149 protein-coding genes, 1 tRNA gene and 1 pseudogene are annotated in these 166547 nt (G+C 30.0%); 79 read left to right on the top strand and 72 right to left on the bottom strand.

The annotated features are described in order from the left end of the window. Nucleotides 1-93: 93 nt before the first annotated feature. The 5 genes from Q0662_RS08810 to Q0662_RS08790 form a co-directional block, all read right to left on the bottom strand. Nucleotides 94-828, bottom strand: a complete 735-nt coding sequence (locus tag Q0662_RS08810; protein ID WP_298948885.1) for a DUF4294 domain-containing protein — start codon at nucleotides 826-828, stop codon at nucleotides 94-96. Between the two features lie 87 nt (nucleotides 829-915). Then, nucleotides 916-2913 (bottom strand): NAD-dependent DNA ligase LigA, encoded by a 1998-nt coding sequence (gene ligA / locus Q0662_RS08805; protein ID WP_298948884.1) that lies wholly within the window; start codon nucleotides 2911-2913, stop codon nucleotides 916-918. Between the two features lie 7 nt (nucleotides 2914-2920). Further along, entirely contained in the window at nucleotides 2921-3490 is a 570-nt protein-coding gene (locus Q0662_RS08800; RefSeq protein ID WP_298948883.1) for a hypothetical protein, read from the bottom strand. A gap of 369 nt (nucleotides 3491-3859) precedes the next feature. Then, on the bottom strand, nucleotides 3860-5302 hold the full coding sequence (locus Q0662_RS08795) for a glyceraldehyde-3-phosphate dehydrogenase (RefSeq protein WP_298948882.1): 1443 nt from the start codon (nucleotides 5300-5302) through the stop codon (nucleotides 3860-3862). Between the two features lie 139 nt (nucleotides 5303-5441). Further along, the gene (locus tag Q0662_RS08790) at nucleotides 5442-6830 is read right to left on the bottom strand and encodes a trypsin-like peptidase domain-containing protein (protein WP_298948881.1); all 1389 of its coding nucleotides are present in this window, start codon (nucleotides 6828-6830) and stop codon (nucleotides 5442-5444) included. Between the two features lie 130 nt (nucleotides 6831-6960). Between Q0662_RS08790 and dapF the strand changes: the two genes are divergently transcribed. Further along, nucleotides 6961-7731: a diaminopimelate epimerase gene (gene dapF, locus Q0662_RS08785; RefSeq protein WP_298948880.1), complete on the top strand. Its 771-nt coding sequence runs from the start codon at nucleotides 6961-6963 to the stop codon at nucleotides 7729-7731. Here dapF and Q0662_RS08780 read toward each other — a convergent pair. Further along, entirely contained in the window at nucleotides 7728-8201 is a 474-nt protein-coding gene (locus Q0662_RS08780) for a DUF6702 family protein (RefSeq protein WP_298948879.1), read from the bottom strand. The genes dapF and Q0662_RS08780 overlap by 4 nt on opposite strands. Further along, a complete protein-coding gene (locus tag Q0662_RS08775) occupies nucleotides 8198-10780 on the bottom strand; it encodes a sulfatase-like hydrolase/transferase (protein WP_298948878.1) in 2583 nt (860 codons plus the stop codon). Before Q0662_RS08775 ends, Q0662_RS08780 begins: the two co-directional genes overlap by 4 nt. Before the next feature lie 157 nt (nucleotides 10781-10937). Between Q0662_RS08775 and Q0662_RS08770 the strand changes: the two genes are divergently transcribed. The 3 genes from Q0662_RS08770 to Q0662_RS08760 all read left to right on the top strand — a co-directional run bounded on the left by Q0662_RS08770 (nucleotide 10938) and on the right by Q0662_RS08760 (nucleotide 13636). Further along, complete coding sequence (locus tag Q0662_RS08770) at nucleotides 10938-11465, top strand: GNAT family protein (protein ID WP_298948877.1); 528 nt, start codon at nucleotides 10938-10940, stop codon at nucleotides 11463-11465. Between the two features lie 31 nt (nucleotides 11466-11496). Next, nucleotides 11497-12522: an endolytic transglycosylase MltG gene (mltG, locus tag Q0662_RS08765; RefSeq protein WP_298948876.1), complete on the top strand. Its 1026-nt coding sequence runs from the start codon at nucleotides 11497-11499 to the stop codon at nucleotides 12520-12522. A 559-nt stretch (nucleotides 12523-13081) separates the two neighbouring features. Beyond that, nucleotides 13082-13636, top strand: a complete 555-nt coding sequence (locus tag Q0662_RS08760) for a peptidoglycan-binding protein LysM (protein ID WP_298948875.1) — start codon at nucleotides 13082-13084, stop codon at nucleotides 13634-13636. 203 nt (nucleotides 13637-13839) lie between these two features. Here Q0662_RS08760 and Q0662_RS08755 read toward each other — a convergent pair whose 3' ends face one another. The 3 genes from Q0662_RS08755 to dnaA form a co-directional block, all read right to left on the bottom strand. Beyond that, on the bottom strand, nucleotides 13840-14544 hold the full coding sequence (locus tag Q0662_RS08755) for an SAM-dependent methyltransferase (RefSeq protein ID WP_298948874.1): 705 nt from the start codon (nucleotides 14542-14544) through the stop codon (nucleotides 13840-13842). Between the two features lie 86 nt (nucleotides 14545-14630). After that, nucleotides 14631-15077: a low molecular weight protein-tyrosine-phosphatase gene (locus Q0662_RS08750; RefSeq protein ID WP_298948873.1), complete on the bottom strand. Its 447-nt coding sequence runs from the start codon at nucleotides 15075-15077 to the stop codon at nucleotides 14631-14633. 90 nt (nucleotides 15078-15167) lie between these two features. Then, nucleotides 15168-16595 carry a chromosomal replication initiator protein DnaA gene (gene dnaA, locus Q0662_RS08745; RefSeq protein ID WP_298948872.1) on the bottom strand — a complete coding sequence of 476 codons (1428 nt, stop codon included), beginning with the start codon at nucleotides 16593-16595 and terminating at the stop codon, nucleotides 15168-15170. A gap of 175 nt (nucleotides 16596-16770) precedes the next feature. Here dnaA and Q0662_RS08740 point away from each other — a divergent pair, with 175 nt between their 5' ends. After that, nucleotides 16771-17169, top strand: coding sequence for a thioesterase family protein (locus Q0662_RS08740; protein WP_298948871.1), 399 nt, complete (start codon nucleotides 16771-16773; stop codon nucleotides 17167-17169). A gap of 124 nt (nucleotides 17170-17293) precedes the next feature. On the opposite strand, the gene Q0662_RS08735 is transcribed toward Q0662_RS08740, so the two are convergent. Genes Q0662_RS08735 through Q0662_RS08715 form a run of 5 tightly spaced genes read right to left on the bottom strand, consistent with a single transcriptional unit; the run spans nucleotide 17294 to nucleotide 20869 of the window. Continuing rightward, entirely contained in the window at nucleotides 17294-17899 is a 606-nt protein-coding gene (locus tag Q0662_RS08735; RefSeq protein ID WP_298948870.1) for a YigZ family protein, read from the bottom strand. Further along, nucleotides 17899-18759 carry a GRP family sugar transporter gene (locus Q0662_RS08730; RefSeq protein ID WP_298948869.1) on the bottom strand — a complete coding sequence of 287 codons (861 nt, stop codon included), beginning with the start codon at nucleotides 18757-18759 and terminating at the stop codon, nucleotides 17899-17901. The genes Q0662_RS08735 and Q0662_RS08730 overlap by 1 nt, the downstream gene beginning before the upstream one ends. Then, nucleotides 18756-19367 carry an HAD-IA family hydrolase gene (locus Q0662_RS08725; RefSeq protein ID WP_298948868.1) on the bottom strand — a complete coding sequence of 204 codons (612 nt, stop codon included), beginning with the start codon at nucleotides 19365-19367 and terminating at the stop codon, nucleotides 18756-18758. The genes Q0662_RS08730 and Q0662_RS08725 overlap by 4 nt, the downstream gene beginning before the upstream one ends. Continuing rightward, nucleotides 19360-20400 carry a bifunctional diaminohydroxyphosphoribosylaminopyrimidine deaminase/5-amino-6-(5-phosphoribosylamino)uracil reductase RibD gene (ribD, locus tag Q0662_RS08720; protein ID WP_298948887.1) on the bottom strand — a complete coding sequence of 347 codons (1041 nt, stop codon included), beginning with the start codon at nucleotides 20398-20400 and terminating at the stop codon, nucleotides 19360-19362. Before ribD ends, Q0662_RS08725 begins: the two co-directional genes overlap by 8 nt. Before the next feature lie 10 nt (nucleotides 20401-20410). Continuing rightward, nucleotides 20411-20869 (bottom strand): LEA type 2 family protein, encoded by a 459-nt coding sequence (locus Q0662_RS08715; protein ID WP_298948866.1) that lies wholly within the window; start codon nucleotides 20867-20869, stop codon nucleotides 20411-20413. A gap of 51 nt (nucleotides 20870-20920) precedes the next feature. On the opposite strand from Q0662_RS08715, the gene Q0662_RS08710 reads away from it, so the two are divergent. From Q0662_RS08710 to Q0662_RS08630, 17 genes are all read left to right on the top strand, one after another. After that, nucleotides 20921-21412 (top strand): GNAT family N-acetyltransferase, encoded by a 492-nt coding sequence (locus tag Q0662_RS08710; protein WP_298948864.1) that lies wholly within the window; start codon nucleotides 20921-20923, stop codon nucleotides 21410-21412. Continuing rightward, nucleotides 21409-22314, top strand: a complete 906-nt coding sequence (gene prmC, locus Q0662_RS08705) for a peptide chain release factor N(5)-glutamine methyltransferase (protein ID WP_298948862.1) — start codon at nucleotides 21409-21411, stop codon at nucleotides 22312-22314. Before Q0662_RS08710 ends, prmC begins: the two co-directional genes overlap by 4 nt. A 151-nt stretch (nucleotides 22315-22465) precedes the next feature. Next, a complete protein-coding gene (locus Q0662_RS08700; RefSeq protein ID WP_298948860.1) occupies nucleotides 22466-24022 on the top strand; it encodes an NAD(P)/FAD-dependent oxidoreductase in 1557 nt (518 codons plus the stop codon). Nucleotides 24023-24081: 59 nt separating this feature from the next. After that, complete coding sequence (locus Q0662_RS08695) at nucleotides 24082-24522, top strand: RimK/LysX family protein (RefSeq protein ID WP_298948858.1); 441 nt, start codon at nucleotides 24082-24084, stop codon at nucleotides 24520-24522. After that, nucleotides 24519-25394, top strand: coding sequence for a 30S ribosomal protein S6--L-glutamate ligase (gene rimK / locus Q0662_RS08690; protein ID WP_298948856.1), 876 nt, complete (start codon nucleotides 24519-24521; stop codon nucleotides 25392-25394). Before Q0662_RS08695 ends, rimK begins: the two co-directional genes overlap by 4 nt. Beyond that, entirely contained in the window at nucleotides 25384-26334 is a 951-nt protein-coding gene (locus Q0662_RS08685) for a succinylglutamate desuccinylase/aspartoacylase family protein (RefSeq protein ID WP_298948854.1), read from the top strand. The genes rimK and Q0662_RS08685 overlap by 11 nt, the downstream gene beginning before the upstream one ends. A gap of 68 nt (nucleotides 26335-26402) precedes the next feature. Then, nucleotides 26403-27080, top strand: coding sequence for a tRNA (guanosine(37)-N1)-methyltransferase TrmD (gene trmD, locus Q0662_RS08680; RefSeq protein WP_298948852.1), 678 nt, complete (start codon nucleotides 26403-26405; stop codon nucleotides 27078-27080). Further along, nucleotides 27073-28551 (top strand): glycosyltransferase family 39 protein, encoded by a 1479-nt coding sequence (locus Q0662_RS08675; protein WP_298948850.1) that lies wholly within the window; start codon nucleotides 27073-27075, stop codon nucleotides 28549-28551. The genes trmD and Q0662_RS08675 overlap by 8 nt, the downstream gene beginning before the upstream one ends. 112 nt (nucleotides 28552-28663) lie before the next feature. After that, complete coding sequence (gene rplS / locus Q0662_RS08670) at nucleotides 28664-29014, top strand: 50S ribosomal protein L19 (protein ID WP_298948848.1); 351 nt, start codon at nucleotides 28664-28666, stop codon at nucleotides 29012-29014. Nucleotides 29015-29650: 636 nt separating this feature from the next. Then, complete coding sequence (locus Q0662_RS08665) at nucleotides 29651-31876, top strand: NADP-dependent isocitrate dehydrogenase (RefSeq protein ID WP_298948846.1); 2226 nt, start codon at nucleotides 29651-29653, stop codon at nucleotides 31874-31876. Between the two features lie 88 nt (nucleotides 31877-31964). After that, the gene (locus Q0662_RS08660; RefSeq protein WP_298948845.1) at nucleotides 31965-33212 is read left to right on the top strand and encodes an efflux RND transporter periplasmic adaptor subunit; all 1248 of its coding nucleotides are present in this window, start codon (nucleotides 31965-31967) and stop codon (nucleotides 33210-33212) included. A gap of 7 nt (nucleotides 33213-33219) precedes the next feature. Continuing rightward, complete coding sequence (locus tag Q0662_RS08655; RefSeq protein ID WP_298948843.1) at nucleotides 33220-34593, top strand: ABC transporter permease; 1374 nt, start codon at nucleotides 33220-33222, stop codon at nucleotides 34591-34593. 3 nt (nucleotides 34594-34596) lie between these two features. Next, nucleotides 34597-36054, top strand: a complete 1458-nt coding sequence (locus tag Q0662_RS08650) for a TolC family protein (RefSeq protein ID WP_298948841.1) — start codon at nucleotides 34597-34599, stop codon at nucleotides 36052-36054. A gap of 90 nt (nucleotides 36055-36144) precedes the next feature. After that, nucleotides 36145-38523, top strand: coding sequence for a TonB-dependent receptor (locus Q0662_RS08645; protein WP_298948839.1), 2379 nt, complete (start codon nucleotides 36145-36147; stop codon nucleotides 38521-38523). A 4-nt stretch (nucleotides 38524-38527) separates the two neighbouring features. Beyond that, nucleotides 38528-39361: a DUF4249 family protein gene (locus tag Q0662_RS08640; protein WP_298948837.1), complete on the top strand. Its 834-nt coding sequence runs from the start codon at nucleotides 38528-38530 to the stop codon at nucleotides 39359-39361. Nucleotides 39362-39427: 66 nt separating this feature from the next. After that, on the top strand, nucleotides 39428-40246 hold the full coding sequence (gene murQ, locus Q0662_RS08635; protein ID WP_298948835.1) for an N-acetylmuramic acid 6-phosphate etherase: 819 nt from the start codon (nucleotides 39428-39430) through the stop codon (nucleotides 40244-40246). Next, entirely contained in the window at nucleotides 40236-40478 is a 243-nt protein-coding gene (locus Q0662_RS08630) for a DUF6095 family protein (protein WP_298948833.1), read from the top strand. Before murQ ends, Q0662_RS08630 begins: the two co-directional genes overlap by 11 nt. Before the next feature lie 304 nt (nucleotides 40479-40782). On the opposite strand, the gene ettA is transcribed toward Q0662_RS08630, so the two are convergent. The 10 genes from ettA to Q0662_RS08580 form a co-directional block, all read right to left on the bottom strand. Beyond that, nucleotides 40783-42474 carry an energy-dependent translational throttle protein EttA gene (ettA, locus tag Q0662_RS08625; RefSeq protein WP_298948831.1) on the bottom strand — a complete coding sequence of 564 codons (1692 nt, stop codon included), beginning with the start codon at nucleotides 42472-42474 and terminating at the stop codon, nucleotides 40783-40785. Nucleotides 42475-42548: 74 nt separating this feature from the next. Then, nucleotides 42549-42731, bottom strand: coding sequence for a CAL67264 family membrane protein (locus tag Q0662_RS08620; RefSeq protein ID WP_298948829.1), 183 nt, complete (start codon nucleotides 42729-42731; stop codon nucleotides 42549-42551). 95 nt (nucleotides 42732-42826) lie between these two features. After that, a complete protein-coding gene (locus Q0662_RS08615; protein WP_298948827.1) occupies nucleotides 42827-43372 on the bottom strand; it encodes a hypothetical protein in 546 nt (181 codons plus the stop codon). Between the two features lie 32 nt (nucleotides 43373-43404). After that, the gene (locus Q0662_RS08610; protein WP_298948825.1) at nucleotides 43405-45432 is read right to left on the bottom strand and encodes an NADPH-dependent 2,4-dienoyl-CoA reductase; all 2028 of its coding nucleotides are present in this window, start codon (nucleotides 45430-45432) and stop codon (nucleotides 43405-43407) included. Nucleotides 45433-45695: 263 nt separating this feature from the next. Further along, nucleotides 45696-46403 (bottom strand): pirin family protein, encoded by a 708-nt coding sequence (locus tag Q0662_RS08605; RefSeq protein ID WP_298948823.1) that lies wholly within the window; start codon nucleotides 46401-46403, stop codon nucleotides 45696-45698. A 118-nt stretch (nucleotides 46404-46521) separates the two neighbouring features. Then, complete coding sequence (locus Q0662_RS08600; RefSeq protein ID WP_298948821.1) at nucleotides 46522-47391, bottom strand: pirin family protein; 870 nt, start codon at nucleotides 47389-47391, stop codon at nucleotides 46522-46524. Between the two features lie 50 nt (nucleotides 47392-47441). Beyond that, nucleotides 47442-47879, bottom strand: coding sequence for a MarR family transcriptional regulator (locus tag Q0662_RS08595; protein ID WP_298948819.1), 438 nt, complete (start codon nucleotides 47877-47879; stop codon nucleotides 47442-47444). A 77-nt stretch (nucleotides 47880-47956) separates the two neighbouring features. Then, nucleotides 47957-48205, bottom strand: a complete 249-nt coding sequence (locus Q0662_RS08590) for a glutaredoxin domain-containing protein (protein ID WP_298948817.1) — start codon at nucleotides 48203-48205, stop codon at nucleotides 47957-47959. Between the two features lie 3 nt (nucleotides 48206-48208). After that, nucleotides 48209-48745, bottom strand: coding sequence for an NADPH-dependent FMN reductase (locus Q0662_RS08585; RefSeq protein ID WP_298948815.1), 537 nt, complete (start codon nucleotides 48743-48745; stop codon nucleotides 48209-48211). Nucleotides 48746-49037: 292 nt separating this feature from the next. Then, on the bottom strand, nucleotides 49038-49622 hold the full coding sequence (locus tag Q0662_RS08580) for an NUDIX domain-containing protein (RefSeq protein WP_298948813.1): 585 nt from the start codon (nucleotides 49620-49622) through the stop codon (nucleotides 49038-49040). Nucleotides 49623-49851: 229 nt separating this feature from the next. Between Q0662_RS08580 and Q0662_RS08575 the strand changes: the two genes are divergently transcribed. The 5 genes from Q0662_RS08575 to Q0662_RS08555 all read left to right on the top strand — a co-directional run bounded on the left by Q0662_RS08575 (nucleotide 49852) and on the right by Q0662_RS08555 (nucleotide 61269). After that, the gene (locus Q0662_RS08575) at nucleotides 49852-55335 is read left to right on the top strand and encodes a T9SS type B sorting domain-containing protein (RefSeq protein WP_298948811.1); all 5484 of its coding nucleotides are present in this window, start codon (nucleotides 49852-49854) and stop codon (nucleotides 55333-55335) included. Nucleotides 55336-55446: 111 nt separating this feature from the next. Then, nucleotides 55447-57090 (top strand): acyl-CoA carboxylase subunit beta, encoded by a 1644-nt coding sequence (locus Q0662_RS08570; RefSeq protein WP_298948809.1) that lies wholly within the window; start codon nucleotides 55447-55449, stop codon nucleotides 57088-57090. Between the two features lie 94 nt (nucleotides 57091-57184). Next, nucleotides 57185-59278, top strand: a complete 2094-nt coding sequence (pta, locus tag Q0662_RS08565) for a phosphate acetyltransferase (RefSeq protein WP_298948807.1) — start codon at nucleotides 57185-57187, stop codon at nucleotides 59276-59278. A gap of 2 nt (nucleotides 59279-59280) precedes the next feature. After that, nucleotides 59281-60468 (top strand): acetate/propionate family kinase, encoded by a 1188-nt coding sequence (locus Q0662_RS08560; protein ID WP_298948805.1) that lies wholly within the window; start codon nucleotides 59281-59283, stop codon nucleotides 60466-60468. Between the two features lie 75 nt (nucleotides 60469-60543). After that, the gene (locus Q0662_RS08555) at nucleotides 60544-61269 is read left to right on the top strand and encodes a YebC/PmpR family DNA-binding transcriptional regulator (RefSeq protein WP_298948803.1); all 726 of its coding nucleotides are present in this window, start codon (nucleotides 60544-60546) and stop codon (nucleotides 61267-61269) included. A gap of 50 nt (nucleotides 61270-61319) precedes the next feature. On the opposite strand, the gene Q0662_RS08550 is transcribed toward Q0662_RS08555, so the two are convergent. The 12 genes from Q0662_RS08550 to Q0662_RS08495 form a co-directional block, all read right to left on the bottom strand. Then, on the bottom strand, nucleotides 61320-62426 hold the full coding sequence (locus Q0662_RS08550) for an AMP-binding protein (RefSeq protein ID WP_298948801.1): 1107 nt from the start codon (nucleotides 62424-62426) through the stop codon (nucleotides 61320-61322). Between the two features lie 26 nt (nucleotides 62427-62452). Beyond that, nucleotides 62453-63388: a CPBP family intramembrane glutamic endopeptidase gene (locus Q0662_RS08545; RefSeq protein WP_298948799.1), complete on the bottom strand. Its 936-nt coding sequence runs from the start codon at nucleotides 63386-63388 to the stop codon at nucleotides 62453-62455. Nucleotides 63389-63392: 4 nt separating this feature from the next. After that, entirely contained in the window at nucleotides 63393-64436 is a 1044-nt protein-coding gene (locus Q0662_RS08540; RefSeq protein WP_298948797.1) for an o-succinylbenzoate synthase, read from the bottom strand. 6 nt (nucleotides 64437-64442) lie between these two features. Next, on the bottom strand, nucleotides 64443-64958 hold the full coding sequence (locus tag Q0662_RS08535; RefSeq protein ID WP_298948794.1) for an SRPBCC family protein: 516 nt from the start codon (nucleotides 64956-64958) through the stop codon (nucleotides 64443-64445). 15 nt (nucleotides 64959-64973) lie between these two features. After that, nucleotides 64974-65897, bottom strand: coding sequence for a 1,4-dihydroxy-2-naphthoate octaprenyltransferase (menA, locus tag Q0662_RS08530; RefSeq protein ID WP_298948793.1), 924 nt, complete (start codon nucleotides 65895-65897; stop codon nucleotides 64974-64976). Next, nucleotides 65888-67387 (bottom strand): PH domain-containing protein, encoded by a 1500-nt coding sequence (locus tag Q0662_RS08525; protein WP_298948791.1) that lies wholly within the window; start codon nucleotides 67385-67387, stop codon nucleotides 65888-65890. The genes menA and Q0662_RS08525 overlap by 10 nt, the downstream gene beginning before the upstream one ends. Beyond that, entirely contained in the window at nucleotides 67380-67889 is a 510-nt protein-coding gene (locus Q0662_RS08520; protein WP_298948789.1) for a PH domain-containing protein, read from the bottom strand. Before Q0662_RS08520 ends, Q0662_RS08525 begins: the two co-directional genes overlap by 8 nt. Before the next feature lie 5 nt (nucleotides 67890-67894). Continuing rightward, nucleotides 67895-68281 carry an SPOR domain-containing protein gene (locus Q0662_RS08515; RefSeq protein WP_298948787.1) on the bottom strand — a complete coding sequence of 129 codons (387 nt, stop codon included), beginning with the start codon at nucleotides 68279-68281 and terminating at the stop codon, nucleotides 67895-67897. 2 nt (nucleotides 68282-68283) lie between these two features. Beyond that, a complete protein-coding gene (locus Q0662_RS08510; protein WP_298948784.1) occupies nucleotides 68284-69063 on the bottom strand; it encodes a (Fe-S)-binding protein in 780 nt (259 codons plus the stop codon). Nucleotides 69064-69175: 112 nt separating this feature from the next. Next, entirely contained in the window at nucleotides 69176-70492 is a 1317-nt protein-coding gene (locus Q0662_RS08505) for a (Fe-S)-binding protein (protein WP_298948782.1), read from the bottom strand. 22 nt (nucleotides 70493-70514) lie between these two features. After that, the gene (locus Q0662_RS08500) at nucleotides 70515-71468 is read right to left on the bottom strand and encodes an MlaD family protein (protein WP_298948781.1); all 954 of its coding nucleotides are present in this window, start codon (nucleotides 71466-71468) and stop codon (nucleotides 70515-70517) included. A 53-nt stretch (nucleotides 71469-71521) separates the two neighbouring features. Further along, nucleotides 71522-72625 (bottom strand): N-acetylmuramoyl-L-alanine amidase, encoded by a 1104-nt coding sequence (locus Q0662_RS08495; protein ID WP_298948779.1) that lies wholly within the window; start codon nucleotides 72623-72625, stop codon nucleotides 71522-71524. 147 nt (nucleotides 72626-72772) lie between these two features. On the opposite strand from Q0662_RS08495, the gene Q0662_RS08490 reads away from it, so the two are divergent. From Q0662_RS08490 to Q0662_RS08480, 3 genes are all read left to right on the top strand, one after another. Beyond that, entirely contained in the window at nucleotides 72773-75424 is a 2652-nt protein-coding gene (locus Q0662_RS08490) for a putative LPS assembly protein LptD (protein ID WP_298948777.1), read from the top strand. A gap of 103 nt (nucleotides 75425-75527) precedes the next feature. Continuing rightward, nucleotides 75528-75908 carry a Rid family detoxifying hydrolase gene (locus tag Q0662_RS08485; protein ID WP_298948775.1) on the top strand — a complete coding sequence of 127 codons (381 nt, stop codon included), beginning with the start codon at nucleotides 75528-75530 and terminating at the stop codon, nucleotides 75906-75908. Between the two features lie 34 nt (nucleotides 75909-75942). Beyond that, complete coding sequence (locus Q0662_RS08480) at nucleotides 75943-76659, top strand: VIT family protein (RefSeq protein ID WP_298948773.1); 717 nt, start codon at nucleotides 75943-75945, stop codon at nucleotides 76657-76659. Between the two features lie 82 nt (nucleotides 76660-76741). On the opposite strand, the gene gap is transcribed toward Q0662_RS08480, so the two are convergent. From gap to Q0662_RS08465, 3 genes are all read right to left on the bottom strand, one after another. Then, the gene (gene gap, locus Q0662_RS08475) at nucleotides 76742-77743 is read right to left on the bottom strand and encodes a type I glyceraldehyde-3-phosphate dehydrogenase (RefSeq protein WP_298948771.1); all 1002 of its coding nucleotides are present in this window, start codon (nucleotides 77741-77743) and stop codon (nucleotides 76742-76744) included. A 26-nt stretch (nucleotides 77744-77769) separates the two neighbouring features. Next, nucleotides 77770-78753 carry a 6-phosphofructokinase gene (gene pfkA / locus Q0662_RS08470; protein WP_298948769.1) on the bottom strand — a complete coding sequence of 328 codons (984 nt, stop codon included), beginning with the start codon at nucleotides 78751-78753 and terminating at the stop codon, nucleotides 77770-77772. 230 nt (nucleotides 78754-78983) lie between these two features. Continuing rightward, nucleotides 78984-83351 (bottom strand): translocation/assembly module TamB domain-containing protein, encoded by a 4368-nt coding sequence (locus tag Q0662_RS08465; RefSeq protein WP_298948767.1) that lies wholly within the window; start codon nucleotides 83349-83351, stop codon nucleotides 78984-78986. 247 nt (nucleotides 83352-83598) lie between these two features. On the opposite strand from Q0662_RS08465, the gene tsaD reads away from it, so the two are divergent. Together tsaD and Q0662_RS08455 are read left to right on the top strand one after the other, a co-directional pair. Then, nucleotides 83599-84624, top strand: coding sequence for a tRNA (adenosine(37)-N6)-threonylcarbamoyltransferase complex transferase subunit TsaD (tsaD, locus tag Q0662_RS08460; protein ID WP_298948765.1), 1026 nt, complete (start codon nucleotides 83599-83601; stop codon nucleotides 84622-84624). A gap of 6 nt (nucleotides 84625-84630) precedes the next feature. Next, a complete protein-coding gene (locus tag Q0662_RS08455) occupies nucleotides 84631-86487 on the top strand; it encodes an LTA synthase family protein (RefSeq protein ID WP_298948763.1) in 1857 nt (618 codons plus the stop codon). Between the two features lie 3 nt (nucleotides 86488-86490). On the opposite strand, the gene Q0662_RS08450 is transcribed toward Q0662_RS08455, so the two are convergent. After that, nucleotides 86491-86898 (bottom strand): DUF2721 domain-containing protein, encoded by a 408-nt coding sequence (locus tag Q0662_RS08450; RefSeq protein WP_298948761.1) that lies wholly within the window; start codon nucleotides 86896-86898, stop codon nucleotides 86491-86493. Nucleotides 86899-87034: 136 nt separating this feature from the next. On the opposite strand from Q0662_RS08450, the gene Q0662_RS08445 reads away from it, so the two are divergent. The 5 genes from Q0662_RS08445 (at nucleotide 87035) to Q0662_RS08425 (ending at nucleotide 91420) form a co-directional block, all read left to right on the top strand. Further along, nucleotides 87035-87226, top strand: a complete 192-nt coding sequence (locus Q0662_RS08445) for a DUF2892 domain-containing protein (RefSeq protein ID WP_298948759.1) — start codon at nucleotides 87035-87037, stop codon at nucleotides 87224-87226. A gap of 3 nt (nucleotides 87227-87229) precedes the next feature. After that, nucleotides 87230-87895 carry a M15 family metallopeptidase gene (locus Q0662_RS08440; RefSeq protein WP_298948757.1) on the top strand — a complete coding sequence of 222 codons (666 nt, stop codon included), beginning with the start codon at nucleotides 87230-87232 and terminating at the stop codon, nucleotides 87893-87895. Nucleotides 87896-87970: 75 nt separating this feature from the next. Next, nucleotides 87971-88642: a hypothetical protein gene (locus Q0662_RS08435; RefSeq protein WP_298948755.1), complete on the top strand. Its 672-nt coding sequence runs from the start codon at nucleotides 87971-87973 to the stop codon at nucleotides 88640-88642. A 126-nt stretch (nucleotides 88643-88768) separates the two neighbouring features. Next, nucleotides 88769-89758, top strand: a complete 990-nt coding sequence (gene pdhA / locus Q0662_RS08430; RefSeq protein ID WP_298948753.1) for a pyruvate dehydrogenase (acetyl-transferring) E1 component subunit alpha — start codon at nucleotides 88769-88771, stop codon at nucleotides 89756-89758. 3 nt (nucleotides 89759-89761) lie between these two features. Next, complete coding sequence (locus Q0662_RS08425) at nucleotides 89762-91420, top strand: pyruvate dehydrogenase complex dihydrolipoamide acetyltransferase (RefSeq protein WP_298948751.1); 1659 nt, start codon at nucleotides 89762-89764, stop codon at nucleotides 91418-91420. An 81-nt stretch (nucleotides 91421-91501) separates the two neighbouring features. Here Q0662_RS08425 and Q0662_RS08420 read toward each other — a convergent pair whose 3' ends face one another. The 9 genes from Q0662_RS08420 to hemA form a co-directional block, all read right to left on the bottom strand. Continuing rightward, on the bottom strand, nucleotides 91502-92236 hold the full coding sequence (locus Q0662_RS08420) for a DUF6263 family protein (protein WP_298948749.1): 735 nt from the start codon (nucleotides 92234-92236) through the stop codon (nucleotides 91502-91504). Nucleotides 92237-92489: 253 nt separating this feature from the next. Continuing rightward, on the bottom strand, nucleotides 92490-93812 hold the full coding sequence (locus Q0662_RS08415) for a dihydrolipoamide acetyltransferase family protein (RefSeq protein WP_298948747.1): 1323 nt from the start codon (nucleotides 93810-93812) through the stop codon (nucleotides 92490-92492). A 403-nt stretch (nucleotides 93813-94215) separates the two neighbouring features. Continuing rightward, nucleotides 94216-95118 carry an oxygen-dependent coproporphyrinogen oxidase gene (gene hemF, locus Q0662_RS08410; RefSeq protein ID WP_298948745.1) on the bottom strand — a complete coding sequence of 301 codons (903 nt, stop codon included), beginning with the start codon at nucleotides 95116-95118 and terminating at the stop codon, nucleotides 94216-94218. A gap of 135 nt (nucleotides 95119-95253) precedes the next feature. After that, nucleotides 95254-96282: a uroporphyrinogen decarboxylase gene (hemE, locus tag Q0662_RS08405; protein WP_298948743.1), complete on the bottom strand. Its 1029-nt coding sequence runs from the start codon at nucleotides 96280-96282 to the stop codon at nucleotides 95254-95256. A 76-nt stretch (nucleotides 96283-96358) separates the two neighbouring features. Then, on the bottom strand, nucleotides 96359-97648 hold the full coding sequence (gene hemL / locus Q0662_RS08400; RefSeq protein ID WP_298948741.1) for a glutamate-1-semialdehyde 2,1-aminomutase: 1290 nt from the start codon (nucleotides 97646-97648) through the stop codon (nucleotides 96359-96361). Nucleotides 97649-97714: 66 nt separating this feature from the next. Continuing rightward, nucleotides 97715-98017 (bottom strand): GIY-YIG nuclease family protein, encoded by a 303-nt coding sequence (locus tag Q0662_RS08395; protein WP_298948739.1) that lies wholly within the window; start codon nucleotides 98015-98017, stop codon nucleotides 97715-97717. Between the two features lie 53 nt (nucleotides 98018-98070). Further along, nucleotides 98071-99042 carry a porphobilinogen synthase gene (hemB, locus tag Q0662_RS08390; protein WP_298948737.1) on the bottom strand — a complete coding sequence of 324 codons (972 nt, stop codon included), beginning with the start codon at nucleotides 99040-99042 and terminating at the stop codon, nucleotides 98071-98073. An 82-nt stretch (nucleotides 99043-99124) separates the two neighbouring features. Continuing rightward, nucleotides 99125-100717, bottom strand: a complete 1593-nt coding sequence (gene hemC / locus Q0662_RS08385) for a hydroxymethylbilane synthase (RefSeq protein ID WP_298948736.1) — start codon at nucleotides 100715-100717, stop codon at nucleotides 99125-99127. A 10-nt stretch (nucleotides 100718-100727) separates the two neighbouring features. After that, nucleotides 100728-101963 (bottom strand): glutamyl-tRNA reductase, encoded by a 1236-nt coding sequence (gene hemA / locus Q0662_RS08380; protein ID WP_298948734.1) that lies wholly within the window; start codon nucleotides 101961-101963, stop codon nucleotides 100728-100730. Nucleotides 101964-102168: 205 nt separating this feature from the next. On the opposite strand from hemA, the gene Q0662_RS08375 reads away from it, so the two are divergent. From Q0662_RS08375 to Q0662_RS08360, 4 genes are read left to right on the top strand one after another with little or no spacing between them, the layout of a single operon-like run. Further along, the gene (locus Q0662_RS08375; protein WP_298948733.1) at nucleotides 102169-103053 is read left to right on the top strand and encodes a helix-turn-helix transcriptional regulator; all 885 of its coding nucleotides are present in this window, start codon (nucleotides 102169-102171) and stop codon (nucleotides 103051-103053) included. A gap of 34 nt (nucleotides 103054-103087) precedes the next feature. Next, nucleotides 103088-103597 carry a TrmH family RNA methyltransferase gene (locus Q0662_RS08370; protein WP_298948731.1) on the top strand — a complete coding sequence of 170 codons (510 nt, stop codon included), beginning with the start codon at nucleotides 103088-103090 and terminating at the stop codon, nucleotides 103595-103597. 49 nt (nucleotides 103598-103646) lie between these two features. After that, nucleotides 103647-104663, top strand: coding sequence for a ferrochelatase (hemH, locus tag Q0662_RS08365; RefSeq protein WP_298948729.1), 1017 nt, complete (start codon nucleotides 103647-103649; stop codon nucleotides 104661-104663). 55 nt (nucleotides 104664-104718) lie between these two features. Next, nucleotides 104719-105297: a CopD family protein gene (locus tag Q0662_RS08360; protein ID WP_298948727.1), complete on the top strand. Its 579-nt coding sequence runs from the start codon at nucleotides 104719-104721 to the stop codon at nucleotides 105295-105297. A gap of 38 nt (nucleotides 105298-105335) precedes the next feature. On the opposite strand, the gene recR is transcribed toward Q0662_RS08360, so the two are convergent. Then, nucleotides 105336-105953: a recombination mediator RecR gene (recR, locus tag Q0662_RS08355; protein WP_298948725.1), complete on the bottom strand. Its 618-nt coding sequence runs from the start codon at nucleotides 105951-105953 to the stop codon at nucleotides 105336-105338. A 101-nt stretch (nucleotides 105954-106054) separates the two neighbouring features. On the opposite strand from recR, the gene Q0662_RS08350 reads away from it, so the two are divergent. From Q0662_RS08350 to Q0662_RS08335, 4 genes are read left to right on the top strand one after another with little or no spacing between them, the layout of a single operon-like run. Then, nucleotides 106055-107500 (top strand): sodium:solute symporter, encoded by a 1446-nt coding sequence (locus Q0662_RS08350; RefSeq protein WP_298948723.1) that lies wholly within the window; start codon nucleotides 106055-106057, stop codon nucleotides 107498-107500. Beyond that, nucleotides 107493-108140 (top strand): pyridoxamine 5'-phosphate oxidase, encoded by a 648-nt coding sequence (gene pdxH / locus Q0662_RS08345; protein WP_298948721.1) that lies wholly within the window; start codon nucleotides 107493-107495, stop codon nucleotides 108138-108140. The genes Q0662_RS08350 and pdxH overlap by 8 nt, the downstream gene beginning before the upstream one ends. Before the next feature lie 36 nt (nucleotides 108141-108176). Then, the gene (locus Q0662_RS08340) at nucleotides 108177-108665 is read left to right on the top strand and encodes a histidine phosphatase family protein (protein WP_298948719.1); all 489 of its coding nucleotides are present in this window, start codon (nucleotides 108177-108179) and stop codon (nucleotides 108663-108665) included. A 6-nt stretch (nucleotides 108666-108671) separates the two neighbouring features. After that, the gene (locus Q0662_RS08335) at nucleotides 108672-109571 is read left to right on the top strand and encodes an exopolyphosphatase (RefSeq protein ID WP_298948717.1); all 900 of its coding nucleotides are present in this window, start codon (nucleotides 108672-108674) and stop codon (nucleotides 109569-109571) included. Nucleotides 109572-109582: 11 nt separating this feature from the next. Here the strand turns inward: Q0662_RS08335 and lpxK are convergent, their stop codons facing one another. Then, entirely contained in the window at nucleotides 109583-110608 is a 1026-nt protein-coding gene (gene lpxK, locus Q0662_RS08330; RefSeq protein ID WP_298948715.1) for a tetraacyldisaccharide 4'-kinase, read from the bottom strand. Between the two features lie 52 nt (nucleotides 110609-110660). Here lpxK and Q0662_RS08325 point away from each other — a divergent pair, with 52 nt between their 5' ends. Both Q0662_RS08325 and Q0662_RS08320 read left to right on the top strand, forming a co-directional pair. Beyond that, the gene (locus tag Q0662_RS08325) at nucleotides 110661-111755 is read left to right on the top strand and encodes a Nif3-like dinuclear metal center hexameric protein (protein ID WP_298948713.1); all 1095 of its coding nucleotides are present in this window, start codon (nucleotides 110661-110663) and stop codon (nucleotides 111753-111755) included. Between the two features lie 2 nt (nucleotides 111756-111757). Then, entirely contained in the window at nucleotides 111758-112531 is a 774-nt protein-coding gene (locus tag Q0662_RS08320; RefSeq protein ID WP_298948710.1) for a hypothetical protein, read from the top strand. 74 nt (nucleotides 112532-112605) lie between these two features. On the opposite strand, the gene Q0662_RS08315 is transcribed toward Q0662_RS08320, so the two are convergent. From Q0662_RS08315 to Q0662_RS08300, 4 genes are all read right to left on the bottom strand, one after another. Further along, nucleotides 112606-114555: a DUF349 domain-containing protein gene (locus tag Q0662_RS08315; protein WP_298948708.1), complete on the bottom strand. Its 1950-nt coding sequence runs from the start codon at nucleotides 114553-114555 to the stop codon at nucleotides 112606-112608. A gap of 98 nt (nucleotides 114556-114653) precedes the next feature. Then, nucleotides 114654-115412, bottom strand: coding sequence for a shikimate dehydrogenase (locus tag Q0662_RS08310; RefSeq protein WP_298948706.1), 759 nt, complete (start codon nucleotides 115410-115412; stop codon nucleotides 114654-114656). Then, on the bottom strand, nucleotides 115393-116400 hold the full coding sequence (locus tag Q0662_RS08305) for a DUF368 domain-containing protein (protein ID WP_298948705.1): 1008 nt from the start codon (nucleotides 116398-116400) through the stop codon (nucleotides 115393-115395). The genes Q0662_RS08310 and Q0662_RS08305 overlap by 20 nt, the downstream gene beginning before the upstream one ends. After that, nucleotides 116401-117324, bottom strand: a complete 924-nt coding sequence (locus Q0662_RS08300) for a DUF368 domain-containing protein (RefSeq protein ID WP_298948703.1) — start codon at nucleotides 117322-117324, stop codon at nucleotides 116401-116403. 116 nt (nucleotides 117325-117440) lie between these two features. Between Q0662_RS08300 and Q0662_RS08295 the strand changes: the two genes are divergently transcribed. Continuing rightward, nucleotides 117441-117608, top strand: coding sequence for a hypothetical protein (locus Q0662_RS08295; protein WP_298948701.1), 168 nt, complete (start codon nucleotides 117441-117443; stop codon nucleotides 117606-117608). Between the two features lie 27 nt (nucleotides 117609-117635). Here Q0662_RS08295 and Q0662_RS08290 read toward each other — a convergent pair whose 3' ends face one another. The 5 genes from Q0662_RS08290 to Q0662_RS08270 all read right to left on the bottom strand — a co-directional run bounded on the left by Q0662_RS08290 (nucleotide 117636) and on the right by Q0662_RS08270 (nucleotide 121145). Then, the gene (locus tag Q0662_RS08290; RefSeq protein ID WP_298948699.1) at nucleotides 117636-117893 is read right to left on the bottom strand and encodes a hypothetical protein; all 258 of its coding nucleotides are present in this window, start codon (nucleotides 117891-117893) and stop codon (nucleotides 117636-117638) included. 28 nt (nucleotides 117894-117921) lie between these two features. After that, nucleotides 117922-118230, bottom strand: coding sequence for a co-chaperone YbbN (locus Q0662_RS08285; RefSeq protein ID WP_298948698.1), 309 nt, complete (start codon nucleotides 118228-118230; stop codon nucleotides 117922-117924). A gap of 76 nt (nucleotides 118231-118306) precedes the next feature. Further along, complete coding sequence (locus tag Q0662_RS08280; RefSeq protein WP_298948696.1) at nucleotides 118307-118948, bottom strand: peroxiredoxin; 642 nt, start codon at nucleotides 118946-118948, stop codon at nucleotides 118307-118309. Nucleotides 118949-119087: 139 nt separating this feature from the next. Continuing rightward, nucleotides 119088-120251, bottom strand: coding sequence for a sigma-54 dependent transcriptional regulator (locus Q0662_RS08275; protein WP_298948694.1), 1164 nt, complete (start codon nucleotides 120249-120251; stop codon nucleotides 119088-119090). 21 nt (nucleotides 120252-120272) lie between these two features. After that, nucleotides 120273-121145, bottom strand: coding sequence for a mechanosensitive ion channel domain-containing protein (locus Q0662_RS08270; RefSeq protein WP_298948693.1), 873 nt, complete (start codon nucleotides 121143-121145; stop codon nucleotides 120273-120275). Between the two features lie 414 nt (nucleotides 121146-121559). Between Q0662_RS08270 and Q0662_RS08265 the strand changes: the two genes are divergently transcribed. From Q0662_RS08265 to Q0662_RS08235, 7 genes and pseudogenes are all read left to right on the top strand, one after another. Further along, the gene (locus Q0662_RS08265; RefSeq protein WP_298948691.1) at nucleotides 121560-122018 is read left to right on the top strand and encodes a MarR family winged helix-turn-helix transcriptional regulator; all 459 of its coding nucleotides are present in this window, start codon (nucleotides 121560-121562) and stop codon (nucleotides 122016-122018) included. An 11-nt stretch (nucleotides 122019-122029) separates the two neighbouring features. Next, nucleotides 122030-124435, top strand: coding sequence for a 3-hydroxyacyl-CoA dehydrogenase/enoyl-CoA hydratase family protein (locus Q0662_RS08260; protein ID WP_298948689.1), 2406 nt, complete (start codon nucleotides 122030-122032; stop codon nucleotides 124433-124435). A gap of 121 nt (nucleotides 124436-124556) precedes the next feature. Beyond that, nucleotides 124557-125747: an acetyl-CoA C-acyltransferase gene (locus Q0662_RS08255; protein WP_298948687.1), complete on the top strand. Its 1191-nt coding sequence runs from the start codon at nucleotides 124557-124559 to the stop codon at nucleotides 125745-125747. A 38-nt stretch (nucleotides 125748-125785) separates the two neighbouring features. Beyond that, nucleotides 125786-126147 (top strand): annotated as a pseudogene (locus Q0662_RS08250) (four helix bundle protein). A 49-nt stretch (nucleotides 126148-126196) separates the two neighbouring features. Further along, entirely contained in the window at nucleotides 126197-127993 is a 1797-nt protein-coding gene (locus Q0662_RS08245; protein ID WP_298948683.1) for an acyl-CoA dehydrogenase family protein, read from the top strand. Nucleotides 127994-128118: 125 nt separating this feature from the next. Further along, on the top strand, nucleotides 128119-129027 hold the full coding sequence (locus Q0662_RS08240) for a septum formation inhibitor Maf (RefSeq protein WP_298948681.1): 909 nt from the start codon (nucleotides 128119-128121) through the stop codon (nucleotides 129025-129027). 245 nt (nucleotides 129028-129272) lie between these two features. After that, nucleotides 129273-129719 (top strand): KTSC domain-containing protein, encoded by a 447-nt coding sequence (locus tag Q0662_RS08235; RefSeq protein ID WP_298948679.1) that lies wholly within the window; start codon nucleotides 129273-129275, stop codon nucleotides 129717-129719. Between the two features lie 116 nt (nucleotides 129720-129835). Here Q0662_RS08235 and trxB read toward each other — a convergent pair whose 3' ends face one another. Together trxB and Q0662_RS08225 are read right to left on the bottom strand one after the other, a co-directional pair. Further along, nucleotides 129836-130783 (bottom strand): thioredoxin-disulfide reductase, encoded by a 948-nt coding sequence (gene trxB / locus Q0662_RS08230; protein WP_298948677.1) that lies wholly within the window; start codon nucleotides 130781-130783, stop codon nucleotides 129836-129838. Between the two features lie 125 nt (nucleotides 130784-130908). Further along, nucleotides 130909-131121 (bottom strand): hypothetical protein, encoded by a 213-nt coding sequence (locus Q0662_RS08225; protein ID WP_298948675.1) that lies wholly within the window; start codon nucleotides 131119-131121, stop codon nucleotides 130909-130911. Nucleotides 131122-131360: 239 nt separating this feature from the next. On the opposite strand from Q0662_RS08225, the gene Q0662_RS08220 reads away from it, so the two are divergent. Continuing rightward, nucleotides 131361-131435 (top strand) — tRNA-Pro (locus tag Q0662_RS08220). A 653-nt stretch (nucleotides 131436-132088) separates the two neighbouring features. On the opposite strand, the gene Q0662_RS08215 is transcribed toward Q0662_RS08220, so the two are convergent. Both Q0662_RS08215 and Q0662_RS08210 read right to left on the bottom strand, forming a co-directional pair. Beyond that, on the bottom strand, nucleotides 132089-133750 hold the full coding sequence (locus Q0662_RS08215; RefSeq protein ID WP_298948673.1) for a SulP family inorganic anion transporter: 1662 nt from the start codon (nucleotides 133748-133750) through the stop codon (nucleotides 132089-132091). A 48-nt stretch (nucleotides 133751-133798) separates the two neighbouring features. Beyond that, nucleotides 133799-134395, bottom strand: coding sequence for an NUDIX domain-containing protein (locus Q0662_RS08210; protein ID WP_298948671.1), 597 nt, complete (start codon nucleotides 134393-134395; stop codon nucleotides 133799-133801). Nucleotides 134396-134402: 7 nt separating this feature from the next. On the opposite strand from Q0662_RS08210, the gene pyrE reads away from it, so the two are divergent. Both pyrE and Q0662_RS08200 read left to right on the top strand, forming a co-directional pair. Then, complete coding sequence (gene pyrE / locus Q0662_RS08205) at nucleotides 134403-135044, top strand: orotate phosphoribosyltransferase (protein ID WP_298948670.1); 642 nt, start codon at nucleotides 134403-134405, stop codon at nucleotides 135042-135044. An 11-nt stretch (nucleotides 135045-135055) separates the two neighbouring features. After that, a complete protein-coding gene (locus Q0662_RS08200; protein ID WP_298948668.1) occupies nucleotides 135056-135445 on the top strand; it encodes an SRPBCC family protein in 390 nt (129 codons plus the stop codon). On the opposite strand, the gene Q0662_RS08195 is transcribed toward Q0662_RS08200, so the two are convergent. After that, on the bottom strand, nucleotides 135442-136173 hold the full coding sequence (locus tag Q0662_RS08195; RefSeq protein WP_298948666.1) for a biotin--[acetyl-CoA-carboxylase] ligase: 732 nt from the start codon (nucleotides 136171-136173) through the stop codon (nucleotides 135442-135444). The genes Q0662_RS08200 and Q0662_RS08195 overlap by 4 nt on opposite strands. An 87-nt stretch (nucleotides 136174-136260) precedes the next feature. Between Q0662_RS08195 and rsfS the strand changes: the two genes are divergently transcribed. The 7 genes from rsfS to Q0662_RS08160 are packed head-to-tail and all read left to right on the top strand — an operon-like array spanning nucleotide 136261 to nucleotide 141578. After that, a complete protein-coding gene (gene rsfS / locus Q0662_RS08190) occupies nucleotides 136261-136629 on the top strand; it encodes a ribosome silencing factor (RefSeq protein WP_298948664.1) in 369 nt (122 codons plus the stop codon). Nucleotides 136630-136644: 15 nt separating this feature from the next. After that, entirely contained in the window at nucleotides 136645-138630 is a 1986-nt protein-coding gene (gene ftsH, locus Q0662_RS08185; protein WP_298948662.1) for an ATP-dependent zinc metalloprotease FtsH, read from the top strand. Between the two features lie 22 nt (nucleotides 138631-138652). Continuing rightward, nucleotides 138653-139237 (top strand): LUD domain-containing protein, encoded by a 585-nt coding sequence (locus Q0662_RS08180; protein ID WP_298948660.1) that lies wholly within the window; start codon nucleotides 138653-138655, stop codon nucleotides 139235-139237. Between the two features lies 1 nt (nucleotide 139238). Continuing rightward, on the top strand, nucleotides 139239-140033 hold the full coding sequence (locus tag Q0662_RS08175; protein WP_298948658.1) for a phosphatidate cytidylyltransferase: 795 nt from the start codon (nucleotides 139239-139241) through the stop codon (nucleotides 140031-140033). A 2-nt stretch (nucleotides 140034-140035) separates the two neighbouring features. Beyond that, complete coding sequence (locus tag Q0662_RS08170) at nucleotides 140036-140692, top strand: phosphatidylserine decarboxylase family protein (protein WP_298948655.1); 657 nt, start codon at nucleotides 140036-140038, stop codon at nucleotides 140690-140692. Nucleotides 140693-140694: 2 nt separating this feature from the next. Beyond that, nucleotides 140695-140958 carry an acyl-CoA-binding protein gene (locus Q0662_RS08165; RefSeq protein WP_298948651.1) on the top strand — a complete coding sequence of 88 codons (264 nt, stop codon included), beginning with the start codon at nucleotides 140695-140697 and terminating at the stop codon, nucleotides 140956-140958. Nucleotides 140959-140966: 8 nt separating this feature from the next. Beyond that, nucleotides 140967-141578 (top strand): YceI family protein, encoded by a 612-nt coding sequence (locus Q0662_RS08160; RefSeq protein WP_298948649.1) that lies wholly within the window; start codon nucleotides 140967-140969, stop codon nucleotides 141576-141578. Nucleotides 141579-141741: 163 nt separating this feature from the next. On the opposite strand, the gene Q0662_RS08155 is transcribed toward Q0662_RS08160, so the two are convergent. Next, nucleotides 141742-142617, bottom strand: a complete 876-nt coding sequence (locus Q0662_RS08155) for a TIGR01777 family oxidoreductase (protein ID WP_298948647.1) — start codon at nucleotides 142615-142617, stop codon at nucleotides 141742-141744. 240 nt (nucleotides 142618-142857) lie between these two features. On the opposite strand from Q0662_RS08155, the gene Q0662_RS08150 reads away from it, so the two are divergent. Beyond that, nucleotides 142858-143982: a VWA domain-containing protein gene (locus tag Q0662_RS08150; RefSeq protein ID WP_298948645.1), complete on the top strand. Its 1125-nt coding sequence runs from the start codon at nucleotides 142858-142860 to the stop codon at nucleotides 143980-143982. Between the two features lie 10 nt (nucleotides 143983-143992). Continuing rightward, entirely contained in the window at nucleotides 143993-145459 is a 1467-nt protein-coding gene (locus Q0662_RS08145) for a magnesium chelatase (protein WP_298948886.1), read from the top strand. A 217-nt stretch (nucleotides 145460-145676) separates the two neighbouring features. Here Q0662_RS08145 and Q0662_RS08140 read toward each other — a convergent pair whose 3' ends face one another. After that, the gene (locus Q0662_RS08140) at nucleotides 145677-147002 is read right to left on the bottom strand and encodes a M28 family metallopeptidase (RefSeq protein ID WP_298948642.1); all 1326 of its coding nucleotides are present in this window, start codon (nucleotides 147000-147002) and stop codon (nucleotides 145677-145679) included. Nucleotides 147003-147390: 388 nt separating this feature from the next. Here Q0662_RS08140 and yaaA point away from each other — a divergent pair, with 388 nt between their 5' ends. Beyond that, the gene (gene yaaA, locus Q0662_RS08135; RefSeq protein WP_298948640.1) at nucleotides 147391-148149 is read left to right on the top strand and encodes a peroxide stress protein YaaA; all 759 of its coding nucleotides are present in this window, start codon (nucleotides 147391-147393) and stop codon (nucleotides 148147-148149) included. On the opposite strand, the gene Q0662_RS08130 is transcribed toward yaaA, so the two are convergent. Next, nucleotides 148139-149032: a Brp/Blh family beta-carotene 15,15'-dioxygenase gene (locus Q0662_RS08130; RefSeq protein WP_298948637.1), complete on the bottom strand. Its 894-nt coding sequence runs from the start codon at nucleotides 149030-149032 to the stop codon at nucleotides 148139-148141. The two genes, yaaA and Q0662_RS08130, sit on opposite strands and share 11 nt — an antisense overlap. Nucleotides 149033-149123: 91 nt before the next feature. Here Q0662_RS08130 and Q0662_RS08125 point away from each other — a divergent pair, with 91 nt between their 5' ends. Beyond that, nucleotides 149124-149840 carry a bacteriorhodopsin-like gene (locus Q0662_RS08125; RefSeq protein WP_298948636.1) on the top strand — a complete coding sequence of 239 codons (717 nt, stop codon included), beginning with the start codon at nucleotides 149124-149126 and terminating at the stop codon, nucleotides 149838-149840. 57 nt (nucleotides 149841-149897) lie between these two features. On the opposite strand, the gene Q0662_RS08120 is transcribed toward Q0662_RS08125, so the two are convergent. Further along, nucleotides 149898-151322 carry an L-serine ammonia-lyase gene (locus tag Q0662_RS08120; RefSeq protein ID WP_298948634.1) on the bottom strand — a complete coding sequence of 475 codons (1425 nt, stop codon included), beginning with the start codon at nucleotides 151320-151322 and terminating at the stop codon, nucleotides 149898-149900. Between the two features lie 608 nt (nucleotides 151323-151930). On the opposite strand from Q0662_RS08120, the gene dnaK reads away from it, so the two are divergent. The 4 genes from dnaK to Q0662_RS08100 all read left to right on the top strand — a co-directional run bounded on the left by dnaK (nucleotide 151931) and on the right by Q0662_RS08100 (nucleotide 156569). Further along, nucleotides 151931-153829: a molecular chaperone DnaK gene (dnaK, locus tag Q0662_RS08115; RefSeq protein ID WP_298948633.1), complete on the top strand. Its 1899-nt coding sequence runs from the start codon at nucleotides 151931-151933 to the stop codon at nucleotides 153827-153829. A 99-nt stretch (nucleotides 153830-153928) separates the two neighbouring features. Further along, nucleotides 153929-154459: a hypothetical protein gene (locus Q0662_RS08110; RefSeq protein WP_298948631.1), complete on the top strand. Its 531-nt coding sequence runs from the start codon at nucleotides 153929-153931 to the stop codon at nucleotides 154457-154459. A gap of 175 nt (nucleotides 154460-154634) precedes the next feature. Beyond that, nucleotides 154635-155054, top strand: a complete 420-nt coding sequence (locus tag Q0662_RS08105) for a DUF2141 domain-containing protein (protein WP_298948629.1) — start codon at nucleotides 154635-154637, stop codon at nucleotides 155052-155054. 327 nt (nucleotides 155055-155381) lie between these two features. Next, on the top strand, nucleotides 155382-156569 hold the full coding sequence (locus Q0662_RS08100; RefSeq protein ID WP_298948627.1) for a C40 family peptidase: 1188 nt from the start codon (nucleotides 155382-155384) through the stop codon (nucleotides 156567-156569). A gap of 99 nt (nucleotides 156570-156668) precedes the next feature. On the opposite strand, the gene serA is transcribed toward Q0662_RS08100, so the two are convergent. Continuing rightward, nucleotides 156669-158561 (bottom strand): phosphoglycerate dehydrogenase, encoded by a 1893-nt coding sequence (gene serA, locus Q0662_RS08095; RefSeq protein WP_298948625.1) that lies wholly within the window; start codon nucleotides 158559-158561, stop codon nucleotides 156669-156671. 139 nt (nucleotides 158562-158700) lie between these two features. Continuing rightward, nucleotides 158701-159525 carry a hypothetical protein gene (locus tag Q0662_RS08090; protein ID WP_298948623.1) on the bottom strand — a complete coding sequence of 275 codons (825 nt, stop codon included), beginning with the start codon at nucleotides 159523-159525 and terminating at the stop codon, nucleotides 158701-158703. A 188-nt stretch (nucleotides 159526-159713) separates the two neighbouring features. Between Q0662_RS08090 and gcvP the strand changes: the two genes are divergently transcribed. From gcvP to Q0662_RS08065, 6 genes are all read left to right on the top strand, one after another. After that, nucleotides 159714-162599 (top strand): aminomethyl-transferring glycine dehydrogenase, encoded by a 2886-nt coding sequence (gene gcvP, locus Q0662_RS08085; RefSeq protein ID WP_298948622.1) that lies wholly within the window; start codon nucleotides 159714-159716, stop codon nucleotides 162597-162599. 720 nt (nucleotides 162600-163319) lie between these two features. Next, complete coding sequence (locus Q0662_RS08080; RefSeq protein WP_298948620.1) at nucleotides 163320-163682, top strand: hypothetical protein; 363 nt, start codon at nucleotides 163320-163322, stop codon at nucleotides 163680-163682. Nucleotides 163683-163735: 53 nt separating this feature from the next. Beyond that, nucleotides 163736-164398 carry a hypothetical protein gene (locus tag Q0662_RS08075; RefSeq protein WP_298948618.1) on the top strand — a complete coding sequence of 221 codons (663 nt, stop codon included), beginning with the start codon at nucleotides 163736-163738 and terminating at the stop codon, nucleotides 164396-164398. Beyond that, entirely contained in the window at nucleotides 164379-165377 is a 999-nt protein-coding gene (locus Q0662_RS08070; protein WP_298948615.1) for an HTTM domain-containing protein, read from the top strand. The genes Q0662_RS08075 and Q0662_RS08070 overlap by 20 nt, the downstream gene beginning before the upstream one ends. Then, nucleotides 165374-165757 carry a thiol-disulfide oxidoreductase DCC family protein gene (locus Q0662_RS12045; protein ID WP_367181297.1) on the top strand — a complete coding sequence of 128 codons (384 nt, stop codon included), beginning with the start codon at nucleotides 165374-165376 and terminating at the stop codon, nucleotides 165755-165757. The genes Q0662_RS08070 and Q0662_RS12045 overlap by 4 nt, the downstream gene beginning before the upstream one ends. A gap of 8 nt (nucleotides 165758-165765) precedes the next feature. Further along, nucleotides 165766-166287: a hypothetical protein gene (locus Q0662_RS08065; RefSeq protein ID WP_298948613.1), complete on the top strand. Its 522-nt coding sequence runs from the start codon at nucleotides 165766-165768 to the stop codon at nucleotides 166285-166287. Nucleotides 166288-166547 lie beyond the last annotated feature (260 nt).

Here is a 166547-nt window from a genome sequence, read left to right as displayed (position 1 = left end):
GTTTGAGCTCTTTTTGGTACCCTTTATGGTACCTAAAAAGCGAGTGCAGAAAGCCCGACCACAACCTTTTGGCGTGGAAACCCCCAAAAAAAATTAATCTTTTTTCTTGTTCTTTTTTCTGGAATTCATTTTCGCAAACATTTCTTTATACGTTTCTACGTTTATTTTTGCTTTGTTTTCTTCTAATGTTTTAATGAAATCGAAATTTAATTTAGATTCTTCTGGTTTTAACCGGCTGTCTCTAAATGAACTTTGTAGTATGTATTCTATTAAAAAATCTTCGTTTTCTATTTCTGGATTGTATTCTGTTTTTAAGGAGAGTTTGAAAACGTTGGCTGTTGTGTTGTACCAAAATGCTTTCCAGCCACTTCTGATACCTTTTATATTGTTAAATGCTGTTTTACCTGTTTGACGATGGATTAATTTAATGAGTATACGACCTTCTGTAGTGGTCATTTTTTTTATTTGGTCTGTAAACTCGCCTTCTATATAGTTTTGTACGAGTTTGGTGTATCTTCTTTTTTGGTATTTAGAATCGATTCTATTTAGTCTTGCATGTAAACTGTCTAACCTTTCTGAAGCTAGTTTTGCATAGGGATATGCTTTGAATACCTTTTTTTTGAACCAAAGGTAATAACGAATATCTTCTCTAGAATTAAATTTTGGTTTGGGCAATAACGAGATTTCTTTTAATTGAATAACAACAGAATCTCCAGGTTTTACAAATATATAATCGTCTATATGATTAGGTAACGAGTCTGTTTCTTTTATCTGAGAAAATGCGATAAAAGAAAAAGACATAACATATATGTAGAAAATGTTTTTCATTTTTATTTTAATTGCTAACTAGATATAAGGTTTTAATAATTCTTGTTTTTTGGTTTTTAGACTACAAAATGAATACCAAACTACTTGCTAACTAATTTTATCTATAAAGTCTTGTTCTGTAATTATTGAAATACCTAAGTCTTGTGCTTTTGCCAATTTACTTGGGCCCATATTATCGCCAGCTACAATAAAGTTTGTTTTTTTTGAGATGGATGAACTTACCTTACCTCCATTATCTTCTATGGCTTTTTTTAATTCGTTTCTACTCATTTGATGGAAAACGCCTGAAACTACAAATATTTGTCCTTCTAATTTATTGGTTTGATTTTGTAAACTTTCTTCAGAAACTTTTAATTGAACTCCTACCGACTTTAGTCTGTTAATTAATTGGATGTTTCCTAAATCGGTAGAAAAATCTACAATACTTTGTGCGATTCTTTCTCCAATTTCGTCTACATTTATGAGTTCTTCGAAAGTTGCTGCCATTAAATTATCTATAGACTTAAAATGTTTTGCTAGTTTTTTAGCCACAGTTTCTCCTACAAAACGAATACCGAGTGCAAATAGCACTTTTTCAAATGGAATTTCTTTTGATTTTTTGATACCCGAAATCATATTTTTTGCAGATTTTTCTGCCATACGTTCTAAAGGAATTACCTGCTCTACTTTTAAATCGTACAAATCTGCATAATTTTCTATGAGGCCTTCTTTTCTTAATAAATCTACAGTTTCGCCACCTAAGCCATCAATATCCATGGCTTTTCTACTAATAAAATGTTGAATTTTCCCTGTAATTTGAGGTGCACAGCCGAATTCGTTTGGGCAATAATGTTTTGCATCACCTTCTGTTCTTACCAGTGGTGTATTACATTCTGGACAATTTGTAGCATATACAGTATGTAAAGAATCTATGGGTCTTTTAGAAAAATCTACTGCTATTATTTTAGGAATAATTTCGCCCCCTTTTTCTACAAAAACGGTATCTTTTTCTCTAATATCTAACTTTTCTATTTGGTCTGCATTGTGTAGAGATGCTCGTTTAACTGTTGTACCTGCTAATTGTACAGGTTCTAAATTTGCTACTGGGGTTATTGCACCAGTTCTACCTACTTGATACGTTATTTCATTTAAAACTGTAGAAACTTGTTCTGCTTTAAACTTATAGGCAATTGCCCATCTTGGAGCTTTAGAGGTGTACCCTAATTCTTCTTGTTGTTGTAAATTATTTACTTTAATAACAACACCATCTGTTTCGTAAGGCAATTGATGCCTTTCTATATCCCAATGATTTACAAACTCAAAAACCTCGTCTATAGATTTTGCTAAAGTGATGGTTTTTGGAACTTTAAACCCCACATTTCTTGCGTTTTCTAAAATTTGAAAATGCGTTTTGTATTTGCGTTCTTCTGTAACTACTTGATACAATAAACAATCTAAAGGTCTTTTGGCAACTTCTGAGCTATCTTGTAACTTTAAACTTCCGCTTGCAGTATTTCTTGGATTTCTATATGCTTCTTCTCCATTAGCTAATCGCTCTTGATTCATTTTATTAAAACCGTCTAAAGGCAAAATAATTTCTCCTCTCATTTCAAAATTAGAAACAAATTCTTTTTGTATTACTAGTGGTATAGAGCGAATGGTTTTTATATTTTCTGTTACGTTATCACCTTGAAAACCATCTCCGCGAGTTACCGCTTTTACAAATTTTCCGTTTTCATAGGTTAAATTTATAGAAGCACCATCATATTTTAATTCGCAGGTATATTCTATATCTGTACTTCCTAAGTTTTTTTGAATCCGTTTTTCCCAGTCTAACAAATCATCTTTAGAATAAGAATTATCTAAAGAATACATTCTGTTTTTATGTGTAACTGTTTCAAAATTTTTAGTAATTGCCCCCCCTACTCTTTGTGTTGGTGAGTTTGCATCAAAAAACTCTGGATGTTCTTTTTCTAGTGTTTCGAGTTCTTTTAATTTGATATCGAATTCGAAATCAGTAATACTTGCATTATCTAATACATAATAGTTGTAGTTATGCAAGTTTAACTCGTCTCTTAGTTTTTGTATTTTTTGTGCTGCTGTCATTTATTTATTATTCTCTTACTGTGCCAGAAAAATGATTTACTTTTGGATTGATAGGATTTCCAGAGGAACGTCTAAAACTTGCAACTTGTCCCGTATGCCAGATAGCATCTGCAATTGGCCCGTTTATAACATTAAAAAAAGGTATACTTACTTTACCATCGTTTTTTACCGAAAACTGTGCTAAATTTTCACTTACTTTTACTTTTTTACTTACAGCTTCAATGTTTAATAAAGTTTGCTTTCTCATTGCTATAAACGTCATTTTAGACTTTTCTACCTCTTGATTAACTGCTGTTTTGGTTAAACGCAACATCATGTTAGACAAATCGTACAGATGATTTATGGTGGCTTGACAATTTCTACCTTCGCCTTTAGGCTGGTATGCCAAATCTTCTGGTCTTAAACCATTGGTTGCCCAATAGTATCTAAAGCCTAAACCATCAATCATTCTTACTACTATGTTTTGTGCTGTATATTTTTCATCCATCTTGGGTATTTCGTAATATGGAAGTTTTTCTTGTGCGTTTATTAACAAAGTTAAAAATAATAGACTTGTTAGGAATACTCTAAATTTCATTGCTATTTGTTTTAATGGCTAAATTAAGGAGAATATTCTTTTTTACACACAGTAACACATAAAACATAAATCTATTAGGAGAAAATTTCTTTTTCAAAGATTTGGCAAGCAAGTTTAGCCACGATTGAAATGGCATCCTTTTTATGCTAAACTAGATTCACTAACTTTGAAGTTAAAGAAATGAAGTGTTTTAAAAAACGTGGTTTTGATATATACAGCATAAAAAGATATAATGTAAAGCGTGAAATAGCTTCTTAAAAAGAAACCCGAAACAGAAATTTGAAACGGGTTTCTACATTCATTTTTACATGAACGAATTTGCACTAAGAGTATTTTTATAAAATCCTGATACAAAATAAGGATGATACATTAATAGTAGGTATATCTTCTAACTTTTGCAATGTGTTTTGCTAAACGAATTACTTGATGCGAGTAACCATATTCATTATCATACCAAACATAAAGCACTATCGTTTCTTGGTTTGTTATTGTTGCTTTGCTATCAAAAATTGATGGAGCTGTTGTACCCATAATATCTGATGACACCAACTCATTATCTAACGAATATTTTATTTGCTCAACCAAATCGCCTTCTAAAGCATATTGTTTTATTATAGCATTTACACTTTCTTTACTTACTTTACCTCTTAATTGTAAATTCAATATTGCTAAAGAACCATTGGGTACTGGCACTCTAATTGCATTAGATGTTAATCTACCTTTTAAAGCAGGTATTGCTTTAGAGACAGCTTCACCTGCGCCTGTTTCTGTAATCACCATATTTAAAGCCGCTGCTCTACCACGTCTGTATTTATCATGCATATTATCTACCAAGTTTTGGTCATTTGTATAGGCATGTATGGTTTCTAAATGACCTTTTTGTATTCCGTAGTTTTCTTCTAAAACTTTTAAAATAGGTGATATTGCATTGGTTGTACAAGAGGCTGCCGAAAAAATATCTACCTTATCTGAATTGTATTGTTTATGATTTACACCATGTACAATATTTGGCACTCCTTTTCCAGGCGCTGTTAATAATACTTTACTTGCTCCTTTAGATTTTAAGTGTCTTTCTAAAGCTTCTTTATCTCTAAAAGCACCTGTATTATCGATAATTAAAGCATTGTTGATATCATATTTTGTATAATCTATATCTTCTGGTTGATTTGCAGAAATTAAATGAACTGTTGTTCCGTTAATTTTTAATGCATTATTTTCTACATCCGTGGAAACAGTGCCTAAAAAATCTCCATGAACAGAATCAATTTTTAATAAAGATGCTCTTTTTTCTAAAATAGTTTCATTTATTTCTCCACGAGTTACAATGGCTCTTAAACGCAACTGAGAACCTTTGCCCATTTTGGTCATTAGTTCTCTTGCCAACAAACGCCCAATTCTACCAAAACCATATAAAACAACATCTTTGGGTTCTATACTCTTAGCTTCTTTAATGTTTTTTAATTGCTTTTTTACAAAATCAACTTTATCTGCACATTGTTTTGAGTTTAAATAACACTCGTAAGCTAGTTTACCAATATCTAATTTTGATGATGGTAAATCTATTTGCTGTATAGCTTTGGCAATTTCTAAGGCATCTATAATAGTAATAGGTTTGCTTACAAACTCTCTTGTATAATCTATTAAGTTTAAAACTTCGCTAGCTCTTTTATCTACCAAAGGATTTCTAAACATTACTAATTCTATGGCTTTATCATACCATAAATCGTTTACAATATTCATAAATTGTACAGTAGCTCTTCTTGTTTGCGCTTGCGATAAAACCTCTTTGTTATAATCTATAATTATTGACATCTTTGTAACTATTATTTAATAATTTTGGGCAAAAGTATTTAATTTTTCTAAAATACGAAATCGATTTCGTAAAAAGTTTTAAAATAAAAAAAAATCCAGATTATAAAATCTGGATTTTAGTAATTGTTTTTGTAATTGTTTATCTTATTGCGTAGCGTTCTCTTTCTCCTTTTAAATTGATAACTTCTAAATAAACAGGTTCGTTTCTATTAGAAGCATCATCTAATAATTTGGTAGCTTCTGAGGCATTAGATACCTCTTTTTTATTAATTTTGGTGATAATAAAACCTTCTTTAACTCCATAATAATCAAGGTACTTATTGGCATTTTTGTAAATTTTAACCCCTTTAGAAATATCATATTTCTTTAAATCTTTTTTAGGTAAATCTTTTAAGATGATTCCAAATGCTCTAGAAACAAAGGTGTCTTTTTTACTTAATTTTACATTTTTTGTAATAAAGTCGCCATCTCTATTTACGGTTATATTTACAGACTCTCCTGGTCTTTTTGCGGTTAATTGACCTCTTAATTCAGAATATTTAGAAATTTTTACATTGTTTACTTGGGTAATAATATCACCAGATTGTAAACCTGCTTTTTCTGCTCCACCCTCCTCTGCAACAGATTCAATTTTAACGCCGTCAATATCTTCTCCTTGATTATTAATATTAATTCCTAATATAGCTTCTTGCACAGCACCATATTCTAATATATCGTCTATAATTTTTTTAGCAATATTAGAGGGCACCGCAAAAGAATACCCAATAAAAGAACCTGTTCTAGAAGAAATTGCTGTATTTATTCCAATCAATTCTCCACGTGCATTTACCAAAGCACCTCCACTGTTTCCAGGGTTTACAGCTGCATCTGTTTGTATAAAAGATTCTATGTTTCTATTTCCCTCTAGATCTCTACCTTTTGCAGAAACAATACCTGCAGTTACTGTAGAAGTTAGGTTGTATGGATTACCAACGGCTAAAACCCACTCGCCTATTTTAATATTATCTGAATTTGCAAAAGCAATGTAAGGCAAATCATCATCTGCTTCAATCTTTAATAAAGCAAGGTCGTTTGCAGCATCTTTACCAATTAATTCTGCTTTGTATTTCTTTTTATTATTTAGTGTGATTTCTAAATCATTTGCCCCATCAATTACATGATTATTGGTAACAATATAACCATCTGCAGAAATTATAACTCCACTTCCTGTTCCTACTTGTTCGTATTTTCTTTGCCCATTTCCATTCCCAAAAAATAATTCTAACGGATTGGTTTGTGTTCTAACTGCAGTATTTTTTACATGAACCACAGCATGTACTGTTTTTTCTGCTGCTACAGTAAAATCTGTATTCACTTCTGTTGCATTTGTATTCCTAAGAGTAGGATTATAACTAGCTTGTAGTGTTTGCAGAGGCTTTTCGATAGTTCTTTCTATTACTACTTGATCATTAAAAAGCAATTTGTACCCTCCTAAAGTTAGAGCGCCTCCTAAAATTGCTATACCAAGAAAACTGAATGCTTTTTTCATTTTAATTTAGTTTTTATTATTCAAATATAGTATTTTAACATTTTCAGAAAATCTGTTTAACTTGTTTTTAACGCACTTTAACCACATTTTAACAAGCGACATTTATCCTTTTAATATGTATCTTTGTTTTATGAAATTTAGATTTTACAAATATCAAGGAACTGGGAACGATTTTGTGATGATTGACAACAGAACAAAAACCTTTCCAAAACAAAAAACTGACATAATTTCACATATTTGTGACAGACATTTTGGTATTGGTGCAGATGGTCTTATTTTAATTGAGAATGACGATGATGTTGATTTTAGAATGATTTATTTTAATGCTGATGGTAGCGAAACCTTTTGTGGTAATGGTGGTAGATGTGCTGTTGCTTTTGCAAAACAATTACACATAATAGAAAATAGCACTAACTTTATAGCTGTTGATGGACCTCATTTTGCAGAAATAAACAACGATACTGTATCTTTAAAAATGATTGATGTTGATGAAGTTGAAGTAAATGAAAACCATGTTTTTGCATATACAGGTACACAACATCATGTACAAATTGTAGAAAATTTAGAGAATTATCCCGTTTTTGAAAACGGAAAAAAGATACGAAATTCTTATAAAAACCCAGGAAGCAACGTAAATTTTGTAGAACAAGTAGATGAAACTACATTTAAAGTAAGAACTTACGAAAAAGGTGTAGAAAATGAAACTTTAGCTTGTGGTACAGGCGTAACTGCAGTTGCTATTGCCATGCATAAAACAGGTAAAACAAAAAGTAATCGCATTTCTTTACCTGTAGAAGGTGGTAATTTAGAGGTTTGTTTTACTGAAAAAAATGGTATTTATGCTAATGTGTTTTTAAAAGGGCCAGCAGTTTTTGTTTTTGAAGGAGTCATTAAAATTTAATTTGTTTTTAAATTATAATCTACCTTAATTTCTTGTCTGTTTTTATGCAATCTAAAATCTTTAAAAATATTATTAACATCTAACTTTACAATATTAGAGTGATCTTTAACATTATTTAAAAAGTTGTTTTTAACTGTAATTGTTTTAATGTTTTTTTTCGAATTAGATAAAAAACAGATTACTTTTGCGTGTTCTCTTTCTAATTTTATAGCCAAAACCTTTGGTATTAATTTTTCGCCATCAATTTGCCAACTTGTAGTTTTATTTAGGTATTTACTAAATTCTGGCTTCGTTATTTTATGATTATCAATTTCATCTAATTTTAAATAATCGAACCTATCAAACTCAATTTCTAACATTAATACGTGTCCTTTTTCAATAAGATTAAACGATGCAGAAATTGCATCGTGTGTTTTAAAAATTGTACTAATATTAAAAAAAGTAACTAAAATTATTATTAAAACTCTCATTTTACAATTACTTTAATAGTTCCTAACACTTTCCCTTCTTTTGCTATTCTTAAAAGATAAATACCGGAAGCATTTATATCTTTAAATTCTATAACACCAACGCCTGATTTTTTATCAATCAATTTTCCAGTTACAGTAAATAAACCAACCTTATATTTTTCGATATTTGTAGAAATTATAGAAAAAACACCATTATTAGGGTTTGCGTTTACATAGTAACCTAATTCTTCTAAATCAATTTCACGAGCCCCTAAAGTAGCTCCACAACTTTCATCTATTTCTGTTGCTGGATTATCTTTTGCAAAAGGATTTATATTTGCGTTACTATCATCACAATCAAAAACACTTACAAATCCATCAGAATCGTTATCAACATCATTTAAAGATCCTGCATTACTTATAAAACTATCATTAAAATTCCCTTTCATACATCTTGATATTTGAGGAAAATCTTTTGTTACCACGTAATAATATTCAAAAGTTTCTTCACCTTGGGCAGTTTTTAAAGTTATAGATGCTGCTATACCATTACATTCATCTAGATCTCCTTTTCCTGCTATAAATTCAAAATCATTTGTATATTTTCCAGAATAGGAGCCACAAGGTGCACTAATACCATCCCCAGGCCTTATGCCACTTTTTAATTGAAAACTTGGAAACATTTCCTTTACATTTCCATCTTTATCGGGCCCAAATCTATACACAATAGGAAAGCCATCAGCTGCCCAACCTACTTGTAAAAAATTCTCTGGTATAAAATTTGTTGTAGAAATTCCAGGTTTCAATTTCTCTACATATTCAAACATATTTCCATGATAGTGATACCCTGAATTTGGGTTTACATGAGCTGAAGCGCAGTCTAAAGACACAAAACCACTACCTTCTCCTATATTTGTTGTAGGCTCAAAAACCCAATCCCAATTATATTGTCCTGTATTTTTATCTTCAAAAATAAAAGGAGTTGCTGGTGCTGGCATCATATATACACCATTTAAACTAATCCCGAAAAAGTTTACAGGTCTTCCATTTGCTCTTGTTAAGTTTGTTGTTATTCCAGATAATTTTGGTTTTAAATCAAATTTATAGATTCTATAATATGGTTCTGGTATTCTAGGAGAAACATAAGAAAAGTTATGATTTGGATAATTGTTAGAATATACAATTCTTTCGTTTGCTTCTATGTATTCGTAGTAAATACTTGGGCTTATAGGTTCATCTGTACAAGCAATATTATCAAAACTTAATACATCTATTACTCCACAAGTATTATTACAATCATCTATTGTAGTTTCATTTCCATTTTTTATACCATCATTACAAGACCAACCTGTTCTAATGATTTGAGCCTCTTTTTTTAGCATTGTTTTTATGGTTTCTTGCTCTGTTGTTAAGTTATCTATTAGGTTGTTTTGTTCTTTAATATCAATTAGAATATTGTAAAATTCTTCATTTCCATTTTTATCTTCGATTAATTTATAATTAGCATTTCTTGTTGCCCAAGATTCTACTCCACCACTTTCATAATCAGAATACAAAATTTGCCTTTTAATTTGATTTTCTGATGTTAAAGCTGGTTTTAAACTTAAACTATTTTCTGTACCTCCCAATAATTGTACACCCGCTAATTCTAAAATTGTGGCATGTAAATCTGTTGCTTGTACTAAACTAGATTCGATTTCATTTACTCTTTCTACAGATTTTCCTGTAATAATCATGGGTACTCTAATACCCCCTTCATATAGTGAAGATTTAGCATGCCCATTTGGCCAATAATTGTTTGTTCTTCCTGGAGTTCCATTATCACCAATAAAAATAATAACTGTATTTTCTAGTGTTTTATCATCCATACTTTCTAGTAGTCTATTGGTTTCAAAATCTAAATTTTCTATCATTGATAAATACGTTGTTCTATCATTAGTTGGTGTAGTTGTATAAGTGCCTGAAGGTGGTGTTTGAAAAGGCGTATGTGGTGCTATATGAGATAACCATAAAAACCAAGGTTTTGTTTGATTGTTTACCCAAGAAATGGCCCTATTTGTTAAGTGTGTTGTAATATATTCATTTACTTCTTCTTCTTTTTGTGTTGTGTTTAATTTTGTCCAGTTGTAATAATCTGAAACTTGCGCTGTAAAAACCCCTTCGTAATAAGGAACTCCAGAATTTGCTGGATGGTTATAATTAGCACTATTATTGCCTCCAATATGCCATTTTCCAATTACAGCCATACTATAATCTGTTGTACTTTGTTCTTTTATTTTTGTAAACAATGATGTTTGGCTTGGATCTAAAATTAATGGTGGTCTCATTACACCTGTTTTAATTCCGTATTTACCACTTATAATTGCTGCTCGAGTTGGAGAACATTGTGGTGTTGCCCAAGTGTTTGTAAAGGTGACTCCTTTTTCTCTAAAAGAATCTAGTGTTGGAGTTACAGGTAAATCGTTTTCAATGCCAAAACCTGGAGTAGAATCTATGCCTAAATCATCTGCTATAATTAGTAATATGTTTGGTGTCTGTTGTTGACTTAAAATGGTTGATGTAAAGAAAAAGAAAAATAATACTATTTTTAATTGCTTCATAAAGTGTAAGTTAAAATTGGTAGTTTGTTAATTTCTCTAAAAATCACAAAAAGTATATATTAGAAAGTAATTAGACATATATTTTTATAAAAAGTTTAATTATAAAGTAAAAATAATAGGATATTTACCATCTAAATATAAATATTTACTTTTAATTATGACAACTAATTTATTAATTGGTAATAAAATAAATTTAAGAGCCTTAGAGCCCGAAGATTTAGATTTCTTATATCAAATAGAAAACAACTCTTCCTTTTGGGAAGTAAGCCATACACAAACTCCATTTTCTAAATTTATATTAAAACAGTACATAGAAAACGCACATTTAGATATATATGAAGCCAAACAAGTGCGTTTTATTATTGAAGAAAACACCTCTAAAAAAGCCATTGGTACTATAGATATTTTTGATTTTAATCCACAACATAAAAGAGCAGGAATTGGTGTTTTAATTCACCCAAATTTTCAAGAAAAAGGATATGCAACTGAAGCGCTATCAGTATTAATTCAATATTGTTTTTCTAGCTTAAACCTGCATCAACTATATACAAATATTACTAGCGATAACAGCAAAAGTATTCAGCTTTTTACCAAATACAACTTTACAAAAGTAGGTGTAAAAAAAGATTGGATTTTCTCTAAAGGAAAATTTAAAGATGAAGTATTATATCAACTGATAAAATAGTAACTTTGCCGCTTTGCAAAAACAGGTACCATTGAAGAAAAAAACAATTTATTTATTAGCATTTTTTTTCCTTTTAGGAGGAATATTAGCATACAACTATTACCAAAAAATATTTGGTGAAGCCATTACTAAAAAATATGTTTTATATGTAAATAGTGATGATACTTTACAAGATATAAAAGCTCATATTAAGGATATATCTAAAAATCCAAACACATTTCTTTGGGTGGCAGCTCGTAAAAACTTTTCTAAACCAAAAGTGGGTAGATATGTTTTAACAAAAGGCATGTCTAACAATGATTTGGTAAATATGCTAAGAGGCGGAATGCAAACACCTTTAAAAATATCTTTTAATAACCAAGATACTTTAGAGAAATTTGCGGGTAGAATTTCTAAACAAATTCAAGCAGATTCTATTAGTTTATTAAAATCTTTTACAAATAAAGAGTTTCTTTTAAAAAATGAACTCTCAGAAAAAAGTGTATTGCAAATTTTTATCCCAAACACTTATGAAGTGTATTGGACAATTAGTCCAGATAAATTTAGAAGCAAAATGCTAAGGGCCTATAATAGATTTTGGAATAAAAACAGAATCAGCAAAGCAGAAAAATTAGGATTAACCAAAAGTGAAGTAAGCACATTGGCTTCGATTGTTCAAAAAGAAACTGCTAAAAAATCTGAAAGACCTATTGTTGCTGGATTGTATTTAAACAGACTAAAAAAAGGAATGCCTTTGCAAGCAGACCCAACCATAATTTATTGCATTAAAGAAATAAAAGGACAAGCTTATGTTGTAAAAAGAGTACTAACTGTAGATTTACAAATTAAATCACCTTATAACACTTATAAATATAGCGGTTTACCAACAACATTAATTGCAATGCCAGATGTTTCTGCTATAGATGGTGTTCTAAATGCTAATAATCACGACTATTTATACATGTGTGTAAATGTAGATAAATTAGGGTATCATTCTTTTTCTAAATCGTTAGCAGAACATAATAGAAATGCAGCTAAATATCACAGATGGCTTAACAAGCAAAAAATTAATAGATAATAGTTGGTGGTTTAATCTAAAAACTTTTTTTAAAATATATACAATCAAGTTTTTGTTTTTAATTTAAGACACTCCACAAGTAAAATTAGCATTCTTTAAAAAACCTGACACAATAAATAAACCTATAAGAAATATTGTAATAATTACAGAAAATATTTTAAGCACAGAATATTTGTTGGCTTTAAACGAGTATTAGCACAAAGAATATAAACTTTGATACAGAATACATTTTTAGGGCGAAACAAAACTTATAAACCTAATATTACAAAACTCTTACAGTCAATTTTATATAAATTTAGTGAGAGAATTAACAAAAACAATACAAAATCGAAATTCTTAAAATTTGTGTTTTCTATTGTTAATTTCATAAAGACACCAGCTATTACCCAATAAATTAATATCAATAGGTAAATAAAATTTCATTATATTTATTTTTATTAAATTTTAACATATTGATAATCAATTGTTTTAAAATTGCAATGTAAATTTGCACTCGCAAAACAGAAAGTTATTTTTTATCAAAAATAAATTTATATTATTAGCTATTGTTTTTATTTTCATGAATGCAATTGCAAAGAATGAAAGTAATGTTTATAAAGTAGAAAATGTAAAAACATTACATTCGGTTTTTCCTAAAAAGATAAACCACAACATTTTATACTTAAAAAAAGACTTTGTTGCTTTTAAAGAAGCTGTTGCTTTTAAAGAATCTCAAGGAAAATATAGTGTCGTAAATACTTTGGGCTATCTTGGTAAATATCAGTTTGGTAAAACTACTTTACAGAGATTTAAAATATACAATGCACAAGCTTTTTTAAACAACCCAGAAATACAAGAAAATGCCTTTATAGCTTTGTGTAAAGTAAACAAATGGATTTTAAGAAAAGACATTAAACGTTCTGTTGGTAAAATCATTAATGGTATTAAAATTACAGAATCTGGTATTTTAGCTGCAGCTCATTTAAGTGGTGCTGGAAATGTAAAAAAATTTCTAAGAAGTAATGGTGTTGTTCGTTTTACAGATGCTTATGGTTCAACAATTCAGCATTATATGAAAAGGTTTGGAGGTTACAATGTTTCTAACCTTGTAGCCGATAAAAAAGCAAAAGTTTAAAGACTTTAATTAATTATTTTTCATCACTTTTATTTATAAGTTTTTCAATTCTAGAGGCTGTGAAAAAAATACTGTTATCACCAAAAAACAAATACTGGATTTTTTAAAACCACAATTGATCTAAAAATATCTTTATTCCTAAGTTAATGATATTTAGATTGTATTTTATAATTGATAGAGTTACAAGTTTTATGCTTTCTAAGTTATTTATGAATTATAAAAATAGCTGGTTTTTTATGTAAATCTGGAGTTTGTTTTTTCCAGTTTTGTATAGAATCTGTTTTAATAAACTCAGTAGGTAAAGTAATATCTACAGCAATACATAAATTGGTATTGGGTGTCAATGTTACTTTTAAGTCGGCAAACATTTTTTCGTTTCTATAAGGTGTTTCTATAAAAATTTGAGATTGATCCTTTTCTTTAGACAACTTTTCTAGCTCTTTAATTGCTCTTTTTCTATCTGCTTTATCTATGGGTAAATAACCATTAAAAGCAAAATTTTGTCCATTCATACCAGAACTCATCATTGCCATCAAAATAGAACTTGGACCTACCAAAGGCACAACTTTTATATTTTTTTCGTGTGCTAATTTTACAATACTAGCACCTGGATCTGCAACTGCAGGCACACCAGCTTCTGATAGTAAACCTACATTGATACCTTCTTTACAAACGTCTAAATACTTTCTAGTTTCAATTTCTTCTGTATATTTATCTAACAGCATTAATTGTAACGAAGGTTGCGATTTTTTTGGTGAAATTTTTTTGATAAATCTTCTTGCAGATTTTTCATTTTCTACAATGTAATAATCTATTTGCTCTACTACTTTTTTTACAGAAAGTGGCATCACTTCTAAAGGTTCTGTATCTCCTAAAGTTGTAGGAATTAAATAAAGTTTACCAAACATATTTTTTAATTTATAGTAGTAGTTTAATTGATTTAGTTCTTACCAGCATACGAATTCGCCTTCTAAAATAAACAATATTTAATTTTTTAAAGTTTATTGGCAATAACTGTACAAGCTTTATCTAACATATTATATACATTTTCAAAACCTTGATCTCCTCCATAATATGGATCTGGCACAGAGTGATTATCTTCAGAAATTTCATTTAAAATTAGCTTTACTTTTTGTTTATCATCTGCATTATTTGCCAATAAAAGGATGTTGTTGTAGTTGCTTTTATCCATAGCATAAATAAAATCAAACTCATCAAAATCTGCTGCTACAAATTTTCGTGCTCGTTGATTGTTAATATTTAAACCATATTTTGCTGCTACTTCTATTGAGCGCTTATCTGGTAAATTACCAATATGATAGGCTGCTGTACCAGCAGAATCTACCAAAACTTCTTTTGAATCAACTTTAGATTGTAAAATAGCCTCTGCTAGTGGAGATCTACAAATATTACCCAAACAAACCATTAAAACTTTTTTCATAAAATATTTTTGGTAAAAAATAATAAAGATTTTATCTCTTATAAAAAGTTAAGTGATTATAATAACAGACTAAAAATGCAATGAAAACTTTTAAAAAGTAAGCTTTTTGGTTAAATCGTCTACGTATTTTCTAAACTGCTTGTCTGTTTCTGTTAGATTATCTACAGTTTTGCAGGCATGTAATACAGTTGCATGGTCTCTTTGCCCAATTTGATTTCCAATACTTGCCAAAGAAGTTTTAGTTAATCTTTTCGCAAAATACATTGCTAATTGTCTCGCTTGTACAATATGACGTTTTCTAGTTTTAGATTGTAAAGTGGCTACATCCATATCAAAATATTTAGACACCTCTTTTTGTATGTAATCTATAGAAACTTCTTTCTTAGTATTTTTTACAAATTTATCTACAATCTGTTTTGCTAATTCTATAGAAAATTCTCTTCTGTTAAAAGAAGCTTGTGCAATCATCGAAATAATAACACCTTCTAATTCTCTAACGTTAGATTTTATATTTTTTGCAATATATTCTATAATTTCTTCTGGCATCTCTACACCATCTCTGTACAATTTATTTTGTAATATAGAAATTCTTGTTTCATAATCTGGTGCTTGTAGTTCTGCAGACAATCCCCATTTAAATCTAGATAATAAACGTTGTTCAATATCTTGCATATCAACAGGCGCCTTATCTGAAGTTAAAATTACCTGTTTTCCGTTTTGGTGTAAATGATTAAAAATATGGAAAAAAACATCTTGTGTACCTGCTTTACCCGATAAAAATTGAACATCGTCAATAATTAACACATCTATCATTTGATAAAAGTGAATAAAATCGTTTCTGGTATTTGACTTTACGGAATCTATAAATTGTTGTGTAAACTTTTCTGAAGAAATATACAAAACTGTTTTGTCTGGATATTTATCTTTTATATCTACACCTATTGCGTGAGCCAAATGTGTTTTACCTAAACCAACACCTCCATAAATTAATAATGGATTGAATGAAGTACCACCAGGTTTATTTGCAACTGCCATACCTGCAGAACGTGCTAACCTGTTAGAGTCTCCTTCTATAAAATTATTAAAATTATAATTTGGATTTAATTGAGATTCTATTTTTACTTTTTGTAAACCCGGTATAATAAATGGGTTTCTTAACTCTCTTTTATTAGACTCTAATGGTACTGTTACCTTTTGTGGTTTTAAAGGATCTCTGTTAGAACTCGGAATTTTTACAATTTGCGGTCTATTGCTACTGTAATTGTTTTCCATTTTAACATCGTAAATCAATTTGGCATCATTCCCTAATTGTCTTACCAACGCAACTCTTAATAATTTAATATAATGCTCTTCTAACCATTCGTAAAAAAATTTACTAGGCACTTGTATTGTTAATGCTTCTCCTGAAAGTTTTACAGGCTTGATTGGTTCAAACCAAGTTTTGTATGCTTGTGGTTTTATGTTGTCTTTTATAAAAGACAAACATTCATTCCAAACTGAATCAGCAGTAGTTGTCATTTGTTATTTAGGGCGGGGTTATACGTTAATAAAATTAGATAAAAAAAAGCTTTTGAAAACTTTGATTTTTACGTTCTACAAAAGTGTGAATAAATTTCATCATAAAAAAATGAAATTGCTATTGATTATTAATTATTTTTTGCGTAAAATGGAAAACTTAAATAGTTCACTAATTTTGAAAAAATCATCAACAAAAACTAGAATTCGATATTCTGAAACTGACCAAATGGGCGTTGTTTACCATGGTAATTACGCGCAGTTTTTTGAAATGGGTAGAACAGAATGGTTGCGTTCTTTAGGGGTTACTTACAAAGATATGGAAATCAGCGGAATAATGCTTCCTGTAATTTCATTAAAATGTAATTTTATAAAATCTGCTTTGTATGATGATATGCTAACCATACATACTTTTCTAAAAAAGAAACCGATGGTTAAAATTGAATTTGATTATGAGATTAAAAATCAGAATAATGAATTAATTTGTACAGGAAACTCTGTATTAGCTTTTATGAATTCTGAAAACATGAAACCAACCCGCTGTCCTGATTATTTATTAAAAGCATTAGAATATTAAATAATACTGTTGAATTATTTACACAAATTGAAATATATTTTTTAATACTTCTGGCAATTGTAATTTAAATAAAAGTGATATACACTCTTAAAAAATTATTTTTTTAGATTAAAATTAAACGCAATTAACATTTTTTTATTGTTAGTTTATATAAACTATCAAAAATGGTAAAAATGGCTTTTGCATCATTTTTACGAACAGAAATTACATATTCACAATCCATTTCTAATTTCTGAGAAACAATTTCTAGATTTTTTTCTTTGATAATTCGCTGTACCGCATTCATTAAATCGTAATTAAATTTTAACTGGTAGTTAACATCTATCGTTTTTACTAAAATTTCTGAAGCTTCTAAAGCCAATTGAGCCGATGTTTTATAAGCAGAAATCAACCCACCAACACCCAATTTGGTTCCTCCAAAATAGCGAACAGAAACTACTAAAATATTGGTAACCCCAAAAGACTGTATTTGCCCGTAAATTGGCAAACCCGCAGAATTATTAGGTTCACCATCATCATTGGCCCTGTATTGTGTTTTTTCGAATCCTATTTGATATGCGTAACAAAAATGTCGTGCTGAATGATGTTTTTTCTTTAAAAGTTCTAACTTCTCTTTCACATCATCTTCTGCTAAAACAGGAAAAGCGTATCCAAAAAACTTACTCCCTTTTTCTTTAAAAAGTGTTTCTTCAGATGGTTTTTTAATTGTTTTATATGTGTCTTCTTTCATTATGCAATAGTTACTAAAATAATACCTAGAACAGCCAAAACAACTCCAATTTTATTTTTATTACTAAACTTTTCTTTAAAAAACAACAATCCCACTAAAGTGGAAACAATTACAATAGCAACATTATTTATGGTAAATAATGTAGAGCTTTCAAAATTTTTAATTTGTAATGCTTTTATTAAAAAAATGATAGAAAAATAATTAGGAACACCCAAAGCAACACCTGCTAAAATATTTTTATAACCGAATTTCTCAGGTTTCTTTAAAGTTTTAATACCCAAAATAATCAACCCAAAAATGGCTGCAATACCAAACAAACTACCAGAAAAAATAGAAACATCTCTATCATCAACATAATTAGTCTGCACAAATTTTAAAACAGTATCTATAATACCAGAACCTAAAAAAAGTAAAATGGGAAATAATAAGGTTCCATTTTTTGTGTTTTTTTCTTCATTTACAGAGGATAAATACACAGCCACTAAAGCAAATAAAATTCCTGATATTTTTAAAAAACTAACAGATTCTTTGTAAAGAATAATACCAAAAAAAACAGGAATAACCACAGACATTTTTCCTGCGATAGAAGTTACAGAAACACCATTTTTTTGAGCGGTCATTGCCATTACAAAAAAAACAGACACAAACATTGCTCCTAAAAACAAAGCGCCAAAAAACCAAGGTTCTAAATATATTTTGTGAATAGGTATTTGTCTTTCTGCCAATAAAAAACCCATTGTAAAAGCCACTATATAATTGACAACAATGGCTTTTAAAACATCTATTTTATAAATACCGAAAAACTTAAAAATAACAAATAATCCTGTCGAAAAAAGGATGCTTAATAAAAGGAAAATCAAAATAAATGTTTTTTTGTGGTAAATAATTGGGTTACATCTTCTTTACCTGGCGTTAAATTCCAAACCTTCAAACCTATAGATTTAGCAGCCTCTGTATTTTCTTTGGTATCATCTATAAAAAGTGTTTCTGTAGCTTTTAAATTGTGCTTTTTCAAAACAAATTGATAAATATCTAAATTCGGTTTTCTAAAATTAATTTCATGTGTTAAATAAAATGCTTCAAAACAATTTTTAAATTGATTGTACAAATCCATTCCCCAACGTTCTTGAATCCAAGAAATGTGTAAATCATTTGTATTGCTTAATAAAAACAACCTATATTTTTTTTCTGAAGCTAATTTCTGAATGAATTGTAATCTATGTTCAGGAAAATCTCTCAAGATAGAATTCCAAGCTTTTTTTAAAATTGCAGATGGGATTTCTAATTTTTCTTCAAAGTAATACAAGAACTCTTTTGTTGAAATTAGCCCCATTTCATAATCATTCAAAACACGTATTATAGTTGCATCATCCTGGTTTATTCCTAAGTTTTGTAATTCTTTGGCAAAATGTTTTTTATCTAAGTTGATAAAAATATCTCCAAAATCGAAAATGATGTTTTTAATCATTAAAATACGTTTTTAAAATATCATTTTGTATTTTTTCTTCTATAAATTCTCCTTTTAAAACAGGTGCTTTTACTCCTTTTTCAAAAACAGAACATCCCACAAAAACAAACGCTTCGTCCCAAAGGTTTTCATCAATAAAAGTTTGTAAAGTTCGGGTTCCACCTTCTATAATTAAAGACTGTATTTTGTGTTTGTGTAGAACTTCGCAAATTTGTTGTGCTATATTTTCATCAAAGTTTATACTTTCAAAAAAAACATTTTCTCTAGTTTCTTTATGAATATTTTTTGAATCTAAAATTACAATGGTACTTACTTTTCCATCAAAAACATGTAAATTTTTAGTTAATTTTAATGAACTATCTATCACAATTCTAATGGGGTTTTGTCCAGACCAACTTCTAACATTCAGTTTAGGATTATCTGCCAAAACGGTATTTGTACCTACCAAAATTGCATGTTCTTTTGCTCGTAATTTATGCACCAATTGTTGAGAATACGTGTTGGAAATCCAAAAAGGATGTTGTTTATCTTTTTTAATGGGAGCAACAAATCCGTTTTTAGTTTCTGCCCATTTTAAAATAATGTAAGGACGTTTTTTTTCTTGAACTGTAAAAAATCGTCTGTGATGCGCTCTACATTCATCTTCTAAAACACCTACAACCAATTCAATGCCTGCGTTTTGCAATCGTTCAATTCCTTTTCCAGCCACCAAACTATTGCTGTCTACACAACCAATTACTACTTTTTTAAATTGATGTTTTACCAATAAATCTGCACAAGGTGGTGTTTTACCAAAATGAGAACAAGGTTCTAAGGTTACATAAATAGTAGCATTTTTTAAAACTGATTTGTCTTTTACTGCATTTACAGCATTTACCTCTGCATGATTACCACCATAATTAGAGGTAAAACCTTCGCCAATAATTGTGTTATTTAGCACAATTACAGCACCCACAGCTGGGTTTGGTCGTGTAAAACCAATACCGTTTTTTGCAATTTGCAAACAGCGTTTTATGTAAAATTCGTGTGTAATATCTGTTGGCTTAAAATTTAATTTCTTGCTCTTGATCTATGTGGTAAACTTTAGAGAAACCAAAAAACGTATACTTTAAATCTCCTTTAAAATGGACTTTTATAGATTTATTTAGTACAGAGTTTAACAATCCGCCTAAAATGCCATTTTTATTATTTTCGAACACTTTTTTTGCAGGCACAACCACTTTTAAAGGTATTGCAAATGCTTTTCTTGCCGGTACTTTAAACTCATCTGAAGATACTTGCGCCAGTTCTGCTCCATTGATAATCACCTTAATTTCGTCTGTAGAAATTTTACCACCAACATCATTTGGGTTTTCAAAATAAGCAGCAGCTTTTAACCGAATTGTATCACTTTTAAAAGAAATTAATTTTAAATCGTCTACCTTTAAAAATACTGGTTTTTTCTTTACAGAACATCCTAAAATAAACAAACATAAAAAAATAAAATATACTGGATTTTTCATATTAAAAATTAAAAAAATAGGTAAATTGCTCCTGCAAAAATACGGTATTAAATGATATATGAAGATTTTATCATAAGAGAAATAAAAACCAAAGATAATAAAGCACTAGCAAAAGTTATTAGAAATGTAATTTTAGAAATGGGCGCACCAAAAGTGGGCACTGCTTATGAAGATGAAGCCACAGATAAAATGTTTGAAACCTATGAAAAAGAAAAAGCAGTTTATTATGTTTTAGAACATAAAGGAAATGTGGTTGGTGGTGCAGGAATTGCTCAGTTAGATAATTTTGATGGCAATGTTTGTGAATTACAAAAAATGTATTTTTTACCCATTGCAAGAGGCAAAGGTTTGGGTACAAAATTGATTTCTAAATGCCTAGAAAAAGCAAAAGAATTTGGTTTTGAAAGTTGTTATTTAGAAACCTTACCGTATATGCAAGACGCTGTAAAATTATACCATAAAAATGGCTTTACTAATTTAGAAAAACCTTTGGGAAACACCTGCCATTATTCTTGTAATGTGTGGATGCTAAAAGAAATATGACATTAAAAAAATTTAAACTTTATTTTTCTGATAAACTCTCAGAAATTTATCCACAAACAGAGATAGATTCATTTTTTTTTATCCTGATTGAGGAACTTTTAGGCCTCCAAAGAATTGATACGGTTTTAAAACCTGATTTTATAATAGAAAATGAAATTTTAAATAATTTAAAAAACATCATTTCTAGATTAAAAAAAGAAGAACCGATACAATATATTTTAGGAAAAACAGCATTTTACGGTTTACCATTTTTGGTAGATAAAAATACGTTAATACCAAGACCAGAAACAGAAGAATTGGTTGAGTGGATTTTAAAAGAGATTCAAGAATTAAGAATCAAGATACAAAAGGAATCACTTTCTATCTTAGATATTGGTACAGGAACTGGTTGTATCCCAATTTCACTAGCAAAAAACCTAAAAAACATAACTATTTCTGCTATTGATGTTTCTTCAAATGCTTTAAAAATAGCAAAACAAAATGCTAGTCTAAACAACGTTACTATTGATTTTTTTGAGTTAGATATTTTACAAGCAGAAAATCTTAATAAATTATCTGTTTTAGCACAATCGAAAACTCATTCTAATAACAAATATGACATTATTGTTTCTAACCCACCTTATGTTAGAGAATTAGAAAAAGTAGAAATAAAAAATAATGTTTTAAACAACGAACCTCATTTGGCTTTGTTTGTAGATAATGAAAATCCACTTATTTTTTATAAAAAAATAGCTGATTTAGCAAAAAGTCATCTTACTAAAAACGGGCTGTTATTTTTTGAAATCAATCAATATTTAAGCAACGAAACTGTTACAATGCTCAAAGAAAAAGAGTTTACAAATATCGAGCTAAAAAAAGATTTGTTTGGTAATTATAGAATGATACAAGCAAGGTTGATTTAGTTTGTATCTAAATTTAAAAACCTATAACTAAGTTAATACCAAATTTAAGTCTTTAAAACGATATCACATTCCTCTTATTTTAAAAAAATCTCCCCAAAAAATGACAAAAATTCTCTCAAATAATCTTCTTTAAATTACCTACTTTTGTGGCATGGTTAAAGAAATTCAACTTCGTGTAAATTTAATAGAAGAGCGTAAAGAAAACATTCTTTTATACAAAGCCTCTAAGCAATTAAAAGTTGATAAAACAGAAATTACGGCTATAAAAATTTTACGTAAATCTATAGATGCTCGTAAAAAAGACATCATTTTTAATTATAAAGTAGCCGTGTATATAAACGAAGCTGTTCCTGAAAAATCTGATTATATTTTTGAGTATAAAGATGTTTCTAACGCTAAAGAAATTCATATTATTGGTTTTGGTCCTGCAGGTATGTATGCTGCTTTACGCTGTATAGAATTAGGTTACAAACCCATTGTTTTAGAACGTGGTAAAAATGTACGAGACAGACGTAGAGATTTAAAAGCAATCAATCAAGATCATGTTGTAAACGAAAATTCTAACTATTGTTTTGGCGAAGGTGGTGCAGGAACGTATTCTGATGGAAAATTATACACCCGAAGTTTAAAACGCGGTGATGTAAGAAGGATTTTTGAAAACTTAGTTTTTCATGGAGCAACTGAACAAATTTTAGTAGACGCACATCCTCATATTGGCACCAATAAATTGCCTAAAATTATTGAGAACATTAGAGAAACCATTTTACAATTTGGTGGCGAAATTCATTTTGAAACCAAAGTCGTAGATTTTATAATAAAAAATAATGCGTTAAAAGCCATTCAGCTAGAAAATGGCTCAGAAATGACTGTAAATTCGGTAATTTTAGCCACAGGTCATTCTGCAAGAGATATTTACGAATTATTGTATAAAAAAGAAATAAAAATTAAAGCAAAGTCTTTTGCAATGGGCGTTCGCGTAGAACATCCACAAGAAATTATAGACCAAATTCAATACCATTGTTCTGGAGAAAGAGACGAATTGTTACCAGCAGCAGCCTATAGTTTGGTGCAACAAGTAAATAATAGAGGTGTGTACTCTTTTTGTATGTGTCCTGGTGGTTTTATTGTACCTGCAGCAACTGCAGAAGGCGAAGTTGTGGTAAATGGAATGTCTCCATCTAGAAGAAATAATAAATTTGCAAACTCTGGTATTGTTGTAGAGTTAGATATTGATAGAGATTTTAAAAAGTATGAGAAATTTGGCGCTTTAAAAGGTTTAGAGTTTCAAAAAGATTTAGAAAAAATTGCTTTTTTTGCAGGTGGTAGAACACAAACTGCACCAGCACAAAGATTAGTAGATTTTGTAGATGGTAAATTATCTACAAATTTAAACGATTGCTCTTATCAACCAGGATTAAAATCGGCTCCACTACACTCTCTTTTACCAAGAATTATTGGTAGTAGATTACGTAAAGGCTTTTCTGAATTTGGAAAAAAAATGCATGGTTATTTTACCAACGAAGCTAATATTGTGGGTGTAGAATCCAGAACTTCATCTCCGGTAAACATCCCTAGAAAAGAAAATTTAGAGCATGTAGAAATTAAAGGATTATATCCTTGTGGAGAAGGTGGTGGCTATGCAGGTGGTATTGTTTCTGCTGCCATGGATGGAGAACGTTGTGCAGAAGCAGCTATTGAAAATTTATAAATAATTAACAAGGTGGTTTAAACAAGTCTTTATAAATTTACAAACATTAAATTGCAAGAATGAAATTAACTATTGGTAGAGAAGACAAAGCAGATTTTCCAGAATTTTATTTAGAAGACATAGATATTAAAGTAGATTCTGGCGCTTACACCTCTTCTATTCATTGTGCTAATATCAAAGAAATTATAAAAAACAATAAAACTATCATAAAGTTTACGTTGTTAGATAAAGAGCATCCTTTATACAATAACAAAGAGTTTACATCTGATGATTATACGTCTAAAATTGTAAAAAGTTCTAATGGTATAAAAGAAACAAGATTTAGAATTCACACAAAAATCACAATTTTTAATCAAACTTTTCCCATCTATTTAACACTTAGTGAGCGTAAAGACATGAAATTCCCTATATTACTAGGACGTAAATTTTTGAATAAAAAATTTGTGATTGACACTGCAAAGAAAAATTTATCGCACAAATTAAAATATAAAAATAAATGAGAATTGTAATTTTATCTAGAAATCCTAAACTTTATTCCACAAAAAGATTAGTTGAGGCTGCAGAAAAACGTGGACATGAAGTAATGGTGGTAGATCATTTAAAATGCAATATCGAAATAGAAAAAAAATCTCCAAAAATATATTATAAAGGAGAATATTTAACTGGCATAGACGCCATTATTCCAAGAATTGGCGCCTCTGTTACTTTCTATGGTACAGCTGTTATACGTCAGTTTGAAATGATGAAAGTGTTTACCTCTGTTTCTTCTATGGCGCTAACTAGATCTAGAGACAAATTAAGTAGTTTACAAATTTTAGCAAGAGCAGGAGTAGGTCTGCCAAAAACCGTTTTTACCAATTATACAAAAGATGTAGAGCATGTTGTAAAATCTGTTGGTGGTGCACCTTTAGTTTTAAAATTATTAGAGGGTACACAAGGGTTGGGCGTTGTCTTAGCAGAAACTAAAAATGCAGCTACTTCTGTTTTAGAAGCTTTTAATGGTTTAGGCGCCAGAGTAATTGCACAAGAATTTATAAAAGAGGCTGGTGGTGCAGATATTAGAGCTTTTGTCATTGATGGTAAAGTTGTGGGTGCTATCAAGCGACAAGGTAAAGAAGGCGAATTTAGATCTAACTTGCACAGAGGAGGAAATGCAACTGTTATAGAGTTAACAGACGAAGAAGAAAAAACAGCATTAAAAGCAACCAAAGCATTAGGTTTGGGTATTGCTGGTGTAGATATGTTACAATCTTCTAAAGGCCCTTTGGTTTTAGAAGTAAATTCATCACCAGGTTTAGAAGGAATAGAAATTGCTACAAAGAAAAACATAGCTAAAGAAATTATAAGATACTTAGAAATTCATGTCGAATAAACCATTCTTTTTATTAGGAAAAGAAATTCCTGAAGGAGAACGTACAGTTTTAGACTTAAAAGTTGCCAAATTACATACAAGAACCACAGTAAATGTTCCTGTAATTATAGAGCGTTCATCTAATCCTGGGCCTGTAGTACTTTTGCTTGCAGGTATTCATGGAGATGAAACCAATGGTGTGGGTATTATTAGAGAAATAATTAGTCAAGATATTAACAAACCTAAAAACGGAACCATTATTTGCATTCCTGTTTTTAATATTTTCGGTTATTTAATTCAAACAAGAGAATTTCCTGATGGTAGAGATTTAAACAGAATGTTTCCTGGCTCTGCAACTGGTTCTTTGGCCAGCCAATTTGCCTATCAATTTACCCAAAAAATTGCTCCCTTTGTAGATTATATTATCGATTTTCATACAGGTGGTGGAGAAAGAGATAACATCTCGCAAATACGTTGTGTAGAAACAGATAAAAAAGCTTTAGAATTAGCCAAAATATTTAACCCACCCACTATTGTGTATTCTAATAATATTGCAAAATCTTTACGATATACTTGCAATAAAATGGGTAAAACTATTTTACTTTTTGAAGGTGGAAAATCAAAAGAACTAAACCCAACTGTTATTAACGAAGGTGTAAATGGTACTAAAAATGTACTGATACATTTAGGTTTAATTGATGGAGAAATCACTGTAAGAGAAAAGCCTATTATTGTTTCTAAAGCAAAATGGTTGCGCTCTTCTCATTCTGGAATGTTTAAAATAGTAGCAAAAAATGGAAGTTTTGTAAAAAAACACGAAGTTTTGGGCATTATACAAGATCCTTTTGGTGAATTTAAAAAAAGAATTAGAGCGCCACATAATGGGTATATTTTTTGCACCAATAAAACTCCTATTGTAAATAAAGGTGAAGCTTTGTTTCATGTAAGTATAGAAGATTAGAAAAAAAATTTGAAAAAGTAAAAATAATTTAGCAAGTAGCAATTCTTTAAAAATACTACATTTGCAAAATGCGAATAGATATTATTTCAGTAGCACCAGCTTTATTAGAAAGCCCTTTTAACCATTCCATTATAAAACGCGCCAAAGAAAAAGGTTTGGCAGAAATTGTAATTCACGATTTACGCGAATATGGTTTGGGTAACTACAAACAAATAGACGACACACAATTTGGTGGTGGTGCAGGGATGGTTTTAATGATAGAGCCCATATCTAATTGCATCAAAAAATTACAAGCAGAAAGAGTTTATGATGAAATTATTTATATGACTCCAGATGCAAAAACACTGAATCAAACTACTGCAAACACCCTTTCTTTAAAAGAAAATATTTTAATTCTAACTGGACATTACAAAGGTGTAGACCAACGCATTAGAGACCTTTACATTACAAAAGAAATTTCTATTGGAGATTATGTTTTAACAGGTGGCGAATTAGCAGCAGCTGTTTTAGTAGACGCTGTTGTACGTTTAATTCCCGGTGTTATTGGCGATGAACAATCTGCCCTAACAGACTCTTTTCAAGACAATTTATTATCTCCTCCCGTTTATACAAGACCTGCAAATTTTGAAGGTACTAAAGTGCCAGAAATATTATTATCTGGTAATTTTCCAAAAATTGATGATTGGCGATCAGAAAAAGCCTATGAAAGAACGAAACAAATAAGACCAGATTTATTAGATGAGTAAATTCGTTTCATTCATAAAAAACAACAAAGCCATTTCTTGGGTTTTAGGTTTTCAACTTTTTAGGTTGATATTACTCCCATTTATGGGCTTAATGCCACAAGATGCTTACTATTATTTGTATGGGCAAAATTTATCTTTATCGTATTTTGATCATCCAGGAATGATTGGCTATTTGCTGCGTATATTCTCAGAGATATTTGGGCAATCGATTTTTGTGGTAAAATTGACAGATTTTGTAATAACCTCATTAACCATTTTAAGTTTTTACAAACTAGCTTCATATTTTTTATCAAAACAAAAATTACAAAGAGCTCTTATTTTAATAGCTTCTACTATTTGTGTTTCTATTTTATCGTTCAACTCTACCCCAGATGTACCTTTACTTTTATTCTGGACATTAAGTTTAATCTGTTTATACAAAGCTATTTTTGAACAACAAAAGTGGTATTGGATTTTTGCGGGTTTAGCCATGGGGTTCGCATTTAACAGTAAATACACAGCGCTTTTATTACAAATTGGTTTATTGGGTTTCCTTGTATTTTCTAACCAATACAGAAAATTATTACTTTCTCCTTGGTTGTGGTTTTCAATCATAATTTCTGTAGGAGTTACTTTTCCTGTTTGGTATTGGAACTATCAAAATGAGTTTGCCTCTTTTGCTTTTCAATCCTCAGAAAGAACCAGTTCTATCTCAGAATTTAAAATATCACCCAATTACTTTTTTGGTGCTATTGGGCATCAACTATTTTTATTGTTACCCGTTTTATTTTTACTATTTATCACTTTTACCTTTAAATACATCAAAAGAGCATTAGCAAAATTTAAACTTCCACAGTCTAAAACATTATTTCTATTTGCCTTTTTTGTGCCAACCTTTGTAGGTTTCTTTAGCCTTACTCCTATTTATTGGGTAAAATTAAATTGGATGATGCCTTCATATATTACAGGAATCATCATTGCAGCCATGTTTATCACTAAAAAGCAATTAAAAATTCAGTTAATATTTTCAATTGTTTTTCATGTACTTTTTGCCTTACAAATTTTGTTTTATTTAGTTCCTATTAAAAGTGATGATACTTGGGTTGGGTGGAAAGAATTGGCTGAAGAAACAAAAATCTTACAGCAAAAGTATCCAAATACATTTATTTTTTCTAACGATAATTACAAAACATCTGCCTGTTTAAACTTTTTTATTGATGATAAAGTTTTTGCACAAAACATTATTGGTTTACCAGCATTACATTTCGATTATTTAGGTGATAACTTATCTAAATTAAAAGGAAAAAACGCACTATTTATAGATTCTGATAAAAGGTTTAAAAACAAAGATAAATTAGGAGAAGTAAATCCATTATTAAAAACCTATTTTAAAAACGTAACAGAATTAGCCCCTATTATTATTAAAATTAATAACAAAGAGGTTCGTAAATTTTGGGTTTTCTATGGCACTGACTATCAACCCAAAAAATAATTAAAATAATTTGTATCAACCAAAAAATAATTATTACTTTTGCAACCGCTAAATTAACCTCTGACGAAGAAATCGTGAATGTTGCTTTACAAAATCAATAAAATTAAAAGATATGGAATCTTTAGTAAAATTTGTTCAAGACGAGTTTGTAACAAAAAAAGAATTTGCAGAATTTGCTGCTGGTGATACAATCACTGTTTATTACGAAATTAAAGAAGGAAACAAAACACGTACTCAGTTTTTTAGAGGTGTTGTTATTCAAAGAAGAGGAAATGGAGCTTCAGAAACATTTACTATCAGAAAAATGTCTGGTACTGTAGGTGTAGAAAGAATCTTTCCTGTAAACTTACCTTCTATCCAAAAAATTGAAGTTAACAAAAGAGGTAAAGTACGTAGAGCTCGTATCTTTTACTTTAGAGGTCTTACTGGTAAAAAAGCTAGAATTACCGAAAAAAGAAGATAATACTTCATTTGATATAGAAACAAAAAAGCGTTGTAAAATTTACAACGCTTTTTTTTATGAACAAAAGTTAACAATCCTTGTTAGTAATATGTTGATTATTAATTGGTTAAAAATTATACGGAATACAAATAAAAAAATATATTTATGTAAGTATTTATTAAGCCTTGTTAGTTTTATAAACTAAAAACGGTATGTAAATATTTAAAGAATGTTCTTTAAAATATTGTTTGTCTAAGTTTAAAGAGATGTATAGCCTTAAAAAAGTTTTCTTTTTACATTTAGATAAATAACATAAACACAAATAAAGTTTTAAAAAAGTAGAATGCTTTTTAAAATAAAGTGTTTTAAAATTTGAAATAAATTAGCTTATTTTTTTCTTAAAGAAGAAAAATTAAATGATTTTAATTTATTTCAAAAAAAGCCATATTATAGCAAGAAATTGTTTAATATGGCTTTTATTTTTTAACTTTCACGAAATCGATTTCAAAAATTACAAATACTTTAATAAAACATACTAATTAATAACATATTACCAATTAAAATTTCAACTTAATTTCTTAAATTTGCTCGCTTTCAAAAAAAACATATTTTTTATTGAAAGATTTTCTATAAGTACAACTACAAAAACATAGTTTCATGAGTAAAATAGCTAAAATAGTATATACAAAAACAGACGAAGCTCCAGCTTTGGCTACACGTTCTTTTCTACCCATTGTAAAAGCATTTACAAAATCTTCTAATATAGAAATAGAAGTGAAAGATATTTCTTTAGCAGGTAGAATTTTAGCGAATTTTTCTGAGTATTTAAACGAAGATCAAAAAGTAGAAGATGCACTTGCTCAATTAGGTGAATTGGCCAAAAACCTAGAAGCTAATATTATAAAGTTACCAAATATTAGTGCATCTGTACCACAAATAAGTGCAGCTGTTAAAGAATTACAAGCTTTAGGTTTTGCAATTCCAGATTACCCAGAAGAAGCAAAAACTGCTGAAGAAAAAGCAGTGTTAGCCATTTTTAATAAAGTAAAAGGTTCTGCAGTAAACCCAGTTTTAAGAGAAGGTAACTCTGACAGAAGAGCACCAAAAGCAATTAAAAATTACGCTCGTAAAAATCCACACTCTATGGGTGCATGGTCTGCAGATTCTAAAACTCATGTAGCAACAATGTCTGAAGGAGATTTTGCAAATAATGAAAAATCTGTAACACTAGATAATGCAACCTCTATAAGCATACAACACATTGCAGAAAATGGTGCAAAAACTGTTTTAAAAGAAAGTGTAAACCTATTAGAAGGAGAAATAATAGATGCTACTGTAATGAGCAGAAAGACACTATTAAACTTCTTAGAAACAGAAATCAATGACGCTAAAGAACAAGGTGTTTTGTTATCATTACACATGAAAGCAACCATGATGAAAGTTTCTGACCCAATTATTTTTGGGCATGCAGTGCGTGTTTTCTTTAAAGAGTTATTTGATAAACATCAACAAACATTTGATAAAATTGGTGTAGATGTAAATAACGGTTTTGGTAATTTATTAAGAAATTTAGAAGAATTATCAGAAGGAAAAAGAGCAGAAATACTATCAGATATTGCAGATATTTATAAAAAGAGACCTGCTGTAGCCATGGTAAATTCAGACAAAGGAATTACCAACTTACATGTACCATCTGATGTAATTATAGATGCTTCTATGCCTGCCATGATTAGAACTTCTGGCCAAATGTGGAACAAAGAAGGGAAATTACAAGACACCAAAGCCATTATTCCAGACAGTTCTTATGCTGGCATCTATACAGCGACCATCGATTTTTGTAAAAAACATGGCGCTTTTGATCCTACAACTATGGGTACTGTGCCAAATGTTGGTCTAATGGCTCAAAAAGCTGAAGAATATGGTTCTCATGACAAAACTTTTGAAATTGAAGCAAATGGAAAAGTAATTGTTGTAGATGCAGATGGTAACACATTATTAGAACATACAGTTGAGGCTGGTGATATTTGGAGAATGTGTCAAGCAAAAGACGCTCCAATTCAAGACTGGATAAAATTAGCAGTAACAAGAGCAAGAGCTTCTAAAACACCTGCTGTTTTTTGGTTAGATAAAAACAGAGCTCATGATGCAGAAATTATTAAAAAAGTAAATAAATATTTACCAAACCACGACACTAGTGGTTTAGATATTAGAATTTTATCGCCAATAGAAGCAACACATTTTACTTTAGAGAGAATTAAGAAAGGAGAGGATACGATTTCTGTTTCTGGAAATGTATTGCGTGATTATTTAACAGATTTATTTCCTATTTTAGAATTGGGTACTTCTGCAAAAATGCTATCTATTGTGCCATTAATGAATGGTGGCGGATTGTTTGAAACAGGTGCTGGTGGTTCTGCTCCAAAACACGTAGAGCAGTTTATGGAAGAAAACCATTTACGATGGGATTCTTTAGGTGAATTTTTAGCATTAGCAGTTTCTTTAGAACACTTAGGAACTTCAAACAATAATGAAAAAGCGTTGGTTTTAGCAGAGACTTTAGATGATGCTACTGATAAATTTTTAGACAATAAAAAATCTCCATCTAGAAAAGCGGGCGAGTTAGACAATAGAGGAAGTCATTTTTATTTAGCTCTTTTCTGGGCAGAAGCCTTGGCAAATCAGACTAAAAACACAGCATTAAAAGAAGAGTTTACTGAATTGTCTAAACAATTAAAAGAAAACGAAGCTACAATTATAGCTCAGTTAAATGAAATTCAAGGGAATCCTGTAGATATTGAGGGGTATTACATGCCAAATGAAACCCTTGCAAATAATGCTATGAGACCTAACGCTAGCTTTAACAATACACTAAGTAATCTATAATTGTAAAATTATAAAGATATTAACATAATGAGAGCCTTTTGGCTCTCATTTTTTTTTAGCTTTGGTTTTTAATAATCAACCCAAAAAAATGAGCAAAAAAAGAATTGCAATAATCACAGTAGCTTTTTTAGTGATTTCTTACTTAATATACAGTTATTTTTCTCCTTCTTCAGACGATAAAGTATACCTTACTTCTAAAGTAAGAAAAGGGAATTTTATAAGTGAAGTAGTAACTTCTGGAGAAGTACAATCTACCAGTCTTAAAAAAATTACAGGACCACCAAACTTAAGAAAGTTTAGACTAAGAGATATTAAAATTCAAGATTTAGTGCCAGAAGGAACTATTGTAAAAAAAGGAGACTATGTTGGAAAGTTAGATCCATCTGGAGTAAATGAATTGATTTTAGATGCAAGACTAAACTTAGAAGCTGAAGAATCTAAATTTACACAACAACAGTTAGACACTACACTTACCTTAAAACAAGAAAGAAACGCTGTAAAAGATTTACGTTTTAGTATGGAAGAAACCAAACTAGAACTAAAACAATCTATTTATGAGCCACCAGCAACTATTAAAGGTCTAGAGAATAAACTAGAAAAATTAGAGAGAGATTTTAGAGAAAAACAAGAAAACTATAAAATAAAAAAGAGACAAGCTAACGCTAAAATGGTTGAAGTTGGTACTAAAGTTTCTAAAATTAGAAAAGAATTAGACGATCTTTTAAAGTTATTAGAATCTTTTACCATTTATTCTGATGGTAATGGTATGATTACTTACGATAAAAACTGGGATGGTACTAAGAAAAAAGTTGGTTCTACAATCAGCCCTTGGCAACCATCTATTGCAACCTTACCAGATTTAACCAAAATGGAATCTAAAACCTACGCAAATGAAGTAGATATTAGAAAAGTGGAAGAAGGTTTACCTGTAAAAGTAGGTTTTGATGCTTTTCCTGATGTAGAATTAGAAGGTGTTGTTACAGATGTAGCAAATGTTGGCGAAAAGAAAAGAGGTTCTGATATTAAAGTTTTTCAGGTTTTAATTAAACTAAAGGAAATAGATAAAAGTATTAGACCTGGTATGACAACCTCTAACAAAATATTAACTTTCGAAAGAAAAGATGTTTTAAGCGTTCCTTTAGAAGCTGTTTTTACACAAGATTCTATTACTTATGTATTTAAAAAGTCTGGTTTTTCTATCAATAAAAAACAAGTTAAAATAGGAGATTCTAACAACGATTCTGTAATTATAAAAGAAGGCTTATCTGAAAACGACGAAGTGTACTTAAACAAACCAGAAGGATTAGACAAAAGCGCAATAGTAAAATTAAACTAGCATTTCTATGTTCGATAAAATTTATATAGAAAAGCTAAAGTCTAACTTTACTGAAGCTGTGCGTGTTATTGCATCAAACAAAGTAAGAACTTTACTAACTTCTTTAGGTATTATTTTTGGGGTTGCAGCTGTAATTACAATGCTAGCCATTGGTAATGGTGCAGAAAAAGAAATTTTAGCACAATTAGAATTGGTAGGTGTAAACAATATTGTTATAACACCAATACCAGATGAAAAAGATGATGGCAATGAAGAAGATTCAGATGATGGCACAACAGAATCTAAACGTTTTTCTAAAGGTTTAGATTTATTGGATGTAAAAAGTATTCAAAAAACCATCCCTTCTATAAAAACAGTAAGTCCAGAAATTGTTTTAGAAACCTATGTGATAAAAAAAGGAAGACAAAATCCTGTAAAATTAATTGGCGTTTCTAACAACTATTTTAAAACCTCTAACATAGATATTGAAAGTGGCAAAAACTTTTCTTCAGCACAATCAGAAAATGCATTACCTGTTTGTATTATTGGAAAAAAAATAGAAAAAAAATTATTTACAGGAGAAAGTGCTATAGGAAAAAGAATAAAAGTTAAAGATGTTTGGCTACAAGTTATTGGTGTTATTGAAGAGAAATTTATTTCAGATACTGCACAAGAAAACCTAGGTATTAGAGACATGAACCAAGATGTTTATATACCTCTACAAACTTTTTTGGTAAGATATAAAGACAGAAAGATAATATCAGATAAAACTATAGAAATTTCTAGTGGTGGTGTGTTTATTAGTAGTGGTGGTCAACAAGGGCCTAAAAAGAGAATTCCTAGAGGTAACTATCATCAGTTGGACAAATTAGTAGTACAGGTAGAAAACTCTAATCAACTAAATGCAACTGCAGATGTTTTAAGTAGAATGTTAAAAAGAAGACATAATGGAATGTTAGATTTTGAAATATCAATACCTATTCAACTTTTAAAACAACAACAAAAAACAAAGCAAATTTTTAATATTGTACTAAGTATTATTGCTGGTATTTCTCTTTTAATTGGGGGGATTGGTATTATGAATATTATGTTAGCCTCAGTTTTAGAAAGAACGAAAGAAATTGGTATTATTAGAGCCATTGGCGCTACACAAGAAGATGTTATTCTACAATTTTTAACAGAATCTGTATTAGTAAGTATTGGTGGTGGTATTATAGGTATTGCTTTGGGCGTTTTGGCCTCCTATATTTTAGAAGTAACTACAGGTATCGAAACTATTTTATCACTTAGTTCCATCTTATTATCCTTTTTTGTGGCCACCTTAATTGGTTTAATATTCGGAATTGCACCTGCAAGATCAGCCGCAAACAAAAGCCCAATTGAAGCTATTAGACACGAATAAACTATGAAAAATATTATAATTACATTTTTTTGCTTTCTATCAATTCAAGTATTTAGTCAGCAACAAATCACCTTAAAACAAGCAATAGCGATTGCTCAAGAAAAATCGCCAGAATACAAGGCTTTAATAAATCAAAATCAAGCAAGTTATTGGCGTTATAGAAATTATAAAGCAGGTTTTTTACCACAATTACGTTTACAAGCAACCTTACCACAATATAGAAATTCTGTGAATAGAATAGTTTTAGATGATGGTTCTGATGATTTTAGAAGATCTAATCAAATAAGATTTGATGGAAGTATCTCTTTAAATCAAAATATAGCTTTAACTGGTGGTACTATATCTGTTAGTTCTCAGCTAGAAAGAATAGATAGGTTTGAGCCAAGTGAATCTACAGGTTTTGCAGTAATCCCTTTTTCTTTAAATTATAATCAAAATTCTTTACTCTATAATCCTTTTAAATGGCAAAAGAAAATAGAACCACTTCTTTATGAAGAAGCTAAAAGAGAATTTATAGAGCGTATGGAACAAATTTCTTTAAATACAAGTAGAAGATATTTTGCTTTATTAAAGTCTCAAATACAGGCTAAAATTGCCAAATCTAACCTCTCTAATCAAGATACTTTATTCCAAATTTCTAAAGGTAGATTTAAAATGGGTAAAATAGCAGAAAATGATTTATTACAAATAGAATTATCTGTTTTAAACTCAGAAAATGAAGTAATTACCAATGAAATTAATCTAAAAAGAGCTTCACAAAATTTATCAAGATACTTAGTATTAGATACAGAAAATATTTTATTATCTACTCCAAAAGAGTTATCAACTTTTACTGTAACAGTAGAAAAAGCTTTAGAAGAGGCTAAAACTAACCGAAAAGCTGTTATAGAATTTAGAAGAAGAAGACTGCAAGCAGAACAAGACGTTGCAGAAGTAAAAGGGAACAATAAACTAAGTATGAGTTTAAGAGCAAATTTTGGTATTTCTCAACAAGGAAATCAATTTAATACTTTATTCGACAACTTTAACCAACAACAGAGTGTTGTTTTATCTATTGGAATGCCAATTTTAGACTGGGGTGTATCTAAGTCTAGAAAAAAATTAGTAGAAGCTAATAAAGATTTAGTAAACACAAATATTAAAATAGAACAGCAAGAGTTTGAGCAAGAAATTTATTTACATGTTTTAAACTGGCAGAATCAACGAAACTTTTTAGAAACTACTAAAAAGGCACAAGAAATTGCTTTAAAAAGATATGAAATAGCCAAAAAGAGATTTATTTTAGGTAAGATAACCATAACCGACTTAAATATCGCATTACAAGAGCAAGACAGATCTGTTCTATCGTATTTAAATTCATTAGAAAAATTCTGGAACGACTATTACATATTAAGAAGACTTACTTTATACGACTTTGTAAAAAACAAAAAAATTGAAGTAAAAGACATTATTTATGATTAGAAAATAATTTTAGAAAATTACTTTTTAACGTTTTCTTACCAAAGTTCTGTTGTACTTTTGTTTTACAATTTTAACAACCAATTAAACAAAATGTTGCTATCAAAAAAAATACTAATCCTGTTTTTTTTATTGTCTATAACTGCTTTCAGTCAAGAAAAAATAACTTTAAGTGGTACCGTTTACGATAATAAAAATAATGAAACGCTTATTGGAGTCTCTATATATTTTCCAGAAATTAATATTGGTACAACCACCAATCAATATGGCTTCTACTCAATTACAATACCCAAAGGAAACTACCAAGTACAAGTAAGTTATTTAGGGTTTTCTACCATTGTAGCATCTTTAAAATTATTAGAAAAAACAACAAAAAACTTTAAACTGAAAGAAGCTACAGAAAGTTTAGACGAGATAGTTTTAGAAACTAATATAGAAAAACTAAATATTAGAACGCCGCAAATGAGCGTTAACAAACTTTCCTCTGCAACCATAAAACAAATACCTGTGGTTTTAGGAGAGGCAGATATTATAAAATCCTTAATTTTATTACCAGGTGTAACTAGTGCTGGCGAAGGTGCATCAGGGTTTAATGTTAGAGGTGGCGCAGCAGATCAAAACTTAATTTTATTAGACGAAGCTATTGTTTTTAACTCCTCTCACTTATTTGGTTTCTTTTCTGTTTTTAATCCAGATGTAATTAAAGATGTAAAATTATTTAAAGGAGGTATTCCTGCAAAATACGGTGGTAGATTGTCTTCTGTGTTAGATATTTATCAAAAAGAAGGAAACAGCAAAGATTTTAACGTAACTGGTGGTATTGGTTTGGTTTCTTCTAGATTGTTAATTGAAGGTCCTATTGAAAAAGAAAAAATATCTTTTTTAATTGGTGGAAGATCTTCTTATGCACATTTATTTTTACCACTTTTTGACAATGACAATATTGCTTATTTTTATGATTTAAACACCAAATTAAATTACAGAATTAACTATAGAAACAGCGTTTTCTTTTCGGGGTATTTTGGTAAAGATTTTTTTGGAATTAGCGAAAATTTTATAAATACTTACGGAAATCAGGTAGCTAATTTACGATGGAACCACTTATTCTCTGATAAATTGTTTTCTAATTTATCTTTAATTTATTCTGATTATTTTTATGGGCTAACCTTAGATTTTGTAGGTTTTGAATGGGATTCTGGCATAACCAACTACAATATAAAGTACGATTTTAATCATTATGTAAATGATAAAATAAAATTGAGTTATGGTATCAATAACATTTACACAAAATTTAATCCAGGGAAAATTATACCCAACAGAGAAGATTCTGGTATTGTTGCAGAAAAGCTAATTGACAAATACGCCAATGAATTTGCCTTTTACTTAAATACAGAGCATAAAATCAGCGATAAATTTAGAATGCAATATGGTTTACGATATAGCAATTTTACACGTTTAGGACAAGACGAATTAAATGTGTATGCAAATAATGAAGCTGTAATTTATAATCAAGAATTTAAAAGATACGAATCTGCTACTCTTACAGGAATAGAAAATTTTGAAAGAAGTGATGTGATTGCAAGCTTTAATAATTTAGAACCAAGAGTGTCTATGTCTTATATTATAGACGATTTTACTTCTGTAAAAGCTAGTTATAATAGAATGGTACAATACTTACATCTACTGTCTAACACTGCATCTCCTACTCCATTAGATGTTTGGGCACCCAGTGGAAAATATATAAAACCTCAGTTGTTAGACCAATATGCTGTAGGTTATTTTAAATCTTTTAAAGATGGGAAATACACATTAGAAACAGAAGCGTTTTACAAAGACATACAAAATAGAATAGATTATATAAATGGTGCTAATTTAGTAGCAAACAACGAAATTGAAACCGTTATTTTAAATGGTAAAGCACGTGCTTATGGTTTAGAAATGTTATTAAAGAAAAACGAAGGAGATTTTCAAGGATGGTTTTCTTATACGCTTTCTAGATCAGAACAACTAACTTCTGGTAGAACTGCTAATGAACCAGGTATCAATAATAGCGAATGGTATAGTACACCATTTGATAAAACACATGATTTTTCTATAAATGCAAGTTACAAACTAAATGAAAAATGGAAATTCAACAGTAATTTTGTTTTTCAAACTGGGCAACCTGCCAATTATCCAGTGGGTCAATATGAAATACAAGGTTTAAATGTGCCTATTTTTGATGATAATAGAAGAAATGCAGATAGGTTACCTGCCTATCACAGATTAGATATTTCTGCAACATTAACCCCCAAAAAAAATAAAAACAGAAAATGGCAAGGAGAATGGGTTTTTGGTATTTACAACTTGTATGGCAGACAAAATGCAGCTTCATTAGCATTTAGACAAAATCAAGAAACCTTTAGAAACGAAGCTGTACAAACCTCTATTTTTGGTATTGTACCTTCTGTAACTTATAATTTTAACTTCTAAGAACATGAAAAAATTATATATACTACCCGTTTTAATGATTATGCTTTTTTCAAATTGCGAAAAAGTTGTAGATATAGAGGTTCCTACAATACAACCAAAATTAATTATTGACGCATCTTTTGAAGTTTTTTTTGACAAAATACCTGTAAACGCAAATACTGTTGTAAAACTTAGATTGTCTGCCGATTATTTTGAAGAAACAATTCCAACTGTAACCAATGCAACCGTATTTTTAACAGACTTATCAAACAACACAATTATTAATTTTTCTGATGGAGATGCTGATGGAAATTACGAACCCTTAAATCCTTTTATCCCTATAGATAATGTTACTTACGAATTGACAATTATTTACGATAATGAAACTTATAAAGGTACTGCTACTAAAGTGAAGTCAACGCCGTTATCAAAAGTAGAACAAGGAGATAAAACCTTATTTTCTGGGGAAGAAATTGAATTAAAAATAAGTTTTAAAGATAACATTTTAGAAGAAAATTATTATTTATTTAATATAGATTTCTATAACTTTCTAACAATTGAAGACCGATTTTTTAATGGTACTAATTACAATTTTTCTTACTTTTATGAAGATGAAAATATTGAATTTCCACAAGAAATCGATATCAAAATTTCAGGAATTACAAAAGAATATTTTACCTACTTTAGAGTATTGGTAGATCAAAGTGGTCAAAATTCTGGAGGTCCTTTTGAGACTGTTCCATCCTCACTTTTAGGAAACATGATCAATACAACCAACAAAAGTAATTTTCCTTTGGGTTATTTTCATATTTCAGAAACAGATACATTTACCATCAGTTTAGTTGAAAAGAGTAATTAAAATCTATTTTAAAACTAATAAAATTTTTAATTTTTTAAAATTATATTTTCTGTATTTTTGATGGCAATGGAATTTATTAAAACTACAGAGCAAGACTCTAAATACAATCATCTAGAAAAGATGACTGTAACAGAATTGTTAACCAACATTAATACTGAAGACAAAACTGTGCCTTTGGCTGTTGAAAAAGCCTTACCTCAAATATCCTCTTTAACAGAAAAAATTGTACATAAATTACAAAAAGGAGGCAGACTTTTTTATATTGGTGCTGGTACTTCTGGTAGATTGGGTATTGTAGATGCTTCTGAATGCCCACCAACTTTTGGTGTACCCCAAGAATTGGTTGTAGGCCTAATAGCTGGTGGAGATATTGCTATAAGAAAAGCCGTAGAATTTGCAGAAGACTCTAAAACCCAAGGTTGGCAAGATTTACAAAAACATCAAATTTCTAAAAAAGATATTGTAATTGGTATTGCTGCTTCTGGCACCACTCCATACGTTATTGCGGCACTACAAAATTGCAATTCAAATGGAATTATTACAGGATGTATTACCTGTAATAAAAATAGCCCATTAGCACAAGTTTCTCAATTTCCAATTGAAGTAATTGTGGGCTCAGAATTTGTTACTGGTAGTTCTAGAATGAAAGCAGGCACAGCTCAAAAATTAGTACTAAATATGTTGTCTACAGCTACTATGGTTCAATTGGGTAAAGTAAAAGGTAACAAAATGGTAGATATGCAACTTTCTAACAATAAACTAGTAGAAAGAGGTAATAAAATGCTTGCTAAAGAACTAGATATCAACTTAGAGGAAGCATCTATTTTGATAAAGAAATATGGCAATGTTAGAAACGCAATAGAAAATTATAAAAATGAGTACTAACGTTAATTTATTAGGCAAAGGCTTAAAGTATTTAGCCGTTTTAATTTTCTTATTTATTGCTTCACCAATTACCCTTACCATGGGTTATAAAGCTTTAAACAAGTTTAAAGATACTCCTAAAGAATACATTTCTTACTTAATTTTAGCTGCAGCAGCTATCTTATTAGTTTTTACTATCTTTTTTGCGTTTAAAACTTTTAAAATTTTATTAAAAGCGATTTTTAACAATTAATTACAAGTAGCATTCTGATGGTATTATTGTTATTATATCATTTCTAGATACGTTAGTTAGAACTGTATATTGGAAAAAATCAATTGCCTTATGACTAGGTGAAATTGAAACAAAACTTCTAGTAAAAGCAGGTTATACAGCTTTATTATTGATAAAAAAAGCGCCTAAGAAATTAATAATTTCGATTTTAAAAGACACATTACTAATTATGGAAATGAACGCTTTAGAGGTAAAGAAACAGATTCATAATTAGCAGGTTTTGTAAAGGCAAAATTTAAAAGTACTCTTTTTTAATTCTTAAAAATTATCTTATTAATTTTTTATACTTAATTCGTTTTGGCATTAAATCTCCTCCTAAACGTTTTTTCTTATTTTCTTCATAATCTGAAAAAGAACCTTCAAAGAAATATACCTCACTATTCCCTTCAAAAGCTAAAATATGTGTACAAATTCTGTCTAAAAACCATCTATCGTGAGAAATAACTACAGCACAACCTGCAAAGTTTTCTAGACCTTCTTCAAGTGCTCTTAATGTATTTACATCTAAATCGTTTGTTGGCTCATCTAACAACAATACGTTTCCTTCTTCTTTTAAGGTCATTGCTAAATGCAAACGGTTACGTTCTCCACCAGAAAGTGTATTTACTTTTTTATTTTGTTCTGAACCAGAAAAATTAAATCTACTTAAATAAGCTCTAGAGTTAACTTGTCTGCCTCCCATCATTACTAAATCTTGCCCATCAGAAAAATTCTCCCAAATGGTTTTATTTGGATTAATATCTGAATGTGCTTGATCTACATAGGCTATTTTTGCAGTTTCTCCAACATGAAAACTCCCTTTATCTGGAGTTTCTTCGCCCATAATCATTTTAAAAATAGTGGTTTTACCTGCACCATTTGGTCCTATAATACCAACAATACCTGCTTGTGGTAAATTAAACTCTAAATTTTCGTATAATAATTTGTCCCCAAAGGCTTTAGAAACACCTTGAGCTTCTATTACATTGGTTCCTAAACGTGGTCCATTTGGAATGTAAATTTCAAGTTTTTCATCAACTTGTTTTTGGTCTTGACTTAATAATTTATCATAATTTTTTAAACGTGCTTTTTGCTTTGTTTGACGGCCTTTAGCCCCTTGCCTAACCCATTCTAACTCTCGTTCTAGAGTTTTTTGACGTTTAGAAGCTGTTTTACTTTCTTGCTCCATTCTTTTAGATTTTTGGTCTAACCAAGAAGAGTAATTTCCTTTCCAAGGAATACCTTCACCTCTATCCAACTCTAAAATCCAACCTGCAACATTGTCTAGAAAATACCTGTCATGAGTTACAGCTATTACAGTACCTTTATATTGTGCTAAATGATGTTCTAACCAATGTACAGATTCTGCATCTAAATGGTTGGTAGGCTCATCTAACAATAAAATTTCTGGTTCTTGTAATAATAATCTACACAAAGCTACTCTACGTTTTTCACCTCCAGAGAGTACTCCTATTTTTTTATCAGATTCTGGTGTACGCAAAGCGTCCATGGCAATTTCTAATTTAGTATCTAATTCCCAAGCATTTGCAGCATCAATTTTGTCTTGTAATTCTGCTTGTTGGTTCATTAGTTTCTCCATCTTATCTGCATCAGAATACACCTCTTCTAATCCAAACATGTCGTTTATTTTGTTGTATTCATCTAAAATTGCTACCGTTTCTGCAACACCTTCTTTTACAACTTCTAAAACGGTTTTCTCTGGATCTAATTGAGGCTCTTGTTCTAAATACCCCACTTTATAGCCAGGAGAAAAAGTTACTTCTCCTTGAAAATTCTTTTCTACGCCTGCAATTATTTTTAACAAGGTTGATTTACCTGAACCGTTTAGACCAAGAATCCCGATTTTTGCTCCATAAAAAAAACTTAAATAAATATCTTTTAAAACTTGTTTCCCTGTAGATTGGTAGGTTTTAGAAACTTTATTCATCGAAAAGATGACCTTCTTATCATCACTCATTATTCTATAATTTTAAAAATTAGATTTAAAAAATCGCCCGAAAAAGGCGATTGAAAAATTGATTTGTTTATAAATTAAACACGCCCTTTTAAAGCGTTAAATACCCATGCAATTGCAAAAAAGCCTAGACCTACAGAAGCAAAACCCCAGCCAGCAACATCATCATATCTAAAAGCGCCCATGGCAATTAAGCCAAGTCCTACCAATATCATAATAAAAGTTGCCCATGCAAGTACTGTATTTTTATTCATTCCCATATTTATAATTAGTTAGTTTCAAAAACAAATATCGTTAGTTTTTTTCGGATGCTAAAATTTTGTTTTTTTTTAAAAAAAAGTAAATATCATTTTTATTAAAACCTTCTACCCCCCATACCCATACCTCTTGTTCTATTAATGTTTTGAGGTTGTCTAGTATTTCTACTTTTTTGTTGTGGAATCAGTTTTCTTTTTTCTCTTTTTTGATATTTTAACCACTTTTTAAATTGTTTTTTAGATAAAAATTCTTTTAAAGTAGTGTTTAATGTCTTCTCGTAAACGACTACAGAGTCTCTAATAGGCAAAACTGTGGCTTCTATTTTTTTTCTTACTTTTAAAGCTAAATCTCTATCTTTATAAAGTTGTTTTCCAGCAGAATTTACAATTAAGTCTAACTCTTGAAGGTTTGGTGTATTTAAAAAAGAAATCTTTTTAATTTTATCGTTGTAATTTCTTAGCGCTTTTATGGTTTTATTTTTAGTTACATCATCCTTTACTTTAATCTCTTTTGGTATTTCAGATAATTTATAATAAAAAATATTTGATGCATTTTTTGCATTGTATTTTACCATTTCTGGTGCATCTTGTGCAAAAATACCAATGCTAAAAAATAAAATTATTATAGATACTAAATTTTTCATGTTTTAGATATTTTTACAAAAATAAGAAAAGATTATAGTTTAGCTGCCAATCTTGCTCCTTGATTTATAGCTCTTTTTGCATCTAACTCACTTGCAAAATCTGCACCACCAATAACATGTACATTTTTACCTAAATCTAATAAAGGTTGATGCAGTTCTTTAAACGGTATTTGACCTGCACAAATAACAACATTGTCCACTTCTAAAACTTTTGCTTCATTATTTTGAGTGTAATGCAAGCCTTGATCATCAATTTTTTGATAAGATACTTCACCAATAAACTGTACATTTTTCTTTTTTAAAGTTGATCTATGAATCCAACCTGTGGTTTTACCTAAATTGCCTCCAAATTTACCAGCACTTCTTTTAAACATGTATATTTCTCTTGGTGAATGATGAAGATTAGGTTTCACACCTTCAATACCTGCTCTGACTTTTAAAGTTTTGTCAATTCCCCATTCTTGCAACCAAGCATCTATATTTTTAGATGTTGATTCACCTTCGTGAGATAAATATTCTGAAACATCAAAACCAATACCACCTGCACCAATTACAGCAACACGTTTACCAACTGGTTTTTTATGTTTTAAAACATCAATATAACTAAGTACTTTTGGGTGATTAACACCTTCAATATTTAGCACTCTAGGTTTTATGCCAGTAGCAATTACTATTGCATCAAAATCAGAATTTTCTAAATCTGCAACACTTACTTTTTTATTTAATTTGAGGGTTACCTTATGGATTTCGATTTGTTTATTAAAGTATCTAATGGTTTCATAAAACTCTTCTTTACCAGGAATTTGTTTTGCCATATTAAATTGACCACCAATTTCTGATGCAGCATCAAACAAAGTAACCTGATGCCCTCTTTGAGCAGCAATTGTTGCAGCGGCTAAACCTGCTGGACCTGCACCAACTACTGCTATTTTTTTGCGATTTCGTGTTTGAGAATAGCTTAATTCTGTTTCATGACAAGCTCTTGGATTTACCAAACAACTGGCCACTTTTTGTTTAAAAACATGATCTAAACACGCTTGATTACAGCCAATACAAGTATTTATCTCATCTGCTCTTTCCTCTTTTGCTTTGTGTACCCATTCTGGATCTGCCAAAAAAGGACGCGCCATAGAAACCATATCTGCATCTCCCTCTGCCAAAACTTTTTCGGCAGTCTCTGGCATATTAATTCTATTAGAAGTAATTAACGGAATGTTAATTTCAGCTTTCATTTTTTTGGTTACCCAAGTAAATGCAGCTCTTGGAACTGAAGTAGAAATTGTAGGAATTCTAGCTTCGTGCCAACCAATACCTGTATTAATAATCGTTGCACCAGCTTTTTCTATTGCTTTAGCTAATTGTACAATTTCTTCCCAAGAACTGCCCTGTTCTACCAAATCTAACATAGAAAGTCTATAAATAATAATAAACTTATCGCCTACGGCTTTTCTTGTTTGTTTTACCAATTCAATAGGAAAACGCATTCTATTTTCATAAACTCCACCCCATTTATCTGTACGTTTATTGGTTCTTTTTGCTATAAATTGGTTGATTAAATAGCCTTCTGAACCCATAATTTCTACTCCATCATAACCTGCTATTTTTGATAATTTTGCAGATCTCACAAAATCTTTAATCGTTCTTTGAATACCAGATTCTTTTAATTTAAAAGGTGTAAATCTATTAATGGGTGCTTTTATTTTTGAAGGTGCCACATTAAAAGGATGATATCCATATCTACCCGCGTGTAAAATTTGCATACAAATTTTACCTCCAACTTCATGTACTGCTTTTGTTATTTTTTGATGATGTTTTGCATGCTTTTTTGTAGACATTCTTGCTGCAAATGGTCCTGTCCAACCTTGTATATTTGGCGCTATACCTCCTGTTACAATTAAACCTACGCCACCTTTTGCCCGTTCTGCATAATAAGCTGCAATTCTATCTATACCATTTTTTTCTTCTTCTAAACCAGTATGCATAGAACCCATTAAAATTCTATTTTTTAAGGTTGTAAAACCTAAATCTAAGGGTTGAAAAATGTGTGGATATTTACTCATTTCAATATATTATTCTAATTAAAAAAATGAATTTAAAACTATCAAAGTTTAGATTCCTGTTTTCACAGGAATGACAGTTTCAACTGAATTTTGTGGCAGAGCGACAAAAAACTCTCTTTATTTATTATGCACGCATAATACTTGCAAGATATGTTTATTTTTTGGGATTAAAAAAAATTGCCCCAAATTCATGAATTATTAGCATTCATAAACTTGGGGTAATTGTATTAAAAGGTAAATGTTTATAAAACTTATTAGAAAAATTAAATCATTGGAACATCTATAATCAATAATTTACTATTTTTTGTTGCTTTTACTGCTACTTTGTCTGTTTCTATAATTCCAACAGCATCTCTATTTTGTAAAGTTTCATCAGCAACTGTAACCTCTCCGTTAATTAAGAAAAAATAAGCACCATTTTTTAGTTGGTATTCGGTTTTAAAACCTTCTTCTAAATCAATCATAGAAATATATCCTTGTTGATGTATGGGCAACGAACCTTCTACTTGTTTATCTCTTGGAGACACCAAGGTTTGAAACTTGTTTTTTCTACCATCTTGCTCAAACACTTTTTGATCATAATAAGGGGTTACTTCTTGTTTTTCTGGTAAAATCCAAAGTTGTAAAAAATTACTTTCAGAAGTTTTACTATCATTAAATTCTGAGTGTGTTATACCTGTTCCTGCACTCATTACTTGTACCTCTCCTACTTCAATGGCACGTTTGTTTCCCATGCTATCTTTGTGAGACAAAGGTCCTGTAATTGGTATCGAAATAATTTCCATATTTCTATGAGGATGTGTACCAAAGCCCATTTTTGGTTGCACAACATCATCATTTAGTACTCTTAACATCCCAAAATTCATTCTTTCTGGGTTTTGATAACTAGCAAAACTAAATGTATGATATGATTGTAACCATCCATGATTTGCGAATCCTCTTGTGCTTGCTTTGTGCATTGTTTTTTTCATTATAAACTTTATTATAACCTTAAACTTGATTCAAGATGTTGTTATTATTTTTAAATTCCTGTTTACGCAGGAATGATAAATTAAAAGTTTCTAAAATTTTATTTTAGAAAGCATTTTTTCAATATAAATACCCCATTTTTCCTTGCTGATAATCGCGCATTGCTTCTAAAATTTCTGTCTGCGTATTCATCACATAAGGGCCATATTGGGTTATTTTTTCTTTAATAGGTGCTCCTGATAAAATTAAAATTGAACTTTCTTTTTGTGCTTCAAATTTTATAGTATTTCCATCTTGATGAAAAGTTACCATTTGATGCGCTCCTTTTTGTAAAACTGCTGTATCGTTTATTAAAATTTCTCCATCTAACAAATAGATTAAAGATTGATGATTTTCTGGAATTTCTATTTCAATCTGTCCATTTTCTTTAGCTTTTGCAGTAAAAACATTTACTACAGTTTGTGTTAGAATCTTACCATATACATCACTTTGATTTCCAGCAATAATATTTAATTGTACCTTTTGATCTTTAGAGATTATTTTAGGAATTTCTTCATCTTCTAAATGTTGATAATTAGGTGTTATCATTTTGTCTTTTGCAGGCAAGTTTAGCCAAAGTTGAATCCCTTCTAAATCTCCACCTTTTTTTACAAACTCTTTTGTAGGTGCTTCTGCATGAATAATTCCACGACCCGCTGTTGTCCATTGCACACCACCCGCTTTTACAACCATTTCATTACCCAAAGAATCTCTATGAAATTGTTCGCCTTTAAACAATAGTGTTATGGGCTCAAAACCTCTGTGAGGATGTGGGCCTAAATCAAAAGGATTGTTAAATTCTGAAATGGCGTATGGACCATAGTGGTGCAATAATAAAAATGGATCTACATTTTCTATTCCTTGTGAAGGCAGAGGCTGTCTCAAACGTATTGGCCCCATATTTACTAAAGGGCTTGTTACTGTATGCTGTATTGTTTTTAATTTTGTCATGACTTTTCTTACTTAAAAATAATTTACAAGGAAAATATTTTGAGATTTTTTTATCTTATTTTATCTAGTAAATCACTTAAAACATTGGCTTCTTCTTCTGATAGTTTCTCTAAAAAAGATAATTTATCATGTTTATCTATGGCAGATAATAATTCTAAACCTTGATTGGTAATTTTTACATAAACCACTCTTCTATCGTGCTCACAACGTTCTCTTTCTATTAGTTCTTTATCACACAACTTATCCATTAAACGAGTGGCATTAGGTGCTCTTTCTATCATTCTATCTTTAACAATTTGCACTTTTATTTTTCCTTTTGCACCTCTTAAAATTCGTAATATATTATATTGTTGCGGTGAAATTCCGTAAGGTTTGAAAAACTCATTTTCTTTACTGCTTAACCAATTAGCTGTGTACTTTATATTGATTAAAGCTTTTACTTTATTGGTTTTAAAACTTGATTTTATATCATTAGAAATGTCTCCCATTTATTTAGTATTAGGTATTAAGTAGACAGTACTAAGTGCTAAATAATGACTATAAACCATCAACTGTATACTTAAAATTACGCTCTTAATTTTAAATCTTGCATTATTTTATTAAACTCCTCTGTTGTTGGTGTTAAATAGACTTTGTTATCCACAAATAAAGTGGGATATTTTACAATACCATTATACAGTTCTTTACTGTGCTCTCTAGCTTCTACATCTTTTGATATATCTTTGTACGTATAAGGTTCATCAATCGAGTTTAAAAAATTTTTAAACGCTACAGTGTATGGATGGCCTTTTTTTCCATATAAAATTATCTTCATTTCTTAATTGTTTACAAAACTTTCAAACTGCGTTAATTGTTGTTTCAATAAAGTTAAATGTTTTTTACTTGCAAGTTTACTATCCTTAAAATTATCAGAAAAATTTGGTAAAGAAAAAGTTAGTAATTCTTTTGCTCCATGCCTTGGAAAACGCTGTTCTGCTGCTGCTAAAACAAATTTACCTCCCATACCTCCTGGCGAAGTTGCCATCAATAATAATGGTTTTTCTCTAAATAGTTTATTATTTATTCTTGAGGTCCAATCTATAACGTTTTTAAATGCTGCTGCATAAGAACCATTATGTTCTGCCATAGAAATAATAAATCCATCATAATTATCTAGCAATTCAGAAAACCTCTTTGCTTCTTTTGGGAAACCATTTTCTTGCTCTTCATCTTCACTATAGATTGGCATTGAAAAGTCTCTTAAATCAACTACATCAAATGAGGTGTTTTCTAATTTTTTTGCAGCAAAAGTTGCTAATTGTTTGTTTATTGAAGTAGAACTTGTACTGCCAGCAAATGCTAATACTTTTTTCATATTTATAAATTTATAAGCAAAGTTACAAAATATAATTTTATTTACCAAGGGTAATAAATCCATGGAAATATATTAATTTAAACACAAAGTTATGTATCTACAAACAGGTTTTGAGTAATTAAAAACTTTCAAAAAATGTGGTTAATTGTTGACCTTCGTAGTAATTTAAAGATTCACTTTATACTTCATTTTTAAAACAATTACATTGTATTTTCTAAAAAATGAATAAAATTAGAACTCAAAAATCAAAGAAATTGTTTAACCAATTTAAAAAAAATGATTTTGTAATCTTTTAAATCAATAACTGTTTGACTTGTACATATTGTAATAACATAATTGTTCTTGCATCAATTATATCGTTATTTTCTATCATTTGTAAAGCTTCTAAAAATGAAATCTCTAACACTTCAATTTCTTCATTTTCTGAGGCTAAACCCCCTCCGTTATCTATTTTATCGTCATCATTAAACTCTGCAACATACAAATGCACTTGTTCTTTCATTAATCCCGGTGATAAAAAAACAGTAGCAACTTTTTTTAATTTTGAAAAGTGATACCCAACTTCTTCTTTAGTTTCTCTAATTACTGTGGTTTCTGGTGATTCGTTTTCATCAATAGCACCTCCAACTACTTCGATTGAAAATCCATTTTTTACCCCAGCAACATACATCGGGATTCTAAACTGCTTAGAAAGTATCACTTTTTTTGTAGAAGTATTATACAACAATATTGCAACTCCATCATTTCTGCCATAGACTTCATGCGTAAGACGTTCAACTTTTCCATCCTTGAAAAGAAAATCGAAACTTACTTGCTCTAATTTTGCCCAAAAGCTGGAAATTACTTTCGAGGTTACGTTCTTAATACGGTTGTTCATTATCATCTTTTTATATTTATAAAAACTTTTAAATATAAATACTTATCGACTAAAATAATTTTATGTTTTCAATTTCGTTAATAATTTTGTATTAAAAAAAAAAGATTGATACTAAAATAAAGTGCAATTAAACTAATTTTGATTTAAGAAGTCTAATTATTTTATAGGTTATTTATTGTCTAAATGATTTATTATTACTTTTAGAAAAATTTTTACCAGAAAAAAATTTATGCAAAATTTAAAACCCTCATTTTTCTTAGTACTCTTTTTTTTTATTGGAGTAACAACCATAAATGCTCAATTAAGTAAAAAACATTTTATACCACCTTTAACTTATGCAGAAACAGGAAATGCCAATCCTGAAAACCAATATTTTTATATTTCAACGCCTAGTTCTAATAATGTTTCATTTACCATTAAACAAATTGGTTTCCCCAATAACAATATTACAGGTTTTGTTTCTAAATCTAATCCACAAGAAATTTTTATAGAATCTGGAGATTCGCAATTATTTGTTTCTTCTCCTCAAACAAGTGTAATACATAATAATAAAGGCTATATTATTGAAGCAGATGATGTAATTTATGTTTCTGTTAGAGTTTTAGCTGGTGGTGGTGCACAAGCTGGGGCATTAGTTAGTAAAGGTTCTGCAGCTCTTGGCACAATTTTTAGAGCTGGAATGTACACTAATGAAAACCCCCAAAGTAATTATCTCAATTTTATTTCTGTTATGGCATCCGAAGATAACACACAGGTTACTTTTAGTGATTTACCAACTGGTATAGCTGTTAAAAACTACTCAGGAACTTTACCTATTTCTATAACTTTAAACGAAGGAGAAAGCTATATTGTAGCCACAAATGCTGCAGATAACACTATAAATAAAGATGGCTTAATAGGAACCTTAATAAATTCAGATAAACCAATTGTTGTTAATCTAGGTTCTGCTAATGGTAGTTTTCATAATGGAGGTGGAAGAGATTATGGTATAGATCAAATTGTAGGATTAGATAAAATAGGAACAGAATATATTTTTGTTAAAGGTGATGGCGAAAATGGCTGGGAAAATGTATTAATTGTTGCTCATGAAGATGATACAGAAATAAGAGTAAATGGTAACAGTAATTTTTTTGCTAAAATACCTGCTGGAGGATACGCTCTAATTGAAGGAAATCAATTTAATAATGGCAACTTATTTGTACAAACAACCAAACCTGTATTTGCTTATCAAGGAGTTGGCGCTAGTAATAGTGAAGCCAACCAAGGAATGTTTTTTGTACCTCCTTTAAGTTGTGAGAGCAGAGGAAAAGTAGATAACATTCCCTTTATAGAAAATATCGGTAATGTTACTTTTACAGGAGGAGTAACTGTGGTAACCAATGCAAACGCAACTGTTACCATAAATTCGGAGCCAATTGCTAATTTTTCTACTTCTGGCCCTTTTGAAATTGATATAAATAATGATGGAATCTCTGATTACGAAACCTATAAAGTAACAAATTTAACAGGAGCCATAAGTGTAGAAAGTAGCGAAGAACTATATTGTGCTTATTTTAATGTTAATGGAGCTGCCACATCTGGTAGTTTTTACTCTGGTTTTCCTTCAAACCCAGAGATTAATTTTGATGCCTCTGTTACAGCCTTAGGAAATTGTATACCAAACGTAACTTTACAAGCAGCAAACACAGATGCTTTTGATAGGTTTGAGTGGCAATTTTTTGATGAAAGTATGAATACTTGGGTACAAAAAAGTACAAATTCAAACTATTCACCAGTCATTTCTGAACCAGGAAGATATCGTCTAATTGGTACCATAGATTGTACAGGAGCAACATTTAATTCTGTAGAAATCCCAGTAAGTTTATGTCCTGATGATTATGATAACGATCTAATTATAGATAATCTAGACTTAGATTTGGATAATGACGGAATTTTAAATGTAATTGAATCTTTTGGTGATGGTATCCTTAATTTTTCAGATATAGATAATCCTTCGATAAATACAAATAGTAAAGTTATAAACAATTTTTTTACTACAGAATTGACAAAATCTGGAAATGTTGATTTTGTTGGTAATCCTAATGGAAACTTCACTTCTACCATTAATGAAAACAGTACAAGTAATGCTTCAATTTTTTATATTTTAAATAGTACAGAAACCTTTAATTTTGAATTTACACAAAATCAAGCTATTACTCATTTTAGAATAGATGGAGAAGAATTTGAAATAAGTATTGCGCCATCTGCTAAAAATATAACATTAATAGACCCTGATAATATTTTAATGGTAGACACCAATTTTGATGGAGAATTTGAAACAGGAGTCACCAATTTCTCTAGTTCATTAATTCGTTTTAAATACAATCCAAATCCAAATGGAACAATACCTTTTAAGTTTGTTGCTAATGATGTAGAGAAATTCCTCTTTTTACATACAGCCACATCAAATGTGTTAAATTCTATTTTTAATGCTTCATTAAAACTTACCAGTGTTAAAAGAGACTCTGATGGAGATGGCATTGAAGATGCTTTAGATTTAGATTCTGACAATGATGGAGTTCCAGATTTGTTTGAAGCTGCTAATCAAAAAATTAATTTAACAAATACAGATGCTAATTTAGATGGTTTAGATGATATTTTTGATAGTTTTACATTAATAATGGATACTGATGGAGATGGTGTTCCTAATTATTTAGATTTAGATTCTGATAATGATGGAATATACGATTCCACAGAATCTAGCCATAATTTAGACACCAATGTTGATGGTTTAATAGATGGTTTTACAGACACCAATTCAAACGGAATTACAGATAATTTAGAAAATGATATATCTGTAACCACTCTTTCAGTTAATTACTCAATTGCAGATACAGATTCAGATGGTATTTTTAATTTCTTAGAATTAGATTCAGATAACGACGCTTGTTTTGATGTTATTGAAGCGGGTTTTACAGGTAATGGATCTGGTATTTTATTTGCCAACCCTTTTGTTGTAGATTCAAATGGTCTAGTAATTAACAATACAAATGGCTATACAACTCCTAGTATAAACTATACAACAAGTGCTGCCATCGTAATAAATAGTTTTACAAATGTTACATTTTGTGAAAACTCAACAAGTATGATTACCATAGATACTACTGCAGACGGTTTTCAATGGGAATTTTCTACAGATAATGGTACAAATTGGAGTCCTATTTCGAACAATGCTATTTATAATGGTGTAAATACCAAAGATTTACAAATTACAAATATACCTTTGTCTTTTAACAACAATCTTTACAGAGTTCTATTAACAAAAGTAGGAAATTCATGTGAAAAAATTTCTAATGCCATTACAGCCAAAATTAATCCAGTACCTGTTGTCGTTGCAGAAGTAGACTTATTACAATGCGATGATGATTTAGATAGAATATCATCAGTAAACCTTACAGAAGCAGAAATTTCTATTTCTTCAAATTCGACAAACGAAACTTTTCAATATTTTGAAAATGAAGCAAATGCAAAAGCTGGAACACCTTTAGTGGCTGATGAAATTCGTTTTCCCGTAAATCAAACTGGAGAAGCTTGGGTTAGAACCATTTCTTCAGAAGGATGTTTTACGATTTCTAAGATTAACATTGAAGTAGAAGCTGCTGCAGATGTAGCTTATAATAAAGAATTTCCTAGCGTTTGTGATGATTTTCTTCAAGAAGATGGTACAAATGGTACACTAAATGATGATACTGATGGAATCACAAATTTTGATTTTAGTATTGCTAACACAGAAATTTTAGCATTTTTCCCAATAACTTTACGTCCAGATTTAGAAGTTTCTTATTATGAAACCACTGCAGATAGAACTGCTGTAATTAATGCCATTGGTAATATTTCTAATTATAGAAACATCGGTTATCCTTCTAATAATACAAGGCAAACTATTTATTTTAAAATAACCAACAAAAACAATAACAACTGTTCAGGTACTGGAGAGTTATACTTAAAAACAGACTCCACACCAACTGCAAACCCAGTTACAGATTTAGAATTATGTGATGATGTTACAGATGGTGATGCAGAAAACGGAATTATACAAAACTTCGACTTAGAAGCTCAAACAGCTACTATTTTAGGCTCTCAAAATCCTGCCGATTTTTCGGTAACCTACCACCTTTCTGCAGCTGAAGCAAATTCAGGTTCAAACCCGCAAGCTTCACCTTTTGCTAATACAGTTAGAGATATACAACCAATTTTTGTACGAGTAACCAACAATAACACTGGTTGTTTTACAGATCATACCAGTTTTAATCTAATTGTAAATCCTATTCCTGTGGCAAATTTTGTGGCAGATTTAGAAATCTGTGATGATAATTCTGATGGCTCTGCCAGAAACGGTTTTTCACAATCTATTGATTTAGACTCCCAGACTTCTGGTATTTTGGGTATACAAGATCAAAGTATAAATGCTGTAACCTATCATCGTTCTTTTGCTGATGCCCAAAGTGGTAATAACCCTTTGGTATCTCCTTATTCTAACGAAACTCCAAATAGAGAAACCATTTACATCAGAATAGAAAATACAGATACAGGCTGTGTAAACAGTATTTCTAATTTTGATGTTATTGTAAACCCTGAGCCTACTTTTACACCTGTTTCTAACCTTTCTTATTGTGATGATGATTTGGATGGTGATGATACTAATGGAATCATTCAAAACATCGATTTAGATAGCCAAATTCCAGCTTTATTAGGTTCGCAAGATCCAGATGATTTTAATGTTACATTTCATGCAAATGATATAGATGCTGCTACTGGATTTGCACCAATTGCTTCTCCTTACACCAATTCAAATCCTACAGAAACTATTTTTGTTCGCATTCAAAATAAAAGAACTTTGTGTGTAAATGATGACGCTAGTTTTCAGTTAATAGTAAATCCTTTACCTGATTTTATGGTAACTTCTCCTCAAATTATTTGTTTAAATGATACACCTTTAACCATTGGTGTAGAAAATCCTGCAGGTGTATACACTTATCAATGGAAAGATTCATCAGGAACAATTATTAGTTTTGCAGAAACTGCAGATGTTACAGTAGGTGGAAATTACACAGTTACTGCAACAACAACCAATGGTACCAATTGTACTAGATCAGAAACCATTGTTGTGAACGAATCCAATCCTGCAACCTTATTATCTAGTTTTGTAACCATTGTAGATGAAGGCAATATTATTGGTAGTAATGCAAATTTATCTATCTCTATAGATACTATAAATAACGATTTAGGTCCTGGTGATTATCAATTTGCATTAAAAAATGATGATGAAAACACCACCACTCCATTTCAAAACGAACCTTTATTTGAAAACTTAGAAGGTAGTATTTACACCATTATTGTAAACGATAAAAATGGCTGTGTACCAGATGCTACTTTGCAAGTTTCTGTTATTCAATTTCCAAAATTCTTTACACCAAATGGCGATGGTAAAAATGATACTTGGGCAGTAAAAGGCGCTAACAAAACTTTTTATCCGAATGCAAGTATCAATATTTTTAATAGGTATGGTAAATTAGTCGCACAAATTCCTATAGACTCCCAAGGTTGGAATGGTACTTACAATGGCAAATTACTAACCTCAGATGATTATTGGTATAACATCACCTTAATTCCTGCTGACAAAACTAAACCAACCATCAACAAAAAAGGAAATTTTTCTTTGGTTAGAAGATAACAAAAGTTCTTATTTTAAATTTTAAGAAACATTTATGTAATTACCAAAAAACTCAACAAGGGTTTCACAACATATTTTCTTAATTTAGCAAAAACTTAGATAGAATTTCCTATGGATTTAAACTTCAATAAAAACGAAGATTATAACAAACTTTTAGTTTCTGATTTAAAAAGAAAATTTGCAAAAGTAAAATTAGGTGGGGGTCAAAAAAGAATTGATAAACATCATGAAAAAGGAAAGTTAACAGCAAGAGAACGTATTGACTATTTATTAGACAAAAATGAAAAATCTATAGAAATTGGGGCTTTTGCTGGCGAAGATATGTATGCAGAACATGGGGGATGTCCTTCTGGAGGTGTCGTTGTAAAAATTGGCTACATTAAAGGCAAACAGTGCATTGTAGTTGCTAATGATGCCACTGTAAAAGCAGGTGCTTGGTTTCCTATTACAGGAAAAAAGAATTTACGAGCACAAGAAATATCCATAGAAAATAAATTACCAATTATTTATCTCGTAGATTCTGCAGGTGTGTATTTACCAATGCAAGACGAAATTTTTCCAGATAAAGAACACTTTGGACGCATTTTTAGAAACAATGCTGTAATGAGTAGTATGGGGATTACCCAAATCTCTGCTATTATGGGTAGTTGTGTTGCTGGTGGTGCTTATTTACCTATTATGAGCGACGAAGCAATGATTGTTGACAAAACCGCAAGTATTTTTCTAGCAGGAAGCTATTTGGTTAAAGCAGCAATTGGCGAGTCTATTGATAATGAAACATTGGGCGGTGCAACCACACATTGCGAAGTTTCTGGAGTCACAGATTACAAAGCAAAAGATGATAAAGATGCACTTGATAAAATAAAATTTATAGTCGATAAAATTGGCGATTATGACAAAGCTGGTTTTAGTAAAATAGAATCTTATCCACCAAAAGAAAACGAAGAAGATATTTTTGGAATTTTACCAAGAGAAAGAAACGCGCAGTATGATATGGTAGAAATCATCAAGCGTTTGGTAGATAATTCTGAATTTGAACAATATAAAGAAGGGTATGGCAAAACCATTTTAACAGGTTATGCCAGAATTGATGGTTGGGCAGTAGGCATTATTGCCAATCAACGTAAATTAGTAAAAACAACTTCGTCTAAAACCAAACCTACAGAAATGCAATTTGGTGGCGTTATTTACAACGATTCTGCAGACAAAGCAACTCGTTTTATTGCCAATTGTAATCAGAAAAAAATCCCTTTAGTCTTCTTACAAGATGTTACTGGTTTTATGGTAGGCAGCAAATCAGAACATGGTGGAATTATAAAAGATGGTGCTAAAATGGTAAATGCAGTTAGCAATTCTGTGGTACCAAAATTTACTATTGTAATTGGTAACTCTTATGGTGCAGGTAATTATGCTATGTGCGGTAAAGCCTATGATCCAAGATTAATTGTTGCATGGCCAAGTGCTGAATTAGCGGTAATGAGTGGTAATTCTGCCGCTAAAGTTTTACTACAAATAGAAACAGCATCACTAAAAAAGAAAGGCGAAAAAATTACACCTGAAAAAGAAGCTGAGTTATTTGACAAAATAAAATCGCGTTATGACAAGCAAATTTCTCCTTATTATGCAGCTGCAAGAATTTGGACAGATGCTGTGATAAATCCCTTAGATACAAGAACATGGATTTCTATGGGAATAGAAGCTGCAAACCATGCTCCTATTGAGAAAAAATTTAATATGGGTGTTTTACAGGTTTAAAACACCCTTAAGTCCCTTTTAATAATTAATATGACTAATATCACAATTAGTCATTTTTTTATATCTTATTTTTGTGCCATATTAAAAATAAAAAATGAGTAAAGCCATCTATATTGCCACTGTTGAATCTGACAGTGGTAAATCTTTAATTTCTTTAGGACTCTTAAGAATGATGTTAATTAAATCTGCCAAAGTAGGGTATTTTAGACCTATTATTAACGAGTTTAATGAACATAGTTATGACGAACATACAAACACAGCAATCAAATTTTTTAACTTAGATATAAACTACAAAGACTGTTTTGCTTATACGCAAAGCGAAGTTGTAGAACTTTTAAGTGAAGGAAAAGCAGATGACGTAATTCACAATGTCATCAAAAAATATAAAAAACTAGAGGCTAGTTATGATTACGTTTTAGTAGAAGGTACCGATTTTTCTGGCGAAGGTGGTTTTACAGAACTCGACGTAAATTTAATGATTGCCAAAAATCTGGGCATACCAGCACTTATTGTAGGATCTGGAAATGGTAAGAAAAAGAAAGATTTTATAAATACTATGCAACTTTCTTACAATTCTTTCATCAATAAAGAAGTAGATGTAATTGGTATTATTGCAAATAAAATAGAAGTAGATGAGGTTGATTACATTCGTAAAGAGTTGATAAAAAGTTTTCCAGAAAAACTACAGATAGATATTATCCCTAAAGTAGATTTTTTGGCTTTTCCAACGGTAAAAGAAGTGGTACAAGCTCTAAAAGGCAGAGTGTTATTTGGCAAACAATTTTTAGACAATGCTATTGGAAGCTATAGTACTGGCGCTATGCAACTTAGGAATTACTTAACCCGAATTAAAGAAAATGCATTGGTAATTACACCTGGCGATAGAGCAGATATTATTTTAGGAGCCTTACAAGCAAATGCCTCTAAAAATTATCCAAAAATAGCAGGGATTATTTTAACAGGATCTTTAGTACCAGAAGATGCTATTATTAAATTAATAGAAGGTGTACAATCTACAGTACCTATTATAGCTGTAGATGGAGGTACCTTTAAAATTACTAATAAAATTGGAGCAGTAAAATCTAAAATTTATGCTACTCATAACAAAAAAATATTACTCTCTTTAGATACTTTTGATAAGTATGTAAATGCAGAAGGTTTAACCAATATTTTAACCTCATATCATTCAGATAGATTAACACCTAGCATGTTTCAGTATAACTTGTTACAGAAAGCTAGAGCTCATAAAAAACATATTGTGTTGCCAGAAGGTGATGATGAAAGAATTATTAGAGCTGCAGCACGTTTACAATTATTAGACATTGTAGATTTAACTTTGTTAGGAGATAAAAGAACCATTCAATTAAAATGCGATCAAATAGGAATTCAAATTGATTTAGACAAAATAAATGTTCTAAATCCAGAAGACTCTATACATAATAAAGAATTTGCAAACACACTTTTTAATGCCAGAAAACATAAAGGAATGACTGAGACAACAGCTATGGATTTAACCAGAGATGTTTCTTATTACGGTACTTTAATGATTTTAAACGGTTTGGCAGATGGTATGGTTTCTGGTGCAGTACACACAACCATGCATACCATAAAACCAGCGTTACAATTGATAAAAACAAAGCCTAATGTTTCTATAGTATCTTCCGTATTTTTTATGTGTTTATCAGATAGAGTTTCTGTTATGGGAGACTGTGCTGTAAATCCTAACCCAAATGCAGAACAACTTTCTGAAATTGCAATTTCATCTGCATTATCTGCAGAAGCTTTTGGTATCGAAGCCAAAGTTGCCATGCTTTCTTACTCTTCTGGTAGTTCTGGAAAAGGAGAAGAAGTAGAAAAAGTTCGTAAAGCAACTCAATTGGTAAAAGCCAAAAATCCTAATTTAAAAATTGAAGGCCCAATACAATATGATGCAGCTGTAGACACGTCTGTTGCCAAAACAAAAATGCCAAATTCTGATGTTGCAGGTCAAGCTTCTGTATTAATTTTTCCAGATTTAAATACCGGTAATAACACATACAAAGCCATACAAAGAGAAACTGGCGCCTTAGCCATTGGACCTATGTTACAAGGTTTAAACAAACCTGTAAACGATTTAAGCAGAGGATGCACTGTAGACGATATTTTTAACACAGTTTTATTAACGGCAATTCAAGCAAATCAACAATAAATATGAATATTTTAGTATTAAACGCAGGTTCTTCTTCTTTAAAATATCAAGTCATAGAAATGCCTTCTAAACATGTAAAATGTGTTGGTTTGGTAGAAAGAATTGGGATGGAAGATGCCATATTTAATCACGATAAAAACGGTGAAGAATACCACGAAACAATGCCAATTTTAAACCATAAAATTGGTTTGGAAAAAATTGCAGATACTTTATTAGATAAAAAGTTAGGTGTTATAAATACGGTTGATGAAATTGAGGCAGTTGGACATAGAGTGGTTCATGGAGGAAATAAATTCAGTAAAACTGTAATAGTTACAGACGATGTAAAGAATAGTATTCGTGATTTATATGATTTAGCACCTTTGCACAACCCTGCAAATTTAACAGGAATCGAAATTGCAGAAACTATCTTTACAAAAGCAAAGCAAATTGCTATTTTCGATACTTCCTTTCATCAAACTATGCCAAAAGTTGCATACCAATATGCAATTCCTACTAAATATTTAGAAAAACATAAAATTAGAGCTTATGGTTTTCATGGCACAAGCCACAAATATGTTTCTGAAAAAGCAATCGACTATCTAAAGCAAGAGAACTCAAAAAATATAATTACCATTCATTTAGGAAATGGCTGTAGTATGGCTGCCATAAAAGAAGGTAAATGTATTGATACTTCTTTAGGTTTAGGACCAGCAAATGGGTTAGTTATGGGAACTCGTTCTGGAGATATAGATCATTCTGTAATTTTCTTTTTGATGAAAAAGTTAAATAAAACAGCAGAACAAGTAAGTAATTTGTTACAAAAACAATCTGGCATGAAAGGCTTAACTGGTTTTTCTGATTTGAGAGAAATTACAGAAAATGCAGCAAATGGAAATGCTGAATGCCAACATGCTTTAAATTTAGCAGCTTACAGAATTAGAAAATATATAGGTAGTTATGCAGCTGTTTTAAACGGATTAGATGCTATTGTTTTTACTGCTGGTATTGGAGAAAATTCTGCAGAAATGAGAAAAATAGCATGTGAAAATTTAACTTTTTTAGGAATTGAATTAGATAAAGAAAAAAACAAAATTCGTTCTAAAAAAATTAGAGAAATACAGTCTGCAACATCAAAAGTAAAAATATTAATAATACCAACAAATGAGGAAATTGAAATAGCCAAACAGTCTTATCAGCTTTTAAAATAAAGAACCCTCAAAAATTGCAATAAACCAGCCAAATTTTTACATTTGTAAGCATTTTAATTAAAAGAAATTATAGAAATGGGTAGAGCATTTGAGTTTAGAAAAGCAAGAAAAATGAAACGTTGGTCTGCAATGGCTAAAACATTTACCAGACTTGGTAAAGACATTGTGATGGCTGTTAAAGAAGGAGGACCAAACCCAGACACCAACTCTCGTTTACGTGCTGTAATACAAAATGCAAAGGCTGCAAATATGCCTAAAGACAATGTAGAGCGCGCTATAAAAAAAGCCTCTGATAAAGATACAGCAAACTATAAAGAAGTTTTATTTGAAGGATATGCACCTCATGGAATTGCCGTTTTAATAGAAACTGCCACAGATAATAATAACAGAACAGTTGCCAATGTTAGAGCCGCTTTTAATAAATGTGATGGTAATTTAGGTACTTCTGGTTCTGTTGTTTTTATGTTTGATCATACTTGTAATTTTACCGTTAAAAAGGAAGATATTACAATGGATATGGAAGAACTAGAACTAGAATTGATAGATTTTGAAGTTGAAGAAATTTTTGATGATGAAGAAGGCGTAATAATTTATGCACCTTTTGAACAATTTGGAGCTTTACAATCTTATTTTGAAGAAAATAATATAGAAATATTGTCTTCTGGTTTTGAAAGAATACCAACAACTACCACAAAACTTACAGAAGAACAACAAGCTGATGTAGACAAACTTTTAGAAAAACTAGAAGAAGATGATGATGTACAAAACGTATATCATTCTATGAAAAGTAACGAGTCATAAAAAACAAAGGCTGTGTAAAAAATAAAAACAAACAATAGATAAAAATATTTTTAAAATTGAATTAAATCCAGTGTTTTTTTACGTTGGATTTTTTTTGTTTCTGTTTCTATAAATTGTGCTACAAAATAAATTTCTTTCGGAATTTCATATTTTGATAAACCTATATCCTTGATACTTTCTTTTAAAGACATTTCAACTTTGTTTGAAATTTGGGAATCCTCAATAACTAAAACTAATTTTTCGCCTAATTTTTCATCAAAAATCCCTGAAACAAAAAAGCGTTGGGTTATCATTTCTGTCAATTTTTCTTCTATTTTTTCGGGATGTAATTTGACTCCACCAGAATTAATTACATTGTCAAAACGACCTAACCATTCAAATTGCGTATCTGAAATTAACTGTACAACATCATTTGTAAAAACCACTTTATTAGAAATTGTGTCGTTTTTTATAACCAAACAATTTCTTTGATCTTTATAAATACTGGTATTTGGTAACGTTTGATAAAACGCTTCTTTATAAGAATTTTTAGAAGCCATCTTATTGGTTATTTTAACTCGAAAAGATTTTACATTGTTTAATCTTTTTATTGCAACATGGGTAATGGTTTCTGTCATGCCATAAGTGGCAAAACATTGCGTACTTACTTTTTGTAATTTGTTTTTTAATTGTTCAGAAACGGCTCCTCCTCCAATAATTAATTTTTTAATAGTGTGTAATTTTTCCAAAGAATTTTCTACCTGTAAAGGCACCATAGCTACAAAATCGTAAATTTTAGTAGTCGTTTTTAAGGGTTTAGAACTGGGGTTAACAACGTCTAATTGCCAACCTAAAGTAAATGCTCTAATAAGCATTAATTTACCAGCAATATAATCTACAGGTAAGCATAATAACGCTTTTGTATTTTCTTTTAATTGAAAGTAAGCACCTGTTGCTTTTGCTGAGTTTACAATGTGGTCTTTTTGTAATGTTATTTTTTGTGGTTTTGCTGTAGAGCCCGAAGTTTGTACAGAAATCGTATCTTCCTCTGAAAACCATTCTACTAAAAAAGTATATATTTCTTTAGAATTATTCTTTGAATACGCTAATAAATCATCAACATTTAAAAATGAATGATTGTTTAATTGAAAACGTTTATGAAATGGTTTTGGTATCAATATTATAAAACTCTGTTGTTTTCTTTTTAGTTTACTGGCTCAATAATTTTACCTGTTAGTTTTTCTTTCCAGTTTTTCCAGCCGTATTTCTCAGAAAACAAAAACAGCAATATAGGATATAAAACAAACACAGGCAAAAACATTTCCCAAGTTAAAGATGGCTCTGAAATATCTATGTACAAAGCATCTGTTTGAAAAACAGTCCAATCTGTAGTAATAAAAAAGGCAGCTGTTATGTTATTTACTGCATGTAAACCTAATGCTAGCTCTGTGCCTTCATCCATCAAAGTTACAATACCATAGAACAAGCCGGTACCTATGTAAAAAACCATACTAAGTTGCCCCAATTTTGCCACTTCTGGATTTGCACCATGTAATAAGCCAAAAACTACAGATGTAAAAATTAAAGGAAGCCATCTATTTTTAGCCAAAACTCCAAGACCTTGCATTAAATAGCCTCTAAAAAGCAGTTCTTCTAAACTAGTTTGAAATGGGATAAATAAAAAAGAAATGGCTACCAAAATAAAAAATGGCTTTGCATTAAAATTCCAGATAAAATTTTCTGGTGCTAATAAAATACTAATGTAGGAAAATGCAATTGCAATAAAACCCCAAACAAAAAAGCCATAAAAAAAACGTTTCCAATCTACTTTTTTTCTACTAGTAATTAAAGAAGTAATGGTTCTTTTATGTATATATTTTACACCAATAAACAGAAAAAGTAAGCCCACAAAAAAAGTAAAAATAATAAGGAATAATAAAAGATTTTTATCTATTCCTGCAGTCATAAAATTAGTTTGTGCAAACTCTAAAAACTCTGCTATATTTTTAGATTTTGCTGCTGCAGCCATCACTAATGGTATTACTCCTAAAATTTGCCAACCTAAAAAAACTAAAAATAGAGTTGTTAGCCAATGATACCATTCGTTTTTTCCTTTATATGCTTGTTGTATAAAATTCATTATTTTATAAAATTAAATTTGTATTCCATTTTTTAGAATTATTGTAATGCAATGCTCCGTTTTTTACTTCTAAGGGACTATCTAAATTATTGGTAAACAAACTACCTGTACCTAAACCTTGGGGCAAATTATTATTCAAAGTATATGTAAATTGTGCTATCGCATTTAACCCGATATTACTTTCTAAAGCAGAGGTAATCCACCAATTAATCTGATTGCTTTTAGCTACATCAATCCAATCGTTACTACCAGTAAAACCACCAATTAAACTTGGTTTTAAAATAATATATTGGGGCTGTATGGTTTCTAATAATTGTTTTTTCTGTTGATAAGAAAAAACTCCAATCAACTCTTCATCTAAAGCAATAGGCAAAGGTGTTTTTTGACACAACAAAGCCATTTCTTCAATTTGCCCTTGTTTTATGGGCTGTTCTATCGAATGAATATCTAGTTCAGAAAGAATTTTTAATTTTTCTAAAGCCTCTTTGGGAGAAAATGCACCATTTGCATCTACTCTTAACTCAATTTCTTTTGCAGAAAATTCTTTTCTAATCGATTTTAGGAGGTTGATTTCTTCTTCAAAATTAATCGCGCCAATTTTCATTTTAATACAAGAAAAACCTTTTTTTAATTTTTCTTGAATTTGTTGTTTCATAAAACCTTTATCCCCCATCCAAACCAAACCATTTATGGATATTGCTAGGTTACCTTTGGTAAATTCTGACGGAAATAACTGGAATTTATTAACACTTTTTAAAGATAAAAATGCTTGTTCTAAACCAAATTGAATTGATGGAAAATTAAAAACTTCAGCTACTAACTTTTGTAAACCTAAATGAATATTATTACAAACCCATTCTAGTTTTTTCTCGTAATTTGGTACATCATCTATACTTAAACCTCTAAACAAACCTGTTTCACCAATACCAATTTTACCATTTTCTTCTAAAATGATAAACCAAGTTTCTTTGGTTTTTAAAATACCTCGAGATGTACCACTGGCATTTTTAAATTCTAAGACGTATTTTTTGTAGCTGGCTTTTATCAAAATAAATTATTTTTCTTCTAAAAATGTTTTAAAATTGTTTAAATACGATTGATCTTGCTCTCTAAATGTACTTTTAAAATAAGGAAAAATACATGCCATTAAATAAGAATCGCTTTGACAACTAGCGTTTAAACGAATGGTAGTAACCCCATTTTTTTCAGAAAAAAGATAATCGTCTTTTTTTAACATATTTTCTGCATCGTAAAACAGGGTGATTTTTTCATTGGGTATGTAAGCCATTATTTTTTCTGTCATGGTAATTTCTTCACCTTGATTTAAAACCACCAAACTATACACACTACCTGTAATTCCTGGGTTTTTATGAACAGTTTCTACAGACTGTATTTCCGGAATCCAATTTTTTACACTATCTATTTTTGCAAAATTACTAAAAACCTCTGCTATAGGTTTGTTTAGAGTAACTTCTGCTGTATACCTCGTTTCTTTAACAATTAAACCTGTTACCAAAAAAGCACCCACTAAAGCTGATATTGTTATTAATATTACTTTTATTGTTTTCATTATATTTTTATTTTATTAAAATGATGTACTTGCAATGCTGAATAAAATCGAAAATAAAAAAGTGCTTAATGCTACTTTTTTTAATTCGCCATCTAATTCAGATGGAATATTATTTTTGGCTACTGTAACACAATTTTTTATTAGCGGTACAAATGCAATTAAATAAATGCATTGATAAATAGATCTGAAATCTAAAAAAGTAAATACTAACGCTGTAATTAAAGCTCCAAAAATTAAAAAATAGTGATATTTTTTTGCGTTTTTAGTACCTAACTTTACCACTAAGGTATTTTTATTGTTCTTTTTATCTTCTTCTCTATCGCGTAAATTATTTAAATTTAATACTGCTGTACTTAAGAAACCAATAGAAATTGCTGGTAAAAATATTTTAAAATTGATGGCTTTGGTGTATAAAAAATAACTACCTACCACACTTAATAAACCAAAGAATAAAAATACAAACAAATCTCCAAAACCACTATAACCATAAGCAGAATTACCTACTGTGTATTTTATAGCTGCAGCTATTGAGGCAATTCCCAAGACAAAAAACAAAATAGAATACCCAAAATTTTTACTACCAAAAGCAACGTAAATTAATAATAGTGCAATAATTAAAGTGATGATTGTTGTTATTATCATTGCTATTTTCATTTGCTTCGGTGAAATGACCCCAGAGGAAACCATACGAGCTTCGCCAGTTCTATTTTTATCTGAACCTTTGATGCCATCTCCATAATCATTAGCAAAATTTGATAACACTTGAAAACCTATGGTGGTTAGAATGGCTAACCAAAAGATTGGTGTACTCCATAAAGTGATTGTACTATTTGCATACATTAGATCTCCAAGCCCTAACTTACTCCCCACAATAATTCCAGAAATAGACAAAGGCAACGTTCTTAAACGTGCAGCTTTTATGTAACTTTTTACATCCATGATTTTTTACTTATTTCTATTTTATACAAGGTATAATTGTAAATTAATAATGCTTTTTCTATAGGTATACAAGGTATTTTAACTTTACCAGATGCAGTTTGAAAAACGATATCTGCTACGTTTTTTTTTACTTGAAAGATAGTTTGCTTCAACTTTACATTTTGAACTTTAAAAAATGGTAAAATTGTTTTGTGTGTTTCTATGCTTCCTTGACCAACTACTAATAATTCTTCGTTAAAAAAATAATATCTTTTCTTATATTTTAATTTGATAAACAAGATAAAAATTGGTAAAATAATAACATTTAACCCAAACACATAATTGTTTTCGAAACCGAAAAACAATCCAATATTTATTAAAATTAATAAAATTAAAGTTCTAAAATACAATCTGAATCTAAAATAAATATCTGGTAAGTTTTTTGTAAATCCTTCTAAATTTTCATTGGGAAAAAGTAGGTTTTTTATTTCTAAAACTTGGGCTTTTTTACAACCTACAATTTTAATAACCTTGTCTTGTTTTTTTTTTACTTTCCCGCTAATGGCCTGTTTAAAGGTGATAAAAGAAATACCCAACCATTTTTTAATGGGGTTTGTAGACACTGTAATGTGCTGTACTTTTGCTTTTTTTAAAACTACTGATTTTTTTGTAGTTAAACCTTGGTTAATTTCTAACGCATTATTTTTTATAAACACCGTTAAATCAAAATGCCTCAACACAACTCTAACTACAGAACTTAATACAGCTATAATAGTAAAAAAGATAAGCAACCCAATAATTAAAACAACACTTGTTTCTAGAGTAGATGTATTTTCGGAAATGTAATTATCTAAAATTTCTCTTTTTCCTAAACCATCAAAAAGATCGCTAATCTGTTGAAAAAAACCAACCAAAAGCGCAAATAAAATTAATAAACTTTGCAAGTGATTTTCTGTTAGACTTACTTTTATCAACTCAAAAAAACCAATTTTTAATAAAGGTTTTTCTATAATTTCTTCTTCGTTAGCAGCATCTTTTTTGTCGTAAATAGTAATGGCTTTTTTTAATGCTTTAGCCTCTATAATAGACAAGGCTTTTATAGATATTTCTGCTTTACTAGATCCAGCAGTTTCTATATTTACTTCGTGCACATTAATTATTTGCTGTATAATATTTTGTTTGTAATTTATGTTTTGAATCCTATCAAAAGGAATAGAAGTATTTGTTTTTTTTAAAATTCCTTTTTTTAAAATAAAATGATTATTATATATTTTAAATTGAAAATTTTTAAAAATTAAAAAAGCTCTAATTAAAAAAAATAACAACAAAAACCCTAGGCCAATATAGATGAAGGTTAGTGTATTTTCAGGAATTTTAGCAAATTTCTGAATGAATAAGAATAACAATAACCAAAAAGCTTTAAAAACTTTGTAGAGTAGGTTTAGATAAATAATAACAATGCCTTTTTTAGATTGATGTCTAAATTGGCTAAAATTTAGTGTATTATTCATCTATTTGATTGCTAATATACTCTTTAATCTGTTGGGCATCTTCTTTTAAAAGACCACTTATTTTTAAATCTTCACTACTATCACCAGCAGTAAAAACACTTAAAGAGGCTAAATTAAAAAACCGAGCTATAGGACCTTGATCTATTTCTACATGCTGAATTCTATTAAAAGGAACCGTAGTTAAACTTTTAAAAAATAGACCTTTTTTGTAAGAAATATCTTTTTCTCTAACTGCATATTTTCTTTTTTTTAAACCAATAATTTTAATAAAAACTACAATTAAATAGACAAAAGATAAACTAATATAAAATCTTAAAAAGGTATATTGAAGCTCAAAAAAGTTTATATAGTCTGCTACAAATAAAAGTGCAAACAATACTAAAAAAAGTAAGGATAGATTAATTAAAATAACTTTTAAATAGCTTTTTTCTATTTTTCTAAAAGTGATATTAGCAATTTCAGGAAAAGTAATAACTTCTAAATTTTTGAAAGAATCTATCATAAAAACTACTCTATGGCCTCTTTTATAGAAATTGGCTTATTATTTTTTAAAACTTGTACAAATGCACCTTTGTAAGAATTTCTTAATTGATTTCTATAATTTCTAGCTTCTAAATAGGTATAAAAATTACCCAATCTATACTTTATAAGTCCATCTTCTAAATATAATTGTACCCCTTCTAAATTTGCCAATTTTGCATTTTTCTTTTTTAAAGCAGCTATTTGTACGGTAAAAATCACAGTATCTTTAATTGACTTTGTTGTAACTTCTGATTCGTTACTAACTGTATCTATTTTTGTAGTATTTAAAATAGTTTCTTTTTGTGTTTGCTTTTTTGAGCAAGAAATAAAAAATAGCAGCGTTAAAACGGTTATTAAAAATAGTTTTTTCATAATTACAATTTATTAGCTTCAGCAATTAATTCGGCAATATCTTTTACAATAACTGAATCTTCTTTTTCTTTAAATTTGATACCATCAGTCATCATTGTATTACAATAGGGGCAACCTGTAGCAATAATTTCTGGTTTGGTTTCAAGTGCATCTTCTGTTCTTAGTATATTAACCTCTTTATCTCCAGCTTCTGCATCTTTAAACATTTGTGCACCACCTGCACCACAACATAAAGCTGTTCTTTTGTGGCGTTTCATTTCTGTTAGATTTACACCAAGTCTTCTAATTAAATCTCTTGGAGATTCGTAAACCTCATTAGCTCTCCCTAAATAACAAGGATCATGAAATGTTACTCTTTTACCCTGTAAAGTATTGTCGTCTATTTTTAAACGTCCTTCTGCAATTAAGTTTTGTATAAATTGTGTATGATGAAAAACGTCATATACACCTCCTAATTCTGGATATTCGTTTTTTAAAGTATTGAAAGAATGAGGATCGCAGGTCACAATTTTTTTTACTTCGTAACCATTTAAAACCTCAATATTCATAATAGCTTGCATTTGAAACAAAAATTCATTTCCAGCTCTTTTTGCAGCATCTCCTGTAGAAGATTCTTCGGTTCCTAAAATAGCAAAATCTACATTGGCTTGATGTAATATTTTTACAAATGCCCTAGAAATTTTCTTTGCTCTATCATCATAACTTCCTGCAGCACCAACCCAAAACAACACTTCTGGTTGCTTGCCTTGAGCCATCATTTCTGCCATTGTTGGTACGTTCATAATACTTTTGTTTAATTGTTAAAACTTATAGATACAATTTTTATTTATGCTTCTAAAAAATCACAATAAGTAATACTTACTGTTTACTGCCGCTATAAAACTACTTGCTTTATTAAACTTCTTTAGTCCAGTTTAATCTGTCTTGTTGGTTGTATTGCCATGGTGCACCGTTGTTTTCTACATTGGTCATCATCATATTTAATTCTTGTGGTGCTGCACTTTGCTCCATCACTAAATATCTTCGCATATCCATAATAATAGATAGTGGATCTATACTTACAGGGCATTCTTCTACACAAGCATTACAACTTGTACAGGCCCACAATTCTTCTGGAGTAATGTAATCATTTAAAAGTTGTTTTCCATCGTCTTTAAAAGTACCTCCATTTGCATCTATATTTCTACCCACTTCTTCTAAACGATCTCTGGTATCCATCATAATTTTACGAGGCGATAATTTTTTACCTGTTAAGTTTGCAGGACAAGCAGATGTACAACGTCCACATTCTGTACATGTGTAGGCATTCATTAATTGTACCCAATTTAAATCTGTTACTTCAGAAGCGCCAAATTTCTCTGGTATTGGTTCTTCTTCTCCTTCTGCAGGTGCTGCATAGGGGTCTGCACTAGAATCCATCATTAATTTTACTTCGTTGGTAACTGACGCTAAATTATTAAATTGTCCTTTTGGTTTTAGATTTGCATAATAAGTATTTGGGAATGCTAACAAAATATGCAAATGTTTAGAATAGTATAAATAATTTAAGAATACTAGAATTCCTAAAATATGAATCCACCAAGCTGTTCTTTCTACTGCATGTATTGTTTCTGTTGAAAACCCATCAAACAAAGGTGCTAAAAACTGACTTATTGGATTACCTACACCTGCTTGTTGAAAAGCTGGATCTGTGGCATTCATCACCAAAAAAAGTGTCATTAATACCATTTCGAAATAAAGGATTAGGTTTCCATCCATTTTTGGCCAACCTTTCATTTCTCTACTTAAAAAACGTTTGATATTTGCTAAATTTCTACGTGTCCAAAATACAATTACAGATACAAAAACTAAGGCTGCTAATATTTCGAAAGTTCCTATTAAAAAGCCATAGAAAGCATCACCCAAAAACCCCTGAAAAACTCTGTGTGTACCTAACAAACCATCTACAACAATTTCGAGAACTTCTATATTTATAATTATAAAACCAACGTAAACCACTACATGTAAAATACCTGAAATAGGTCTGCGAACCATTTTATATTGCCCTAATGCAATCTTTAGCATATTTTTAAAACGTAGGCTTGGATTGTCGGTTCTATTAACGTTTTTACCTAATTTAATGTTTCTAGTTAGTTTGCGAATATTCATCACAAAAAAACCAACACCTGCAAGTAATGCAATGAAAAAAAGTATATTGGGTAAGTATTGCATTGTAAGTAATTATTTAGTTAAACTATTCTTTTTTATCTTCTGCTGCTTCGAAAGGGTCTGAGTTTTTACCAAAGATAGAAAAATGTACATATCTTTTGGGGTTTAATTTAATATCTCTAAGTAATTCTTCTAACTCTTTGGTGGCAGCTTCTAAATTATTATACATTTTTTTATCGTTAATTAATTTAGCTATGGTACCATCTCCTGAGTTTAGTTTTGTAGACAAATCGTTAAAATTATCTACTGCATTTTCTGCTTTTGCTATAATTTTTTTAAAGTCTACAGCTGTTAAACTATCTGTAACTTTATTGATGTTTTCTGTAATGTTTTTTGTTTTTTCTAAGGTAACCTTTAAATTATCTTGATTATCTACCACCATAGAATTTACAGATTTTACAGTCTCTTTAATATTTGCAATTGTTGCAGCTAAATCTGTTACAGAACTGTTTATACTATTTACTGTTTTTTTATTTAAAATTTTGTTGATATTTGCAAAAAGCGAGTCTGCTTCTACAATTACAGCCTCTATTTTATTTTGTAACGGGTTTAATCTTTCTCCTATTGATGTAAATAAACTTTCTTCTATTTCACCTTCTAATGTATCTCCAGAAACCGCCCAATCACCTTCGTAACTGGGTACAATTGCTAAACTAGAATTGCTTAATGGATTAGGTGAATATATTTTTACAATACTTTTTTTTGAGAATTGAAAATCGTTTTCTACAATAAAAGTAACTATTAAATTACCTCTTTTTTTATCTGTTATATCAAACTCTATTTTATCTACTTTGCCAACTTTAAACCCATTAATGGTTACAGGGCTAGACTTAGAAAGGCCTCCAATTTTAGGATACTCTACCTTAAAAACTCTTTTACCAGAGTCTAGTAAGTTTTGTCCTTTTAAAAAATTATAACCCCATATAAAAATTGCAATTATAAGTATTGCAGCAATACCTGTTTTTAGTTCTTTTGACATACTTGTAATTTTTAAACAATATTACTAATATTTTTTAGGAATAAGTGCCAATTTTACCTCATTTTTAAGACTTCTTTTAGAGAAACTTTCTTACCATCTTTAAAAGCAACTATAAATGCTGATTTATATCCTTTAGCAACAGCTTTTTGCAAAGCTTTCTTAGTTTCTTTTAAACTACTTGAGTTACCGTAGTAATATTTATAATTAGAACCTACCTTAATTCTTTGTATATTTTTTAAACCTTTAAAGTTATAAGATTTAGTTGCTAATTTATTTTTACCAGAAGCTAATTGCACCTTAAACTCAATAGGTTTTTTAAGTTGTTTTGATGGTAATTCTGCTGTTACTTCTTCTATAACTGTATTTAATTTTAAGTTTTTTATGTAGTTGTAAATGGCCTCTGAAATAGCTGAAGACATTTCATTTTGACCTTTTTTAGAATTTAAATATCTACCTTCTTTCTTATTGGTTAAAAAACCCAATTCTACCAAAACACTTGGCATGATAGTTTCTCTTAAAACTTGGAAATTATCTTGTTTTACTTTTCTATTATTTCTTTTTAGTTTAAAAGCAAAGTTATTTTGTATTAAACTTGCTAAAGTTAAACTTTTGTCTAAATTTTCTTCTTGCAATAGCGATAAACCAATAACAGATTCTGCAGAATTAGGATCAAAACCCTCATATCTTTCTTTAAAGTTATCTTCTAATAAAATAACGGCATTTTCTCTTTTTGCTATTTCTAAATTCTTTTTATTACCTCTTAAACCTAAAACAAAAGTTCCTGCTCCATAAGCATTAGAGGTATGCGAATCGCAATGAATAGAGACAAATAAATCTGCTTTTGCGTGGTTTGCAATGTCTCCTCTTTTCCATAAATCTATAAAAACATCTTTTTTTCTGGTAAATATTACTTTAACATCTTTATTTTTGGAGAGTTTTTTACCAACAGCTAAAGCAACTTTTAAGGCAATATGTTTTTCTCTAAAACCGTTACCAAGATTACCAGGATCTTTACCACCATGACCAGCATCAATTACAACAACATATTGTTTTTGTGCAGAAACAGTATTAAAATTGAATAATAAAAGATAAGTAAACAATATTGTAAATAAAATTTTACTTGTATTGATATTTTTAGGTTTTTGTTGGGATTGCATCAATAAAATTTAACTAATTTTGAAATCTAATAATTTGGAGCTTCAAATATTGCACCACATTTTTAATCATAGACAAAAATAGTATTTATAGCATTGCAAACAAACCTATCATACCTACTTTTATTTTGCTGCTTGTTTTTTACCAAGATGGTTTATTGTCAAGACATTAAATCTACTAAAAAAACAATAATCCCGATAGTTACAAAAGATACAATTAGTACAACTAAAGAAAAACTTTTAGCCAGACAAGATTCTGTAATTATTAAAAAAAGAGACACTATAGGTTTAGATACTATAAAACCTAAAGAAAGTATAGAAGATCTTATTACACATATTGCAACAGATTACACGGTGCAAGATGCTAAAAATAAAACTGTAACACTTTATAACGAAGCCAATATTACTTATACTAATATCGATTTAAAGTCGGGAATTATAAAAATAGATTATAAGAAAAACACCTTATTTGCTAAAGGAATTATAGACAGTACAGGCTATGTACAAAGACCTGTTTTTAAACAAGGTAATGAAGAATCTGAACAAGACTCTATCATCTACAATTTTAAAAGTAAAAAAACCATAATTTATGGTTTAAAAACAAAACAAGGTGAAATGTTTACTTATGGTGAAAAAACTAAACGAGTAAACGACTCTACCTTATATATCAGAAAAATTAAATTTACAACTTCAGAAAAAAAGAACCCAGATTATTATATTGGTACAAATAAAGCAAAAATAGTACCTGGTAAAAAAATTATTGTAGGTGGAAGTCAGCTATATATTGCAGACATACCAACACCTTTATTTTTACCTTTTGCATATTTTCCCATAACAGAAACTAGTATTTCTGGTTTTTTAATTCCTGCTTTTGATACGGGTAGTAGTGCCAGAGGTATTGGTATACAGAATGGTGGCTATTATTTTGCTATAAGTGATTATATAGATTTAGCTGTTACTGGTGATGCTTATTCTAACGGTAGTTGGGGCTTACGAGCCAATTCTAGTTATAACAAAAGATATCGATTTAATGGTAGATTTAATTTTAGTTTCGAAAATAATATAAACGGTATTAGAGGTTTTGATGATTTTAGTAAAAACAATAATTTTAACATAAGATGGTCACACAACCAAGACCAGAAAGCAAGCCCAAATTCTAGATTTACAGCTTCTGTAAACTTAGGAAGTAGCAAGTTTTTTAGGCAATCTCAAAATCAGTTTAATGTTGCTCAAACACAAACCAATACATTTAACTCTTCTATAAATTATAGTAAAACTTTTGTTGGCACTCCATTTAATATGAATGTTACTGCAACACATCAACAAAACACCAACACAGAAGAAATTACAATGACCTTGCCTTCTTTAACATTAAATATGAATCGTGTTTTTCCTTTTGCAGGAAAAGATGGAGTGAAGAAAAACGCCATACAAAAAATGGGGTTTAACTATATTTTAGATGGTAAATACTTAATTAACACAACAGATGATGAGTTTTTAACTGCTAAAATGTTTGAAACTGCTAGAGCAGGCATGCAACATAAAACTAGCACAAGCACCAACTTTAAGGCATTTAAATATTTTACAGTATCACCAAACGCGAGCTACGAAGAAGTTTGGCAGTTTGATTATATTCAGAAGAATTATGATGCTGGAGAAAATGTAGTTGTAACAGATACTTTAAGGGGTTTTAAAAGTTACAGAGAATACAATACTGGAGTTAGTTTATCTACGAATATTTACGGTACTTTCAACTTTAAAAAAGGAAGATTAAAAGGGATAAGACATACCTTTAGACCCTCTATTTCTTATTCTTACAGGCCCGATTTTAAAGATAAATATATTCAGCAAGTTAGAGCTAGTAATGAACCTAATGATTTTGAAGAATATACTGCCTTTGACAGAGGTCTTTTTGGAGCTCCTTCTTCTGGTTTAAGCAATTCTATTGGTATAAGTTTAAACAACGTTCTAGAGGCAAAAGTAGCCCCCAAAGATCCAGAAAGTGATGATGAAGAAGATGAAAAAATTACACTTTTAAATAATTTAAACTTTAACACCTCTTATAATATTGCCGCAGATAGTTTACGTTGGTCTCCCGTTAGTTTTTCTGCTGGAACTCGTTTATTTAAAGACAAGTTAGCGATTAACTTAAGTGGTTCTTTAGACCCATACAAAGTAGTTAGAACAGCTTCTGGTGGTACTGCTAGAATTAATGAATTTAACTCTAACATATTAAGATTAACCAACGCAAGTCTAACTGCAAACTACTCAATTTCTAGTACCGATTTTAAAAAGGATAAAAAAGGAGGAAAAAAAGAAAATAATAGAGACCCAAACAACACTTCTGATGTTATTGGAGCTACCATAAACCCCAATAATAGAGATGAATTTGGAAATACAAACAAAAGTGCAGCGCCAGACAATGATAAAAATAAAGACAAAACTGCAAAATTATATCAAGCAGAAGTGCCTTGGTCTATTAATTTAGCCTACTCTACCAACTATACAAATAACGGTTTGGATGGTGGGCAAATTGGTGTACATAGTATTATGTTTAGTGGTAATTTAGAACTTTCTCCTAAATGGAGTTTAGGTTATTCTTCTGGTTACGATTTTAAAAATGGTGCTTTTACTTTTTCTAGATTTAATTTTTCTAGAGACTTAGATAGTTGGAATTTTAATTTTAATTGGGTACCTTTTGGAACCAATTCTTCTTACACATTTTTTATTGGTGTAAAATCATCTGTATTATCAGATTTAAAATGGGATAAAAACAAACCTCCAGATAGAAGACTGTTCTAATTGGAAGTTGGAAATTGGAAAACAAAACTTTTTGAAATTATCTTTTTTGTTTAAAAATAACCTAAAAATTTTAATTTTATAGTTATCAAAAAAACCAAAAAACATGAAAACTATTATCACTACAAAAAATGCACCTGCTCCAATAGGCCCATACAATCAAGCTGTTTTAACAGGAAATACCTTATATACTTCTGGTCAAATTGCCCTAAACCCAATATCTGGAAAATTAGTTACAGGCGATATCTGTATGGAAACAAAGCAGGTAATGGAAAACTTAAAAGCTGTATTAGGAGCTGCTAAAATGACTTTTGAAAACGTTATTAAATCTTCTATTTTTATTTCTGATATGAATAATTTTACTGAAATCAATAGAATTTATGGAGAGTATTTTGATAATGAAACAGCACCCGCAAGAGAAACTTTAGAGGTTGCTAATTTACCTAAGTTTGTAAATGTAGAAATTAGTATGATTGCTGTAAAATAAGCTTTTGTAGTATATCATTGAAACATCAGAATAAATGGCAGAAAAAATAGACAATATAGACAGCTATGTAAAAAATCATTACATACACAAAAGTAATTGGTTAAGAGCCGCTGTTCTTGGAGCAAACGACGGAATTTTATCAACTGCAAGTATTGCTATTGGTGTTGCTGCAGCAAGTGATGTTAGAGAACCTATTATTTTAGCAACTTTAGCAGGACTAGTGGCTGGAGCTTTATCTATGGCTGCTGGAGAATATGTTTCTGTAAGTTCTCAAACTGACATAGAAAATGCCGATATTGAACGCGAAAAGCAAGAGCTAAAAGAAATGCCCGAGTTAGAATTACGAATGCTAGCAAAAATTTATGAGGAAAGAGGTCTAAAAAAAGAAACTGCCTTAACTGTTGCAAAAGAATTAACCGAACATGATGCACTTGCCGCACATATTAGAGATGAATTAGGGATTAATGAAATAAGTCAAGCTAGACCTATACAAGCTGCATTTGCTTCTGGAGCAGCATTTACTGTTGGTGGTTTACTTCCTTTTTTAGTTACTTTATTTCACCCTTTAAAAAGTATGGAATATTCTCTTTATGGTTTTGCTATATTTTTTCTAATTCTATTAGGTGCTTTAGCTGCCAAAACCGGTGGCTCAAGCATTATAAAAGCAGTACTTAGAATTACATTTTGGGGCACAATTGCTATGGGACTTACAGCTTTAGTTGGGTATTGGTTTAATGTAAATGTTGCCTAAAATTGGATGGTAAAACATATAAAACAAAAAAACCTGATAGAAAAATCTATCAGGTTTTTTTGTTTTATATAAAATATACTTTCTACAAAGTAGCAGCATATTCTATTAAATCTACAATTTTTGTAGAATATCCCATTTCATTATCATACCAAGAAACAACTTTTACAAAGTTATCATTTAAGGCAATACCTGCTTTGGCATCAAAAATAGAAGTTCTAGTATCTCCAACAAAGTCTTGAGAAACTACCAAATCTTCTGTATATCCTAAAACACCTTTCATAGCTGCACTTTCTGAAGCTGCTTTCATAGCTGCACAAATATCTTCATAAGAAGCCGCTTTTTCTAACTTTACAGTTAAATCTACCACAGAAACATCCATAGTTGGAATTCTAAAAGCCATACCCGTTAATTTACCATTCATTGCAGGAATTACTTTACCTACCGCTTTTGCAGCTCCTGTAGAAGAAGGAATTACGTTACCAATGGCAGAACGCCCGCCTCTCCAGTCTTTCATAGATGGGCCATCTACTGTTTTTTGAGTTGCAGTTGCAGCGTGTACAGTTGTCATTAAACCTTCTACAATACCAAAGTTATCGTTTAAAACTTTAGTTATTGGTGCTAAACAGTTAGTTGTACAAGATGCGTTAGAAAAAATCTTTTGGTCTGCTTTTAATTCTTTGTTATTTACACCCATTACAAACATTGGTGTATGATCTTTAGAAGGTGCAGATAAAACTACTTTTTTAGCTCCTGCTTCTAAATGCTTTCCTGCAGTTTCTTCTGTTAAGAAAAATCCTGTAGATTCTATTACATATTCTGCTCCTACTTCATCCCACTTTAAGTTTGCTGGATCTCTTTCTGCAGTAATTCTAATTTCGTTTCCGTTTACAACTAATTTACCGTCTTTTACGTCTACAGTTCCTTGAAAAGCTCCATGAACTGAATCGTATTTTAACATGTAAGCTAAATAGTCTACATCTAATAAATCATTAATTGCAACAACTTGCACGTTGTCTCTTAATACTGATGATCTGAATGCTAATCTTCCTATTCTTCCAAATCCGTTAATTCCTACTTTTATCATTTTTTAATCTTTATATAATTAATATTCTACGTGGTCATAATATCAGAAACTCTTAAAAGTTCTTGATCGATTACGTGCCCACCTTTTATTGCATCTGCAATGCTTGTACTTATTACTTCGTTATCTTTTAAACCTACCATTAAATTGGTTTTGCCATCTAATAATAGTTCTACAGATTTTACACCCAATCTACTTGCTAAAACTCGGTCAAAACAAGATGGAGCACCACCTCTTTGCATGTGTCCTAAAACAGATACTCTAACATCATATTCTGGTAAGTTTTCTTCTACGTATTGTGCAAGCTCGTACACATTTCTACCAGACTTATCTCCTTCTGCAACTACAACAATACTAGAAGATTTACCTGTTCTTCTACTTTTTTTAAGAGATTCTAACATTCGGTCTAAACCAAGGTCTTCTTCGGGTATTAAAATTTCTTCGGCACCTGCACCAACGCCTGCATTTAAAGCGATAAACCCAGCATCTCTGCCCATAACTTCTACAAAAAATAATCTGTTATGTGATGATGCGGTATCTCTAATTTTATCGATTGCTTCTACAGCTGTATTTAGTGCTGTATCATAACCAAGCGTGTGTGATGTTCCAAAAATATCGTTATCGATAGTGCCTGGAATTCCTATAACTGGGAAGTTGTATTCTTGGTTAAAAACAACAGCTCCAGTAAAAGAACCATCACCTCCAATTACAACTAAGGCTTCTATTTCCTCTTCTTTCAATTTCTCAAAAGCCTTAGCTCTTCCTTCTTTTGTTCTAAATTCTGTAGAACGTGCAGACTTTAAGATTGTACCACCTTTGTTAATAATATTATTAACACTTCTTGCTGTAAGTTCTATAAAATCTCCTTCTATAAGGCCTTCATAGCCTCTATAAATACCTACACAACTTACTCTATAGTAGGCACAAGCCCTTACTACAGACCTAATTGCTGCATTCATTCCTGGAGAGTCTCCCCCAGAAGTCATGACTGCTATTTTTTTAATTTTTTTCATATTTATCTTTGGTAAAATTACTGTTTTTTAAACACTTGAAATAATAAAATTACGAAATCGTTTTAGCGTTTTCGTCCTTATTTTTATAGGTTTTTTTTAATTATATATTCCTTTATTTTTATCTGTTTTATGTATCATTTTTAAATTTTTTAAAAACAGTTTAAAAATATGCCTAAATGTAATTTAAAAGCCTGGTAATTATCGCTTTTAATTAAAAATTCATTTAGATCTTAATTTCCTTCAAAATTTTTAATATTGTTTTCAATTGTATTTTTAGAGTTTTTAAAAACCTCTTTTTTTGCGTTCTGTTTGAGTTTCTTTTTTAAGCCAATTTTTTGCAATAAACCAGAGAGTGTGTTAAAGTTTACTTGGTAAGAAAGACCAACACCCTGGGTATAACCCTGATCTTCAATCGTGTATTGAATTTCGTTTTGCCTATTAAAAATTACACTTCTAAAATTACCTTCTTTATTTAAAAGCACCTCTACTTTTACCTCTCCAATAACACTAGACTGAGTTTGTGTACCAATAGGCACTCCTACTTTTCCGTTTATAATAACTCGATCACTTACTTGTGTGCTTACAGATAAATCTACTTGGTTATCTATATTTAATCTATCTAAATCATTGTCTCTTTGTCCTTGTTGATAATCTACACCTAGCTGAAATTTGCTATCTGGACTGTTTAACAAACTAGAAAAGGCTGTTGCAATGGCACTAGAAGCTGTACTTGTAATCGTGGCATTGGCATCAAAATTTACTCTATCTGGATTTACAAAGTTACCGAATGCCAATAAAGAGATAAACTGTGTTGTTTTTTCGTTTACGTTATTATCATTTAAAATAAACTCAAGCTCGTTTGCAATAGTTGGATCTACATTGGTTAATTGTATGTCTAATTCTTGTTTAGAGGTAAATAAACCTCCTGTAATTCTTGCTACTAAATCTACCTCAATATTTCTATTTGAATTAAAGTTTTCTAATAAAACACCTGGGTTTGCTTTTGCTTTATACACAGCAGTCACATCTAAATTGGCGTCTGCAGGGTTTCCGTTCCAAGATACTGTACCTCCTTTTTGTATCACAAAAGGTTTGTTTACAATTCCTCCATATTTAAAATCGTACACTCCACTATCTACAACATAGTCTCCAAACATATTAAATTTACCTCTGGTATTTATTTCTATTTGTAAATTACCAGAACCTCTACCAGAAAGTTGACTTCCATAAACCTCATCTATAACCACTTGAGCAACAGCATCTTTAGTTATCTCTAGGTTAATATTTAATGACAAACCTTTAAGAGCCTCTAAAGCAACTTCATTTTGCCTTTCTTCTACAATTACCTCATCAGATTTAAAATGAATTAAACCAAAACTATCTACTGTTTCAACGTCTTTTAAAGGGACAACAAAAACAGTACCTGCCATTGTTTTGGCGTTGATATCTATGGTTAACCTATCTGTTAAGCCATAAATATCTGCAGAACCATCAATAAAAGTAGAACCATAATACAAAGCTTCTTCTGTATTATCTGTATCTAAAACCAGTAAATTATCGCTTTCTATTTTTAATTGTAAAAACCATTGTTTAAAGTTTAAGTGAGAAATACTTCCTTTTAAAATACCTCTAGTGTTGTTTTTTGTATCTAATAGATTAAAATTTTCTAAAATAAAAGATTGTTGTGCTAATGTAATAACAGATGGGCCTTGAAAATCATAATCTACATTTAAATATGGAAATTTTAAACCTGCATTTTCTAAAGTTAGGGTACCATCCATATCTGGATTACTTAAAAACCCTCTTAAAGAAAACGCACCAGATGCAGAACCCCTTAAAGAAGACAACACATCTTGACCTAAAGGACTAAAAGCATCAAGTTTAAATTCTTCTAAAAAAACATCGAGGTCTATTAAAGGCCTTTCTTCAGAAAAATCTAAATTACCATTTGCTGCAATACTTTTAACGTTTTTATTTTCTATGGCTAAATTTACTTTGTATTTCTTGTAAGAATTTTCTCCAATCACATTTACAAACAAATCTCCTTGTTTAAAATCGTTAACTTCAAAATCTTTTACTTTTAAAGAGGCTTCTGGTAAATAGCTACCTTCTTTTTGAACAAAATCTAAATGACCAGATAGTTGTCCTTTTAAGGATAGGCTATCTATAACTGGTAGAAAGCTTTCTAATTCTACTTTGGTAAAATCGGCTAAAAGTATTTTTTCATCATCGCCTCTTAAACTTCCGGTAAATTCGATTTTTTGTTCTTCTGAAACTAGTTTAAACTGGCTAAAATTAAATTCATTGGTTTTTAGATCAAATATAATTCTATCTGTATTTTTCTGATCTGGGTTAATATTCCAGGTATTTCCTTTAAAAATAAAAGAGGATTTTTCGAAACCTAATACAGATTTTCCTTCTTCATTAAACGTGTAGAAAAAGTCTAAATTAAAGTCTTCATTTTTCTTTTTTCCTCCAATAAATTCTGATTTAAAAAAAAGTGTATCATTTCTAGTTAAGTTTAACAACCTTAATTTAGAAACTTTATAATAATCTGTATTTAATTCATTTGCAGATAAAAAAGTATTGTATAAAGGATTTTTATTGTCAGTAATTAAAGAAAAATCTTTTACCTCATTACCATATGCATTTATTCTTGGTGATGAAATGTTTGCTCGAAATAAATCTTTATCAGAATTTATTTTTCCTTTAATTTTTGTTTGATCATCTATAGAAATATCAGGAAAAAAGACGGCTACAATTTGATTATAAATGGTAAAATTGAAATCTAAAAACTGATTTTTTTCAACTTCATAAGGCTGGTAGTTTGTATAAATACTACCCAATGCATTTTGTGCAACATTAGGTAGTTCTGCAAAAGAAAATTTACCAGAAATAAAACCATTTGCAATGTCTTTAGAGGCAACCTCTATGGTTTTTATACTATTTTTTATAGATGATGTAACTTGGAACTTTTTAAAAATGTATTCTTGTTGCTGATTTGTGTAAAGTACATTTTTAAAAATGGCTTTTCCAACAATATCATCTAAAGTATTACCTTCTATATCTAGAGCAATAGTACCTTTAACAACAGATATGCTGTCTCTTGTAAATAAATTGGTTTCTTTTAAGTTTAAATATGTAATGTTAGAAGTAAAATCGAATTTATGGGTTTTAGAAGATAAATCTGCCAAACCTTTAAAGTTCATTTTAAAATTTTCATCATCTATGGTTAAATCTCCATCAAATTTATTGTTTTGATACTCGCCATTTGCTACTAAATTTTTGTAGGTATAGTCATTAAAATTAAGTTCAGAAATTTTACCTACAAAACTGGTATTAATATTGTTTAATGTAAACCCACTTCCATCTACATCTCCTTTTAAAGAAATTTTACCAAAAATAGAATTTTCAAAAAATTTACCCATATCAAAATTTATCAATTCTAGATCTCCTTTATAAGAAGCTGTATCAATTTCGTCTATATTATCAATTTCTAGATCTGAAACAGCACCACCTATTTGAGAGTTTACACGAATGCCTGCCATCATTTTATCTGGAGTTATCGATATATTTCCTTTAATTATAAACTGCCCTAACTTTCTAAATTCTGATGGTAAAGTTTTTCCTAGAACATTGGGTAAAATATTTTTTAATTCATTGTAGGTTGCTGTTAAGTTGTTTAATTGTCCTTTAAAGGTAAAACCTCTTTCTGTGTTTACGGCATTTTTAAATGCTAAATCTCCATTTACTTTTATTCCTTTTTGTGTAGATAATATTAAATTTTTAAGTGTGAAATCATTAAGTAGACCTTTTATTTTTCCAGAAAAACTAATAATATCTTCACCACTTAACTCGTTGTAAAACTTTTTTAAATCTTGTACTTTTAATTTACTTTTATCAAAATTTCCCGTAATTTTTACTTTGTCTGTAAAGTTGGCTAAATCTTCTCTTTTATAATTAAAAACAATATCTCCTATCACTTTGGAGTCTTTGGTTTCTAAAACTGTATTTTTAAAGTTCATTGCAGTTTTAGTATAGCTATAATTGGTGGTTAGATTACTAACCTTTAAACCTTGATTTGTTTTAAAATATAGACCTCTAATATTTGAAGAAAAATCGGCTCCATTTACAATTAAATTCTGCAAATTTCCACCAGTATTAGAAGCAGAAAATCTAAGTTCTCTGTCTTTATTTAGATCGGTAATTCTAAAGTTTAAATTTTCCACGTAAATATTGCTTGCTTTTAAAATAAATGGAGGTGCAAGCGAATCTTTAGGTTTATCACTCTTAAAACTATCAATAAAAATACCCATATTATCTGTAGTTTCACCTTTATAGGTTTTCATGTAATAATAGGCATTTTCTATGGTAATGTTGTCAAATAGCAATTGACTATTTACAGCTTTTCTAGCACTTAAAATAGATGTACTTATTTTTTTTACAAAAATTAAAGTATCTTTATGATGATCTCTAATTTCAACCTCTTTTAACTGTATACTTCCCAAAAAAGATAAGTTTACTTTTCCAATTTTTAGATTGGTGTTATAAGTTTTGTTGATGTTCTGGGTAACGTATTTACCTAACTTAGTTTGCACGTAAGAAGTAGAAAGTAAAATACTTAGAAATAGTAAAAAGAGCACAAAATACCCAAACCATTTTACTATTTTTTTTCCTACTTTTTTGATGATAATTTATTTTTAAGGTGATGCAATACTGAATTAAATAAACAAAAATATTGCCAAATAATACAAATAACGTGCAAATTTAATAAAGAATTAAATTTCTATTGGTAAAAAAAGAAAATGACTATAAAATATACTTAATTTTGTGCAAATTTGCAGTATGGAAACACCTATTTACATTTTAGGCATAGAATCTTCTTGCGATGACACTAGTGCATCTGTAATTTGTAACGCACAAATATTAAGTAATGTTGTTGCAAACCAAGAAGTGCATGCAAAATATGGTGGTGTGGTTCCTGAATTAGCTTCTAGAGCGCATCAACAAAATATTGTACCAGTGGTACAACAAGCGTTAGCCCAAGCAAATATTGGCAAAGAACAATTAGCTGCTATTGCTTTTACAAAAGGCCCAGGCTTAATGGGTTCTTTGTTAGTAGGTACTTCATTTGCAAAATCTTTGGCTTTAGGTTTAAACATTCCTTTACTAGACGTTAACCACATGCAAGCGCACATTTTAGCGCATTTTATTAAAAGTGATGACAACAAAATGCCTCCTTTTCCTTTTATTTGTTTAACCATAAGTGGTGGCCATACTCAAATTGTAAAAGTGACCAATTATTTTGAAATGGAAGTTTTAGGAGAAACAATAGATGATGCAGTTGGAGAAGCTTTTGATAAATCTGCCAAAATCATAGGGTTGCCTTATCCTGGAGGTCCTTTAATAGATAAATATGCTCAATTAGGAAACCCAAAGGCATACCCTTTTACCAAACCAAAAGTGGGCGATTTAGATTTTAGTTTTAGTGGTTTAAAAACTGGGATTCTATATTTCATTCAAAAACAACAGCGCATAAACCCTAATTTTATAAAAGAAAACTTAAATGATATTTGTGCATCTATCCAATTTACAATTGTAGAAATTTTAATGGATAAACTAAAAAATGCTGTAAAAAAAACCAATATAAAACACATTGCCATTGCTGGTGGAGTTTCTGCAAATTCAGAAATAAGAAAAAGATTACAACTAGCTGAAAAACATTTGGGTTGGACTACCTACATACCAAAATTTGAATACACAACAGACAATGCTGCTATGATTGCAATTTCTGGGTATTTAAAATATTTAAATAAAGATTATTCTGATGTTTCTGTAACCGCAAAAGCACGTTTAAAAGTTACCGAATAAAATTTTATGAGACATTTTAAAAACAGACTCGTATTTAACCTTAGTTATTTTTTATTTTGGATGGGTTATTTTGCCTTTGCAAGATTATTTTTTCTTTCTTTTTACTTTGAAAAAACAAAAGAACTAGGGTTAACAAACACTTTAAAAACCTTTTTATATGGTTTGCAATTAGATGCGTCTTTTGCAGCCTATTTAAGTGTTATTCCGTTTTTAGCAACTATAGTTACCGTTTTTAGCAACGCTAAAAAAATCTATAAAACAATCTTATGGTACACCATAACAGTACTTATTGTTTTAAATTTATTTTTAATTATAGACGCTAGTTTGTACCAAGCTTGGGGTGTTCGTTTAGATACTTCTTTGTTAGCCTATATAAATACTCCAGAAGTTATGTTGGCTTCTGCATCTACTTTTCAAATGATTGCTGGCAGCTTATTTTGGATTGCATCAACCTATGTGTTTATTATCGTTTTTAAAAAATTACTACACTCAAAACACCTAAAAATAAAAACCAGTAATTGGTCACAAGCACCTTTACTTTTAATTCTAACAGCATCATTAATACTACCAATTAGAGGTGGCTTACAAACCATACCCGTAAACCAAAGTAATGTGTATTTTTCTAATAAAATGTTTGCAAATCATGCTGCTAATAATTTTATATGGAATTTTGCTAACACTATTACACATAAAACAAACGGAAAAAATATTTATAAATTTTATGATAAACATGTAGCTAAAAACATCATAAAAAAAAGAAAAAATCAACTATTACAACCAACCACAGATTCTATTTTAAACACTACAAAACCCAATGTTATTTTAATTATTTGGGAAAGTTTAACAGCCAAAGTAGTAGGTTCATTAGGTGGGGAGCCAAATGTTACAGAAAACTTAAACAGACTCTCTAAAGAAGGGGTTTTATTTACAAATTTTTATGGAAATGGAGACAGGACAGACAAAGGTTTACCTGCTATTTTAAGTGGTTATTATCCACCTCCTGTAAAAAGAATTATGCGAATGCCAAATAAAACAAGAAGTTTACCAATGTTGCCAAAAAAAATGAATAATTTAGGCTATAAAACTTCTTTTTATTATGGTGGAGATACCAATTTTGGTAATATGAATACCTATTTAAGAAATGCTGAAGTTTCTAAAATTGTAGATGGTAGTGAGTTTGATAAAAAAGATTGGAACTCTAAATGGGGCGCTTTTGATGATGTTTTTATGAAACGTTTTGCCAACGATTTAACCACAAAACAAACTCAGCCTTTTTTTACAGTAGCTTTAACCTCTACAAGTCATGAGCCTTACGAATTAAATAGCACCTATAAATTTGGCAAAGATTCTGAAGACAATCTTTTTAGGAGCTCGCATGCATATACTGACAAAGTTATTGGTAATTTTATCAATTTTGCAAAAAAACAAGATTGGTATAAAAACACTTTAATTGTAATCATGTCAGATCATGGGCATAGCTCTCCCAAACATACAGGAGAATATTTTTCGCCAGAAAAGTTTCAAATCCCTATGCTTTGGTTAGGTGGTGCTTTGCAGAAAAAAGGAATCGAAATTGACAATATGACGAGTCAAGTGGATTTTGCTTACACCTTATTAGATTTATTAAAAGCAGATAATTCCGATTTTAAATTTGGTAAAAATTTGTTTAACTCTTCAGAAAAACAATACGCGCATTACATTTTTAATAAAGGTTTTGGCACACTTACTAAAAAGAGTTTTTACTTATTTGATTATGTAAGCAACAAGCCTATTTTAAAATATGGTGATGAAGCTAACAAGTTAGATTCTTTGGGTAAAGCTATTACACAAGATGCTTATCAAGATTTTTTAGACAGAAAATAATTATTACTTTTTTTCTAGATGCTCTTCTATATCTGCAATATGATGTTGCAAAGCTTTAGCCGAAATTTGTATTTCTTTAATTAATAAAGCAAGTGATATAATTAATAATACCAACGCAAAACCAAAAATATAGGCAGCTATTAAAAAGAAATTAATGTAAATTAAAAACATCGTTAATACACAAAAAAGCAAGCTTGATATTCCAAAAATCTGCATCCATCTTGTTAGATTTAAACGCAGTTTTAAGTTTTTAATTTGTCTTAATAAAGATTTATCTTTTTTTTCTAAATAAATATCATGTAGGTTTCTTATTACAGAAGCATATGCCAAAAATCGATTGGTATATGCTAACATTATTAAAGAAATTGCAGAAAATAATAAAGCTGGCGTTGTTAATGTTAGTTGTTCCATATCCCAAAATTAAGTAATAATTTTTGATGTTTTAATTTAAAATCATTCTAAAATTAGAAACTCCCTTTAAATATTGTATTGCAAATAAATAATTAATAACTTTATGAAGATTTAAAACATCGCTATCATAAAAAAAATGGGTTCAGTAGACAAAAATGTAAGAATTAGTATCGCATTTGTTTTAGGTTTTGTGCTTTATACAAATGCAACTTCTAGTACTTTGGTTATTAATCTATTAGTATTAGTAGGTATTTTTGTTTTTATTAGTTTTTGTCCATTATATTTAACTTTTGGCATCTCTTTATCAAAAAAAATTAAAAGTAATTAGCCTATGAAATACAACTTTCTAATTATTTTATTCTTTAGTTTGTCCTTTTCTGCCCAAAACTTACCTAAAGAATTTGTGTATTTAAAAACAATTGATTCAAGCATAAAAAGTGAATTACGTTATTTTTCAAATAATAATTTCATAGGAAAACCGATAGATGGTTATGAAGGCAATTGTGTTATTGTAACTATTGAAACAGCAAAGGCTTTAAAAAAAATTCAACATATTTTATCAAAAAAAGAGTTAGGTTTAAAAATTTTTGATGCATACAGACCACAAAAGGCCGTAAATCATTTTGTAAAATGGGCTAAAGTTTTACAAGACACTTTAAAAAAAGCTAAATACTATCCCACCGTCTCGAAATCTGAATTATTTAAACAAGGGTATATTGCATCTAAATCTGGTCATTCTAGAGGAAGTACAGTAGACTTAACAATTATTAATTTAAAAACAGGAAAAGAATTAGACATGGGAAGTCCTTATGATTTTTTTGGTCAAAAATCGCATCCCTTTTCTAATAATATCACAAAAAAACAACGCGAAAACAGAATGCTTTTAAGAAATATTATGTTATCAAATAATTTTAAACCCTATGCAAATGAATGGTGGCATTTTACACTTAAAAATGAACCTTTTCCTAATACATACTTTAACTTTCCTATAAAATAAATAGTTTTAACAATTCTTAAACACCAACAATATAAATCGGCATTATATTTGCTCTAAATTGTTATAAATAACACAATGATATTTAAAAAAAATAACATTATACTTCTTATATGCATTTTATGTAGCTCACCTTTTTTTGCGCAGTTAGATAAAAGTAATGGCAATAACGAAAAAGGAAAGGTAAAAGCTATTGTTTTAAAAAACACCAAAGCTGTAGAAAAACCAAAATCTATAGAATTAAATGGTAACGAAGGTTTTAAAAAAGCATATGATAAAGAGCAAGAAAAGTTAAGAGAAAAACAAAAAAAAGACGCATTAAATAACAAAGGTATTTTAACTCAAAAAAAAATAAACGAAGCCCGTTTTTTAAAAGCATTTAAAAAAATAAACGGACAATACATTTATCCTAAAATAGACCAAGATTTAGGTAGCTTTAGAACTACTTCAAATAGTGTAAACATTATTTGTAGAGATTTTCAATATCCAGATGGAGATAGGGTAACTATTATGGTTAATAACATACCTGTAATTACCAATGTTTTATTAAAACAAAATTATCAAAGTTTTAAAATAAACTTAAATAAAGGTATCAATAAAATTTCTTTTGTGGCATTAAATCAAGGTACTTCTGGCCCCAATACAGCCGCTTTTAAAGTTTATAATGATGCTGGCATGCTACTATCATCCAATGAATGGAATTTAGCCACAGATGCCAAAGCAACTTTGGTAATTGCCAAAGAAGAATAACAGAGAAATAGCAACGCTACGAAAACGATTGAGTTAAATAAAAAAATGATGTTTTTTTATTCTATGTAAAACAGTTATTTTTGTATTCCAGTTTTTAAAACGATAAACGAACAACAATTTTTAAGAATGAAAAAAATCACCAAACAAACCTATTTAGATTGGTACAGAGAAATGCTTTTTTGGAGAAAATTTGAAGATAAATTAGCATCTGTTTACATTCAACAAAAAGTAAGAGGTTTTTTACACCTTTACAATGGGCAAGAAGCAATTTTAGCAGGCGCTTTACATGCTATGGACTTGTCTAAAGACAAAATGATTACCGCTTACAGAAACCATGTACAACCCATTGGTATGGGAGAAGACCCAAAAAAGGTGATGGCAGAATTGTATGGAAAAGCAACAGGAACTTCTAAAGGAATGGGTGGTTCTATGCACATTTTTTCTAAAGAATTTGGTTTTTATGGTGGTCATGGAATTGTTGGTGGTCAAATACCTTTAGGAGCAGGTATTGCGTTTGCAGATAAATACAAAGGAAGTGATGGTGTTACTTTAACTTGTTTTGGTGATGGTGCTGCAAGACAAGGATCTTTACACGAAGCATTTAACATGGCAATGTTATGGAAATTACCAGTCATTTTTATTTGTGAAAACAATGGATATGCAATGGGTACTTCTGTAGAAAGAACAGCAAACCATGATGATATATGGAAACTTGGTTTAGGTTACGAAATGCCTTGTGGCCCTGTAGATGCTATGAATCCTATTAAGGTTGCAGAAGCTATAGACGAAGCTTTACAAAGAGCAAGACGTGGAGATGGCCCAACATTTTTAGAAATGAAAACATATAGATATAGAGGACACTCTATGTCTGATGCACAGCATTATAGAACAAAAAATGAAGTAGAAGAATACAAAAAAATAGATCCAATAACGCAAGTTAAAGATGTTATTTTAGATAAAAATTACGCTACTGAAGATGATATTGCTGCAATTGATAAAGAAGTAAAAGCGAGAGTTAAAGAATGTGAGCAATTTGCAGAAGATTCTCCTTTCCCAGAAACTCAGCAATTATACGATATGGTATACGAACAAGAAGATTATCCTTTTATAAGTTAAAATATGGCTACAGTTGTAAATATGCCGCGTTTAAGTGACACCATGGAAGAAGGTGTTGTGGCAAAATGGTTAAAAAGTGTTGGAGATAAAATTGAAGAAGGTGATATTTTAGCAGAAATTGAAACCGACAAAGCTACTATGGAATTTGAATCTTTCCATGAAGGTGTTTTGCTACACATTGGTGTGCAAGAAGGTGAAACCTCTCCTGTTGATAAATTATTAGCAATAATTGGTGAAGAAGGTGAAGATATTTCTGCACTTTTAAATAATAATGCTAATGATGTATCTCAAGAAAAAGAAGAAACATCTAATAAAACAGAAAGTTCTTCTGAAGAATCTTCTAACGATGAAGATTCGAACGAAGAAGCTAGTATACCAGAAGGTGTTCAAGTAATTACAATGCCACGTTTAAGTGATACGATGACAGATGGTACTGTAGCCACTTGGTTAAAAAAACAAGGCGACTCAGTAGAAGAAGGTGATATTTTAGCAGAAATAGAAACCGACAAAGCTACTATGGAGTTCGAATCTTTTTATGAGGGAAACCTACTACACATTGGTGTACAAGAAGGAGAAACTGCTCCTGTAGATAGTTTATTAGCTATTATTGGACCAGAAGGAACCGATGTTTCTAGCATTATTGAAAATGGAGTTCCTACAGAAAAGAAATCTTTATCAGACAAAAAAGCTGCTCCAAAAGAAGACAAAAAAGAAAACAAACAAGACAACAAAGAAGAACATAAATCTTCTAATGCAAATACAGGTACAAATAATTCTGGTGGTAGAATTTTTGCATCGCCATTGGCGAAAAAAATTGCATCAGACAAAGGAATTAACTTAGCAGATGTTAGTGGTTCTGGAGAAAATGGTAGAATTATTAAAAAGGATGTAGAAAACTACACACCTTCTGCTACTGTTTCTGTAGAAACACCTACACCAGCATCTTCTGCTGCTGTACCTTCTTTTTCGGTAACTGGAGAAGAAAAATCTGAAGAAGTTAAAAATTCGCAAATGCGTAAAGCAATTGCTAAGTCTTTAGGTAATTCTAAATTTACTGCACCAGACTTTAGTTTAAATATAGAGGTAGATATGGATGCAGCAATTGCCTCTAGAAAAACCATTAATGCTATACCAGATACCAAAGTATCTTTTAATGATATGGTGGTTAAAGCATGTGCTATGGCATTACAAAAACACCCACAAGTAAACACTTCTTGGACCGATAATAATACTGTTTATCATTCTCATATAAACGTTGGTGTTGCTGTTGCTGTAGACGAAGGTTTATTAGTACCTGTAATTAAACACACCAACCAAATGAGTTTAACCCAAATTGGTGCTACTGTTAGAGATTTAGCTGGTAAAGCTAGACATAAAAAAATTACTCCTGCAGAAATGCAAGGCAGTACTTTTACAGTTTCTAATTTAGGCATGTTTGGTATCGATAATTTTACATCAATTATAAACCAACCAAACTCTGCCATTTTATCTGTTGGGGCTATTGTACAAAAACCTGTAGTTAAAAACGGACAAATCGTAGTAGGTAATACTATGAACTTAACTTTAACCTGTGATCATAGAACGGTTGATGGTGCTGTTGGGGCGCAGTTTTTACAAACATTAAAAACATTTATAGAAAACCCTGTTACAATGTTAGCATAGTTTCCTGTAAATTTAGTATAAACTAAAAATGCCTTGAGAAATTAATTCTCAAGGCATTTTTTATATTTCAAGTTTTAAAACTTATATTTTAGTTGTTTTTACTTTAGCAGTTATGATAACCTCTGCACCATTTGCAGACACTTTTACCTCTGTATTTGCAGTATCTTGCACTCCAGTAGTTGCATCAATAACAATAGCACCTGTAACTTTTCCAGCACCCATACCACTAACATCTCCTGTTACATCTAAGTAAACCTTACCTTCAATAATTTTAGAAACTGTATACTTTGTTACAATTTTCATTCCTTGTTGATTTAGCTCTGTAGACCAAGAACTACCCACAGACACTTTTTCTTCAGGATATTTAATGCTACTAGATTGTTTTAAAAATTCTTCCATTCCTGGCGCCATTGGCTCTACTTTTATATCTGTAGCTTCACCCCTATTAGTCATTTTGGTCGTAATCAATGCTTTTAGCATAGGGTCAAACTGTTGTTTAAACATTTTACCTGTTTCATCTAAATCTTCTTCTTTTTTAGTAGAATCAAAATCCATTATCCTACCACCTTGCAACATATTCATTTTAATAGTAGATATTTTAGAGGCTGCTGTAAAGCTATCTCCTTCTTTTTTAATAATGGACATGTTCATTTTTATTTTCATATCCATACCACCAGCAGCTCCCATATTTTGAGACTGCTCTAGATCTATCAGAAACTCATCTCCTTCATTGTAGTTGGCTCTTAATAAAACAGAATCTTGACAAAATGCACTTAATGAAGTTGCAACAACAAATAATAATAACAATTTTTTCATATATTTTAATTTTAATTTATAATATGCTAATTTACTATTTTAAAAATTGTAAGTTCAGATAAAAGAAATAAAATAGTTGAAAACCCAAACATAGTAACTCTCTAAAAACTTTCATACTTTACTTTTTGTTAAAATTTAACTTCACTAAATCATAGTGTAATAAACTAAATATCAGTAATATAAAAATTTAAGCTAGCTAAAAGTAAAAAGCTCACAAATAGTGAGCTTTTTGGATTATATGATTTATGTATTTTTAAAAATCTTGATTTACATCCCAAGATTCTAATATTTCTTTTAATGTTTTAATAAACATACCCCCCAAAGCTCCATTTACAACTCTATGGTCGTAAGAATGTGAAACAAACATTTTTTGTCTGATTCCAATAAAATCTCCATCTGGAGTTTCTATCACAGCAGGTACTTTTCTAATAGCACCCAAAGCTAGAATAGCAACTTGCGGCTGATTTATAATTGGTGTACCCATTACAGAACCAAAACCACCTACATTAGTTACAGTGTAGGTTCCTCCTTGTATTTCATCTGGTTTCAAAGCATTATTTCTTGCTCTATTTGCTAAGTCGTTTACAGCAGATGTCATACCCACTAAATTTAACTGATCTGCATTTTTAATAACGGGCACAATTAAATTACCATCTGGTAAGGCTGCAGCCATCCCTAAATTAATATTTTTCTTTTTAACGATGGTATCACCATCAACAGCAATATTAATTAACGGATATTTTTTAATGGTGCTTGCTACAGCTTGCATTAAAATAGGAGTAAACGTTAACTTTTCTCCTTCTCTTTGCAAGAATTCGTTTTTAACTTTATTACGCCATTTCACAATATTTGTAACATCTACTTCTATAAAAGATTGCACATGTGCTGATGTGTGAACCGAATCTACCATATGTTTGGCAATTAACTTGCCCATTCTTGTCATTTCAATCACCTCATCTTCACCATTTATAGAAACAGGTACTGATTTCGAAACTGATTTTTCAATATGTTTCGGCACAACTGATGAATTAAGTTCTTCAACTTCATTTGAAATATCACCCCTAATTTCTAAATAAGATAGGATATCATCTTTTGTAACTCTCCCATCTTTACCAGAACCAGCAAGGGTTTCTAGTTCTTCCATAGAAACACCTTCTGTTTGAGCAATGTTTCTAACTAATGGTGAGTAAAATTTACCTGAATCTGAATTTTTAGCAAGAGGTGTTGCAATAATTTCTGATGCTTTTTCTATAGTTTTTTCTACTTCTTTAACTTTTTCTGTAGCAACTGTTTTTTCATTTTTCGTAGGAGTTTGTTCTTCAACATCATTTTCTCCTTCTGTTTCTATAATAGCAATTGTATCACCAACAGCAACAACATCATCTTTTTGAAACAGAATTTCTACCAAAGTTCCTTCTACTTCAGAAGGTACCTCAGAATCTACTTTATCTGTGGCAATTTCTACAACAGCTTCATCTAATTCAACGGAATCTCCAACATCTTTTAACCAAGAGGTGATGGTTGCTTCTGCAACACTTTCTCCCATTTTTGGTAACTTTAATTCAAATCTTGCCATTTAATCAAATTTTATAAGTTGCAAAAGTACTAAAAAAAGAGGTGATTTTTTCTTAAAAAAATTACTAAAATTAAAATCATTAATTACAGTAATTTGTATTATTAATATTAATTACCACTAATTATTAATAAATACATAAAAATAAAATTATTTAATACTTAAATATTGCGTATTTAACAATGTTTTGTTTTATCTAAATAAATGTGATATAAAAAAAAGAATATTTTTCTATTTTAATTTTCCTAAAATAAAATATTATTAAAGTTTATTAAAAACTAAATAAGAGAACCACTCTTACTATTTAAAACCTTTTTGAAGCTATACACTGTCTAGAGGAGAAATAAATGGAATGGTTATAAAAACAGTAACATCATTTTAATCAAAATTATTTTAAAAATGAAAACTAAACCCATTTTTTGGGCTGTTCTAAAACCTTTAACAACCTAGCTTCTTCTGAATTTTCTTTGGGTTGATGATTGTATTTCCACTGTACAATTGGTGGTAAACTCATTAAAATACTTTCTATTCTGCCATTTGTTTTTAGACCAAAAAGTGTGCCTCTATCGTGTACTAAATTGAATTCTACATAACGACCTCTTCTAACTTCTTGCCAATCTCTATGTTGCTGTTCATAATCAAGTTCTTTTCTTTTTTTAACGATTGGCACATAACTTTCTAAAAAACTATTACCTATCTCAGTAACAAAATTGTATCTATCTTTAATTGAAAATTCTTCGGTTTCTTTTAAATAATCGAAAAATAAACCTCCAATTCCACGTGCTTCATTTCTGTGTGTGTTCCAAAAATACTCATCACAGGTTTTTTTAAACTTTGGATAAAACTCAGGATGATGTTTGTCGCAAGCTGATTTACAAACTTGATGAAAATGAGTTGCATCCTCTTCAAACAAATAATAGGGTGTTAAATCTTGACCCCCACCAAACCATTGGGTAACAATGTTTCTAGCGTTATCATACATTTCAAAATAACGCCAATTTGCGTGTACAGTAGGTACAAAAGGATTTTTTGGATGCAATACCAGACTTAAACCACAAGCAAAAAAATTACCTTCTTTTACACCAAATTGCTTTCTTAGGGCTTCTGGTAACTCTCCAAAAACTTTAGAAATATTTACCCCACCTTTTTCAAAAACATTTCCGTTTTCTATGACGCGAGTTCTACCTCCACCACCTTCTGCTCTTTGCCAATTATCTTCTTGAAATAATGATTTTCCATCAATTGCTTCTAAATTAGAAGTAATGGTGTCTTGAAGATTTTCTATGTAGGCGAAAAATATATCTTTCATAACTTTTGCTTTTAAATTGATGCGTTAGCGATTGAAATGACATCCTTTTTGCTTTTTCTGCAAAAAGATATAATGGAAAGCGCGACTTGGTCCTGAATGCTTTCAGGATAAAGTAACGCCCAAATAAAACTTTTTTTAATTTGCTTTATATTCTTTAACAGCGTCTATAAATGCTTTTGCGTGATCTAAAGGAATGTTTGGTAAAATTCCATGACCCAAGTTTACAATGTATTTATCTTTGCCAAATTCGTTAATCATTTGGGTAACCATTTTCTTAATTTCTGATGGTGGAGAAAACAACCTTGTTGGATCGAAATTACCTTGTAAGGTAATATTTCCTCCTGATAAATAACGTGCATTTCTTGCAGAACAGGTCCAATCTACACCTAAAGCTGCTGCTCCTGATTTAGACATTTCATTTAACGCAAACCAACAACCTTTCCCAAAAGCAATTACAGGAATTTCATCTTTTAAAGCATCTATTATTTGCTGAATATATTGCCAAGAAAATTCTTGATAATCTACTGGAGATAACATTCCTCCCCAAGAATCGAATACTTGCACAGCATTTACACCTGCAGCTACTTTTGCTTTTAAATAGGCAATGGTTGTGTCTGTTATTTTTTGCAATAAACTATGAGCCACAACAGGGTTTGTAAAACATAATTCTTTGGCTTTATCGAAGTTTTTAGAACCTTGACCTTGAACACAGTAACATAAAATTGTCCAAGGTGAACCTGCAAAACCAATTAACGGAATTTCATCGTTCAACTTTTCTTTAGTGGCTTTAATGGCATCCATTACATACCCTAAAGTGTCTTGAATGTCTGGTACAATTACAGCATCTAAATCTTTTTGATTTCTGATTGGATTTGGTAAATAGGGGCCAAAATTAGGTTTCATTTCCACATGAATATTCATGGCTTGTGGAATGACCAAAATATCTGAAAACAAAATGGCAGCATCCATACCATACCTACGGATAGGCTGCACCGTAATTTCTGAGGCTAGTTCTGGCGTTTGACAACGTGTAAAGAAATCGTATTTTTTTTTGATTTCTTGAAACTCTGGCAAATACCTTCCTGCTTGACGCATCATCCAAACTGGTGGTCTTTCTACAGTTTCACCTCTTAATGCTCTTAAAAATAAATCGTTTTTTATCATGATTTTGCTTTGAGCTTTAAGCTATTCGCTTTAGGCAGCAAATTGCATAAAGCGTATTGCATAAAGCAATATTAGTTTACATTCCTGAAACTTTTTGCATGGCTTTATCTGTTGCCGCTGCAAAAACTTTAATGTCTTTTTTTGAAATTGCTGAGTTCAAAAACCAAGCTTCAAACTGACTTGGTGGTAAAAACACTCCGTTTTTAATCATTTCCCAAAAGAAAACTGCAAATTTTTGGGTATCTGAAGTTTGTGCTTCTTTAAAATTAGTGACCTTATTTTTTGTAAAGAAGGGATTCATCATAGAACCAAATCTGTTTACTATTAAATCTACATTGTATTTTTTAGCAGTTTCTAATAAAATCACTTCTAAAACACTTCCTATTTCTTCAAATTTATCATACGGATTTTGTCTTTTCAATTCTGTTAAAGTTGAGATTCCTCCAGCCATTGCAATTGGGTTTCCAGATAAAGTTCCCGCTTGATACATGCCTCCCAAAGGCGCTACTTGTTGCATAATTTCTTCTCTTGCTCCATAAGCTCCAACAGGAAAACCACCACCAATTACTTTACCTAAACAGGTAATATCTGCAACAACTCCTAATTTTTCTTGCGCTCCTCCAAAAGTTGAACGGAAACCAGTCATTACTTCATCTGCAATTAACAAAGCATTTTTAGATTGTAAATACTCTTTTAATTCTTTTAAAAAATTATTCTGCGGAATAACAACCCCCATATTTCCACCAATTGGCTCTATAATTACACCGGCAATATCATCGTATTTATCAAAATGCGCTTTTACACTTTCTAAATTATTATACTCTGCAATTAACGTATTTTTTACAGCGCCTTCTGGAACTCCTTTAGAACCTGGTAAACTTAAAGTTGCTAAACCAGAACCTGCAGCTACCAATAATGCATCTTGATGCCCGTGATAACAGCCTGAAAATTTTATGATTTTATCTTTACCAGTAAACGCTCTTGCCAAACGAATTCCACTTAAAACAGCTTCTGTACCCGAATTTACAAAACGTACTTTATCCATTTCTGGAAAAGCATCGCAAACTATTTTTGCTAATTTTATTTCTGCCTCTGTAGAGGCACCAAAAGAATAGCCTTTTTTCAAGGCTTTTTTTGCTGCTTTTTCTACTTTTTTATGACGATGACCTAAAATCATTGGTCCATAAGAAACTACTAAATCTACATATTCATTATCATCAACATCATAGATTTTACTGCCTTTTGCTTTTTTGATAAACAAAGGGTTTCCACCTACAGAACTAAATGCTCTTACTGGAGAATTTACGGCTCCAACTAAGTTTTTTAATCCTTTTGTATATAATTTTTGTGATTTTTTAAAGTTCATTTTTTAATCTTTTGCAATTCGTTTTTAAAGATTCTGTCATTCCTGCGCAGGCAGGAATCTCTTATTTTAATCAAACCAATCTTCTGATAAATCTATCCAATCAGCATTGTCTTCAACTATCAAATTTATTTTCCAATCTCTTTTCCACTTTTTTAAATTCTTTTCTCTTTTAATAGCATCTTTAACAAATTGATACGATTCAAAATAAATCAACTTATTTAAATTATATTTTGAAGAAAAACCTTTAACTAATTTATTTTTATGTTCAAACATTCTTCTTTCTAAATCGTTTGACACACCAATATATAAAACTCCATCTTTTTTATTTGTGATAATGTACACATAATATTGATGTTTAGTTTTAAACAATTATTATCCTTTTTTAATTTGAGATTCCTGCCTACGCAGGAATGACAGCATTTCTATTTATTTTTTGCCCCCAATAATTTTGCAGCTTCTTTTGCAAAATAAGTAATAATAATATCTGCTCCTGCTCTTTTCATAGACAATAAACTTTCCATCATAACTTTTTCGCCATCAATCCAACCTTTTTCTGCGGCTGCTTTAATCATAGCGTATTCTCCACTTACATTGTAACAGGCTATTGGTCTATCAAAATTATTTTTTAAATCTCTGATGATATCCAAATAAGACAAAGCTGGTTTTACCATTAAAATATCTGCTCCTTCCTGATCGTCAAAAGTTGCACGACGCATTCCTTCATCCCTATTTGCAGGATCCATTTGATAGGTTTTTCTGTCTCCAAATGTTGGTGCAGAATCTGCAGCATCTCTAAAAGGACCGTAAAAAGCCGATGAATATTTTACAGAATATCCCATAATTGGCAAATCTGCAAAACCTGTATTGTCTAAAGATTGACGAATCATATCTATGGTCCCATCCATCATTCCTGAGGGCGCTACCATATCTACGCCTGCTTTGGCATGAGAAATAACTTGCTTTGCAATGTTTACCAAAGTAGCATCATTATCTACATCATTATCATGTATAATTCCACAATGACCATGAGACGTATATTCACAAAAACAAACATCTGTAATTACATATAAACTTGGGTAATTTTTCTTGATAAAACGAATAGCTTGTTGCATAACACCATTATCATTCCAAGTTTCTGTGCCTTGATCATCTTTTTCTGATGGAATACCAAATAATAAAACTGCAGGAATATTTAGCGCTACAACTTCATCTAATTCTTTAGAAATTGTATCCAAAGAAAAACGTTTGATACCAGGCATAGAAACGATCTCTGTTTCTATATTTTTACCTTCTTCAATAAAAAGTGGATAAATAAAATCGTCTACAGAAAGTTTGGTTTCTCTAACCAATCTTCTAATTCCTTCTTGTTTTCTAAGTCTTCTTGTTCTAAACATTTACTATAACTTATTATCATTACAAACGCAGTAGAGAAATAAAGAAACCTCTTAACTGCAATCGAGGAAACATTTTAAACATCTAATTTGCTAAAAAATGAGATTTTACCAATTCTAACAGACTTTCTGCACTTGGCAAATTAGCAACTTGTACCTTATCAAAATGTTTTCTAGCTTCTTTTGCTGTTGTTTCTCCAATACAAAAAGCTATTTTATCTGTTGAATTTTCTTGTAAATAGCTTTCAATTCCTGATGGACTGTAAAATAAAACTCCAGAAACATCATCTGCAATTTTTTCTGAACTCAGCATTGTTTTGTAAGCTTCAACTTCATTTACAACAATATCATTTGCCTTTAAATAGGTTAGAAAAACATCCATTCTTAAATTGCTACAAAAATAGGTAACTTCCTTGATGTTTGTTTTTTTAGAAATATATTCTGCTAATTTTAAAGCATTTTTTGCAACGTAAGTTACTGCTCCTATTCTATTTTCAATTAATTTTTTGGTTCTTCTACCAACACAAAAAATATTCTTAAATTTTAATTCGTTTTTAGTAAAAGAATTTAAAATGGCCTCTACTCCGTTTTGGCTAGTAATTACAACATTTTCTAGCTCGTTTTTCATCACCTTTGGTGGAATTCTATTAAAACGGATTTTAATAAAATCGCTATCTTCTATACCAATAGTATTTGGTAAAGTTTTCTTTTGAATTTCTGATAACTTTTTAGTTGAAAATACTTTATGAGTTACAATTGACTCCCCTTCAAGATCTTCTAACATCAACTCTTTTCCCCCTCTATTGATAACATAATCTGCACAATCTTTTGCCAATAAGTGATGTTTACCCAACACTGCTGTTTTAGTGACTGATATTTTTTTAGAGCCATCTTTTTTTAACAAAACTCCTTTAAAATTAATTTCTTCAGTTTTAGCATCTACATAAGCTAATGCTCCTATTGGCGCTGTACAACCACCTTCTAACAGTCTTAAAAACTCACGCTCTATACCAACACAAACTTTGGTTTCATGATGATTTAATTGCTCACAAGCATCTAAAATATAATTGTCTTTTTCTAAAGCTGCAATCATAATTGCCCCTTGTGCTGGAGCTGGAATCATCCAAGATAAATTAACTGCTCCTGCTGGACGAATTCCTATTCTTTCTAAACCAGCTGCTGCAAAAACAGCTCCATTCCAATCACTATCATCTAGTTTTTGTAAACGTGTGTTTACATTACCTCTTAAATCTACTACATTATGTGTGGGATAACGATTTAACCACATTGCTTTTCTACGTAAACTACCTGTAGCAATGGTTGCATTGGGTTGCCCAAAAAATTCTTCTGTGTCTTTTAAAACTAAAATATCATTATAGTTTGCTCTTTTTAAAACAGCTGCTTGTACAATACCTTCTGGTAATACTGTTGGCACATCCTTTAAAGAATGAACAGCAATATCAATGTCTCCATTTAACATTGCAATATCTAAATTTTTTGTAAAAACACCTGTAATACCCAATTCGTAAAGTGGTTTATCTAAAACAATATCTCCTACAGATTTAATAGGAACAATCTCAGAATCGTAACCTAATTCTGTTAATTCTTTACGAACTTTATTAGCTTGCCAAAGCGCTAATTGGCTATCGCGAGTTCCTATTCTAATAATTTTTTGCATTTATTTTTGGTTAAGATTGAAACACTTTTTGGATAACATCTATGCTTTCTGAAACAGAAGTATTTTCATTTTTTAAATGCTTTACAAATTGCGTAGTAATTTTTTGAATAAGACGTGAAGTTAAGATTTCTGCTTGATTTTCATCGAAATTAGAAAGTTTCTTTTTTTGAAAATTAATTTCATCTTTCTTTATAGACTCTAAAGAATCTTTCAAAGCAGAAATTGCAGGAGTAAATCTTCTATGATTTAACCAATCTTTAAATTCTGTTTTGTGAGTGTCTATAATTTTTTCTGCTAATGGCACTTCTGCCAAACGTTTGGCTAAAGTTTCGTCAGTAATTTTAGAAAGTTCGTCTACATTTATTAAAGAAACACCTTTATGGTCTTCTACATTATGAGCCACGTTTTCTGGCATAGACAAATCTAAAATTAACAACGGTTTATTTTTAGAAATGTGTTTTTTTGTAATTGTAGGTTTTTCTGCACCTGTAGAAACTATTAAAATATCTGCATTTGCAACTTCTTCAGTTAAGTTTTCTATAACAGCTTTTCTAATAGAACTATGCTCTTTTACAAATTCTGTGGTTTTTTCTTCTGTTCTATTAATTAAACAAACTTTCTTATTATCTGTATATTCTGCAAGGTTTTTACATGTGTGTTTCCCCATTTTACCCAAACCAAAAACTAATATGTTTTTAGTGTTGTAATTAGGTATAGTTTTAGTGATGTACTGCACTGCAGCATACGAAACTGAAGTTGTACCAGAACTTAATTGGGTTTGATTTTTTACTTTTTTACTAGCTTGTAAAACACTATTTACCAAACGCTCTGTATAGGCATTGGTGGTTTTTATTTTTTTTGCTAATTTGAATGATTGCCTTAATTGTCCTACAATTTCATAATCGCCCAAAATCTGACTATCTAAACCCGTACCAATTCTGTATAAGTGATTAATGGCTTGTTGCTCTTCGTAAACATGAGAAAATGCAGAGAATTCTTTTGTGGTACCTTCAGAAAAACCGCACAATAGCTCTATAAGCAAACAAGGTCTGTTTGCAAAACCAAATATTTCTGTTCTGTTGCATGTAGAAATTATTAAAACCCCAGAAATACCTTTATTTTTTGCTGCTTTTAAGAGTGCAATCTGGTTTTCTGCAGACACAGAAAACTTACCACGTATTTCTGCATCTGCTTTTTTATAACTTACACCAATATTGTAAAAGTGCTCCTGCCCTAGTTCTTTCATATAATTTAAAAAGATGCCACAAAAATAATTAGTATATCTATAAAAAAGTATCGACAAAAGAACTTTTAATAACGATAAGTGTTTTTTGAGTTTTTTTTACTATTAAATTAACCAAATACCTTATTTTTGCTTTATATATTAGGTTTTAATTATTTTTTATATAGAATGATTCTAAATAAAAACAAACTAAAAAATAGTCTTTTCTATGTTTAAAAATGTCGGAGAAAGTACTTTAGATGAAATTACGCTTGAAAAAGGTTTTTATGTACTTCATTTTCAGAACGAAAGCAAAGATTCTGTAAATTTTGAAAGAGAAATAGACCAATCTTTCATACAAATGCATTTTTGCTTGCGTGGTAAATCTAAATTTTTATTCAATAATGGCAGTTATTCTTTTGACGTTTTAGACAACAGGTCTATTTTACTATACAATCCGCAAAGAACTTTACCTATTCACTTAGAAATTCAACCCAAAACAACCTTATTATCTTTATTAATTTCTATAGAAAAATTTCACTCGTTATTTTCTAAAGAGTCTAATTACATTCCTTTTTTAAGTGATGAAAATAGCAATAAAAAATATTATGATGATACTGAAATTAAACCTACAGTTTTAATTGTTTTGCAACAAATCATCAACTCTAATATTAATAGTTCGATTAGAGAATTATATGTAAAAGGAAAAATTTATGAATTGTTGAGTTTACATTTTCAACAAGAAGAAAATATTGCTGGAGAATATTGCCCTTTTTTAGTGGACGAACAAAACGTTCTAAAAATTAGAAAAGCGAAAGAAATTATTATTTCTAGAATGGCAGAACCACCAAGTTTACAAGAGTTAGCCAATGAAATTGGACTTAATTTAAAAAAACTAAAAGAAGGTTTTAAACAAATTTATGGTGATACTGTTTTTAGCTTTTTACTAGATTACAAAATGGAACATGCCAGAAAACTACTAGAAAGCAATCAATACAATGTTAATGAAGTTGGGTTGCAAGTTGGATATAGTACAGCAAGCCATTTTATTGCCGCTTTTAAAAAGAAGTTTGGTACAACACCAAAAAAATATGTAATGAGTTTGAAGCAGTAAGAAAATATTAGTGTTTTAACTTTGAGATAAAAAAATGAAACAATTAACACATTACGATATCGAAAATATTCAGAAACAGTTTCCTATTACCATTGTTTGTGATGCGATTAGAACTCCAGAAAATATTGGGATGTGTTTTCGAATTTCTGAGAGTTTTGGGGTCGAAAAAATTTATTTTCATGAAGCTTCTCCCTCCATAGAAAATAGAAAAGTAATCAATACTGCCAGAAATACGATCAATCAAATTAACTATGATTATTATCGTAGTTTTGAAGAAACTATTCAGCAATTAAAAGCCGCTGGAAATACCATTATTGGTATAGAAATTACTGATAAAAGCATCAATATTCAAGATTTTAATTTTAAAAATCACAAAAAAATCGTATTACTTTTGGGTAGCGAACGCAATGGAATTGAACATATAAATTTGGTTGATTACACTATTGCAATTCCAATGTATGGGAGAAACTCGAGTATGAATGTTATACATAGTTTGGCTATTACTTTATATGAGGTTACAAGTCAGTTGACAGCTAAGAATTAGGAAATATCAAAATAAACAAATAGATACTTAAATAAATTCAGCATAAAAAATGAAAGGAGTTTTATTAGTAAATTTAGGATCACCAGCAAGCACATCTACCAAAGATGTAAGAAAATATTTAGATGAATTTTTAATGGACGAACGCGTAATAGACGCACCAAAATGGTTACGTACTATTTTAGTTAAAGGAATTATTTTAAATACAAGACCAAAAAAATCTGCAAAAGCCTACAAAAAAATTTGGTGGGATGAAGGTTCTCCGCTAATAGTCTTATCAGAAAGATTATTAGATAAAGTTCAAAAAAAAACAGAATTGCCTGTTGCATTAGCAATGCGTTATGGAACACCATCTATAAAAATGGGATTACAAGAATTGCATGACAAAGGTGTAACTGATGTCTTAATTGTACCTCTATACCCACAACACGCAATGGCAACTACAGACACCATTTTAGTACTGGCAGAAAAATTAAGAGCAGAATTTTTTCCACAGATGAAATTCAAGCACATTCCTGCTTTTTATCACAAAAAAGAGTATATAAAAGTATTAGGAGATAGCATAAAAAATTATTTAGAAGGCAAAGAATGGGACAAGATTTTATTTTCATATCATGGTATTCCAGAAAGACATGTTAGAAAATCAGACATTACAAAATCGCACTGCAAACCAAATGATAGTGTAAATTTTGAATGCTGTAAAACAAACTCTCCTGCTCATGAGTTTTGCTACAAACATCAATGCTATGAAACTACAAAACAAGTGGTAGAATATTTAAACTTAACACCAGAAGAATATTTTGTTTCGTTTCAATCTAGATTAGCAGGAGACCCTTGGTTACAACCTTATACAGATAAAATGATTGAAAAATATCCAGAGAAAGGTATTAAAAAGTTAGCGGTAGTTACCCCAGCTTTTGTTTCCGATTGTTTAGAAACTTTAGAAGAAATTGCCATGGAAGGTAAAGAAGAATTTTTAGAAGCTGGTGGCGAAGAATTTCATGCAATTCCTTGTATAAATGATAACGATGATTGGGTAGATGTTTTAGTAAATTGGATTGAAGAGTAGTTGTGGCTAATGATTAATAAAAAACTTTTGAAACTCTGAAACTTAAAACAAAATTATGGACTTTTTATACATAAAAGCGTTACATATTATTTTTGTAGTAACCTGGTTTGCTGGTTTATTTTACATTGTTCGTTTGTTTATTTATCAAACAGAGGCAGAAAATAAACTAGAACCCGCAAAGTCTATTTTACAAACGCAGTATAAATTAATGAGCAAACGCTTATTGTACATAATTACGTGGCCATCTGCAATTTTAGCAAGTATTTTTGCCTTTTGGATGTTGTACCAAAATCCCTATTACTTATCTGAACCTTGGATGTTGGTCAAACTAGCTTTTGTATTGGCACTGTATTTTTATCAAGGTTTTTGCCATACTATTTACAAGAAACTACAAAATGATATTGTAAAATATTCTGCTTTTAAATTACGAATACTAAATGAAGTTTCTACCATAATTCTGTTTGCAGTTGTTTTTTTAGTGACTGTTAAAAGTGCCATCAACTGGATTTGGGGCGTTGTTGGTATTATCCTTTTTGGTATTTTAATGATGTTAGGCATTAAACTCTATAAAAAGATTAGAGAAAAAAAATCTTGGGAAAAAGCTGAAAAAGAGGTTTTAAATGAAAAGCAATAAAGAATAAGTTAAAACTCATTTTTTTAATAAGTTTTTTCTTATGCTTTCAAAGATTGAGAAAAAGGAATTCTATTTACAATACTTCTTCCTAAAGTAACCTCATCTGCATATTCCAATTCATCACCTACAGAAATACCACGTGCAATCGTAGAGGTTGTAATATCAAATTTTTCGATTTGCTTAAAAATGTAAAAGTTGGTAGTATCACCTTCCATTGTAGAACTTAGGGCAAAAATCAATTCTTTAACTTCTCCTTTTTCTACTTTACTAACTAAAGATTCTATTTGTAAATTTTGTGGACCAATACCTTCTATTGGAGAAATTTTACCCCCCAGAACATGATATAAACCATTAAATTGAGAAGTGCTTTCTATAGCCATTACATCTCTAATATCTTCTACCACACAAACAATCTCTGGATTTCTTTTGGTGTTTTGGCAGATATCACAAAAAACAGTATCTGAAATATTATGACATTTTTCGCAGGTTTTTACATCATTTCTTACATGTAATAACGCTTCAGACAAAAATTTTGTATGATCTTTGGGCTGCTTTAATAAGTGTAAAACCAAACGCAAAGCAGTTCTTTTACCAATACCAGGTAATCTGCTTACTTCGTTTACTGCGTTCTCTAATAATTTTGATGAAAAATCCATATAGCAAAATTACGAATTCACAATTACGAAATATAAAATATTGCATTATTTTTTAAATAGATTATATTCGTAAATCACAATGTATAATTCGTAATTAAAAAATGCAACCACACTATATAATTTTATTAATTGTAGCTTACTTTTCAATCTTAATCTTTATTTCTTATTTTACAGGAAAATCGGCAGATAATACTACATTTTTTAAGGCAAATAACGCATCACCATGGTATTTGGTGGCCTTTGGTATGATTGGAGCCTCACTTTCTGGCGTCACATTTATTTCTGTTCCTGGTTGGGTAGAAGCACAGAACATGAGTTATTTTCAAATGGTTTTGGGCTATATTGTCGGGTATGCTGTAATTGGTTTGGTATTATTGCCTTTGTATTACAAACTCAATTTAACATCTATTTACACTTATTTAGAAGATAGGTTTGGTAGATTTTCTTACAAAACTGGCGCAAGCTTTTTCTTACTTTCTAGAACAATTGGCGCTGCATTTCGTTTATTTTTGGTAGCTAAAGTATTGCAAGTAGTTTTATTTGATGATTTTGGGGTTCCTTTTTGGGTTACTGTTTCTATTACCATTTTACTAATTTGGTTGTACACATTTAAAGGCGGTATTAAAACCATTGTTTGGACAGATACTTTGCAAACTTTATTTATGTTGATTGCTGTTGGCGTTTGTATTTACACCATTTCTAGCGAAATGAAAATATCTAATTTGTTTACCTATGTTTCAGAAAACAAATTATCTAAAACATTCTTTTTAGATGACATTAGCAAAGGAAATTACTTTTGGAAACAATTACTTTCAGGAGCTTTTATTGCTATAGTTATGACAGGTTTAGACCAAGATATGATGCAAAAAAATCTTACCTGTAGAAATTTAAAAGATGCACAAAAAAATATGTTTTGGTTTACAATTGTATTGGTAATTGTAAATTTTTTCTTTTTAGCATTAGGTATTTTACTTACAGATTACGCACAACAAATAGGTATAGATGCACATAAAGATCAACTTTTTCCTGTAATTGCTACAAGTGGAAAATTAGGTTTAGCAACAGCTTTATTTTTTATTTTAGGATTGATAGCAGCAGCGTATTCTAGTGCAGATTCTGCATTAACCTCTTTAACAACTTCTTTTAGTATTGATATTTTAGAGATCGACAAAAAGAAAAACAAAAAAGATCAAATTAAAACTCGTAAAAAAATTCACGTTGTATTTTCTATTCTTTTAATTTTAATCATATTAATATTTAAATATTTTATTGCCAATGAAAGTGTTATTGCCAATATTTTTAAAGCAGCTGGTTATACATATGGCCCTCTATTGGGCTTATATGCTTTTGGCTTATTTACCCAATTAAATGTGAAAGACAAAATGGTACCTGCAATTTGTATTTTAGCGCCTATATTAACATTTATAATTAGTTACCACAGTTTAAAATTTTTCGATTTCGATGTTGGTTTTTTTGTTTTAGTTTTAAATGGGTTTTTAACTTTTTTGGGTTTATATTTGTTTAAAAGAAATACAAAAAATGCCTAAAGATTTAAGCAACTACAGAAAATCATACGAAAAACAAGAACTTCTAGAAGGTAACTGTCCAGAAAATCCAATGGAATTGTTTCAAACTTGGTTTAGAAACGCAGACGAATCTGAAACAGTAGAAGAAACCAATGCTATGACAATTGCCACAATTGGCAAAGATGGATACCCAAAAAGTAGAGTGGTTTTATTAAAAAAAATTACTTGGGAGGGTTTTGTTTTTTACACCAATTATTCTTCGGAAAAAGGGACTGCAATTCAAGAAAATAACAATATTTGTTTATCTTTCTTCTGGCCAGCTTTAGAACAACAAATTATTATCAAAGGGAAAGCAGAAAAATTAGCAGAAAATTTATCTGATGGTTATTTTGAATCTAGACCAGATGGAAGTAAATTAGGTGCTTGGGCATCTAACCAAAGTAGTGTTGTTAGCTCTAGAGAAGCATTAGAAGAAAACTTATCATCCTTAGAAAAAAAGTTTGAAGGTAAAGAAATACCAAGACCAAAACATTGGGGAGGCTACTTAACAAAACCAACTTCTATAGAGTTTTGGCAAGGGAGACCTAACAGGTTACATGATAGAATTTTATATACTTTGCAAGAAGATTTTTCTTGGAAACTAGAAAGATTAGCACCTTAATTTTTTTATATTTACCTATTTACAACCAAAAATTAAATGAAAACACTCTATATAGTTAGGCACGCAAAATCATCTTGGACCTACAAAGGTATTGATGATATAGATAGACCTTTAAAAAAAAGAGGGATTAAAGATGCGCATTTAATATCTAAGTATTTATCTAAAAAAATTATAAGACCAGACGCTTTTATTACCAGTAGCGCTAATAGAGCTTTACATACTGCTGTAATTTTTTGCGAAAGATTTGGTTTTCCTCATGCAAATCTTCAAATAAAAAAACAATTGTATAGTTTTAGCGATGGTTATTTAGTAAAAACAGTAAATGCTTTAGATGATGGCTTTAACTCTGCAATTATATTTAGTCACGATCACGGTATCAATACTTTTGTAAACAAATTTGGAGACAAACCTATTGCACACGTTACCACTTGTGGAGTAATTGGTATCCAATTTAAAGAAAAACACTGGAAAAACATTCGAAAAGGAAAAACTGTTTTAATAGAATTTCCTAAAAATCATAAATAAAATATTTTGTTAGAAATAAAAAAATATGCTGCAATAGATATTGGTTCTAATGCCGTTAGATTATTAATTTCAAACGTAATTGTAGCAGAAGACAAAGAACCTCAATTTAAAAAATCATCTTTAGTTCGTGTACCCATTCGTTTAGGTGCAGATGCTTTTGTTGGCAATGCCATTATTAGTGATAGTAATATTACCCGAATGATAAACGCCATGGAAGCATTTAAACTATTAATGAATGTACATGGAGTAGAAAAATACAAAGCTTGTGCAACTTCTGCTATGAGAGAATCTAAAAATGGAGATGAAGTGGTTGCCAAAATCTTTGAAGAAACTGGGGTAAAAATAGATGTTATTGGTGGTAAAGAAGAAGCTGCAATTATATCTTCTACAGATTTAAATACCTTAATAGAAGGAGACAATTCTTATTTATATGTTGATGTTGGTGGTGGTAGCACAGAGTTTACTATTTTTTCTAAAGGAAAAATTACCACCTCTAAATCTTTTAAAATGGGTACAGTACGTTTATTAAACAACAAAAAATCTGTAAACAAAGAAATTTTTGCCAACGTAGAAAAATGGATTAAGAAAAACACCAAAGACTTAAAAAAAGTATCTCTAATTGGTTCTGGAGGAAATATTAACAAACTCTTTAAAATGTCTGGTAGAACAGAAGGTAAACCTATTTCTTTTATTTATCTGAATGCTCAATATCAGTTTTTAAAAAACATGAGCTATGAAGATAGAATTTCTGAACTTAGCTTAAACCCAGATAGAGCAGATGTTATTATTCCTGCAACTAAAATTTATCTTTCTGCTATGAAATGGAGTGGAGCTAGAAAAATTTATGTGCCAAAAATTGGGCTTTCTGACGGTATCATTAAATCGCTATTTAACAATACATTATAAAAAAATTTACATTAATTAAATTCTTTCACATGTTTATAAATCAGATGATCAAACTCTTTATGCTGATTTTGTAAAAAACTTGTTTTTATAGGCAAATAAGAGAGTTCTTCGATGCTTGATGATAATCGAACATAATCTTTTTCTGTAGTTAAAATTAGTTTTTTAGAAGCTGTATCTTCTCTAAATTTGGTTATAATATCTACAATTTCTATATCTGTAAAATTATGATGATCTCTATATTTTAAATGTTGTATCGTTATTTGATGCTGTTTTAAAAAACTAGTTAAAGGTTTTGAGTTGGCAATCCCTGTAATTAACAAAACACTATATTCCTTTAAAGTTTCTAAATTAAAATTATAAAATCCTTTAATAGTATTTGCATATGTGATGCTTGTAAAAAATACACTTTTATTAAATTTTGAAATTTTTTGTTTGATTACCTTTTGCTCTTTTTCCAATAAATTTTCTGGACATTTTGTTACTAAAATAACATTGGCTCTTTTTGCTCCTTTGCTACTTTCTCTAAGACTTCCTGTTGGTAATAGGTAATCATCCGTAAATAAATCGCTGTATTTTGTAAGTAAAATATAAAAACTCCCTTTTACTTTTCTATGTTGATAAGCATCGTCTAATAAAACCAATTCTGGCTTATTTTGTGCTAACAAATATTGAATTCCTTCTACCCTATTTTCATCAACAGCAACATTAATATTTCTAAATTTTTTATAATATTGCAATGGTTCATCACCTACTTCATTTGCAGAATGTTTATTGCTTAAATGGATATACCCTTTTGTTTTTCTACCATAACCTCTACTTAAAACAGCTGTTTTGTAAGTATCTTTTAATAACCGTATTAAATATTCTGTTTGTGGTGTTTTACCTGTGCCTCCCACACTTAAATTACCTATAACAATTACAGGGATTTTAAAAGAAGTTTGTTTTAAAATACCTTTGTCAAAAAATAAGTTTCTAATTCTAGTTACAAAATCGTACAAAACTGCAAAAGGAAACAATAAAAATCTAATTACTTTCATCTGGGTAAAAATACATTAAAAATGTTAACTTTGGTATTCGAAAATTACAGAAATGATTGTTAGAGACATTACAAATTACATAGAAAAATTAGCGCCTTTACAGTATGCAGAAGATTTTGATAATGTAGGTTTATTGGTGGGTAATTATAACGCCCAAGTTACTGGTGTATTAGTAACTTTAGACACTTTAGAAGCAACTGTAAATGAAGCTATTGCTAAAAAATGCAATTTAATTGTTAGTTTTCATCCAATAATTTTTGGTGGTTTAAAAAAACTAAATGGAAATTCTTATGTAGAGCGTGTAGTTTTAAAAGCCATAAAAAACGACATCGCTATTTACGCAACACATACAGCTTTAGACAATTCTAAAAACGGTGTTTCAGCAAAAATATGTGAAGTTTTAGGGCTAACCAATACAAAGGTTTTAATTCCTAAAAAGGGAATTATAAAAAAACTAACCACCTATGTACCTTCTAATGATGCCAAAAAGTTAAGGGATTCACTTTTCAATGCTGGTGCTGGAAATATTGGGAATTACGACCAATGTTCATTTAACATCAAAGGTGACGGAACTTTTAGAGGCAATGAAAATTCGAAACCAGTTTTAGGTGAAAAAGGGAAATTACATACAGAAAAAGAAACTCAAGTTTCCATAACTTTTGAAAGCCAGCACGAAAATGCAATTTTAAAAGCCTTGCAAAAAGCTCATCCTTATGAAGAAATTGCCTACGAGATTACTACCACAGAAAATGTACATCAAAATATTGGAATGGGCATGCTTGGTGAACTTGAACAAGAAATGAGTGAAAAAGAATTTTTACTATTTTTAAAACGAGAAATGAAAACCGACTGTGTAAGACATTCTGAATTACTAAACAAAAAAATTAAAAAAATAGCAGTTTTAGGTGGCGCTGGTAGTTTTGCTATTCCGAATGCAAAAAAAGCGGGTGCAGATGCCTATGTGAGTGCTGATTTTAAATATCATGAGTTTTTTAAAGCCGAAAAAAGTATTTTATTGGCAGATATTGGGCATTATGAGAGCGAACAGTTTACAAAAAACCTTTTGGTTGATTATCTTACAAAAAAATTTAGTAATTTTGCAATCATTTTATCAGAAAAAAGTACAAATCCAATTTATTACATATAAACATGGCAAAGAAGAAAGAAATTTCAGTTGAACAAAAATTAAGAGCATTGTATGACTTACAATTAATAGACTCTAGAATTGACGAAATTAGAAATGTTAGAGGTGAACTACCCTTAGAAGTAGAAGATTTAGAGGATGAAGTTGCCGGTTTAAATACGCGAATTTCAAACTTAACAGAAGATGCTGCTAACTTAGAAACCGAAATCAACAATAAAAAACAAGCTATTGAAGATTCTAAAGCATTGATGGCAAAATACGAAGAGCAACAAAAAAATGTTAGAAATAACAGAGAATTTGACTCTTTATCTAAAGAAATTGAATTCCAAGATTTAGAAATTCAATTGGCAGAAAAAAGAATTAACGAGTACAAAGCCAAAATTGCTCAAAAACACGAAGTAATTGACGCTACTAAAGAAAAATTAGCTAAACAAGAACAACATTTAGCTCATAAAAAAGCAGAATTAGACGCTATTTTAAAAGAGACTGAAAAAGAAGAAAAATTGTTAGCTGAAAAATCTGAAGAATTTTCTCAATCTTTAGACAACCATTTATTTTCTGCATATTCTAGAATTAGAAATAAAGTAAAAAATGGCTTAGCAGTAGTTGCAATAGAAAGAGGTGCTTCTGGGGGTTCTTACTTTACAATTCCGCCACAGGTTCAGTTAGAAATTGCTAACAGAAAAAGAATTACTATAGACGAGCATAGTGGTCGTATTTTAGTAGATGCTGCTTTAGCAGAAGAAGAAAAAGCTAAAATGGACAAATTATTTTCTTAAGAAAATTAAAATATATTTATAAAAAAACTCGAAGCTGTAGCTTCGAGTTTTTTTGTCTATAAGTTTAGAAAAATTTAATAATCTAAATTTTTAAGATAACTTAGTTTTTCTTTCCAAATTGCTAAATCATCTTTAAATTCTTGCACTTTGTTTTTTACATTTAAAACAAGTGGATTGTCATCTTTCGCATTAGAAAAGAAACCTAAATTGTTTTCTAACTGTTGTATTTCTCTAACAATTTCGTCTATTTTTTTTCTAACAAAGATTTGTTCTGAGTCTAATTTTCTTACATCGTTATTAGCTGCTAAATTATCAACAACATTTGTAAATTTTAACATAGAAACTTCTTGTTTATCTAAAGACAAACTTTCTAACATATTATCTACTTGTTTATTAAACTTACCTTCTAAATGCCTTACGCTTCTTGGTAAAGCTCCTAGGTCTTTCCACTCTTCTATAATTGCTAAAACGTTATCTTTTGTAAGGTCTTTTTTATCTTTTAAAGTTTCTAAAAATGCTTTTTTAGCGTCTATTACAGTCTGTTGCTCTTTACTAACTGCATTTTTTTGATCATGGTATCTATCAAAATAATGGTTGCAAGCATTTTTAAATTTTTTCCAAATATCATCAGAAAATTTTCTGGGTACATGCCCAATTTTTTTCCAATCTGCTTGTATTTTCTTAACAGCATTAGTTGCCATTTCCCAATCTGTACTCTCTTTTAAAGACTCTGCAACTTCTATTAGCGCCAACTTTTTTTGCAAGTTTTCTTGTTGCTCATTTTTTTCTTGCTTGTAGAAAAGGTTTTTTGCACTATTAAATTTTTTAGTGGCAGCTTTAAATTTTTGCCAAACCTCTTCACTTTTAGCATAAGGCAGTTTACCAGCTTTAAAGTACTCTTGTCTTAACGCTTCTATTTCTCTAATACTTTTTTGCCAGTCTTTATGCGTTTTGTTATTGGAAGTATCATAGGCATCTATAGCTTCTATAACTACTAATTTTTCTTTAATAATATCTTGGTACTTAGACTTCATTTCTCTGTAATGGTCATGACGTCTATCATGAATTTTTTTAGTAGCAGCACTAAATTTTTTCCAGATATCTTCTCTCATTTCTCTAGCCACTGGTCCAACATCTTCTTTCCATGTTTTATGTAAAACTTGTAATTCTTTAAAGGCTTGTTGTATATCTGTCAATTCTGCTAAAGCCTCTGCTTTTTCTATAATTTTAAGCTTTTCATCAAGATTATTTTTAAAGTCTAAATCTCTAAAGTCGTTACTCATGTGAAGTAAATCGTAAAAACGCTCTACATGATGATGATAGGTTTTCCAAGTATCATTATATCTCGTTTTAGAAACAGGTCCTATTGCGCGCCAAGAATCTTGCAATTCTTTAAACTCCTTATACATCGTATCTGGATTCGCATTTTCGATAAGACTTTTTAAGCTTTCTATAACGTTTAATCTTTTTTCTAAATTTTCATTAAGTTGTTGTTCTAATGCTTTATAATGAGCATCTCTTTCTTTTTTATATTTAGAAAGTAAACTATTGTAGGTCGTTTTTATGGGACTAGAAAATTGAAAGTCTATAGAATTACCACCCGCTTCTAAAAAAGCTTTCTTTTTAGTTGCCAACATTGTACCAAACTTTGTATTAAATTCACTTTTAATACCTTCTACTTGGCTTTTAATTTTTTGAACTGGATGGTTAGAAATTACTTTTTCTAAAGTAGTTACCAATTCCTCAAGCGTAAATTTAGAATAATCTACTACCGCTTCTTCCTCCTCTTTAGGTTCGTTGTTTTCTGCTTTTTCTGCAACCGATTTTTCTACTTCATCTATAGCCTCAGAATTTTCATCTTCTGCTTGTACTACAGGTTCTTCTTCAGTTACTTTAACGATCGGTTCTTTTGTTTCCTGATTGATTTCTGATGGCTCAGTAACCGCTTCTGTTTTTGCAGGTTTATTGGTAATTTCTTCAGCCTTATTTGTTGATTTTTCAACGTTTTCTTTAGGATCTAACATATCTACAATGTTTAAGTTCGATTAATAATACATTATTATTATATTCTATAAATATACAGACAACTTATAAAACTAACAAAAAGTTATTTGTTTTTGAATTATTTGGTTTCATTCCATATCCTCCAAGACTCTTCTGCTTGTAGTTCTAGCATTTGGTAACCATTTTTAATGGCAGCTCCTTGCGCTAATCCTTTAGATAAGAATGTAGATACCTCTGGATTATAAACCAAATCGAATAATAAATATTGATTGGTTAAAAACTGATATGGAATATTAGGACATAAATGAGTATTTGGTGATGTTCCTAAAGGCGTACAATTGATAATTATTTGATATTTATGTAATTTTTTTTCAGATAAATCATCATAAGATATTTCTTTTTTACTTGAAGGTTTTCTAGAAACAAATTTGTATTTGATATTATTTTTCTTTAATGCATAAGCAATGGCTTTAGAGGCGCCACCTGTACCTAAAATTAATGCATGTGTATGGTGCTTTTTTATAAATGGTAAAATAGATTGCTCAAAACCAACTACATCTGTATTATAACCTTTTAAATTTCCTTTTTTTGTAATTTTTATAGTATTAACGGCTCCTATTTTTTTGGCAGTTTTATCTAATTTATGTAAATAAGGAATTACGGCTTCTTTGTAAGGAATGGTTACATTCATTCCAGATAAAAATGTTTCGTTTTTAATGATAGACGGAAAATCTGAAATTTCTGGAATATCAAAATTTTTATAGTGATGGTTTTCTAAACCTAAATCTTTAAATTTATCTGAAAAATATCCTCTAGAAAAAGAATAGGATATGTTTTTACCTAAAAGTCCAAATATTTTATTTCTTTTTTCGTCCATAAAAGTCTATAATTAAAATTAATACAATTCCTAAAATAATATAAAAACCAGCATACCAAGTTTCTGCAGATGTTAAGTCTGGTAAATATCTATTATAATTTTCTACAATCTTATTACCTTTTTTATCAAATAAAAGAGTGTTATTGTTTTGTAAAAAAACAGCTTTTTTCCAAGGCCAAACTATACCTAAAGAACCTGTTATAAAACCAATAATTACAGCTGTAACAATGCTATGATATCGTTTTAAAACATAGCCTAAAATATGACTAATGGAAACCAAACCAAACAGAGAGCCTGCTGTAAAAACACTTATTATTTTTAGATATCTAATTTTTTCTGGTTCTTGTAAAATATCAAAATTACCAATTACCAAATTGCTCATTATGTAAAGTAATTCGTTAACAGAATCTACCAATAACAACACATAATTCCCTAATAATATTAAGATAAAAGAACCTGACAAACCTGGTAATGTCATGCCAGAAACTCCGATAATACCACAAACAAATACAAACCAAAGATTATCATTTTCTCTGGCTGGCTCTAAAAAACTGATACCAATACCAATAACTGCACCAGTGATTAATGAGATGATGTTGGTATTATTCCATTCTCCAAAGTCTTTACCTATGTAATATATGGAGCCAATAATCATCCCAAAAAACCAGCTCCAAACATAGAGCTCGTAATTATCTAAAAAATAATCTAACACTAAAGAAATGCTAAAGTAGCTAAAAATGCTACCTCCCATAATCAACAATAAAAATTCTGCATTTATATATTTAAAAAAACTTTTATAACGCCTATTGATCAATAGTTTAAAAGCGACTAAATTTATTTTTTTAAAAGAATAAATTAATTCTTCGTAAAAACCAAAAACAAAAGAAACTGTGCCACCAGATACACCTGGCACTTTATTTGCAGCCCCCATTGCTAATCCTTTTAAAAAAAGATATGTTTTTTCTAAAAAGCTTCTTGGTTTTTGCATTTATGCTTTATTTACGGCTAATTTTTCCATTATTAAAATCAATGCAAAACCAACAATAGCTAATACTATTGCCATTAATAATTGCGGATCTTCTGTATAAGAAAAGGGGGAAATACTTTGTTCTACCAAAGGTTTTGTAACCCCATGGCTATTGATGTATGTAGAAACGGTTTCTTTCCATGGCCAAACTTTGTTTAAAGAACCTAACATAATACCTGTTAAAACAATTAGCATTTGTTCTTTATAATAAGTAAACAACCATTTTAATAATTTAGAAAAAGACAATAAACCTATAATGACTCCAACACCAATTGCACCTATTATTTTAACATCTTTTGTAGTAATGGCTGTCATAACGATAGGGTAAACACCTATTAAAAGGAGTATATAAGAACCGGATATTCCTGGTAAAATCATTGCACAAGAGGCAATTGCACCCGCAAAAACTAAAAATAAAAAGTTAGAATCTGCAGCATTTGTAGAAGGCATTACTGTGATGGTATATCCAAATGCAATACCTAAAATAAAAAATAGAATTATTTTAAAATTCCATTTTTTTACTTGTTTACCAATATAGATTATACTTGCTAAAACCAATCCAAAAAAGAAAGACCAAAGCAATACGGGTTTATTTTCTAACAACCACTTTATGCTTTTTGCTAAAGAAATAATACTGATAAAAATTCCGATAAAAAGCGCTAATAAAAAAGAACCATTTACTTGTTTCCAAACAGCTTTAATTCCATCGTTTTTAAGTGTTTTTAATAGTTTAAAATTAAAATTACTAATAGAGCCTAATAATTCCTCGTAAATACCCGAAATAAATGCAATAGTGCCTCCAGAAACACCTGGCACAACATCTGCTGCCCCCATTGCCATTCCTTTTAAACCTATTACAATATAATCCTTTAAACTTCTAATCATAATAATTTGTTATTTAGAAAGACGAAGATAGTAGATTTTAAAGAAAAAATGGAAAGTGTTCTATGATTTGTAATATATCTAAATATTGTACTTTTACTTTATAATTTTTTTATGAGATGCCCAAAAAAGGAAAAGAAAAAAACACGGTTAATAAAGCAAAACATGCTAAATTAATGGCTCGTAAAAACGATAAAATTAAGAAAGAAAAACAACTGCACAAAGCACGCTTAAAAGCTATTGTAAAAAAAGCCAACGAGCAAAAAAAATCTCAAGCAAACACTTGAGATTTAGTTTATTTATATGGCTATAAATTATTGATCTATAGAACCCAAAACACGTTTCATAAACGTATTTAATGCTTCTTTTTTTGAGGTGCCATCTTTTACCATTTTATCAACTTCAATTGCACCATACATATTAGAAATCAACTCTCCAATAACATCTAACTCTTCATCTTTTAAAGAAGGTACTTCTGTTAAAGCTTCTAGCGTTTCGATTGTCTCTAAAATGTAATCTTGATCGTTTTCTTCTATAAAATTAGTAAGATGTTTAATAACAGGTAATTTCATAACTATGTTTTTAGCTTCTTAAAAAAATTTATTGTATTTCGCTTACTAAATCTTTCAAAACATCAAACTTGTTTGTTTGTGTTTGATTTTTCTTTGCTCCGTCTACAAAAGTTGCAAATGTTGGTAAATTACTTACATCTGCTAACTTTCTACTTTCTGGAAATTTTTCTGCATCTACAATTACAAATTTTAAATCTTCTAATTCTGTAGATAATTTTTTAAATTTAGGTTTCATTATTCTACAATTACCACACCAAGTGGCAGAATATTGTACCACAACTTTTGTGTTTTCGGCTATAATTGCTTGTAAATTGTCTTCTGTTAATTCTTGTACCATAACTTTTATTTTTTAGAGAAAAAAATCGTGTTTCATTTTTCACAAAACCAAACACGATTTATATCTTTTTATATTATTAGTTTTTTGACAAATAAGCTGCTGTTCCTTTTGCATCAGGAGACATTGCTTCTTTACCTTCTTCCCAGTTTGCTGGACATACCTCTCCATGAGATTGTACATGAGAGTAAGCATCAATTAAACGTAAAAATTCGCTTACATTTCTACCCACTGGCATGTGGTTAATTCCTTCATGAAAAACAGTACCTTCTTCATCAATTAAATAAGTAGCTCTATAGGTAACGTTATCTCCTTCTACTTGTACAGTTTGTGTAGCCTCATCAAAAGTTTCGTTTGTGATATCTAAAATGCCTAATATAGAAGATAAGTTTCTGTTGCTATCTGCTAAAATTGGATAGGTAACGCCTTCGATACCTCCATTATCTTTAGAAGTACTTAACCATGCAAAGTGAACTTCTGGAGTGTCACAAGAAGCACCAATAACGATGGTATTTCTTTTTTCGAATTCCTCTAATGCAGCTTGAAAAGCGTGTAATTCTGTTGGACAAACAAATGTGAAGTCTTTTGGATACCAGAATAATAAAACTTTCTTTTTATTGTTTATTGCTTCTTCTAATACATTTAATTTAAATGTATCTCCCATTTCATTCATTGCGTCTACATTTAAATTTGGGAATTTTTTACCAACTGCTGTTGCCATTTTATTTATTTTTAAATTAATATTTATTTTCTTTCACAAAGATAAAAATGATAATAGAAAATGTAAAAAATAGGAATGGAATGTTCTTATCTTACTATAAGAATAAATTATAACGAGGTGTAATTAAAATAGATTTATCCTATTTACTAGCAAATAATTTCACATCCTTTTCAGAAACTTTTTTTTCGCCCAAAATAATTAAACGCTCTATTACATTTCTTAATTCTCTAATATTTCCAGTCCAATCATACTCTTGTAAGAGTTTAATTGCTTCTTTAGAGAACTCTTTTTTAGGTGTACCTTGTGCATCTGATATTTTTTTGGTGAAGAAATCTACCAATAATGGGATGTCTTCTCTTCTATCATTTAATGCTGGAACTTTTATTAAAATTACAGCTAATCTGTGATATAAATCTTCTCTAAAACGACCTTTTGCTATTTCTTCTTTTATATTTTTATTAGTGGCAGCTACTACCCTAACATTTACTTTAATGTCTTTATCTGACCCTACTCTAGATATTTTGTTTTCTTGCAAAGCACGTAATACTTTTGCTTGTGCAGAAAGACTCATGTCTCCTATTTCGTCTAAAAAAATTGTTCCTCCATTTGCAGCTTCAAATTTTCCTGCCCTGTCTTTGTTTGCGCCTGTAAAAGATCCTTTTACGTGTCCAAAAAGTTCGCTTTCTATTAATTCTGAGGGAATTGCAGCACAATTTACCTCTATCATTGGAGCTTTTACTCTTTCTGATTTTTCGTGTAACCAATGTGCTACTAACTCTTTACCTGTTCCATTGGGTCCTGTAATTAATACTCTAGCATCTGTAACAGCAACTTTTTCTATAATTTCTTTAATATGAGTAATGTCATTACTTTCGCCAATCATCTCATAATTTTTGCTAACTTTTTTCTTTAACCTTTTATTTTCTACAACTAATGTTTTCTTTTCTAAGGCATTTCTAACGGTGTTTAACAATCTATTTAAATCTGGTGGCTTAGAAATATAATCAAAAGCTCCTAAACGCATTGTGTTTACAGCTGTATCTAAATCTCCATGACCAGAAATCATTACAATAGGTGTTTCTGGCTTTATTTTTTTTGTCTTTTCTAACACCTCAACACCATCCATTTTTGGCATTTTAATATCACATAAAACCAAATCGTAATCGTTGTTTTTTATCATTTCTATACCCAACAAACCATCTTCTGCTTCTTCTACTTTATAGGTATCGTTTTCTTCTGATATAATTTTTATAAGCACCCTTCTAATAGCTGCTTCGTCTTCAATAATTAAAATCTTACTCATTTTTTATATTTAAATGTGTTTTTAAGCTTTTGACCCTTTATTAAAGAAATGCACATCTCTTTGTGGAAAAGGGATTGTAATTCCATTTTCTCTAAATACTTTATCTATTTCAAAACGTAAATCGCTTTGCACAAATCTTGCTTCAAAACTGTTATTTAACGAAAAAACCAAGGTAAAATTTAAAGAACTGTCTGCAAAATCTGTAAACAAAACAATTGGTTCTGATATTTTTAAAATTTTATCGTGTTTTTTTGCGACTTCTATTAATAATTTTTTCACCAAAGCGACATCACTTCCATAGGCAACACCCACATTTACAACTTCTCTTGTTTCTGTGCCATTCTCTGTCCAATTAAACAAAATATTTGTAAGATATAAGTGGTTTGGAATTACCAAAACCTTGTTATCTATAGTAACCGCTCTTGTGGTTCTTAGTCTAATATCTAAAACCCTACCTACTTTTCCTTCTAACTCAATAATATCTCCTACATGCACAGATTGATCTACCAAAATAAAAATTCCAGAAATAATATCTTGAAATAAGGTTTGTAATGCCAAACCAACACCAATTAGTAATGCGGCTGATGCTGCAAAAACTGCAGTAACATTAACACCAGAGGTGTGCATACCTATTAAAAAAATAACTAAAAACACAAACCACCTTATGTAGCTAAAAACGGTTACAAATTTTTGCTTATCGTTTACAGGTAATTTTTTTGTTAGAAATTTTCTAACAAATTTTAGAATTACAGAGGTTAAAATTAAAGCAATAGCAATAAGAAGCAGCCCTTTTACAGAAATACTAATCTCTTTTGTAAAAGTAAAAGTATAATCTAAAACAGCGTTTGCTTCTTCTACAATAGTATCTTTAACATAGTTCATTTTATCTTGCATGTATGAGTCTTTTAACCGTTTGTATAAATCTTTGGATGTTAGTCTTTTAACATAGTTTAAATACCAACTCTATTTTTTTTTGCTACCAACCAAACCATAAACACAAAAGTTGCTAAAAAAAATATCGAAATTAATAGTCCGTAAACACTTTCTTTAAATATATGAATAAAAACGTCTTTTAACGCTGCAAAATCTCCATACTTTTTTTAACATTATTTATTTCTTATAAGTTACTCATTTTTATTTTTTGAGATAGTTGATCTAAGCAAACTATACAAACTTACATATTTATATGTACTTGAAACAATTTTATAGAGACTTAAAAGATTAAAAATTTTGTTAAATTTACTATGCATGCATAACTTTTTTGCAATTTATTATGCATGCATAATAAATTTTTATATATTTGATGGAATGAATAAAGATAAAACTATAGATCATCAATTAAGAGCAACATGGCAAGCTGTTGCTAAGATGTATAATGAGCAGGCTTTGGCACATAACAGTACAATGGCTACTGCTTTTGTATTACTAAATATAGATAAAGAAAAAGGCACACCTTCTACATCTTTAGGACCTTTAATGGGTATGGAGCCCACAAGTCTTTCTAGAATTCTAAAAAACATGGAAGATAAAGGAGCTATTTCTAGAGAAAAAAATCCAGAAGATGGTAGAAGTGTCATTATAAAATTAACAGATTATGGTAGAGAAATGCGAAAGATTTCTAAAGGCCACGTAATTCAGTTTAACGAAACAATTATTAATAATGTTTCAGAAAAAGATCTAGAAGGTTTTTTTAATGTAACATCCACTATTAATAACTTAATTTCAGGAAAAAAAATTTTTACTGATCTTAATAAAAAAGCGGTTTAAAAAATAAACAAATGACTAGAAGAATTAAAAAAGTAGCAATTATTGGTTCTGGAATTATGGGAAGTGGGATTGCCTGTCATTTTGCAAATATTGGCGTAGAAGTTCTACTGTTGGATATTATTCCAAGAGAATTAAGCGACAAGGAAAAAGCAAAAGGACTCACCTTAGAAGACAAAGTTGTAAGAAATCGTCTGGTAAATGACGCGCTAACAGCTTCCCTAAAATCCAAACCATCACCAATTTACAATCAAAAATTTGCAAACAGAATTAGCACTGGTAATTTAGAAGACGATATTGCAAAAGTTGCAGATGCAGATTGGATTATAGAAGTGGTGGTGGAAAGGCTAGACATCAAAAAAACAGTTTTTGAAAAATTAGAAAAATACAGAACTCCTGGTACTATTATTTCTTCTAACACCTCTGGTATTCCTATTCAATTTATGAATGAAGGAAGAAGTGAAGATTTTCAGAAACACTTTGCTGTAACACACTTTTTTAATCCTCCAAGATATTTAAAACTTTTTGAAGTAGTACCTGGACCAGGTTGTAAACAAGAGGTTACAGATTTCTTAATGATGTATGGTGAAAAGTTTTTAGGAAAAACATCGGTTTTAGCTAAAGACACGCCTGCTTTTATTGGAAATAGAATTGGAATTTTTGGAATTCAATCTCTTTTCCATCAAGTAAAAGAATTAGGTTTAACTGTTGAAGAAGTAGATAAATTAACGGGGCCAGTTATTGGTCGTCCAAAATCTGCAACTTTTAGAACTGTAGACGTGGTTGGTTTAGATACATTGGTACACGTTGCTAATGGTATTTATGAAAACTGTCCAGATGATGAAGCACATGAATTGTTTAAACTGCCAGATTTCATCAATACAATGATGGAAAATAAATGGTTAGGTAGCAAAACAAGACAAGGCTTTTACAAAAAAATTAAAAATGATGCTGGTAAAAGTGAAATTCTAACTTTAGATTTAGATACGATGAAATATCGTTCTAAAAAACGTGCAAAATTTGCCACATTAGAACTAACAAAAACCATAGACAAACCCATCGACCGTTTTAAAATTCTAGTAGGTGGTAAAGACAAAGCTGGCGAATTCTACAGAAAGAATTTTGCAGCAATGTTTGCCTATGTGCAAAATAGAATTCCAGAAATTTCTGATGAATTATATAAAATTGATGATGCCATGAAAGCTGGTTTTGGGTGGGAAAATGGGCCATTTGAAATTTGGGATGCTGTGGGTGTAGAAAGAGGTATTGAATTAATGAAAGCAGAAGGTGCAAAACCTGCAACTTGGGTAACAGAAATGTTAGCAAGTGGTTCAAAATCTTTCTATTCTGTAAAAGAAGGTGCTACTTATTATTATGATATTCCTTCGAAATCTCAAACAAAAAAACCAGGTCAAGATGGTTTTATCATCTTAGATAATATTAGAAAATCGAACGAGGTTTTTAAAAATTCTGGAGTAGTTATAGAAGACATAGGAGATGGAATTTTAAATGTAGAATTCCAATCTAAAATGAATACGATTGGCGGTGATGTTTTAGCAGGAATCAATAAAGGAATTGATTTGGCAGAAAAAGATTTTCAAGGATTGGTTGTTGGTAACCAAGCAACAAACTTTTCTGTTGGTGCCAATATTGGTATGATTTTTATGATGGCAGTAGAGCAGGAATATGATGAGTTAAATTATGCCATTAAATATTTCCAAGACACAATGATGCGTATGCGTTATTCATCAATACCAACAATTTCTGCTCCTCATGGAATGGCTTTAGGTGGTGGTTGCGAAATTTCTTTACACGCAGATAAAGTAGTTGCGGCAGCAGAAACCTATATGGGTCTAGTAGAATTTGGCGTTGGTGTAATTCCTGGCGGTGGTGGCTCTAAAGAAATGGCATTAAGAGCATCAGATTCTTTTAATAAAGGCGATGTTGAGCTAAATATATTACAAGAAAACTTTTTAACTATTGGGATGGCAAAAGTATCTACCTCTGGTTACGAAGCGTTCGATTTGGGATTATTGCAAAAAGGAAAAGATGCAATTGTTATTAATAAAGACAGACAAATTGCAACCGCAAAAGCACACGCAAAATTAATGGCAGAAAGTGGGTATACACAACCTGTAAAACGTAAAGATGTAAAAGTATTAGGTAAACAAGCCTTAGGCATGTTCTTAGTTGGTACAGATTCTATGGAACATTCTAAATACATTTCAGAACACGACCAAAAAATAGCCAATAAATTAGCATACGTAATGGCTGGTGGCGATTTGTCTGAACCTACACTGGTTTCTGAACAGTATTTATTAGACATTGAAAGAGAAGCATTTTTATCATTATGTACAGAACGTAAAACCTTAGAACGTATTCAGCATATGTTAAAAACTGGTAAACCGTTAAGAAACTAAAATCCCCATCGATCTTCCACAAAGGGGAAGGAAAAGTGAATGAAAAAAATAATTTATTAACTAAAATATGCCCACAAAAGTTCCCTTTCCTTTGGAAAGGGTTAGGGATAGGAATAATATTATGAAAACAGCATACATAGTAAAAGCATACAGAACTGCAGTTGGTAAAGCTCCAAAAGGTGTTTTTCGCTTTAAACGTGCAGATGAGTTGGGGGCAGAAACCATTCAACATATGATGAAAGAATTACCCAATTTAGACGTAAAACGTATAGATGATGTAATTGTTGGAAACGCAATGCCAGAAGGTTCTCAAGGATTAAATATGGCTCGTTTTATTTCTTTAATAGGATTAAATTCTGTGGATGTTCCTGGAGTAACTGTAAACCGTTTTTGTTCTTCTGGGTTGGAAACAATTGCCATGGCCGCTGCTAAAATTAATGCAGGAATGGCAAGTTGTATCATTGCAGGTGGTGCAGAAAGCATGAGCTCTGTGCCAATGACAGGTTTTAAACCAGAATTAAACTACGACACCATTAAAGACGGCCATGCAGATTATTACTGGGGAATGGGAAATACTGCAGAAGCAGTTGCTAATCAATTTAAAGTTTCTAGAGAAGACCAAGATGAATTTGCCTATAATTCTCACATGAAAGCCTTAAAAGCACAGGCAGAAAACCGTTTTCAAGATCAAATTGTTCCTATTGAAGTAGAACAAACTTACTTAGATGAAAATGGCAAAAAAACAATTAAAAAATATACAGTTACAAAAGATGAAGGCCCAAGAGCTGGAACATCTACAGCTGTTTTAAATAAATTAAGACCTGTTTTTGCTGCTAATGGAAGTGTAACTGCAGGAAATTCATCACAAATGAGTGATGGCGCTGCTTTTGTAATGGTGATGAGCGAAGAAATGGTAAAAGAATTAAATATAGAACCTATTGCAAGAGTTGTAAATTATGCTGCTGCTGGTGTAGAACCTAGAATTATGGGTATTGGTCCTGTAGCTGCAATTCCAAAAGCTTTAAAACAGGCTGGTTTGCAACAAAAAGATATTGAGTTAATAGAATTAAATGAAGCTTTTGCATCACAATCTTTAGCTGTTATGCGTAAATTAGATTTAAATCAAGACATTGTAAATGTAAATGGTGGGGCAATTGCATTAGGACATCCTTTAGGTTGTACAGGTGCAAAACTATCTGTGCAATTATTTGATGAAATGCGCAAACGCACTATGAAAAATAAATACGGAATGGTAACAATGTGTGTAGGAACTGGACAAGGTGCAGCAGGTATATTTGAGTTTCTCTCTTAATTAAAAGAATATAGAAAAAAGAGAAAAGAAGAAAGAAAATGTGCGCTAAACAAAGACATAATTATAAAAATTTGAAGATTTGGAAACTCGGATTAGAGATAACAAATGATATTTCAGATATTTTATTAAATTTTCCTAAGCACGAAAGGTATGATTTAAGTTCACAAATAAGTAGATGTTCTGTGTCAATGCCAAGTAATATTGCTGAAGGTTCTTCTAGAACTGACAAATCTTTTAAATATTACCTTGATATTTCTCTTGGCTCTTCTTTTGAATTAGGCACACAATTATTAGTTGCAAATTATAGAAAATATATTAATAACGAAGAATTAAAAAAATAGAAGACAAAATAGAAGAATTTCAAAGAATGACAATGGGCTTTCAAAATAGCCTACAATAAAGGTCTTTTTTCTATTTTCTTTTTTCTAAAATCTAAAAAAAAAATAAAAATGGCAGAACTATTAAGAGGTGGACAGTTTTTAGTAAAAGAAACTAACTGCGAAAATGTATTTACTCCAGAAGATTTTACTGAGGAGCAACAAATGATGAAAGAAGCTGTAACGGAATTTAATGACAGAGAAATTATTCCCCATAAAAATAGGTTTGAAGCAAAAGATTATGCTCTCACTGAAGAAGTAATGCGTAAAGCTGGTGAGTTAGGTTTTTTAGGTGTTGCTGTACCAGAACAATACGATGGTTTAGGTATGGGCTTTGTTTCTACATTATTAACTTGTGATTATATTTCTAGTGGAACTGGCTCTTTTAGTACCGCTTTTGGTGCGCATACAGGAATTGGAACAATGCCAATTACCTTGTATGGCACAGAAGAACAAAAACAAAAATATGTACCCAAATTAGCTACTGGAGAGTGGTTTGGAGCTTATTGTTTAACAGAACCTGGTGCAGGATCTGATGCAAATTCTGGGAAAACAACTGCAGAACTTTCTGCTGATGGAAAATCGTATAAGATTAATGGACAAAAAATGTGGATTTCTAATGCAGGTTTTTGTCGATTAATGATTGTTTTTGCAAGAATAGAAAATGATAAAAATATTACTGGTTTTATTGTAGAATATGATAAAAACAACCCTAACGGAATTACATTAGGTGAAGAAGAACACAAATTAGGTATTAGAGCATCCTCTACAAGACAAGTATTTTTTAACGATACGATTGTACCTGCAGAAAACATGTTAGCAGGTCGTGGAGAAGGTTTTAAAATTGCCATGAACGCCTTAAATGTAGGACGTATAAAATTAGCAGGGGCTTGCTTAGACTCACAAAGAAGAATTGTTTCTCATGCTGTTAATTATGCTAACGAGCGTAAACAATTTAAAACCCCTATTGCAGATTTTGGCGCAATTAAAGTAAAGTTAGCAGAAATGGCAACCAATACATATGTTGGTGAGTCTGCAACTTATAGAGCATCAAAAGATATCGAAGATAGAATTGCTTTAAGAGTAGAAGCTGGTAATAGCCATCAAGAAGCAGAATTAAAAGGTGTAGAAGAATATGCCATAGAATGCTCTATTTTAAAAGTAGCTGTTTCAGAAGATGTACAAAATTGTGCAGACGAAGGAATTCAGATTTTTGGTGGTATGGGCTTTTCTGAAGAAACACCCATGGAAGCTGCTTGGAGAGATGCAAGAATTGCACGTATTTATGAAGGCACAAACGAAATTAATAGAATGCTTTGCGTAGGAATGTTGGTTAAAAAAGCAATGAAAGGTCATGTAGATTTATTAGGTCCTGCAACTGCTGTTGCAGATGAACTAATGGGCATACCATCTTTTGATACACCAGATTATTCTGAATTGTTTGCAGAAGAAAAAGAAATAATTGCAAAATTAAAGAAAACATTTTTAATGGTTGCTGGGTCTGCAATTCAAAAATTTGGAACAGAATTAGAACAACACCAACAATTATTAATTGCAGCTGCAGATATTTTAATAGAAATTTATATGGCAGAATCTGCAATTTTAAGAACAGAGAAAAACGCGAAACGTTTTGGAGAGGATTCTCAATCTATACAAATTGCAATGTCTAAATTATACTTATATCATGCAGTAGATAAAATTGAAGAAAAAGGTAAAGAAAGTATTATTTCTTTTGCTGAAGGTGATGAGCAACGCATGTTATTAATGGGCTTAAAGCGTTTTACTAAATATGCTAACTATCCAGATATTGTAGATTTACGTAACGAAATTGCAGAAAAAGTAAAAGCAGAAAACAAATATTGCTTTTAATAAAAATATGTAAAAACTTCTTAAAAATACGTTTTTAAGAATTAGTTGTTTGTTTAAAAAAGCCCCTCTTAATTGAGGGTCTTTTTTTATATAATTATGTAAATTCGTAATAAAATAAAGTTAAAATGAAAACTACTATGAAAAAAGCCATCCAAATAATTACCAGTTTATTATTTATATTTTGTTCTCTTGTTGATGGCAAAAAAACGGTTACAAATACAAACCAAAAACTTAAACCCACTAAAAAACATCCTAAGTTTAGTGAATATTGGTATGCAGGTAAAGCAGAAATTACTTCTTACAAACTTACTCAAAACAGGTATGGAGAACTCCATCAAGGTACTGCTGTAAATATTTTTGTAACCGAAGATTTTTTACCAGAAAAACAAGTAAAAGCAGATAATCAAAACAAAAAAAATGTTCCTGTTTTAAAACTGAATAGTACTAAAAAATTTACGACAGGTATTTATCCTTATTCGTTAATGACAAGCATCTTTACTCCTATTGATATCAATAAAAAAACGATTAAAATTTCATTTTCATCACAAGAATGGTGTGGTAATACTTTTATGCAATTAAACAATAGAGAAAAATTTAAAATTGATTTCTTTTCTTATTTTGAAAGTAATGCAGATAGAAAAGTTTCATTAGAAAAAAATGCATTAGAAAACGAACTTTGGAATCAATTAAGAATAAACCCAAAAAGCATTGCAAAAGGGAAGTATAAAGTAATTCCTTCTTTTGAATATCTGGCTCTAAACCATCAAAAAATAAAAGCGTATGATGCTGAAGTTAATTTAATCGAAAAAGGAGAATTTATAAATTTTTCTGTGTATTATCCAACATTAAAAAGAAAACTGACTATTAAATTGACTAAAGATTTTCCATATACAATTGAAAGTTGGGAAGAAATAACAACCAATAGAGGAAAGACTTTGACTACTAAAGCAGAAAAAATAAATACCATAAAATCTGCTTATTGGACTAAAAATGGTGCAACAGATACTAAAGAAAGAAAAGAATTGAGGTTATAATTTTATAAAATTTACAATGGTTCAGATAACGATGCTTCTATTATTGTAAAAACGACCACAAACTTACAAATACATTTCCAACAATTATACATAGAAGCTGTAAAATTCATTATAAAAGCTATAGAAAAATACCACGCCGTTTTAGAATCGTTTTTTTTCTTATTAAAGAAAGGAAATAAAACATGAAAGAAACAGTTAATCACTTTTTTTATCAATACTTTTGCACGCAATTTTTAAATTTAAAAATGAAACGCATAAAAGAATATAAAAAACTATTTAAGATTGATGGTACTATCAATTTAAAAGAGTTAAAAACTACTTATAGAAGTTTGGTTAAAGAATATCATCCTGATAAATTTTTAGACGAAGACAAAAAGCTAGAAGCAGAAGAAATTAGTACAAAAATTATTGATGGTTATCACTTTTTAGTTAGTATTGCTCCAGAAACTAAAGAAGCAAATTTAGACGCTTACAAAAAAACAATTACCGAGTTTCAAGTTGCAGATTGGCGCCACAAAAGCATGTTACTAGAAGTTACTTTTACAGATGGTAATACCTATGAGTATTTTGGAGTCAATAAAATTTTGTTTGGTAAATTTATCAATGCAAAATCGGTGAACAACTTTGGAAAACGTAACATTTTTAACAAGTTTACGTACAGAAAATCGATGAAAGCAGCTGTAAACGCTTAATTATCTGTCCATTTAGAAAATAAAACTATTTTAGATTCCTGCCTTTGCAGGAATGACAACAAAAAAAAAGAGATTACAAACTGGTAATCTCTTTTTTTATCAATTTATTGTAGAAACTATTCTAAAGCTCCTAAGTAACGTTCTGCATCTAAAGCAGCCATACAACCTGTACCTGCAGCAGTTACTGCTTGTCTGTATTCTTTATCTTGTATATCTCCAGCAGCAAAAACACCTGGTAAATTTGTTTTGGTTGTTTTGCCTTTGGTAATTAAATAACCTGTTTCATCCATATCTAAAACACCTTTAAATAAATCTGAATTCGGTTTATGTCCAATAGCAATAAACACACCTGTTACAGGTATTTCATGCTTTTCTTTGGTTTGATTATGTATTGCTCTTACACCTGTAACCACATTATCACCTAAAACCTCATCTATTTCTGTGTTATACAACACTTCTATATTTTCTGTTTTATTAACTCTGTGTTGCATAGCTTTAGAGGCTCTCATATAATCTTTACGAACCAACATCGTTACTTTGCTACAAATATTTGCTAAATAGGTAGCTTCTTCTGCAGCAGTGTCTCCTGCTCCAACAACCACTACATCTTGTCCTTTATAGAAAAAACCATCGCAAGTTGCACATGCAGAAACACCTCCACCAATTAAACGTTGTTCACTTTCTATTCCTAAATATTTTGCTGTAGCTCCTGTAGATATAATTACAGTTTGGGCTTCTATGTGTTTAGATTCATCCACAATTATTTTATGAACTCCGCCAACTTTATCACTCAAATCTACTTTGGTAACCATTCCAAAACGAACTTCTGTACCAAAACGCTCTGCTTGATGTTTTAAGTCTTCCATCATTGCAGGTCCATCCGTACCATCTTTATAACCAGGAAAATTATCTACCTCTGTAGTAGTGGTTAATTGTCCACCCATTTGCATACCTGTGTACATTACAGGTTTCATATCTGCTCTAGCTGCATAAATTGCTGCAGTATAACCTGCAGGACCAGAACCAATAATTAAACATTTAATTTTTTCGATATTTTCTGACATAATTTGATTTGAAAAATTTAGATAACAAAACTATATTTTTAGATTTATTTATCACATATTTTTATATGAATAATTATAATTAGTTAATAACAAAAATTTATAGATTGTTTATATTTTAATAGTACTTACTTTTTAGAAACGGATTCCACCTCTTTTTCTGAAATCATTTTATTATTTGTATTTCCCCAAGAATTGGTCCTATAACTCATAACATCTGCAACTTCATTTGCATACAAACCTAAATAAGTCGTCATACCTTTATATGTAACACCGTTTACTATTATTTTACCAATTAAACCATATTTAATAGCTTTTATACTTGCAATGAAAATCCCCAAGACATACCCATATATGGAACAATAATTTCGTAATTTTTATTATTTGATTCTTGAGAAAAACAAAAAGCAAATAGCATTAAAAAACTAAATAGTACAAAATATTTTTTTTTATTTTCACCTTTAATTATTTTAATAAAATTAACACAAAATATAAATATTATTCTATATTTGCAGTCCTAAAATTGATGACTTTTTGGATTTGTAATTTTACACTTTTTAAAATTACAAATTTACATTTTCGGGGTGTAGCGTAGCCCGGTCATCGCGCCTCGTTTGGGACGAGGAGGTCGCAGGTTCGAATCCTGCCACCCCGACAACTTTAAGTATTAAACTAGAACAAAACCTTGGTAATCTTACGATTAACGAGGTTTTGAAGTTTTTAAGCAGTCATAAAATTTGATTGAATTTAAATAAATAAGTAACTTATATGGTTACCTAAATATTAAAATCAAAAAAAGTAACCGATTTGTATTGATTTTAAAATAGTTAACTATGAACAAACGATTACTAGAAATTTTTAAGGTGAAAAAAACAAAACTTTTGCTACTGGCTTTTATTGGCTTGTGTAGTTTTCAAATGAAAAACCATGTAGGAGTTGAGCTAACTCCATAACGCTCTCCTAACTAAACACTCGATAAACTTTTACTACTTGTAGTCATTTCAAAGATCTTACAAAAGGTTTTTTGTAAACCAAATTTAACTTTATAAAAGGGCGTATTTACTGTTGCACTTTCTATATGATGACAGGCATAACAATGATATCTAAATGCCTTTTTCAAACAGTCTTTTTTGATTTCACATTTGCTATATTTAAAACCATCTTGCCATTTATATTTTGCCAAATATTCCTTATATTTATGATCATTTGGTAATTCTTTTACAAAGTTTAGTAGATTCTTACCTTCAAATTGTTCTATATCTCTTGTTTTAAAAGAAAAAAGATACGGAATATATTATTAGTAAATCTCTAAAACTTATATTCACCCAAAGGTTTTGGAAACTTTTCTGGATTTGCTGCTAAGTGATAACGAGGGTCATCAATATCTTCTTCTATTATATCTTTGAAAATCGGTGAGGCTTTGTATAATAACACTTTACAGTCTTCACTTAAATGCTTTAAAGTTATTTTTTTACCTGCTGCTTGGTATTTTTCTACCAAAGCAAAAATGGCTTCTATTGCAGAATGATCAGAAATACGTGCCTCTACAAAATCTATTTCTACAGTATCTGGGTCGTTTTTAACGTCAAATTTTTCGTTAAAAGCACTAATACTTCCAAAAAATAAGGGCCCCCAAATTTCATAAATTTTAGTACCATCGTCTTTAAAACGTTTTCTTGCTCTAATTTTCTTTGCATTTTCCCAAGCAAAAGCTAAAGCAGAAATAATAACTCCTACAAAAACAGCAATAGCTAAATCGAAAATTACAGTAACTGCAGAAACAATTACAAGTACAAACGCATCTGACTTTGGTATTTTCTTTAAAATTCTAAAACTAGACCAAGCAAAAGTTTCTATCACCATCATAAACATAACTCCAACCAAAGCAGCAATAGGTACTTGTTCTATCAATTTATCTGTAAAAAGTATAAAAGTTAGTAAGGTAAGTGCCATCATAATACCCGATAAACGCCCACGTCCACCAGCATTGATATTAATAACTGTTTGTCCTATCATACCACAACCTCCTGTACCACCAAAAAGACCACTTAAAATGTTTCCTGCTCCTTGTGCAACACATTCTCTGTTTCCATTTCCTCTAGTTTCTGTTAATTCATCCACTAAATTCATCGTCATTAAAGATTCTATTAAACCAACAGATGCTGCTAAAAAAGCATATGGCAATATAAATGTAAGCGTATCTAAATTAAAAGGTAAATTTTGCCAAAGCTCTGTATTTGGTGTTGGAAACTCTCCTTTTAAACCTGTTCCTCCACCTTCTATAATGTAAGAACCGACTGTAGAAACATCTAAACCTGTAATTACCACAAGAAAAGTTGTAATTAAAATAGCCGTTAAAGAGGCTGGCAATTTCTTTGTTATTTTAGGCAATACCCAAATAATTGCCATGGTTAAGGCAACCAAACCAAGCATTATGTAAAGCTCTGTACCCGTCATAAAACTACTTACATATTCTTTTACACCATCTGCAGAAACTTGTAAAGATTTATGTGAAAACATTTTTACTTGCGCCCAAAAAATAACAATGGCTAATCCGTTTACAAATCCCATCATTACAGAATGTGGTATTAAACGTACAAATTTTCCTATTTTAAACACTCCTGCAAATATTTGAATTATTCCCATTAAAATAACACAGGCTAGTAAATAGAAATAACCCATATTATCAATAGGTGTATCAAACAACATTCCTTTGGTATGACCTTCTGAAATCATAGTTACAAAAATTACAGCTACAGCACCAGCTGCACCAGAAATAAGTCCTGGTCTACCCCCAAAAATAGCTGTAATTAACCCTATAATAAAAGCTCCTGATAATGCCACTAAAGGATCTATTTGCGCTACAAAAGCAAAGGCTACCACTTCTGGTATCATTGCTAAAGAAACTGTGATTCCTGCAAGAACATCATCTTTTGCATTCGGAGTAATTTTTTTAATAAATTCAGTCATTTTGCGCCTATTTTAAAGTCGGCAAAGATACTAGGTTTTTATAGAAAATCACATTTTCAAGTAAGTATCGTACACCAATTTTATGTTTTCGTAGGTATTCTTAAAAGCTTCTTTAAGATCTGCTTCATTTTTAAATACAACTTGGGTGATACCTTCTTCTAATTGCGGAGTTAAAGTTCCTTTAAAATCAGAAGTCATTAAAAACCAAAAAGTTTCTTTTAACTTTAAACCATCCTGATAATAGGTGTGATAAGTTGTTGTAATCGGTTTTACAAGTGATAAGTTTGCAATACCACACTCCTCTTCCACCTCTCTAATCGCGGCATTTTGGATAGTTTCCCCTTTTTCTATTCTGCCTTTTGGTAAATCCCAAACACTATTTCTAAAAATAAAAAGCACTTCTTTTTTAGGGTTTACAACCAAACCACCACCAGCAGAAATAACATCAAAAGAATTTATAAAAAATTGCCAACCCACCTCTAAATCTGGGGTGTATAAATTGATACCATCAACATTCTCATTAATTAATTTATAAATAATCTCTTCCTTTACAGTATTTTTTAAAAGATATAGGGGAAAATTATTCTCATTTTTTTGAGAAGATGTTACGATTATTGGCTTATCATTTACAAAAACTTTATACATTTGCGATATGATTTTAAACAAAGATACGTCAAAAAAAACAGCCGAACTTTTATTGCAAATAAAAGCGATAAAGTTAAACCCAAACGATCCATTTCATTGGGCATCAGGTTGGAAATCACCAATTTATTGTGATAATAGAGTAACGCTTTCATATCCTCCAGTTCGTGTTTTCTTAAAACAAGAAATTGCAAAAATTGTAGAGAATAAGTATGGTAAACCCGATGTTATTGCAGGTGTTGCAACAGGTGCAATTGCTATTGGTATTTTAGTGGCTCAAGAATTAGGTGTTCCTTTTATTTATGTAAGGCCAGAGCCTAAAAAGCATGGTAGAAAAAACCAAATTGAAGGATATTTAGAGAAAGGCCAAAATGTGGTGGTTATAGAAGATTTAATTAGCACAGGTAAAAGTAGTTTAAATGCAGTAGAAGCTTTAAAAGAAAGTGATGCTGTTGTAAAAGGTATGGTTGCTATTTTTTCTTATGGTTTTGATATTGCTACCGAAAACTTTAAAGAAAAAAATGTTGAGCTTACCACTTTAAGCAATTACGAAAACTTATTAGAACAAGCTTTAGACAGTAATTATATTTCTGAAAAAGAACTAATTACACTACAAGAATGGAGATCAAATCCAAGTATTTGGAAACAATAAAAGGTAAATAAATGAACATAGAAGGAACAAATGTAACTGTAGAAAAATCGCAAGAAGAATTGTTTAATTTTTTTTCTAATTTAAATAATTTCGAGAAAATTATGCCTGAAAACATCAATAAATTTGAAGTTGATGGAGATTCTTTTTTATTTGGTTTGCCTGGTATGCCAGAAATTAGATTAGTTTTAAAGGAAAAAACACCGTTTTCTAACATTACTTTAGGTGCTGCAAGCAGTAAATTACCATTTACATTGGCTGCAGATATTGCTAAAATTGAAGAAACTAAAAGCGAAGTTTCTTTACATTTTAATGGAGATTTTAACCCAATGATGGCAATGATGATTAAAAAGCCATTAACTAAATTTGTAGATACATTATCAGAAAATATAGGAAACCTTTAAACCATAGCAATCTCTTTGATTCCGAATTCTACCATAGATTCGTTTTCTAGTTCTACTTGAAGTTTACCATCGTTAGAAATACCTCTAATGATTCCCATAAACAAAACATCTTTACTATCTTTAAACATAGTTGGGATGTTTTTTTTGTATAATACATTTAAGTAATTTGTTTCTAAACTTTTAAAATCTTGCTTTTCTAATTGTTTAATTTTTAGCTTTAACTTAACAGTGATTTTTTTTAGTAAAACATCTAAATCAAAAAATTTACCAGAAATATTACTTAAAGAAGAAACATTTTGTAAGCTTTTAGAAAATAATTTTTGATTCACATTTAAACCAATTCCTATTACAGAAGAATTAATTTTTGTTCCTTTTATATTATTTTCTATTAAAATTCCACATATTTTTTGCTTTCCTGACAGAATGTCGTTAGGCCATTTTATCGCAATATTTTTAATTTTTTGTTCTTTTAAAACCTCAAAAACAGCTAAAGAAACAGCAAAATTTAAATATTTTTTGTCTAAAAAATTAAAATCAGCAAACTTTACAAAGACGCTAAAAGTCAAGTTTTTAAAAGGTTCAGAAACCCATTTAGCGTATTGTTGCCCCCTACCATTTAATTGATTTTCGGTTTGTACCACCGTAAAATTTTCTAAGGCAGAATCTTTTGCCATTTCTTTTAAAAAAGAATTGGTAGAAGCAATGGCATTAAGTTTGATTATTTTCAACTGTTAAATAAAGTGTAAAGTAGTTCAAAATTAGGCAAAATAGTCGCAAAAAAACAATAACTTTGCGTTTAAATTAGAAAAAAGTTAATGACAAAAAAACAAGTAAGCACAGACGATTTAATCGCTGTTATCATTCAAGGTATTGAAGAAGTTAAAGGAGAAAACATTCAATTACTAGACTTACGAGAAATAGAAAATACTGTGTGCGATTATTTTATTATCTGTACAGGGAACTCAAACACACAAGTAAACGCAATTTCTGGCTCAGTACAAAAAACAGTTAGCAAACATATTAAGGACAAACCTTGGCACGTAGAAGGAGAAGGTATTGCAGAATGGGTTTTAATGGATTACGTAAATGTAGTTGTTCATGTTTTTCAGAAACATGTTAGAGACTTTTACGACCTAGAAAGCCTTTGGGGTGATGCAAAAATCACAGAAATTAAACCTGCTTAAATTTTAGACAAAATAATGAAAGATTCTAATAAAGACAACAAAACAAATTCGCCAAAATTTAAGTTTAATTCATACTGGATTTATGGTGCCATTTTCTTACTAATTATAAGTTTTCAGTTTTTTAGTAGTGGAGATTTAGCCTCTAAAAGTATCTCTAAAAACGAGTTTAATGACGTATTAGAGGAAAACGACATTTCTAAAATTGTAGTGATTAATAAAAATATTGCTCAAATTTTTATAAAAGATGAAGCTCTAAAAAAAACTAAATACCAAAAATTAATCAATTCTGCTTTTTACAGAAAAGGTTCATCTTTATACGAGTACAATTTTGGTGATTTACAAAATTTTGAAAATGATTTAGAACAAGCCAAAAAAGAAAACGACTTAACATTCGACTTGAAAAATGAAAGCAGAACAAGTATGGTAGATACTTTAATAGGCTTTTTACCATTTATTATTTTAATTGCAATATGGTTGTTTTTTATGCGAAGAATGTCTGGTGGTGGTGCTGGATCTGGTGGTGGAGGACAAATTTTTAGCATCGGAAAATCAAAAGCAAAATTATTTGACAAAGACACAAAAGTAAAAACTACATTCGAGAATGTTGCAGGTTTAGAAGGTGCAAAAGAAGAAGTACAAGAAATTGTAGATTTTCTTAAAAACCCAGAAAAATATACTTCTTTAGGTGGTAAAATTCCTAAAGGCGCCTTATTAGTAGGACCTCCAGGAACTGGTAAAACATTACTTGCAAAAGCAGTTGCTGGTGAAGCAGAAGTACCATTTTTCTCTTTATCTGGATCAGATTTTGTTGAAATGTTTGTAGGTGTGGGTGCATCTAGAGTGAGAGATTTATTTAAACAAGCTGCCCAAAAATCGCCTTCTATTATTTTTATTGATGAAATTGATGCCATTGGTAGAGCTCGTGGTAAAAATAGTATGACAGGTGGTAACGATGAACGCGAAAACACACTAAATCAATTACTTACAGAGATGGATGGTTTTGGTACAGATACCAATGTAATTGTAATTGCAGCAACTAACAGAGCAGATGTTTTAGACAGCGCTTTAATGAGAGCAGGGCGTTTTGACAGACAGATTTATGTAGACCTACCAAACATTAATGAGCGTCAAGCAATTTTTGAAGTACATATTAAACCTTTAAAACTTGCAGATGATGTAAACTTAGAGTTTTTAGCACAACAAACACCTGGTTTTTCTGGTGCTGATATTGCGAATATGTGTAATGAAGCTGCTTTAATTGCAGCTAGAAATAGTAAAAAAGCAATACATCATCAAGATTTCTTAGATGCTGTAGATAGAATTGTAGGTGGTTTAGAAAAGAAAAACAAAGTAATTACACCAAAAGAGAAAAAAGTAATTGCTTTTCATGAAGCGGGTCATGCAACTGTAAGCTGGATGCTAGAACATGCAGCCCCCTTAGTGAAAGTAACTATTGTACCAAGAGGACAATCTTTAGGCGCAGCTTGGTATTTACCTGCAGAGAGGTTAATAGTACAAACAGAACAAATGTTAGATGAAATGTGTGCTACTTTAGGAGGAAGAGCTGCTGAAAAAATCATCTTTGATAAAATATCTACAGGCGCTTTAAGCGATTTAGAAAAAATAACCAAGCAAGCCAGAGCAATGGTAACTGTGTATGGTTTAAATGACGAAGTTGGTAACATAACCTATTACGATTCTTCTGGAAATGATGCCTTTGTTAAACCTTATAGTGATGATACTGCCAAAAAAATTGATGAAGAAATTTCTAAAATGATAGAAACCCAATATGCAAGAGCTATCAAACTATTAACAGATAATAAAGAAAAATTAACTATACTTGCAGAGTTGCTTCTAGAAAAAGAAGTTATCTTTAAAAACGATTTAGAAAAAATATTTGGCAAAAGACCTTTTGAAGCTTTGGATGTAGCAATAAAAGACCCAAAAAAAATTGAAGCAGAAATAAATATTCCCCCAGTAACAGAAGGCACTGAAGAATAATTATAAAACCTTTAATTATATAATGAACTTTTTTAAAAAACTATTTAACACATCTAATAAGGAAGATAAAGAAATTCAAAAACAGGAAGTAGATTTATCTTTAGACGATTTATTTGTACACAATTTTATTGAAAAGGGTGGCAAGTTCTTATATTGTCTTAAAAAAGAAGAAATAAAACAAAACCTTAGTTATATATTATCAGAAAATAACTGGAAAAATGCCCTTGTAACTAACAAAGAATTAAATACTTTTTTGGACGAAAAAGAAGTTTTGTTAGATACTGAGTTTAAAAAAACCATTCCGTTTTTTACAACTTGCGAGCATTTAATTGCAGATAATGGCGATATACTTTTTTCATCTAACCAATTAAAAAGCACAAAGCTATCTGAATTATCAGAAAACTTTATTGTCTATGCAACTACTAGCCAATTGGTTAAAAATACAGGCGAAGGTTTAACAGGTATTAAAACCAACTACAAAGGGGCAATACCTACTAATATATCATCAATAAAAAATTACGAAATCAATAAAAATGATGATAATTTTCTAAACTACGGTAACAGTAACACAAAAAACTTATATTTGCTGCTATTAGAAGATTTATAATATGCGCAACCTTTTAAGAAGGAGTTTTTCTGGAATTATTTACGTTTTAATTTTTGTTTCTGCTATTCTTTTTTCTAAAGAATCTTACATAGCTTTAGTAAGCATATTTAGTGTACTTTGTATTTGGGAGCTTTCTAAATTAATACAATTTAAAAGTATAATTACATATATTTTTTTCGGAATCACTTTATTTTTAATGATTAAAAGACCTACAAGCTATGCTATTACAGGCATACTTACCATCAACATTTTATCCTCATTATATTTAATTTACCAGTTATTTGCAAAAGAAGAAATTACGTATTCTACCGATAGGCAAAAACTAGGTTTAACTATTAGATACCTAATTTTTTCATTTTGTTTTTTAATATTATTACCTTTTAAAAATCAAAATTACACACCTTATTTAATGATATCGATATTAGTACTTATTTGGGTGAATGATAGTTTTGCTTTTTTAGTGGGTAAAAACTTTGGTAAGAAAAAACTGTTTGTTTCTGTTTCTCCTAAAAAAACACAAGAAGGTTTTTTGGGTGGATTTATCTTTACGCTAGTTGCTGCTTATATTATTAGTACAATAAATAAGGAATACGCTCTGGTAAACTGGCTAATTATAGCATCTATTATTTCTGTAATTGGCACTATAGGAGATTTGATAGAATCTAAACTTAAAAGACAAGCAAACATAAAAGACAGTGGTAATATTATGCCAGGTCATGGAGGTATTTTAGACAGACTAGATAGTTTGTTGTTTGCTGCTCCATTTGTATATTTGTATATTAACTTTATTATTTAAGTATGATTCGTTTTCATAAAGAAGGATTTAAAATTATTGTTATTACTTTTATTTTAGCTATTGTTGCTATTTTGGCAGCAGAAAAATTGATAGAACTAAATTGGGTTACCAAGGCAATACAAGTTTTAATTATTGTACTTTTAATTACTGTACTTCAATTTTTTAGAAATCCAAAAAGACTTACTTCTTTAAATGATGATACAATAATTGCTCCTGTAGATGGTAAAGTTGTTGTGATAGAAGAAGTAGAAGAACCTGAATATTTTAAAGACAAAAGATTACAAGTTTCTATTTTTATGTCGCCCATAAATGTACACGTTACTAGATATGCAATGAGTGGTATTATTAAATATAGTAAATATCATCCAGGTAAATACTTAGTTGCATGGCATCCAAAAGCATCTACAGAAAACGAAAGAACTACTGTGGTAATTAACAACAAATCTTTTGGAGACGTTTTATATAGGCAAATTGCAGGTGCTCTTGCAAAAAGAATTGTAAACTATGCCAAAGAAGGTGATAAAGCAATACAAGGTGCAGACGCTGGTTTTATAAAATTTGGCTCTAGAGTAGATCTATACCTCCCTTTAGGCACAAAACTAGCTGTAAATTTAGGTGACAAAGTTAAAGGTGGCACACAAGTTATTGCATCAAAATAAGCATGAAATCTGACTTAGATATAGCGTTTAAAGAAGCTTTTGATAAAGTATCAAAATTACAAGAAGCTGTTGCACCAGATGTAATGCTAAAATTTTATGCATACTATAAAAAAGCAACCTCTGGTAAAGTACTTTCTTATGATAATAAGTCTAATATTAGAAGTGCATTTAAAGTAAACGCAAGGATGCAGATTAAAGATATGAGCTCTAAAAAAGCAAAAGAAGAGTATATAAAACTAGCAAACACTATTTTAACCAATAAATAAAAGTAATTATGAAAAAAATCATACTATTAGTAGTCGCTATTTCTTTAAGCTTTACGGCATGTAAATCAGAAAAGAAAACAGATTCAGACAACAATAAAACAGAAAATAACGCTTTATATTCTATAGAAAAAGCAGAAAACGATATTGTTTTTACAGCTTATAAGTTTACAGAAAAAACACCTGTAAAAGGACAATTCAGACAAGTAAATATTACTAGTGGAGGAAAAGGAAACACCATTAAAGAAGCAATAAATAATACAGAATTTTCCATACCTGTAAGTAGTATTTTTACTAAAGATTCAAGTAGAGATTATAAAATACAAAAGTTTTTCTTTGGTGTTATGAAGAATACAAAATTATTATCTGGTAAACTAACTATAGAAAATGATTCTATTGGTGCAGCACTTATTAATATGAACGGTATATCAGAAAAAGTACCATTTTCTTATACAATTGCAAACAATACATTTGTAATGAGTGCAAAAATGGATGTTACAAATTGGAATGCCTTAAATGCACTAGCTTCATTAAATAAAGTTTGTGAAGCATTGCATACTGGATCTGATGGTATTTCTAAAACTTGGAGCGATGTAGCATTAAACATCACTACAAAATTTTAAAAGTATTTTTTTATACTAAAAATATTAAGCAGTTCGTTTGAAAAGTATTTAAATTGACTCTTTTAACCTTAGTAAATAAGCATTATTTAGTTTACATAAAACAAATGCACTAAAGTTAGAAAAGTAAGTTTTAAAAATACTTTTCAGACACCCATTTTTCTATTTATAAATTATTTAATGCCTCTTTAAGTTCTTTGTGTTGAAAATTAAATCCTTTTTCTGCTATTTTTTCTGACGACAACCTACTACCCTCTAGAAGTATGATAGCCAATTCACCAAAAATTAATTTTAACAAAAAGCCAGGAACATTAATTGCTAAAAACGGTCTTTTTATAGCTTTTGCTAAGGTTTTAGAAAAAGTTTTACTAGTATGAAACTCTGGTGACACAGCATTGTAAACACCAGTAAAATCTTCTTCTATAGCCTTTATATACAAACCACATAAATCATCTATATGTATCCAAGCCATATATTGTTTGCCAGAACCTAAAGGAGCAACAATTGGGGTTTTCATTTGATCTAAAGCTCCTCCTTTTTTAGAAAGAACCACACCTGTTCTTAAAATTGTTACTGGAATGTTTAATTTTTCAAATTGATGTGCCGCTTGTTCCCACTTTTGACAAACTTCACCTAAATAATCATCACCTGCATTGTCTGTTTCCTTATAAATTTTATCGGTGGTTTTTGCACCGTAATAATTACTTCCAGAAGAAGAAATAAATCCTTTTAAGGTAATTTTTTGTGCTTTTATTTTCTTGAAAATTAAATTTGCTGTATCTACTCTACTATCAATAATTACTTTTTTCCTTGCATCTGTCCACCGTTTATCTGCAATACCTGCACCTGCTAAATGTATTACATACTCTATATCAGTCAATGCTTTTTCATCAATATAATTATTAGAAATATCCCATTTAAATTCATTTTTACCTTCTGGGGTTCTGCTTAAAATTCTTACCTCATGTTTATTTTTAGTAAGCAATTCAGTTAACCTAGACCCTACCAAACCTGTACCTCCTGTAATTAATATTTTTGCCATATTGTAAAGATAGAAAAGAACCATTGAATAAATTGTGGTTCTGATAAAGATTATTTATTTGTTTATTTAACTTCTTTTAAAATATCTTGAAATACTTAACACTTAAAAAATAACTAATATTATCTAAGTTTAAAATTAATAAGAATCGAGTAATATATCATAAGAATAAACAATCCTGAAATATATTAAAGCAATGTTAATTATTTTTAACGCCTTAGATAAAGCCGTATTTTTATAGTGATGAAAAATAATAAGAAAAGAACTGGTTTTGTATTTAAACCTTATGAGGCTAAAAACAAATCGCCTTTTGAAAAACTTTTTGAAATTTTTAAAGAATTAATTACACATACTGCTGGCGATTTTGATGAAGCCATAGAATGGTTGCGTTCTTTAGACAAAGAGTACAAATTAACAGACGAAAATTATACCATTGATGATTTTATTGAGGACCTAAAAAAGAAAGGTTACATCAAAGAAGAAATTGAAGGAGATGGAATTGCAGGCACAAAAATAACAGCCAAAACAGAACGTGCAATTAGACAACAAGCTTTAAATCAAATTTTTGGTAAAATTAAAAGAAGTGGTACTGGTAATCATAAAAGTAAATCTCCCGGCAATGGAGATGAGCATACAGGAGATTTTAGAGCTTATCAATTTGGAGATAATCTGGATAAAGTTTCAATAACTGAGAGCATCAGAAATGCACAAATTAATAATGGAATTGGAGATTTTACATTATCTGAAAATGATTTAGTAGTAGAAGAAACACTTCATAAAGCTCAAATGAGCACTGTTTTAATGATCGATATAAGCCACTCTATGATTTTGTATGGAGAAGACAGAATTACACCCGCTAAAAAAGTAGCTATGGCATTGGCTGAATTGATAACAACTCGTTACCCAAAGGACACCTTAGATATTTTAGTATTTGGTAATGATGCTTGGACCATCAAAATTAAAGATTTACCTTATTTACAAGTAGGCCCTTACCATACAAATACCGTGGCTGGATTAAACTTAGCTATGGATTTATTGCGTAGAAAAAGAAATACCAACAAACAAATTTTTATGATTACAGATGGTAAACCAAGTTGCTTAAAAATGCCTGACGGACAATATTATAAAAACAGTAACGGTTTGGATAAATACATTGTAAATAAATGTTATGGGATGGCACAACAAGCCAGAAAATTACACATTCCTATTACCACATTTATGATTGCCCAAGACCCTTATTTAATGCAATTTATAAAGGCATTTACACAAGCTAACCAAGGAAAAGCATTTTATACAGGCTTAAAAGGTTTAGGAGAAATGATTTTTGAAGATTATGAAACCAATAGAAAAAAAAGAATTAGAGGATAATAAATTAAAGATGAATTTAGAAAACATAAAAACACTAGGAGAGTTAAAAAAATCAGGGTATCAATCAAAATCTATTAAAGACGAATTGCGCGAAAATCTTATCAGTAAAATGATGAGTAAAGAAACCGTTTTTAAAGGTGTACATGGATATGAAAACACTGTAATTCCTGAGTTAGAAAGAGCTATTTTAAGCAAACACAATATCAATTTATTAGGTTTACGTGGGCAAGCAAAAACACGTTTGGCTAGACTAATGGTAAATTTATTAGACGAATATATTCCTGTTGTAGCAGGTTCAGAAATTAATGATGACCCTGTGAAACCAATCTCTAGATTTGCTATAGAAATCATTAAAGAAAAAGGAGATGATACACCTATTTTTTGGTTACACAGAAGCGAACGTTTTGCAGAAAAACTAGCAACACCAGATGTTACTGTAGCAGACATAATTGGTGATGTAGACCCAATAAAAGCAGCCAATTTAAAATTGAGTTATGCAGATGACAGAGTTATTCATTATGGAATGATTCCAAGAGCCAATAGATGCATTTTTGTAATTAATGAGTTACCCGATTTACAAGCTAGAATTCAGGTAGCTTTATTTAATATTTTACAAGAAGGTGATATTCAGATTCGTGGTTTTAAATTAAGATTGCCTTTAGATATGCAATTTGTATTTACAGCAAATCCAGAAGATTATACCAATAGAGGTAGTATAGTAACACCTTTAAAAGACAGAATCGGTTCGCAAATTTTAACACATTATCCAGAAGATATAGAAACTGCAAAAACCATTACACAACAAGAAGCTAACAAAGCAAATGCACAAAAAGACTTTATCGAAGTACCCGAATTGGCTAAAGATTTGTTAGAACAAATTGTTTTTGAAGCTAGAGAAAGTGAATATATTGATGCAAAAAGCGGTGTAAGTGCACGTTTAAGTATCTCTGCATTTGAAAATCTTTTAAGTACAGCAGAAAGACGTGCCTTAATTTCTGGAGATGAACATACTGTGATTCGTTTAAGCGATTTTGACGGAATTATACCAGCCATTACCGGTAAAGTAGAATTAGTGTATGAAGGTGAGCAAGAAGGCGCTCACATTGTTGCAGAAAATTTAATTAGAAAAGCTATTAAAACTTTATTTCCAGATTATTTTCCAGAAATTAAAAAACTAGAAAAACAAGGTGAAGAAACTGTTTACGACGGTATTGTTTCTTGGTTTTTTAATGCCGAAGAAGATTTTGAACTGTTAGAAGAATACACCGAACAACAGTACAAAAATGCCTTAGATAAAATAAAACCTTTAAACGACTTTTTAAAAGAACATCAACCCAATATGAATGATGCTGATACTTATTTTATGAAAGAATTTGTGCTCTGGGCTTTGGTAGAGTTTAGTAAATTAAGCAAACAAAGATTTACAGAAGGCACACAATTTAAAGACCCTTATGGTAGTTTCATTAGTGGATTATAATTTAAAAAACGAAAAAATAAAAACCTCAAAATTTATTTTGAGGTTTTTTAAAATAAACAATTTTTAACTTTTTAGCTTTTTTATCCTCAATCTTTAAGGATGAGCTTGATAATGTTGCTTTTTTACAATTACAAAAACGGAGTTTTTGATACTTTACAACTTAAGTAACTTGACTTTTCTTGTTTTTCTCGAAAGAAAACACACAATCAATAAATTTTTATCTCCAAATTTTATTGGGAAACATAACCATGCTTTCATGTCCATTTTCTCCAACTGAAGCAACACCAAAGAAAAAATTATCTATTACAATACCTTCTAGAGCGAACTCAGTAGTTTCTACATATCTAGAATTATCCCAAGTTGGTGATGTTGTGTCTCTCCAATAAATTTTATAACCTTTTGCCCCTTCTACTTTACTCCATTTTAATCTTACATTTGCTTCTACAATACCTCCAATAGCAACTTCTTTAGGTGCAGCTGGTGCCCAAGCTAAACTCGCTAAATTTATGGCGTTTACTGCTGTTAATTTTTTAGCATACGGAAAGTTTACATGCTCAAAAGTATCACCATATTTTATACCATTTTCGGTTCTAATATCTTGGTGTTGTTGTGTATAGTTTTCATGAGCCTCCATAATTCTAATACCTGCAAAACCTAAATCGTTAAAAGGCCTGTGGTGCCCACCTCTACCAAACCTATCCAACCTATAAATCATCATCGGATTCATTTCTGGCATATATGTTTTGGTTGTTTTATGCACATATCTTGCTAATTGTCTTGAAATACCATCAACTTCACCACCGTAAAATCTACGCATTCTTCTTTGTCTTTCTGTTTCGCTTGCAGGAACTGGTTCACTAAAAATCCTAAAAGAACGATTGTCTATAACACCATCTACACCTTCAATGTTTCCAATCATATCATTATTTAAAATTCCAATAATATCCCATCCTTTTTCTTTAGCGTATTTTGCTAATCCTGCACCACCAAAAAGACCCTGTTCTTCACCCGAAAGACCTACATAAATAATACTACTTTCAAATTTATATTTACTTAAAACTCTTGCTGCTTCAATAGTACCCGCCATACCAGATGCATTATCATTGGCTCCTGGTGCATCTTTTGTAAAGTTAGAACCATCACTATTTCTAGAGTCTATATCTCCACTCATAATAATATATCTATTTGGATATTTGGTTCCTTTTTGTATTGCAACAACATTTACAACATAAGCATCATGAGGTACTCTTTTACTCATTTCTGTAGTTACCAAATCTTTTTGATAAAAGACATTAATACAGTTGTTACAATCACTAGAAATCTTATCAAATTCAGACTTTATCCAACGTCTTGCAGCACCAATACCTCTTGTATTAGAAATGGTATCAGAAAAAGTGTTTCTGGTGCCAAATTCTGTAAGCGTTTTTACATCTGCTTTAAGTCTATCTTCTGAGACAGCATTAATAATATCGTAAATTTTACTGTCTGTTTGAGTAAAACTAACATTTGAAATTAATAAAATTAAAAAAGTAATTTTTTTCATTGGTTTAAATTTTAAAGACTAAAATACAAAAGAAAAAAGAGAATAGTTGTTATGGGACCATTCTATTTTTATATTTAACAAGAGATTAAACCTGTTACTCTTTACCTAAACTCTTTGTTAGTTTAAATCCTACTAATAATGATACACTTCTGAATAAGAAAATTTATTTACTTAAAATTCTACCAAAAAACTAGCTATGCCAATTAGATAGTTTATTTTTTGATTCTTAATCTTTAAATTTAAGAGCTGTTAATATTTTTACCCCTGTACTCTATAAATTTTATAGATGCATTTATCAATAGAAAATATGGTCTTTGTTTGACAATTATTTCAATCCTTAGTATTTTTACCTAGAAAAATTTTAACAATAAAAAGTTATACATCTATAATGAAAATCATTATCTCACCTGCAAAATCTTTAGATTTCGAAAGCAAAGTACCTACAACTTTGCATACACAACCTCGTTTTTTAGAAGAATCTCAAAAATTAAATAAAAAACTAAAAACACTATCTAAAAACAAGCTTTCTAGTTTAATGTCTATTTCTGATGATTTAGCAGCTTTAAATTATGATAGAAATCAAAATTGGAAAATACCATTTACAAAAAAAAATGCGAAACAAGCTATTTACGCATTTACAGGCGCTGTTTTTCAAGGAATTGATGTAAACTCTTTACACGAAGATAAAATTCCTTTTTTACAAGACAAATTAAGAATTTTATCGGGTTTATATGGTTTATTAAAGCCTTTAGATTTAATACAACCTTATAGATTAGAAATGGGCACAAAAATAAAAGTAGGTAAAAAAGATAATTTATACCAATTTTGGGATGATGCTTTGGCAAAATCTTTAAATAAAGAACTAAAAGAAGACGAATTACTAATTAATTTAGCAAGTACAGAATACTTTAAAGCATTGCCTAAAAAAGTTTTAAAAGTGCCAATGATAACACCTGTATTTAAAGATTTTAAAAACGGACAATATAAAACCATTATGACCTATGCTAAAATGGCACGTGGTTATATGGTTAGATATATTGTAGAAAACAATATAGAAACCATAGAAGACTTAAAAGGATTTAATATAGAAGGTTACGGTTTTTCTGAAGAAATGTCTTCTGGTAATAATTTGGTTTTTACCCGTTAGTCTTCATAGAAGACATTACCCACATGTGTGGTGCTGTAACCGCAAACAAAACAGCAAATAAGCTAGAAGAAAAAAGCTTTAACGACGGTGTTAAAAAGTAAAGTAATAAAATACCTACTGCACTAATTACCCAAAATAAAAGAGCCTTTTTAATAAATTTTAGAATTGTTTGCTTATTTACCTCTCCAGATAAAAATAAAACTTGATGTAGTATGGATGGTAGTGAATGCCAGAGAATAAAATAAATAGCAAAGCCAAAAATCAAAGAGGTAGTTTTAAAAACCAAAAAAAGAAACATTAAATAAAATAATTCTTTCATAATTGTTTTTAAAGAAATTTGTTTCTTGAAATAAAAGTAGATACTCATTAGTAAAAACAAAAGCCCACTAATAAGTAAAATTAACTTTACAAGGAAAGGACTAAAAGAAACACCAACTAAATCTATCATTATTTCTTTTAGCTGTATTTCCGAATTATAAAAAAGCATTGCAAATACAATTAAGCCATAAACAAAAAAATAAAAGTAGCTTTCAATACTATTTTGTTTTATTTTTTCTGAAAAATGTTCCTCTCCAAAATGAAAAGCACTAATTATAATAAACATAATTATTGCTAAAAAAGAGTTCAAAAAGAATAATAAAACACATAAACCAATCATAAATAGATAGATAAGTAAATTTTTATTAACATTTTTATTTGATGCAAAATTTCTCTTAGAAAGAATTAATAAGTCATTGGCTCCGTGAAGTATACCTATTGTTATCACTAGGAAAAACGCAAATGAATCCTCTACAATTTCTCCGAATTGTATCCCAAACCAGAACAGTAAAAATGTAAAAAATATCATAAAATTTTGATAATGTGTAAAAATTTCATCTCTCATATTGCAAATATATCATTTTTATATTGTAAGTTTGTTATATCTTTATTAAAAAAGATTAAACAAAACTAATACTAACTTAATTATTTTTATTATGAATTTTACAAGTTTTTTAGCTGTTTCTAAAATGGCCCCAGACGATTATGTAGGTTTTACATTTTTTGTAGGATGTATGGCTATGATGGCTGCATCAGCATTTTTCTTTTTATCAATGAACAGTTTTGATAAAAAATGGAGAACCTCCATTCTAGTTTCTGGTTTAATTACATTTATTGCCGCTGTTCACTACCTTTACATGAGAGATTATTGGGCTGCTAATGCAGAATCACCAACTTTCTTTAGATATGTAGACTGGATTCTTACTGTACCATTAATGTGTGTTGAATTCTACTTGATATTAAAAGTAGCTGGTGCTAAAAAATCATTAATGTGGAGAATGATATTATTTTCTGTGATAATGTTGGTAACTGGTTATGTAGGAGAAGTAATTGACAGACCAAATGCTTGGTTATGGGGATTAATTTCTGGAGCTGCCTATTTTGCAATTGCTTACGATATCTGGTTAGGAAGTGCGAAAAAATTAGCTGTAGAAGCTGGTGGATCAGTATTAAAAGCTCACAAAGCGCTATGTTGGTTTGTTTTAGTAGGATGGGTTATCTATCCTATTGGATACATGGCAGGAACACCTGGATGGTATGAAGGTATTTTTGGTGGTTTAAATCTTGACGTTGTTTACAACATTGGAGATGCAATTAACAAAATTGGTTTCGGGTTAGTAATCTATTCTTTAGCTACTGAAAACTCAAAATAATAACCGTTCAAACGACAATCAAAACCCAAAAACGTATAGTTTTTGGGTTTTTTTATATTAACAATCTGCCATTCTAACTGTAACTGCCAAACCACCTTCAGAAGTTTCTTTGTAATTTTTATTCATGTCTTTTGCAGTTTCCCACATTGTATCAATTACTGTATCTAAAGGCACTTTTACATCTTTAGGGTTGGTTTCTAAAGCCATTTCTGCAGCGTTAATTGCTTTTATAGCTCCCATGGCATTTCTTTCTATACAAGGTATTTGCACCAAACCACCAATAGGATCACAAGTTAAACCTAAGTGATGTTCCATCGCTATTTCTGCTGCTACTAAACATTGTGCTACTGTACCACCTAACAATTCAGTTAAAGCAGCTGCAGCCATAGCAGAAGAAACACCAATTTCTGCTTGACAACCCCCCATTGCTGCAGAAATGGTGGCGTTTTTCTTAAAAATGCTACCAATTTCGCCTGCAGTTAATAAGAATTTTTTAATATGTTCAAAATCTGCAGTATGATTTTCAATCACCAAATAGTACATTAAAACTGCAGGAATTACACCTGCACTTCCATTTGTTGGAGCTGTTACAACTCTTCCTAAAGAGGCATTTACTTCATTAACAGAAAGGGCAAAACAACTTACCCATTTTAAAATTTCTCTAAATTTCACTTCTGTATTTCTTATAGCAGCAGTCCATTGTTGAGGATTATTATAAACACCATCTTTTATTAATTTTTGATGCGTTTCGTAAGCACGCCTTTTCACATTTAAACCTCCTGGAAGCTTGCCTTCTGTATGACAACCTATGTACATACATTCTAACATGGTCTCCCAAATTCTACACAATTCTTTGTCTATAAATTCTGCTGAATTTAATTCGAGCTCGTTTAACAAAACAATTTCAGAAATGGTTTTATGTTCTTTCTCACAATACTCTTCTAACTGAATGGCTTTATTTATAGGGAAAGGAAAATTCTTTTTATCAATGTTTAATTCTTGTTCTAAATGGTCGTTTTCTTGAACAATAAATCCACCTCCAATAGAAAAATACGTTTGATTAGAAATTTCTTCACCTTTTAAAAAACCCCTAAAAGTAAGACCATTTGGATGAAAAGGTAAAAACTCTCTATTAAAAATAATTGAATTTTTATAAAAAGGGATGGTTTTACCTCCTTTAAAAATAATTTCTTCTTGGGTATTAATTCTATCAACAATTATAAAAATATCTTCTACAGGTATATATTCTGGATCTGCCTCACTTAAACCTAATAAAATAGATAGATCTGTAGCATGTCCTTTTCCTGTTAAAGAAAGTGAACCATATAAATCTACCTTTATTTCATCAATCAAATCAAATTTATTATTTGCTCTAATTTTAGAAATATAGGCTTGTGCGGCTCTCCAAGGACCTAAAGTGTGCGAGCTTGACGGCCCCACACCAATTTTTAGCATATCAAAAACACTTATAAATTGCGACATTGTTAAAATTAATCAATTTATTTAATGTAAATGTAAAAAACACAACTAAATAAGTTTTATTTTTTCACATAATTTAAAAATAACTTTTTATTTCATTCTATAAGCTGACTTTTTTCAGATTTTTCAATTAGCATATCGAAAGTTATAGTACTATATTTTATTTTCAGACTTTCCAATTCTTTCTAAAACCTCTTCAATACCTTCGTCTAATTCTTTAGCTTTAAAGCAAGAAACAGTTTCTACAACTGCTTTAAAGATTAATGCCTCTAAAACTTTGGTTTCAGCAGTTAATAATTAGATATTAGAACGCAGGTTTTTACTTTCCATAAATTGCTTATTTAAAACCACTTTTTCGTTAATTATCTGCATAAAGTTTTAAACTTTTAAAATCAATCAAAATATTATTTAAACTTAAGTAGTAATTTCAATAGATAAATTTAAAATATTGTTATTTCTTTAAATAAATTAGACGAAAATATGTCAACATGTCACATAATTTTTCATTAAAAAATAAAAAAACTGACAATTTTCTATAAAAATGTAGATGGCACACACTTTGACTATTTGTAAACGTAAAATTGAATTAAAAAATTATTAAAATAAATATTATGAGTAAAATAATTGGAATCGATTTAGGTACAACCAACTCTTGTGTTTCTGTAATGGAAGGTAACGAGCCAGTGGTAATACCTAATGCTGAAGGAAAAAGAACAACACCATCTATAGTTGCATTTGTAGAAGGTGGAGAACGTAAAATTGGAGACCCTGCCAAAAGACAAGCGGTAACAAACCCAACAAAAACGATATACTCTATTAAACGTTTTATGGGTAATAAGTTTTCTGAATCTTCTAAAGAAGTAAAAAGAGTTCCTTATAAAGTAGTAAAAGGTGATAATGATACACCAAGAGTAGATATAGACGGTCGTTTATATACACCACAAGAAATTTCTGCAATGGTGTTACAGAAAATGAAAAAAACTGCTGAGGATTACTTAGGTTCAGATGTTGCTGAAGCTGTAATTACAGTTCCTGCATATTTTAATGATGCACAAAGACAAGCTACAAAAGAAGCCGGAGAAATAGCTGGTTTAAAAGTTAGAAGAATCATAAACGAACCAACTGCAGCTGCTTTAGCTTACGGTTTAGATAAGTCTAATGATGATAAAAAAATTGTTGTTTTTGATTTTGGTGGTGGTACACATGATGTTTCTATCTTAGAATTAGGAGATGGTGTATTTGAAGTATTAGCTACTGATGGTGATACACATTTAGGTGGAGATGATGTTGATGAAAAAATAATCAACTGGTTAGCAGAAGAGTTTAAAGCTGATGAAAACATGGATTTAAGAGAAGATCCAATGGCTTTACAACGTTTAAAAGAAGCTGCCGAAAAAGCTAAAATTGAATTATCTTCTTCTTCTTCTACAGAAATTAACTTGCCCTATGTAACTGCAACTGCAAGCGGACCAAAACACTTGGTAAGAACTTTGTCTAAATCAAAATTTGAGCAATTAATTGATGATTTAGTAAAAAGAACCATACAGCCTTGTGAAACTGCTTTAAAAAATGCAGATTTATCTAAGTCTGATATTGATGAAATAGTTTTAGTTGGTGGATCTACAAGAATACCTGCTGTACAAGAAGCTGTAGAAAAATTCTTTGGAAAAACACCAAGTAAAGGTGTAAATCCAGATGAAGTTGTTGCTTTAGGTGCTGCAATACAAGGAGGTGTTTTAACGGGTGATGTAAAAGACGTTCTTTTATTAGATGTTACACCATTATCATTAGGTATTGAAACAATGGGTAATGTATTCACAAAATTAATTGATGCAAATACAACAATCCCAACAAAAAAATCACAAGTATTTTCAACAGCAGTAGACAATCAACCTTCTGTAGACATCCATGTATTACAAGGTGAAAGAGCAATGGCTGCTGACAATAAAACAATTGGACGTTTCCAATTAACAGATATTCCACCAGCACAAAGAGGTGTACCACAAATTGAAGTAACCTTTGATATTGATGCAAACGGAATTATTAAAGTTTCTGCAGTAGATAAAGCTACAGGAAAATCTCAAGATATTCGTATAGAAGCATCTTCTGGTTTATCTGAAGAAGAAATCGAAAAAATGAAGCAAGAAGCAGAAGCAAATGCAGATGCTGATAAGGTTGCAAAAGAAACTGCTGAAAAAGTAAATGGTGCAGATTCTATGATTTTCCAAACAGAAAATCAATTAAAGGAGTTTGGTGATAAATTATCAGTAGATAAAAAAGAACCTATTGAAGCTGCTTTAACAGAATTAAAAGCTGCTCATGAATCTAAAGACTTAGCACAAATAGATGCTGCTATGGAAAAGATAAATGAAGCTTGGAAAGCTGCCTCAGAAGAAATGTATGCTGCACAAGGTGGTGCAGATGCCGGTGCACAACAAGCACAACCAGAAGCTGGTAATGCAGATGAAGGTGATAATGTAGAGGATGTAGATTTCGAGGAAGTAAAATAAGTCCAATCTCTGAACCTAGTTCAGAATCTATATAAATTGAAAACGCAATCATTAATTTGGTTGCGTTTTTTTATGACTTTTAACTATTTTTACCAAAAAATGTTTTTGAAAACTTACAATCAAACCAACTTTTTTAAACATACTTTTTGCGAGTTTCAACAAGTTGATGATTTTCAATTTCCAGAAAACACCTATTATAAAAGTAAATCTAACAGCATCTATTTTTATACAGAGAAAGGCGTGTATAGAAAATCGAATCATTGGGGGCGTGTTGCCAATTGTAGATGGAGATTGATAGCTAATAACAATTATAAAAACCAGCAATTTGTAATTGGTTTTGCAAAATGGGCAGACTTCTACCCTATCAATTCATCAGAAAAAATATTTTTCATTAAAGTTGATTTTGAAGCTAAAAAAACCACAATACAGCCAACAAAAGAAGAAACTAATCATTATTTATTTACATATACCGAAGCTCAAAAAAGAATAAAACAAATACATCATTTACTTAAAGATGATAAATGGACAAATTATTTTGAATTAAAAACTGAAGAATTACGCTTTAATATTGTTACTGAATTCATAAATTCGGATATATCACTTCAGGAAATTAAAAGTAAGTTTAATTAAAACCTAATCAATTCAACACGTTATTAATCTTTGAAATCTGTTTTATTTTTCGCTATTAATAAATTCCTTTTTAGTAAATTTAAATTTATAATTATTGATGATGATTTTGCTACTTTAGCAACGGTTTAAGAAAAACAATAATTACAGCTATTTTTAATAGAAAACCCATCACAACATGAAAAAATTAATCTTAATTGTAGCCATTATTTTTGGGAGAACACTTACAACAAACGCACAAGAAAAAACGTATAATTTAACCATTAACATTACTGGCTTAAGCTCTAATAAAGGCAACGTTTTGGTTGCGTTATATGATAAAAAAGAAGCTTTTTTAAAAAAAAGTTTTAAAGGTGGCATTGTAAAAATTATAGATAAACAAACAACGTATATTTTTAAAGATATTCCGAAAGGGGAATATGCTGTTTCTTTTTTTCATGACGAAAACAACAACAACAAAATGGACACCAATTTTATTGGAATCCCAAAAGAAGATTATGGGTTTTCTAACAACACAAAAGGGTTTATAAGACCACCAAAATATAATGATGCGAAGTTTCAGTTAACTGAAAACAAAACCATCAACTTAAACATATAATACAGGTTATTACCGATTAACAATTAGCTTGATCACCAATCTTTTGCACCCAATTATTTACCTTGTAATTGGCACAAATAAAATGGTGTTTCGCTATAACAATAGTCTTTTCTATTGATTAGCCCACCAACTACCATTATAATATATTCGCAGTAATGTTAAACTTATTTGTTACCAACTGGCGGTTTTAACAAATAACGATGTTCGTCTATCTATTTTTCATCTTTAAAATTGATTCTTCCTAAAAATAAAAAACTCTAAATTTAGAAATAATTTTAAATGAATAAATTAGTATCTTTATTGTGATAAAATGTTAAAAATATTTTTATGAAAATCACAAAAATCTTCTCTTTATTAATTGTAATTCTATTGTTTTCTTGCAGCAACAATACTAAATTAATTTCTGGTTTAAAAAGTGTAAGTAGAAGCATTCAAGAGCAATATGCACCAGACAAAAGAGTTGCCATTTTTAATATTAATTTCGGTTATTCTGATGGTAAAATTATTGTAACTGGCACAACTGATACTAAAGAAGCCTATCTAAAATTATTAGATACTTTAAAATCTTTAGAGATTAAATTTGTAAATAAAATTAGAGTTTTACCAGATACTACTTTAGGTAATAAAAAATATGCTGTTGCTAGAAATTCTGTTATTAATATTAGATCTGCACCTAAACATTCTGCAGAATTAGGTACACAAGGTTTGCTTGGAATGTCTTTAAAAGTACTAGATAATGAGGGCGATTTTTACAGAATACAAACCCCAGACAAGTATATTTCTTGGGTTGATAAAGGTGGAATTACCTTAATGAATAAAGAAGAACTTGACCAATGGGACAATAATAAAAAAATAATTTACACCAAAAATTTTGGTTATGTTTATGCTGATAAAAGCACTAATGCCAGTATTGTTTCTGACATTTCTTTAGGAGGGATTTTAAAGCTTGTTTCCTTACATCCTAATTACGTTAAAGTCGCGTACCCAGACAATAGAGTAGGTTTTATTAAAAGAGATGAAGCACTGATGTATGATGCTTGGTTAGATAATTTAAATCCAACTGAAAGCAATGTTGAAAAAATTGCAAAAACAATGGAAGGCTTCCCTTATTTATGGGGCGGCACTTCTGCCAAAGGAATGGATTGCAGTGGTTTTACAAAAATGGTGTATTTAATGAATGGTTTTATCATTCCTAGAGATGCCTCACAACAAATACATGCTGGTAAAAAAGTAGACGTAAACCTTAATTTTTCTGATTTGCAAAAAGGGGATTTATTATTTTTTGGAAAAAAAGCAACCCTAAATAAACAACAACGAGTAACACATGTAGGTATTTGGTTAGGAAATAATAAACAAGAATTTATTCATGCTTCTGGAAATGTACATATTTCTTCTATGGATGCGAATCATCCTTTGTATGACGAATATAACAAAAATAGATACATAGGCAGTAGACGTTATTTAGGGATTAAAGACAAAAATATTATTGATTTAAGAGATAAGTTAAAACTTTAAATCATTATAAATCTTTGTTGCAAAAACTGGAATAACTTAACAAAAAAGACCTCATAAATTATATAATCTATGAGGTCTAATATTTTATAAACTTCAATTTTAATACAAGACTCTAAACTTAATAGTGCCTTCTACTTTTCTTAATTCGTCTATTACTTCTTTATTATATTCTTTATCTAAATCTGTAATTACATAGCCCACTTTTGGGTCTGTAGATAAATATTGCCCGTTGATATTCAGATCGTATTTTGCTAAAATCTTATTAATTTTTGCCATCACACCTGGTACATTTTTATGAATGTGTAAAAAACGGTGTGCATTGGTTTGTCTTGGCAAACGAATGTTTGGAAAGTTTACAGCATCTACAGTGTTACCAGAGTTAATGTATGCCATAATTTTGCTAGGTACAAAATCTGCAATATCTCTTTGTGCTTCTTCTGTACTACCACCTACGTGAGGTGTCAAAATTACGTTATCTAGTCCTTTTAATTCGGTAATAAATTCGCCATTTTTTCTTGGTTCTTCTGGATAAACATCAATAGCTGCACCTGCTATTTTTTTAGATTTTAAAGCAGCAACTAATGCGGGTATATCTACTACAAATCCTCTAGATAAGTTTACTAAAACCGCTCCATCTTTCATTTGAGAAATTTCTCTTTCTCCAAAAAAGTTTTTATTGGCTGCATTGTCATCTACGTGCAAACTAACTGCATCCGAAATAGACAATAACGCTTCTAGATTACTCACTTTTGTTGCGTTACCTAAGGCTAGCTTATCTTCAACATCGTAATAATAAACATCCATACCTAAAGCTTCTGCTAAAACCGATAATTGCTTACCAATATTACCATAACCAACAATACCTAATTTTTTACTACGCACTTCTCTAGAACCTGCTGCTGTTTTTTGCCATTGACCATTGTGTATTTCTGTACTTCTTTGAAATACAGAACGCATTAACATAATAATTTCGCCAATTGCCAATTCTACAACAGAACGTGTATTACTATAAGGTGCATTAAAGACCACAATTCCTTTTTCTTTACACGCATCTAAATCAATTTGTTTGGTACCAATACAAAAGGCACTAACTACCATTAATTTTTCTGCAGCATCTACTACTTTTTTTGTAACGTTGGTTTTAGAACGGATTCCTAATACATGTACGTCTTTTATTTTTTCTATCAATTCGTCTTCAGACAAACTTTTAGATACAGTTTCTACAGAAAAACCATCAGAAGTCAACTTTTTAAAAGCATCTGAATGTACGTTTTCTAATAATAAAATTTTAATTCTGTTCTTTGGGTAACTTATTTTTCTAGGCAACTTATTTATGTATAAAAATTCATCTAAATTTGGGGCAATGTGGTCTGCGTTTTCTGTTGTTTTTTCTCTTGAAACGTTTTCTGTGTAAGCAAAAAACTTATCTGCTACACCAGCTTCACGAGTTACATAATCACTATAACCATCGCCAATAACTTGTATTTCTCCTTCAAGGTTCATATCTTTTAAACACTTGATTTTTCCATTGTGCTGAGATAATGGATTCACACTATCAAAACCAATGATTTTCCCATTGCTATCAAACTCAAAAGTATTGGCATACACTCTTTCTGATGGAATATTATATGCTGCCACAATTGGGTCTATAAACTCTTTAAATCCGCAAGAAATTACATAAATATCATCTGCAAACTCTTCAAAAAACTCTTTGTTATTTTCTATCGATTTAGAGACTTGTTTTCTTAAAGCCTCAACCAAACCATCTAAATCTGACTTATTGGCTTCTAGCAACTTAATACGTCTTTCTAAAGATTCTGTAAAAGAAATTTCGCCATCAATTCCTAAGTTAGTAATATCTATTATTTCTTGAATAATTTCTTCTTTTTTAGGATTATTTTCTAGCGTAAGTTCTGCTAAAACATCTAGTGCCTCTACACGTGTTAAAGTACTATCAAAATCGAAAATATAATTTCTTTTCTTGGTAATCATTTTCTTATAAAATCTTGGTTGATTTATCGTTTGTAAAACTACAAATATCAATGCTTATTAGAAAGCTATTTTAAAGTTTTATGATATTTGTTATAATTTTTTACATTAAGCTATAAGTTGATAAAATAGTGCTAAAAAACTAGAAAATATTATGAAATCCTAAAAGAACCAACCACCAAATAATTGGTAAAGATTCTACCCAAAAAGAACTATAATATTTAGATTGATTGATTTTGGCACGCATCAAAAAAATGAGCATTATAAAAAAAAAGACCATAAAGGCATTTTTAAAACCATCTCCTGCATGAATTGCATACTCTATTAATAAGGCAAAAAGCATCAAAGAAAGCCCTACTCTTTTTGTTTTTTCTAATCCTATTTTTTTGGGGATGGTTTGCAGTGAAATGGCATCATACTTTACATCTCTAATATCAAAAGGTAAAATTAAAACCACCACTATTAAAAAACGTTGTAAGCTTAGTAAAAACACATTATAGGTTAGTGTTTGTGCTGTATCTAAATACGGAATTAAAACCGTAAAACCAGTCCAAACCAAAGCCACTACAATAATTTTTAAATAACTAATTTGTCGTAAGTTTTTATCAAATCCGCTTAAAAAGGGAATGGCATATAAAATAGTTAAAAAGGTAAAAGGTAGAGAAAAAAGTAAGGTTGTAAAAGGCACCAAACACATGTAATAACACATGATAATAAAGCAGATAAGAGAAAAAATCTGAATGATTTTTAAGTTGTTGGTTAAACTTCTATGATGCAATTTGGCAACGCCTGCATATTTTACAAAATTGTAGCCTGTAATGGTACCAAAAAAAATAAAATAATTTAAGTTTTCATTATAAGGCAAACTAACATATTGTTCAGTGAGTCTTAAAAAGGCAAATACAGCCAAAGCCACATGAATACTAGCGTTGATGTAAAAACTAAAAATTTTTTGTAAAATGTTCATTAAACAAAAATAAACTATCTGTTTATAACATTCAATTTTAGTTAATAATTAACTAGAAATTCTTAGAATTCTACTAAAAAAGATTTCTTTTAATGCTTATTTTTGTACATCCTTAAAATTAAGCAATTTTTTGGGTGTTAAAACGTATACTAAATCTATTGAAATCAGTCGAAAACAAAACTCAATTAATGAATACAAATTCGTTTCAACTTAGACATATTGGCCCTAATAAAAAGGAGCAAGAAAAAATGCTTTCAACTATTAAAGCAGACAGTTTAGAACAATTAATAAATGAAACTGTGCCAGACAATATTCGTTTAAAAAACGACTTAGATTTGGATCCTGCAATGAGCGAATATGAGTATTTAGGTCATATTAAAACATTAGCAGATAAAAATAAAGTATTTAAAAGTTACATTGGTTTGGGCTATCATGAGTCCATTGTACCCAGTGTGATACAGCGTAATATTTTAGAAAATCCAGGTTGGTATACAGCTTACACACCTTACCAAGCAGAAATTGCTCAAGGGCGTTTAGAGGCACTGTTAAATTTCCAAACCATGGTTTGCGATTTAACAGGTATGGAATTGGCAAACGCTTCTTTGTTAGACGAGTCTACAGCCGCAGCAGAAGCCATGGCTTTGCTGTTTGATGTTAGAGAACGTGCAAAGAAAAAAGCAGGCGCTAACAAGTTTTTTGTTTCTGATGAAATTTTACCACAAACCTTATCCTTATTGCAAACAAGATCTACACCCATTGGTATAGAATTGGTGGTGGGCAATCATGAAGAATTTGATTTTGCAGACGATTATTTTGGTGCTATTTTACAATATCCAGGAAAATTAGGGCAGGTTTTTGACTACGAAGATTTTGTGGCCAAAGCCAATAATAATGATATAAAAGTTGCTGTTGCAGCAGATATTTTATCACTCGTAAAATTAAAAGCTCCAGGAGAATTTGGTGCATCTGTAGTGGTTGGTACTACCCAACGTTTTGGAATTCCTTTAGGGTATGGTGGGCCACATGCAGCATATTTTGCTACCAAAGAAGCTTATAAAAGAAGTATTCCTGGGCGTATTATTGGTGTTACCAAAGACAAAAATGGTGAGTTTGCTTTACGCATGGCATTGCAAACACGAGAACAACATATTAAAAGAGAAAGAGCAACCTCTAACATTTGTACAGCACAAGTTTTACTAGCAGTAATGGCTGGTATGTATGCTGTGTATCATGGTAAAGAAGGTATCCAATTTATTGCAGATTCTGTTCATAATAAAACAAAATTAGTTGCTAATTATTTTGATAAAGCTGGTTTTAAACAGCTTAACACCTCTTATTTTGATACCTTATTAGTAGAAATTGATGCAATAAGATTAAAACCAATTGCAGAATCGTTTAAAGTGAACTTTAATTACGTTTCAGATAGTTTGGTTTCTATTTCTATAAACGAAGCAACCACAGAAAAAGATTTGATGCAATTGTTTACTATTTTTGGGCAATTAAAACCTCGTCAAAATCCTTTAAACGAAGATTATAGTGGACAATTTTCTCAAATTTTAACCCAAGAACCTTTTCACTCTAATTTTGAAATAATTAAGGAAAATGTTGCTAGAAACACCTCTTTTTTAGACAACGAAATTTTTAATACGTATCAATCTGAAACAGCTATGATGCGTTATATTAAAAAATTAGAACGTAAAGATTTAGCTTTAAATCATTCTATGATTTCTTTAGGTTCTTGTACCATGAAGTTAAATGCAGCTTCAGAAATGTTGCCTTTAAGCAATCCTCAATGGGGAAACATACATCCATTTGTACCTTTAAATCAGGCAGAAGGTTACCAAGAAGTTTTACAAAAACTAGAACATCAATTAAATATTATTACGGGTTTTGCAGGTACATCTTTACAACCCAATTCTGGTGCGCAAGGTGAGTTTGCTGGCTTAATGACAATTAGAGCCTATCACCAATCTAGAAACGAATCACACAGAAATATTTGTATCATTCCTGCTTCTGCACATGGTACAAACCCTGCATCTGCTGTAATGGCTGGTATGAAAGTTGTGGTTACCAAAACTGCCGAAAACGGAAATATAGATGTGTCAGATTTACGAGAAAAAGCAGAAAAACACCAAGATAATTTAGCAGCCTTAATGGTTACCTATCCATCTACACATGGTGTTTTTGAAAGCGAAATTCAAGAAATTACTAAAATAATTCACGATAATGGTGGCCAAGTCTATATGGATGGTGCCAATATGAATGCTCAAGTAGGTTTAACAAATCCTGCAACTATTGGTGCAGACGTTTGTCACTTAAACCTACACAAAACTTTTGCTATTCCGCATGGTGGAGGTGGCCCAGGAGTTGGCCCAATTTGTGTAGCACCACAATTAGTGCCTTTTTTACCTACAAACCCAATGATAAAAACAGGTGGCAAACATGCCATAACTGCCATTTCTGCTGCTCCTTGGGGATCTGCTTTGGCTTGTTTAATTTCTTATGGCTACATTACCATGTTAGGTTTTAGAGGATTAACCAATTCTACTAAAAACGCCATTTTAAATGCCAACTATATTAAAGAGCGTTTACAAGGACATTATAAAACCTTATATACAGGCGAAAAAGGACGTGCAGCACACGAAATGATAATAGATTGTAGAGATTTTAAAAACAACGGAATTGAAGTGGTAGACATTGCCAAACGTTTGATAGATTATGGTTTCCATGCACCAACAGTATCTTTTCCTGTAGGTGGCACTATGATGATTGAACCTACAGAATCTGAATCTATTGCAGAGTTAGATCGTTTTTGTGATGCTATGATTTCTATACGTGAAGAAATTAAAAATGCGACCAAAGAGGATGACAACAACCCTTTAAAAAATGCACCACACACACAAGAAATGTTAACTGCAAATAATTGGGATTTACCTTACAGCAGAAAACAAGCAGCTTTTCCTTTGCCATACATTGCAGACAATAAATTTTGGCCTACTGTACGCAGAGTTGATGATGCTTATGGTGACAGAAATTTAATTTGTTCTTGCAACCCAATAGAAGATTATATGTAAGACACACAGTGTCTTTTAAGTATACAAAACCACCTCAAAATTGAGGTGGTTTTTTTATAGGGTTTTTACCTGTTGGGTTTTAGCGAAAAAAAACATAACTTAGATAACTTGATATATAACGAATTAAAACTCGGTCATATAAGAATACAAGTTACTTTTTTACCAACTTTCGCTTCATCTCATTTAATTTCAGCAAAACTACAATAGATGTTAAGGTAGCTACATTAGTAGCTAAAATTTCTTTTGCTAGCTTTTTCATTTTTTAAACCTTCTTTTTTTGTGTAAAAAACACTAAAATATAAAGTGCTGATTATCATTTATTTAAAAAATTTGTATCCCTGAATTCAGGGATAAATATCCCTGGATTCAGGGATGCCAAAATATCCCTGAATTCAGGGATTGACAACATCGTTTTTAGGGTTTATTTTTACAAGAGAAAAGATAACCCACTTTATAAACGGGATATAACAACTTTTTATTTGTTTATAAAGAGTTGGCAACAAGGCTCGCTCACTCGAATGAATAAAACCTATACGATTGAAATAAATTTTAAAAATTGACAGATATCATTTAAACAAAAAACAGAATAGATTTATGGACATCCGACTTACGGAATTTAAAAAATAGAAATTCAACCTCTGATTGAAAGTAGAATGATAACTGAAAAAGGTCGAAAACTAATCGCTCTAGACCATTAACGGAGCAATTAAATTAAGTATTATGAAGTTTTTTTCAAAAAAAATGTTGTTTTTAACACTATTATGTAGTGTTTCAATTTCTCTAATGAGTTTTAAAAACAAAACTAATTCTAACTTCGGAGAAGCTAATGTTGTTTATTCTTCTTCTGCAAGTTTGAACGCAAATCCTCAAGAAGTACAATTTACTGCTGCTGCAGCTAGATTTGTTATGGTTGCAGGTAGATACGCAGCAAGATATTCAGCAGCAGCGGCTAGAAATTTGTCTAGGTATATGGATGAAATGGCTATTAATACTGCTTGTTTTATGCCAAGTGTTAATGATGAGAAAAATGGTTCATTAATATTAGATGAACTAAAAAAAATGAAAATGGTTTCATTAAATTAATGGCAATGAAAGCTCTAATGATATCATTAGAGCTTTCTTTAAACAAGTAAATTATGATTAGAAAAATAATATCATCAATATCTATTTTAATATTTGTGTTTTATTGGATGACCACTTTAATTTTTGTATCTCCTAAAAATTACCTTAACATTAATCTACTAGAATATTCAGATTTATTTAATTCTTTTTTTTATCAAAAATGGGGTTTTTTTGCACCACCTCCAAAAACAAACGAAAGATTATATTACACATTTGAAAATAAGTTTAATTCTAAAGACATACAAATTTTCGAAGTTATTGAACCTATAACAAAAGCAAAAAGTGAAAATAATCCATTTAATACTGAAGAAGACTTGCTAGATTATGTTTTGTCAAATTCTATTAATAATATTAGAGAAACAGTTATTAACACGAGTGAGTTTATTAAATATCAAGAAAAAAAATTGAATAAAAAATTTACTGAATTAGAAAAAGAAAAAATATATGATAGTGAAATAGATAATTCTTCGAGATTTAAAACCTTAAAAAATTACTCAAAAAATGTAGCTATTAAAAATAATATAAATATCAACAATTATAATATTAAATTAACTATTTCGCTTATAGAAATAGTACCTTTTTCAGAGAGAAATAATATAATATATATATGTAAAACAGAAGACATGTACATTAGTAAATCTTTTAATTTAAACAATGATGAAAAAATTATTAAATAATTATTCTACAAAATTCGAGTACTCATTTTATTGTGCATTATTTAGAGTTTTTATAGCTTTATTTTTAATTAAAGATGTTATAATTACAAACGGTTTAAAAAACTTACTATACAAGGGGGTTGAATTTTATATTCCTACAAAATCATTTTTACTTGAAATATTATCTATTGACACTAACTTTATAAGAAATAATTTCGATTATTTTAATATTCTATATCTTATTATTATTATCCTATATCTTTTTGGTGTTGGAAAGAAATTTACAGCTTTTATGCTTTATATAATCTTTGATATAATGCAACAATTAAATTCTGTTACATTAAATGGTGGTGATAATTTATTGAAATTTATTTTATTATATATGGTGTTTATTAATTCATATGAATATTTTTCAATCTCTAAAATAAAATATAAAAACCCTGAGTTCAAAAAGTTTGATAATTTTATTTCAAATATGGGTGTTTTATCAATTAAATTACATCTTTGTTTGGTGTATTTTTTATCAGCTGTTCACAAAATAAATGCTGATGTTTGGTTTAATGGTGTTGCCACATATTATACACTTTCTTTAGAACGTTTTAGAGGGACAACTTTTAATCTTTATATAGCAAAAAACGCATTTATTGTTTTAATTTCAACATATATGACTATACTAATAGAAATTTCATATCCTTTTTTAATTTGGTTTAAAAAGACAAGAAAAATATTAGTTATTTTAGCAATAATGTTGCATATATCTATTTCAATCTTAATGATGTTATTAGATTTTCAAGTGGTATTTATCCTAGTTCAAGGTTTTTTCTTTTCAAATAAAGAAATCTTATTAACAATTAATAAAATAAAGAATTTTCAAAAAAAAACAAAAAAAATGAGTAATCCTATTAAATTAAAAAACATCTTTAAAATATCTGGAATTTGGATATTTATAATAATTATGTTAAGAGTTATGTATTTACTTATAAAAAATTATCTATTATGAAAAGAATAATATTATTTGATGGAGAATGTTTTTTATGTAATTCATTTATTAATTTTGTAATTGAAAATAACAATTTTAATTTTTATTTTTTAGACCAAAGAAGTCAAAAATTTTCTTTTTACCAAAAAAAATTTAGATTGGACGATACCTTAAATACAATATACTTAATTGAAGATAATAAAGTATATTCTAAATCAAAAGCAATTAAGCTAATATTAAAAAGATGTGGTATTTTAGGTTACATTATTTTTCTTTTCTTACAGATTCTACCAAAATTTCTATCTGATTATATTTATCAATTAATTTCTAAAAATAGATTTTTTATATTCAAAAAAAAATGTGTAATTCCAAATAAAAAAATAAAATCAAGAACAATTTAAATTATATTATGAAAAAATTATTTAAAAAAACAAGACCTTATATTAGTAATGGTATATTAATAGGGTTTATAACCTTTTTTCTTACATTCATAACAACTTTTTATCTTAATTATGATAATTTATCATTAATTGAAGTTTCTTTATTACCGTTTATAGGTGGTTTTTTCTTCTATTTTTCACTAACTTTTATTAGTATTAATCAATTAAATAAAATAAATATTGAAAGTAATTTTATAACAATTAATCGTTATTATCAAATTTTGTTACTTTTAATAATTTCATTTATCACTTATTTATTATTGGATTCATTTATATTTATTTTTGATAGTAGTTTATCAGAAAATTACAGTCAAGGTCTTATTAATCTAGCAAAAAATAACAATCAAAACGAAATTGAAGAGTTTAAAAAATTTGGAAAAATACCTTTTGGTTTACAAAATTTTGTTTTAACGATAATTGCAGGTATAGTATCGTATATAACAATTTTAGTAACTATGAAAAAGAAAAAAAGTATAAAACATAATAATTAAATTTAAATTTTATACTTGACTTGTTCTATGTGGAAATTATTTATACTTTTAATTTCTTGTGAAAACATAAAATTAACTATAATTTATTTTCAAATTTTATTTAATTTTTTTTACACTATCCAAACTATTACAATTGTATTAATCTATTATATTAATTGCCTATATTTACAATTATAAACTTAAAACCTGAGTTCGATTAATAAAATGCAAGTTGATTTGTTTTGACTGTCTGGTATTTTATGGACGGCTTTTTAGGTAAA

The organism is uncultured Polaribacter sp. (genome assembly GCF_947503855.1).
Classification (GTDB): Bacteria; Bacteroidota; Bacteroidia; order Flavobacteriales; family Flavobacteriaceae; genus Polaribacter.
Note: the sequence above shows the minus strand (reverse complement) of the source record. Positions and strands in the feature narration are given on the sequence as shown.

What these genes read in the sequence shown, in the direction of transcription:
- Q0662_RS08145 (WP_298948886.1), top strand. Translation starts at nt 143,993, where the DNA reads ATGAATTTAGAAAACATAAAAACACTAGGAGAGTTAAAAAAATCAGGG.
- Q0662_RS08090 (WP_298948623.1), bottom strand. Translation starts at nt 159,525, where the DNA reads ATGAACATTTTACAAAAAATTTTTAGTTTTTACATCAACGCTAGTATT.
- Q0662_RS08725 (WP_298948868.1), bottom strand. Translation starts at nt 19,367, where the DNA reads ATGATTAAAAACATCATTTTCGATTTTGGAGATATTTTTATCAACTTA.
- Q0662_RS08480 (WP_298948773.1), top strand. Translation starts at nt 75,943, where the DNA reads ATGGCAGAAAAAATAGACAATATAGACAGCTATGTAAAAAATCATTAC.
- Q0662_RS08360 (WP_298948727.1), top strand. Translation starts at nt 104,719, where the DNA reads ATGGACTTTTTATACATAAAAGCGTTACATATTATTTTTGTAGTAACC.
- Q0662_RS08415 (WP_298948747.1), bottom strand. Translation starts at nt 93,812, where the DNA reads ATGGCAAGATTTGAATTAAAGTTACCAAAAATGGGAGAAAGTGTTGCA.
- Q0662_RS08170 (WP_298948655.1), top strand. Translation starts at nt 140,036, where the DNA reads ATGATTCGTTTTCATAAAGAAGGATTTAAAATTATTGTTATTACTTTT.
- dnaK (WP_298948633.1), top strand. Translation starts at nt 151,931, where the DNA reads ATGAGTAAAATAATTGGAATCGATTTAGGTACAACCAACTCTTGTGTT.
- Q0662_RS08790 (WP_298948881.1), bottom strand. Translation starts at nt 6,830, where the DNA reads ATGAAAAAAGCATTCAGTTTTCTTGGTATAGCAATTTTAGGAGGCGCT.
- Q0662_RS08655 (WP_298948843.1), top strand. Translation starts at nt 33,220, where the DNA reads ATGTTCGATAAAATTTATATAGAAAAGCTAAAGTCTAACTTTACTGAA.
- Q0662_RS08545 (WP_298948799.1), bottom strand. Translation starts at nt 63,388, where the DNA reads ATGAATTTTATACAACAAGCATATAAAGGAAAAAACGAATGGTATCAT.
- Q0662_RS08420 (WP_298948749.1), bottom strand. Translation starts at nt 92,236, where the DNA reads ATGAAAAAATTGTTATTATTATTTGTTGTTGCAACTTCATTAAGTGCA.
- lpxK (WP_298948715.1), bottom strand. Translation starts at nt 110,608, where the DNA reads ATGAAAGTAATTAGATTTTTATTGTTTCCTTTTGCAGTTTTGTACGAT.
- hemF (WP_298948745.1), bottom strand. Translation starts at nt 95,118, where the DNA reads ATGAAAGATATATTTTTCGCCTACATAGAAAATCTTCAAGACACCATT.
- Q0662_RS08800 (WP_298948883.1), bottom strand. Translation starts at nt 3,490, where the DNA reads ATGAAATTTAGAGTATTCCTAACAAGTCTATTATTTTTAACTTTGTTA.
- Q0662_RS08685 (WP_298948854.1), top strand. Translation starts at nt 25,384, where the DNA reads ATGTCGAATAAACCATTCTTTTTATTAGGAAAAGAAATTCCTGAAGGA.
- pfkA (WP_298948769.1), bottom strand. Translation starts at nt 78,753, where the DNA reads ATGAAAAAAATTAAAAAAATAGCAGTCATGACTTCTGGGGGAGACTCT.
- Q0662_RS08285 (WP_298948698.1), bottom strand. Translation starts at nt 118,230, where the DNA reads ATGGTACAAGAATTAACAGAAGACAATTTACAAGCAATTATAGCCGAA.
- ettA (WP_298948831.1), bottom strand. Translation starts at nt 42,474, where the DNA reads ATGAGTGATGATAAGAAGGTCATCTTTTCGATGAATAAAGTTTCTAAA.
- Q0662_RS08215 (WP_298948673.1), bottom strand. Translation starts at nt 133,750, where the DNA reads ATGACTGAATTTATTAAAAAAATTACTCCGAATGCAAAAGATGATGTT.
- Q0662_RS08695 (WP_298948858.1), top strand. Translation starts at nt 24,082, where the DNA reads ATGAAATTAACTATTGGTAGAGAAGACAAAGCAGATTTTCCAGAATTT.
- Q0662_RS08210 (WP_298948671.1), bottom strand. Translation starts at nt 134,395, where the DNA reads ATGTATAAAGTTTTTGTAAATGATAAGCCAATAATCGTAACATCTTCT.
- Q0662_RS08620 (WP_298948829.1), bottom strand. Translation starts at nt 42,731, where the DNA reads ATGGGAATGAATAAAAATACAGTACTTGCATGGGCAACTTTTATTATG.
- dapF (WP_298948880.1), top strand. Translation starts at nt 6,961, where the DNA reads ATGAAATTTAGATTTTACAAATATCAAGGAACTGGGAACGATTTTGTG.
- Q0662_RS08340 (WP_298948719.1), top strand. Translation starts at nt 108,177, where the DNA reads ATGAAAACACTCTATATAGTTAGGCACGCAAAATCATCTTGGACCTAC.
- Q0662_RS08665 (WP_298948846.1), top strand. Translation starts at nt 29,651, where the DNA reads ATGAGTAAAATAGCTAAAATAGTATATACAAAAACAGACGAAGCTCCA.
- Q0662_RS08485 (WP_298948775.1), top strand. Translation starts at nt 75,528, where the DNA reads ATGAAAACTATTATCACTACAAAAAATGCACCTGCTCCAATAGGCCCA.
- pyrE (WP_298948670.1), top strand. Translation starts at nt 134,403, where the DNA reads ATGATTTTAAACAAAGATACGTCAAAAAAAACAGCCGAACTTTTATTG.
- ftsH (WP_298948662.1), top strand. Translation starts at nt 136,645, where the DNA reads ATGAAAGATTCTAATAAAGACAACAAAACAAATTCGCCAAAATTTAAG.
- rplS (WP_298948848.1), top strand. Translation starts at nt 28,664, where the DNA reads ATGGAATCTTTAGTAAAATTTGTTCAAGACGAGTTTGTAACAAAAAAA.
- Q0662_RS08575 (WP_298948811.1), top strand. Translation starts at nt 49,852, where the DNA reads ATGCAAAATTTAAAACCCTCATTTTTCTTAGTACTCTTTTTTTTTATT.
- Q0662_RS08490 (WP_298948777.1), top strand. Translation starts at nt 72,773, where the DNA reads ATGGTTTATTGTCAAGACATTAAATCTACTAAAAAAACAATAATCCCG.
- Q0662_RS08320 (WP_298948710.1), top strand. Translation starts at nt 111,758, where the DNA reads ATGGCAAAGAAGAAAGAAATTTCAGTTGAACAAAAATTAAGAGCATTG.
- Q0662_RS08200 (WP_298948668.1), top strand. Translation starts at nt 135,056, where the DNA reads ATGAACATAGAAGGAACAAATGTAACTGTAGAAAAATCGCAAGAAGAA.
- recR (WP_298948725.1), bottom strand. Translation starts at nt 105,953, where the DNA reads ATGGATTTTTCATCAAAATTATTAGAGAACGCAGTAAACGAAGTAAGC.
- Q0662_RS08425 (WP_298948751.1), top strand. Translation starts at nt 89,762, where the DNA reads ATGGCTACAGTTGTAAATATGCCGCGTTTAAGTGACACCATGGAAGAA.
- Q0662_RS08110 (WP_298948631.1), top strand. Translation starts at nt 153,929, where the DNA reads ATGTTTTTGAAAACTTACAATCAAACCAACTTTTTTAAACATACTTTT.
- Q0662_RS08150 (WP_298948645.1), top strand. Translation starts at nt 142,858, where the DNA reads ATGAAAAATAATAAGAAAAGAACTGGTTTTGTATTTAAACCTTATGAG.
- menA (WP_298948793.1), bottom strand. Translation starts at nt 65,897, where the DNA reads ATGGATGTAAAAAGTTACATAAAAGCTGCACGTTTAAGAACGTTGCCT.
- rimK (WP_298948856.1), top strand. Translation starts at nt 24,519, where the DNA reads ATGAGAATTGTAATTTTATCTAGAAATCCTAAACTTTATTCCACAAAA.
- Q0662_RS08780 (WP_298948879.1), bottom strand. Translation starts at nt 8,201, where the DNA reads ATGAGAGTTTTAATAATAATTTTAGTTACTTTTTTTAATATTAGTACA.
- Q0662_RS08125 (WP_298948636.1), top strand. Translation starts at nt 149,124, where the DNA reads ATGAATTTTACAAGTTTTTTAGCTGTTTCTAAAATGGCCCCAGACGAT.
- Q0662_RS08295 (WP_298948701.1), top strand. Translation starts at nt 117,441, where the DNA reads ATGCCCAAAAAAGGAAAAGAAAAAAACACGGTTAATAAAGCAAAACAT.
- Q0662_RS08615 (WP_298948827.1), bottom strand. Translation starts at nt 43,372, where the DNA reads ATGAAAAATTTAGTATCTATAATAATTTTATTTTTTAGCATTGGTATT.
- trmD (WP_298948852.1), top strand. Translation starts at nt 26,403, where the DNA reads ATGCGAATAGATATTATTTCAGTAGCACCAGCTTTATTAGAAAGCCCT.
- Q0662_RS08180 (WP_298948660.1), top strand. Translation starts at nt 138,653, where the DNA reads ATGAACTTTTTTAAAAAACTATTTAACACATCTAATAAGGAAGATAAA.
- Q0662_RS08560 (WP_298948805.1), top strand. Translation starts at nt 59,281, where the DNA reads ATGAATATTTTAGTATTAAACGCAGGTTCTTCTTCTTTAAAATATCAA.
- Q0662_RS08715 (WP_298948866.1), bottom strand. Translation starts at nt 20,869, where the DNA reads ATGAAAAATCCAGTATATTTTATTTTTTTATGTTTGTTTATTTTAGGA.
- Q0662_RS08375 (WP_298948733.1), top strand. Translation starts at nt 102,169, where the DNA reads ATGTTTAAAAATGTCGGAGAAAGTACTTTAGATGAAATTACGCTTGAA.
- Q0662_RS08245 (WP_298948683.1), top strand. Translation starts at nt 126,197, where the DNA reads ATGGCAGAACTATTAAGAGGTGGACAGTTTTTAGTAAAAGAAACTAAC.
- hemH (WP_298948729.1), top strand. Translation starts at nt 103,647, where the DNA reads ATGAAAGGAGTTTTATTAGTAAATTTAGGATCACCAGCAAGCACATCT.
- Q0662_RS08235 (WP_298948679.1), top strand. Translation starts at nt 129,273, where the DNA reads ATGAAACGCATAAAAGAATATAAAAAACTATTTAAGATTGATGGTACT.
- ligA (WP_298948884.1), bottom strand. Translation starts at nt 2,913, where the DNA reads ATGACAGCAGCACAAAAAATACAAAAACTAAGAGACGAGTTAAACTTG.
- Q0662_RS08350 (WP_298948723.1), top strand. Translation starts at nt 106,055, where the DNA reads ATGCAACCACACTATATAATTTTATTAATTGTAGCTTACTTTTCAATC.
- Q0662_RS08755 (WP_298948874.1), bottom strand. Translation starts at nt 14,544, where the DNA reads ATGTTTGGTAAACTTTATTTAATTCCTACAACTTTAGGAGATACAGAA.
- Q0662_RS08100 (WP_298948627.1), top strand. Translation starts at nt 155,382, where the DNA reads ATGAAAATCACAAAAATCTTCTCTTTATTAATTGTAATTCTATTGTTT.
- hemE (WP_298948743.1), bottom strand. Translation starts at nt 96,282, where the DNA reads ATGATAAAAAACGATTTATTTTTAAGAGCATTAAGAGGTGAAACTGTA.
- Q0662_RS08370 (WP_298948731.1), top strand. Translation starts at nt 103,088, where the DNA reads ATGAAACAATTAACACATTACGATATCGAAAATATTCAGAAACAGTTT.
- Q0662_RS08305 (WP_298948705.1), bottom strand. Translation starts at nt 116,400, where the DNA reads ATGCAAAAACCAAGAAGCTTTTTAGAAAAAACATATCTTTTTTTAAAA.
- prmC (WP_298948862.1), top strand. Translation starts at nt 21,409, where the DNA reads ATGACATTAAAAAAATTTAAACTTTATTTTTCTGATAAACTCTCAGAA.
- Q0662_RS08505 (WP_298948782.1), bottom strand. Translation starts at nt 70,492, where the DNA reads ATGCAATACTTACCCAATATACTTTTTTTCATTGCATTACTTGCAGGT.
- Q0662_RS08240 (WP_298948681.1), top strand. Translation starts at nt 128,119, where the DNA reads ATGAAAACTACTATGAAAAAAGCCATCCAAATAATTACCAGTTTATTA.
- Q0662_RS08510 (WP_298948784.1), bottom strand. Translation starts at nt 69,063, where the DNA reads ATGAACGTACCAACAATGGCAGAAATGATGGCTCAAGGCAAGCAACCA.
- murQ (WP_298948835.1), top strand. Translation starts at nt 39,428, where the DNA reads ATGGAATTTATTAAAACTACAGAGCAAGACTCTAAATACAATCATCTA.
- Q0662_RS08735 (WP_298948870.1), bottom strand. Translation starts at nt 17,899, where the DNA reads ATGAAAGAAGACACATATAAAACAATTAAAAAACCATCTGAAGAAACA.
- Q0662_RS08535 (WP_298948794.1), bottom strand. Translation starts at nt 64,958, where the DNA reads ATGAAAACAATAAAAGTAATATTAATAACAATATCAGCTTTAGTGGGT.
- Q0662_RS08255 (WP_298948687.1), top strand. Translation starts at nt 124,557, where the DNA reads ATGAAAACAGCATACATAGTAAAAGCATACAGAACTGCAGTTGGTAAA.
- Q0662_RS08750 (WP_298948873.1), bottom strand. Translation starts at nt 15,077, where the DNA reads ATGAAAAAAGTTTTAATGGTTTGTTTGGGTAATATTTGTAGATCTCCA.
- Q0662_RS08450 (WP_298948761.1), bottom strand. Translation starts at nt 86,898, where the DNA reads ATGGAACAACTAACATTAACAACGCCAGCTTTATTATTTTCTGCAATT.
- trxB (WP_298948677.1), bottom strand. Translation starts at nt 130,783, where the DNA reads ATGTCAGAAAATATCGAAAAAATTAAATGTTTAATTATTGGTTCTGGT.
- Q0662_RS08760 (WP_298948875.1), top strand. Translation starts at nt 13,082, where the DNA reads ATGAATGCAATTGCAAAGAATGAAAGTAATGTTTATAAAGTAGAAAAT.
- Q0662_RS08435 (WP_298948755.1), top strand. Translation starts at nt 87,971, where the DNA reads ATGATATTTAAAAAAAATAACATTATACTTCTTATATGCATTTTATGT.
- Q0662_RS08130 (WP_298948637.1), bottom strand. Translation starts at nt 149,032, where the DNA reads ATGAGAGATGAAATTTTTACACATTATCAAAATTTTATGATATTTTTT.
- Q0662_RS08270 (WP_298948693.1), bottom strand. Translation starts at nt 121,145, where the DNA reads ATGCAAGATAAAATGAACTATGTTAAAGATACTATTGTAGAAGAAGCA.
- hemL (WP_298948741.1), bottom strand. Translation starts at nt 97,648, where the DNA reads ATGAACTTTAAAAAATCACAAAAATTATATACAAAAGGATTAAAAAAC.
- gap (WP_298948771.1), bottom strand. Translation starts at nt 77,743, where the DNA reads ATGATAAAAGTAGGAATTAACGGATTTGGAAGAATAGGAAGATTAGCA.
- Q0662_RS08140 (WP_298948642.1), bottom strand. Translation starts at nt 147,002, where the DNA reads ATGAAAAAAATTACTTTTTTAATTTTATTAATTTCAAATGTTAGTTTT.
- Q0662_RS08570 (WP_298948809.1), top strand. Translation starts at nt 55,447, where the DNA reads ATGGATTTAAACTTCAATAAAAACGAAGATTATAACAAACTTTTAGTT.
- Q0662_RS08080 (WP_298948620.1), top strand. Translation starts at nt 163,320, where the DNA reads ATGAAGTTTTTTTCAAAAAAAATGTTGTTTTTAACACTATTATGTAGT.
- Q0662_RS08645 (WP_298948839.1), top strand. Translation starts at nt 36,145, where the DNA reads ATGTTGCTATCAAAAAAAATACTAATCCTGTTTTTTTTATTGTCTATA.
- Q0662_RS08300 (WP_298948703.1), bottom strand. Translation starts at nt 117,324, where the DNA reads ATGATTAGAAGTTTAAAGGATTATATTGTAATAGGTTTAAAAGGAATG.
- yaaA (WP_298948640.1), top strand. Translation starts at nt 147,391, where the DNA reads ATGAAAATCATTATCTCACCTGCAAAATCTTTAGATTTCGAAAGCAAA.
- Q0662_RS08445 (WP_298948759.1), top strand. Translation starts at nt 87,035, where the DNA reads ATGGGTTCAGTAGACAAAAATGTAAGAATTAGTATCGCATTTGTTTTA.
- pdhA (WP_298948753.1), top strand. Translation starts at nt 88,769, where the DNA reads ATGAAAAAAATCACCAAACAAACCTATTTAGATTGGTACAGAGAAATG.
- hemB (WP_298948737.1), bottom strand. Translation starts at nt 99,042, where the DNA reads ATGTTTAGAACAAGAAGACTTAGAAAACAAGAAGGAATTAGAAGATTG.
- Q0662_RS08065 (WP_298948613.1), top strand. Translation starts at nt 165,766, where the DNA reads ATGAAAAAATTATTTAAAAAAACAAGACCTTATATTAGTAATGGTATA.
- rsfS (WP_298948664.1), top strand. Translation starts at nt 136,261, where the DNA reads ATGACAAAAAAACAAGTAAGCACAGACGATTTAATCGCTGTTATCATT.
- Q0662_RS08175 (WP_298948658.1), top strand. Translation starts at nt 139,239, where the DNA reads ATGCGCAACCTTTTAAGAAGGAGTTTTTCTGGAATTATTTACGTTTTA.
- Q0662_RS08605 (WP_298948823.1), bottom strand. Translation starts at nt 46,403, where the DNA reads ATGAAAAAAACAATGCACAAAGCAAGCACAAGAGGATTCGCAAATCAT.
- Q0662_RS08495 (WP_298948779.1), bottom strand. Translation starts at nt 72,625, where the DNA reads ATGCAATCCCAACAAAAACCTAAAAATATCAATACAAGTAAAATTTTA.
- Q0662_RS08155 (WP_298948647.1), bottom strand. Translation starts at nt 142,617, where the DNA reads ATGGCAAAAATATTAATTACAGGAGGTACAGGTTTGGTAGGGTCTAGG.
- Q0662_RS08520 (WP_298948789.1), bottom strand. Translation starts at nt 67,889, where the DNA reads ATGATAGATTCTTTCAAAAATTTAGAAGTTATTACTTTTCCTGAAATT.
- Q0662_RS08675 (WP_298948850.1), top strand. Translation starts at nt 27,073, where the DNA reads ATGAGTAAATTCGTTTCATTCATAAAAAACAACAAAGCCATTTCTTGG.
- Q0662_RS08770 (WP_298948877.1), top strand. Translation starts at nt 10,938, where the DNA reads ATGACAACTAATTTATTAATTGGTAATAAAATAAATTTAAGAGCCTTA.
- Q0662_RS08610 (WP_298948825.1), bottom strand. Translation starts at nt 45,432, where the DNA reads ATGAGTAAATATCCACACATTTTTCAACCCTTAGATTTAGGTTTTACA.
- Q0662_RS08710 (WP_298948864.1), top strand. Translation starts at nt 20,921, where the DNA reads ATGATATATGAAGATTTTATCATAAGAGAAATAAAAACCAAAGATAAT.
- Q0662_RS08290 (WP_298948699.1), bottom strand. Translation starts at nt 117,893, where the DNA reads ATGAAATTACCTGTTATTAAACATCTTACTAATTTTATAGAAGAAAAC.
- pta (WP_298948807.1), top strand. Translation starts at nt 57,185, where the DNA reads ATGAGTAAAGCCATCTATATTGCCACTGTTGAATCTGACAGTGGTAAA.
- Q0662_RS08555 (WP_298948803.1), top strand. Translation starts at nt 60,544, where the DNA reads ATGGGTAGAGCATTTGAGTTTAGAAAAGCAAGAAAAATGAAACGTTGG.
- Q0662_RS08660 (WP_298948845.1), top strand. Translation starts at nt 31,965, where the DNA reads ATGAGCAAAAAAAGAATTGCAATAATCACAGTAGCTTTTTTAGTGATT.
- Q0662_RS08120 (WP_298948634.1), bottom strand. Translation starts at nt 151,322, where the DNA reads ATGTCGCAATTTATAAGTGTTTTTGATATGCTAAAAATTGGTGTGGGG.
- gcvP (WP_298948622.1), top strand. Translation starts at nt 159,714, where the DNA reads ATGAATACAAATTCGTTTCAACTTAGACATATTGGCCCTAATAAAAAG.
- serA (WP_298948625.1), bottom strand. Translation starts at nt 158,561, where the DNA reads ATGATTACCAAGAAAAGAAATTATATTTTCGATTTTGATAGTACTTTA.
- Q0662_RS08775 (WP_298948878.1), bottom strand. Translation starts at nt 10,780, where the DNA reads ATGAAGCAATTAAAAATAGTATTATTTTTCTTTTTCTTTACATCAACC.
- tsaD (WP_298948765.1), top strand. Translation starts at nt 83,599, where the DNA reads ATGGAAACACCTATTTACATTTTAGGCATAGAATCTTCTTGCGATGAC.
- Q0662_RS08650 (WP_298948841.1), top strand. Translation starts at nt 34,597, where the DNA reads ATGAAAAATATTATAATTACATTTTTTTGCTTTCTATCAATTCAAGTA.
- Q0662_RS12045 (WP_367181297.1), top strand. Translation starts at nt 165,374, where the DNA reads ATGAAAAGAATAATATTATTTGATGGAGAATGTTTTTTATGTAATTCA.
- Q0662_RS08105 (WP_298948629.1), top strand. Translation starts at nt 154,635, where the DNA reads ATGAAAAAATTAATCTTAATTGTAGCCATTATTTTTGGGAGAACACTT.
- Q0662_RS08310 (WP_298948706.1), bottom strand. Translation starts at nt 115,412, where the DNA reads ATGGACGAAAAAAGAAATAAAATATTTGGACTTTTAGGTAAAAACATA.
- Q0662_RS08165 (WP_298948651.1), top strand. Translation starts at nt 140,695, where the DNA reads ATGAAATCTGACTTAGATATAGCGTTTAAAGAAGCTTTTGATAAAGTA.
- Q0662_RS08440 (WP_298948757.1), top strand. Translation starts at nt 87,230, where the DNA reads ATGAAATACAACTTTCTAATTATTTTATTCTTTAGTTTGTCCTTTTCT.
- hemC (WP_298948736.1), bottom strand. Translation starts at nt 100,717, where the DNA reads ATGCAAAAAATTATTAGAATAGGAACTCGCGATAGCCAATTAGCGCTT.
- Q0662_RS08070 (WP_298948615.1), top strand. Translation starts at nt 164,379, where the DNA reads ATGAAAAAATTATTAAATAATTATTCTACAAAATTCGAGTACTCATTT.
- Q0662_RS08640 (WP_298948837.1), top strand. Translation starts at nt 38,528, where the DNA reads ATGAAAAAATTATATATACTACCCGTTTTAATGATTATGCTTTTTTCA.
- Q0662_RS08265 (WP_298948691.1), top strand. Translation starts at nt 121,560, where the DNA reads ATGAATAAAGATAAAACTATAGATCATCAATTAAGAGCAACATGGCAA.
- Q0662_RS08795 (WP_298948882.1), bottom strand. Translation starts at nt 5,302, where the DNA reads ATGTCAATAATTATAGATTATAACAAAGAGGTTTTATCGCAAGCGCAA.
- Q0662_RS08075 (WP_298948618.1), top strand. Translation starts at nt 163,736, where the DNA reads ATGATTAGAAAAATAATATCATCAATATCTATTTTAATATTTGTGTTT.
- Q0662_RS08700 (WP_298948860.1), top strand. Translation starts at nt 22,466, where the DNA reads ATGGTTAAAGAAATTCAACTTCGTGTAAATTTAATAGAAGAGCGTAAA.
- Q0662_RS08315 (WP_298948708.1), bottom strand. Translation starts at nt 114,555, where the DNA reads ATGTTAGATCCTAAAGAAAACGTTGAAAAATCAACAAATAAGGCTGAA.
- Q0662_RS08810 (WP_298948885.1), bottom strand. Translation starts at nt 828, where the DNA reads ATGAAAAACATTTTCTACATATATGTTATGTCTTTTTCTTTTATCGCA.
- Q0662_RS08600 (WP_298948821.1), bottom strand. Translation starts at nt 47,391, where the DNA reads ATGACAAAATTAAAAACAATACAGCATACAGTAACAAGCCCTTTAGTA.
- Q0662_RS08325 (WP_298948713.1), top strand. Translation starts at nt 110,661, where the DNA reads ATGATTGTTAGAGACATTACAAATTACATAGAAAAATTAGCGCCTTTA.
- Q0662_RS08275 (WP_298948694.1), bottom strand. Translation starts at nt 120,251, where the DNA reads ATGAGTAAGATTTTAATTATTGAAGACGAAGCAGCTATTAGAAGGGTG.
- Q0662_RS08260 (WP_298948689.1), top strand. Translation starts at nt 122,030, where the DNA reads ATGACTAGAAGAATTAAAAAAGTAGCAATTATTGGTTCTGGAATTATG.
- Q0662_RS08455 (WP_298948763.1), top strand. Translation starts at nt 84,631, where the DNA reads ATGAGACATTTTAAAAACAGACTCGTATTTAACCTTAGTTATTTTTTA.
- Q0662_RS08585 (WP_298948815.1), bottom strand. Translation starts at nt 48,745, where the DNA reads ATGAAAAAAGTATTAGCATTTGCTGGCAGTACAAGTTCTACTTCAATA.
- Q0662_RS08590 (WP_298948817.1), bottom strand. Translation starts at nt 48,205, where the DNA reads ATGAAGATAATTTTATATGGAAAAAAAGGCCATCCATACACTGTAGCG.
- hemA (WP_298948734.1), bottom strand. Translation starts at nt 101,963, where the DNA reads ATGAAAGAACTAGGGCAGGAGCACTTTTACAATATTGGTGTAAGTTAT.
- pdxH (WP_298948721.1), top strand. Translation starts at nt 107,493, where the DNA reads ATGCCTAAAGATTTAAGCAACTACAGAAAATCATACGAAAAACAAGAA.
- Q0662_RS08580 (WP_298948813.1), bottom strand. Translation starts at nt 49,622, where the DNA reads ATGAACAACCGTATTAAGAACGTAACCTCGAAAGTAATTTCCAGCTTT.
- Q0662_RS08500 (WP_298948781.1), bottom strand. Translation starts at nt 71,468, where the DNA reads ATGTCAAAAGAACTAAAAACAGGTATTGCTGCAATACTTATAATTGCA.
- Q0662_RS08160 (WP_298948649.1), top strand. Translation starts at nt 140,967, where the DNA reads ATGAAAAAAATCATACTATTAGTAGTCGCTATTTCTTTAAGCTTTACG.
- Q0662_RS08525 (WP_298948791.1), bottom strand. Translation starts at nt 67,387, where the DNA reads ATGAATAATACACTAAATTTTAGCCAATTTAGACATCAATCTAAAAAA.
- Q0662_RS08280 (WP_298948696.1), bottom strand. Translation starts at nt 118,948, where the DNA reads ATGGCAACAGCAGTTGGTAAAAAATTCCCAAATTTAAATGTAGACGCA.
- Q0662_RS08630 (WP_298948833.1), top strand. Translation starts at nt 40,236, where the DNA reads ATGAGTACTAACGTTAATTTATTAGGCAAAGGCTTAAAGTATTTAGCC.
- Q0662_RS08515 (WP_298948787.1), bottom strand. Translation starts at nt 68,281, where the DNA reads ATGAAAAAACTATTTTTAATAACCGTTTTAACGCTGCTATTTTTTATT.
- dnaA (WP_298948872.1), bottom strand. Translation starts at nt 16,595, where the DNA reads ATGACAACTACTGCTGATTCAGTTTGGAATGAATGTTTGTCTTTTATA.
- Q0662_RS08595 (WP_298948819.1), bottom strand. Translation starts at nt 47,879, where the DNA reads ATGGGAGACATTTCTAATGATATAAAATCAAGTTTTAAAACCAATAAA.